A 227,465-nucleotide genomic window follows, 5' to 3' on the forward strand; every position below is an offset into this window, starting at 1 on the left:
ATGAGCCCGGTCACGCCGCCCGCGATCACGAACACCTGGAGCGCCACGATCGAGGCGAGTCCGACGGCCAGGAGCCGCCCGAAGGGGTCGCGCAGCGCGAGCCCGGCGCGGTAGCCGCGCTCCACGAGCAGCGCGTAGAGCAGGAAGATCGCGGCGAGTCCGGCGAGGCCCAGCTCCTCGCCCGCCGTGGCGAGGATGAAGTCCGACTTCGCGGCGAAGCCGATGAGGATGGAGTGGCCGAGCCCGAGCCCGGTGCCGAGCAGCCCGCCCGCCGCGAACGCGAAGAGCGACTGGGCGAGTTGGTTCGGGCCCCGCCCCGCCTCGATGGAGGCGAAGGGGTGCAGCCAGTCCGCGACGCGGCTGTGCACGTGCGGTTCGAGCGAGCCGACCGCGTAGGCGCCCGCCGCCGCGAGCAGCAGGCCCACGGCGATCCAGCCGGTGCGGCCCGTGGCGACGTACAGCAGGACCACGAAGAGCCCGAAGAAGAGCAGCGAGGTCCCCAGGTCCCGCTCCAGGACCAGGACGCCGACGCTCAGCAGCCAGATCGCCACGACCGGGCCGAGCACGCGGCCGGTGGGCAGCTGCACGAACCTCCCCAGGGTGCGGCCCGTGGTGGCGAGGGCGGTGCGGTTGGCCGCGAGGTAGCTGGCGAAGAACACCGCGAACAGGATCTTCGCGAACTCGCCCGGCTGGATGGAGAATCCGCCGACCCGGATCCAGATGCGGGCGCCGTTCACGGCCGGGAAGAAGATCGGCACGATCATCAGCACGAGCGCCGCGACGACGGAGAGGTACGCGTAGCGTCGCAGCAGCCGGTGGTCGCGCAGCAGGACCACGACCGCGACGCACAGGCCGACGCCGATGGTGGACCAGACGAGCTGCGTCGGCGCGGCCCGGTCGCCGGGCGTCTCCAGGTCGAGCCGGTAGATGAGGACGAGCCCCAGGCCGTTGAGGAGCACGGCGATCGGCAGGAGCAGCGGGTCGGCGTACGGGGCGCGCAGGCGCACCGCCAGATGGGCGAGGAGCGCGAGCACGCCGAGCCCGGCGCCGTAGCCGGCGGCGCCGGGCGGGACGGAGCCGGTCCTGGCCAGGCCCACGTCGCAGTAGCCGTAGACCGAGAGCAGGACGGCGACGACGATCAGGGCGAGTTCGGTGCCCCGGCGCCGCGGCGGGACGCGGACCTCCATGCCCGGAACGTAGCAAGCTCCGGGCTTAATGTCCGGTTATGCCCCGCCTGGACTCCGGTGGCTCCGGTGGCGCCGGTGGCGCCGGTGGCTCCCGTGGCTCAGCACCAGCGCGGGGCGGGCCCGATGTTGGCGATGTAGTGCGCGGCGCCCCAGGCCCAGGTGCCGTCGGTGAGGAGGTACCAGCGGTCGTTGCCCTGGACGTGCTCGCCGCGCGTCTTGCAGAAGATGTGCACGATCTTGCCGTACGGCTCGTACCGCACGACCTTGCTGCCCCGCGTGGGCCGGTCGCGCAGGAGCAGTCCGGGCTTGGCGGTGACCTTGCCCTTGTAGCTGCGGGGGTGCTCGTTGCCCTCGGCGGCGAGGGCCGGGGCGGTGGCCAGCGTGGTGGCGGCGAGCGCGCCGCCGGCGACGGCTATGCCGACGCGGACGGCGAGGGAGCGGGGGCGCAGGGCCATGGGGGTCTCCTCGGGGGAGTGGGATGGACGGCCGTTGCACAGGCCGCGATTCACGCTAAAAGCGACACCCGGCCACCGCAAAAGGTCACGTACGGTCAGACGTTCCCGTCAGGCCCGGACTTCGTCCTGCTCGTCCCCCGGGAGCCGCTCGGCGCCCGGCAGCGTGAGCGTGGCGACCGCTCCCGTGCCTTGCTCCACATTGGTGAAGGCGAGGGTCGCCCCGACCACCCGCGCCTGGCCGAGCGCGATGGTCAGACCGAGGCCGTGGCCCTTGGTGGTGCCCTCGGTGCGGAAGCGCTGCGGGCCGTGTTCCACCAGGTAGCCGGGGAAGCCGGGGCCGTGGTCCCGCACGGTGATCACCGGCCCGTCCACGGTCAGGGACACCGGCGGCGCCCCGTGCTTGACGGCGTTCGCCACGAGGTTGCCGAGCACCCGCTCCAGGCGCCGCCCGTCGCTCTCCACCATGAGGTCGCGTACGACGGTCACCTCCACCTCGGCGCCCGAGGCGCGCACCACGCGCTCCGCCAGTGGAGCGAGCCGCACCGCGTCCAGGTCCACGCGTTCGTTGCGCGCGTCGAGCCGGGAGATCTCCAGAAGGTCCTCGGTGAGCGTGCGCAGGGCGGCCACCCGGTCCCTGACCAGCTCGGTCGGGCGGCCCGGCGGCAGCAGCTCGGCCGCCGCGTGCAGACCGGTCAGCGGGGTGCGCAGCTCGTGCGCCACGTCCGCGGTGAACCGCTGCTCGCTCAGGAGCTTGCCCTGGAGCGAGGAGGCCATGGTGTCCAGGGCCCCGGAGACCGTGGCCACCTCGTCCTGGTGGCGGCCGGGGTCGCGGGTGCGCGGGTCGTGCACGCGCGCGTCCAGGTCGCCCGCGCTGATGCGGCGCGCGACCCGGGCCGTCAGATGCAGGCGCCGCGTCACGCGCGTCACCGCGAACGCCCCGACCAGCAGGGTCGCGCCGATCGCGAGCACGGACGAGCCCAGGATCGCCCGGTCGAGGCCGTCGATGGTGCGGGCGCCCTGGGCGTAGTCGACCTCCACGGCGATCGCCCGGCCGCCGTCGGCGGGCCCCGCCGCCCACACCGTGGGCGTCCGGTCGTGGTCGCCGACCATCGTGCCGCGCTCCCCGCCCACGGCGAGGTCGCGCAGGCGGCCCGGCAGGCCCGGCGGGTCGATGCCCGCGCCCGGGCCGAGGCGGCCGCCCGCCTCGTACTGCTTGGTGGCGTCGTCGAGCCGGGACAGGGCGCGCTCGCGGGCCTGGCCCACGGTCTGGTTGGTCACCGCCACGTGCACGAGCACGCCGAGCAGGGCCGCGAGGGCGCAGCACATCACCGCGATGAAGACCGCGGCCTTCCACGTCAGGGTCGCCGTCCAGGCGGGCAGGCGCAGCGGGAGCCGGGGGCGGCGCGGCCCGTTGAGGCCGGTCATTCGCCCGCGTCCGGGTGCTCGCCGGAGCTCGGGCCGGGGGCCGGGGCCTCCTCGGCGGGGATCTCGGTCATCTCGGGCGCCGGGCTGCGCGCGCCCTTGGGCCGCGGCGCGTCGGAGGAGCGCAGGAACTCGTCGCGGGTCGGCAGCATCGCCCGCTGGTGCCGGTCCCAGGACCAGGCCGTGCGGTACTCGTAGCCGGGGATGTCGGAGGCCGCGCGGAGCACCAGGTCGCGCCCGGCGAGCTCGACGCCGAGCACCGCGTCGGAGGTGCCCATGATCTGCGTCAGATGGCCCTTGTCCATCGCGTAGACGCGGATGGCCAGCTGCTCCTCGGGCATGCGGATGCCGATGACCATGTCGTCCTTCCCGTCACCGGTGAAGTCGCGGTAGTACGCCTTGAGGACCGGGCACTCCCTGTCCTTCTTGCCGCAGTTCTTCAGGGCGTCCGCGGTCTCCTTGTAGAGCGCGGACGGGCCGCTGTAGTCGTCGGGGTGCGCGGCCGCCTGCGCCTTCACGATGGCGACGGGGCTCACCTCGTGGAGGTCGCCGCCGGGCACCCGCACGCCCTTGACCTCCTCGGTGTCCGCCGTGCCGTAGTCGCCGATCGGCGAGGACGCGGGCGGCAGGTCGGGCCAGAGCCGGGTGGGGCCGACGGCCGTGGGTGTCGCGCCCGAGCTGCGCAGGTCGCCCGGGTCGCCGCAGCCCGCGGCGAACGCGCCCGCCAGCAGCGCGACGGCGGCTGCGGCGAGCGCGCTGCGGCGGCTGCGGTTCAACGGCACTCCTGCGGGCCAGGGATGGGGGTGCGGCGCGCGGGGCCAGGGACCGGGGGCGCCCGGTCACCGCACGAGGTCGGCGTAGAGAATGATGTTGTCGGCGCGGTGGCCGTTCCTGATCGGGCCGCCGCACGTCAGCAGGCGCAGCTCCGGTCGGTCGGTCGTCCCGTACACCTTATGGGTTGGAAAGTCTTTCTTGTCGACCTGCTGGATCTCGCGCACCCGGAACCTCGCCGTACTGCCGTCCGCGCGCGGCACCATGATGGCGTCGCCGACCTTCACCCGGGCCACGTTCCGCATCAGCGCCGGGCCGTTCACGGTGTCGTAGTGCGCGACGAGCACGGCCGCGCCCTTCTGGCCGGGCGTGACACCGCCCGTCCACCAGCCAGGGACCTCCGCCTGCGCGACCGGCGGCACTTCGAGCTCGCCGTCCGCGCCGATGCCGAGGTCCAGCATCCGCGCGGCGTCGACACCGGCCGCCGGGATCCGCAGGCCGGTCGGCTTCGACTCCGGCAGGGGTGCCGGGGCCCGTGCGGCCTGCGTGGTCGCCGCGTTCTTCACGGTCACGTCGGGGGCGGCGGCACTCTGCCCGCCCTGGCCGCAGGCGATGAGCCCGACGCCGACGGCGGCGGTGAGGGCGGCGGCCGCGGCGATGCGTCCCGTGCGGCGGCGGGCGGGGGCGGCGTCTTCCTGGGGCTGCGTGGTCATGGGCGCTCCTGGTCTTGCGGGGGAGTCTTCGAGGAGGGGGCGGCCCGGGTCAGCCGTCGGTGCGGCCGCGGCGGAGCATCGCGAAGCCGAGGCCCGCGGCACCGGCGGCGGCCATGGCGCCGCCCGCCGCGAGGAACGCGGGATTCCCGGTGTCGCGCAGCCCGTCGGTGCCCGCGCGGACGCCGCCGCGCGGGGTGCCGGCCTTCTCGCTCTTCGCCGTCTTCTCGGTCCTGTACTTCTCCGGCTTCCCGGCCTCGCCGGTGCGCGGCGCGGTGGTGTGGGAGGCCGAGGGGGCGGGCGCGGCGGCGAACGCGCCGGTGGCGGGGACGAGGAGCGCGCCGCCCGCGAGCGCGGCGACGGCGGCGGTCCGGAGGGCGGCGGTGCGGCGGCGGGGATGGCTCACGGTGCGTTCCTTGCAGCTTGTGCGGCGGGGGCCAGGGGCCCGGCGGATGCGACGACGGCTACGACGACGGCTACGACGCTAGGCGGCCGCCGTTGCGACGGTTCGGCGAGTGTGTAACAGCGCGCCATAGCTGTGCGAGCAGTGCCGTTACGGGACGCGGGGAGCACGGCGCGCGGACCGGGCCCAGCGGGGCGAACCCCGGGCGAACGGGCATGAACTTCCGTGCGGCCCCGTCAGCTTCTTGCCGCGGGCGCGTCCGGGCTGTTCCCATGGTCGGTGGGGTGATGGGGATGAGCGGACTGCGTGTCGTTCCGGCGTTCCGGCACGGTCAGGAGCGGCTCTACGTGTGCCGGGCGGACGGCAGGAACGTGGCCTGGTACGACCGTGAGACCGCCCGTGTGAACCTGCTCAGCGCGGCCGAGGAGGAGGACGTCCTGCACGTCCTCGCCCCCTTCCTCACCGGGAACGTCGCGGTCGGGCCGCCGCCCGTGCCCACCCCCGCCGAGCTGGCCAGGCTCTCCCTCCACCCCGACGACGACCTCGCGCCGAACCGGCCCGGCGAGGCGCTGCGCGTCCAGCTCGAACGCGATCCGCCGTCGGCCCGCAAGCTGCGCTCCGACCCCCGCAGCCGGGCCCTCGCCGCCGAGGTCGCCGTCGGCGAGGCCCTGGACCGGCTCGACGCCGTGGGCTGGCACACGCTGCACTCCGTCGGCCTGCCCGGCGGCGCCCGCATCCACCACCTCCTGATCGGGCCCGGGGGGCTCTTCTGCGTCCACGCGGTGCCCGCGCGGCGGCAGCGGGTGCGCGTCGCCGACCCCCTGGTGGCGGTCGGCCGCGCCCGGCCCGCACCGCTCCTGCGGGAGCTGCGCGCCGACGCCGCGCGGGCCTCCTTCGCCCTCACCGCCGAGGTCCGGGCCGTCCTCGTGCCCGTCGGCGCGGTCTCCGTCGAGGTCACATCGGCACCGCGCGAGGTCCATGTGCTGGCCGAGCCGGACCTGTCGGGGCTCGCGCGGGCGGGGGGCGTGCTCAAGCCGGCGGATGTGGAGGCGCTGCACGCGCTGGCGCGCGACCGGCACGTCTGGCACCGGGTCTAGGGCCCGGGGCGGCGGGCGGGCCCACCCCGGGGGTGTCCCCACCCCCTCCCGCTCCGGGGGCGCTTCTCCCCCCCGGCTGCTGTGGGCAATCGTCCCGCAGGGCGGGACGGGTGGGCACAGCCCAGGTGCCGAGCAACCGTGCTGCTGGGGCCCCCGCCCAGGCCCCTGCCCGGGCACCGGGCAACCGTGAGTCCGGGGCCGGGGCAGGCCCGCCCGGGGGCAGCCCGGGCCCCGGCTCAGGCGCCGGGCAGCAGGCCCGCCCGGCCGGGCTCCCGCACCCCCGCGAACAGGTCACCCTCCCGCCGCAGCCGGGCAGCCATGTCCGGCGCCCGAAAGACGAGCAGCCCCGCGTCCCCGACGCCCCCGCAGCGCTCCACCTCCCCCCAGGCCAGGGGCGCCGACACCGTGGGCTCCCCCCGCGCCCGCACCGTGTACGCCGTCGCCGTCGTCTTCGCCGCCGCGTTCTGACTGAAGTCCACGAACACCTTCCCCGGCCGCAGGCTCCGCGTCATCCGGTGCACCACGAGCGCGGGCAGCGCCCGCTCCGCCGCCACCGCGAGCTCCTTCGCGTACGCCGAGACCCGCGCGGACGCGACCGGCACCAGCGGCACGACCACGTGCAGCCCCTTGCTCCCCGACGTCTTCACGTACACCGAGAACCCGTCGGCGACCAGCCGCTCCCGCAGCCACAGCGCCACCCGGCACGCCTCCACCACGGTCGCGGGCGGCCCGGGGTCGAGGTCGAGCACGAGCCGGTCAGCGAGCCCCGGCGCGTGCGCCCGCCACTGCGGTGTGTGGAACTCCGTCACCAGGTTCGCCGCCCACATCAGCGTCGGCAGGTCCTGTACGAGGATCTGCCGCGCGGGCCCCTCGGACCGCGGCACCTCGGCCGTCCGCACCCAGGCGGGCGTACCGGGCAGCACGTTCTTGGTGAAGAAGAGCTGCCCCTCGGGCCCGTCCGGGAAGCGGAGGAACGACACCGGCCGGTCGCGCAGCTCGGGGAGCAGCACGTCCGCGGCGGTCGCGTAGTAGTGCAGGACCTCACCCTTCGTGAAGCCGCTCGCCGGGTACAGCACCTTGTCGAGGTTGCTGAGCGCCAGCCGTCGCCCCTCCACCTCCGTGATGGGCGTCATACGATGAGAATCCCACGAATCGCGGCAAAACGTGGCGAAAGGTGCACCGCATGCGCTCCATATGGAACGGCGCCATCTCCTTCGGCCTGGTCAGCATCCCGATCAAGCTGGTGAACGCCACGGAGAGCCACTCGATCTCCTTCCGCCAGATCCACACGGAGGACGGCGGCCGCATCCGCTACCGCAAGGTCTGCGAGCTGGAGGACCGCGAGGTCCCGACCGCCGAGATCGGCAAGGGGTACGAGGACGCCGACGGCTCGGTCATCCCGATCACCGAGGACGACCTCGCCTCGCTGCCGATCCCGACCGCGAAGACCATCGAGATCGTCTCGTTCGTTCCGGCGGACCGCATCGACCCGCTCCAGATGGACACGGCGTACTACCTGTCGGCCAACGGAGTGCCCGCCGCCAAGCCCTACACCCTGCTGCGCGAGGCGCTCAAGCGCAGCGACCGCGTGGCCATCGCCAAGTTCGCGCTGCGCGGCCGCGAACGGCTCGGCATGCTGCGCGTCGTGGACGACGTGATCGCCATGCACGGCCTGCTGTGGCCGGACGAGATCCGCGCCACCGACAGCGTCGCCCCGGACGCGAGCGTCACCGTCCGCGACGCCGAACTCGACCTCGCGGACGCCCTCATGGACACCCTCGGCGAGGTCGACCTCGACTCGCTCCACGACGACTACCGCACCGCCGTGGAGGAGATGATCGCCGCCAAGGTCGAGGGCGGTACGACCACCGCCCCCGAGCCCGCCGCCGAGCCGGGCGGCGGCAAGGTCATCGACCTGATGGCCGCCCTGGAGAACAGCGTCCGCGCCGCCCGCACGGCCCGCGGCGAAGCGGAGGGCGGCAAGGAGGCCGAGGTCACGGAGCTGCCGACGCGCCGCTCCGCGCGTACGACCCCCAAGCAGGTGGGCGGCAAGAAGTCGACGACCGCGAGGAAGACCACGGCGGCGGCCCCGAAGAAGTCCACGGCGAAGACCGCCACGAAAAAGACGGCGACCACCAGGTCCACGGCGACGAAGTCCACGGCGACGAAGTCCACGGCCAAATCCACCGCCACCACCGCGAAGAAGGCGCCGACGAAGAAGAAGACGGCCACGGCCAAGAAGACACCGGCCAAGCGCCGGGCTTCATAGTCCACCGAGGGTCGCAGGACCTATTCGCACACGGTCACAGCGAAGAGCCCCACCTCCTCCCGCCGGCTCCGTACGGTCTCGAACCCCGCCTCCCGGGCCCAGCCCTCCGTGAGGGCCGCGTTGCGGCACTTCATGATCCACAACCGCCCCTCCCGGTTGGGCAGCACGTTCGCGATGAAGTCCAGCTGGGGGTGGCGGGTCTGGGTGGTGCAGACGAGGACGCCGCCCGGGGCGAGCAGTCCGCGCAGGCGCTTGAGGGACGTACGGACGGTGTCGTCCTCAAGGAGCAGCTCGTACAGGCCCGAGACCACGATGACGTCCGGCGCCCCGGCCCGCGGCGGCTCGGGGTCGAACGCGTCCCCGCTCTCGTACGAGACGTTCGTGAGTCCCCGTGCCCGCGCGAGCGACGCGCCCTGGCGCAGCCCGGCCTCCGCGAGGTCGCGGCAGACCACCCGCACCCGCTCGGGCCCGTAGGCCGCGGCCAGGTCGTGCAGGTAGCGGCCGGGCCCCGCGGCCACGTCGAGGACGCGGACCGGGCGGCCGGGGCGCCGCTCGACCTGTTCGCGCAGCACGCGCTGGAGGAGGTCCCGGCGGGCGCGGATGGCGCGCCAGCCGACGGCGTCGAGGTAGACGCGGTCGACGAGACGGCCGACGCCGAGCGCGCCGCGCGCCCGGTTCACGTACACGTAGTCGAGCATCGTGCCGCTGTCGAAGCCGTGCCGGTAGCCGATACGGATGCCCGCGGAGCTCCGCCCGACCGTGCGCAATAGGCCCCGGAGCACCGCCCACTTGAGGTTCCGCAGAGGTTTCGTCATGCCCGCAAGCGTCCCGGCCGCACCGCGCGCGGGACATCCGTACGCCTACTCGGACGGCCCTGAGTAGGCCGCGGGGCGCGGCGGAAGGGGGGCGGGCAACGACTGCGGCTCACGGCAGAGTTGCTACCTTGATCCACGATTTTGATCCACGATTCAATTGATGCGACCGGCAACGATGTGAGGATGTGCCGCAGCATCGATCGACATCGATCGATCGGCAAGCGATCGACAGGCCCACGCACCGCAGGAGGTCCCCCGTGACCGGTTCCGACCCCAGACTCGACTCGTCCGCCGAGATACGCGCGCGGATCGACACGAGCAAGCCCCACTCGGCACGCTTCTGGAACTACTTCGTGGGCGGCAAGGACAACTACGAGAAGGACCGGGAGCTCGGCGACCAGATCAAGGAGATCTTCCCCGGCCTCGTCGACGTGGCCCGCACCAGCCGCCTCTTCCTCGGCCGGGCGGTCCGCCACCTGGCGGGGGAGCAGGGCGTCCGCCAGTTCCTCGACATCGGCACGGGCCTTCCGACCGCCGACAACACCCACGAGGTCGCCCAGCGCGTCGCCCCCGACTCCCGCATCGTGTACGTGGACAACGACCCGCTGGTCCTCGCCCACGCCCGGGCCCTGCTCACCAGCACGCCCGAGGGCGAGACGGCGTACATCGACGCGAACATGTACGAGCCGGAGGCGATCCTCACCGAGGCCGCCAAGACCCTGGACCTCTCCCAGCCGGTCGCCCTGATGATCCTGAACACCCTGGGTCACGTCGCCGACTACGAGCAGGCCCGCGACCTGGTCAGTCGCGTGATGGCCGGCCTCCCCTCCGGCAGCTACCTGGTGATCAGCGACTCCACCGCCACCAGCGAGGGCATGATCGCGGCGTCGAACGCCTACAACGAGAGCGGCGCGATCCCCTACTACGTCCGCAGCGTCGAGGAGATCACCGGCTTCTTCGACGGCCTCACCCTGGTCGACCCCGGCGTCGCCCAGGTCACCCGCTGGCGCCCCGAGCCCACCACCGACACCACCACGGAGGTCGACGCCTACGCCGGCGTCGCCCGCAAGCCCTGACCTGCGAAGCGGCGCCCGCCCCGGCCCCCCGGGCGCCGCCCGCAAACCCATTCCTGAGGACCACCGAAGAGCTGGTAGGGTTCTACCCGTCGCCGCGAACACCGCGACCGACACGCCCCCGTAGCTCAGGGGATAGAGCAACGGCCTCCGGAGCCGTGTGCGCAGGTTCGAATCCTGCCGGGGGCACTCGCCGAGGATCAGCAGAAGTCGCACGCTGACCAGGGCGGATGCCGACAGAAGAGGGCGGGAGTCAGTCTCACTGACTCCCGCCCTCTCTCGTTGTCTCTCAGCGTTCGCGACACACCTGCGACACACGTTCGCGCCGTTGGCTTGTTCGGTCAAAGTTGCGTGCTGCCCTTGTCGGAGCTGGCATCCTCGGGCCATGCTTCGACGGATCCACTCTCGACTCGTGATGAGGCGGCGAGCAAAGGCAAACGCGGCGATACGCAAGCTACAGGTTGATGCCGAGTATCTGGGAATAGGGGAAATTCCGGGACCTGTTCGAGTGGCATTGCGTACCTATCATGAGACCCACTGGCAGATGTGGGTAATATTTGTTCCACTCGGATTTTGCGTACTGAAGTTTCTGGGATCTCTTAGTCGAAATCTGATAGATGCCTATGCCCCGGCTTGGGTCGAGGAGGATATTTACGGCGAGTCGGGTGGGGCTTCGATGGCCACTACTGCTGGCTGGCTCTCTTTCGGGCATAGTGTGATCTTCATTCTCCTGGGCTTCCTCATGACTCGTCGTTTGGCTGTAGGGGTGGCGCATGTTTTTGGAGTTCGTAGCCTTGCCTTCGAGAGAGTTCAGCGATGGGCGGATCTGATTGGTGAGTGCGCTGAGACTGTTCGTGCTCCTCACATGAGGCCAGACCTGCAAGCTGTATCTCTGAGGCTTGCGGTGCTCAGGGTTAAGGGTGCTAGGTCGATGCGAGGCACCGTGCCAGCTTTCTCGCCACGACGACCCACGCTGCGGAGGCATGCGAACCAAGTGGTGGCAGCCGTGCGTGCGGCTCACGCCGAATTCGACGTTGACAGAAAGGCGGCTGCTCGAAAGCTTGCTGGGCTGATGCTGAAAATAAGTGACCGCTATTCTCAAGGTTACGTCGGAGCTCTCTTGGATAGCGAGCAATTGGCGGCCCCTGGTCGGCGCCACGAATCCATTCACTTGGCATTCATGGCCGGAGTGATGGCTGTGGCAGGCTTGGCTGTTCAGATTCTGCACGTGCCAGCGCCGCTCGCGTTTGGCGTGGTATTCCTTTATGGGGCGTGGATCTATCGAAGTGCAGCCAGTGCCGGGTTGGCGGTGCTGGCTGCACTAATTCCAGCGTTCCTTCCGGGGAAGTGACGTCGATTTAAGGCGCGGCTTCCTCGTCCTCCATCAACCTTTCGATCTTCATGTTGGCTGCTTCTTCGTGTCCGTCGATACATCCGTGGTAGCGGCGGTGGATCACCTCCGGAGAGTTGCCAACTCTGCGGGCCACCTCTGCGATGGGTACCCCGGCGTTCAGCCATCGAGTGATGCATGCATGTCGCAGGTCGTACGGGCGCCCGGCCAACGGCGAGGCAACGCGTCCCGACGGTAGGGCGTACTCCCGCGCTTCCTCCCACACCCGCCAGTAGGTGGATGACCCGACCACTCCGCCGCGCTCGTTGCCGAACACGCGCCCTTCCTTGGCGGTCCCGAACTCCTTCAGATGGGTCCGCAGGATGGCGACCAGTACGGGTGGGATGGGGACCGGCCGGTCGGTGGACGCTTCCCGCGCTTTCAGTCCCCGGCGGTCGTGCCGTTCCCCGGAGTCTGTCCACTGCTTCCCGGAGACGGGACGCGTCTCCCGCAGCGTCAGAGTGCCCCACTCGGGCTGGGGCTGCCGGAAGCCCTTGACGAGGCTCACGACGTACGGGGGCGGCTCGGGAAGGTGGCAGTCCGACAGCCGGAGCCCGACCGCTTCGGCGGGCCGGAGCCCGGCGTAGTACAGGACCGCGTAGAAGGCGACCAGGCGCCGCCCACGGCAGCGATCCCACGAGCCGACGTAGGAGACGGCGGTGAGCAGCTGTCGGGCCTGTACGGCGTTCACCAGGACGCGTGGGTCCACCACATCGTTGGAGCCGACGCGCTTGCGGCGGGTGCGCTGGAGTGGGTTCTCCGGGAGCTCTCCTGTGGCCACGGCGTGTTCGAGCGCGGCGTTCAAGGCTCGGCGGCGCCGTTTGTACGTGTCGCCTGCTGCTGGGGTGCCGTCGAGCTTGTAGCTGACGCGGTACATCACGCCGTCGAGGACCTCAGCGTCGGCCATGTCGGCCAGCGGCCGGTCGGTCTTCGTGACCCAGTCGTACGCGGCCTTGAGTTCGGCCGGCGGATCCTGCCTGGCGTTCGCGGGCACGATCCCCCACCGGAAGGCCAGCCGCAGGGACTCATCCGCGGGAGTGCCATCTCCGTGCCTGACCATGGCGAGCGTCACGGCCGCGAGGCCGTCGGCCATGCCCTCGCGGGTCTTGGCCGCGCTCGTGCGCCACCGCCCGGCCACGTACTTCCGGCAGAACTCGAACCATCGCACCGGCGGTTCGGCATCAGCGGCTTCGGCTGCTTCAGCCGCGGCGCGTACTTCGGACTCTGGCAGGCCCGATTCGATCTCGAACGCTTCACCGCGCCGGTTCATGGCGTGCCACAGTTCGTTCCGGCGGCTTTCGGCGAGCGGGTACGTGGTGAACGTGTCGCCGCACACCTGGCCTGCCACCACCCAACGAAGACGCCAGGGGCGGGACTTACGGCCGGTCTTGGAGATCTTCCACAGCTTGACGTCGAATGTGTAGCCCGGCCGGGCCGACCCGCGAGGCCTCCGGGGCGGGGCGTCGTTCTCGTCGCTCACGCGGCGTCCTCCCGCTCCGCGAGCCAGCGCTCGTACTCCGACCGCCGTATCCGGACGTCGCCGTTCGGCAGCTTGATCGAGCGAGGAGCCTTACCGAGCTGGCGCCACCGGTAGAACGTCGACGCGGCGACCCGCAGGTCTTCGATGACCTCCTGGACGGTCAGCTTCTCGTCCCGTGTGCGGGCGCTCATGTCGCCGTCCCTTCGGTGTCGTCCGCACCGGACACCCCGGACAGCTCCAATTGCGACTGTCCGGGCTTTCCATGCTGGTCAGGAGGGGTGGCCGGACTGCCGGACAGTGCGGACACGTCTTGGGCGTCCTGAGTGCGGGCCTCGGTGTCCGGGTAGTAGCGGCCGCCGGCGTCCTTGCTGAGCTGCCCGGCGTCGGCCATGCGGTTGCACGTACGGCGGATCGTGTCGATGTCGACCTGCGGCAGCTCGCCCGCCATGTCCTTGGGTTTGGCGCCGGGATGCGCGCGGACGTACCGCAGGATCGTGGCGCGGGTGTCGCTGACGGTGTGGTCGGAAGCCGGGCCTTCCAGCAGACGCCAGGCTCCGGAGGCGGGTTCGAAGCTGAGCGCGTACTCGGCTTCGTCCACGTCGCGGCCGGTGACGTGCAGGATGCCGTCGGCCTGCCCACGGGCTCGCTTGAGTACGAGCGTGGCGTCGGCGGCGCCCGCGATGCCGTTGGTGCCGGAGACCTCGGTGAGGAAGTCCTCGGAGCCTGCCTTGCGGACGTGGTGCACGAGGACGACGGCCACGCCGTAGTGGTCGGCGAGGCGCTTGGCGTAGCCGACGGCGACGTAGTCCGCGTCGTACGCCGAGACCCCTGCCGGGGATGGTCCGCGCATCTTGGCGAACACGTCGACGACGACCATGCGAGCTTCCGGGTTCCGCTCCAGCCACTGGGCGATGGCCTCGCTCCCGCCCTGAGGGAAGGACGGACACTCGGTGACCAAGGTCAGGCCACCGGGCGCGGGCCGCCCTTCGAGGAGCTTGCCCATACGCGTCTGAAGACGGCGCGGGGTGTCTTCAAGGGCGAGGTAGAGCACCGGGCCGCCCTGGACGGTCACGGAACCGAACGCCTTGCCTCCGGCGGCGACGGACAGCCCGAGCCCGAGAGAGAGCCAGGACTTGCCGACCTTGGGCGGCCCGGCGAGCACGCTGACACCTTCGGCGAGAATGCCGGGCACAGCCCACTTCGGCTCAGGGAAGCGCGTGGCCATGAGCTGATCAGCTGTCCAAGCGGTCCGAGGACGCTCCCGCTTCGGTGGTGAGGTGGGGGTGGTTTCTCGGTCACCGGGGACGGAGTACAGGTGCAGGGGCGGGATGGGGCTTGTGCTCATGCCGCGACCGTCCGGGGGCGCCGGGCTCCGGCCCGCAGACCGGAGGCAATGGTGCGCCGTGCCTCGCGCTCACCCTGGCCAACCTGAAGCGCGGCCGTGAGGAGCCAGCCGGTGACGTCGCCCTCGCTCAGCTCGCCTCCCGCGACGAGCTGGCCGAGGGCGACGGCGGCGATGTAGAGGCTGTTGTTGTGCTCGTGCGGGCCGGAGCCGGTGACCCGCTCCACCTCACCGTTGACCGCGGACCGGAGGAAGGCGGTGCGACGTCCCCGGCCGGTGAGGGCGACCGTGATGGGCGTCTGTGGGGGAAGGGGAGCCGGGCGCAGGAGTTCGGCGAGCCAGCCCGGCAGGGGCGCCGCGGGGGAGTCGCGGATGACCTCGTACGGGCGTCCGGCGACGACGCTGCCCGCACCGACCACGAGACCGCCCCATGCGCGAGTGTCGACCTTCCAGCCCAGCCCTCGCGCGCTGTCACCGGCGGTGTTGCGCAGGAGTTCGCCCTCTGGCGCGGTGAAGTACAGATGGGTGCCGCCGCTCCACGTGCGCACGGTGTAGGTGTCGGAGGGGAAGGGCTGGCCGTGACGCTCGCAGAGCACGGCGAGTACGTCGGCGCCGTCGGTGACGTCGTGCTCGGCCCAAGAGGCCGGCGGGGTGTCGCTGGGATGCTTGGGCTTGTCCAGGTCGATGACGACCAGGCCGGAAGGCCCGGTGGCGATGCCGACGTTGAAGGCGGCGGACCATGCGCGGGTGATTCGGTCCGGGGCGGAGGTGGCGCGAGCTTCCCAGTTGGAGACAGCGGGGCGCTTGTCGCCGGTGGTGAGAGGGAAGACTCGCCAGTCACGCGACGCGGCGTCCAGCGCGGCGGCGAACTGGGCAGAGCCGACCGGGTGCGGCATCCTGGGGTTCTCCTGTTCTGTCTACGGATGGGCAGGGAGAACCGCGGCGGCGGGCGACCTTGCTGGGGAGTCCCGCCGCCGCGGCGCATCTAGGCGTCGGGGTGGTCTGCGCAGTTGCACTGGTAGGTCAGCCACTGGCAGTTGGGGCAGCGTCCTGCGGCGATGAGTTCTGCACGGCGGGCAGGAACGTCTTGCGTGCCCGTGCTGCCGGATGGCTGGAGGCGAGGGGCGGACTTGTCCCCGATGGCGGGCAGGGGGTACCAGGTGGCGAGCTGGTACATCTCCAGCACCTCGATCAGCAACTCGTCCGTCTCGCCCATGGGGTCGTCGGGATCGGTGACGAGCACGCGGGGTGGGCAGGTGAGGCGGGCGTGGACGCACAGGCGGTGGGCGGGGGCGTCGTCGGGGTCGGTGTCCGCGCGTAGGGTCCAGGTCTGGCGTTCTTGGGCCAGTACGAGCGGGTCTCCGCGCAGCGCGCCGCGGTGGACGAGCCGTAAGGCAACCGTGCCGGGCAGGTGATCCAGTTGGGACAGCTCCTGCGCGCGGGCGTGCAGGAACGCGCGGGCTTGGTCGGGGCCCAGGATCAGGTCAAGCGGGGTGGTGAGCGAGGCCATCAGTTGTCCTCCTTGGCGGTGTCGGTGCGGAGCACGACGAATGCGTCGTGCACGGCGGTGTAGTGGATGTGCACCGGGCAGCTGGTGCGGGAGCGTTCCTCGGCGGCAGCACGCGCCGCCTTCAGCGAGGCTCGTGGGTCACCGGCCGGGAAACGCCGGAGTGGTACGGGGTGGTGGCCGGTGCAGGTAGAGCAGGCCATCTCTCCTCCCAGAGGGATCACTTGGACTTGGAGCGAGTGAGTTTGAACGTGATCCCACCGACGCCGATGGGACCTGCCGCGCCCGCGACGACCGTGGCGGTATGGGCGGCGATGTCCAGCAAGGCGAGGAAGAAGACCACCAGGCCCATGGCGCCGATGCCGCCAGCGGTGACGACGACGAGCGGGATCAGATAGGCGCCTGCCGGGCGGCGCGAGGCGACGGGCACAGGGTGCACGACGATGATCGGCTGGCCGTTGGTCTGAGCCCGGCGATAGGCGTCGGCGGGGATATGCGGGGCGAGGAACCCCGGTGCGGTCTGGGGCGGTTCGCGGTGACGCATGAGGCGTCTCCTGTCAGCGGGTGCCGTCTCGGTGAATGCGCTGAGCGCGGTTGTAGATCCAGCGGCCGACGCGGACTCGCTTGCCGTAGCCGCGGCAGCGGCGGCAGTCCTTGCCGCGCTTGGGCCTGCCTTTGCGGTCTTCGGTCATGGCGAAGCCGAAGCCGTGGCACTTGCGGCAGCTGCCGAACGGGTCGCGCGCACACAGCGCTGTGTAACGGAGTGTGATGAGTGTCAGGCAGGCGATAGCGGCCAGTGCGAGGGTCATGGAGTCCTCTCCTGAGGGTTTCCAGGGGTTTTCGCTGGTGGGGTGCTATGCGCTAGATCACTGGTGAGGTGCCGAACGGGGTGCTATCGGGGGTGCTACCGGTAGCAGGTGTGGCCGCTACCGGTAGCACCCGCGCGGGCCTAGGCGGCGCCCCGGTTCTCGTCACGCTCCGCGATGGCTTTGGTGAGGTCGGTGCGGACGATGCCGCGCCGGGTGGTGCGTTGTCCGTCGTCGGTGGTCCCGGCGATGCCGGTGGTCCTGATGCCGTGCGGCTTCAGGGCGGAGGTGACGTTCTCGCCCTTCCAGCCGCCGTAGACCTCCGGCCGCAGCTCCGCCAGCCGGGCGGCAACGCGCTCGTTCCACACCCGTTCCTCAGAGGGCGGGACGATGGCGGCGATGTCGGCGAGCAGGTCGTACGACGGCCCGCTGACCGCGCTGTCGGCGTCCTCGCCCGCGGCGTGCCCGGACAGGGTGCCTTCGGCCTTGCGTAGAGCCAGGGCCCGTTGGGCGATGGCGTTGGTTGCCGGGTCGTCCAGGTAGGCGGTGCGTATCACGGTCGGCAGCGGGGTGGCCCCGGCGAGATAGCCGTTCCCTGCGTCGATCTCGGGGCGGAAGGCGGTGGCGCGCACGCCGTTCTTGTACGCCGAGGTGCCAAGGATCATGTCGTTCTCGACCTGGCCCGCGACCTTGAGGCAGAAGCGGATGGACACGTTTCCGCTGATCCCGGTCGGGAGCGAGTCCTTGTCCGGGCGCTGTGTGGCCAGGACCAGGATGACGCCGAGGGCGCGGCCGAGCTTGATGATGAACTCCGCGTCCTCACCGGCCTGCTTGCCGTGCGTGGGGTGAGCGAACAGGTTCTGGCACTCGTCGAAGACGGCAACCAGGGGCCACAGCTTCAGCGACCGCTTGTCGGAGATCTGCCGGGTGACGCGCTTGTCCGGGCACAGGTCCCGGGGCAGCTTCTTGATCGCGGCGGCACGGCGCATGACCTCGGCGCGCAGGAGCTTGAGGGAGTCGGCCGCGTACTTGATGGAGTCGTCGTCGATGCCCGAGACGAACCGGTGTGAGACGCAGGCCAGGGCGTCCAGGTCGCCGGTGCCCTTCAGCTCGTGCGGCCACAGCTCCACGGTGGGGTCCAGGGCGGCGCCGCAGGTGATGACGCGGACGGAGGCGGTCTTGCCCTGGCCGGGCAGGGAGCCGATAAGGATGTTGTGCTGGATCATCGGCACCGACTGGGCACGGCCGCGCGGGTCGATGCCGAACGGGATGCGCTTGAAGATGTCGTGGCGGCGGGCGTTGGCGAGCTGCCACTTGACCAGGCCGGTCTTGGACAGGTCGCGGTCCCCGACCCACAGGATGAGCCGTCCTTCGTGCTCATTGGGGTCGGCGTCGGGCCACACGCATCCCAGCGGGCGCCGCAGCCCGGAGGCGAGGCGGGCCCGGCGGTCGGCGACATCCGCGACCGTGACCCCCAGGGGCAGGTCGATGTCGGCGCGCCAGCCGGGGCCCTCGCGGGTGATGGGCGCGGCGAACTTGATGCCGTCACCGCCCTTGGCCACCGCGGAGGCGATCTGACCGATGCCGATGGACGCCATGGCCTTGACCACGATGTCGCTGGTCAGCTTCTGCACCTCGGTCTTGACAACCGCGCGCGAGGCCAGCGGCGCGTCCGCCGGCGCCCCCGCCAGACCGAACCCGACGATGGCCAACACCGCGGCGATGAACTGCGTCATGGGCGACGCGGCGAACACCAGCAGTAGGGCCAGAGCGAGGGCTAGCGGCCCGCAGATGGCCGTGACCATGGTGCGGTACCGCACCCGCCGGTCACGCTGGCGCGACAGCTTCAGGTACTCGTCGATCTGCTCATGGGTGGCGGCGTGCTGCCGCAGCGCTTCGCCCTCGGCGTCCCGGGTCCACCGGCCGACCCGGCCCAGAGCGTTGAACAGTCCGCGAGGGGCGCGCCACGTGAGCTTGGGCAGGTACAGGAACGGCACCCGCACCGCGTGGTACGCCACGGTGTGCCAGGCGTGACCGAGCAGCCAGCCAAGCGCGTCCCTGAACTCCTCGGCTGACTTCATCCACGGCGGGATGATGTCCAGCCTCTTGCTGTTCTTGATCCGGTCCAGCAGACCCGGTCCCGATACGGTCGGCGTCCGGGAGTCGACCAGCGCCGGGCGGTCCTCGCCCGACTCGGTCGGCTCCGGGTCGGGCGACTTTGTCGGCCTTGAGTCGGCTGCCCCGTAGGGGATGGAGTCGGCCGACTGGGGGCCGTCGCGGTCGGGCGACTCGGTGCGCGCCGATCGGGCCTTGTCCAGGTCGACCACCGCGCCGTCGGAGTCGGGCCGGGGGCCGGCTTTCAGCTCGGCTTCGAGCCGGTCGAAGAGTTCATAGTCGTCGTCGGGGTGCTTCACTGGTGGTCCTTCCGCTTTCGAGTGGGAGGGAAAGCGGGCCCGGCCGACGCTGTCGGAGGTGGAAGGCCGGGCCCGTACGGCAAGACGCCGGGGCGCTACACGGCAGTCAGGGCGGCGGTGGGCACCTCGTAGATGTCGGTCACCGCGTCGATGTCCCGCCAGCGGCCGGGGCCGAAGTGGATGTGAACGATATGGACGGCCGTGCCGGTGCGGTCGGTCGTCTCGAAGACACGGACGTTGGCACGGCCACGACGTCCGCGACGGATGCACGCACGAGCGGTGTCGGCGCTGAGCCGTTCCGGTCGACAGACCACAGCGCGGTTCTGACCGGTGTGTCGAATGATGGTGTGGAGGGTGACGGGTCGCATCGTGCTCTCCTTTCAGGGGATTTCAGGCGGCGCGCTGTTCCTCGGGGTAGGCACAGGGAACGCACACCCCGAGCGATGTCGGGATGCAGTAGCTGTAGGTGATCCGGCACTGAGGGCAGGTTCGGCGGGCGAGCATCGCCAGGGCGAGCGCACCCCACCGACGCGAGGTCATCGGGCGCACCGGCCGGGCGCGGTCCACGCGGTAGAGGTAGGCGACCTGGAAGCCGGACTTGCGGCCCCGGTGGCGCCGCATCACCTGGGCAGCCACCGGCTGTCCGCCCGGCCGCAGCCCGGCCGCACGCAGCTGCCGGCGGGTGGCGTATCCGTCCGGCGCGAACCGCCACGGGAAGGTGGGGACACCGAACCGGTTCCCGGACGGGTCGTAGCACTTGCCGTAGGCCGACCCGGTGCTCATGCCGCCGCCCCCTCGGCCCCGGCGCCTTCGTCATGGACGGCGTGTAGGCGGCGAGCCTCTGCCCGCTGGCTCAGCAACAGGTCTCGCAGAACCCGGGAGTTGGCGGCTGAGCAATGCAGCGTGGTGCGGACGGCTTCCGCGTTGATCGCGTCATCGGCCCACTCGGCTGTCGCCTCACGCGCCTCGGCGAGCAGTTCCGCCGCAGTCCGCGGGGCCTTGGAGTGCTTGCCCCTGCTGCTGGCAGCGCGCCTACGCGGCGCCTTAGGCGCCTCAGGCTTCACGCCCTGCTGCGGCACGGGCGGCACGTCCTCGCTCGCCGGGGCCAGCTCGCCCAGCTTCAGCAACACGCGCTCCGGGCGCGGGGTCTTCGTCCGCCAGCGCCGACCGTGCTCTTCCCGGAGCCGGGCGCGGGCCAACTGCCGCTCCCGCTCGCGCTTCAGCCCCTCGGAGTACGAGGTGATCTCCCACAGCGTCATCCGCCGCCACAGCGCGAACGTCGACAGCGGGGCGAGCATCCAGCGGGAGAACCGCACCTTCTCCATCCGGCGACCGGTCACAGCACCGATCCGCACCGCGTAGACGTGAGCGCCGATCTCGGAGAACACCACCCACAGCAGCGGCATCGTGCCGTGAGCCACCTTCGCCCACAGCGAGTGCCCGGCCGCGACGTTCAGCCCGCACGTGACCAGCGTCAGCACCCACGGCACGAACCGCACCCACGCCAGCGCCATGTCCATCCGGATCAACAGCAGGTTGGCCACGGTGAACACCGGAATGGCCACGTCGATCCCGACCGGCAGCATCCACGGCTCACCGAAGCCCCAGCTGGCGGCAGCGGACGACACCGCGTCGAGCGAGGCGATCAGCCCCAAAGCGCCGACGCCGGCCGCGGCCAGCGCACCCAGTCCGGCAAGCCACTGCTCCGGCTTGCTCAACGGCGGCACCGTCGGACGATCGACGGCCTGTGCCGTGTCGGCGGTGGTCATGCCGCGCCCCCGTCCAGTGGCCGGATCGGGGCCGCCGCGCTCAGCGTCACGCGCAGAGGGTGCGGGTGGTAGGCCGGAGTGGTGCCCTCGCACCACTCCCATTCGGCGTCCTCGGCGAGCGCGAAGCCGAGTGAGGCCAACGCCTCCCCGCGCTCATCGAGCGTCGGGACCCGCGACGACGTGGGCCACGTGAAAACGGGCCAGTCGCTGACCAGACCGGTCATCACAACGAAGAGTTGCCAGCACGGCCCGGCGGTCCGCTCCGGGGCCGTCGTGCCGCAGCAACGCACCCTCATCTGGGCCCGAAGCACGCGCCGGTTCATCGCGCACCGCCGTTCCGGCGCCCGCTGAGCGCCCATCCGGCGAGCTGCAGGGCGAAGCCGACGGCGGCGACGCCCATGAGGGACCGGTTGCCCGTCACCAAGGCGGCGAGAGAACTGGTCAGCGCGATGACCATGCCGGTGAGGACCAGGACCAGGGGTAAGCCGGTCGGATTGGAGGGTTGGGGACTCATGCCGCCGCCCCTTTCTGGGAGGGACGCCGACGCCGGGCCGGACGGGGCAGCGGGAAGACATTGAACAGCTCCGGGGCGCGCGCCTCGATCACCTCGGCGGCGATGCGGGCCACGGCGTCCGGCAGGTCGCGGTACTCGGGAGTGGCGAGGATGTCGCGCGCCGCGTCCAGGCGGGCCGCACGCTCCTCCGTGCTCTCGCCCTCCACCCCAAGCCACAGTTGAGGCGGGGTGCCTAAGGCCAGTTCGATGTAGTCGTCAGCAGCGACGACCTGATGGATACCGACGAAGGACTTCAAGGCAAGGCTCCTGGTTCGGGAGAACGGGAGAGAGCCGGGGCGGGCGCGGGCCTTTGAGGAGACGGCGCCCGCCCACGGCGCGGGCCGGTCAGAGCTTCTTCAGCTCGCTGGTGCTGCACAGCACGGGGGCGATGAAGAGGCTGATGTGGCCGACAGTCCACTTGCCGTCCGTCAGCGGGCCCGGAGGCACTTCGTCGACGATCCGGCCGGTCTTGCCCGCCGCCCGCGGGTCATCCGCACAGGACTTGATGCGCACCTTGTCGCCAGCTTTGAACGACATCACGTGCTCCCTTGAGTCGAAGGAAAGGAACAGGGAGAACCGCGGCGGCGAGCGACCTTGCTGGGGAGTCCCGTCGCGCGGTGAGTACGGCGATACCTGCCTCCAAGGAGAAGTACATGTATCACTTGTTCCTCATCGTGCAGCGAGGGGTTCGGTCCGTCAAGCCCTTCGGCCGTTGGGGTTCCGGGAGTCCCTCGTGCTCGATGTACCTACAGACTGGCGCCAGGGGTGGCGACGCTCGACTCCGCACCTGTACGACTTGGGTCGTTCGTGGCTAGCGTGAAGTCGTACCAAGTCGTCCTGTTGAGCCGGAGGTTGGCGTGGCGAACGAACGACTGCGCGGTGCGATCGTGGACTTGGGCCTGACGCTCGACGAGATCGCCGCGCGACTGGGGGTCGCACCCAAGACGGTCGAGCGCTGGATCAACGACCCCGAGCGCAAGCCGTACCGCCGATTCCAGTACGCGACGGCCTCGCTGTTGAAGTGCGAAGTGTCGTACCTGTGGCCGGATGAACGCACATCAGCGGAGGTCTCAGCCGCCGGCAGTGCGGAGTTGGTCAGGCTCTACCCGCACAGGTCCGTGGTGCCGCAGACCCTCTGGACGAACCTCTACGCCAAGGCGACCCGTCATTTCGACCTCTTGGTGTACTCCGGGTTCTGGCTCACGGAAGATGCAACGTTCCATCGCATCGTGAAGGAAAAGTCGGCTGACGGAGTTCTGGTTCGCTTCATGCTGGGGGAGCCCGGTTCATCTGCCGTGGCGGTGCGTGGCGGAGACGAAGGTATCGGTGCCGCGATGGCAGGAAAGATCCGCAACGCTCTCATCAACTACGGCCCACTCTTCGGCCTTCCCGGGGTGGAATTCCGGCTGCACGGGACGACCCTCTACAACTCGATTTACCGGGCCGATGACGAGATGTTGGCGAATGGCCACCTCTACGGCGTGGGCGCCTATATGGCTCCGGTGCTGCACTTGCGGCGGGTGCCCGGAGGCGAGCTCTTCGACGCCTACGCTGAGAGCGCTGAGAAGGTCTGGGAATCGGCGCGCCCGATCTCCTCACCTGCCGATTGGGAAGGTGCTGCCTGATGAGTCGGATCGACTACTTCCGCGACCCGAACGCCCCTGCGGCGAACTCGGTCGTGCCATCGGTCACGGCGGTTGTCCGGGACGACGCGGGGCGGCTGCTACTCATCCACAAGACGGACAACGGTCTGTGGGCACTGCCCGGTGGTGGTCACGACATCGGCGAGCGCATCGGTGACACCGTCGTGCGCGAGGTCGCGGAAGAAACCGGCCTCGACGTGGAGGTAGACAGCATCGTCGGGCTCTACACCGACCCTGAGCACGTGCTGGCGTACGACGACGGCGAGGTCCGGCAGCAGTTCTCCATCTGCTTCCGCGCCCGTCCGGTCGGCGGCTCCCTACGCACGAGCAGCGAATCGAAAGAGGTCCGCTGGGTGCACCCGACGGACCTCGACGGACTCGACATTCACCCATCGATGATGCTGCGCATCCGACACGGTCTCGACGCGCGGGGGGCGCCCTACATCGGCTGACTGCCGGCGGACGTGCGTGCCAACCGGGCCTCGACACGCTTGGCTGCCGAGTGGATCTCCGGGGCCGCGCGCTGGATGAACCGCGCGACGATCGTCTCCGGGCCGTACCGCTCCACGATCTCCGCCAGCCGCTCGGTCGGCGTCGTCTGCGTCCCGTCGGGCGTCGTCGTCATGTCGCAATAGAGCAGGGCATCGACCAGGGCCGGACGCTCTAGCTCGAACTCGCCCTCGAGCTCCTGTCGCAGCCCGCGCTCCTCGGCTTCCAACAGAGCGCAAGAGTGGTGGGCTACGAGACGTACGACCCGTTCGTCCGCACCTTCATGCTCTCGGAGGAACCGTGCCCCGTCCAACGGATGGAAGCCGGTAAGGGCGATGGCCGGCGAGTACCCGATGTCGTGCAGCACCGCGGCGGCTTCCAGCAACTCGGCCTCGTCACCCATGATCGGGGCCAAGGCGCGAGCGCGCTTGGCGACGCCTAGCGAGTGCGCCCACCGACGTGGTAGCGGTTCGGACAGCAGCGATTCGGATAGCGAGTACGCCCACTCAGTCAGTCCCATGAGGGTCAAGGCTACGAGTGGGCTGGGGGCGTCGGCAGAGCGCGTACGGTCCGCCCTTTGCCGTGGACGGTGGCGAGCAGACCTCTGCCTTCCATCTGGGCGAGGACACGGCGCACCGCGGTGCGGGAGGCGCCGAACCGCTCGCAGAGCTTCGCTTCGGACGGGTACGTGTCGCCGACAGAGAGCGAGTCCGCTGCGATCACGTCAGTCATCTGCTCCGCGAGAGACCGACGGTCACCTCCGCGAGCGACGCGCCAGCCCGTGCCTGGGGCGGATTGAACGAGGCCGTCGGCTTCCAGAGCCTTGAGGGCGCGGCGGATCGTGTTGCGTGAGACGCTGTGAGCGGCCATGAGCGCAGACTCTGACGGAAGGGCGTCGATGTCCTGCCCTGCGACGATTTTGGTGCGCAATGCCTCTGCGATGACCAGGTAGGTACCGCGCGGACTGGCCTCCGTCACTAGGGCTCCTCTCATTCCACCATCGCTCGCTCCCCAGGGTGCCACCGGCTCACGAGTCTATCGGCGGACGAAGCAGTGTCTGGCCCGGTCGCGCGAGACTGTGTCCTGCTGAACGGCATGCTCCAGGTTTCCTTATCAGACAGCAGAAGAAGGCCAAGTCTCGCTCTTTTCAGGCACAGCGAGTTGTGTCTTTTCCTATGTGCCGCCCGGCGACGATAGGCATGAATGAGCCTTCGTTCCATGCTCAACTCGATCGCGATTGCCCGGTCGTGCTGCATGTGAGAGTGATTGATCGCAACTCGCGCATCAGAGGCATCATAGATATTCACAGTTATCAACTTGATCGCGACCGATTTCATTCGCGTGGAAGTACTGCGTGCCATCCGCTGGCATGGGTCATGAGGGATGTCAATGGTGCCCGTTCAGGTCAAACTGTGTGGAGTTGCATAGGCGCCGGAATCGGCTAATGCAATCAACCGCCTTCACTTGTAGGATCCGCTGAGGCTCGTTCCTGGTGCGGGGGAGAGTGGAGCGTGACGCTGCCTATTCAGTCTGAGGGTGGTCCCACGGAGCAACTTCTGGCGCACACCAGTGCAATCCTGAAGTTGCAGGAAAGGATCCGGACTCGAAAAGGCCAGCGCAGTGCCCTTTATGGAACAGGTCTGTCTGCGCTGTTGGGTGCGTTGGCAATATTTGTTGCAACCATGGCCACGTGGCGCACTGTTGATCTCGCCAAGGTCAATGCAATTGCAATACCATTGACCATTTTGTGCGCGATCGCATGGATAGTCCTTGCTTTCATGGAGAGTGGCCGGGACGAGGAGGATCGCAAGTCTGTCCGCCAACTTGAGCTGGAGCTGGAGATAGCTGAGGAGCGGAGACTTCTTCAAGCATCTCAGCTCGGGGTCCCAGTAGATCAGCGCCAGTTCACGTACAAGGACTCGTTACCCAAAGAGCTCGACCAGCTCCGAGCGGAGGCTCAGCATTACCGCAGGATCCACAACGCGTTCCAGTCTCTTATTATCCTGGGATCGCTGGGAACAACCACTGCCGCTAGCTTGGCTGACAACCCGGGCTACTTGAAATGGCTGACAGTCGGACTGAGTTTCGCAGTCGGCGCATCTGCTGGCTTCACAGGCTACTTCAAGTACCGTGAGCGCAGCTTCTATTTGCAGCAGACCGCAGACGCAATCGAGCAGCATGCTACTGCGTTTGAATTGGGTATCCCGCCGTACACGGGGGCCGAGGATGAAAACCTGTCGAAACTAACGCAGGAAGTTGAGTCGTTGCGTGTTGAGCAGCGTAAGAGGGAGCAGCAGCTCGACCAGCCCCACGAGGGGCGCGATGGAACGGTCTAGCGGCACCTTTCGGCTCAGGCACTCAATTCTGCTGGGGAGTCGGCGAAATGCGGCGTACTGCAAAACGATGGCTTCTGTCTCCCATCACGCAATGGCGGGCAGTCAGGCTCTGTGCTAAGCAAGGGGCCAGTCTGGACGTTGAAACTTCCTGGGTTCTTGTCCGGTTGAGGCAGAATCCGGCAGAGGCTGAATACGCGTTGGTGGAGGGCGGGTTGCCGAGAAGTTCTAATCCGGGAGTTCGTTACGACAGCTGGGACACCCTTTCGCAGGAAGAGAAGAGTCGTCGGACCTCCTGGCTTGCCCGCCATGGGGGATCACCGTTTCAACTATTGGGTATCAGCGAGGACTTCATCCTTCGTGCCGGCATCGAGGTGACAGACTGGGGCGCTCCGCCAGGTGGCCCCGCTCAGGCATAGGCGGTCGGGCAAGGGCGGAGGTGACACGCTGTGTTCCACCTGTCCGGCTGTCCGGTTATGGCTCTCACCTGCACAAATGCCCCGGACAGCTAGAATCGGGACTGCCCGGGGTGTCCGGCCTAATGGGCTCAGATGTCGGTTAGGGCCCGAGGTGGCGGGTATGACCGGTTCCCTATGTCAAGGTGTCCGCACGTCTTACCTCTGTTGGTGAAGGTGGCACCGGTCTCCCGCGTCATGGCCGGGAAGAACAGTTGCGCCTCAGGCGACTGGCCCGAAGTAACCCAGTCGCAGCCTGGGCTTTCCTGCATGGCCCAGAGCAAGAGCCGTCGCCCGAGACCCTGCCGCTGCCATTCGTCGATGATCGAGATTTTCGCGATCATCCCGCACCGGCAGTCGTGGCAGACGTTCCAGACCAGGACTGCGTGATCATGCCCGTCCCGATCGCACACTCGGATCACCTTGCAGTCCGTACGTGCGCTGTTCGGGTAGTACAGGAAGATCTTCTCTTCCTTTGGCTTGGTCACCTTGATCCACCACCATCGGAACTCGCCTACGCCTTCCGGCATTTGCCCTCCATCAGTCGGTACAGAAACCGTACGGTCCTCCACTGATAGCCCGGAGGACAGCAAACAGGCACAAACGGCTGCAACACCCCGGGTGTTGCAGCCCGTCGGCGGAGCCGACTCCGGTAGGTCGTAGGAGCCGGAGGCGACTTCCTCATTTGCCTCTCTTTGGGGGCCTCGCGACACACCTCCGACACACTCTGTGGCGCCACACGCCCGTCGCTCGCCCCGCCGCAGGTCAGAGGGGGTGAAGGGGTGCCATCAGACATTCACTCCGGAGCCGTGTGCGCAGGTTCGAATCCTGCCGGGGGCACTTCGCATGAAGTGCCCAAAGACCCCGCCATCAGCCAGTTCGCTGAGAACGGGGTCTTCGCGTATGTGCAGGCGGATGCCGCCGGAAGCAGTCCTTTGCCAGTGATCACGTAATGACGACGTAATGATCTTGATGGCCTTTGTGCAGGTCAGGTTCCGCGCAAAGCGTCATTGCTTCGACTCGGAGGCTTCAGGCTCACCCTCGGGAGCTGAAGCGCATCCCGAGGTTCAGAGATGTCGTCAGTCGAGTTCCGCCTCTGCCTGTGTCGCGCTGGTCAGCCTCTGGGCGATGTCTTGCAGGAAGAATGCGGCAGCGGCTGGGCGGTGCTCAAACGGTCCCTCCAAGCGCGCCGCGTTGATGTACACGCCGACTGGGGAGGACGGCTTGTAGAGCACTACCTCTTCCACTTCTCGCGAAGGCAAGGGCGATGGAAGGTGCGCGACCTCTTGCTTCGCAAGCCAACGGCTGATCTCGGCGGCCCGACTGGTGCTGAGGCGTCCCCACTCCGTGTCGTAACGCTCCCGAAGCCATCCCATGGGGTCACCGCGGTGACCCCATGGTCTGCCTCAAGCTCACTCAGAATGGCGGCACGCCGATCTTGCATCTTCCCCCCTGCTCCTTTTACTGGAGAAATTTTGGCACTCCAGCGCCACTGCATTGCTTTGGGGCGGCAGGACGTGCTGAAGGGATCCCAGATGTCTCCGGAGCCCCTTCAGCGCCCCATCCAAGGCGTCAAGCTACGACATCGCCTCACCGAGTCCCTGCATGATCCGGTCGTTCATCTCCTGCTCCTGGCCGTCGACGCACTTCGCGTAGATCTTCAGCAGGAGGACAGAGCCCGCGTAGTCGTAGCAGTGCGGGCAGAGAGGTCCGCCGAGTGGCGCTCGTGGCACCCGGCAGGTTCCCCGTGAGGGCACGAATCTCCTGCTCGGCGGGGACGGCACGCCCGCACTCGCCCGTCGCGCTCACGACGGGTGTGGACCGGGCCGAAGCCCGGCGCGGTGAGCGTCGCGAACACTCGCGGGTGCTCGCTCACCGTGTCCGGGACGTACTTGCCGCCGACGAGACCGGAGCGGACGAGGTGATACGTGTCCGCCCGGTACAGGGTCGAGCAGGCCGGGCAGACCGACGCACGCCGGTTGCCGCACGCGGCGAGCAGACGGCCGCCGTAGGCCTCCGACCCGCACGAGAGCAGGGCCTCGCCGGTGGACGTGAAGCAGCAGCGACCACGGCCGTGGAGGGCCCGCATGCCGTCGAAGAACACGCAGCCGAAGTACCAGGCAGATCGCCGACTACCTCCGTGAAGGCATCCTGGACGGCACCTTCCCCGCCGGTCAGCCGCTGCCCTCCGAGGAGTCGCTGGCGAAGCAGTTCGGCGTGACGCGCCCGACGGTCCGTCAGGGCCTGAGCGAGCTACGGGCGTCCGGCCTCGTCGAGGTCATCATGGGCCGCGGCACCTTCGCCCGCTCACCCCACAACCGCCCCAGTCACACACGCCCGCGCGGCGTACGGAGAACCCCAGAGGGCCGCTACGTCGAAGCGGACGGCATTCGCTGGACCGACGCCGAACCGCCGGTGGCCACCCGCACCGATGCCCCGCTGGCACTCGCCGACTTGCTGCGCATTCCGCCGGGCGAGCCGATGTTCACGTACGACGCGCTGCAGACCGCGGACCACGGCCGCCTGCGCCAACTCCACCGGACGTACGTCCCGTTCTCTGGCCTCATCGACAGCAAGTACGAGGAGGAGGCCCCACCGCCGGCGCCCGAGCTCTACGGGGCACTGGCCGACCTGGGCCACGAACTCCACTTCACGGAATACATCCGCACGCGGATGCCGTTGCCGGACCAGGCGCAGGCGCTGCGACTCCCTGACGGGGTCCCGGTGCTGCACGTCATCCGCGTGACGCTCGCGGCCTCGGATAAGCCTCTGGCCCTGGAGGAGTTCCACCTCCCGGGCGACGAACTGGAGCTCATGTTCCGTCTGTAGCCCTGGCTGGTGGCTCAGATTTTCTCTACGCCATCAAGGCCCGCGCACAGCGCGGGCGCGCGCCGCCTCTGCGGCGCGGCCTGCCTCCTGTCTTCGCCCCGGCTTGCCGCGCCCGGCGGCGCGCTCAGCGGCTGCGGGCAGAAGGTAGGAGACACCCTCTGTGGCTGGGGCGGTCGGCTCCACGGCTTTAGGCAGCCACTTTGGGGCGAGCCTCTAAGATCATGGCCCCAACGTCGTGCTTTAACGGGCAGGTCCACAGACTGCCCGACGCGCCGGAAGCTTACGGGGCCATGATCACTCGCCCCAAAGCAGCTCCCGCCCAAAGCCGCTCCGCCGACCTTCACTGAACGAGACTCCCGTCTCACCCGACGGATCTAGAGTTGCCGTATGGCTCCTCGCGATCAGAACAGAATGGATCGGTGTACCTGGCTACCTCACCAAGCAGTACGCGCCTGCATACGACTATCCAAACGACATGAAAAGAAATTCCAAGAAGCGCGGCATTTTATGATCGACGTCGCCGCATTCATCTCCATCATGTCGCACCCGTCCCGCGGGACGCGCAGGACAGATCAGGACGTGTTAGACGCCCTGACCCTGGTGGCTGAAATGCAGGTACTACTGGAGGCTTCAGAGGAGCGACTGCTCCGAGAGGCTCGACGTCGAGGGATCACGTTTCGTGAGATAGCCGATGCCATGGCCATGCGAAGCAGGCAATCCGCAGAACAGCGCTTTATCCGCCTCGCCGGAGGCAAGGGAAAAGCCGAACAGAATCACATGAATCGCCGCCGCCAGGCGCGTTTCGGGTATGTCGTAGACGCCCAGGACAGGCACGAGAACCACATCACGAACCTGAGTTTGGCGTTCCGCTGGATTGCGTTTGATGCAGACCTTCCGGAGGAAGTCGCGCAGGATCCTGAGGGCGAGAACTAGACGCACCCCCTCCGTGGACGTGGGCTTGTTGGATCAACAGGAGCATCCCCGACACAGCCGCCATCTGCTCTGGACTGACGAATTGCGAACAGGCAATGAGTAGCCCAATTTGGACGAACATCCTCAAATTGGGAACGCGCGCGGGGGTCATCATTTTCCCGTATCGGGAGGTTCGCATTAGTAGTTCCGCCCCTTTACCTTCCGGAATGCTGCTACCGACTAAGCAATAGTGACACTTGTAAAGGAGGGGGCCGCAGAGCAGGAAAATGTTATCCGGACCTATTAGACCCCACGGCTCGCAACGTCACAGGTGAGGGCCTCGAAGGTCTCCGTCCAAGATCCCAAGCTTGTCAACGAGTGATTGACTACCCAGGACGGCAACACACTGTGAGCGGGGCGAGAAGGGACGTCAGACCCGCACACACGAGCGCCCTCCCGGGCCGTCCTCGGGCCGTGGAAGGGCGCTCAATGGTGACCAACGTCGACAGGTGCCGACAGCTCAGCAGCAGGTCAGAGCGGTGATCGATTAGACGGCCGCAGGTCACGGCCGCCGGTGATCAGTTGTGGCTGTGCTGAGCCGTGCGGCATTGGAGACACGACAAGGCCGGCCGACAGGGGTGTCGTCGTCGGGTTCGTCCGTCCGGCACGACACGACAGAGAAGCAGCGTGGCTGAGGTCTGTGGCGGTGCAGCGAGGCATACGCGTGCCTGGTCGGTCGGCGCACCCGCCGTTGTGGCTGACTGTCGTTGGCCGAGGTCAAGGCCGCCCGCATCGAAGGTGGCAGCCGTCGGACGGGTGCCTGCGGTGATCAGCTCTGGGCCGTCTCTGGGCCGCGCAAGGGCGCCCGAGGCCCACCGATGGCGACAGAGAGTGCCAGACGAGCCGCAGCACGCAGCAGCGAAGCCGTGACAGCCGGATACAGCAACCGCAGCAACCCGTCCCATCCTGCAGCGTCCGCCATAGAGCCAAAGCGTGACCTGTATGACCATTTATGACCGATCCCTGTAGAGCTACGGACCAGAAGCTCAAGCGTTGTCACTGCCGTCTCTTACAGTTCGCCTTCTAGTCGAAGGGCTGCAGGGGAGGGCGCATGGCGGGGGTACCGCGCAGCCGGCGGACCGGGCGAGCGGCAGTTAACTGTCTCCGAGCACTACTGGAGCGGCATGATCACATCGTTCAGGAGGTCGATGGACAGAACGACTTTGGTGAGGACCTGTACGTCACCTTCACCGATGGCGGACAAACCACCGGTGACGTAGTCAAGGTACAGGTGAAGGGCGGCAAGTCTTGGCGTCGCTCGTACGGCTACGGCGTGCCTGTCGCGCAGCACTCCGAGACGTGGGCCAATGGAAATGTTCCGGTTATTTGTGTGGTGTACGACCCAGACGACGAAGAGTTGTACTGGGCAAACGCGACGGTTCAGTTGCTGCAGGCGCGTCGAGAGCGCGTGGCGCTGAAGACCATCCGGGTACCCTCCGAGGCGCTGCTGAACGATGCCTCTCTGCCCGATTTCGTCTCCCGGGTGCGTCATTACGTGGGCCGCTATCGCGGCAACCGAGCCCTGCTTACAGAGCTAGGTGAAATGGCCGGCGTGGAGTTCGGGACGGCTGATCTCGTCTTGCACTTCATCAATGTCCACGGCGAAGATCTGATCTTCTGGCAGCGAAGGGGTGAGGACTTCGCCACTTTGCTTCACAGTGACCTGGACTGGGACCCCCAACGCATCACACCAGACATGCTGCGCTTCTCTGGGGGGCTCACTGCCAGATACGAGCTTGACGAGCTGCCTGAATGGATGCGGGCCTTCGCCAACGTTCCGACGGTGGGAGATGTCATTCTCGATGACGATGAGGCCACTTGGCTGGCAGCCTGCTTTAGTGCAAGTCGATGGGCCCGAGACCCCGACTACAACTGACTGCGTGGTTGCGTCCTGGGAACCGGTACACCACTTCCCAGGACGCATCCGTGCACACCCCGAGTCAGCGGCTCTGCTCAGGGCCAGAGCTAATGCACTGACATCCAACGCTGACAATCAACGACTACGCACAGCCGTAGCTGTCGACGGTCGCCCATGGCCTCACGGCAGGCGGATGGACCCCAATGCCCCCGGATGGATCGAACTCCTAAATCGGTGCTCCGAGAGCGTCGGCGCCTCATAAGCAGTGGTCGCTACGCTCGGACTCGTGAGCGAAGCCGCCCGACTCATTGCGAACCACCGAGTCCACGTCGTACCCGTTGTGCTGGCCCTGGCCAACCCACCATGGCAGCAGGACGTCTGGCTCGATCCGTCGGAGTTCGAAAGCCTGGACCATGTCTTTCACACACTCTTCGACGACTTCTGCGACGCCGACGAGCCAGAGCGGTACCTCGGCGTCAGCCTTCGAAGTGACGAAGAGGTCGTCCTCATGCGAGAGCTCGGTGCCGCGCTCAACGCTGCGGCAGCCGAGGCGCCCAACGACACCGACGCGGAGCATCTCCAGTCATCTGTGTGGCCAGAGGTCGTGTCCATCGCCGGGCGCCTCGCTCAAGTTATGGTCACGAACGATCTACGAGAATTTGCCACGCTGGTCGAGGATGCGGCCGTGCCAGACCCGTGCCAGATCGTGCGGGGAACCACGGGGAACAGCGGGGGAGCGGGCCGACGGCGCTTCAGGCTCCGACACGGCGTCGCCACAGGTCGGCTCGGCGACCGCTCGCGAACGCCCTTAGCTTCCCAAGCTGATGTTGCCCGTTGGCCTGCCGTTCGTCCGGGCTGCGGCGCTGGGGCGCCGGTCCCGGCCGAGGGGCAGGCCAGTACGCCCTCCGGGACGGCAAGTAACCCCGTACGGCAGCGCTGGGAGCGGTGCCGTACGGGGCCAGGCCGGTGATCGCAATAGCGGGGTCTGGGCGCGGTCAACCGGCGTTCGAGGGGCGGGTCAGGCCGCTGGTGTCTGCCGCTGTGCAGGCGCGGATGCTTCGGCGTTCGTTCCGTGCAGCTCCGCTTCGAGTCCTGCCGTGATCAGCTTCGCCAGGCGCTCGGCCGCTTCAGGGCGGACGGTGCTCAGCTCGACCAAGCCGTCGCCGAAGATGTTCACGTCAGCTGCTAAGCCCGGGAAGTCGGAGTCCAGCCCGAGCAGAACGAGTTGGTCGGCCAAGGTACCGGCGCCTCGCCGGGCGAGGTTCCAGCCGCGGACGTAGGGGACACCGGGGTCCAAGTCTTCCGCCCGCCTCGCTATCACTCCTCGCCGGTCGGTCATGACGTCAAGTCCTTCCCTGGTGTTCTTCGATGGTGGTGGGTGACGTGGGTTCCTCGTGGTCGCGGGCGAAGCCGTGGTCCAGTGCCAGGCGTAGGAGCTCAGCTAGGCGCTCCGCCGTGCCGGGGGAGACCCGGCCCAGCTCGACGAGGCCGTGGCCGAAGGCATTCAACTCCGCGCGGAGGTAGGGGAAGTCCTTCTCCAGGCCCGCGTTCACGAGGGCGTCTCGCAAGGCCGTCGTCGCGTTCCGGGCCGCGTACCAGCCGTCGCTGTCGAGAGGCGACCACGCGGCAGCGTCACGGCTGTCGGGCGGATCGGTCGGCATCAGCGGGCCGTCTCGTCGGGAAGGTCGGCGACCGCCTCGTAAGGGGCCGGGTACTGCTCGTCGAAGCGGTCGATCCTGGCGAGGAGCTCCGCGGAGGCGACCAGCGCGGTCGCCAGGGCCACCGGACGCAGCGGGTTGGCCTCCGGGCGGCGTGTCGGGGCGCGGAGCCACTGATAGCGGTCGTCGGACAAGGGGATGGGGCCAGGGACGACTACCGCGCAGCCCTCACCGAGGTAGCGGAACGGCGGTGGCGATGTCGTCTCGCGCTGGAGTTGGAGCGTGAAGGGCTCGTGGCTGCCGGAGCCGAGGAAGAAGCCAACCCTCTGCGCACGTCGGTCGATGACCGATGGACCGAAAGGCATGCCGCTCAGACGGAGGCGGTCGAACATCTCCGTGCCGAGGCGTTGGTCCACGCTCACGACGTCGAAGAGGCGGCCGGTCTGAACCAGGACGGGCTTGCGAGGGTCGTCCGCCCACACCTGTCGGCACTCACCCGGGTTGTCCGCCACCGCGGCCAGCCACTCCACACCCCGCTTGGTCATCCTGTGCACGTCGTCCCACCCTCAGCCGGAGTTCCGTGCGGCGTCTGTGCCGCAGTGGCTCCAGACTCGTGGCCCGGCCCCTGGCCAGGGCAGATGACGAGAGATGACGGGGGATGACGCGTCCACTCAGGTCGCGTCATCCCCCGTCAGCCGCCGTTGGCGGACGATCTCTGGCTACTGACTGCGAGAGGTGGTCATCAGTGCGTACATTCGACCAGGCAGGTCGAGTTGCCACCGGCGCACGCGTACGGGAGTGAAGGAGCTGCGTCTCCATGAAGCCGCCCAGTGACCGCTTACGTGAGGCTCGCGTCAGTCGGGGCTGGAGCCAGCCGCGACTGGTGAGGGAGCTGCGCAGTGCAGCCAACCAGCGTGGGCACCAGCTTCCGTCGGACAGCAGCGTGAAGCGCCGTATCGCCAGCTGGGAGAACGGCCACAGCTCACCCGATGACTTCTACGGCCCGCTGCTGTGCGATGCGTACGCTGCGAGCGCCGAGGAGCTCGGTGTGAACGGCAGCGAGCTCAAGGATCCTGCGGTACTTGACGCCGCATATCCCGCCAGCCCGGACGATGCCATCCAGACGGTCAGCCAGTTGTGGCGCGCTGATCTCAATCAGTACGACCCGCTGCTCACCGCGGAGCCGTCCGAGCCGGCGTGGAGCGAGGCCTCCCTGCGGTGGTTGGTCGCGCCGGAGCCCGGCACGCATAGTCCGCAGTCCGACGGAGTTCGCGTCGGTCTTGGCGACGTGGCTGCTATCAAGACCACGGCGGACATGTTCGCCCGCCTCGACGACCAGTTCGGCGGAGACCATGCGCGGCACTCGGTCATCCAGTACCTCAACAATGACGTGGCCCCGCTCCTGCGAGGTCACTACACCGAGCGGGTGGGCCGGGCCCTCTTCTCCACCGTCTCTGAGGCCACGCTCCTGGCCGGATGGATGTCGTACGACGCCTGCCGCCACGGGCTCGCTCAGCGGTACTTCCTCCAGGCGCTCCGGCTCGCCCAGGACGCGAACGACCGGCGGCTCGCGGGCAGCATCCTGTCCGCGATGAGCCATCAGGCGACCTTCCTGGGGAAGTACACCCAGGCCGCCACCCTCGCCCGTGCGGCGCTCATGGGCATCTCGCCCGTGGCCACGCCTACGCTCCGGGCCCAGTTCCATGCCATGGAGGCCCGTGCCCTTGCCCGCACGGGGGATATCGCCGCTTGCGAGGCCGCTCTGAGCGCGGCGACCAAGGCCCTGGAGAGCCGGAACAGTGATGACGAGCCGGAGTGGATCAGCTACTTCGACGAGGCCGAGCTGGCCGCCGAGGCTGCCCACTGCTTCCGGGACGTCAACAGCGCTCGCCGAGCAGTGGCCTACGCCTAGAACGCCATGAGCGGCAGCCACGTACGAAGCGACTTCTTCGCGACCATGGTGCTCGCAGACGCCCATTTGCGTGCGGGCGACGTCGAGGAGGCGTGCAGCGTGGCTCTCGACGCACTGGATCTCGGCGAGCAGCTCAAGTCCGCGCGGTGCGTCAGCTACCTCGCCGAGTTCCGCCGGGACCTCAGCGAGCTTGGGACCACCGCTGCGGTGAACGGTCTTGCCGAGGAGGCGCGGGATCACAGGCTGTGGATCGCGGCCGGCGCGTACGGTCAGGGGCGAGCCAGTCACTGAGCAGAGCAGCAGCTCTCAGAACGCGCCCCAGGACTGTCGTCCCTCGCCCGTCCGCAGCGACGCCATGCGGCGCGCGAACTCCGTTGCGGAGCGCTCGCTCACACCCGCCTGGTGGCCGATCCACACGACCATCATCAGCTCCCTCAAGTCGGCCAACGTCTCGTACCCGGGCCAGTTCATGAGGTCGAATCCGTACCGATGGACGAACTCGGCGTACTCCGCCTTGCTGTGCCAGCCGTACCGTTCGTAGTAGAGGGTGGTCGGGATCAGGTCCCACTCGCGCGGGGCCAGGGCGAGCCCGTCGAGGTCGATGAAGACGGCGTGGCCGTCCCGGTGGCGCAGGACGTTACCGATGTTCGCGTCCCCGTGGATCAGGCCGAAGGGGAGGACGAAGTCCAGTCGGGCGTAGTCCTTGGAGAGCTTGGCCGCTCGCTCTTCCAGGAAGGACTTGTCGTCCTCCGAGACGGCGGTCAGGTCGGTCAGCGCTGTCGACAGCTTGGCCAGGGGGTCGAAGTACGGGAGGCGCAGCGACTCGGGTTCCTCCAGCCAGTGGAAGCGGCGCAGCAGGTCGGCCAGCTCACCGACCGTTGCGAACTCCTCCTGCTCCTGGACGCTCTCCCAGAAGGTCACCACCCGGCCGCGTACGACGATGGGTTGAGCAGCATCAGCCAGTACCCGCGTGGCCGGGAAGCCGACCGCCTCCAGCCATCGGGCGACGCCAATGGCGCGTTCCATCTCGGAGAGAACAGTCGGGTCGCGAGCGATGCGGACTATGACCGGTAAGGACGCCAGCCGGTACACCGCGTTCGAGCCCAGCCGCAGCAGTTCCGCTCCCGTCGGGTCCAGGCCAGCCGCCTCGCACGCCTCGCGTAGGACGACTTCCACGCCCTCCGCCGTGAACTCCACATCCCTGTCGCGCGCACCCTCGCCGCTGCCCGAGATCATGCTTTCGACCATACGGGCCAGTCCCACCCTGGGACAGGGCGTCCACGTAATGAGGACGTGATGATCTCGACTGAGGAGGCACGCGGGCATCGCTGCCGCGCAGGTCACAGCCCCTGTCGGCGCCAGCGCCCACCTGGCCTCCGGAGCCGTGTGCGCAGGTTCGAATCCTGCCGGGGGCACCTTGGATTAGGTGCCTGTAGACCCCGCCACCAGCAGCTTCGCTGGGGACGGGGTCTTCGCGTATGTGCGGATGGCGGGCGGAGGCCTCCCGCTCCCGGGGCGCCGGCGCAGCCCTCAGCGTTCCTCCCCACGCGTCAGCGCCCCCTCCACCAGCGCCCCCGCCGCCCCCACATACCCCGCCGGATCGCACCAGCGGTCCAGTTCCGCGCGGGTGACGCGGCCGGTGAGGGCGGGGGCCTCCTTGAGGTGGGTGGCCAAGGGGCGGCCGTCCCGGGTCGCGGCCGCCGCGGCGGTGGTCACGAGGTCTCGGGCGGCCGCTCTGCCCAGGAGTGGGGTCAGCTCTGCGACGAGGCGTTCGGCGACGAGTTGGCCGCCGGTGAGGGCGAGGTTCGTGCGCATGCGGTCCGGGTGGACGACCAGGCCCTCGGTGAGTTCCACCGCGGTGTGCGCGGCGCCGCCCGTCAGGCGCAGGCACTCGCGCAGCGGCTGCCACTCCGCGTGCCACGCCCCGGCCGAACGCTCGTCCTCGGAGAGCAGGCACTGCGTCAGGATCCCGGCCAGCGGCGGGACTTGGAGCGCCGCGCTGCGGATCAGGGTGGTCAGCACCGGGTTGCGCTTCTGCGGCATCGCCGAGGAGCCGCCGCGCCCCGGCACGTGCGGTTCGCCGACCTCCCCGACCTCGGTGCGGCTCAGCGACTGGACGTCCACCGCCAGCTTGCCGAGGGCCCCGGCGGTGTGCGCGAGCGCGGCACCCAGGTCGGCGATCGGCGTGCGCAGCGTGTGCCAGGGCAGCACCGGCGCCCGCAGCCCCGTCTCGGCGGCGAACGCCGTCACCAGGCGTTCGGCGTCGGCCCCGTACCCCGCCAGCGTGCCCGCCGCGCCGCCGAGCGAGACCGGCAGGGCGTCCCGTACGGCGGCCACGCGGGCGTCCGCGGCGAGCACCAGCTCCCGCCACCCGGCCGCCTTGAGCCCGAACGTGGTGGGCACGGCGTGCCGCCCCAGGGTGCGCCCCGCCACGACCGTGTCGCGGTGGGTGCGGGCGAGCCCGGCCAGGGCCCGCCCGACACGCGCCAGGTCCGCCCGCAGCAGCCCGAGCGCGCCCTTGGCCACCAGCATCGCCGCGGTGTCGAAGACGTCCTGGCTCGTCGAGCCCCGGTGGACGTACTCGGCGGCCTCCGGGTCCACCACCGCCACCGCGCCGGTCAACGCGCGGACCAGGCCCACCACCGGGTTGCCGCTCTCGCGCGCGTGCACCGCGAGCGCCCGCAGGTCGAGCCGGTCGGCCCGCGCGGCGTCGGTGATGGCCCGCGCCGCCCCCGGCGGCACCGCGCCGATCGCGGCCTGCGCGCGGGCCAGCGCGGCCTCGGCGTCCAGCATGGCCCGCAGCCAGGCCAGGTCGGACACCGCCCGCTCCACGGGGGCTCCGGCGCGCACGGGGGAGAGGAGCCCGGCGTCCACGGCGTACGGATCGGCGGCGGCGCCGTCCGCCGCGGCGAAGGGCACGTCCCTCGCGGCGGCCTGCCCGGCCTGTCGGTCCTCGGGATCCCAGGGCCCGTTCATACGGCTCGTACGGCTCGTACGGCGACCTCGGTGTACTCCCGCTGTGCCGCCCGCCCGGCGTACGCGCCCCGGGCACGCGATCGTCGTACGCGCTCGTACGCCCACAGGATGCCGACAAGGGCTGAGTCGTAGTCGTGCGCGGTCGCGTTCACATGGAGCATTGAGTCCCCTTTCCTCTTTCCTCGCAGGCAACCGTTCCCTCCTCGAAAACGGTTCGATCCTGACGGGGAGGGAGGAGGGGCGGCAGCGCGCGGCCCCTCCCGTCGTTACGACGTCCCGGCGAACATCCTGCGGAGCTTCTCCGACATCCACTCCCCGGCGATCACGGGTGTGCCACCCCCACCCGCGCGGAGTGGTTCGATCGTGGCGTCGTGGTTGGGGAGGTAGAAGAACGGGATGGTGAGCCGGGACGAGGTGTCCCCGTCCGGCGGGTTGACGACGCGGTGCATGGTGGAGACCCAGCGCCCGCCGGTCCACAGGCTCATGAGGTCGCCGATGTTGACGACGAAGCCGCCCGGGACCGGGGGGACGTCGCGCCAGGTGTCCCCGCTCTGGAGGACCTGCAGCCCACTGCGGTCGGCCTCCTGGTAGAGGATGGTGAGGCTGCCGAAGTCGGTGTGCGGGCCGCGGCGGAGCTGGCCGGGCAGCGGGGGCTCCAGCTGCGGCGGGTAGTAGTTGACGGCGACGGACGAGCCGTGGCGGTCGAACTTGTCGGCGAAGAACTCCTCGTCCAGGTCGAGCGCGCGGGCGAAGAGCCGCATCAGGTCCGCCGCGAGGTCGGCCATGGCCGCCAGGTAGTCCTGCCACACCTCCTTGAAGCCCGGCGGGTTCGCGGGCCAGGCGTTGGCCAGGGTCCAGGTCGCCCACTCGTCGCCGAGCCTGCCCCGCTCCGCCGCGTCCAGCTCGCCCGTCGCGTGCGCGGCGAAGGCCTCGCACAGGTCGGGCGGCGACTCCTGGCCCAGGCTCCGGGCGGTCGACCCGCCCGAGCGCCGGAAGCCCGAGACCCCCGGCCGGTGGGCGACCAGCTCCTTCTCCTCCCGGGGGAGGGCGAAGAAGGCGCCGGTCACCGTGAACATGCGGTCGATGAGCGTCCGGGGGACGCCGTGGCCGACGACCACGAAGAAGCCGGAGCTCCGGCACGCCCGGTCGATCGCCGCGGCGACGGCGGCGCGCCCCCGAGCGGTGTCCCTGGCGGACAGGTCGATGACGGGGACGAAACCGTCGGCGGCTGCGGAGGCGGCCACCTGGTCATCCTGCATGCGCTTCCACTCCTGTTCGGGTGTACGGATCGATTCTGTGCCGGTGGTTGTCCGGGGCCGCCCGGTTCGGTCGCGTGCGACTCGGCTCGACGCCGGACGCCACCCACAGCGCCACGGTGCGGCCGTGCGCCGCCCCGGCGTTGAATGCCTCCGGCTCGCACAAGGGTCGGGTTACTCGAACGTTGGTCTAGTGGGCCGTGACTGTACTACAGATCCGTGCGCCGGGACCCGCCGGAATGTGCGCTCCGAGGGCGTCAACTGCCCCCGTGGCAAGGGGATGTGAGGAGGAAGGAAGGGTCCGTGAAAGCGCGAGCGACCCCGCCCGGGACCGGCGGTCCGGCCGTGGAAGACTCAGCCCGCGAACACTCGGTGACGCGCGCCGCGCCCGCCGTGAGCCGCGTGACTGTGGAGGTGAGCGTCATCGCAGGCGGAGAACACCCGAAGAGCGAGTCCGGCGGGGGAAGCGGGGCGGTCGGCAACGTCTGGCTGCGCCCCCCGCGGGACAAGGGAGAGCCGCCCCTCACCCGTGCCCGCATCGTCCGGGCGGCCGTCGACCTCCTGGACGAGGAGGGGATGGAGCGCCTGACGATGCGCCGCCTGGCCGAGCGGCTGCAGGCCGGTGCCACCACCCTGTACTGGCACGTGAAGACGAAGGGCGACGTCATCGACCTCGCCGTCGACGCGGTCTTCGGCGAGACGCCGGTCCCCGACCGGCACGGCGACGACCCGCGGCAGGACATCGCCACCCTGGTCGGCGACTGGCGGCAGGCCATGCTGCGGCACCCCTGGGTGGCCACCGGGCCCGCCAGGCAACGCCCCCTGATCGGGCCCAACTTCCTGACCTGGATGGAGTTCCTGCAGTCCGCCCTGGTACGCACCGGACTCACCGGGAAGCGGCTGAACGCGGCGACGTGGGCGCTGTACAACCACGTGATGGGAGCCACCGCCACCCAGTCCAGTCTGCGGCTGTCCGCCGAGGAGGCCAGGATGGGCCAGGAGTACCTGGAGAGCCGCCGCGAGCAGTACCCGACGGTCGCCGCGAACCAGTACATCTCCGACGACGACTGGGACGCCAACTTCGCCCTCGGCCTCGCGTTCCTGCTCGACGGGATCGAGGCGGGGACACGGCCCTGACGGCGGTCCCGCGGGGCCGCCGGGGCTCCCTCGCAAGTGGCGGAAGTAGGGAAAACCCGGACGCGACGGCGGGTGTCGACCTACTCTCGAGTTGTGCCAGGCGTGCCCGGCCGTGTGCTTGTTGTGGACGACAACAAGGTCATCCGGCAACTGATCAGGGTCAATCTCGAGCTGGAGGGCTTCGAGGTCGTGACCGCGGCCGACGGTGCCGAGTGCCTGGACGTCGTGCATCAGGTCCGACCCGACGTCGTGACCCTGGACGTGGTCATGCCCCGCCTCGACGGCCTGCGCACCGCCGCCCGGCTGCGCGCCGACCCGCGCACCCAGGACGTGCCCCTCGTCGTGGTCAGCGCCTGTACGCAGTACGAGGTGGAGGCGGGCCTGGAGGTCGGCGTCGACGCGTTCATGGCCAAGCCCTTCGAGCCCGCGGAACTCGTCAGCGTCGTACGCCAGTTGATGGCCCGCGGTGACCGCGGTGACCGCGGCGACACCCCCCTCGGCACCCGCTGCCCCGGCGGCGGCCCGGAGCGGGCCGGCCACCCCTGACCCGGCCCCCGGGGCCCTGCCCAGGGGCTGACCGGGCCCCGGCCCCGCCCGGGGCCCCTCCACCGCACCGCGCCCCCGAGCCCCGCCCTTCCCGGCAGAGCCTTGGGAAACGGTCACGGCGCAAGCACTAGGGCCCGCGCCCCCGCGCACGCCAGCGACCCCCCGTCTCCCCTACCCTTGTCCCGTGACACCCGTCGAGCTCTCCCGCACCGTGCTGCGCGCCCTGCGCGCCGCCGTGGACGCCGGAGAGCTCAGCGCCACCGTGCCCGAGCGGGCGCACGTGGAGCGGCCGCGCCCCGGCGGCCGAGGCGACTACGCCAGCAACCTCGCCCTGCGCATCGCCCGGGAAGCGGGCGCGCCCCCGCGCCGCGTCGCCGAGATCCTCTCCGCGCGCCTCGCCGCCGAACCCGGCATCGCCCGCGCCGACGTCACCGGCCCCGGCTTCCTCAACATCACCCTCGACGGCGACCCCGGCACCCGGCTCGTCACCGAGATCCTCGCCCGCGGCGAGCGGTACGGCCACCTCACCCCCGACACCGGGGAACTCGTCCAGCTGCACATCCCGCACGAGCTCCGCGCCGCCGTCGTCGCCGACAGCGCACGCCGCATCCTGCGCTCCCAGGGCGCCCTCGTCCGCGTCACCTGCGACGCGGCCCCCGACCCCGCCTGGGCCGACGTCCTCGGCGTACGCGTGGACGCACACGGACGCCCCCCCGTCCCGCTGCCCACCCTCCGCCCGGTCCCCGCCCCGGCCGAGCCGGACCCCCTGCGCCTCGGCCGCGACGCCGCCCGCTGGGCCCTGCTCCTGCCCGCCGCCCACGACCACCCCCACACCGGCGACGGCCACCTCGCCCAGCGCGAGACCAACCCCCTGTTCCGCGTCCGGTACGCCCACTCCCGTGCCCGCGCCCTCACCCGCAACGCCGCACAGCTCGGCTTCACCGCCGCCCCCGGTGACGTCCGCGACACCGAAAACGCGGTGGCGGAAGCAGCGGGGGACGACGGACACTCGCTGCTCGGGGCCCTGGGCGACCACCCCGCCGTCCTCGCCGCCGCCGCCCGCCACCGCGCGCCCGACCGGCTCGCCCGGCACCTCGTCCGTACCGCTGACGCCTTCCTGGCGCGGGCCCACACCGTGCTGCCGCTCGGTGACGAGAAACCCTCGGCCGCCCACCGCGCCCGGCTGGCGCTCGCCGAAGCCGCCGGGACGGTGCTCGCCGGCGGCCTGTCCCTGCTCGGCATCAGCGCGCCCGCGTACCTGTGAGACGAGAAGAGTCGAAAGAGCCATGAGTCGTTCCGCCCACCCCGCAGGACCCCGGCACGGAGACGTCCTGCCCGAGGGCCACTACTCCCCGCCGCCCGCCGACCTCAACGCCCTCGACCCCAAGGTCTGGTCGAGGACCGTCACCCGCGGCGCCGACGGCGTCGTCAGCGTCGGCGGCACCGACGTCCTCCGGCTCGCCGAGGAGTTCGGCACCCCCGCCTACGTCCTCGACGAGGCCGACTTCCGCGCCCGCTGCCAGGCCTGGCGCGACGCCTTCGGCCCCGACGCCGACGTGTTCTACGCGGGCAAGGCCTTCCTCTCCCGCGCCGTCGTCCGGTGGCTGCACGAGGAAGGGCTCAACCTGGACGTGTGCTCCGGCATCGAGCTGGCCACCGCCCTGGACGCGGGCATGCCCGCCGACCGCATCGCCTTCCACGGCAACAACAAGAGCGCCGCGGAGATCGAGCGCGCCGTCCGCGCCGGCGTCGGCCGCATCGTGCTCGACTCCTTCCAGGAGATCGTGCGGGTCGCCCACATCGCCGACGGCCTGGGCGTCCGCCAGCGCGTGCAGATCCGCGTGACCGTCGGCGTCGAGGCCCACACGCACGAGTTCATCGCCACGGCCCACGAGGACCAGAAGTTCGGCATCCCGCTGGCCGGGGGACAGGCCGCCGAAGCCGTGCGGCGCGCCCTCAAGCTCGACGGGCTCGACCTCATCGGCATCCACAGCCACATCGGCTCGCAGATCTTCGACACCTCCGGCTTCGAGGTGGCCGCCCACCGCGTCGTGGGCCTGCTGAAGGACATCCGCGACGAGCACGGCGTCGAACTCCCCGAGATCGACCTCGGCGGCGGCCTCGGCATCGCCTACACCCCGGCCGACGACCCGCGCGAGCCGCACGAGATCGCCACCGCCCTGCGCGAGATCGTCACCCGCGAGTGCGAGCGGGCGGGCCTGCGCGTGCCCCGGCTCTCCGTCGAGCCCGGCCGCGCCGTCGTCGGCCCGACCGCCTTCACGCTGTATGAGGTCGGCACCATCAAGCCGCTCGACGGCCTGCGGACGTACGTCTCCGTCGACGGCGGCATGTCCGACAACATCCGCACCGCGCTGTACGACGCCGAGTACAGCGTCGCGCTCGTGTCCCGCTCCTCCGACGCCGAGCCGATGCTCGTCCGCGTCGTCGGCAAGCACTGCGAGAGCGGCGACATCGTCGTCCGCGACGCCTTCCTGCCCGCCGACCTCGCGCCCGGCGACCTCATCGCCGTCCCCGCGACCGGCGCCTACTGCCGCTCCATGGCCAGCAACTACAACCACGCGCCGCGCCCGCCGGTCGTCGCCGTGGCGGACGGCGCGGGCCGGGTCATCGTGCGCCGGGAGACGGAGGACGACCTGATGCGACTCGACGTCGGGTGAGTCGTCCCCGCCGGTGAAAGGCGGACCCGATACAACCGGTACGTGAAATGGATGTCTCACGATCCGGACTTTGGTCAGAAACACCGTTCCGGTGGGTGAGACTGGACCCACCGTACTTGGAGAAGGAAACGAGGTCGGATGATGCGTACGCGTCCGCTGAAGGTGGCGCTGCTGGGCTGTGGGGTCGTCGGCTCAGAGGTGGCGCGCATCATGACGACGCACGCCGACGACCTCACAGCCAGGATCGGCGCCCCGGTGGAGCTCGCCGGGGTCGCCGTCCGGCGCCCCTCCAAGGTGCGTGCGGGCATCGACCCGGCGCTCGTGACGACGGACGCCACCGCGCTCGTCAAACGCGGGGACATCGACGTCGTCGTCGAGGTCATCGGCGGCATCGAGCCCGCCCGCACCCTCATCACCACCGCCTTCGAGCACGGCGCCTCCGTGGTCTCGGCGAACAAGGCGCTCATCGCCCAGGACGGCGCGGCCCTGCACGCCGCCGCCGAGCAGCACGGGCGCGACCTCTACTACGAGGCGGCCGTCGCGGGCGCGATCCCGCTGATCAGGCCGCTGCGCGAGTCGCTCGCCGGTGACAAGGTCAACCGCGTCCTCGGCATCGTGAACGGCACGACCAACTTCATCCTCGACAAGATGGACACCACGGGCGCGGGCTACCAGGAAGCCCTGGACGAGGCCACCGCCCTCGGGTACGCGGAGGCCGACCCGACCGCCGACGTCGAGGGCTTCGACGCCGCCGCCAAGGCCGCGATCCTCGCCGGCATCGCCTTCCACACCCGGGTGCGCCTCGACGACGTCCACCGCGAGGGGATGACCGAGGTCACCGCGGCCGACTTCGCGTCCGCGAAGCGCATGGGCTGCACCATCAAGCTGCTCGCCATCTGCGAGCGGGCCGCCGACGGCGGCTCCGTCACCGCCCGCGTGCACCCCGCGATGATTCCGCTCAGCCACCCGCTGGCGAGCGTCCGCGAGGCGTACAACGCGGTCTTCGTGGAGGCCGAGGCCGCCGGCCAGCTCATGTTCTACGGCCCCGGCGCGGGCGGCGCGCCGACCGCCTCCGCCGTCCTCGGCGACCTGGTCGCGGTGTGCCGCAACAAGCTCGGCGAGTCCACCGGACCCGGTGACTCCGCCTACACCCAGCTGCCCGTGAGCTCCATGGGCGAGGTCGTCACGCGGTTCCACATCAGCCTCGACGTGGCCGACAAGCCGGGCGTGCTCGCCCAGGTGGCCACGGTCTTCGCCGAGCACGGTGTCTCCATCGACACCGTCCGCCAGACGGTCAAGGACGGCGAGGCCTCCCTCGTCGTCGTCACGCACCGCGCGCCCGACGCCGCCCTCAGCGGCACCGTCGAGGCGCTGCGCAATCTCGACACCGTGCGTGGTGTCGCCAGCATCATGCGGGTTGAAGGGGAGTAAGCAGCAATGACCCACCAGTGGCGCGGAATCATCGAGGAGTACCGGGACCGTCTCCCCGTCTCCGACACCACGCCGGTCGTGACGCTCCGTGAGGGCGGTACGCCGCTCGTGCCCGCGCAGGTGCTCTCCGAGCGCACCGGCTGCGAGGTCCACCTCAAGGTCGAGGGCGCGAACCCGACGGGGTCCTTCAAGGACCGCGGCATGACCATGGCGATCACCAAGGCCAAGGAGGACGGCGCCAAGGCCGTCATCTGCGCCTCCACCGGCAACACCTCGGCGTCGGCCGCCGCCTACGCCGTCCGCGCGGGCATGGTCTGCGCGGTCCTGGTGCCGCAGGGCAAGATCGCCCTGGGCAAGATGGGCCAGGCGCTCGTCTACGGCTCGAAGATCCTCCAGGTCGACGGCAACTTCGACGACTGTCTGAACCTGGCCCGCGGCCTGTCCGAGAACTACCCGGTGGCCCTGGTCAACTCGGTCAACTCGTACCGCATCGAGGGCCAGAAGACCGCCTCGTTCGAGATCGTGGACGCCCTGGGCGCCGCCCCGGACATCCACGTCCTGCCGGTCGGCAACGCGGGCAACATCACGGCCTACTGGAAGGGCTACCAGGAGTACGCCGCCGACCAGGTGGCCACGAGCACCCCGCGCATGTGGGGCTTCCAGGCCTCGGGGTCGGCGCCCATCGTGCGCGGCGAGATCGTCAAGGACCCCTCGACGATCGCCACCGCGATTCGCATCGGCAACCCCGCGTCGTGGCAGCACGCCCTCGCCGCGCGCGACGAGTCGGGCGGCTTCATCGACGAGGTGACGGACCGTGAGATCCTGCGCGCCTACAAGCTGTTGGCCTCCCAGGAGGGCGTCTTCGTCGAGCCCGCGTCCGCCGCGTCCGTCGCCGGTCTGCTGAAGGCCGTCGAGCAGGGCAAGGTCGACAAGGGCCAGCGCATCGTCTGCACGGTCACCGGCAACGGCCTGAAGGACCCGGACTGGGCGGTCGCGGGTGCCCCGCAGCCGGTCACCGTCCCGGTGGACGCGGCGGCCGCCGCGGAGCGCCTGGGCCTGGCGTAACGCCCCGCCCCGGGCGGCGACCCGGCGGAACGCCGGATTCAGCCCGGGGCAAACCTCTCAACTCCCCACAGGGGGTGCACAGGGGGCTCGCGACACGCATCGTGCGCCTCCTGTGCGCCCTATGTCGCCGCAGAACCTTCCTTCGATAGGCTGTAGCGAACCCGCCCCGCCGCATATGCCGCGGTGCCGCTCGCCGAAGCGGCCTTCGGGTGCTGCCGTCCGTCACAGGTCGAGGCCGGTCGAAGCCGGTCGAGGCCCGCCGCGGCGGCAAGTCCTCCAGACAACAGAGCTCAAGGAGAGTCATCGAGCGATGGCCGGTCCCGCGTTCCGCGCCGCCGCCGTCAGGGTGCGCGTCCCCGCCACCAGCGCCAACCTCGGCCCGGGCTTCGACGCCCTCGGCCTGTCGCTGGGGCTCTACGACGACGTGGTCGTACGCGTCGCCGACTCCGGCCTGCACGTCGACATCGCAGGCGAGGGCAGCGACACCCTCCCGCGCGACGAGTCGCACCTGCTCGTACGCTCCCTGCGCACCGCCTTCGACCTGCTCGGCGGGCAGCCGCGCGGCCTGGAGGTCGTCTGCGCCAACCGCATCCCGCACGGGCGCGGCCTCGGCTCCTCGTCCGCCGCGATCTGCGCCGGGATCGTCGCCGCGCGCGCGGTGACCATAGGCGGCGAGGCCCGGCTCGACGACGCCGCGCTCCTGGAGCTGGCCACCGAGATCGAAGGCCACCCCGACAACGTCGCGGCCTGCCTGCTCGGCGGCTTCACGGCCTCCTGGATGGACGGCTCCGCGGCCCGCGCCATCAGGATGGACCCCGTCGATTCCATCGTTCCGGTGGTTTTCGTGCCCGGAAAGCCCGTGCTCACCGAAACCGCCCGCGGACTGCTGCCGCGCACCGTCCCGCACGTGGACGCGGCCGTCAACGCGGGCCGGGCGGCCCTGCTCGTCGAGGCCCTGACCAGGCGCCCCGAGCTGCTGCTGCCCGCCACCGAGGACCGCCTGCACCAGGAGTACCGCGCCCCGGCCATGCCGGAGAGCGCCGCCCTGGTGGAGAGCCTGCGCGCCGACGGCGTACCCGCGGTGATCTCCGGCGCGGGGCCCACGGTCCTCGCGCTGGTCGACGACAGTGCGGCCGACAAGGTCGCACGCCTGGCGGGCGAGGGCTGGGCGGCGAACCGCCTGGCACTGGACCCGGCGGGCGCGAGTGTGCTGCCGCTGGCTCCCTGACCCGGGAGGACAGCGCACTCGGGGTGTCCGGATTTGGAGAGGGGGAATGTTTGTTGGATCCGGTAGTGTTAACCTCAAGTCTGCACCCGACCCCACCATGGCGAGGTGCTTTGTGTCCCCGTCCGGGACATCCATCCTTCCGGGAGCCTCCCAAACTGCTCTGTGCCTTGCACTGAGTGGTGCCGAGCACGCTCCGGAACCGGCGTGACCGAGCCGAGTGACCACCGCACCTCAGTGGCCCGGCATCGGGAAGCGCCACATCTGTGAACTCTTCCGCCGCGTTGGCGGACCACCGCCCCGGCACGGTCCACACACCAAGGACCGCCGGACAGCACAACCGGTCGCCGAGCCAGACAGGCCGACGTCCGCTCCAGGGAAGGACCCTTCGTGAGCGACACCACCGATCTGATGGGCGTGACTGCCGACACGCCCGCCACGGACGCCTCTGCGGCGCCTGCCACCGGTGCTTCGGCCGGGTCCCGGCGGCGCCGCGGCACCGGCCTCGAGGGCATGGTGCTGGCCGAACTGCAGCAGGTCGCATCGGGCCTCGGAATCAAGGGCACCGCGCGGATGCGCAAGAGCCAGCTGATCGAGGTCATCAAGGAGGCGCAGGCCGCAGGGGGAGCCCCGGCCAAGGCCGCCGCGGGCGCCGACACGGCTTCGGCCCCGGCCAAGCCGAAGCGCCGCGCCACCTCCAAGGCGCGCACCGGCGAGGCCGCCGAGAAGGCCGCCAAGTCCGACGACGCTCCGGCCGAGCAGCCCAAGGCCCCGGCCCAGCAGCAGATCGACATCCCCGGCCAGCCGGCGAGCGACGACAAGCCGGGCCGCGCCCGCCGCCGCGTCACCGCCGAGGCCGGCAGCCCCGAGACCGTCTCCGCCGAGGCCAAGAGCCAGGGCGAGGCGAAGGCCGAGGCCCCCAGGGCCGAGCAGTCCGAGGCGAAGTCCGACCGCGGCGAGCGCGCCGACAAGGGCGACGACCAGCAGGGCGAGGGCCGCCAGGGCCGCCGCGACCGCCAGGGCCGTGGCCGCGACCGTGACCGCGGCGAGCGGGGCGACCGCGGTGACCGCCAGGACCGCGGCGACCGCCGCGGCAACAAGGGCGACGAGCAGCAGGGCGGCAACCGCAAGGACCAGGGCGGCCGCCAGGACCGTCAGGACCGCAAGGAGCAGGACGACTTCGACGACGACGGCAGCGGCCGCCGCGGCCGGCGCGGCCGCTACCGCGACCGCCGTGGGCGTCGTGGCCGCGAGGACTTCGCGGGCGAGCCGCAGCTGTCCGAGGACGACGTCCTGATCCCGGTCGCGGGCATCCTGGACATCCTCGACAACTACGCGTTCATCCGTACGTCGGGCTACCTCCCCGGTCCCAACGACGTGTACGTCTCCCTCGCCCAGGTCCGCAAGAACGGCCTGCGCAAGGGTGACCACGTCACCGGTGCGGTGCGCCAGCCCAAGGACGGCGAGCGCCGCGAGAAGTTCAACGCCCTGGTGCGCCTGGACTCCGTCAACGGCATGGCGCCCGAACACGGCCGCGGGCGGCCGGAGTTCAACAAGCTGACGCCCCTTTACCCGCAGGACCGGCTCCGTCTGGAGACCGACCCGGGCGTGCTGACCACCCGCATCATCGACCTGGTCGCGCCCATCGGAAAGGGCCAGCGCGGTCTGATCGTGGCCCCGCCGAAGACCGGCAAGACCATGATCATGCAGGCGATCGCCAACGCGATCACGCACAACAACCCCGAGTGCCACCTGATGGTCGTCCTGGTCGACGAGCGTCCGGAAGAGGTCACCGACATGCAGCGGTCGGTGAAGGGCGAGGTCATCTCCTCGACCTTCGACCGTCCCGCCGAGGACCACACCACGGTCGCCGAGCTCGCCATCGAGCGCGCCAAGCGGCTGGTGGAGCTGGGCCACGACGTCGTCGTCCTGCTCGACTCGATCACGCGTCTGGGCCGTGCGTACAACCTCGCCGCCCCGGCCTCCGGCCGCATCCTGTCCGGTGGTGTCGACTCGACCGCCCTGTACCCGCCGAAGCGCTTCTTCGGTGCGGCCCGCAACATCGAGGACGGCGGCTCGCTGACCATCCTCGCCACCGCCCTGGTGGACACCGGGTCCCGCATGGACGAGGTCATCTTCGAGGAGTTCAAGGGCACCGGCAACGCCGAGCTCAAGCTCGACCGCAAGCTCGCCGACAAGCGCATCTTCCCCGCGGTGGACGTCGACGCGTCCGGCACCCGCAAGGAGGAGATCCTGCTCGGCAGCGACGAGCTCGCCATCACCTGGAAGCTGCGCCGGGTGCTGCACGCGCTCGACCAGCAGCAGGCCATCGAGCTGCTCCTGGACAAGATGAAGCAGACGAAGTCGAACGCCGAGTTCCTGCTCCAGATCCAGAAGACGACCCCGGCGCCGGGCAACGGCAACGACTGACCGTCGCGGGCGCTTCGCGCAGGCCGACCGGAAGGGCCGGTCCCGTCATCCGACGGGGCCGGCCCTTCCGCATGCGGAGGACCTGCGACGACCAGCGGTCATCAGGTTTCGGCCAAGAGACCTTGACCACACGGATAAGAGATTCTCACGGTCACGCGCGGTAGCGCCGTCCCGCGCGAAAGCGCAGGTGGGGGGCCGAAAGGACGAGAACGACAGCAACACTGGGTAACTGGCGGACCCCGGGGCGCACACAGGCCGCTATGCAACCCTTCTTTCGGTTTCGACGTCTGACAAGTGACGGAAAGCCACGCCTGACCCTGAAAGCAGGGGGTAGCCGAACGGACGAGGACTGAGGAGCGCATGACCGACGAGAGCAGGTCCGCCGACGCGAAGCCGAAGCACCGCGGCAAGCGCGGCAAGCGCCGCAAACCGCGCAGCACGCGCAAGAAGGCCCTCGTCATATCCGCCTGGACCGCCGCGGGTGTGGTGGTCCTTGGCGGCACCGGCCTCGGCTACGTCTACTTCAAGCTCAACGGCAACATCAAGGGCGTCGACATCAACGCCGCGCTCGGCACCGACCGCCCCCTGGACGTCGACAACGGCTCCCAGGACATCCTCGTCCTCGGCTCCGACTCGCGCTCCGGCGACAACGGCAAGTACGGCAAGGACGAGGGCGCGGCCCGCTCCGACACCGCGATGATCGTCCACGTCTACAAGGGCCACAAGAAGGCCAGCGTGGTCTCCATCCCCCGCGACACCCTCGTCACCCGGCCCGAGTGCGCCGTCAAGGACGGCGACGGCAAGACCGACCCGGGCGGCGAGCGCCGGATGTTCAACACGGCGTACGAGGTGGGCGGCCCGGCCTGCGCGGTGAAGACCGTCGAGAAGATGTCCGGCATCCGCATGGACCACTACGTCGAGGTCGACTTCACGGGCTTCAAGAAGCTCATCGACACCCTCGGCGGCGTGGAGATCACCACCAAGCAGGCGATCAAGGACAAGGACAGCCACCTCGACCTGCCCGCGGGCGAGCACAAGCTGAACGGCGAGCAGGCCCTCGGCCTCGTCCGCACCCGGCACGCCGTCGGCGACGGCAGCGACCTCGGCCGCATCCAGCTCCAGCAGGCCTTCATCAAGGCGCTGATCAACCAGGTCAAGGACATCGACCTGTTCGGCAACCCGAAGAAGCTCTGGGACCTCGCGGACGCCTCGACCAGCGCCATCACCACCGACTCCGACCTGGACACGGTCAAGGACCTCGCGGGCTTCGCGAACGGCCTCAAGGGCATCGGCTCCGGCGACATGAAGATGGTCACGCTGCCGATCCAGTACGACCCGGCGGACCGGAACCGCGTCCTGCCCCTGGAGGAGGCCGGCCGGCAGGTCTGGGACGCCCTCCGGGCGGACAAGCCGATCCCCAAGTCGGCCACCGACAAGTCCGCGGGCGACAAGGGCGCCGCGGGCAAGGTCGTGACCAGCGAATAAGCCCGCTGGACGACCGGCGGACAGGCCTTCCGGGAGGCTCCGGGAATACTTCCGGGCCCACCCCGGTTTGGGCAGATGCGGCCGGTCCTGGCAAACTGGTCCGTCGGCCCCGGTTCACGCACCCGCATCCCGCGCTTGCGACCCGGAGCCCTCCCGAAACTAGGAGACACCTTGAAGCGCGACATCCACCCCGAGTACGTCGAGACGCAGGTCAGCTGCACCTGTGGCGCGTCGTTCACCACCCGCAGCACGATCTCCGGCGGCGCCATCCGCGCCGAGGTCTGCTCCGAGTGCCACCCGTTCTACACGGGCAAGCAGAAGATCCTCGACACCGGTGGCCGTGTGGCCCGCTTCGAGGCCCGCTTCGGCAAGGCTGCCGGCTCCGCCAAGAAGTAGCGAGCCACCTGCGCCGGTCTCCGGCCGCCCTCGTTCGCGGGGGTGGCCGGGACCGGCGTTTGCCGTCTGTCGCAGAAGCAGCCACGCAGCCCTGCGCGAGCCCCGCTCGCGTACCGAAGAACCCAGGAGCCCGAAGATGTTCGAGGCGGTCGAGGAACTGATCGGCGAGCACGCCGATCTGGAGCAGAAGCTCGCCGACCCGTCGGTCCACGCCGACCAGGCCAACGCGCGCAAGCTCAACAAGCGCTACGCCGAGCTGACCCCGATCGTCGCCACGTACCGGACCTGGAAGCAGCTCGGTGACGACATCGACACCGCGCGTGAGCTGGCGGCCGAGGACCCCGACTTCGCGGCCGAGGTCAAGGACCTCACCGAGAGCCGCGACGAGGTCACCGAGAAGCTGCGGCTGCTCCTCGTGCCCCGTGACCCCAGCGACGACAAGGACGTCATCCTGGAGATCAAGGCGGGCGCGGGCGGCGACGAGTCGGCCCTGTTCGCGGGCGACCTCCTGCGCATGTACCTGCGGTACGCCGAGCGCGTCGGCTGGAAGACCGAGATCATCGACTCCACCGAGTCCGAGCTCGGCGGCTACAAGGACGTCCAGGTCGCCGTGAAGACCAAGGGCGGCAACGGCGCCACCGAGCCCGGCCAGGGCGTCTGGGCCCGGCTGAAGTACGAGGGCGGCGTGCACCGCGTGCAGCGCGTGCCCGCGACCGAGTCGCAGGGCCGCATCCACACCTCCGCGGCCGGCGTGCTCGTCACGCCCGAGGCGGAGGAGGTCGACGTCGAGATCAACATGAACGACCTGCGCATCGACGTCTACCGCTCCTCGGGCCCCGGCGGCCAGTCCGTCAACACCACCGACTCGGCCGTGCGCATCACGCACATCCCGACCGGTGTCGTCGCCTCCTGCCAGAACGAGAAGAGCCAGCTCCAGAACAAGGAGCAGGCCCTGCGTATCCTGCGCTCCAGGCTGCTCGCGGCGGCCCAGGAGGAGGCGGAGAGGGAGGCCGCGGACGCCCGCCGCAGCCAGGTCCGCACCGTCGACCGCTCCGAGAAGATCCGTACGTACAACTTCCCGGAAAACCGCATCTCCGACCACCGCGTGGGCTTCAAGGCGTACAACTTGGACCAGGTCCTCGACGGCGAGCTCGACGCGGTCATCCAGGCCTGTGTCGACGCGGACTCCGCCGCGAAGCTCGCCGCCGCCTAAGCCCACCACCCCGTCGTACGACCGTCCCGGAGGACCAGCGTGAACCTGCTGCTAGCGGAAGTGGCCCAGGCCACCCAGCGGCTGGCCGACGCCGGCGTGCCCTCGCCGCGCAACGACGCGGAGGAGCTCGCCGCCTTCGTGCACGGGGTGAAACGGGGCGAGCTGCACTCCGTCAAGGACGCGGACTTCGACGCCCGCTACTGGGAGACGATCGCCCGCCGCGAGGCCCGCGAGCCGCTCCAGCACATCACGGGCCGCGCGTTCTTCCGCTATCTGGAGCTCCAGGTCGGCCCGGGCGTCTTCGTCCCGCGCCCGGAGACCGAGTCGGTCGTCGGCTGGGCCATAGACGCGGTCCGCGCGATGGACGTCGTCGAGCCGCTCATCGTCGACCTGTGCACCGGCAGCGGCGCCATCGCCCTCGCCCTGGCCCAGGAGGTGCCGCGCTCGCGCGTGCACGCCGTGGAGCTGTCCGAGGACGCCCTGAACTGGACCCGCAAGAACGTCGAGGGCTCCCGGGTCACCCTGCACGCCGGTGACGCGCGCACGGCCCTGCCGGAGCTCGACGGCCAGGTCGACCTCGTCGTCTCCAACCCCCCGTACATCCCGCTCACGGAGTGGGAGTACGTTGCGCCGGAGGCCCGGGACTACGATCCCGAACTCGCCCTGTTCTCCGGAGAGGACGGCCTCGACCTGATCCGCGGCATCGAGCGCACCGCGCACCGGCTGCTGCGGCCGGGCGGAGTCGTCGTCGTGGAGCACGCCGACACCCAGGGCGGTCTGGTGCCGTGGATCTTCACCGAGGAGCGTGGCTGGGCCGACGCGGCCGACCACCCCGACCTGAACAACCGGCCGCGGTTCGCGACCGCCCGCAAGGCGCTGCCGTGATCACCGCGGCGACGCAGAAGACGAGGTACGTGACCGGCGCCGAGGCGCCGGCCGCGTACGAGCACGACGAGTACGTGGACCAGTACGTGTACGAGGAGGCCCGCTAGATGGCACGGCGATACGACACCAACGACGCGACCGACCGTACGACCGGTCTGCGCGAGGCCGCGTCCGCCGTCCGCCGCGGCGAACTGGTGGTGCTGCCGACGGACACGGTGTACGGCGTGGGCGCGGACGCCTTCAGCCCGGAAGCCGTCGCCGACCTCCTCGACGCCAAGGGGCGCGGGCGGAACATGCCGACGCCCGTGCTCATCGGCTCCCCGAACACCCTCCACGGCCTCGTCACGGACTTCTCCGAGTCCGCCTGGGAGCTCGTCGACGCCTTCTGGCCCGGAGCCCTCACCCTCGTCGCCAAGCAGCAGCCCTCGCTCCAGTGGGACCTCGGGGACACCCGGGGCACCGTCGCCATCCGCATGCCGCTGCACCCCGTCGCGATCGAGCTCCTCACCGAGGTCGGCCCCATGGCGGTGTCCTCGGCGAACCTCACCGGACACCCGGCGCCCGAGGACTGCGACGCCGCCCAGGAGATGCTGGGCGACTCCATCTCCGTCTACCTGGACGGCGGCCCCACCCCCGGCATCGTCCCGTCCTCCATCGTGGACGTCACCGGCAAGGTCCCCGTCCTGCTGCGGGCCGGAGCGCTCGACGCGGACGAGCTCCGCAAGGTCGTACCCGACCTCGAGGTGGCCAATTGACAGCCCCTGAGACGGGGCGTGGCATAGCGGGCCTCCCGGGCTTCCCGGACCCCGTCGGGGCCGAGGGGGGCCTGCGCTCCCTGAAGGCCCCCGGCACCTTCCGCATCCTCCACGTCAGCACCGGCAACGTCTGCCGCTCGCCGATCACCGAGCGGCTCACCCGGCATGCCCTCGCCGACCGGCTCGGCGACCCCGGCACCGGCGGGCTCATCGTGGAGAGCGCGGGCACCTGGGGCCACGAGGGCGCGCCCATGGAGACCCACGCCGAGACGGTCCTCGCCGACTTCGGGGCGGACGCCACCGGCTTCGTGGGCCGCGAGCTCCTCGACGACCACGTCATCCGGGCCGACCTCGTCCTCACCGCGACCCGGGACCACCGGGCCCAGGTCATCTCCATGGGGCACTCGGCCGGGCTGCGGACGTTCACCCTGAAGGAGTTCACCCGGCTGGTGCGGGCCATAGACCCCGCGACGCTGCCGGACCCGGAGGGGGCCGACGGCGTGGTCGAGCGTGCCCGCGCCCTGGTGCGGGCCGCGGCCGCGCTGCGCGGGTGGCTGCTCGCCCCCAACGTGGAGGCCGACGAGGTCTACGACCCCTACGGCGCGCCCCTGCCCTTCTTCCGCTCCGTGGGCGGCGAGATCCAGCAGGCCCTGGACCCGGTGGTCACAGCCCTGACGGGCGTCCCCCAGGCGTAGGCCTTCGCGGGGCGCCCCTGACCCGCCCCTTCCCGATCCGGGGACTGCCGCCCCCGCGCCCCCGCCCCTCTCGGCGCTCCGCGCCTCGTCCTCAAACGCCGGACGGGCTGAAAGATCCAGCCTCTCCGGCGTTTGAGGAGCGGGGTCTGGGGCGGAGCCCCAGGAAGCGGGAAGGGGCGGGTCAGGGGCGCCCCGCGAGGGCACCGCCGCGCACATCACGCCGGGCGCGCCTACATTGGACAGATGACGACGGCCAGCCCGAGGCGCCCCGCCGCCCCCGCGGCGTACGCCGCGCTGCGCCGCCAGGACCCCGAGCTCGCGGAGGTCCTGCTCGGCGAGACGACCCGGCAGTCCGCCTCGCTCCAGCTCATCGCCGCCGAGAACTTCACCTCGGAGGCCGTCCTGACGGCCCTGGGCTCCCCGCTGGCGAACAAGTACGCCGAGGGCTACCCCGGCGCCCGCCACCACGGCGGCTGCGAGTTCGTGGACGTCGCGGAGCGCCTCGCCGTGGACCGCGCCAAGGCCCTCTTCGGCGCCGAGCACGCCAACGTGCAGGCACACTCGGGCTCGTCCGCCGTCCTCGCCGCCTACGCCGCACTCCTGCGCCCGGGGGACACGGTCCTCGCGATGGGTCTCCCGTACGGAGGACACCTCACCCACGGCTCGCCCTCGAACTTCTCGGGCAGGTGGTTCGACTTCGTCGGCTACGGCCTCGACCCGGAGACCGGCCTCATCGACTACGCGCAGGTGCGCGCCCTGGCCCGCGAGAGGCGGCCGAAGGCCGTCGTGTGCGGCTCCATCGCCTATCCGCGCCACATCGACTACGCCGCCTTCCGCGAGGTCGCCGACGACGTGGGCGCCCATCTGATCGCCGACGCCGCGCACCCCATCGGCCTGGTCGCGGGCGGCGCGGCGCCCAGCCCGGTGCCGTACGCGGACGTCGTGTGCGCCACCACCCACAAGGTGCTCCGCGGCCCGCGCGGTGGCTTGATCCTGTGCGGCGCGGGCCTCGCCGAGCGGATCGACCGGGCGGTGTTCCCGTTCACCCAGGGCGGCGCCCAGATGCACACCATCGCCGCCAAGGCGGTGGCCTTCGGCGAGGCGGCGACCCCCGCCTACACCGCGTACGCCCATCAAGTCGTGGCGAACGCACGGGTGTTGGCGGAGGCCCTGGCGGGGGAGGGGTTCACCGTCAGCACCGGCGGCACGGACACCCACCTGGTGCTCGCCGACCCCGCCCCGCACGGCGTGGACGCCCGGACGGCCCGGGGGCGGCTCGCCGCGGCGGGGCTGGTTCTGGACACCTGCGCGCTGCCCCACGGCGACGGCCGCGGCCTGCGCCTGGGCACGGCGGCCGTCACCACCCAGGGGATGCGGGAGGCGGAGATGGCACGCGTCGCCGCGCTGTTCGCGGCGGCCGTCCGGGAGGAGGACGACGTCAGGGCGGCGGTCCGGGACCTCGCGGGCCGGTTTCCCCCCTATCCGGGCCGGGGAAGCGGCGGGATCACGGCGCTGTAGCGGAGTTGTGCAACGATCGTCGCTACCCGGAAGTGCCCAACCTTATGCGCGCGAAGCTAGGGTGTGGTGCTGAGATGGCCAGCGATACCTGTGGGGAAGCCCGTGCGTGAATATCTGCTGACGCTCTGCATCACGGCCGCGGTGACCTATCTGCTGACCGGCCCGGTGCGGAAGTTCGCGATCGTGGCCGGTGCCATGCCGGAGATCCGCGCGCGCGACGTGCACCGGGAGCCGACGCCCCGGCTCGGCGGTATCGCGATGTTCTTCGGCCTGTGCGCGGGCCTCCTGGTGGCCGACCACCTGCCCAACCTCAACGAGGTGTTCACGAAGTCGAACGAGCCGCGCGCGCTGCTGTCCGGCGCCGCCCTGATCTGGCTCATCGGCGTCCTGGACGACAAGTTCGAGATCGACGCGCTGATCAAGCTCGGCGGCCAGATGATCGCCGCGGGCGTCATGGTCGTACAGGGTCTGACGATCCTGTGGCTGCCCATCCCGGGCTACGGCACGGTCTCGCTGACCCAGTGGCAGGGCACCCTCCTGACGGTCGCCCTCGTCGTCATCACCATCAACGCCGTGAACTTCGTCGACGGCCTGGACGGCCTCGCCGCGGGCATGGTGTGCATCGCCGCCACCGCGTTCTTCATGTACGCGTACCGCATCTGGTACGGCTACGGCATCGAGGCCGCCGCCCCCGCGACCCTCTTCGCGGCCATCCTGATGGGCATGTGCCTCGGCTTCCTGCCGCACAACATGCACCCGGCCAGGATCTTCATGGGCGACTCGGGCTCCATGCTCATCGGGCTCGTGCTCGCCGCCGGTGCCATCTCCATCACCGGGCAGGTCGACCCGGACGCGATGAAGCTGAACCTCGGCGGCAGCGCCCGCGACGCCACGCACGCGATGCTCCCGGTCTTCATCCCGCTCCTGATGCCGCTCACGATCATCGCGATCCCGTTCGGCGACCTGGTGCTGGCCATCGCGCGCCGCACCTGGAAGGGCCAGTCGCCGTTCGCCGCCGACCGGGGCCATCTGCACCACCGGCTCCTGGACGTCGGGCACTCGCACAGCCGCGCGGTGCTGATCATGTACTTCTGGTCGGCCCTCATCGCGTTCGGCACCGTCGCGTACTCGGTCCACTCGACGAACATGTGGATCCTGCTCCTGATCGTCGCCCTCAGCGCCGTGGGCCTGGTGCTGCTCCTGCTGCCCCGCTTCACCCCGCACGCGCCCCGCTGGGCGGAGAACTTCGTGCCGCCGAGGTACCGGGGCGGGCGCTCCTCCGCGGCCGGTGCAGAGGCCGCTGAGCGCGCCGAGGGGGCCACCGGGGCGGAGGCGTACGGGGCGGACGGGACGGACGGGCCCGGCGAGGCTTCCGAAGGCCGGCCGACCGTCGGCGCGGGCGTCAACGGAGCGACCGCGCTCGGCACCCGCCCGCGCTTCCTGGACCGGCGCAAGGCGGGGTCGTCACGTTGACGCCGACCGGCAAAGCCGCCCTTTAGCAGACAAAGTGACGGCTCGAATGCACAGACGCGCGGATTACTTCTCATGTGTGACAGCGAGCACACCGGACAGGTAAAGACCTCATCAAATAGTTTGTGATACGGTTCACGAGACCCGGCGACAGAGCCGAAGGACCGTAGTGCGACGGTCCATTGGCCCGAGGACCCCGCTCGGACCGGGTCTACGCTCGTCCATGACGACACCCTGCCCCCATCAGTAAGCGGAGTTGCCGCCATGCCGTCTCAAGACACCCGGACTCTCCTGCAGTCCGCCGTCCCCACTGCCGCCGTCGGTGCGATCACCGCCGTGGTCAGTGGTGTGGTCGCGGGCGGCAAGGGGGCGCTCGGCGCCGTCATCGGCACGGCTGTGGTCATCGCCTTCATGGGGCTCGGCCTGTTCGTCCTGCAGCGGACGGCAAAATCGCTTCCGCAGCTCTTCCAGGCGATGGGCATGATGCTCTACGTCGCGCAGCTGCTGTTGCTTCTCATCTTCGTGGGCCTGTTCAAGGACACCACCGCGTTCAACCCGAAGTCCTTCGCGCTCGCTCTCGTCATCGCCACCGTCGCCTGGATGGCGTCGCAGGCTCGCGCGCACATGAAGGCCAAGATCCTCTACGTCGAACCCGAACCCGAACCTTCCTCGGTTGCCGCCTCCCAGAAGAGCGACAAGCCGGAGAAGCCGGGGTCGGAGACGTGAGAGGTAGGGCCGGGATAAATGCCCGTTCGAGATGCTGCTATCGTCCGGTGCCAACTGCGGCACTGCAGGCGCGGGCATCTGAGCTGACGCCTGCACCATCGCGAGGCTCGATGCCTGACCGCCGCTCACACTTCCGAAACACCAGTCCGGTGCCGATCCGCGGCCGCGTGCCGCGCCGACTCGACAACGAGGTTGCCGTACCCATGCTTCACGCCGAAGGAGCCCGCGGTGAGTGCTGAACAAACTGAGCTCGCCTTTGACTGGAGCTGTCGGATCATGTCCGACAACGGCTGTGGCTTCCCGGCCCCGGGCCTGCACTCGTTCCTCTTCAAGCCGATCTTCGAGGTCGGTGGGTTCGAGTTCAACAAGGTGATGCTGCTCGCGCTGATCACGACCCTGGTCGTCATCACCTTCTTCTACGCCGCGTTCGGCAAGGCCAAGGTCGTGCCGGGCAAGCTCCAGATGATCGGCGAGGCGGGTTACGACTTCGTCCGCCGCGGGATCGTCTACGAGACCCTCGGCAAGAAGGAGGGCGAGAAGTACGTCCCCCTCATGGTCTCGATGTTCTTCTTCATCTGGATCATGAACATCTGGTCCGTGGTCCCGCTCTCGCAGTTCCCGGTCTCGTCGGTCTTCGCGTACCCGGTCGTGCTCGCGGTCATCACGTACCTGATCTGGGTGCCGCTGACCTTCAAGCGCCACGGCTTCGTGGGTGGTTGGAAGAACATCACCGGCTACGACAACTCGCTCGGCCCGATCAAGTGGCTGGTGTCGTTCATCGAGTTCTTCTCGAACCTGCTGGTGCGTCCCTTCACGCACTCCGTGCGACTCTTCGCCAACATGTTCGCCGGTCACCTGATGCTGGTGATGTTCACCGTCGCCTCCTGGTACCTGCTGAACAGCTGGATGATCCCGGCCGCCGGCGTCTCCTTCGTGATGACGGTCGCCATGATCTGCTTCGAACTCTTCGTGCAGGCCGTCCAGGCGTACGTCTTCGTGCTCCTCGCCTGCACCTACATCCAGGGCGCTGTCGCCGAGCACCACTGACACCACCCGCCCCGCAAGCCCCCAGACGCCCGGTGGCCAACCCCCACCGGTCCAAGAAAGAGAAGGAAGAGACAGCATGTCCGCTGTTCAGCTCGCCGCAGAGGTTTCCGGCTCCCTCGGTTCGATCGGCTACGGCCTCTCCGCGATCGGCCCCGGCATCGGCGTCGGCATCGTCTTCGGTAAGGGCACCGAGGCCCTGGCCCGTCAGCCCGAGGCCGCCGGTCTGATCCGTGCCAACCAGATCCTGGGCTTCGCCTTCTGTGAGGCGCTCGCCCTCATCGGCATCGTTATGCCGTTCGTGTTCGGTCAGTAATTACTAACCGACACGTTTTCGACGAAAGGCACTGATGTGATCGCCAACCTGGTTCAGCTGGCGGCCGAGGAGAAGCAGAACCCGCTTATTCCTCCGGGCCCCGAGCTGCTTGTCGGCGCCATTGCCTTCGCCATCGTTTTCTTCTTCTTCTGGAAGAAGCTCCTCCCGAACATCAACAAGGTTCTGGAAGAGCGCCGGGAGGCGATCGAAGGCGGTATCGAGAAGGCCGAGGCCGCCCAGACCGAGGCCCAGAGCGTTCTTGAGCAGTACAAGGCTCAGCTCGCCGAGGCACGGCACGAGGCCGCGCGACTGCGCCAGGAGGCGCAGGAGCAGGGCGCCCAGCTCATCGCCGAGATGCGGGCCGAGGGCCAGCGGCAGCGCGAGGAGATCGTCGCCGCCGGTCACTCCCAGATCGAGGCCGACCGCAAGGCCGCCGCGCAGGCGCTGCGTCAGGACGTGGGCCAGCTGGCCACCGAACTGGCCGGCAAGCTCGTCGGCGAGTCCCTCGAGGACCACGCCCGCCAGAGCCGCACCATCGACCGCTTCCTCGACGAGCTCGACGAGAAGGCGACGAAGGCCGAGGCGACTCGATGACAGCGCATGGAGCGAGCCGCGAGGCGCTGGGCGCCGCGCGCGAGCGCCTCGACGCGCTGACGGACAACACCGCGGTGGACGCGGGGCGGCTCGCGGACGAGCTGGCCGCCGTCACCGCGCTGCTCGACCGGGAGGTCTCGCTGCGTCGGGTCCTGACCGACCCGGCGCAGGCCGGCGAGGCCAAGGCCGAGCTGGCCGGGCGCCTGCTCGGCGGCAAGGTCGGCGGCGAGACCGCTGACCTGGTGGCCGGCATGGTCCGCTCCCGCTGGTCCGCCTCGCGCGACCTGGTGGACGCCCTCGAGGAGCTGGCGGACGTCGCCGACCTGACCGCCGCGCAGAAGTCCGGCGCGCTGGACACGGTCGAGGACGAGCTGTTCCGCTTCGGCCGGATCGTCGCCTCCAGCACCGAGCTGCGGGCGGCCCTGACCGACCGCGCCGCCACCGCCACGGCCAAGAGCGAGCTGCTGCGCAGCCTGCTCGGTGGCAAGGCGGCAGTGACCACGGAGCGTCTCGTCGAGCGCCTTGTGACCGTGCCCCGTGGACGTAGCCTGGAAGCGGGACTCGAGTCCCTCTCCAAGCTGGCCGCGGACCGCCGGGAGCGCATGGTCGCCGTCGTCACGTCGGCCGTTCCGCTGTCGGACCCGCAGAAGCAGCGGCTCGGCGCGGCGCTCGCCAAGATCTACGGGCGTCAGATGCACCTGAACCTCGACGTGGACCCCGAGGTCCTCGGCGGGATCCGGGTGCAGGTGGGCGACGAAGTCATCAACGGCTCCATCGCGGACCGCATCGAGGACGCGCACCGCCGCATGGCGGGCTAGCAACTCAACAAGCAAGACCGAACGGCCCGAGTTGGGCCGTGCAGAGGATTCACCTCTTCCTGGGGGGAGTCCCCATCCCCCCCAAGTGAAACTTCGGGCCCAACAAGGAGAGCAGGGAACCCAGATGGCGGAGCTCACGATCCGGCCGGAGGAGATCCGGGACGCGCTGGAGAACTTTGTCCAGGCGTACAAGCCGGACGCGGCCTCGCGCGAGGAGGTCGGTACGGTCACCCTGGCCGGCGATGGCATCGCGAAGGTCGAGGGCCTGCCCTCGGCCATGGCCAACGAACTGCTGAAGTTCGAGGACGGCACGCTCGGTCTCGCGCTGAACCTGGAAGAGCGCGAGATCGGTTCGATCGTTCTCGGTGAGTTCAGCGGCATCGAGGAGGGTCAGTCGGTGCAGCGCACCGGCGAGGTCCTGTCGGTCGCGGTGGGCGAGGGCTACCTCGGCCGCGTCGTCGACCCGCTCGGCCAGCCGATCGACGGCCTCGGCGAGATCGAGACCAGCGGGCGTCGCGCCCTTGAGCTGCAGGCCCCCACGGTCATGGAGCGCAAGTCGGTGCACGAGCCGATGGAGACGGGCTACAAGGCCGTCGACGCGATGACCCCGATCGGCCGTGGCCAGCGTCAGCTGATCATCGGTGACCGCCAGACCGGCAAGACCGCCCTGGCCGTCGACACGATCATCAACCAGCGCGACAACTGGCGCTCGGGTGACGTGAACAAGCAGGTCCGCTGCATCTACGTCGCCATCGGTCAGAAGGGCTCGACCATCGCCTCCGTGCGTGGCGCCCTCGAAGAGGCCGGCGCGCTGGAGTACACGACCATCGTCGCCGCCCCGGCGTCCGACCCGGCGGGCTTCAAGTACCTGGCCCCCTACACCGGTTCGGCCATCGGCCAGCAGTGGATGTACGAGGGCAAGCACGTCCTCATCATCTTCGACGACCTCTCGAAGCAGGCCGACGCCTACCGCGCCGTGTCCCTGCTGCTCCGCCGCCCGCCGGGGCGCGAGGCCTACCCGGGCGACGTCTTCTACCTGCACTCCCGCCTCCTCGAGCGCTGCGCGAAGCTCTCGGACGAGATGGGCAAGGGCTCGATGACCGGTCTGCCGATCGTCGAGACCAAGGCGAACGACGTGTCGGCGTTCATCCCGACCAACGTCATCTCCATCACCGACGGCCAGTGCTTCCTGGAGTCGGACCTGTTCAACGCCGGTCAGCGCCCCGCCCTGAACGTCGGCATCTCCGTCTCCCGAGTCGGTGGTTCCGCGCAGCACAAGGCGATCCGCCAGGTCTCCGGCCGACTGCGCGTCGACCTCGCCCAGTTCCGTGAGCTGGAGGCGTTCGCCGCCTTCGGTTCCGACCTGGACGCCGCGTCGAAGGCGCAGCTGGAGCGCGGCCAGCGCATGGTCGAGCTGCTGAAGCAGGCCCAGTACCAGCCGATGGCCACCGAGGACCAGGTCGTCTCCATCTGGGCCGGCACCACCGGCAAGATGGACGACGTGCCCGTCGTCGACATCCGCCGCTTCGAGAAGGAGCTGCTGGACTACCTGCACCGCAAGGAGCAGGGCCTCCTCACCTCCATCAAGGAGGGCGCGAAGATGTCCGACGACACGATCACGGCCATCGGTGACGCCGTCGCCGCGTTCAAGAAGCAGTTCGAGACCTCGGACGGCAAGCTTCTCGGCGAGGACGCTCCTGCCGCTGCCGGCAAGTGACGACGGAAGGGACCTGACTCATGGGAGCCCAGCTCCGGGTCTACAAGCGTCGCATCAAATCCGTCTCGGCGACCAAGAAGATCACCAAGGCGATGGAGATGATCGCCGCCTCGCGCGTCGTCAAGGCGCAGCGCAAGGTGGCGGCCTCCACGCCGTACGCGACCGAGCTCACCCGCGCGGTCACGGCTGTCGGTACCGGTTCGAACACCCAGCACCCGCTGACGACGGAGGCGGAGACGGCGACGCGTGCCGCCGTGCTGCTCCTGACCAGCGACCGCGGTCTGGCCGGCGCCTTCAACTCCAACTCCATCAAGGCCGCGCAGCAGCTGACCGCGCGCCTTGAGGCCGAGGGCAAGGAGGTCGACACGTACATCGTCGGCCGCCGTGGTGTGGCCTACTACAACTTCCGCGAGCACAAGATCGCGAAGCAGTGGACCGGCTTCACCGACCAGCCCGAGTACGCGGACGCCAAGACGGTCGCGGCCCCGCTGATCGAGGCCATCGAGAAGGACACGGCGGAGGGCGGCGTGGACGAGCTCCACATCGTCTACACCGAGTTCGTCTCGATGACGACGCAGACGGCGGTGAACGGCCGGCTGCTGCCGCTCAGCCTCGACACGGTGGCGGAGGAGTCGAACGCGAAGAACGAGATCCTTCCGCTGTACGACTTCGAGCCGTCGGCGGAGGACGTCCTCGACGCCCTCCTGCCGCGCTACGTCGAGAGCCGCATCTACAACGCGCTGCTGCAGTCGGCTGCCTCCAAGCACGCCGCCACGCGCCGCGCGATGAAGTCGGCGACCGACAACGCCGGGGACCTGATCCAGAATCTGTCCCGGCTTGCCAACGCGGCCCGCCAGGCCGAAATCACCCAGGAAATCAGCGAGATCGTCGGTGGCGCCAGCGCCCTGGCCGACGCGAACGCGGGGAGTGACAAGTAATGACGACCACTGTTGAGACCGCGACGGCCACGGGCCGCGTCGCCCGGGTCATCGGCCCGGTCGTCGACGTGGAGTTCCCCGTCGACGCCATGCCGGACATCTACAACGCCCTTCACGTCGAGGTGGCCGACCCGGCCAAGGACGGCGAGAAGAAGACGCTGACGCTCGAGGTCGCCCAGCACCTCGGTGACGGCCTCGTCCGCGCCATCTCGATGCAGCCCACCGACGGCCTGGTCCGCCAGGCCCCGGTGACCGATACCGGTGCCTCCATCACGGTGCCCGTGGGCGACTTCACCAAGGGCAAGGTGTTCAACACCCTCGGTGAGGTGCTGAACGTCGACGAGCAGTACACGGGCGAGCGCTGGGGCATCCACCGCAAGGCTCCGAACTTCGACGAGCTCGAGTCGAAGACCGAGATGTTCGAGACCGGCGTCAAGGTCATCGACCTCCTCACCCCGTACGTCAAGGGTGGAAAGATCGGTCTGTTCGGCGGCGCCGGCGTCGGCAAGACGGTGCTCATCCAGGAGATGATCTACCGCGTCGCCAACAACCACGACGGTGTCTCCGTGTTCGCCGGTGTCGGCGAGCGCACCCGTGAGGGCAACGACCTCATCGAGGAGATGTCGGACTCGGGCGTCATCGACAAGACCGCCCTCGTCTTCGGCCAGATGGACGAGCCCCCGGGCACCCGTCTGCGCGTGGCCCTCGCCGGTCTGACCATGGCGGAGTACTTCCGCGATGTGCAGAAGCAGGACGTGCTGTTCTTCATCGACAACATCTTCCGCTTCACCCAGGCCGGTTCCGAGGTCTCCACGCTGCTCGGCCGCATGCCGTCCGCCGTGGGTTACCAGCCGAACCTGGCCGACGAGATGGGTCTCCTCCAGGAGCGCATCACGTCGACCCGTGGTCACTCGATCACCTCGATGCAGGCGATCTACGTCCCCGCGGACGACCTGACCGACCCGGCCCCGGCCACCACGTTCGCCCACCTCGACGCGACGACGGTTCTCTCCCGTCCGATCTCCGAGAAGGGCATCTACCCGGCCGTGGACCCGCTGGACTCCACGTCCCGCATCCTGGACCCGCGGTACATCGCGCAGGACCACTACGACACCGCCATGCGGGTCAAGAACATCCTGCAGAAGTACAAGGACCTCCAGGACATGATCGCCATCCTCGGCATCGACGAGCTCGGCGAGGAGGACAAGCTGGTCGTCTCCCGCGCCCGTCGCGTGGAGCGCTTCCTGTCCCAGAACACCCACGTCGCCAAGCAGTTCACCGGCGTCGACGGTTCGGACGTGCCCCTCGACGAGTCGATCGCGGCCTTCAACGCGATCTGCGACGGCGAGTACGACCACTTCCCCGAGCAGGCGTTCTTCATGTGCGGTGGCCTCGAGGACCTCAAGGCCAACGCCAAGGAGCTCGGCGTCTCCTGAGTCCGGGTGACTCTCGGGGGAGGGGCGGGCACGGCCCTCGCGGGGACCGTGTCCCGCCCCTCCCCACACGCCACGTAGAATTTGACCCAACACCCGGCTGAACCGCCGGGTGGTGACCCGAGGAGCCACCCTTGGCTGCTGAGCTGCATGTCGAGCTGGTCGCCGCGGACCGCAGTGTCTGGTCCGGCGAGGCCACCCTGGTCGTCGCGCGCACCACGTCCGGCGACATCGGCGTCATGCCCGGTCACCAGCCGCTGCTCGGTGTGCTGGAGTCGGGCCCGGTGACCATGCGTACGAGTGACGGCGGAACCGTCGTCGCCGCCGTGCACGGCGGATTCATCTCGTTCGCGGACAACAAGCTGTCGCTGCTCGCCGAGATCGCCGAGCTGTCCGACGAGATCGACGTCCAGCGTGCGGAGCGGGCGCTCGAGCGTGCCAAGTCGGAGGCCGACGCCTCCGCCGAGCGGCGCGCCGACGCCCGACTGCGTGCGGTGGCGACGCGCTGACCCCAGCGCGCGGCGTAACGTGACTCAGCCGCGGCCAGGTCCGGAACCTTCCGGACCGGGTCGCGGCTGCGGCAATGCGGGTGCTTTTTCGGGTGCGGTAGTTCGGTCCGTTTCGGGAAGTCGTGTCGAGACTGTAGTGAGGCGAGGAGGTCGGTGCCGATGATCCTCGTTCTGCTCGTGTGCGGACTTGCGTTGATCGCGCTGGTGTTGCTGGGGCTCTTCGTCTTCGGCCTGCGCCGCAGACTGATCCAGCGGTCCGGCGGCACCTTCGACTGCAGCCTGCGATGGCACGCGCCCGCCCCCGACGAGGCCCCCGACACCTCCGGCAAGGGCTGGGGCTACGGGGTCGCCCGCTACAACGGGGACCGGATCGAATGGTTCCGAGTCTTCTCCTACGCTCCCCGGCCGCGGCGCGTCCTCGAACGGTCGGCGATCGAGGTCGTGGACCGGCGCGCGCCCGACGGCGAGGAGGAGCTCGCGCTGCTCTCCGACGCGGTGGTGCTCGGCTGTCTGCACCGGGGGGTGCGCCTCGAACTCGCGATGAGCGAGGACGCGCTGACCGGCTTCCTGGCCTGGCTGGAGGCCGCCCCGCCCGGCCAGCGGGTGAACGTGGCGTAGGCCCTCGCGGGCTAGGCGCCCGCGGTGATCAGGCCCGACTCGTAGGCCGCTATGACCGCCTGGGCGCGGTCGCGGGCGCCCAGTTTGGCGAAGACGGCGGTGACGTGGTTCTTCACCGTGGACGGGCTGATCCGGAGCGCCTCGGCTATCTCCGTGTTGTCGTAGCCCCTGGCCATGAGGGTCCAGACGTCCGTCTCCCGGGACGTGAGGTCCGGGCGGACGCGCTGCGTGGTCCGCGGCGGGGGCGTGGTGACGTACGCGGAGATCAGCCGGGTGAGCAGCCGCGGGGCCACCGCCGCCTCGCCGCGGCTCACGGTGTGGACGGCGGCCACCAGCTCCTCGGGCGAGACGTCCTTGGGGAGGAAGCCCGCGGCGCCCGCGCGGAGCGCGCCGACCACGTACTCGTCCATGTCGAAGGTGCTCAGGGCGAGGACGCGGCACTCGGGAAGCCCGTCGGCGAGGGCCGCGGTGGCCTCGACGCCGTCGAGGCGGGGCATGCGGATGTCCATGAGGACCACGTCGGGGCGGAGCCGGAGCGCCAGGTCGACGGCCTCGCGGCCGTCCCCGGCCTCGCCGACGACGCGCACGCCGGGGTCGGCGTGGAAGATGAGCGCGATGCCCCTGCGGACCAGCGGCTGGTCGTCGGCTATCAGGACGGTCAGGGGGCTTTCGGACGCTGTCAACGGACCGTCGCTCTCTCGTGGGACGTGGGGGCCTGCTCGCCGGCGGGCAGGGGCAGTGTCGCAAGCACCCGGAAGCCGCCCTCGGGCCGGGGCCCGGTCTCCAGGGTGCCGCCGTGCAGGGCCACGCGTTCGCGCATGCCGACGAGGCCGTGTCCGGCGCGGCCCTTGCGCGGGGCGGCGGCGCTGCCGGAGCCGTCGTCGCGGATCTCGACGGTGAGCAGCTCGGGCCCGTAGTCGAGGTACACCGTGGCGCGGGCGCCGAGCGCGTGCTTGCGGATGTTGGTGAGGGCTTCCTGGACGATCCGGAACACCGTGAGGCCGAGGGTGGGGGCGAGCTCCTGGCGGACGCCGTCGACGAGCAGTTCGGTGTCCACCCCCGCCTGGCGCGACTCGGCGATCACCCGGGGCAGGTCGGTGACGTCCGGCTGGGGCGCGGCCGGACGGCCCTCGGTGTCGTCGTCGGTACGCAGCACGTCCAGGAGCTGGCGCATCTCGCTGAGCGCGAGGCGGCCGGAGTCCTCCAGGGACTTCAGGGCGTCCTGGGCCAGGGCCACGTCGTGCTGGACCACCTTGCGCGCGCCGCCCGCCATCAGCTGCATGGCGGTGATGTGGTGGGCGACGACGTCGTGCAGCTCGCGGGCGATGCGGCGGCGCTCGGCGGCCACCGCGCCCGCGGCGAGCAGCTCGCGGTGGACGGCGAGCTGCCGCTGCCACTGGCGTGCGGCACAGCCGCCGACGACCGCCATGCCGACGGCGACGGCGTCCCCGATGACCGCGCGCACCCACGGCTCGTCCTCGCTGACGCCGGGCACCTGGAGTCCGATGAAGGTCACCACCCCCGCGGCCAGCGCCACCCGCAGCGGCCGTTCGAGGGCCACGGCGAACAGGGCGATGAGCAGGGAGACGGGCTGGCCGTACGGGCCGGGGCTGACGCAGGCGATGGCGGTCACGGTGAGGAGCAGGCCGGCGAGGGCGGCGAGGGGATGACGCCGGTGCCAGACCAGGAAGAGGGGGAACAGCAGGTGCAGCGCGACGACGTCCGGGCGCCAGCTCTCGCCGTCGGCCCCCGTGTTCAGCGCGTAGGCGGTGAGGTCGAGGACCAGGGCGCCGAGTGCCACCTGGACGTCCCGGCGGCTCGGCCTCCGGGCACCGGGCCGTGGCGGGTGGCTGCGCGCGAGCATGCCGTACTGACTCCTTACCGGGGGGACGTGTGTGTCCATTCCAGTCTGCGGGATCGGCGGGGGCGTCATCCTCGGGGCGGAGTGCGCGCCTAGGAGCAGGGTCCTGGTCGGGCCGGGGAGCCGTGGCCCTGGTCCCGGGGCGGTTTCGTCGCAGCGGTCGAGGTGATCGCGGGGCCGGCGGTGATCTTCTGGAAGGGCCCGGTGGGACCGGGCCCCACCCCACCTGCCGGAGGAACCGGAACCGTGCTCAGATCCCTGACGGCGTGCACCACACGCCATTCCTGGAAGTTCATCCTGCTCTGGTCGGTGGTCGGCATGGTGCTGACCATCTTCGGCCAGTCCAAGTTGTACAGCGTCACCGAGCCCGACGTCGGCAACTTCCTGCCGAAGTCGTACGACTCGGCGGCCGCCCTGCACATCGCCGAGGACGAGTTCGGTGCCAAGCCCGACGGCAACGCCGTCACGATGCTCGTCGCCCGCGAGGACGGCCGCAAGATCGCCGCGGCCGACGGCGCGCGCATCGACAAGATCGCGGCCGGGCTCGGCAAGCACCGCCTGGTGATGGAGAAGCCCGAGGACACGCCGTCGTTCCTGGTGACGGACCACTCGCAGCGGCCGGTCCTGCGGCCGCTGGCCGACGCGCCCGACAAGTCGTTCCGGCTGCTCTCCGTCTCCCTCAAGGGCAACAAGAACGATCCCGCGCTCCAGGACCTCTTCCGCGACTTCCGTGAGCACGCGCAGAAGGAGTTCGACCGGGCCGACCTGCGCAGCGGGTTCACCGGTGGCCTCGCGGACCTCGTCGACACGGCGGACGACCAGGAGGACACCGAGATGCTGGTCGGGATCCTGACCATGGGTCTCATCATCCTCCTGAACGTCCTCGCCTTCCGCAGCGTCCTCGCCGCGCTCCTGCCGCTGCTCGCGGTCACGATCATCGGCGGCGCCGCGACCGGCGCGGTGGTCGGCGCGGCCATGCTGTTCGACTTCAAGCTCGACCCGTCGACGCCGTCCCTGATCACCGTGGTGCTCCTCGGCATCGGCATCGACTACTTCCTGTTCCTGCTGTTCCGGTTCCGCGAGCTGCTGCGGGCCGATCCGGCGGCGCGTCCCCGGGACGTCGCCGCGGAGTGCGCGGGCCGGGTGGGCGCGGCGATCGCCTCGGCCGCGCTGACCATCGTGGCGGCGTTCGCCACCCTGGGCATCGCCAGCTTCGGTCAGTTCAAGGTGCTCGGCCCGGCCATCGCGGTGTGCGTCCTGGTGATGCTCGTCGCCAGCCTCACCTTCATGCCGGCGCTGCTCGCGGTGTCCGGGCGCAAGATGTTCTGGCCGTCGCGGTCGCTGCGCAAGGAGCCGCGCCCCGGGATGAGCGCGCGGCTCGGGGAGCGCGTCGCCCGGCGTCCGTTCCTCTTCGTGGCCGCCAGCGTCGGACTCCTGGTCGCGCTGAGCGCCGGCGCACTCGGCATGAAGATGGACTACGGCACGGACGCGGGCCCCGACGACACCCCCGCCGCGGTCACGGCCAAGGAGATATCCAAGGCGCTGCCCGGCGGCGTGGACAGCCCGCACACCGTGTACGTGGCGGCCGACGGCGACGGGGTGAAGAAGGTCACCATCGACCGGGCGGGGCTCGAAGGCCTCACCAAGGACCTGAAGGCCGTCAAGGGCGTCGGCCGCGTGGCGCAGCCGGTGCTCAACAAGGAGCACACGGCCGCGAAGGTGGACTTCTACCTGTCCGTGGACGTGCAGTCGCAGCGGGCCCGTGACGTCGTCTCCGACGAGGTGCGGCCGGTCGTCGCCAAGGCGGCGCCGCCCGGCACCGAGGCCCATGTGTCGGGCCAGGCCGCGATCTTCTCCGACATCTCCGAGGCGGTGTCGAAGGACCTCAAGGTGGTCTTCCCCGTGGCCGCCGCGCTGATCGCCCTGATCCTGGTGGCCCTGCTGCGCAGCCTGCTCGCGCCGCTGGTGCTCATGCTCGCCATCGGGCTCGGCTTCACGGCGACGCTCGGGTCCGGTGTCCTGGTGTTCCAGCACCTCCTCGACCGGCCGGGCGTGTCCTTCACGCTCCCGCTCGTGCTGTTCCTGTTCGTCGTCGCCCTCGGCACCGACTACAACATCCTGATCAGCGACCGCATCCGGGAGGAGATGGGGCGGCCCGGCTCGGCCCGGCAGGCGGTGGCGGCCGCGGTGCGGCACACGGCTCCGGCCATCGTCACCGCCGGTGTCGTCCTCGCGGGCTCCTTCGCGAGCCTCGCCGTGAACCCGTCCCCGGCCACCCAGGAGATCGGCCTCGTCACCGCGCTCGGCATCGGCCTGTCGTCGCTGGTCCTCTCCATCGTCCTGGTGCCCGCGGTGGTGGCGATGCTCGGCCGGGCGACCTGGTGGCCCTCGCGGTCGGGCCGCGGCTCCGGCGGCGCGCACGGCGGCCGCGGCGGCTCCGCGCACCCGGCGCCCGCACCCGCGCAGTACGCGGCGTACCCGGGGCCCTACCAGCAGCAGGACCCGCACTACGGGCAGCAGTACGGCTCGCAGTACGGCCCGCAGTACGGATCACAGTACGGCTCGGACCACGACGCGCAGCTCCGCCGCTGACGGGCGGGCGCGAAGAAGCCGGGGAGGCGGGGGGCGTTCCCGCCTCCCCGGCTTCGTCATGGCCCCGGCCGTGTCAGGGGGCGGAGCACGGCCGGGGTCGCCGAGGGGGTGCCTCGGGTTCTCGGGGGAGGGTTACTTCAGGCCCTCGTGGATGGCGGTCACCAGCTCGCCGCCCGCGGTGTCGCCGCTGAACTCCCAGAAGAAGGCGCCGCCCAGGGACTGCTCCTTGGCCCAGGCCATCTTGGCCCGGATGGTCGCCGGGGTGTCGTACGACCACCAGTTGGTGCCGCAGTGGGCGTAGGCCGTGCCCGCCACGGTGCCGTTGGAGGGGCAGGAGTTCTTGAGGACCTTGTAGTCCTCGATGCCCTGCTCGTACGCGCCCTGGGCGGGTCCGGTGGCGGTGCCACCCGGCTCCTTCTGCGTGACGCCGGTCCAGCCGCGGCCGTAGAAGCCGATGCCGAGCAGGAGCTTCTTGGCCGGTACGCCCTTGGCCTTGAGCTTGGCGATCGCCGCGGCCGAGTTGAAGCCCTGCTTGGGGATGCCCGGGTAGTCGGTGAGCGGGGAGTGCGGGGCCGTGGGGCCCTTGGCGTCCCAGGCGCCGAAGAAGTCGTACGTCATCACGTTGTACCAGTCGGTGTACTCGGCGGCGCCGCCGTAGTCGGCGGAGTCGATCTTGCCGCCGGGCGAGGCGTCGGCGGTGATGGCGGCGGTGACGAGGTTGTTGGCGCCGAACTTGGCGCGGAAGGCCTGCGTCATCGTCTTCATCACGGCCGGGCCCGAGGTGTCACAGCTCAGGCCGCACGCGTTGGGGTACTCCCAGTCCAGGTCGATGCCGTCGAAGACGTCGGCCCAGTGCGGGTCCTCGACCAGCTTGTAGCAGGAGTCGGCGAACGCCGCCGGGTTCTTCATGGCGTCGGTGAAGCCGCCGGACCAGGTCCAGCCGCCGAACGACCACAGCACCTTGATGTGCGGGTACTTGGCCTTGAGCTTGCGCAGCTGGTTGAAGTTGCCGCGCAGCGGCTGGTCCCAGGTGTCGCCGACCCCGTCCACCGACAGGTTGGCCGGGACGGCCTTGTCGTAGTCCGCGTAGGAGTCGCCGATCGTGCACTTGCCGCCCTGGACGTTGCCGAAGGCGTAGTTGATGTGCGTGATCTTCTCGGCGGAGCCGGAGGTCACGATGTCCTTGACGTTGTAGTTGCGCTGGTAGATGCCCCAGTTGGTGAAGTAGCCGAGCTTCACCTTGGCGCCCGGGTCGGGGCCGGGGCCGCCGCCGGTGGTGCGGACCTTCACCGCGGCGCTGACCGGTCCCGTCTGGTCGGCGGTGTCACGGGCCTGGACGCTGTACGAGTAGTCGGTCCCCGCGGTCAGGCCGGAGTCGGCGTACGTGGTGCCGGTGACCGTGGCGACCTTGGAGCCGTCGCGGAGCACGTCGTAGTTCTTGACGCCCTTGTCGTCGGTGGCGGCCTTCCAGTCCAGCTTCACCGAGGTGTCGGTGACGCCGGAGGCGGTCGGGGTGCCGGGGGCCGAGGGCGGGGCGTCGCCGGGCTGGCCGCCGCCGTCGCAGCTCTCGCCGTTCAGCTTGCAGCCGGAGGGGTTGCCGCCGCCGCTGCCGTTGAACCCGAAGGAGACCGAGGCGCCGGGGGCGAGCGTCCCGTTCCAGCCGAGGTTCTTGGCGGTCCAGTGGTCGGCGGAGTTGGTGATGGTGGCGTCCCAGCCGGAGGTGACCCGGGTTCCGGCGGGGAAGTCCCACTCGACGGTCCAGCTGCTGATCGAGGCGGTGCCGGTGTTCTTGATCGTCCACTTGCCCTCGAAGCCGGCGCCCCAGTCCTGGGTCTTCTGGTACGTGGCGGTGGCCCCGGCGGCGGCCGCCTTCGGCGCGGCCGAGGGGGACGCCTGGGCGGATCCGCCGAGGGCGACCAGGGTGGCGAAGGGGAGCAGCAGGGTGGTGAGTCCCGCTGTCAGCCGGTGTCTGGACCTGAGTTTGACGCGCAAGGTGTGCTCCTGGGGGTAGTTCCTCGCTGGGAGTGATGGAACCGGTGGAACCCTGCGACGCCCATGAGCACGTTGTGCACGTTCTGTGCCCACCGCAGTGCGGCGAGAATAGAAAGGTCTGGACCAACGGTCAAGGGGTTCAACCACTGGCCGAAAGGGGGCAGTTGGGACGGATCAGCCCGCCCGGCGGATCCGGACGGGCCGCCGCGCGATCAGACTCCCAGCTCCTGGGCGAGCACGGCCGCCTGCACCCGGCTGCGCAGCTCCAGCTTGCCGAGCAGGCGGCTCACATGCGTCTTCACCGTGGCCTCCGCCATGTCGAGGCGGCGGGCGATCTCCGCGTTGGACATGCCCTCGCCCAGGCAGGACAGGACCTCGCGCTCGCGCCGCGTCAGGGCGTCGAGGACCGCCGGGTCGGGCGCGTTCGCGGAGCGCACCGGGCGGGGCGCCGCGAACTCGGCGATCAGCCGGCGGGTGACGGCGGGCGCGATCAGGCCCTCGCCGCGCGCCACCGTGCGCACCGCGTCGAGCAGCGCCCTGGCCTCCGTGTTCTTCAGCAGGAAGCCCGACGCCCCCGCGCGCAGCGCCCCGAAGACGTACTCGTCCAGGTCGAACGTCGTCAGGACGAGCACGTCGGCCAGCTGCTCGGCGACCACCTGACGCGTGGCTGACACGCCGTCCAGGCGTGGCATCTGCACGTCCATCAGGACGAGGTCGGGCCGCAGCTCGCGGGCGAGCGCCACGGCCTGCTCGCCGTCCGCGGCCTCGCCGACGACCTCGATGTCGGGCGCGCTGCGCAGGATCAGGACGAGGCCCGCCCGCACGGCGGACTGGTCCTCGGCGACGAGGACACGGATCATTCGGTCACCTCTTGGTCTGCGGGGTCCACGGGCAGCCGGGCGGCCACCCGCCACACCTTGCCTGCGGGCGCGTCCGGGTCGGCCTCCGGGCCCGCCGCGAACGTGCCGCCGAGCAGCGCGGCGCGTTCCTGCATGCCCACCAGCCCGGCGCCGGAGCCGGGCGCGCGCGGCCCCGGCGTGTCCCCGTACGGGCTCGTGACCAGCACGCACAGGGCGCCCCGCGGCCGACTGAGGGCCACGGTGACCCGGCCGGGGGCCGCGTGCTTGAGCGCGTTGGTCAGCGACTCCTGGACGATGCGGTACGCGGCGAGACCGACCGGGGCGGGCAGGGCCTCGCCGTCCGGGGCGCGGGTGTCGTCGAGGGTGACGTCCAGGCCGTTGGCGCGCGCGCTCTCGACCAGGGAGCCGAGCCCGTCCAGGGTGGGCGCCGCCGCCGGTTCCAGATCGCCGCTGGAGTCCCGGAGGATGCCGATGAGGCGGCGCATCTCGGCGAGGCCCTCGACGCTGTTCTCCCGGATGACGGTGAGCGCGTCCCGGGTGGTCCGCGGGTCGTCGAGGGACAGCGCGGCCGTGGAGTGGATGGCGATGGCCGACAGGTGGTTGGCGACCATGTCGTGCAGCTCGCGGGCCATCCGGGCGCGCTCGGCGGTCACCGCCTGGGTGCGGTCCATCTCGGCGAGCAGCGCGGTCTGCTCGGCGCGCAGCCGGGCCATCTCGGCGGCCTCCCGATGGCTGCGTACGAGGACGCCGGTCGTCGCGGGTGCGAACGACACCAGGGCGGTGACGGCGCCGACGAGCAGCGCCTCCGCCTCCCGGAACCAGGCCAGGAAGCCGATCGTCATCGCCACGGTGATCAGCCCCGTGGTGATCGGGATGCGCCGGGCCGCCGTCGGGGTGCCGTACAGGACGGCCGCGTACACCAGGTCGGTGAACATCACGACCGTCGCCAGATTGCCCGGGGTGAACTGGTCGGCGATCAGTGCGAGGGTGCCGCAGGCCAGCGCGGTCTGCGGTGCCGTCCGGCGCAGCAGCTCCAGGCCCGTCATGACGAACAGCGGCACCAGCGTCCACCCGTAGCCGAGGGGCCGGTCCATTTGCATATGCAGCCCCAGCGACCACAGCGTGATCCCGGCGACGAGGCTGGCGGCGGCGATGCGCACGTCGACGACGTCGGGGCGGGGGAGCGGCAGCGGCATGACTCCATCCAACACGGCCCGCGGCGGCCCGGCCTCCCTATGCCGGGTGAGGCCCGGGTACATCGAAGGATGCACCCGCACTTCGTCACTGACGACGACGATCCCCGGCCGCGCGGCCGGGAGCCTGGAGAGGTGACAGGGAAGAACAGCGCCTCCAGGAGGAACGAGCCGTGATCGTCACTCTGATCATCCTGTGTGAAGTGGGCTTCTGGGTGTTGCTCGCCGGCGGCCTCGCCCTGCGGTACTGGGCGAAGATGCCCCGCACCAGCGTGGCGGTGCTGCTCTGTGAGCCGCTCCTGGAGGTCGTCCTGTTCGTCGTCACGGCGGTCGACCTGAAGAACGGCGCCGAGCCGGACTGGAAGCACGGCCTGGCCGCCGTCTACATCGGCTACTCGGTCGCGCTCGGCCACTACACGATCAAGTGGGTGGACGTCCGCGTCGCCCACCGCTTCGCGGGCGGCCCGCCGCCGGTCAAGCTCTACGGGGCCGCCCACGCGGTCAACGAGTGGAAGATCGCCGCCCGCTGGGTGCTCGCCGCGCTGATCGCGATGGGGCTGCTCCAGGGCGCGATCTGGTACGTCGGCTCCGACGGCGAGACCGGGTCGCTGCGGATGTGGCAGCAGAAGATGCTCTGGGTCGTCGGCATCAACCTGATCATCGCGGGCAGCTACACCCTCTTCCCGAAGCGGATCCCGGCCCCCGGCCCGCAGGAGGCGGCCGGGGAGCACCCCGTGGAAGCGCGGGAAGCCGCGCGATCGGCCACGGCGGACCCGCGGGCGGGCGACGGCCCGGCCCGGTACGCCCGGCGCAGCGGCTAGCGCTCGCCGCCCGGCACCCACAGCACGTCCCCGGCCTCCTTGTTCGCCGTCCTCGCGAGGATGAACAGGAGGTCGGAGAGGCGGTTGAGGTAGGTGGCGGTGAGCGCGTTCATCGTCTCGCCGTGCGCTTCGAGAGCGGCCCACGTGGAGCGCTCGGCGCGCCGCACCACCGTGCAGGCCTGGTGCAGGAGCGCCGCGCCCGGCGTGCCGCCCGGCAGGATGAAGCTGCGCAGCTTCTCCAGGTCCTCGTTGAAGCGGTCGCAGTCCGCCTCCAGCTTGTCGACGTAACCCTGCTCGACGCGCAGCGGCGGGTACTTCGGGTCCTCGATGACGGGGGTGCACAGATCGGCGCCCACGTCGAAGAGGTCGTTCTGGACCCGGGTGAGGACCGCCACGACCTCCGCGGGGAGGCCGCCGAGCGCGATGGCCGTGCCGATGACCGCGTTGGCCTCGTTCGCGTCGGCGTACGCGGAGATCCGCAGGTCGGTCTTGGCGGTCCTGCTCATGTCGCCGAGGGCGGTGGTGCCCTGGTCGCCGGTACGGGTGTAGATGCGCGTCAGATTGACCATGCGGCCAGGGTAGGTGAGCCGGCCGCCCCGGACGGGGGTCAGGACCCGGCGGAGCGGACGACCCGGGTGCCGACCGCCACGGCGGCGAGCGCGAAGCCGACGGCGACCAGGACGCCGTACAGCATGTGCGCGCTCGCGTAGGAGCCGACGTACGCGTCGCGGACGGCGTCCACGAGGTAGCGGAACGGCGTGAAGTGGGAGAGCACGTCCAGCCAGCCGGGGCCGAGCGTCATCGGCAGCATCAGGCCGGAGAGCAGCATGGACGGCATGGCGAGGCCGTTGACCGTCGGGCCGAACTCCTGCGGGGTGCGGACCTTGAGGGCGAGGGCGTACGACAGGGCGGCGAGCGCGACGGTCAGCAGGGCGACGAACGCGAAGCCGATCAGGATCCCGGCGAGCGGCGCCCGCAACCCCATCACCAGGGCGGCGAGGACGAGCAGCACCGCCTGGAAGACGAAGAGCGCGGCGTCCCGCAGCAGCCGCCCGAGCAGCAGCGCGAGCCTGCTGGCCGGGGTCACGCGCATCCGCTCGACCACGCCCCAGCTGTTCTCCAGGATGAGCGCGAAGCCGCTGAACGAGGCGCCGAACAGGCTGAGTTGGAGCAGCAGGCCCGGCACGAGGACCTGCCAGGAGTCGCCGTCGGCGGCCAGGGGCAGATCGGTGAGGAGCGGGCCGAAGAACAGCAGGTACAGCAGGGGCATCAGGACCCCGAAGAGCATCTGGAAGCGGGAGTTCAGGGTCTGGCGGGCATAGCGCAGGAACAGCAGCGCGGTGTCGTGCAGAAGCATGGCGGTATCCGGGGTTCGACGGGCCGGTGGCGGCGGGCTCGGGAGGGGACGGGGGTCAGACCGCGACCGGCGCGGTGTCCACCGGGGCCGGGCCGCGCCCGGTGATGGCGAGGAACGCGTCCTGGAGCGTGGCGTCGGGCGAGCCCGCGTGGCGCTCCTTGAGTGCGGCCGGGGTGCCCTCGGCGACGACCACGCCCCGGTCCACCACGACGATCCGGTCCGCGAGGGCGTCGGCCTCGTCCAGGTAGTGCGTGGTGAGGAAGACCGTGGTGCCGTGCTCGGCGCGCAGCCGCCGCACCAGCTTCCACAGGTCGGCGCGGCTCGCCGGGTCGAGCCCCGTGGTCGGCTCGTCGAGGAAGAGCACGGCGGGCCGGTGGACCAGCCCGAGCGCGAGGTCGAGCCTGCGCCGCTGGCCGCCGGAGAGCGCGGCGGTCCTGCGGCCGAGCAGCTCGGTGAGGCCGAGGTCGGCCGCCAGCTCCGCGGCGCGGGCGGCCGCCTCGGGCTTCGGCAGGTGGTAGAGCCGCCCCTGGAGGACGAGCTCGTCGCGCACCGTCTCCTGCGGGTCGACGCCGCCGGACTGGGCCACGTACCCGATCCGCGCGCGCACGCCCGCCGGGTCCCGCAGCAGGTCGTGGCCCGCGACGGTGGCGGCGCCGCCGGTGGGCGGCAGGAGCGTGGTGAGCATCCGCAGCGTGGTGGTCTTGCCCGCGCCGTTCGGCCCCAGGAAGCCGAGGATCTCGCCGGGCTCGACGGTCAGGTCGATGCCGCGCACGGCCTCCACGGGACCGCTCTTGGCGGCGAAGGTCCGGGCGAGCCCGGCCGTACTGATGATTGCCATGGAGACCACAAAAACAGAGCCACTGTAATTTTTCAATGCCTCCAATTTTTCATGGACCCCCAGAACGGCGCCTAGGATGAGGCCATGGCAGAGGGGCTCAGGGAGCGCAAGAAGCGGCAGACCAAGCAGCGGATCTCGGACATCGCCACCGGGCTCTTCCTGGAGCGCGGCTTCGCCGCCGTGACCGTCGCCGACGTCGCCGAGGCGGCGGACGTCTCCGTCAACACCGTCTACAACTACTTCCCGGCCAAGGAGGACCTCTTCCTCGACCGGGGCGCGGACATGGCCGACCGGCTCTCGCGCTGGGTGCGCGGCCGCCGCACCGGCGAGTCCGCCGCCGACGCCGTCCTGCGCGAGCTGCGCGGGCTCGTCGAGGGCGTCTCGCCCACCATCGGACTCTTCGCGGGCTACGCCGACTTCATGCGGGTCATCACCGACTCGCCCGCCCTGCGCTCGCGGCTCTGGGCCTTCCAGCAGGAGAGCCTGCGCGACCTGGAGACCACCCTGCGCGCGGAGGCGGGCCCCGGCGGCCATCTGCCCGACCTCGTCGCGGGTCAGCTCCACTGGGTGCACGCCGGTGTCCTGGCCTGGATCGGCGCCGAGATGGCCGAGCGCCGCGACCCCCGCGAGGTCTCCCGCGAGGCACTCGTCCTCATCGACGAGATGGAGGAACTCCTCGGCGAACGGGTCCTCAACTACGCCGTCCGCGAGGCCTCCTGACCCTTCACGGCCCCCCTCGCGGCCCGCCCCGGTGTGATGTCCGTCAAACCGCACGTGGCGTGCGTCTCTTCGCCGCCCCACGGCAGCTCACGAGCGCTAGTGTCCGCTGGAGAGCGATACGTAAACAGCGTGTAAGCGCTCCGTCATACGCCAGGCAAGGGGAGTCGTAACGTGGCACGAAAGCTCGCCGTCATCGGAGCCGGACTCATGGGGTCCGGCATCGCCCAGGTCTCCGCCCAGGCGGGCTGGGACGTGGTCCTGCGCGACGTCACCGACGAGGCGCTGACCCGGGGCACCGACGGCATCAAGGCCTCGTACGAGAAGTTCGTGAGCAAGGGCAAATTGGACGCCGAGACCGCTGAGTCGGCGCTTGGCCGCATCACGACCACCACCGACCTGGACGCCGTCGCCGACGCGGACGTCGTCGTCGAGGCCGTCTTCGAGAAGCTGGAGGTCAAGCACGAGATCTTCCGCACGCTCGACAAGCTCGTGCGGGACGAGGCCGTGCTCGCCTCCAACACCTCCGCCATCCCGATCACCAAGATCGCGGCCGTCACCGAGCGGCCCGAGCGGGTCGTCGGCGCCCACTTCTTCTCGCCGGTGCCCATGATGCAGCTGTGCGAGCTCGTCCGCGGCCACAAGACCAGCGACGAAACCCTCGCCACCACCCGCGAGTTCGCCGAGTCCGTCGGCAAGACCTGCATCGTCGTCAACCGCGACGTCGCGGGCTTCGTGACCACCCGCCTCATCTCCGCCCTCGTCGTCGAGGCCGCCAAGCTCTACGAATCGGGCGTCGCGACCGCCGAGGACATCGACATCGCCTGCAAGCTCGGCTTCGGCCACGCCATGGGCCCGCTCGCCACCGCGGACCTCACCGGCGTCGACATCCTGCTGCACGCCACCGACAACATCTACACCGAGTCGCAGGACGAGAAGTTCGCCGCCCCCGAGCTGATGCGCCGGATGGTTGACGCCGGTGACATCGGCCGCAAGAGCGGGCAGGGCTTCTACAAGCACTGAGCACGAACACTGACGTGCTGTCACTCCGAGGGTCACCCCTCGGAGTGATTTCGGTATCGGTTCGCTTACAGACGGCAACTTCCTCACCCACGTGACAGTCAGTTGCTGTGACATACGCAGACGCCCCGCGGCACGGGCGTCACACACGACACGGCACTCTCGGGGAGCGCATATGCACATCAGGGGCGACCAGGCCCAGCTGGTCGTCGGGGGACGCCTCGACGTACGCAGCGCGGCGGACGCCCGTACGGTCCTGCACTCGGCCGTCGACGACGGTGCCGGTGACCTGGTGCTCGACCTGTCCGAACTCGACTCGTGGGACGCCACGGGACTCGGCGTCATCATGGGCGCCCACCGGCGCGCCGGGCGGTGCGGACGCAGGCTCGTCCTGCGCGGCGTGCCCCCGCAGATGCAGCGCCTGCTCGTCGCCACCCGGCTGCACCGCATCCTCGCCATCGAGGGCGGCATCGGCGTCGAATCGCTTCCTCGCGTGTGACGAGCGGTCCCCGTGCGTGCCGTGCCGCGCGGCCCGCGCGCGGGACATGTCGTCCTCGTACGTGACGTGTCGTCCTCGTACGTGACACGTCGTCGGCGCGCGTGACGCGTCGCCCTCGTACGGGACACGCGGACAAGGGGTGCGAGCGGTGCGGGACGGCATCACTCGCGCAATCCTCACGAGACTGTGACGTCTCGGGCGGGGCGGTACCCCGCCCTCCGCGGAGATACTGAAGACGGTTTAGGGTTCGGTCCGCCCGACGATTGACGAACCCACACGGGGGCACCGGACCAGTAGCGACAGCGCGGTGTGCCCAAGGCCGGAGGGGGCTTCGCACACGACGCATCTGGGGGGCTTGGACCATGGACCCGACGAACCGGGGACCGGAGGAGCACGGCCGCGACGACCGCACGGGCCGTGACGACCACGAGGGCCGCGACGGATACGAGGGCAGCGAGAGCTACGAGGGCCCTGACGGCTACGAGAGCCCTGACGGCTACGAGGGCCGCGACGGCTACGAAGGCCGTGACAGCTACGACGCCGACGGGCCCGAGGCCCGCGAGCGCGGCGCGGCGCGGGAGAACCACCCGCCGCGGCACGACGCGTCGACGGGCCCCGCGAGCGCGCACGGGCCCGGCACACCCGGCCTCGGCACTCCCGCACCCGCGCCCGTGCGCGCCGTCCAGCTCTTCTCCGGCGACTTCCTGCTCACCGTCAACCCCATAGACGGCAGCGAGATAGAACCCTGCCCGCCCGGCGAGCACCCCGACCGCCCCCGCAAGTACACCGCCGCCGAGCGCGCCGAACGCCGCGGGGCCGCCCTGCCGCCCGTGCCCGCGGGCCCCGTCAGGACCCGCCCCCCGCTCCTCGAACGCCAGGAGGAGCGCGAGCGCCTGGTGCGGCTGCTCGCCCGCGGCCGCTCCGTGCGCCTGACCGGACCCGCGGGCTCCGGACGCACCGCGCTGCTCGACGCCGTCGCCGAGGACTGCGCGGACCTCGCCCCCGACGGCGTGGTCCGCCTCTCCGGCTACCACCGGACGCCGACGGACCTCCTGTACGACCTGTGCGCCGCCGTCCACGACACCCGGCAGTACCGGCCCGACCGGGCCCTGCTCACCGAACTCGTCGGCGAGATAGGCGCCGTCGTGGTCCTCGACGACCTGGAGTTCGGCGGCACCGCGCTCGAAGAGCTCCTCGACGCCACCCCCGAGTGCGCCTTCCTCGTCGCCGCGACCCCCGACGTCGCCGCGCCCGCCCCCGAGTCGCACCTCGAAGAGGTCTTCCTCGGCGGCCTCGGCCGCGGCGCCGCCCTGGAGCTCCTGGAGCGCGCCGTCGGCCGCGTCCTCACCGACGACGAAGCCGACTGGGCGGGCGACCTGCGGTTCGAGTCCGAGGGCCTGCCGCTGCGCTTCGTGCAGGCCGGGGCCCTGCTGCGGCAGCGCGACCGGCTGCGCGCCGACCCCGCCGCCTTCCAGGACTTCGCCGCGTACGACGCCCCGTACGACGCCCCGTACGACGCCCCGTACGACACCCCCTACGACGCCCCGGACGCGGCGGCCCCCGGGGACGACGTGCCCCTGCCCTCGCTCGCCGACGCCGCCGCGCCCGCGGCCCTGCTCGCCTCCCGGCTCAGCCCGTCCGCGCGCGCCGCGCTGCGGTTCGCCGTCGCGCTCGGCGGGGAGCTGCCGCACCCGGCCCATCTGCCCGCGCTCGTCGGCGACACCCACGCCGACGCGGCGCTCGCCGAGCTCGTCGACTGCGCCCTCGTGACCCCGGCCGGCGGGCACTACCGGCTCGCCGCGGGAGTCCGCGTCCAGCTGGAGAGCGCCGGGTACGCCGACGCCGCCGCCGCGCACGCGCAGTCCGCCGCGCAGCACTACGCCTGGTGGTCCGGGCACCCCTCGGTCGCCGCCGAGCGCGTCGCCGCCGAGGCGGACACGGTGCTCGCGGCGCTCACCGCCCTCGTCACGGCCCGCGGCGGGGCGCCCGCCGCCCCGGGCGCCGTCGCCGACGAGCCGTCCGCCGCGGTGCTGCTCGCCCGCACCGCCGCGCCCGCCTTCGCCGCCGGGCTCAACTGGGGCGCCTGGGAGCGGGCCCTGCGCGCGGGCCAGGAGGCGTCCCGCACCGCCGGTGAGGTGGCCGAAGAGGCCTACTTCCACCACGAGTTGGGCATCCTCGCGCTCTGCGGCGGCCGGCTCGACCGGGCCCGCGCCGAACTGGAGGCCTCCATCGGCCTGCGCGGCGCCCTCGCCGACAAGCGCGGCATGATCGCGGGCCGCCGGGCCCTCGCCCTGGTCGCCGACCGCTCCGGCGGGGTGCTGCCCGGGGGCCGTACCGCGGCGGGCGAGGAGGTGCCGGACGCCCGGTCCGAGGAGTCCGCTTCGCCGCCCGGCGGGGTGCCCGCCGCCTACGGGCCGGCGGTTCCGTCCGTGCCGCCCGTGCCGACCGCCTCGCCCGACGAGGCGGAGACCGTGGTCACCCGGCAGGCCGCACCGGGGTCCGCGCCGGTTCACCGGTCCGCGCCCACCCGCCGCGCCATCCTGCGCGGCACGCGCCGCAACCTGGTCGCGGCCGGGGCGGGCGCCCTGCTCGTCGCCGTGCTGGGCACGGTGGTGACGCTCGGCGCGACCTCCGGCGACAACGACGGGCCGCACCACAAGGTCCGTACCGACCAGTCGGCGAGCGCGGACGACGACGGCGACGGCATCGGCGCCGACAAGCCGGGCGACGGCTCCTCGCAGCGCCCCGCCGACCCGGGCGGGGACGGCGTACCGGGCACCTCCGACGACCCGACGCCGCGCGGCGGCAGCGGTGCCCCGTCGCACACCGGCGGCGACGGCGACGGGACGAAGAGCCCCTCCGGGGAGCCCAGCGGCAAGCCGTCGGACCGGCCCACCGACCGGCCGACGACGCGGCCGCCCACGTCCAGGCCGCCGACCTCGCGCCCGCCGACGTCCCGGCCCCCGACGTCCAGGCCGCCGACCACGCAGCCCCCGACGTCGCAGCCGCCCACGTCCCAGCCCCCGACGGCACCGTCCTCGCCGAACACCTCGAACTCGGCGAGCGGCCCGGTGACGTCCTCGGCCCCGGCGAGCAGCTTCAGCTCGGCCTCGGACACGGCCCCGGGCCCGTCGACCGCCTGAGCGCGCACGTCAAGAGGGGCGGACCCGGCCGGGTCCGCCCCTCTTGACGTGCGGTGGGTGTCAGAAGAGCCGCAGCTTGTCGTCCTCGATGCCGCGCATCGCGTCGTAGTCGAGGACGGTGCAGCTGATGCCCCGGTCCGTGGCCAGGACGCGGGCCTGCGGCTTGATCTCCTGGGCGGCGAAGACGCCCTTGACCGGCGCGAGGTGCGGGTCGCGGTTCAACAGCTCCAGATAGCGGGTGAGTTGCTCCACGCCGTCGATCTCGCCGCGGCGCTTGATCTCGACGGCGACGGTCCCGCCGTCGGCGTCGCGGCACAGGATGTCGACGGGCCCGATCGCCGTCATGTACTCGCGGCGGATCAGCGAGTATCCCTCGCCGAGTGTCTCGATCCGATCGGCGAGCAGTTCCTGAAGGTGTGCTTCCACGCCGTCCTTGATGAGGCCGGGGTCCACGCCCAGTTCGTGCGTGGAGTCGTGCAGCACTTCCTCCATCGTGATGATGAGCTTCTCGCCCGCCTTGTTGGTGACGGTCCACAGATGGGACTCGTCGCCCGTGCCCTCCTTCAGGGTGCACGGCGGCGACATCCAGTTGAGGGGCTTGTAGGCCCGGTCGTCAGCGTGGATGGAGACGCTGCCGTCCGCCTTGACGAGGATCAGGCGGGGGGCCGACGGGAGGTGGGCGGTGAGCCGGCCCGCGTAGTCCACGGAGCAGCGGGCGATGACGAGACGCATGGTCGGCAACGCTACTCGACAGCGGGACGGTCCTGCGAATCGCGCGCCCCCTGGACCGCGCGGAGGCCGTGGGCCGCACCACTTGTCCGGCGATGGACCCGTTCGAACCTGGCCAGTTATCCGCCCAATCTCCTGGTGCCCTCCACGGGCGTTGCCTACCGTAGAAGCAGGAGGTCGCCACGCGTGCACGCTGCGTATGCGGACTCCTTCCCTGCCCGTAAGCCCCTGCTGCTCGGGGGTGCGAGAGGAGAACCCATGTCGCTCGACGTCTCACCGGCACTGTTGGAACAGGCCGAGCGAGGCGAGGTCGACGAAGCTGCCTTCGTCGACTGCGTCCGGACCTCCCTGCCTTACGCATGGGAGATGATCAGCTCCCTGGTGGCCCAGCTCAAGGTCGACGGCGGTGAGTTCGCCGACAACCAGACGCCGCCGCCGGACGAGCAGGCGCGCGGCCAGCTGCTGCGCGCGCTCGCGAGTGACGCGATCCGCGGCGCCCTGCAGCGCCACTTCGGGGTACGTCTGGCGTTCCAGAACTGCCACCGGGTGGCGGTGTTCCCCCTGGACGCCTCGGCGGACGACAGGCTGGCCAAGTTCACTTCGATCCGCGGTCAGCTGCTGAACCAGTCGCCCGAACTGCGGGACTGCTGAAGACTGTTGCTGCCGCTCCGTACGCGGGAGGTGTTTCAGTACCGGAGCGGCAGTACCTTTCGCTGGCGGGGGCGCCTTGAACCGTGGGGCCCTGGGGGGTTGGGCTGTTTTCTTCTTCTGCGGGTTGGTTCGGGCTGGGCGCGCAGTTCCCCGCGCCCCTTCGGGGCGCTCTCGTGCGGGGTGGTTACGGTAGCTGGGGGAGTACTTCCGCGCCCAGGCGGCGGATGTTCTCCTCTGTTGTGGTCAGTTCGCCCGAGCCCTCCACGAGGAGCGCGAAGCGGGTGATGCCCGTGCGTTCCGCGGTGGCGGTGATGCGGTCGACACACACTTGGGGCGTGCCCACCGGATGGATGGCACACAGCAGTTCCGTGTACGCGAGCGGGTCGCGCATGGCGCGGACCCGGCCGTCCACCGTGACATGGGCCTCAAGGCCCTGGCGCAGCCAGCCGGGCATCGCCTTCTTGAGGATCTCGGCGGCCTCCACGCGGTGGTCGGCGACCTGGACGACACCCGCCGAGACGTGGGCGGCGGCCGCGACCGCGTCCGGTGTGTGCCCGGCGGCACGCGCGTGCCGGTTCCACAGCGCCACCATTTCGGCCTTCTCCTCGTCGCCCACGTGCATGCCGAGCAGCATCGGCAGGCCGCGGGCCGCGGCGAGGCGGACGCTCGACGGCGAGGTGCAGGCCACGACGACCTCGGGGGCGCGCGGCGGGTCCGGCGCTCCGGCGGACGCGACGGCGCGCTGGAGCCGCGGGACCACGGCGACGTCACGGAAGTCGAAGCGGCCGCCGGGGCCGCCGACCCGCGGCTCGCCGCTCAGCCAGCGGAGCAGCAGGTCGAGCGACTCCGGGAACCCCTGCTCGTACGCGTCGAGCCCGGAGCCGAAGACTTCCAGGTCGACCCAGGGGCCGCCGCGCCCCACGCCGAGCGTGAAGCGGCCGCCGGTGGTGAGGTGCAGCAGTGCGGCCTGCTCGCCGAGCGCCACCGGATGGGCGGTGGGCAGCACGGTCACGGCGGTGCCGACGCGCAGGCGCCGGGTCCGGCCGAGAAGCAGGGCCGCGAGTGTGATCGCGGACGGACACGTGCCGTACGGCACGAAGTGGTGCTCGGCGAGCCAGACGCTGTCGAGGCCCGCCTCCTCGGCCATCTCGGCGGAGCGCACCGCGCGGTGCAGCGCCTCCCCATGGCCCTGGCCGGGGAACTGGGCGGCCAGCACAAAGCTTCCTAAGCGCATCGAACTTCCTGCCTCCTTGGCGCCGACGCGGGCACTCCCTCCTACCGGCAACAACGCGTGACACGTGCCAAGGGCACGGCTTGGCGGGCGGATTGGCAGATTTTCTACGTGCCCTCAGGGGGGTTCGCGGGGCTTGGTGAAGGACACGTACCCGGTCCCGCGGCGCGTAGGCTGGACGGACCAAGCCCCCTGCGCAACCCGTGAGGTGTCCCGTGTCGCCGCGTCGCAACCGCCCCAAGGGCGCCGGAGAGTCCACGCCGGGTCCGGACGCGGAGCCGTCCGGGCGTTACGGCGGTTTCGAGCACACCGAGGACTGGCAGGGCGAGGACTGGAGGGTGCGCAGGGTCGCGGGGCGAGCGCGGCGGGCAAGACGTACCGCTGCCCGGGCTGCGACCAGGAGATCCCGTCCGGCCTCGCGCACGTGGTCGCGTGGCCCGCCTACTCGGGCGTGGACGAGCGGCGGCACTGGCACACCGGGTGCTGGAGCGCGAAGGACCGGCGCGGGGTGAAGGAGCGCCGGTCGCGGAACGCGCCGCGGCGCTGAGGGCTCCGCGGTGCTGAGCGCGCCGCGGCGCTGAGCGTTCCGCGGTGCTGAGCGTTCCGCCGAAGGCGCCGCGACGGACGGGTGACCGTCCGTGGGCCCGACGCGGCCGAGCGTGTGCTTCCCCCGTCCGCCGGGCGGTTCCGGCCGTTCGTGGAAACGGCACGGCGCCCCGGCCGTGAGGGCCGGGGCGCCGTGCCGTGGACGCGGTTACGGATCAGACGTCGCGCTTCTCCAGGAGGGCGAAGGCGCCCGCGAGCGCGCCCGCCGTGACGACGACGAGCAGCAGCAGCTGCCCGCCGCCACCGCCGTCGAGGCTGGAGTCGATCTTGAAGATCTCGGCGAGCGAGCTGATGGCGTTGTACTCCTCCATCTTCTCGCCCAGCTTCTCGGTGCTCGACCAGATGCCGAGGAACGCCGGCATGATCGCGGGGACGAGCACCAGGCCGAGCATCGTGGTGATCGCACCGGCGGAGTGGCGCAGCATCGAGCCGACGGCGAGCGCGAGCACACCGAGCAGCGAGACGTACAGGCCGCCCTTGAAGACCGTGTCCATCCACGAGACCTCGCCGACGCCCGGACCGCTGTGCGCGCCCGAGGCCACCAGGCCCACGAAGAAGATCGAGCCCGCCGAGACGACGAAGGCGAGCACGAAGAAGACCAGGGCCTTCGCCGCGAGGACCCGGGAGCGCTGCGGCGACGCGGTGAACGTCGTACGGATCATGCCCGTGCCGTACTCGGACGAGGTGACCAGGACGCCCAGCGTGATCAGGCAGATCTGGCCGAGGATCAGGCCGAAGAACGCCGGGATGGTGAACGGCACGTCCACGTAGTCGGCGTCGTCCGTCTGCGCGACCGCGAGCAGACCGATGCCGATGACCAGGAGCAGGAAGACGCCGAGCGTCCACATCGTGGAGCGGACCGACTTGATCTTCGTCCACTCCGAGGTGAGGGCGTGGCCGAGGTTGGTCTTCTTGATCGGGATCGGCGAGGTGTACGCGTTGTTCATCGCCTGCTGCCAGGCGGAGGGCGGCGCGGGCACGGCGGGGGCCGGGGCCATCGGCGTCATGCCGGGCGGCGGGGCGCCGTGCGGCGGCTGCGGTGCGGTCGCGACGGCCACGGGCTGCGGGGCCGGGGCCTGCGGCGCGGGGGCCTGCGGTACGGCCGGGGCCTGCTGCGGGGCCGGGGGCTGCTGGGGCGGCTGCGCCTGCGGCTGCTGCGGAGTCTCAGGCGTGGTCATCGGGCTTCCTCGCTGTCGCGCTTGGTCATCTCGGGGGAGGCGGGGGCCTGCGGGGCGGCGTACGGGTTCGGCTGCGCGCCCACGGGTGCGGGCGGTACGCCAGGCGCGCCCTGCGGCATCGCGAAGGGCTGGCCGCCCTGCTGGGGCGGCGGCGGGGCGTACCAGCCCGGCTGGCCCTGCCCCGGCACCGGCATCGGCGGCTGCGGCTGCGCGCCGGGCGGCAGCTGCTCCTGGAGGCCCGCGCGCTGGTCGATCGTCGAGCGGTAGTCCACGGCGCCCTGCGTCATGCGCATGTACGCCTCCTCCAGGGAGGCCTGGTGCGGCGACAGCTCCCACAGGCGGACGTCCGCCTGGTGCGCGAGGTCGCTGATGCGGGGCAGCGGCAGACCCGTGACGCGCAGCGCGCCGTCGGGCTCGGGCAGCACCTGGCCGCCGGCCTCGGTGAGCGCGCCGGACAGCTTCTCGCGCTGCTGCGGGTCGGTGTCCGGGGTGCGGACCCGGGCGAAGTCGGCGGAGTTCGCCGAGATGAAGTCCGTGACGCTCATGTCGGCGAGCAGCTGGCCGCGGCCGATCACGATGAGGTGCTCGGCGGTCAGCGCCATCTCGCTCATCAGGTGCGAGGAGACGAAGACCGTACGGCCCTCGGCGGCGAGCGACTTCATCAGGTTGCGCACCCAGAGGATGCCCTCGGGGTCGAGGCCGTTGACCGGCTCGTCGAAGAGCAGCACCTGCGGGTCGCCGAGCAGCGCGGCGGCGATGCCCAGGCGCTGGCCCATGCCGAGCGAGAAGCCCTTGGAGCGCTTCCTGGCCACGTCCTGCAGGCCGACGACGCCGAGCACCTCGTCCACGCGGCGGGCCGGGATGCCCGAGAGCTGCGCGAGGCAGAGCAGGTGGTTGCGGGCGTGCCGGCCGCCGTGCACCGCCTTCGCGTCGAGGAGGGCGCCGACCTGGCGGGGCGCGTTCGGCAGCTTGCGGTACGGGTAGCCGCCGATCGTCACCTGCCCTGCCGAGGGGGCGTCGAGGCCGAGGATCATGCGCATCGTCGTCGACTTGCCGGAGCCGTTCGGGCCCAGGAAGCCGGTCACGGTGCCGGGCCGCACCTGGAAGGAAAGGTTGTACACGGCTGTCTTGGCGCCGTAGCGCTTCGTCAGGCCGACTGCCTCGATCATTCTCCGCACCCATCGAATGGTTCAGGACGTCGGGGCACACGCCCCCGTAAGGGTTAGGAGGATATCTGTGGACTGACGGTTCCGGCCAAGAGCGAGTAAAACGACGGCGGTGTGCGGCACGCCATCCCGGGCCTCTCGGTCGCCCCCTGCCTCCACCGGGGCGGCTCCTCCCTTCGAGGCGGCTTCTCCCGCTGCGGGGGGAGGGGGGCTTCTCCAGCGGTGGCTTCTCCCACCCACCCACCCACCCGTCACGGCCTCGGCGGCCCGGCCCGGCCCCGACCTGGCGGCTCACCCGCCGTCGTCGGCTTGCCCGCCGCTATCGCGGCGATTTTCCCGCCCGCCCACCCGTGTCACCCCGGTGACCTGGTCTGGCCCCGACCTGGCGGCTTGCCCGCCGTCGTCGGCTGTTCCGCCGCTATCGCGGCGGTTTCTCCCGCCCGCCCACCCGTGTCACTCCGGCGACTTGGTCTGGCCCTGGCCTGGCGGCTTGCCCGCCGTGGTTGGCTGTTCCGCCGCTATCGCGGCGGTTTCTCCCGCCCGCGACCCGTCTCCGCCTCAGCGGCCTGGTCGGGCCCGGCCTGATGGCCCGGCGGTCTGCCCGTTCCTGTCCGGATACGTGGCCCAGCTCTGACCCTCGCTGCCCTGGCGCCCTGCCCCGGCGCTCTGCGGGGGTGAGCGGGCGGGACACCAAGCCCGTCCGGCGTTTGAGGACGAGCGCGGAGCGCGATGGGGGCGGGTGGGTGGGAGCAGGCCCGGGCTCGGGAGGGGGAGTGACGGCAGGCCCTGGGTCGCGAGACCCGTGGGGAGGCCGGCGGAGGTGCCCTGCCAGGGCAGCCCCCCGCCAGGGCAGCCCTCGTCACGGAAGCCCGCCCGTCAGGGAAGCCCGCCCGTCAGGGAAGCCCGCCCGTCAGGGAAGCCCGCCCGTCAGGGAAGCCCCCGCCGGGGAAGCCCCCCGCCAGGGAAGCCCCCGCGGCCAGCGAGGCCCAGCCGGTGAAGGCCCCCGGGCCAGGGAAAGGCCCCGCGTCAGGTCACGCGTCCCGTCTCTTGAGGAGGGCGTAGCCGCTCAGGAGGGCCGCCGCCGTCCACGCGAGCATGATGGCGAGGCCGCCCCACGGCCCGTAGGGGGTGTCGTCGTCGAAGGGGGACTTGACCTGCATGATCTTGCTGCCGGCCTGGTCGGGCAGGAACCGCCCGACCTTCTTCGTGGCGGACACGTTGCCGAGGATGCTGGAGATCAGGAAGAAGAAGGGCATCAGGATGCCGAGGGACAGCATCGGGCTGCGCAGCATGGCGGCCACGCCCATGGAGAACATCGCGATGAGCGTCATATAGAGGCCACCGCCGATGACGGCGCGCAGCACCCCGGGATCACCCAGGTGGGCCCGGTGCTCGCCGAGCATCGCCTGGCCGGTGAAGAAGGCGAGGAAACTGGTGGCGATGCCGACGACGAAGGCGAGCAGCGCCGCCACCGCGACCTTGCTGAAGAGGAACGTGGCGCGCTGCGGGACGGCCGCGAGCGAGGTGCGGATCATGCCGGTGCTGTACTCGTTGGAGACCACGAGGACACCGAAGACGATCATTGCGAGCTGGCCGAGCGACATCCCGGCGAAGCTGATGAAGGTCGGGTCGAAGGTGAGCTTGTCGTCGCGGCTGAGGTTGTCGTAGTCGTTCTTGGACAGGGCGCTGATGAGCATGCCGAGGGCGATCGTGACGACGACCGAGAGGCTCAGCGTCCACACGGTCGACGCCACCGAACGGATCTTGGTCCACTCGGACCTCAGGACCTGCGTCGCTGCCATGCGGGGTCACTCTCCCTTCGGGCGCGGCTGCCAGCCCTCGCCCCAGCCGGGGCCGCCGGGCGCCGGGGCCCCCTGGTGGTCGGCGTGCGCGTGGTACTCCACCGACTCGGCGGTGAGCTGCATGAAGGCCTCCTCCAACGAGGCCTGCTGGGGGCTGAGTTCATGGAGTACGAGGTGGTGCTGGGCGGCCAGTTCGCCGAGCTGCTCGGAGCTCGCGCCGTCCACTTCGAGGGTGCCGTTGCCCGCCTCGACGGTCGTGACCCCGGCCTCGTGCAGCACGTCCAGGAGGCGTTCGCGCTGCGGTGAGCGCAGCCGTACGTACGACCGGGAGTTGTCGCGGATGAAGTCCGCCATCGAGGTGTCGGCGAGGAGGCGGCCCTGGCCGATGACCACCAGGTGCTCGGCGGTGAGCGCCATCTCGCTCATCAGGTGCGAGGAGACGAAGACCGTACGGCCCTGGGCGGCGAGGGACTTCATCAGGTTCCGGATCCAGTGGATGCCCTCGGGGTCGAGGCCGTTGACCGGCTCGTCGAACATCAGGATCTCGGGGTCGCCGAGCAGCGCGCCCGCGATGCCGAGCCGCTGGCCCATGCCGAGCGAGAAGCCCTTGGCCTTCTTCCTGGCCACGGCCGTGAGGCCCACGGTGTCCAGGACCTCGTGCACGCGCGAGCGCGGGATGCCGTTGGACTGCGCCAGACACAGCAGGTGGTTGAAGGCGCTGCGACCGCCGTGCATGGCCTTGGCGTCCAGGAGCGCGCCGATGTAGGTGAGCGGGTCCTTCAGCTGCGCGTAGTGCTTGCCGTCGATGCGTACGTCGCCCGCGGTGGGGTTGTCGAGGCCCAGCATCATCCGCATGGTCGTGGACTTGCCCGCGCCGTTCGGCCCGAGGAAGCCCGTGACGAGACCCGGTCTGACGGTGAAGGTGAGGCTGTCGACCGCCACCTTCTCGCCGTACCGCTTGGTCAGCCCTTCGAGCTCGATCACGCCGCCACCTCGATCACGCACGGAACCCGATCACGTCGACACGCTAAAACGGGACGGAGCCCCCTGCCACTCGAGGTGGCAGGGGGCTCCATCGCGTTCACCCCGTGGTTGCTCTTATCCGCGTCAGCGGCTCTGCTGTGCCGGAACCCCCCGCGAGATCGGCTCGTCCTCGGTGGGCGTGCTCGCCGCGGCCACGGCGGCACCGGTGAGCGTCGCGAGCATCTCGCGGACGTTCGTCAGCTGGGCGTTGATGGAGTCGCGGCGGTTGGTCAGCGCCGCGAGCTCGCGCTCGGACTCGCTGCGGATGCGGTCCGCCTTGGCGTTCGCGTCCGCGACGATGTCCTCGGCCTGGCGCTGCGCGGTCTCCACCGTCTGGCGGGCGCGGCGCTCCGCGTCGGTGCGCAGCTTCTCGGCCTCCAGGCGCAGCTGCTCCGCGCGGTGCTCGATCTCCGCGAGGCGCTTCTCGGCCTTGGCCTGGCGCGAGGCCAGGTCGCGCTCGGACTGGTCGCGCCGCTTGGCGAGGTTCGTCTCGAAGTCGGCGGCCGCCTGGGCGGCCTTGGCGCGGGTCTCCTCGAAGAGGGCGTCCGCCTCCTCGCGCTTGGACTGCGCGTCCTTCTGCGCCTCGGCACGCAGCGCGTTCGCCTCGCCCTTGGCCTTCTCGACGATGCGGACGCCCTCGTCCTCGGCCTTCGCCTTGCGCTCGGCGGCGAACGACTCGGCGTCGTTACGCACCTGCTGGGCGGCCGACTCGGCCAGCTCGCGGTGCTGTTCGGCCGCGCGCCGGGCCTCCTCGCGCAGGTCCTTCGCCTCTTCCTCGGCGAGGCGCAGGATCTTCTCGACGCGGGCCCCGAGCCCGGCGTACGACGGCTCGGCGTCGGCGACCTGGGCCTGGGCGTTCTGCGTTTCGAGGTGGAGTTCCTCGATGCGCTTTTCCAGAGCAGTGATTCGGGTGAGAGCGGAGTCTCGGTCGGAGACGAGCTTGGAGATACGTTCGTCCACCTGAGCGCGGTCGTACCCACGCCGCACAAGCTCGAAGCCGTAGGGGGAAGTGTCGCTCATGGGGTTCCTGTCGAATGAGACCGGGTGAGGTGATAGAGGGAATCCTAGGGGGCGTTGCGGCGTGTCATCGAGCGTATGCCCGTTTGATCTGGAGAATGACACCCCTTTTGAGTGGCTAACCGGCAGAGCGCTTGCCAGCGACAGGGCCGAAGGTCCCGGCCCAGCACGGAAAGGCCTCCGTGGCTAGCCCTCTGACTGCTTGCCACCCGAACGTGTAGCCCCCGCTGCGGCCCCCGCCTTGACGCCCGCGTCCTTGCCGCCGCCCTGTGGGGCCTCAAACGATTCCAACGCCTCGAGCACGTCCTGGACACGGGAGATCTCCGCATTGATGTCCGCGCGACGCCGGACGAGGACCTCCAGTTCGCGCTTGCCCTCGTCGACCGTGCGCTCGGCCTCGGCCCGCGCCTCGGCGTGGATCCGCTCGCCCTCGCGCACCAGCTCGGCCTTCTTCTGCTCGGCCTCCTTCAGCAGCCCCTCGGCCTTCTTCACCGCCGCGATACGCACCTTGCTCGCCTCGGAGTTGGCGTCCGACATCAGCTCCTCGGACTTCGCCTTCGCCTCGGCCAGCTGCTCCTCGGCGGCCTTCACCAGGGCGTCGCAGCGCTCGCCCGCCGACTTCATGGCCTCGGCCGACTCGCGCCGGGCCCGCTCGTGCAGCTCCTCGATCTCCGTCGTGACGCGGCTGCGGTGCTCCTCGGAGCGCTCCCTTATCGCGGTGGCGTCCCGGCGCGCGCCGACGAGCAGCTCGTCGGCGTCCGTACGCGACTTCTCCACCAGCGTGTTGCCCTCGACCGTGGCCTCGGCGACGATCCGCTCGGCCTCCTTGCGGGCCGCGCCGACCATCGCGTCCGCCTGCGTCTCGGCGTCCGTCGTCGCCTTGAGCGCCTTCTCCTGGGCGTCCGCGGTCAGCTTCTCGGCCTCGGCCGCGGCCTCGGTGATGAGCGTGTCGACCTGCTCCGCGGCTTCCGTACGCCGCTTGTTGGCGGCCTGGCGCGCCTCGTCCAGGGTGCGCTCGGCCTCCGCGCGCGCCTCGCTCAGCGTCCGCTCGGCCTCGGCCTGCGCCTCCTGCTTGACGCGCTCCGACTCCGTGCGGATCCGCTCGGCGTGCTGCTGCGCGGAGCCGACGGTCTCGGCCGCCTCGGCGCGCAGCCGCTCGGCGTCGCCGGTCGCGTCCGAGATCAGTCGCTCGGCCGCGGCCACCGCCTCGGCGCGCACCCGCTCCGCCTCGGCGGCCGTCTCCGTGGTGAGGCGTTCGGCTTCGGTGATCGCCTCGGTGCGCACCCGCTCGGCCTCGGCGGCGGTCTCGGTGGTGAGGCGCTCGGCCGCGGCGACGGACTCCGCGCGCACGCGCTCGGCTTCGGCGGCCGTCTCCGTGGTGAGGCGTTCGGCTTCGGTGATCGCCTCGGTGCGCACCCGCTCGGCCTCGGCGGCCGTCTCGGTGGTGAGGCGCTCGGCCTCGCTGCGGGCCTCGCCGATCAGCGTGTCCGCCTGGTTCGCGGCGTCACCGCGGATGCGGTTGGCGTCCTCGCGGGCGTCGGCGCGGGTGCGGGCGGCGTCCTGGTCGGCCTGCGCGATGGTGTCCGAGGCCTCCGTGCGCACCCGCTGGGCGTGCTCGGCGGCGTCGGAGCGCATCCGGTCGGCCTCGGCGATCGCCTCCGCGACGGTGTGCTCGGCGAGCGCCTTGGCGGCCTCCGCCGCCTCGGCGGACTCCCGCCGCGTACGGCTCGCGTCCTCACCGGCGCGCTCCCGCTCGGCGTACGCGTCGGCGCGGACGCGGTCCGCCTCCTCCTGCGCCTCGGTACGGGTGCGCTCCGCCGCGTGCTCGGCGGCCGAGCGCAGGCCCGTGATCTCCTCCTGGGCCTGCTCGTGCAGACCGGCCACGGAGTCCCGTACGGACTGGGCCTGCTGCTCGGCGGCGGACACCAGCTCCGTGGCGCGCGCCTCGGCCTCCTCGGCCAGGCGGTGCGCCTCGGCGTCGGCCTCCTCCACGCGCTTGCGCGCCGCGGCGAGCAGCTCCTCGCTCTGCTCGCGGGCCCGCTCCCGCTCCTGGTCGGCCTCCGCACGCGCGTTGCCGAGCGTCTCCTCGGCCTCGCGGCGGCGCCGGGCCGCCTCCTCCTGCGCGGCCGCGAGCGCCTCGGCGGCCTCGGTCGCGACGCGCTCGGCGGCGGCCGCCGCCTCCGCGCGCACCCGGTCCGCGGTCTCCTGCGCCTCCGTCCTGAGGCGCTCCGCCTCGGCGGCGGCCTCGGAGCGCAGGCGCACCGCGATGGCCTCGCCCTCGGCGCGCGCCTGCGAGGCGTCCGCCGCGGCCTCGTCGCGCAGCCGCTCGGCCTCGGCCTCGGCCTGCGACTGGAGGGTGCGGACGCGCTCGGCGGCCTCCGTGCGCTGCCGCTCGGTCTCCTCGGCGGCCTCGCGCCGCATCAGCTCGGCGTCCGCGCGCGCCTCGGTCAGCGTCCGCTCGGCCGCGGTGAGCTTGTCGTCGGCCTCCGTCCGCAGCCGGGTCAGCTCCGCCTCGGCCTCGGCCGTGCGGGCCGCGACGGCGCGCTCGGCCTCCTCGCGCAGCTCCCGCGCGACCGCCTCCGCCTCGGCCTTGACGGCCTCGGCCTGTTCGTCGACCTCCGTGCGGTGCCGCTCGGCCTCCGCGCGGGTGCGCTCCAGGGTCTCCTCGGCCTGCTGGCGCAGGGACGTGGCGCGCTCGACGGCCTCGGAGCGGACCCGCTCGGCCTCGGCGGTCGCGGACTGGCGGGCCTCGGCGGCGTCCGCCTTGGCCTTGGTCAGCAGCTCCTCGGCGGACCGGGCCGCCTCCTCGATCTGCTGGACGGCCTCGCGCCGCGCCTCGCCGCGGATCTTCTCGCCCTCGGCGACCGCGTCGGCCCGCAGCTGCTCGGCCTCGCCGCGCAGCCGGCGCGCCTCCTCCTGGAGCTCGACGGTCTTGGCGCGGTACTCCTTGGTGTCGTCCTTCGCCGCGCCCTTGAGCTGCTCGGCGATGTCGTGCGCCTCGCTGCGCAGCCGGTCCGCCTCGGCCTCGGCCTCGGCGCGGACCCGCTCGGCCTCCTCGGCGGCGGCGCGCGTGGTCGCGGTCGCCTCCTCGGAGGCCTTGGTCAGGACCTCCTCGGCGGTCCGCGCGGCCTTCGCGATCTCGGACGCGGTCTCCTCGGCGGTGATCGAGCGGGCCTTCTCGGCGGCCTCCGCGACCAGCTTCTCGGCCTCGGCGGCGGCGTCCGCCAGCTTCTGCTCGGCCTCCGCCTTGGCGGCCTCGGCCTCCTTCGTGGCCTCGCCGACGAGGCGGGCGACCTGCTCCTTGGCCGTCCGCGTGCGCTGCTCGCCCGCGGCCTCGGCGGCGGCGAGCTGCTTGGCCGCGGCCTCCTTGGCCCCGGCGACGAGCTTGTCGGACTCGGCGCGCGCCGCGCGCAGGGCGGCCTCGGCGTCAGCCATGCGCTGCTCGGCGGCCCGGCTCAGCTCGGTGGCCTGGCGGCGCGCCTGGTCGGACTCGGCGGCGGTGGACGAGCGCAGCGCCTCCGCGTGGTCGGCGGCCTCCTGGGCCTGCGCCGACGCGGCGTTCAGCAGGCGCTCGGCGTCGGTACGGGCCCGGCGCAGGAGCGCTTCGGCCTCCGCGCGGGCGCTCTCGGCGTCCGCGGCGAGGCGCTGCCGGCCCGCCTCGGCGAGCCGCTCGGTCTCGGCGCGGGCGGCGGCGAGCGCCTGCTCGGCCTCGGCGCGGGACTCGTCGAGCAGCCGGCGGGCCTGCTGCTCGCTGCGGGCGCGCAGCTGCTCGGCCCACGCCACGTTCTCGTTGACGTGGGACTCGACGGTCTGGCGGCGTTCGTTCAGCTCCTGGTCGAGCTGCTGGCGCCGGGAGACGGCCTCCGTGTGCAGCTCGGCCTGGAGCCGGGCCTGCTGCTCGGCGTGCTCCTGGAGGATGCGCTGCGTCTGGGCGCGGGCCTCGCGCAGCTCGCGCTCGGCGTCGGCGCGCAGCTGCTCGGCCTGGATCTGGGCGTTCCGCAGCAGCTGCTCGGCCTGATAGCCCATGTCCGCGCTGTCGTAGGCAGGGCGGGACGCGAGGTTGCGGCGCGCCTCGTGCAGCTTGGCGCGCAACACCTCGACCTGGTAGCCGAGGTCCTCGGCGTGCTGGACGGCCTTCTCCCGGTCGGTCTTCAGCCGGTCCATCTCGGCTTCGAACCGTGAGAGATGGTCGGCCTCAGCCGGTCGTCGGCTGTCCTGGCTCTCGTAGCCCCGCACTGCGCGGTCCCATCCGTCCCCTGGTCGCAAGTCTTAGACGTACGAGCCTCGCCCGTCCCGCGAACGAGGCCCCCGGGGAATGGTGTCAGATCAACAGCGGAGCTCGGGCTGCTGCCCCGACGCTCGTCCCCCGAAACCCGGACCCCGGCAAGCGACCGCCCATGGTTCGGACGGCCGCCACTAACCCTACCGGCCCCGAGTAACGGGAGGTCAGTGCTCCGGCTGTTCGGCGGGCGCGGACGTGACGAGTTCGGTGAGGACGCCGTGGCAGTCCTTGGGGTGCAGGAAAGTGATGCGCGACCCCATCGAACCGATGCGCGGCTGCTCGTACAGAACGCGCACGCCCTTGTCGCGGATGGCCTCCGAGTCGCCGTCGACGTCGGCGGTGCCGAAGGCGATGTGGTGCACGCCCTCGCCGTTCTTGGCCAGCCACTTGCCGACCGCCGAGTCCTCCCGGATCGGCTCCAGGAGCTGGAGGTAGGAGGCGCCGCCGTCCGAGGTCTCGTTGATCTTCAGCATGGCCTCGCGCACCCCCTGTTCCTCGTTGACCTCGGTGTGGAACACCTCGAAGCCGTACGTCGCGCGATAGAACTCGACCGTCGCGTCGAGGTCCTTGCAGGCGATCCCGATGTGATCAATTCGCGTCAGCATGGTTCAAGTGCAGCGCCTGCGGCCGTGATTACGCAACGTGCGCGCGATCACACTCGCCTCCCGGTGACGGGCGCCGTACCGCTCAGTACATTCGAGTAAACCCTCGTTCACATCTCCTCAGCTCGCCAGCTGGAAGGGGCCGTGCCACATGTCTGGAACGACCGGAACCACCTCAGTGATCGTCGCGGGCGCGCGCACGCCCATGGGGCGACTGCTCGGCTCACTCAAGTCCTTCACCGGCGCCGACCTGGGCGGATTCGCGATCAAGGCGGCCCTCGACCGAGCGGGCATCGGCGGCGACCAGGTGCAGTACGTGATCATGGGGCAGGTGCTTCAGGCCGGGGCGGGGCAGATCCCGGCGCGCCAGGCCGCGGTCAAGGCGGGCATCCCGATGAGCGTCCCCGCACTCACCGTGAACAAGGTGTGCCTCTCCGGTCTCGACGCCATCGCGCTCGCGGACCAGCTGATCCGCGCCGGTGAGTTCGACGTCGTGGTCGCGGGCGGCCAGGAGTCGATGACCAACGCCCCGCACCTGCTCCCCAAGTCGCGCGAGGGCCACAAGTACGGCGCGATCGAGATGCTCGACGCGATGGCGTACGACGGCCTCACCGACCCCTTCGAGTCCATCGCCATGGGCGAGTCGACCGAGAAGCACAACACCCGTCTCGGCATCCGGCGCCCCGAGCAGGACGAGATCGGCGCCCTGTCGCACCAGCGCGCGGCCGCCGCCCAGAAGAACGGCGTGTTCGACGCCGAGATCACGCCCGTCGAGGTGCCGCAGCGCAAGGGCGACCCGGTGCTCGTCGCCAAGGACGAGGGCATCCGGGCCGAGACCACCGTCGAGACGCTCGGCAAGCTGCGCCCCGCCTTCGGCAGGGACGGCACGATCACGGCGGGCACCGCCTCGCAGATCTCGGACGGCGCCGCGGCCGTCGTCGTCATGAGCAAGGCCAAGGCCGAGGAGCTCGGCCTCGCGTGGATCGCCGAGATCGGGGCACACGGCAACGTGGCCGGGCCGGACAACTCCCTGCAGTCCCAGCCGTCCAACGCGATCCTGCACGCCCTGAAGAAGGAGGGCCTGGGCGTCGACGACCTCGACCTCATCGAGATCAACGAGGCGTTCGCGGCCGTCGCGGTCCAGTCAATGAAGGACCTCGGGGTGTCCACGGAAAAGGTGAACGTCAACGGCGGCGCCATTGCCCTGGGTCACCCGATCGGGATGTCCGGCGCGCGGCTCGTCCTGCACCTGGCCCTGGAGCTCAAGCGGCGCGGCGGCGGGGTCGGCGCGGCCGCGCTGTGCGGCGGCGGCGGGCAGGGCGACGCGCTCATCCTGAAGGTCTCCAAGAGCTGAGGCCCCGGCGCCCTCCTCCGGGATCCCTTCGCATCCCCTTCGCTTCTCTTCGCATCCCTTCGCATCCCCTTCGTGTCTTCGGAGACGTCGGAGACGTACGTACGGAACGGAGCCGCAATGCAAGACGTCCCCTCCCTGGTGGCGCAGGCCCGCGAGGGCAGGCCACGGGCCGTGGCCCGGCTGATCTCGCTGGTGGAGGGGGCGTCGCCGCAGCTGCGCGAAGTGATGGCGGCCCTCGCGCCGCTGGCCGGGCACGCGTACGTCGTGGGCCTGACCGGGTCGCCGGGCGTCGGCAAGTCCACGTCGACCTCCGCGCTGGTGAGCGCGTACCGGCGGGCCGGGAAGCGGGTGGGGGTCCTCGCCGTCGACCCCTCGTCGCCGTTCTCCGGCGGCGCGCTGCTCGGCGACCGCGTCCGCATGTCGGAGCACGCGTCCGACCCCGGCGTCTACATCCGCTCCATGGCGACCCGGGGGCATCTGGGCGGGCTCGCCTGGGCCGCGCCGCAGGCGATCCGGGTGCTCGACGCCGCGGGCTGCGACGTGGTCCTCGTCGAGACGGTCGGCGTCGGCCAGTCCGAGGTCGAGATCGCCTCGCAGGCCGACACCTCCGTGGTCCTCCTCGCGCCCGGGATGGGCGACGGCATCCAGGCCGCGAAGGCCGGGATCCTGGAGATCGGCGACGTGTACGTGGTCAACAAGGCCGACCGCGACGGCGCGGACGCGACCGCGCGCGAGCTCAACCACATGCTGGGGCTCGGGGAGGCGCGCACCCCCGGGGACTGGCGGCCGCCCATCGTCAAGACCGTCGCCGCGCGCGGCGAGGGGACCGACGAGGTCGTCGAGGCGCTGGAGAAGCACCGGGCGTGGATGGAGGAGCGGGGGGTCCTCACCGCGCGGCGGGTCACGCGGGCGGCCCGGGAGATCGAGACGATCGCCGTCACGGCGCTGCGGGAGCGGATCTCCGACCTGCACGGGGACGTGCGGCTCGGGGCGCTCGCCGAGCGGATCGTCGCGGGCGAGCTGGACCCGTACGCGGCGGCGGACTCCCTGGTGGAGGGCCTGACGGCGGGCTAGGCCCGCGGCCGGGCTCCTGCCTGCGCGGTCGCTCGGCACCGGGGGCCGCGCCCACCCGTCCCGCCCCGCGGGACGACCGCCCACAGCGCGGGGAGAGAGAAACCCCGCCGCGGGGGACGGCGGGGTGGTGTGTGAGGCGTAGGGCTCTGTGCCGGGGTCAGTCGTCCAGGGGGCCGGGGGTGACCTCGGCGGAGCTGAGGTTCACGAGCCAGTGGGTCTCGGCGCCCTTGGCGGACACCGTCTCCACCTCCCAGACACCCTTGCCGCCCGCCTCGTCCTCGAGGTCGACCGACGTCACCGTGCCCTTCTCCGCGGCGGCCTTCGCCGCGTCGGCCGCGGAGACCGAGGAGCCCTTCAGCGCGGCCCCGGCCTCGGCCGCGTCCTCGGCGTCGTTCTCGGTGTGGGAGCCGAGCACGTTGCCCGTACCGGGGTCGACGTGCACGCTGTGCCAGGTCGAGCCGTCCTTGCCGAGGACGTCGACGTCCCAGACCAGGCCGCCGTCGTCGGAGTCCAGCTCGGCGGAGACGGCGGTGCCGCTCGCGGACCTGAGCGCGGCGGCGATCGCGTCGGCGGCGCTCACCTCGGCGGCCTTGGCCTCGGCGGCGTCCCTGGCGTCCTCGCCCCGGTCGTCCCTGTCACCCCGGTCGTCCCGGTCGTCGTCATCACGGTCGTCGTCGTATCGGTCGTCGCCCCGGACCTCCGTGCCCCGCGCCCCGCCGTCGTCCTTCAGCTGGACGCTCGACTTCCGCGCCGACGAGGCCGAGGAGCTCTCACCGTCGCCGCTGAGCGCGAAGGTCGTGGCCGTCCCGCCCCCGATGAGTGCGGCGGCCGCGACGGTGGCGATGACGATGTTGCGCTTCATGAGGGTTTCCTCCCGAGTGGCTGGCCCCGCCGTACCGGGGCCGTCCGTTCCGATGGGAAACACGCTGCCTGAACGTTCCTGAAGCCCCCCTGAAGACACCTGAAGATTTCTTCAGCCGGGCTCCGGCATCCTGAGGGCATGCGTCTGTTGATCGTCGAGGACGAGAAGCGTCTGGCCCTGTCCCTGGCCAGGGGCCTGACCGCCGAGGGCTACGCCGTCGACGTCGTCCACGACGGCGTCGACGGTCTGCACCGCGCCACGGAGGGCACGTACGACCTGGTCATCCTGGACATCATGCTGCCCGGCATGAACGGCTACCGGGTCTGCTCCACCCTGCGCGCCGCGGGCAACGACGTACCGATCCTGATGCTGACCGCCAAGGACGGCGAGTACGACGAGGCCGAGGGCCTGGACACGGGCGCCGACGACTACCTCACCAAGCCCTTCAGCTACGTGGTCCTGGTCGCCCGCGTGAAGGCGCTGCTGCGCCGCCGCGCCGCGGCCCCGTCGCCGGTGCACCGGATCGGCGAGCTGCGGATCGACACGGCCGCGCGCCGCGTCGTCCGCGAGGGGGACGCCGGGGGCACCGAGGTCGCCCTGACGGCGAAGGAGTTCGCGGTCCTGGAGCAGCTGCTGCTGCGCGCGGGCCAGGTGGTGTCCAAGGCGGAGATCCTGGAGCACGTCTGGGACTTCGCGTACGAGGGCGATCCGAACATCGTCGAGGTGTACGTGAGCACGCTGCGCCGCAAGCTGGGCGCACCGCTGATCAAGACGGTCCGCGGCGCCGGCTACCGCTTGGAGGCCCCGCGATGAGCCGCCGCTTCCGCCGCTTCCGCCCCTTCGCCTCGGTGCGCGCCCGCGCGACCGCGGCGGCCACGGTCGTCGTGGCCCTCGCCCTGGTCGCCGCGGGCGCCGCCGTGCTGCTCGCGATCCGGTCCGGCCTCGTCGAGCAGGCCGACGCGCAGGCCGGGTCCGCCGCCCGGAAGGTGGCGACCGAGTTGGCCATCGGCACCCCGTACGACAAGCTCGACCTGTCCGACGACGACCATCCCGTACGGGTCCTGAACGAGGACGGCCGGGTCGTCGCGCACACCGAGGAACTGGAGCGGCTGTTCGGCGAGCGCGTCAGGGACGTGCGCCCCGAGCGGAAGGCCCCTTCCACCCCGCCCGCCTCCGAGCCGTCGGAGTCGTCCGAGGACTCCGAGGACTCCGACGACTCCGATGCCTCGGACGACTCGGACGACGCCGCGGAGGAGAAGGAGGACAAGGAAGAGGCCGCCGAGGACGGCGCGGAGAAGGCGGACGGCTCCGATGACTCCGACGACGGGTCCGACGACGGGTCCGACGACGACTCCCTCAAGCCCGGTGAGATCGACGACGAGACCCGGATCACCGAGCGCTCCGCGACCGTCGACGGCGACACGGAGGAGTACCGATTCGCCGCCGTCCGCGTGAACACGGACTCGAAGGGTGAGCTGACCGTCGACGCGGGTGCCCCGTTGACCGCCGAACGGAGCGCCGTCACCACCGCGCTGACCGCGATGTTGATCGGCTTCCCCGTGCTCCTGGCCGTGATCGCGGCCGTGACCTGGCTGGTCACGCGCCGCGCGCTGCGGCCGGTCGACGCGATCCGCGGGGAGATGGCCGCCATCACCGCGTCCGAGGACCTGGCGCGGCGGGTGCCCGAGCCGGACACGCACGACGAGATCGCGCGCCTGGCCCGCACCACCAACGAGACGCTCGCCGCCCTCCAGGCCTCCGTGGAGCGGCAGCGCCGCTTCGTCGCCGACGCCTCGCACGAGCTGCGCAGCCCCATCGCCTCACTGCGCACCCAGCTCGAAGTGGGCGCCGCACACCCGGAGTTGCTGGACGTGGCGGGCGCCGTCGAGGACACCGTGCGGCTTCAGGAGCTGGCCGCCGACCTGCTGCTGCTCGCCCGTCTGGACGCCGGGGAGAAGCCGGGGCAGGGCCGGGTGGAGCTCGCGGCCCTGGCCCGTGAGGAGCTGTCGCAGCGCCCGGCGGACCGCGTTCCGGTCGCGACGGCGCTGGAGAGCGCCGAAGTGGCCGGATCTCGTGGGCAGTTGTCCCGCGTCCTCGGCAATCTGGTGACCAACGCCCAGCGGCACGCCCGGTCGCGGATCACCGTCACCACCCGGACCGAAGGGGACTGGGCGGTCCTGGAGGTGGCCGACGACGGGAACGGGGTGCCGGCGGCGGAGCGCGAGCGGATCTTCGAGCGGTTCGTGCGTCTGGATGACGCGCGGAGCCGGGACGAGGGCGGTGCGGGCCTGGGGCTCGCCATCGCCCGCGACGTGGCCGCGCGGCACGGCGGCACGCTCACGGTCGACGAGGCCCCTGGGGGCGGCGCCCGGTTCGTCCTGAGGCTGCCGCAAGTGCGCCCCGAAGGGGCGCGGGGAACTGCGCGCTCAGCCAAGGACCACCGGCACTGAGCGACACACGAGCCAAGCCCCCCTGGAACCGCCGAGGCACAGCGGCAGCGTCACGGCTTGCCGCGCAGACCGCGCAGGTGCTCCGCGATCGGTGTCAGCGCCTTGTGCAGGTCGCCGAGGGCCTCCGGCGAGATGAGGTCGACGAAGTGCTGGCGCACGGACGACACGTGGTGCGGTGCGACGCGCTTCATCGTCTCCATGCCCTCGTCGGTGAGCACGGTGAACAGGCCGCGCCGGTCGGACTCGCAGTTCTCGCGCCGGACCAGGCCCGCGTTCTCCATGCGCGTGATCTGGTGCGACAGGCGGCTCTTGGACTGCAGAGTGGCGGTCGCGAGGTCGCTCATGCGCATGCGCAGGTCTTCGGACTCGGAGAGATGTACGAGGATGTCGTAGTCGTTCATGGTCAGGTTGAACGGCTGGAGATCCTTCTCCAGCTGGTACGTCAGCATCCTGTTGACCTCCACGTGGGTGCGCCAGGCGCACTGTTCCTCGTTGGTCAGCCACTGCGGGGCCGTCTCGGTCTCCATGGAATCGATTCTACCTAAGAAGTTGAATGATGAACGAGTGAAGGGGTGTGACACGGCTCGCACCCCCCGGGAGACCGAGGGGCACAGGCGTTCGCCGTCACACTCCGCAGACTACCGCTCACAGGCCGAAGCGACGCTGGAGGCTGCCTAGTTGTCCGGGAAGGCGCGGTCCGAGCGGCTGCTGTCCACGTTGGCCATGTTGCCCGCCCTGGCCGGAGGAGCCGTGTCCGCCCGAGCCGCCGCCGGTGCCCGCCGCGCCCGGCACCCCGGCCTGCTGCGGAAGCGCGCCGGTGTCCACCCCGTCCATCAGGGACTCCGAGGACTGGAGCAGGACCGTGCCCGCGCCCACGAACTCGAACTGGTGCTCCTCGCCCGATGTGCCGCCGATGCCGGTCAGTGCGCGCAGGCCGCCGAGCACCCCCGTCATGTACCCGTGGTCGTAGTGGTGGCAGGGGGACGGGCAGTCCGCCCAGCCGACGAGGGCCTGCGGATCCACGCGGATCGGCGGCTCCATGAACACCACGGGGCCACTGGAGACCGCCACGAACTTGCCCGTGCCGATCAGGGTCAGAAAGCCCGGGACGATGGACTGCTTCAGCGAGAGACTTGGCTGAAAAGCGAGGAGGTTCCCCGCGCGGATCGTCAGGTTGCCGTCCTCGAGGTCGTACGAGTTCGCGTCGAAGGCGCGGTCGGCGAGCAGCATCTTGCCCTCGCCCTCGGCCACCACCCAGTCGCTCGCGTGCAGCGGGGAGTGGAAGGACGTGCGCAGGAGGCGGTCGAGGCGGCCGTGGCCGATGCCGTTGAAATCGATGCGCCCGTAGTAGGCGATCATCTTGCCCTTCTGCAGGAACCACTGGCTGCCGCGCAGTTCCACACAGAAGGTGTACGCGTTGACGTTGTCGTCGCTCGGTAGCGTCGCCGGGTCGAAGATCACGGGCGTGCTCACAGCTTCTCCTCCGAACCTTGGACGTACACCACGCCGTTGCCGCTGAGCTCCAGCTGGAACGCCTCGCCGGAGCCGCGGCCCACCATGTCGCGCCAACTGAGCGCCGTGGACAGCTTGTTGCGTACGTCACCGTGGTGCGCCACATAGGACTGCGGGTCCACGTGGACCGGGCGCTGGGGGGTGATGGGCAGCTCGACGACGCCGCCGTGGGCCATCACGGCGACCGCGCCCTGGCCCTTGAGGGACGTGGTGAACAGGCCCTGGCCCGAGATCTGGCCGCGCACCATGCCCATCACGCCGCCCTGCGAGCCGAGGAACACGGTGCCCTGCTGGAGGGTGCCGTCGAAGGCGAGCAGGCGGTCCGACTCCACGTACAGCGTGTCGCCGGTCAGGGTGATCACGTGGATGTGATGGCCGCCGTGCCCGAACATGACCGTGCCGCTGCCCTCGACGGTCATCAGCGGGACGTCCTCGTCGGCGAGGCGGCGCCCGATCATGGACATCAGGCCGCCCTGGCCGCCGGTGAGGTTCGGGGTGAAGGAGACGTCTCCCTTGTAGGCGAGCATCGCGCCGCGCTGGCTGAACAGCTTCACGCCCGGCTGCACGGTCGCCTCGACCATCTTCGGAGTGACTTCACGGAACGGCATGTCACACGTCTCCCGCGATCGTTTCGCGCTCGCTGGGCTGGACGTACACCAGGCCCTCGCCCTCGAAGCGGATTTGGAAGGCCTCGCCGCCGCCCTCGCCGAACAGATGGCGGAAGGTGACGCCGGACTGGAAGCTCTGCTTGAGATTGCCCTGGTGCGCCACGTAGGCGCCCGGGTCGACATGGAGCGGGTACTGCTTCGTCACGCGCAGGACGACCGCCGGGCCGTCCGAGATGATCGCCGCCTGGCCGGTGCCCTCCACGGTCGTCGTGAAGACGCCGTTCCCCTGGCTGGCGCCGCGCAGGCCCGTGAACGTGGTGCCGGTGCGCAGGCCCGCGTCCGTGCACAGCAGATTGCTGGCCTCCACGTACAGCTTCTCGCCCTGGAGGCCGACCAGGCTGATCTCCGCCGCGCGGTCGGCGAACCAGCACGTGCCGTGGCCCTTCACCTCCATCACCGTCATCTGCTCATTGGTCAGACGCCGGGTGACCATGCCTCGGATGCCCTCGCCGCCCCCCGTCAGTTTCTTGAAGTTCATCGTGCCGTCATAGGCGACCATCGAACCGTTCTTCGCCTTGACCGAGTCGCCTGTCATGTCGACGGCGAGCACTCTGCTGCCCTGCACTCGGAACGTAGCCACGACAGCGAAGGTATCCGCAGCGCGGTGCGCGGCGACAGGGCTTCCGACCCTGAACGCACCCCGGTAGATCCCTGATGCCACAATGGGGGGCGCTTGTGCATCCGTTCACAAGATCGACGCCGACCCCCGCCCCCGAAGGTGACTCGTGGACATCAACACCGCTTCCGCACTCCGCCGCCTCCGTCTGGTCTCCGTTCCGGAGGCCGTGTCCTTCCTCCTCCTGATCGTCTGCTCGGTGCTCAAGCGCACCACGGAGTTCAACGCCGTGCCGGCGATGGGCATGATCCACGGCGTGCTCTTCGTGCTCTACGTGCTGTTCTGGGCCGACGCCTGGAACCGCACCAAGTGGAGCCTGAAGACGGCCGCCCTGTACTTCGTCCTCTCCGTCCTGCCGACGGGAGGCTTCTTCGCCGACCGCAAGCTCAAGCGTGAGGCCGAGGCCGCGGTCATCGCCTCGCGCGCCCGCCGCGAGGGGGTCGTGAACGCGTGATCGTCGCCTTCTCCGTGACGCCGCTCGGCGTCGGCGAGGACGTGGGGGAGTACGTCGCCGACGCCGTCCGCGTGGTGCGCGAGTCGGGCCTGCCGAACCGCACCGACGCGATGTTCACCTCCGTCGAGGGGGAGTGGGACGAGGTGATGGACGTGGTCAAGCGCGCCGTCGCCGCGGTCGAGGCCCGTGCTCCCCGCGTCTCCCTCGTCCTCAAGGCCGACGTCCGCCCCGGCGTGACGGACGGCCTGACCTCCAAGGTCGAGACCGTGGAACGGCATCTGTCCCAGGGCTGACAGCCAGGCCCACGCGCCCGCTTCCGAAAGGCCCCCGCCGAGCATCGGCGGGGGCCTTTCGCTGTCCTCAACCGTCACCCGTCCGTCGCCCCGTCCCTCACCCCGAAGGAGTTGAGCGACCGCTCAAATCCCTGCTACGTTGCGACAGCCGCAGTTGAGCGACTGCTCAAAGCGATCGCTCAAACCGTGCTGACGTGGGGGTTTCCGGTGAGCCTGTACATCGAAGCGTTGATCCGCGCCGACATCGACGACCTGTGGGCGCACACTCAGGACCCCGCCGCGCACCAGCGGTGGGACCTCCGGTTCACGGAGATCGACTATCTGCCCGCCAAGGACGGCGAACCGCAGCACTTCCGGTACGCCACCCGCGTGCTGCCCTTCCTCACCGTCGCCGGGACCGGCGTCAGTGCGGGCGAGAGGCGCAGGCCCGACGGCACCCGGACCTCGGCGCTCCGGTTCGCCTCGCCGCATCCGCTCTCGCTGCTCGCCGAGGGCAGCGGCTACTGGCGCTACGTGCCCACCGGCGACGGCGTCCGCTTCCTCACGGGCTACGACTACCGGCCGCGCTGGGGCCGCCCCGGCGCGCTCGCCGACCGGCTGCTCTTCCGCCCGCTCATGGGCTGGGCCACGGCGTGGTCGTTCGACCGGCTCCGGCTCTGGCTGGAGCGCGGCACCACCCCGGAGCGCGCCCTCGCCCACGCGGCGGCCGACGTCGGGGCGCGCGGCCTGGCCGTGGCCGTGGCGGGGGCGGGCGGCGGGCCGGTGGCCGCGCTCGGCGCCGCCCTGGTGGCGCTCCTGGTGCCGCCGCTGCCCGGCACGCCCGCCGCGCGGCGCTGTCTGCGCAGGCCGCCGCGGCGCACCCGGGCGCCGGGCGTCCTGCGCCGCCTGTCCGCCGCCGCGCCCCTCGACCCGCAGGAGAAGCCCGCATGACCTCGATCTTCCGTACCGTGCTCGGCGCCGACTTCGAGCGGCTCCATCCGCAGCTCCGGCGGCGGTTCTCCGTCGGGCTCGACAGCGGCGAGGCCTGCGTCGGATACGGCGTGATGGACCGGATCTGGCACGGCCGCGGCTTCGTGAAGCCGTTCCTCGCGGTCGGCGCGACGCGGCACATCCTCGTCCCGCGCACCGGCCGGAACGTCCCCTTCACCATCGAGAACGTGCCGTACGCCGACACCTTCGGGCGTGAGACGGTGAGCTTCGTGCGCACCTTCCACTTCCCCGGGCGGGCCCGGCGCTTCGACGCCCAGATGGTCCTCGCCCCCGAGGGCGACCGCGTGCTCGACTACCTCGGCACGCACCAGCACCTCGCCAGCGACCTGCACTTCGCGGCCGAACCGGACGGCTCCCTCGTCATCCGCTCCGGAGAGCACCGGTTCCGGGAGGGCCCGGTGGACGTCCGCGTGCCGGACCTCGTCGGCGGCGACGCCGAGGTGCGCGAGTCCTACGACGACGCCGCCGGGTGCTTCCGCATCCGGGTCCGGGTCGCCAACCGGTACGTGGGGCCGCTGTTCGGGTACGAGGGCCGGTTCCGGGCCGCGTACCGGGACGTGCGGGAGTGCGGGGTGCGGCCCGGTCTGCGGCCCGTGCGCGAGGAGGTGCGCGCGTGAGCGCGGAGACCCGCGAGAAGCTCCTCCAGGGGGCGCTGCGCACGCTCACCGAGCAGGGCATCGCCAAGACGTCCGCGCGCAGCGTGGCGGCCGCCGCCGGGGTGAACCAGGCGCTCGTCTTCTACCACTTCGGGTCGGTCGACGAACTGCTCTCGGAGGCCTGCCGGTACGGCACGGAGCAGCGGGTCGCCCGCTACCGGGACGCTCTCGCCGCGATCTCCACGCTCGGGGAGCTCCTGGAGTTCGGGCGGCGGATGCACGAGGAGGAGCGGGCCGCGGGGTCCGTGGCCGTGCTCGGGCAGCTGCTCGCCGGGGCGCAGACCCAGCCGCGGCTCGCCGCCGCGACGGCGGCGGGGCTCTCGCTCTGGGTCGCGGAGGTCGAGGAGGTCCTCGTGCGGGTGCTCGGGGCGTCGCCGCTCGGCGGGTTCGTGGACGCGGTGGGGCTCGCGCGGGCGGTGGCGGCGTCGTTCGTGGGGATCGAGCTGTACGAAGGGGTGGACGCGGAGGGGGCGGGGCGGGCGCTCGACGCCCTGGAGGACCTGGGGGCCCTGGTCGCGGCCCTGGACGACCTGGGTCCCGTGGCCCAGCGGGCCGTGCGCCACCGCCTGCGGCGGGCTGTGCGCTGACCTGGGCCCTCGTCGGGGCCTCGCCGGGGGCGCGGGGGAGCAGGAAACACCACCCGGCCAGCCCCGCCCCGTTCGACACGCCGTCGAAAGTGCCTTTTTGTTTGGTTATCGGCTCATTTGATGACCAGAGGAGGGCGCTGTGCGGCCGGAGGGCTACGACTACGACACCCACAGCCGGCTGGCCGGTCCGCTCACGCAGCCCGAGGAGGGCCGCCACGGCTACCGGGTCCAGTACAGGTCGCTCCTCGCCGGCGAGCCCCGCCGAATACGCGCCGTCCTGCTGATGACGCTCGCCCCGCTGCTCACCGGCGTCCTGCTGGTGTACCTGGTCTGGCCCACGCACTGGACCGAGCGCGAGGGCGGCGACCGCTGGCTGGTCGGCCTCGATGTGACGATGCTCGTCGCGATCGGGCTCATCGAGCTGTTCATGCTGGTCAACGTCGTGTCGATCGCGCACGCGACGATGGTGGCCCGCGATCCCGTGCCGGTCGTGCCCGAGCCGGGCACCCGCGTCGCGTTCCTGACGACGTACGTACCGGGCAAGGAGCCGCTCCCCATGGTCCGCGCCACGCTGGAGGGTGCCGTGCGGATACACCACACGGGGCCGCTCGACGTGTGGCTGCTCGACGAGGGCGACGACGACGAGGCGAAGGCCCTGTGCGCGGAGCTCGGCGTGCGGCACTTCACCCGCAACGGCGTCCCGGAGTGGAACCGCAAGAAGGGCCCGCACAAGACCCGCACCAAGCACGGGAACTACAACGCCTGGCTCGCGATGCACGGCGACGACTACGACTTCTTCGCCTCCGTCGACACCGACCACGTCCCGCTGCCGAACTTCCTGGAGCGGATGATGGGCTTCTTCCGGGACCCGGACGTCGCGTTCGTCGTCGGCCCGCAGGTGTACGGCAACTACGTCTCGCCCGTCACCAAGGCGGCCGAGTCGCAGCAGTTCCTGTTCCACGCGCTGATCCAGCGCGCCGGGAACCGCTACCGGGCACCCATGTTCGTCGGCACCAACAACGTGGTGCGGATCGCCGCCCTGCGGCAGGTCGGCGGCCTCTACGACTCCATCACCGAGGACATGGCCACCGGCTTCGAGCTGCACCGGCACCGCAACCCCGCGACGCGGCGGCACTGGCGGTCCGTGTACACCCCGGACGTGCTCGCCGTCGGCGAGGGCCCGGCGTCCTGGACGGACTTCTTCACCCAGCAGATGCGCTGGTCGCGCGGCACCTACGAGACGCTGTTCAAGCAGTACTGGAAGGCGCCGTTCACGATGCCGCCCGGCCGTCTGTTCTCGTACACCCTGATGCTCGTCTACTACCCGATGACGGCCGTCAACTGGCTCCTGGGCATCCTCAGTTGCGTCCTGTTCCTGTGGTTCGGGGCCTCGGGCACGCAGGTCGCCGCGTCCGTGTGGCTCATGCTCTACAGCGACGCCGCGGCCCTCCAGATCGGCCTCTACCTCTGGAACCGGCGGCACAACGTCTCGCCGCACGAACCCGAGGGCTCCGGCGGCCTCGCGGGCATGGCGATGTCCGCGCTCTCCGCGCCCATCTACGCCAAGTCGCTCGGCGCCGCGCTGCTGCGCCGCCCGAGCCGCTTCGTCGTCACGCCCAAGGGCTGCGGCGCCACGTCCGACCGGCTGCTCACCTTCCGCGTCCATCTGTTCTGGGCCGCGGTGCTCGCCAGTTCGCTCGTCGCCTCGTTCGTCCTCGGCCACACCCATGTGGCGATGCGCACCTGGGCCGTGCTCGCCATGGCCATCTCGCTCGCGCCGGTGACGGTGTGGGGCGTCACCGCCCTCAGGGAGCGCCGGGCCCGCAAGGCGGCGCGGCAGCGGCTCGCGGAGCGCGGGACCGACGGCGAGCCGGAGCCCGCGTTCGCCACCGGCACGACCACTGGAGGTAACTGACGCCATGGCCCTGCGCCTCTCGAAGCTCTCCCAGCGTTCCAAGAAGATCGCGTTCGGCGCCGGCGCGGGCGCGCTGCTCATCGGCCTCAACGCCCCCGCCGCCGTCTCCTTCGCCGAGGAGAAGTACCACGCGTACAAGATCTCCCGGCCCGGGTACAAGAAGAAGTACGGGTCGTGGCGGCAGATCGGCATTCCCGAGGAGTTCCGTACGAACGCCATCCACGCGGCGCTCCTGCACACCGGCAAGGTGCTGATCGTCGCGGGCTCCGGCAACGAGCAGAAGAAGTTCGACGCCGGGTCCTTCGACACGATCCTGTGGGACCCGAAGAAGAACACCTTCAAGAAGGTGCCGACCCCGGTGGACTTCTTCTGCGCCGGGCACGCCCAGCTGCCCGACGGACGGCTGCTCGTCGCCGGGGGCACCGCCCGCTACGAGCTGCTCGACGGCGAGGTGGAGCGCGCGGGCGGCGGCATGCGCGTGAAGAACGAGAACCCGGACAAGCCCGTCGTCCTGAAGAAGGGCACCAAGTTCCGCTCGCCGTCCGGCGTCGAGTACATCAGCAAGTTCGACGTGGAAGTCCCCAAGGCCAAGCGGGACTTCCAGATCACGTACTCCAAGTCCGGTGTGATGCAGCCCTGGAAGACGAAGGTCACCGCGAGCGAGGCCCGGGTCTTCGTGGAGGCCGCGCAGGAGGGCAGGGAGGCGGTCACCGAGAAGTCCGCGCAGTACGAGATCGAGGGCCTCACCGGCAAGGAGGCCGACAACACGTACGGCATCGCCGAGAAGCTCACCATGGAGAAGCAGGACTTCCAGGGCATCAAGGCGGCGTACGAGTTCGACCCGGTGGCCGAGCGGTACGTGGCCGTGGAGCCGATGGACAAGGCGCGCTGGTACCCGACGCTCGTGGGCCTCGACGACGGCCGGGTGCTCGCGGTGTCCGGGCTCGACGACGTCGGCGTCATCGACCCCGGCGACAACGAGATCTACGACCCGAAGACCAAGAAGTGGACCGACGGGCCCAAGCGCTACTTCCCGAGCTATCCGGCGCTGTTCCTCACCAAGGGCGGCAAGCTCTTCTACCCCGCGTCCAACGCCGGGTACGGGCCCGCGAACAAGGGGCGCAAGCCGGGCCTGTGGGACCTGGAGACCAACACCTTCACCAAGGTGCCGGGGCTCGCCGACCTCGACCAGACCGAGACGTCCGCCTCCGTGCTGCTTCCGCCCGCCCAGGACCAGAAGGTGATGATCCTCGGCGGGGGCGGCGTCGGCGAGTCGGACAAGGCCACGCGGCGCACGGCCGTGATCGACCTGAAGGAGGCCGACCCCTCCTTCAAGACCGGGCCGCGGCTGCCGCAGGGCACCCGCTATCTGAACAGCGTGATCATGCCGGACGACTCCGTGTTCACCACCAACGGCTCGTCCGACTACCGCGGCCGCAGCGGCAGCAACATCCTCAAGGCGCAGTTCTACGACCCCAAGGCCGACGGCGGGCGCGGCGCCTTCCGCACCGCGGCCGAGCCCACGGTGGGCCGCAACTACCACTCCGAGGCGCTGCTGCTGCCCGACGGGCGCGTGGCCACCTTCGGCTCCGACCCGCTCTTCGACAACGAACAGAACACCAAGCTGGGCCACTTCGAGCAGCGCATGGAGATCTTCACCCCGCCCACGCTGCACAAGGCGGGCAAGGACCGCCCCGTCCTCGGCGAGGGCCCCGAGGCCCTGCCCGCGGACGGCCGCGCCACCTTCCGCACGCCGCACCCCGAGAAGCTCGCCTCGGCCCGGCTCATGCGCCCGAGCGCGGTCACGCACACCACGGACGTCGAGCAGCGCTCCATCGCGCTCGGCCTGACGAAGGGCAAGGGCTCGGTGACGGTGGAGGTGCCGCGCGGCGACGCGGCGCTCGTGCCGCCCGGCTGGTACATGCTGTTCGTGACGGACGCCGACGGGGCCTCCTCCGAGGCCAAGTGGGTGCACGTCAAGTAGCCGACCCGCGGCGGCGGTTCACGCGGGCACGAACGCCCCGTGCCGCAGGACGGGGACCTGGGTGCTCGCGTCCACCTCCGTCGCGACGGCCACGTCGTCGGCGAAGCCGTCGTCGGCCAGCTCCCGTCCCGAGGAGCTGTCCGCGACGGCCGCCCCGACGTCCAGGGCCGAGGCGAACGCCGCCGCGGCCGCGGCGGCCTCCGGCGAGAGCCCGGTGCCGCCGTGCTCGCCCAGGGCCGCGATCACCGCGCCCGCGCCGAGCAGGTCCTCGACGGCGGGCCGCAGGGTGCCGTCGGGCCACCGCTCGCCCGCCGCGATCACCCCGACGGGCCGCTCGGCGGTGCCGAGGCCCTGCCCGGCGAGCCAGCGCCCCACGGCGGAGCCGTTGCGCAGCGACCCGGCGGCCACGTCCGCGCCGCCCGCCGCGGCGGCGATCGCCGAACCGTTGGGGGACGGCAGCACCAGGCGCTCGGTGAACGGGGCGCGCCGCAGGGCCGCCGGGGACAGCGACCACGGGGTGGCCTCGGTGACCGCCCGCCGCCCCACCGCCAGGCTGGCGTCCAGCTGCCGGGCGAACGCCGTGGCGCTCTCGTCCCGCCACGCGTAGGGGAAGACCCGCGCCCCGGCCTCCACCGCGACCGACACCGCCGTGGTGAAGGACAGCACGTCGACCACCACCAGGCAGGACACGGCCGGTGCCAGCTGCTTCGCCCCGGCCGGGCCCCACTCGAACCGAATGCCGTAGCCCGCTTGCGACAAGTCCTCGCGCATGTGCCCCGAGGCTGCCAGCCCCGGGGCACTTTGGCCAGAGTGATCAGCGGGCGGGCTACGCCTTCGCGTTGCGGACGAGCCCGAGCGCGTAGTCCGGCCACCACTGCCCGGCCGCGGGGCCGCCCCGGCACGGGCCGTCGGAGTCGCCGGGCCGCTTGATCCACAGATAGGCGTCGAGCAGCGGGTCGCCGGTCCTGTCGGTGGGCGGGGTGCCGAGGCCGCGGCCCGGCGGGTTGCACCAGGCGTCCTGGCGGTCGCCCGCGAGCGGGCCCCGGCCGTTGCGGCTGGTGTCCATGACGAAGTGCTTGCCGCCGATCGCCCCGGACAGCGTGCGGCCGTAGGCCTTGGTGGTCTCGTCGCTCTGGAAGTTGGAGACGTTGAGCGAGACGCCGTCGGCCGCGTCGACGCCCGCCTGCCGCAGCGGCTGCGTCAGCTTGCGGGCGTCGGCGATCCAGCCGGGGTTGCCCGCGTCCAGGTAGACCTTGACGCGCGGCTGCCGCTTGAGCCGCTGGATCGCCTCGGAGAGCAGCTGGTAGCGCTCCTCGTGGTACTGGCCCGGGGTGCAGCCGTCCACGATGTGCGGGATCGCGTCCGGCTCCAGGATGACCAGGGCCGGGCTCTCCCCGATGGCGGCGGCGAAGGAGCCGAGCCACTGCCGGTAGTACCCGGCGTCGGGGGCGCCGCCCGCGGAGTGCTGCCCGCAGTCGCGGTGCGGGATGTTGTACGCCACGAGCACGGCCGTGCGCCCCTCCTGGGCGGCGCCCGCGGTGGCCTCGCGGATGTCCGGGGCCGGGTCGTCGCCCGCGGGCCACACCGCCATCGGCTGCTCGGCGATCCGCTTGAGCGCCTCGGCGTCCCGGGTGCGGCCCTCCTGCGCCCACGCGCGCACCTGCCGGGCGGCCGCGCTCTGCGGGTCCACCCAGAAGGAGTGCGACGCCGCCTTCGCGCCCGTGGGGGGCGCGGCCTCCTTCTTGCCGGAGCCGCCGGAGTCGCCGGAGCCCGGCCCGGACGAGCACCCCGCCGCGAGCCCGAAGGCGGCGACGGCCGTGAGTGCCGTGAACGTACGGAGCAGCCGGTGCATCCAGCCCCCTAGGGCGATGGTGACGTGACGTACGGGTGGGTGCCCGGCAATCGTGGCATAGGGGATTAATCGGCCGGGGGCGCGACACCGCCGACGGAGCAGGGCGTCAGCCACCCGTCGGACACGCGGCGGGGCACGGGCCCCTGACGCTCCAGGGCGTCGGCACGGTCTGTCGCGCGGCCCTGGCCCTGGAGGTGCGCGCCACCGCTGCGCGCGCCCGCGTGCCCTCTGACCGGCGCACGCGCCCCGGAAAGCGAACGCGCTGCCGAATCGTGAGACTGGGGCTGACCGCCCTGGGCCCGGCGGCTAAGGTCGACGCTGTGCCGAAGCCGCTCAGTCTCCCCTTCGATCCGATCGCCCGCGCCGACGAACTCTGGAAGCAGCGCTGGGGGTCCGTGCCCGCCATGGGCGCGATCACCTCCATCATGCGCGCCCAGCAGATCCTGCTGGCCGAGGTCGACGCGGTCGTCAAGCCGTACGGACTGACCTTCGCGCGCTACGAGGCCCTGGTGCTGCTCTCCTTCTCCAAGGCGGGCGAGCTGCCGATGTCCAAGATCGGCGAGCGCCTCATGGTGCACCCCACCTCCGTCACCAACACCGTCGACCGCCTGGTCCGCTCCGGCCTGGTCGACAAGCGCCCGAACCCCAAGGACGGCCGCGGCACCCTCGCCTCCATCACCGACAAGGGCCGCGAGGTCGTCGACGAGGCCACCCGCGAGCTGATGGCCATGGACTTCGGTCTCGGGGTGTACGACGCCGAGGAGTGCGGCGAGATCTTCGCGATGCTGCGGCCGCTGCGCGTGGCCGCGCAGGACTTCGCGGACGAGTGAGCGCGGGGCGCGGCGCCCCGTAGGCCGCCCGAAGATCGCGTAAACCGGACGGTTACGCTCATAGTCATGAAACGAAGCGTGCTGACCCGCTACCGGGTGATGGCCTACGTCACCGCCGTCATGCTCCTCATCCTCTGCGCCTGCATGGTGGCGAAGTACGGCTTCGAGAAGGGCGAGGACCTGACGCTCGTCGTCTCGCAGGTCCACGGCGTCCTCTACATCATCTATCTGATCTTCGCCTTCGACCTGGGCTCCAAGGCGAAGTGGCCGTTCGGCAAGCTGCTGTGGATCCTGGTGTCCGGCACCATCCCGACGGCGGCGTTCTTCGTCGAGCGCAAGGTCGTGCGCGAGGTGGAGCCGCTGCTCACCGACGCGTCGCCGGTCATCGCCAAGGCGTAACCGCACCGCCACGGGGCGTCCCGTGGCGGTCAGCCATCGACATTTACTAGGACGTCCAAGTAAATTGGAGTCATGGACGCTCACGCCATCGAGGAGGGCCGCCGTCGCTGGCAGGCCCGGTACGACGCCGCGAAGAAGCGCGACGCCGATTTCACGACGCTCTCCGGTGACCCGGTCGAGCCTGCCTACGGGCCCCGGCCCGGGGACGCGTACGAGGGCTTCGAACGGATCGGATGGCCGGGCGAATATCCGTTCACGCGCGGCCTCTATCCGACGGGGTACCGGGGCCGCACCTGGACCATCCGCCAGTTCGCCGGCTTCGGCAACGCCGAGCAGACGAACGAGCGGTACAAGATGATCCTCGCCGCGGGCGGCGGCGGCCTCTCCGTCGCCTTCGACATGCCGACGCTGATGGGCCGCGACTCCGACGACCCGCGCTCCCTCGGCGAGGTCGGCCACTGCGGCGTCGCCATCGACTCGGCGGCCGACATGGAGGTCCTGTTCCAGGACATCCCGCTCGGCGACGTCACGACGTCGATGACGATCTCCGGCCCCGCCGTCCCCGCCTTCTGCATGTACCTGGTCGCCGCCGAGCGCCAGGGCGTCGACCCGCGCGTGCTGAACGGCACGCTCCAGACCGACATCTTCAAGGAGTACATCGCGCAGAAGGAGTGGCTCTTCGAGCCCGAGCCCCATCTGCGCCTCATCGGCGACCTCATGGAGCACTGCGCCCGCGAGATCCCCGCGTACAAGCCGCTCTCCGTCTCCGGCTACCACATCCGCGAGGCGGGCGCGACGGCCGCGCAGGAGCTGGCGTACACCCTGGCCGACGGCTTCGGGTACGTGGAGCTCGGCCTCAGCCGCGGCCTCGACGTGGACGTCTTCGCGCCCGGCCTGTCCTTCTTCTTCGACGCCCACGTCGACTTCTTCGAGGAGATCGCCAAGTTCCGCGCCGCGCGCCGGATCTGGGCCCGCTGGATGAAGGAGGTGTACGGCGCCAGGACCGACAAGGCGCAGTGGCTGCGCTTCCACACGCAGACGGCGGGCGTCTCCCTGACGGCCCAGCAGCCGTACAACAACGTCGTCCGCACGGCCGTCGAGGCCCTCGCCGCCGTGCTCGGCGGCACCAACTCCCTGCACACCAACGCCCTCGACGAGACCCTCGCGCTGCCCAGCGAGCAGGCCGCGGAGATCGCCCTGCGCACCCAGCAGGTCCTGATGGAGGAGACCGGCGTCGCCAACGTCGCGGACCCGCTGGGCGGTTCCTGGTACGTGGAGCAGCTCACCGACCGCATCGAGGCCGACGCCGAGAAGATCTTCGAGCAGATCAAGGAGCGTGGCCTTCGCGCCCACCCGGACGGGCAGCACCCCATCGGGCCCATCACCTCGGGCATCCTGCGCGGCATCGAGGACGGCTGGTTCACCGGGGAGATCGCCGAGTCCGCCTTCCGCTACCAGCAGTCCCTGGAGAAGGGCGACAAGCGGGTCGTCGGCGTCAACGTCCACCACGGGTCCGTGACCGGGGACCTGGAGATCCTGCGCGTCAGCCACGAGGTGGAGCGGGAGCAGGTGCGGCTGCTCGCCGACCGCAAGGCGCGGCGCGACGACGCCCGGGTGCGGGGCGCGCTCGACGCGATGCTCGCCGCTGCGCGGGACGGGTCCAACATGATCGGGCCCATGCTCGACGCGGTGCGGGCGGAGGCGACGCTCGGGGAGATCTGCGGGGTCCTCCGGGAGGAGTGGGGCGTCTACACGGAGCCCGCGGGCTTCTGACCCTCACGGGTGCGCCCCAGACCCGCCCCTTCCCGATTCCTGGGGGCTCCGCCCCCAGACCCCCGCTCCTCAAACGCCGGAGGGGCTGGAATACAGCCGCAAGCGGCACCATCCAGCCCGTCCGGCGTTTGAGGACGAGGCGCGGAGCGCCGAAAAGCGGGGGCACGGGGGTGGAGCCCCCGGATCGGGAAGGGGCGGGCCTGGGGCGCCCCGCGAGGGCTCACGGCCACGTCAGGCGGAAGCGGGCGCCGCCGCCCGGGGCGGCTTCCGCGTGGAGGTCCGCGCCGTGGGCGTGGGCGATCTGGCGGGCCATGGCCAGGCCGAGGCCGGAGCCGGGCAGGGCGCGGGCCTTCTCGGCGCGGTAGAAGCGGTCGAAGACGTGGGGGAGGTCCTCCTCGGCGATGCCGGGCCCGTGGTCGCGCACCGTCAGCTCGCGGGCCGAGAGCGACACCTCCACCAGCCCGCCGGGAGGGCTGAACTTGGCGGCGTTGTCCAGGAGGTTGGTGACGAGCCGGGCGAGCCGCGCGGGCACGCCCGGAAGGACCAGGACCGCCGCGTCGGGCGCGACGTCAAGGGTGAAGGCGACGCCCGGCCAGTGCTCCCGCGCGGCCGCCACCACGTGCGCGACGAGCGGTACGAGCGCCACGTCCTCCAGGAGCGGCCGCGGCTCCTCGTCCCGGGCCAGCTCGATGAGGTCGTTGACGAGCCCGGTCACCTCGCGCAGCTGCCGGGCGAGCGCGCCCGAGGCCCGGTCCCGCTGGGCCTCGTTCAGGAGATCGGCCCGGGCCAGCAGTTCGGCGTTCGTGCGCAGCGCGGTGAGCGGGGTGCGCAGCTCGTGCGAGGCGTCGGCGACGAGGCGGCGGCGGGCCGCGACGGACTCCTCCAGCTCGGCGAGCATCGTGTTGAACGTGGCGGCCAGGCGCGTCACCTCGTCCTCGCGGCCCGGCGGCCCCGGCGGCAGCTCGATGCGGTGCCGGGCGTCCCGGGTCGCCGCGATGCGCTCGGCGGTCGCGGTGAGCCGGGCGACGGGCGCGAGGCCGGTCCGCGAGACCCAGTAGCCGCCGAGCGCCGAGAGCAGGATGCCCGCGCCGCCCACCGCGGACAGGATCGCGGCGGTCTGCCGCACCCCGCGCTCGGCGATGTCGGCGCGCAGGGCCACCTGTACGGCGGAGCCCTTGCCGTGGGGGGTGGTGAGCATGCGCCCCGGCTTGCCGTTGGGGAGGGTGAAGTTCGAGTAGTACGCGGGCAGTTCGCCCGCCGCGACCTGGCGCGTGGAGCGGTTCACGGGCAGCAGGTACGGCTTCTCCGGGTCCTCGGCCGCGGCGGCGGGGACGACCTGTGCGCAGGCCGGAGCGCCCAGGTAGCGGCACTCGCCCGCGAGCACGCCGTAGTCCCGGTCCTCGGCGCGGTGCTGCTGCGCGGCCAGGGTCGCGGACTGGGCCAGGTTCTGGTCGAGCTGCTGGTACAGCTTGTAGCGGAGTACGAAGAACGACGCGGTGCACACACAGATCGCGACCAGCGCCACCGCGGCGGACGCGGCCACCGCGAGCCGGGTGCGCAGCGGACGGCGCCGCCGCCAGCGGGCCCCGAGGGCGCGGCGGGCACGGCGGGCGCGCCGGGCCGCGCTCACGGCGAGCCGAGCCGGTAGCCGACGCCGTGCACGGTGTGCACGAGCCGGGTCTCGCCGCCGCACTCCAGCTTGCGGCGCAGATAGCCGACGTACACCGCGAGGGAGTTGGAGTCGGGCCCGAAGTCGCGCCCCCACACCGCCTCGTGGATCAGCTCGCGCGGAAGGACCTGGCCCGCGTTGCGCAACAGGAGTTCGAGGAGCGTGGCCTCCGTGCGGCTGAACTCGACGCGGCGCCCGCCGCGCAGGCCGGTGCGGGTGCGCGGGTCCAGGGTCAGGTCCCCGTACGCCAGCTCGTCCCCGGCGTCGCCGGGATCGCCCGGCTCGGCCGCCGCGCGGCGCAGGAGCGCGCGCACCCGGGCCGCGAGCTCGTCCAGGGCGAAGGGCTTGACCAGGTAGTCGTCGGCGCCCGCGTCGAGCCCGTCGACCCGGTCGCTCACCGCGTCCAGGGCGGTCAGGACAAGGACCGGGGTGCGGTCGCCCGCCGCCCGCAGCTGACGGCAGACGGCGAGCCCGTCCATGACGGGCATCATCACGTCGAGCACCACGAGACCCGGTTCCCACCGGGCCACGGCGGTCAGCGCCTGCTGGCCGTCCCCGGCCCCGCGGACCAGATAGCCCTCGACGGTGAGCGCGTCCTCCACGGCGGCCCGCACCTCGGGGTCGTCGTCGACGACGAGCACCTTGGCGGCGGGGCCGCGGGGCCCGGCGGCGGCCGTCACGACGCGGTCACCGCCGGCGCCACGGCCGGCGCCACGGCCGGGGTCCGGCCCCGTCGGCGGCCGTCGACGCCCTCTTCGCGCCCCCTGTGTCTCATCTCGTTCATGCACCAAAGGTGCCAAACGCGGCTCTTAAAACCCTCTTAGAGCGGGCGTGGACGGTGAGTCGGTATGAAGCCAACCGTCACCTCCGTCACCGTGCCAAGGCCGCCCGGGCCCCTGTCCGTCGTGATCGGCGCGGGCGGCACCGGCGGGCACATCTACCCGGGCCTCGCCCTCGCCGACGCCCTGCGCCGGGCCGTGCCGGACGCCGTGGTCTCGTTCGTGGGCACCGAGCGGGGCCTGGAGACCCGGCTCATCCCCGAGGCCGGGTACCGCCTGCACACCGTCGACATGATCCCCTTCGACCCCGCGCTCGGGGCGAAGCGCTATCTGCTGCCCGCGGCCCTCCTGAAGTCCGGCGCCCAGTGCCGGGCCATCCTGCGCGAGCAGGGCGCCCACGTCGCCGTCGGCATGGGCGGCTACCCGAGCGCCCCCGTCATCGTCGGCGCCCGGATGGCGGGGCTGCCCAGCCTCATCCACGAGTCCAACGCCGTCCCCGGCCGCGCCAACCGCTTCGCCGCGCGCCTCACCCCGCACATCGCCGTCGCCTTCGACCGCAGCCGCGCCCATCTGCCCGGCGGCCACCGCGCCCACACCACCGGCATGCCCATCGCCGACGCCCTGGCCCGCCTGGACAGGACCGCGCTGCGCGCCGACGCCCGCCGCGCCCTCGGGGTGCCGGACGGGGCGCGGCTGCTCCTCTTCAACGGCGGCAGCCTGGGCGCCGCCCGCCTCACCGAAGCGGCGCTCGGACTCGCCGCCCGCTGGCGCCACCGCACCGACGTCCAGCTGCTGATCAAGACCGGGCCCGCCGCGCTCGACGAGACACGGGCCCGGCTCGCGTACGACGGCGGCGACGCCGTGGCCCGCGCCGTGCCCTATCTGGACCGGATGGACCTCGCGTACGCCGCCGCCGACCTGGTGGTGTGCCGCGCGGGTTCGGCGACCGTCGCCGAGCTGGCCAGCACCGGGGTGCCCGCCGTCCTCGTGCCCTATCCGCACGCGCCCGGCGACCACCAGACCCACAACGCGCGCGTCCTGTCCGACGCGGGCGCGGGCCTCCTGCTGCCCGACGCGGAGGTGACCGCCGACCGACTCGCCGCGCTCACCGGGCCGCTCCTCGACTCCCCGGCACGGCTCGCCGCCATGAGCGGAGCCGCCGACCCGGGGCCGCACGCCCGCGCCGCCGACCTGCTCGCGGCGCGCGTCCTCGACCTCGCCCACGGGGCCGGGTCCGCCCACCACCCCTCCACCCACTGGGAGAACGCCGCATGACCACGTCCACTCCGCTGTCCTCCTTCGACTGGAGCGACCGCACCGTCCTCGTCACCGGCGCCGAGGGCTTCATCGGCTCCACCCTCGTCGACCTGCTCCTGGAGCGCGGCGCGCGCGTCCGCGCCTTCGTGCACTACAAGCCGTACGGGGAGAAGGGGAACCTGGCGCATCTGCTGGGCGACCCGAGGGTCGAGTTCCTCGCCGGTGACGTACGCGACCCGGGGCGCGTGTCCGACGCCGTCGCCGGCTGCGACACCGTCTTCCACCTGGCGGCCCTCATCGGCATCCCGTACTCGTACGACTCGCCCGGCGCGTACGTGCAGACGAACGTCGTCGGCACCGAGAACGTCGCGGAGGCCTGCCGCAGGCACGCGGTGCGGCGGCTCGTCCACACGTCCACGAGCGAGGTGTACGGGACCGCGCGGGCGGTGCCGATCAGCGAGAGCCACCCGCTGCAGCCGCAGTCCCCGTACTCCGCCTCGAAGATCGGCGCCGACATGGCGGTGCTCTCGCACTGGCACGCCTTCGAGCTGCCGGTGGCGGTCGTGCGGCCCTTCAACACGTACGGGCCGCGGCAGTCCGCGCGGGCCGTGATCCCCACGATCCTCGCCCAACTGCACTCCGGGGCGCGGGAGATCAAGCTCGGCTCCCTCACGCCGACGCGTGACTTCACGTACGTCACCGACACCGCGCGCGGGTTCCTCGCCGTCGCCGAGAGCGAGCGGGCGCTCGGGCACGTGGTGAACCTCGGGGTCGGGCGGGAGATCTCCATCGGGGAACTGGCGGACGCGCTGGTCGCCGCGAGCGGGCGGGCGGCTCGGGTCGTGGTCGATCCCGCGCGGCTGCGGCCCGCCGGGAGCGAGGTGGAGCGCCTCGTCTCCGACAACTCCCGGGCCCGGGAGTGGGCCGGCTGGACGCCGGAGGTCTCCCTCAAGGAGGGCCTCCGCCGGACCTCGGCCTGGGTCGAGGCCAACCTCTCCCTCTTCGCCCCGTCCCGCTACCAGGTCTGACCCCGCCCCCCTGCCCGCCGCTACCGCGGCGGGTCCTCTCCCACCCACCCCCCAGCGTCCTGGCCCGGCCCCGACCTGGCGGCTCCCGCGCCGTCGTCCGGCAGTTTTGGACGGCGCGGCGGACAGATCCAGCCCGTCCGGCGTTTGAGGACGAGCGCGTCAGCGCGGCGGTGCGAGGGGGCGGGGAGCTAAGGGGCGTGCGGCGCCTGGCCGGTCGTCGCGGAGAGGCCGCCCAGGAGGAGGAGGGTGAAGCGGTGGGCCCAGGCGGGGTCGACCGGCTCCGCGCTGACGAGGGCCCGGTGCACCACGGCCCCGGCGATGACGTCGAAGATGAGGTCGGCGGTGCGGGCGGCAGCCGTCGCGTCGGGCTCGACGGGCAACTCGCCCCGGGCCTGCGCCCGCTGCCGCCCTTCGAGCACGAGCCGCTTCTGCCGCTCGACGATGGAGCCGCGGACCCGTTCCCGCAGCGGGGCGTCCGTCGTGGACTCCGCGACCACCGCCATCAGGGCCGTCTTCGTCTCGGGCCGCCCGAGCAGCGCCGCGAACTGCAGGACCACGCTCTCGATGTCCGTGGCGAGGCTGCCGCTGTCCGGCAGTTCGAGCTCGTCGAAGAGCTCCGCCACCGCGTCCACGACCAGCTCGCTCTTGCCCGCCCAGCGCCGGTAGAGGGTCGTCTTGGCGACCCCGGCCCGCGTCGCCACGTCGCCGAGGGTCAGCTTCGTCCAGCCGAGGTCGACCAGCGCCTCGCGGGTCGCTTCGAGGATGGCGGTGTCCGCCTCGGCGCTGCGCGGGCGGCCTCCGGCACGGGCGGACGGTGTACTGCGGCTCTGCATGCCCGCGACCATACCGGCCAGTACGGCCACGGCGGCCAGCCGCGAGTGAGGGAGATCACTCGGAGCCCCGTGCCGGGCCGGACCGGATCCAGTTACGCTACGACCCGTAGCGAAAGCCGCGCACCAAGGCCGTACGGCCGCGTCCGGCGGCGAGGCGCTGCGAGCGAACCTCTACCGCCCCAGGGCGGCAACCACGAGCACGGGGTGGGGACCCCGCGCGACAAACGGTACGAACGGTCCTCCTCGGGACCCGCGCCCCGGTCCGTCCGGTCGGCCCCGCAATCCGGCGGGGGACCGCGAGCGGACGAGGAGGCGAAGCGACTTCCCTGGAAGCGCGGTGGCGGAAGACGGGCGGGCGCGGTTCCCGCACGGCTTGGGGGAGGATGTACTCATGCAGCCACGGAACATGTCCATGAGCGGAGTCGTCGACCTCGCCGCGGTGAAGGCGGCCCAGGAGGCCAAGGCGAAGGCGGAGCAGGCGCGCGCCGAAGCGGCACGGCACGGCGGCGGCGGGGCCGTCACCCCCGCGAGTCTCGTCATCGACGTCGACGAGGCGGGTTTCGAGCGCGACGTACTGCAGCGGTCCACCGAAGTGCCCGTCGTCATCGACTTCTGGGCCGAGTGGTGCGAGCCGTGCAAGCAGCTCAGCCCGCTCCTCGAGCGGCTGACGCAGGAGTACAACGGCCGCTTCCTGCTCGCGAAGATCGACGTCGACGCGAACCAGATGCTGATGCAGCAGTTCGGCGTGCAGGGCATCCCCGCGGTGTTCGCGGTGGTCGCGGGCCAGGCCCTGCCGCTGTTCCAGGGCGCCGCCCCCGAGGCGCAGATCCGCCAGACCCTGGACCAGCTGGTCCAGGTCGCGGAGGAGCGCTTCGGGCTCACCGGTCTGACCGTCGACGCGGACGCCCCCGAAGACGCGCAGCCCGCACCCGTCCCCGCGGGGCCGCACGACGCCGCGCTCGCGGCCGCCGTCCAGGCCCTGGACGCGGGCGACTTGGGCGGCGCCGTCCGGGCGTACGAGAACGTGCTGAGCGACGACCCCGCCAACACCGAGGCCAAGCTCGGCCTCGCCCAGGCCCAACTCCTGCTCCGCGTCCAGGACATGGACCCGGTGGCCGTCCGCAAGGACGCCGCCGAGAAGCCCGGCGACGCCCGCGCGCAGATCGCGGCGGCCGACCTCGACCTGGTCGGCGGGCACGTCGAGGACGCCTTCGGACGGCTCGTCGAGACGGTCCGGCGCACGGCGGGCGAGGAGCGGGACGCCGCCCGGGTGCGGCTGCTCGAACTCTTCGAGGTGGTGGGCGCGGACGACCCGCGCGTGACGGCGGCGCGCACGGCGCTCGCCCGCGTGCTCTTCTGAGTCGCGCTCCGGGCGCGGATGCGCCCGGAGTCCGGCATTCCGCCGGATTTGCCCCGGCCTGCCCGGCGATCCGTCCGCTGACCGGTCACATCGGGCCGGGGCTCGTGGTGTCCAAGTGAAAAGTCAGTCCCCGCAGTGCCACAGTGGCCGCGTTTTGCCAAATCTTGGCAAACGCGGCCACTGTTACTTGGAGTAAGTCCGAGGTGGAATTCTGTCCACTTCTGTTCGTCAATATCCGGATCATTCCGGTCTGTTGGAACCACCGTGTGTCGCTGATCGACGCCACGCCGTCAGGCTTCGGTTATCCGACCGTTACCGGCCAGTAATGAACCCCCTTGTGCGGGCGCCGAGAATGCACCACGATCGGCCACGCTCGGTCCATTGCCCGCAGCCCGACGGCCAGTCGGGAGACGGGTTTTCTGGGTCCCCACCGAGTAGGCCGGCGGCGCCGTCGCCGGTCTGGGACAGGGGGGTCTCTGCCCGTAGTCGCGGCAGGGCCTGTCCCGGCAGGGTTGTGCGTGATGAGTCAGGCGCGACCAGTGGTTGTCGCTCGGGGGCGATCGCCGGTGCCCCAGGCGCGATGCGTGCCTGGCGACACGGGCGCTCTCCTGACCGAGGACGTAGCACTTCTCCCATCCCCGCTCCGCTGAACCGACCCCTCGGGACCAGTGGGACGGAGATGTACGTCCGAGAAGGAGGAAAGTCATGGAGTCCGTGGCTCGTGGCGGAACCAGATGGAAGCGGTTCGCCGTGGTCATGGTGCCGAGCGTCGCGGCGACGGCCGCGATAGGCGTGGCCCTCTCGCAGGGTGCGCTCGCGGCATCGTTCAGTGTGTCCGGTCAGCAGTTCAAGGTGACCGCGAAGGAACTCAACGGCACGGGATTCGTCCAGTACGGGGCGATGGACGTCGGCAATTCGGGCAAGCATCCGGTCGCCGTCGTCGGCATGGATTCGGCGAAGATCACCAATCTCTGCCAGTCCGTCGTCGTTCCGGTCCCGCTCTTCGGCGATGTGTCGATGAAGCTCAAGGCCGGTGGCGGCGATGAGCCCGTCCGGGCCAAGAAGCTCTTCATCGACGCCGACGACCTGCGCGCCAACGCGACGTTCACCAACGTCGACATCGGTGTCTCGGTCGACCGCACGACGAAGGGCCCCGGTCCGAACCCGCAGGACAAGCCGGGCAAGCAGTACGTCCCGGACTCGTTCGCGCAGCAGGCCGAGAAGGTGCGCTTCACCGATGTGAAGCAGCGCGCGTGGGCGACCAGCGCGGGCACCTTCAAGCTCTCCGGCCTGCACATGTCGGTCCAGAAGGGCAAGCACGAGTGCTACTGAGGCGGTCGTCGTCTCGGTCTCCCCAGTCCCCCTCATCCGCTTCGCTCCACCGAGCCGCAGCGGGGACCACGGCCGAGGCCATCACCGGCTGAGCCGCACTCGTCGCGCTGAACGGCCGGGCGCGGGGGCGCCACGTCTTCAACCAGCCGTCCCCGTGCCCGCATCCGACACACAGAACCAAACGCCATACCCGAGGAGCTGTACGACATGAGCGCCGAAGCGCAAGTGGGCCTTGGTAGCAAGCTTGGCCGGATGCGCCGGGGTTTCCGGGGGTGGCGCGGTCAGCGCCCGTTCTGGGGTGGCCTGCTGACGCTGCTCGGCGGCATCCCGATCATGTACTTCCCGTACGCGAACCTCACGCTCGGCACACTGACCATCCGGATGGCGACCACCGCCGGGGCCGGATCGCTGATCATCGGCGTGCTGTTGGTCGTGCTCGGCCTGACCATGTGGTTCCAGCCGCAGTCCCGCGTGTTCGCGGGCGTCGCGGCGATCCTGCTCGCCCTGGTCTCCCTGGTGGTCTCCAACTTCGGCGGCTTCGTCATGGGCTTCCTGCTCGCCCTCGTCGGCGGCGCGCTCGGCATCTCCTGGGTGCACGAGAAGCCACAGAAGCCCGTCAGACGGCGCGCGAAGGCGCCGGACACCGGGGGCTACGCCGGTGGCACCCCCCAGGCGGCGGCGGGGGCCGCGCCCGAGGCGGCGCCCGGGGCGGGCGGCACGACCGATGACTTGTCAGGAACGAGCCCGAGCAACGGGACGAACGGGAGGCACCGTGCCGACTGACGAGGTGCGCCGCGGGACCGATGCGGTCACGTCCCGTGTGAGAACGGGGCCGCGCCACGCGGCCCCCAGGAAGCCGCTGTTGACTCGTGTACCCGTCGGCAAGGCGATCGCCCTCGCGGCCATGCCCACCGCCGTCCTCATGGGGATGGGGCTGACGCCGCAGCTTGCACAGGCGAAGCCCGGTGTGCCCGAGAACCCCTTCCAGGACGGGCCGTGCGTGACGGCTCCCGACGAGCCGTCCAAGGACGCCGAGAACGCGGAGAAGGCCGAGAAGGCCGAGAAGGACGCCGCCGACAAGGCCGCCGCGGAGAAGGCCGAGCGCGAGGCCGCGCGCAAGAAGCAGGCCGAGGACGCGCGGAAGCGGGCCGAGGACGCGCGGAAGAAGCCCGACGAGAAGGGCGACGCGGACCAGCCGTCGCCTTCGCCGTCCGCGGAGACTCCCGAGAGGGCGCAGCCGTCACCGTCCGCCGGTGCGGACAAGGGCGACGGGGCCGACAAGGCCGAGGACGGCACCAAGGCTCCGGAGTCGGAGCCGTCCGAGCCCGCCGACCCGCTGGACCCGCTGGGTGTCGGCGACGCCCTCAAGGACCTCCTGACGCCGGACGGGCCCGAGAAGGAGTCCCCGCGGGGCAAGGACGGCAAGGACGGCGGCGACGAGGACGCCCAGGAGGTCAGGGGCGACGGCAGCCGGGACGGCAGGGCCACCAGGCCGGTCGAGGACACCGTCGACAAGGCGAAGGACACCGCCGAGGACCTCCGGGACAAGGCCGACGACAAGGCCGACGACAAGGCCGACGACGAGGCCGACGACAAGGCCGAGGACAAGGACGCCGAGGACAAGGACACCGCCGACAAGGACGCCGACGGCAAGGACGAGGCCGACGACGCCGACGGCAAGAAGGACGGGGCCGACCCGGAGGAGTCGAAGGACCCCATGGCCCCGGACGAGAACGGCAAGAAGCCGTTCCCGTGCGTCGTGGAGAAGAAGGTGGACGGCGACGACGAGCAGTCGCCCGCGCCGATCCCGAACCAGCCGTGGCACCTGGAGGCCAGCTCCCTGCTGCTCAAGGGGGCCGACTACAAGGGCGTCGTGAACCTGAAGATGCCCAACGGCCAGACCAAGCAGGCGCTGAAGTACGTCATCAGCGGCGGCACGGACATCGGGGACCTGCACCAGATCGTCGACGGTCCGGGCGGCAAGAAGTACCACGTCCAGGCCGCCGAGGGCTCCATGTCCACGATCCGCAACGGCGACACGACGATGTACACCGAGCGCATCTCGGGCAATCTGTTCGGCCTGATCCCGGTCACCTTCGACCCGGAGCACCCGCCGCCCCTGAACCTGCCGCTGATCTACTTCACCCATGTGAAGGTCCAGCAGGCGGGCCAGTTCGGCGGCGACCTCACCATCCCCGGCCTGCACCAGTCGATCACCGACTGAGGCGGGGCGGGGCGAGGACGACGGAAGCGGAGGGTGCCCCGGCCGGGGCACCCTCCGCTTCCGTCATGCGGCGGTGGCGGCTCAGTCGCGGCAGCCGTTGCCCAGGTGGTGCACCCGGACCATGTTCGTGGTGCCGGGGACGCCGGGGGGCGAGCCCGCGGTGATGACCATGGTGTCGCCCTCGTTGTAGCGCTTGAGCTTGAGCAGCTCGGCGTCCACGAGCTCGACCATCTCGTCCGTGTTGTCGACGTGCGGGACGACGAAGGACTCCACGCCCCAGCTCAGCGCGAGCTGGTTGCGGGTCTCCTGGTCCGTGGTGAAGGCCAGGATCGGCTGGGCCGCGCGGTAGCGGGACAGGCGGCGGGCGGTGTCACCGGACTTGGTGAAGGCCACCAGCGCCTTGCCGTTGAGGAAGTCCGCGATCTCGCAGGCGGCACGGGCCACCGAACCGCCCTGCGTCCGCGGCTTCTTGCCGGGCACCAGCGGCTGCAGGCCCTTGGAGAGGAGCTCCTCCTCCGCGGCCGTGACGATCTTCGACATGGTCTTGACCGTCTCGATCGGGTACGCGCCCACGCTGGACTCGGCCGACAGCATGACCGCGTCCGCGCCGTCCAGGATCGCGTTGGCGACGTCGGACGCCTCGGCGCGCGTGGGGCGGGAGTTGGTGATCATCGACTCCATCATCTGGGTCGCGACGATCACCGGCTTGGCGTTGCGGCGGCACATCTCCACGAGGCGCTTCTGCACCATCGGGACCTTTTCGAGGGGGTACTCGACGGCGAGGTCGCCGCGCGCGACCATGACGCCGTCGAAGGCCGCCACGACGTCCGCCATGTTCTCGACGGCCTGCGGCTTCTCCACCTTGGCGATGACGGGGACCCGGCGGCCCTCCTCGTCCATCACCTTGTGGACGTCCTTCACGTCGTCCGCGTCGCGCACGAAGGACAGGGCGACCATGTCGCAGCCCATCGCCAGGGCGAAGCGCAGGTCGTCGATGTCCTTCTCGGAGAGCGCGGGCACGTTCACGGCCGCGCCGGGCAGGTTGATGCCCTTGTGGTCCGAGATGACGCCGCCCTCGACGACGATCGTCTTGACGCGCGGGCCGTCGATCTCGACGACCTTCAGCTCGACGTTGCCGTCGTTGATGAGGACCTGGTCGCCCTTGGTGACGTCACCGGGCAGGCCCTTGTACGTCGTGCCGCAGATCGACTTGTCACCGGGCACGTCCTCGGTGGTGATGGTGAACTCGTCCCCGCGCACCAGCTCGACCGGGCCCTCGGCGAAGGTCTCCAGGCGGATCTTCGGGCCCTGGAGGTCGGCGAGGACGCCGATGGCGCGACCGGTGCGCTCCGCCGCGGCCCGGACGCGGTCGTACCGCCCCTGGTGCTCGGCGTGCGTGCCGTGGCTGAAGTTGAAGCGGGCCACGTTCATGCCGGCCTCGATCAGCGAGACGAGCTGGTCCTCGGAGTCGACGGCGGGACCCAGGGTGCAGACGATTTTGGAACGGCGCATGAGGGCGATCCTATCGGTTTGTTTCGCTACGGAATATTCCGTCTGGCGGAAGATACAAATGGGCGCGGGGGTGCTCAGCTGTTCTTTCCTGCCAGTGCATAAGTCTGCGTGGCGATTTCCAGTTCTTCGTCGGTCGGCACGACCGCGACCTTCACCCGGGCGTACTCGGGGGAGATCAGCCGGGGCTCGTCGGAGCGCACCGCGTTGAGGCCGCCGTCCACCGCGAGGCCCAGTTCCTCGAGGCCCGCCACGGCGGCCTCGCGCACCGGCGCCGCGTTCTCGCCGACGCCCGCCGTGAAGGCGATGGCGTCCACCGTGCCGAGAACCGCGTAATAGGCGCCGATGTACTTCTTCAGCCGGTGAATGTAGATGTCGAAGGCGAGCCGCGCCGCTTCGTCGCCCTCGTCGATCCGGCGGCGGATCTCCCGCATGTCGTTGTCGCCGCACAGGCCGATAAGGCCGCTCTTCTTGTTGAGGAGCGTGTCGATTTCGTCGATGGAAAGGCCGCCGACCCGCGCCAGATGGAAGATCACGGCGGGATCCATGTCCCCGGAGCGCGTACCCATCACGAGCCCCTCCAAAGGCGTCAGACCCATGGAGGTGTCCACGCACCGGCCGCCGCGCACGGCGGACGCGGAGGCGCCGTTGCCGAGGTGCAGCACGATGACGTTCACGTCCTCGGGGGCCTTGCCGAGCAGCTCCGCGGTGGCTCGCGACACGTACGCGTGCGAGGTGCCGTGGAAGCCGTACCGGCGCACGCGGTGCGCGTCGGCCGTGGCCACGTCCATCGCGTAGCGGGCGGCCGACTCCGGCATCGTCGTGTGGAAGGCGGTGTCGAAGACCGCGACCTGGGGCAGGTCGGGGCGGAGCGCCCGGGCCGTGCGGATGCCGGTGATGTTGGCGGGGTTGTGCAGCGGGGCCACCGGCACCAGGCGCTCGATCTCGGCGAGCACCGCGTCGTCGATGACCGTGGGCTCGGTGAACTTCAGGCCGCCGTGCACGACCCGGTGGCCGATCGCGGCCAGCTCGGGCGAGTCCAGGCCGAGCCCGTCCGCGGCCAGCTCCTCGGCGACGGCCTTCAGCGCGGCCTCGTGGTCGGCGATCGGCCCGGTGCGCTCGCGCTCGGCGCCGCCGCCCGTCAGCGGGGTGTGCTTGAGCCGCGAGGTCTCCTCGCCGATGCGCTCGACGAGGCCCATGGCCAGGCGCCGTGAGTCCGCCATGTCGAGCAGCTGGTACTTCACCGACGACGAGCCGGAGTTGAGGACGAGGACACGGGTGGAGCTCACTGGGGGGCCTTCTCGGTGGGGGACTGGGTGGGGGTCTGGGCCTGGATCGCCGTGATGGCGACGGTGTTCACGATGTCCTGGACGAGCGCGCCGCGGGACAGGTCGTTGACCGGCTTGCGCAGGCCCTGGAGCACCGGGCCGACGGCGATCGCGCCGGCCGAGCGCTGCACGGCCTTGTAGGTGTTGTTGCCGGTGTTCAGGTCCGGGAAGACCAGGACGCTGGCCTGGCCCGCGACGTCGGAGCCGGGCAGCTTCGTGGCGGCCACCGACGGCTCGACGGCGGCGTCGTACTGGATCGGGCCCTCGATCTTCAGGTCCGGGCGCTGGCCGCGGACCAGCTCGGTGGCCTCGCGGACCTTGTCGACGTCGGCGCCCGAGCCGGAGGTGCCGGTGGAGTACGACAGCATCGCGATGCGCGGCTCGACGCCGAACTGCTCGGCCGTGCCCGCCGACTGGACGGCGATGTCCGCGAGCTGCGTGGCGTTCGGATCGGGGTTGACCGCGCAGTCGCCGTACACGAGGACCTTGTCGGCCAGGCACATGAAGAACACCGACGACACGATCGACGCGTCCGGCTTGGTCTTGATGATCTCGAAGGCGGGGCGGATGGTCGCGGCCGTGGAGTGCACGGAGCCGGACACCATGCCGTCGGCGAGGCCGCCCTGCACCATCAGCGTGCCGAAGTAGTTCACGTCGGCCACCACGTCGTACGCCAGCTCCACGGTCACGCCCTTGTGGGCGCGCAGGCGCGCGTACTCCTCGGCGAAGCCCTGGCGCAGCTCGGAGGTCTGCGGGTCGACGAGCTGGGAGTCCGCGAGGTCCACACCGAGGTCGGCGGCCTTCTTGCGGATGGTCTCCGCGGGGCCGAGCAGCGTCAGGTCGCACACGCCGCGGCGCAGCAGGACGTCGGCGGCGCGCAGCACGCGCTCCTCGGTGCCCTCGGGGAGGACGACGCGGCGGCGGTCGGCGCGGGCCCGCTCCAGGAGCTTGTGCTCGAACATCATCGGCGTGACGCGGTCGCTGCCGGACACCGCAAGGCGGGCCAGGAGCTCGGCGGTGTCGATGTGCCGCTCGAAGACGCCGAGGGCGGTCTCCGCCTTGCGCGGCGTCGCCGCGTTCAGCTTGCCCTCCAGGGCGAACAGCTCGCCCGCCGTCGGGAAGGAGCCCCCGGCGACGGCGATCACGGGCGTGCCGGGCGCGAGCCGGTCGGCCAGGCGCAGGATCTCCGGGCCCGGCTGCTCGTTCAGGGTGAGCAGGACGCCCGCTATCGGCGGGGTGCCCGCGCTGTGCGCGGCGAGCGCGCCGACGACCAGGTCGGCGCGGTCGCCGGGGGTGACGACCATGCAGCCCGGGGTCAGGGCGTTCAGGAAGGTCGGCAGCATCGCGCCGCCGAAGACGAAGTCGAGGGCGTCCCGGGCCAGGCCCGAGTCGTCGCCGAGGAGGACCCGGCCGCCGAGCGCGTGGGTGATCTGCGCGACGGTCGGCGCGGCCAGGGCGGGCTCGTCGGGCAGCACGTAGCAGGGCACCGGCAGGCTCGCGGCGAGGCGCTCCTGGATCTCGGCGCGGTCGGCGGGGGCCACGCGGTTGGTGACCATCGCGAGCACGTCGCAGCCCAGGGCCTCGTAGGCGCGGTAGGCGTTGCGGGTCTCGGCGCGCACCGACTCGGCGGTCTGGTTCTTGCCGCCGACGACGCCGAGGACGGACGCGCCGAACTCGTTCGCGAGCCGGGCGTTGAGCGACAGCTCGTCGGGCAGCTGGGTGGCGGCGAAGTCGGTGCCGAGGACCAGGACCACGTCGTACGCGCGCGCGACCTCGTGGAAGCGGTCGACGAGCTGGGAGACCAGCTCGTCGGTGCCCTTCTCGGCCTGGAGCGCGGACGCCTCGTGGTAGTCCATGCCGTACACGGACGCCGGGTCCTGCGAGAGCCGGTAGCGGGCACGCAGGAGCTCGAACAGCCGGTCCGGTCCGTCGTGGACGAGCGGGCGGAAGACGCCCACGCGGTCCACCTGGCGGGTCAGGAGTTCCATGACTCCCAGCTCGACGACCTGGCGGCCGTCGCCCCGGTCGATCCCGGTCACGTACACGCTGCGCGTCACGCGTGCTCTCCGTTTCTTCTCGGTCTTCCCTGGTGAGGAGGGGGAGGGCAGCTCCGGCAGCGCCGGAAAATCACCCGATATTGTTGGTCGTGCCCTCTTGACAATACCTCTGCGGCTGGCTAAGTCGCAGGCTGGCCGAACGCCGTGGAACAATCGGACCGGCTCACAGGAAGCAACAGCGAGCAGGAGACACAGCGCGATGCGTATCGGAATTCTCACCGCGGGCGGCGACTGCCCGGGCCTCAACGCAGTGATCCGGTCGGTCGTGCACCGAGCGGTCACCAACTACGGCGACGAGGTCATCGGCTTCGAGGACGGCTACGCGGGTCTGCTCGACGGCCGCTACCGGACCCTGGACCTGAACGCGGTGAGCGGCATCCTCTCCCGCGGCGGAACGATCCTCGGCTCCTCCCGCCTGGAGCGCGCCCGCTTCCGCGCCGCCTGCGACAACGCCAAGGACCTGATCGAGAAGAGCGGCTTCGACGCGCTCATCCCGATCGGCGGCGAGGGCACGCTGACCGCGGCGAAGATGCTCCACGAGGCCGGGGTACCCGTCGTGGGCGTGCCCAAGACCATCGACAACGACATCTCCTCCACGGACCGCACCTTCGGCTTCGACACGGCCGTCGGCGTGGCCACCGAGGCCATGGACCGGCTGAAGACCACCGCCGAGTCCCACCAGCGCGTGATGGTCGTCGAGGTCATGGGGCGGCACGCGGGCTGGATCGCCCTGGAGTCCGGCATGGCGGGCGGCGCCCACGGCATCTGCCTGCCCGAGCGGCCCTTCGACCCGGCCGACCTGGTCAAGATGGTCGAGGAGCGGTTCGCGCGCGGCAAGAAGTTCGCGGTGATCTGCGTCGCCGAGGGCGCGCACCCCGCCGACGGCACCATGGACTACGGCAAGGGCGCCATCGACCAGTTCGGCCACGAGCGCTTCCAGGGCATCGGCACGGCCCTCGCCTACGAGCTGGAGAAGCGGCTCGGCAAGGAGGCCAAGCCGGTCATCCTCGGCCACGTCCAGCGCGGCGGCACGCCCACCGCGTACGACCGCGTCCTCGCCACCCGCTTCGGCTGGCACGCCGTCGAGGCCGTGCACCGCGGCGACTACGGCCGCATGACCGCGCTGCGCGGCACGGACATCGAGATGGTGCCGCTCGCCGAGGCCGTGACGGAGCTCAAGACGGTCCCGAAGGACCGGATGGACGAGGCGGAGTCGGTCTTCTAGAGCTTCCGGGTATCTGGTTTCCGACTTTCCAGAACGTTCCATCCAGAGCGGAAACAGATGGTGCCGCCGCCCTCGGCTGTGTCCCGGGCCGTCTCAGGGCGGGCCCGGGACCAGCGGCCAGAAGTGGTCGAGGACCCGGTCCAGGAAGTCGCGGCCCGCGTGGCCCGAGGCGTCGGCGCTCGCGGAGGCGCCCCAGCTCAGCGTGCGGACCATCCGCGACTGGTACGCGTCGTGCAGCTGGCGCAGCGGGCCCTCCACGGTGCGCTTGTCGACGGCAAGGAGCTTGCTGACCGGGCGCACGTACCCCTGCCAGCGGGTCGTCACCGCGCTGCGCAGCAGCTCCGCGAGCTGCTCGGAGCGGCCGGTGACCGCGATGAAGTCCGGCAGCGAGAGCCGCAGGGTGTGCGCGAGGGCGGCTGACTGCCGGTCGCTGCCGCGCCACTGGCCGGTCTCCTCCATCCGCAGATAGGCCTGGAGCTCCACGCCCGCGCCGCGCGCCACGTCCTCCGGGGCGAGGGCGCGGGCCAGGCGGTGCTCCCGCAGCGTCCGCGCGGCGCCCATGAGTTCACCGGGCGAGCACCACAGCGTGGCCGCGAGCGCGGCGAGCTCGGCGGCGTTCGGCGTGGCGAGGCCCCGCTCCCACGCGCTGACGGTGTCCGCGGTGACGTGGGCGAGGCCGTAGCTGGCCCGCATGTCGTGGGCGACGTGCCCGGGCGCCATGCCCAGCGCCTCGCGCAGCCGGCGCGCGGCGGGGAAGTCGAAGAGCGGTGGGGGCTGCCTTGCTTGCACGGGGCACACGGTAGGGGCACCGCAGTCGGGCGACTACGGTGCGTTCCTACGAGGCTGTGGCTCGGACGAAGCCACATCCGACGGGGGCGCCCTCGGCGGGCTCCCGTGCGCCGGGTGCGGGGCTCATCCCTTCACCGCGCCGCCCAGGGCGAAACCTCCTCCCAGGCGCCGGGCGATCAGGACGTACAGCAGGATCACCGGCGTCGAGTAGATGAGCGAGAACGCCGCGAGCTGGCCGTAGACGATGGCGCCCTTGCTGCCGAAGAAGTCGTTGATGCTGACCGCCGCGGGCATCTGGTCGGGGGAGAGCAGCAGCATGAACGGGACGAAGAAGTTGCCCCACATCAGGACGAAGGAGAAGACGGTCACGACGGCGACGCCCGGCCCCATCAGGGGCAGCACGATGCGGATCAGGGACTGCAGCGGCGAGGCGCCGTCCGTCCAGGCGGCCTCCTCCAGCTCCTTGGGCACGCCGTCCATGAAGTTCTTCATCAGCCAGATGGCGAACGGCAGTTGGGACGCGGCGAAGAAGAAGATCGTGCCCTGGAGGGTGTCGATGAGGTCGACGCGGACGAACAGCGCGTACACCGGAACCATGATGGCGGTGATGGGCAGGCTCGTCGCGAACAGGATGGTCAGCATGAACGGCCGGTTGAGGCGGGAGGAGTAGCGCGACAGCGGGTAGGCCGCGAGGGCGGCGCTCACCACTGTCAGGAGCGTGCCGCCGCCGCACAGCAGCAGGCTGTTCAGCATCGGCGTGAAGGTGATCTCGTCGGTGAGGACGGCGTCGAAGTGGTCGAGCGTGAAGCCGTCCGGGCGCTTCACGCCCACGTCGGCCCTGGGGTCGACGGCGGACAGCAGCACCCAGGCGAGCGGCACGGCGAAGGCCGCCGCCACCGTCAGCAGACCGATGTCGGCGGCGAGGCGGCGGCTGCGGGCACGGCGTGCGGACATCAGACCTCCGTGCGCAGCAGGCGCATGTAGAGCAGGGAGAACAGGGACCCCACGAGGAGCAGCAGCAGCGCCACCGCCGTGCCGTAGCCGATCATGCTCTTCTGGAAGGCCTGCTCGTACATGAACAGCGGCAGCGTCTGGCTGCGGTTGCCGGGGCCGCCGCGCGTCATCACCCAGATCAGCCCGAAGACGGACAGCGTCTGGAGGGTGTTGAGCATCAGGTTCGTGCCGATGGAGCGGCGGATCATGGGCAGCGTGATGTGCCACATCCGGCGCCAGCCGCCCGCGCCGTCGACCTCCGCGGCCTCGGTGACCTCCCGCGGGATCTCGCTCAGCGCCGCCGAGTAGACCAGCATCGAGAAGGCCGTGCCGCGCCACATGTTGGCGAACGACACCGCCAGGATCGGCAGGGTGAACAGCCAGTTCTGGGACGGCAGATGGAGCACGTCGAGGACCGCGTTGAGGGTGCCGTCGCGGCGGAAGAAGGCGTACAGGAGGAAGCCCGCGACGACCTCGGGCAGCACCCACGCCGTGACGACGACGGCCCCCGTGACGGTGCGCACCGGCTTGGAGGCCCGCCGCATCAGGACGGCGAGCGCCAGGCCGAGCGTGTTCTGCCCGAGGACCGAGGACAGGAACGTGAAGACGAGCGTCAGCCACACCGCGTTGAGGAAGTCCTCGTCGCCGAAGGCCGTGCGGAAGTTCTCGAAGCCGACGAAGCTCTCGTGCGCCTGGCCGGTCAGCTGGAGGTCGGTGAAGGCGATGTACGCGCAGTAGCCGATGGGGCCCGCCAGGAACAGCGCCATCAGGACGACGGCGGGCGAGACCGGCAGGGCACGGCCCAGCGAGCGGACGAGGCGCCGGCGGCGCGGCGGGGCCTCGCCCGGGGCCGTCGCCAGGGCCTTCACCTCTCGATCACCTTGCCGTCGGTGGCCGACCTGACCTCGTCGTCGTAGCCGCGCGCCGCGTCGTCCACGGAGCCGTCACCCGTGGTGACCTTCTCCATGGCCTCCTGCATCGCCGTGGAGACCTTCGGGTACGCGGGGTAGGCGGGCCGGTAGTGGGTGACGGCGACCAGGTCGGTGAAGAACCGGATGCCGGGCTGCGCCTTCACGTACTCGGGGTCCTTCGCGACGTCCTCGCGCACGGAGATGCCGGAGTTGGCGATGTACCACCGCTTCGCGTTCTCCTTCGTCTGCATCGTCTCGATGAACCGGAACGCCAGCTCGGGGTTGTCCGCCTTCGCGGGGACGGCCCAGGTCCAGCCGCCGGACATGCTGACCTTGCCGGGCGCCTGACCTCCTTGCGTGGGCATGGCCGCGAGGCCCAGCTCCTTGGACCACTCGGGCCATTCGTGCCCGGAGCCCTTCAGCCAGTCCTGCGGCAGCCAGGAGCCGTCGAGGTTGATGGCGAGCTTGCCCTTGGGCAGGAACTCGCCGCGCACGCGCGTGGCCATGTTCGGGTCGAGCGCGTCCTCGACGTCCGGGCCGAGCTTCTCCTTGTACACGGTCTCGACGAACCTCAGGGCGTCCTTGAAGCCCTTGCTGCCCACGACCCACTTCTTGGCCTTCGGGTCGTACACCGGGTCCTTGCCCGTCCCGTACAGGAGCATCTCCAGGCCCTGCATGGAGGAGGTCTCGCCGCCGGGCTTGCCGGTGTACACGTTCAGCGGCACGACGCCGGGCACCTTGTCCTTGACGGTGCGGGCCGCGTCCAGGACCTCGTCCCAGTTCTTGGGCCGCCAGTCCTGCGGCAGGCCCGCCTTCTTGAAGACGTCCCTGCTGAACCACAGCCCGCGCGTGTCCGTCCCGTCCGGCACGCCGTACGTCTTGCCGTCCTCGGCCCGCGCGGCGGCCTTGGCCGTGTCGATGAACTTCGGCCACTCCTTCCACTTCTCCAGATACGGGTCGAGGGGTCTCAAGTACCCGCTGGTGATGTCGGAGTTGATGAGGAAGGTGTCCTCGTAGACGAGGTCGGGCGCGGTCTTCGGGGAGCGCAGCATCTGCTGCACCTTCGTGTAGTACTCGGCGTCCGGCGCCTTGATCGGCACCAGCTTCACCTTCTTGCCCGGATGCGCCTTCTCGAACTGCTTCTTCATGGCCTCCAGGTAGTCGTCCATCACCCGGATCTGGTTGTCCATGGACTGCTTGTACGACACCTTCACGGTGTCCGGGTCGTCACCGGAGCCGCCGCCGCACGCGGTGAGGGCACCGGCGGCGAGCGCGGTCGCGAGGAGGAGAGGAGCGGAAGCGGTGGGGCGCACGGGCACGACCTCCTACGGTCCGGCGCGGCCGCACTGCCTGCCGCGCACGGCCGCCGCCCGGTGAACGTAAGCGCTTGCTGGAAGCAAGGTCAATGCCCTTGCAGGGGCGCGGCGGGCCTGCCGCGCGCTCAGCGGTGCAGCCGTGCCGGGAGGTCGTCCCACTGCGGGCCGAGGCGGTAGTGGGAGGTGTGCACGCAGTCCGGGCACACGTACTGCGTGCACCAGCCGCCGCCCCGGCAGCGGACCTCGCCCACGGGTATCGGGGCGGTGGTCCAGTGGCCGCAGACGCCGAGCACGCGGTCCGGGAGGGCGGGGAGAGCGGAAAGAGCAGTACGCATGAGGGTGGTCAGCTCCTCGGAAGTCGTATCGGCAGCCCCCGGGCCGCGGGGGTCCGGGGGCTGCCGCACCTCACTTGGGGGGCACTGCCGCGAGGGCCTACGCCTTCACCGGCGCCTTCTCCAGCGGCACCTGCTCGGGCACGGCCTCCGCCGCCGGCGGCGCCCCGTGCTCGTCGTCCACGAGCGTCCGCTCGTCGAAGGGCAGCTTGCCGTCGAGGACGAGGGCGACCCGCTCCCGGTCGACCTCCTTGGTCCACGTACCGATGAGGAGCGTGGCCACCGCGTTGCCCGCGAAGTTGGTGAGGGCGCGGGCCTCGCTCATGAAGCGGTCGACGCCGATGATGAGGCCGACGCCGTCGACGAGCCCCGGCTTGTGCGACTGGAGGCCGCTGGCCAGGACCGCGATGCCGGAGCCGGAGACGCCCGCGGCGCCCTTGGACGCGATCATCATGAACAGCAGGAGCGAGATCTGCTCCCCGATGCCCAGGGGCTGGTCCATCGCGTCGGCGATGAAGAGCGAGGCCATGGTCAGATAGATCATGGTGCCGTCGAGGTTGAAGGAGTAGCCGGTCGGCACGGTGATGCCGACGACGGGGCGGCTCACGCCCAGGTGTTCCATCTTCGCGATGAGCCGCGGCAGCGCGGACTCCGAGGACGACGTGGAGAGGATGAGCAGGAACTCCCGGCCCAGATACCTGAGCAGCTTGAAGAGGTTGACCCCGGTGACCAGGCGCAGCAGCGTGCCGAGCACGAGCACGATGAAGAGCGCGCAGGTCACATAGAAGCCGATCATGATGGTGGCCAGCGCCCTGAGCGCGTCCGTGCCGGTCTCGCCGATGACGGCGGCCATCGCGCCGAACGCGCCGACGGGCGCGGCCCACATGATCATGCCGAGGACGCGGAAGACCAGCTTCTGGATGTGCCCCACCCCGCGGAGGATCGGCTCGCCCGTGCTGCCCATGGCCTGGAGGGCGAAGCCGACGAGGAGCGCGACGAGCAGGGTCTGGAGGACCTCGCCCTGGGTGAAGGCGGAGACCATCGTCTTCGGGATGATGCCGAGCGCGAAGTCGACGAGGCCCTTGTCCGCCTCGTCGGCCGCGTCGTGGCCCGCGGCCTTGTCCGACGAGGTCAGGTCCATGCCGGAGCCGGGGTGCAGGATGTTGCCCACGATCAGGCCGATGGCCAGGGCGACCACGGACATGGCGACGAAGTAGGCGAGCGCGAGCCCGCCGACCTTGCCGACCTTCGCGGCCTGGCGGACCGAGCCCACGCCGAGCACGATCGTGCAGAAGATGATCGGCGAGATCATCATCTTGATCAGGTTCACGAAGCCGGTGCCGAGGGGCTTGAGCTCCTTGGCGAAGTCCGGCGCGGCGAAGCCGACCGCGATGCCGATGAGCACGGCCGCGATGACGGCGATGTAGAGGTAGTGGGTGCGGTCCCGCTTCGCGCGGGGCGCGGGCGGGGTGCCCGTCCCCGCCGCGGGCGGTGCCGCTCCGGTCCCGGCGGCGCCCGCCGCCGTCCTGTCATCTGCCACGGTTGCCTCCTTGGGCGACTACGACCACTGTGTCCTCGCGAGTCGTGCGGCTCACGTCCTGGCGATTCCGGGTGACTATCTCCCGGGGTGTGAGGGCGGTCACCCTTGCGTTCATTGAGTTCGCGCCGCGGACCGCAGCCGGTGTTCCTTTAGGTCAGGCGCGTGCGGCGAGGCAGACTTGCACCATGCCCCAGCCCTCCCGACCGCCCCGCCGACCGCGGGCTCCGCGCGCCCCGCGCAGCCTCGCCGGTCAGCTCTTCGCCATGCAGGTGGTCCTGGTGGCGGTGGTGGTCGCGGGCTGCGCCCTGTTCACGTACCTCAGCGACCGGCACCAGGCGGAGGAGGCGGCCCGGCGCCAGGCCACGGCGGCGGCGCGCGCGGTCGCGGACGCGCCGTCCGTGCGCGAGGCGATCCGCGGGGACGACCCGTCCCGCGCGCTCCAGCCGTACGCGTCGCGGGTCCAGCGGGACACCGGCGTCGCCTTCGTGACGATCATGGACCGGCGCGGCATCCGCTGGACCCACCCCGACCCGGCCCGCATCGGGCAGCGCTTCCTCGGCCACACGGCGGAGGCGCTGCGCGGGCAGACCTTCACGGAGACGTACACCGGCACCCTCGGGGCGTCCGTGCGCGTGGTCACGCCCGTCCACGACGGCGGCCGGATCGTCGGCCTGGTCAGCGCGGGCATCACCATCGACGAGATCACCGCGAAGGCGCGCGGCCAGCTCGTGGCGCTGCTCGGCGTCGCGGCCGCGGCCCTGGTGCTCGGCGCCGTCGGTACGTACGTCATCAACGCGCGGCTGCGCCGCAGCACCCACGGGATGAACGCGGCCGAGCTGAGCCGCATGCACGACTACCACGAGGCCGCGCTGCACGCCGTGCGCGAGGGGCTGCTCATGCTCGACGGGCGGCGGCGCGTGGCGCTCATCAACGACGCCGCGCGCGAACTGCTCGGCGCGGACGAGGGCGTCGTCGGCGCCTACGTCACCGACCTGGGCCTGCCCGCGCCGCTCACCGGCGCGCTGCTCGACGCGGCGCCGCGCGTGGACGAGGTGCATCTGACGGCGGACCGCGTCCTCGTCGTGAACACCTCGCCGGTCTCCGGCGGCGACCGCAGGGGCACCGTGGTCACCCTCCGCGACCACACCGAACTCCAGGCCCTCACCGGCGAGCTGACCTCCGAGCGCGGCTTCACCCGCGCGCTGCGCTCCCAGGCCCACGAGGCCGCGAACCGGCTGCACACCGTGGTGTCCCTGATCGAACTGGGCCGCGCCGACGAGGCGGTGGAGTTCGCCACGGCCGAGCTCGAGCTGGCCCAGGCCCTCACCGACCAGGTCGTCGCGGCCGTCAACGAGCCGGTGCTCGCGGCGCTGCTCCTCGGCAAGGCGGCCCAGGCCAACGAGCGCGGCGTCGAGCTGGTCATCTCGGACGACACCAGCGTCGACGACGGCGAGCTGCCGCGCACGCCCGCCGCGCGCGACCTCGTCACCATCCTCGGCAACCTCATCGACAACGCCGTCGACGCGGCGCAGGGCTCCCCGTCCGCCCGCGTCACGGTGACCGTCCTCGCCCGCCCCGACACCCTGCTGCTCCGCGTCGCGGACACCGGCCCCGGCATCCCCGAGGCCCACCGCGAGGCCGTCTTCACCCGGGGCTGGTCCACCAAGTCGCCCGACGGCCGGGGCCTCGGCCTCTCCCTGGCCCACCAGGCGGCCACGCGCAACGGCGGGACGCTGACGGTGGCGGAGTCCCGCGCGGGCGGCGCGGAGTTCACGGCGACGCTCCCGCTCACCGCCCCACCGGGCCCTGCCGCCGAGCCGGACTCCGAAGCCGCGCCGGGCTCCGAAACCGGGGCGCACCCCGCCGCCCCACCGGGCTCCGAGGCCGGGGCACGCCCCGGAGTCGCGCAGGGCTCCGAAGCCGCGCCGGGCTTCGAAACCGGGGCGCACCCCGGAGCCGCGCAGGGCTCCGGAGCGGGGGCGCACCCCGCCGCCGCGCCGCGCCCCGGAGCCTCTCCGAACTCCGAAGCCTCCGCGCGTCGAGAAGGGGCCCAGAGATGACCGAGCCCGCGCCCGCCCCCATCCGCGTCCTCGTCGTCGAGGACGACCCCGTCGCCGCCGACGCCCACGTCCTGTACGTCAACCGGGTACCGGGCTTCGAGGCCACCGCGACCGCCCACACCGCCGCCGAGGCGCGCCGCGCGCTCGACCGCGGGCCCGTCGACCTGATCCTCCTCGACCTGAACCTCCCCGACGGCCACGGCCTGTCCCTGGCCCGCAGTCTGCGCGCCGCCGGGCACAAGGCGGACGTCATCGCCGTCACCTCCGCCCGCGACCTGACCGTCGTCCGCGAAGGCGTCTCCCTCGGCGTCATCCAGTACGTCCTGAAGCCCTTCACCTTCGCCACCCTGCGCGACCGGCTCACGCGCTACGCCGAGTTCCGCAGCGCGGCGGGCGAGGCCACCGGGCAGGACGAGGTCGACCGGGCCCTCGCGACCCTGCGCGCCCCGGCGCCCGCCACCCTGCCCAAGGGCCTGAGCGGCCCCACCCTGGAGCGCGTCACCCGCACCCTGCGCGACGCCCCGCCCGAGGGCCTGACCGCCGCGACCGCCGCCGACCTCACGGGCCTGTCCCGCATCACGGCCCGCCGCTACCTGGAGCACCTGGTCGACACGGCCCGCGCGGCCCGCAACCCCCAGTACGGCCAGGTGGGCCGCCCGGAACTGGTCTACCGCTGGCTGCCGCCGTCCTGAACGACCCCCGCCACGAAGGCGGCCCAGGCAGGCCGCCCGAGCACCAGGGCGGGCCCTTCGGGGTCCTTGGAGTCACGTATGCCGACACCGCCGCCGACTTGGCCGGCGAGATCGGCGACCTCTATGCAGTTCTGACCTGTCCCGTCGCTGTACGACGACTTGAACCAGGCGTAATCGGGGGCGAGTTCAGTTGCTGTCAGGCGACGGGGCACGGGTTGCATCCCTTTCGAGTTGGCGCAGGAAATGGGGGGTGTCCTCGGGCGGCAGAGCTGAAGCTGCCATGGCGTCGAACCGTCGGATGAAGCGGTCGACTTCACGGCGCTTGTCCGATGTGTGGGTCGCTCCCCAGGCACTGTCGATCTGGACCCGCGCCGGTAGCTGGTCGCCGAGGTCGAGGATGGCGAAGTCGTTGGTGGAGCGGTAGCCCTTCCGGAACGGGAGCACTTGGATCGTGATGTGTTCCCAGGACGACATGTGCACCAGCTTCTCGTACTGTTCGCCCATGACGTCGGCTCCTCCGACCGGGTAGCGCAGAGCGGCCTCCCCGAGGATCACGCGGAGCTTGACCGGGTCCTCTCGGGTGAGTACCTCTTGGCGCCTCATCCGTACTTCCAGGCTAGTGCGGACGAACTCCGAGGTCGTCTCCTCGACGGGCTTGTGGAGCTCGAGCAGGGTCTGTGCGTAGCGCTTCGTCTGGAGCAGCCCGTAGACAAGCGTCGGGTGGTACGCGCGCATGCCGCGGGCTTCGGGTTCCAGGCCGACGAAGCCGGGCAGTCCGGCGGGCATGAGACCGCGGAACTGCGTCAGCCAGTCCTGGCGTCCTGACTCCCGGTTGAGGTTGACCAGGGACTCGACGACGTCCTCGTCGTGGACGCCGCACTTGGTGAGCAGCTTGCGCAGATCGCCTACGTTGCGGAAGTTCAGGTCACCGTTCTCGATGCGAAGCAGCGAGGCCTCCGAGATCCGCAGCCCTTGCACCGCTTGCTTCCGTGTGAGCTGAGCGCTCTCCCGCAACTGCCTCAGCTGAAGGCCGAGTTCCAGCCTCTGGCCGGTGCGCCCGCGTTTGGCTGCCATGTGCACCACCTGTGGTCTCTTGTGCGTGTCACCTGGAATTGCATCCGGAGTGTGACAGCTCGTGTACGGGTGCCGCAGGCAGTTGTGCACATTCACGCATAGTCCAATTTCCAACCTCTCTGAAATTTCAGCGAAGTTCGATTGAAGTCGAACGCAGGAGGTCGGGACCGTAGCTCCATGACGAACCCCACGGCACCGGCACCCCCACCTTCACCGTCGAGCGAACCCCCACACACCTGGTCCACGAGCTACCCCCTGACCCCCGCGGCCGCGGCCCTCGCCCGACAGGGCACGCGGGGGCGGCTCGCCGCGTGGCGGTGGGGCGGGGACGTCGACGACGCCGTGCTCGTCGTGTCCGAGCTGGTCGCCAACGCCGCCCGGCACGGGCACGTCCCGGGCCACCACCTGTGGCTGCGGCTCGCCGTCACGGCGCACGGCGGCCTGGTCGTCGACGTGTCGGACCCGGTGGGGGAGTTCCCCGGCTTCGAGTCGGCGGCCCCGCGCGGGGAGGGCGGCCGGGGCCTGCTCGTCGTACGCCAACTCGCCCAGGACGTGGGCTGGTTCCCCCGCCAGGGCCGGGGCAAGACGGTCCGCGCGCTGCTGGCCCGCAGGGGCTAGGCGAGGCCCGAGGCCACCTCGTTCACCAACGCCGTCGCCTCCGGGAGGGGCAGGCCCGCTGCTGTCAGGAAGGTGATGGGGGCCGCGCGGCCCGCCTCGTCCGCGTCGATCGCGCCGTCGTTCACCGCCTCCATCAGGCCGAAGACGATGCTCTCCAGGACGTAGACGAGGGCGCGCGGCGGCACCGTGGTGGTGAACCGGCCCTCGTCCAGGGCGCGTTGGAACATCGCGGCGCCCGCCGCGTTCATGGGGGCCAGGCGTTCGCGGATGCCGTCCATGGTCACCGCGCGCTGTGCGAGGGAGAGCAGCAGGCGGTAGCGGTCGGTGACGCGCCAGACGCCGAGCATCGCGGCGGCGACGGCGCGCGCCGGGTCGTCGGCGTTCGCGTAGGCGGCGCGGTGCGCGGCCATCACCGCTTCGACGGCCTCGTCGAGGAGGGCGGTGACCAGCGCGTCGCGGCTCGGGAAGTGGCCGTAGACCGTGCGGCGCACCACCCCGGCGCCCCGGGCGATCTGGTCCATGGACGCGTCCGGGTCCCGGGTCAGCTCGGTGTGGGCGACGTCGAGGATGCGGCGGCGGTTGGCGTCGGCGCGGGCCGCGGCGGCGCTCGCGGCCCCGGTCCTGGCCCCGGGCGTCCCAGAGGTCCCGCCCCCGGCGGTGGCGGGTCCGGCCCCAGCGGTGGCAGGCCCCGCCCCGGTGGACCCGCCGCGCGGCGGCGTCGGCTTCGTACGGCTCATGGCGCCATTGTGCCGCCGATCCAAGTACTTGCACACCGCTGTGCAAGACGGCCGCCCGTCCGCTACATTGCACAGTGGCGTGCAAATGCACAGTGATGTGCAAGTCCCTGTGTTCCGCGTACCCGTACGACGTACTCCGAGGTGACCCCGATGCCTTTGTTGATCAATGAGCCGGTGGAGCGGATGGACCGGCCCTACGCCCGCCGCTGGTGGGCGCTGCTCGTCCTGTGTCTGAGCCTGCTGATCGCCGTCATGGCGAACACCGCGCTGACGGTGGCGGCGCCCGACATGACCCGCGACCTCGACCTCAGCAGCTCCGACCTGCAATGGGTCATCGATGCGTACACCGTTCCGTACGCCGCCCTGATGCTGCTCTTCGGCGCCATCGGCGACAAGTACAGCCGGCGCGGCGCGCTCGTGCTCGGGCTGCTCGTGCTCAGCGCGGGCGCGGGGGCGGGCGCGCTCGCCGACAGCTCGACGGCCGTCATCGTCGCGCGCGGCGTGATGGGCGTGGGCGCGGCGATGATCATGCCCGCGACGCTCTCGCTGCTCGCCTCGACGTTCCCGCGCGCGGAGCGGGCCAAGGCGATCACGCTGTGGGCCGCCACCTCCGGCATCGCCATCGCGGCGGGCCCGCTGATCGCGGGCCTGCTCCTGCGGCACTACGGCTGGGCGTCGACCTTCCTCATCGACGTCCCCGTGGCGGCCGTCGCGATCGCCGGGGCCTTCGTCCTCGTACCGCCGTCGAAGTCCTCGGCGGCGGGGCGCATCGACTACGTGGGCGGGCTCCTCTCCGTCGTCTGGATCGGCGCGCTCATCTACATGATCATCGAGGGGCCCGGCTTCGGCTGGGGTGCCGGTGCCGTCGCCGCGGCCGTGGTCGCCGCCGTCGGGCTCGTCGTCTTCGTCGTCTGGGAGCTGCGCCACCCGCGCCCCGTCCTGGACGTCCGCAAGTTCGCCCGGCGCGGCTTCTCCGGCTCCAACCTCGCCGTGGCCCTGTTCTTCGTGGCGGCCTTCGGTGCCTTCTACTTCCTCACCCAGCACCTCCAGTTCGTCCTGGAGTACGACCCGCTGGAGACGGGCGTGCGCATGCTGCCGCTCGCGGGCGCGGTCTTCGTCGGCTCCGCGCTCACCGGCTTCCTCACGCCGAGGCTCGGCGCGAAGGTGATGGTCACCGCGGGCATGGTCGGCGGCACCACGGCCATGGCCCTGCTCACCGCCACCGACGCGGCCTCCACGTACGGGGACTTCGTGCTGCCCCTCGTCGTGCTCGGCCTGTCGATGGGGCTCGCGGTCTCGCCCTGCACGGACGCCATCATGGGCGCCTTCCCGGAGGCGGAGCTCGGTGTCGGCGGCGCCGTCAACGACACCTCGCTCGAACTGGGCGGCTCCCTCGGCATCGCCGTCCTCGGCTCGGTCCTCGGCACCTCGTACGCCGACGCCCTCGCCGACGAGACGGCGGGCAGCAAGCTCCCGGCGTCCGCCCTCGCCCAGGCCCAGGACTCCGTCGGCGCGGGCGGCGGCGTCGCCCAGGCCGTCGGGCAGCAGGCGCGGCGCCTCGCCGAGCAGGCCGCGGCCGCCGACTCCCCGCAGAAGGCCGCCGAACTGAAGGCCCAGGCCGCCGAACTCGCCCAGGGCGCCGAGCAGATGAAGCACGCCGTGGGCACCTCGTTCTCCGACGCGGTGGCCCACACCAGCCTGATCGGGGCGGTCGTCCTCGGCGTCGGCACGCTGGTGGTCGCCCTGCTCCTGCCGAGGAAGCGGCAGGCGCCCGCCGGGCCCGTGTCCGGCGCCGCCGCGCCGACGTCCGACACCGCGAAGGAACCCGTGTCACAGCCCTGACACGGGGGCCGCGCGACCTCGTCGAACCGGTGGCCCGGCGATCAGCGCCTTGCCATGATGCTGACCCATGGAGACGGGAAGGCCGAGTCCCGCGGGGGTCCGCCGGCTGCTCGGCGGCGGCGTGGTGGTCCTGGTCGCCGGGTGCGTCTGGGCAGGCTGGTCCGTGTCCCGCGGGGGACTGCAACCCCAGGACGTCTCAGGGGTGTTGGGGCTTCCCGTCGGCATCCTGGGCATCCTCGTCGGCGCGGCCGTCAGCCTCAGCGCGCTCCGCCTCCAGCAGGCCACGGACGCCCGGGCCGCCGCGCTCGACTCCCTCGCCGGGGCGGTGCGCGAGATCGAGGTCGCCGAGCGCGCGCACATGCTCGGCGGCGGCGCCCACCTGATCGACCTGCGCGTCGAGGTGACACCCCGGCAGGGCGGCGCCGAACCGCCGGGGCCGCAGCGGCTCTCCGACGTGGCCGCCTGGTACTGCGCCGGGCCGGGCCGCCTGGTCGTCACCGGCGCGCCCGGCGCGGGCAAGACGGTCTTCGCCGTGCACCTCGTGGTCCGGCTCCTCGCCGCGCGCGGGCCCGCCGACCCGGTGCCCGTGCGGCTCGCCATCGGCGACCTGCCCGCACCGCGCACCCACCGGCGCTGGTGGGGCCGCTGGCGGACCGTGGGCGGCTTCGAACGCTGGCTGACCGACAGCCTGGTGAAGGTCTACGGCCTGCGCGAGCGCACCGCCGCTGACCTCGTCGCGCGCCGCCTCGTCATCCCCGTACTCGACGGGCTCGACGAGATGGACGCGGACGTCACCGGGCCGGAGCCGGGCCGCGCGCAGCGGGCCCTGGACGAGCTGAACGCCTACGAGTCCGTGGACGGCAGCGCGCCCGTGGTCCTGACCTGCCGCGCGCAGCGCTACACGGAGCTGTCCGAGCGCTACGCCTGGCTGCGACAGGCGGCGCTGCTGCGCATCGCGGGCGTCGACGTCGCGGAGGCCCGCTCCTACGTCGAGAAGCGCTCCGACGGCCGGGGCTCGCCGCTGGACGCGCTGCTCGACGGCGCGGGCGAGGCCGTGGCCCAGGCGCTCAGCTCGCCCTTCTACCTGGGGCTGGCGTACGCCGTGTACGGGGAGGCGGCCCAGGGGCAGACCCAGCCACTGGCGCACCTCGCGACGGCGGACGAGGTCCGCGAGCACCTCCTGGCCCACTACATCCCGGCGGCCACGCGGGCCGCGAACACGGCGGCGCGGCAGGCACGGCAGCGGGTCCTCGCGACGGAGTCGCCCTGGGGCCGCCAGGCGGAGTACGAGCCCGCCCGCGTGCACCAGTGGCTGCACCACATGGCCGGAGAGGAGGGGAAGCTCTCCTCGATCGGCGAGGCCTTCGGGGCGGCGTCGGCACGGGCGCTCGGGGGCGCGGTCATGGCGCTGGCGCTCGGGGCCGCGTTCCTGTGGGGGCGGTCCGTGGAAGGGCTCTTCCCCGCCCGCTGGTGGGACCACCAGCACGGCGTGGTGGTGTCCACGGCGGTCGCCGGCGCGGTGGGGGTGCTCGCCGGAGCCCTGTTCGTGGCGGCGGTGACCGACTCGCTGGCCTTCGCACCCGCGGAGCGGGTGCGCGGCTCCCGCCCGGGCCTGGGAAGACGCCTGTGGCAGGTCACCACGCTGTGGGGAGACATCGCCTCCTGGGCGCTGCTGCTGCCGGTCCTGCTGGTCGTCGGCGCCGCGAGCCCGGTCGTGGGCTGGCTGGCGTGGGTTCCCGAGCCCGCGTCGTACGTGGTGGGCGCCGTCGTCGGCTTCGGCGTCTGCGTGGCCCTCGCGGCGAGCGAGAACACGGTCGCCCACGTGGACGGCCGGAGCCTCGCCGGGTGCGTGCTGCTGCCTCTGCTCGGCTGGTCGCTGGGGTTCGTGATGGAGGAGGTCCACGGTCGGCCGGGGCACATCGCCTCCCTCGTCGGCTTCTGGATCGTCGGGGCCTTCCTGGTGGACTCGACCAAGGCCACGGGCTTCGCCCTCGTGACGGGGTTCGGCATGTGCCTGGCGACGACGGTGCCCGAGAGCATCGGGCCCGACGGCGGGGCGTGGGGCGGCGCCGCGGTGGGCTTCATCGCCTACTGCGTCCTGGGCTGTCTGTTCCTCGGGTCGGGCTCGGCGGAGCGGACCTGGCGCGGGGTGCGGCGCGCCGGGCGCGTGCTGCGGCTGCCCGGGTGGCTCTCCATGGTGGTCGTCCCGTACGCGGTGGGCGTGGCGGGGGAGGGGCTCCTCGGGTTCGCCGGTGTCGTCGGCGTGGCCGTGGTCTGGGTGGCGGTGAGCGCGGCCGTGCTGCTCGACGTCCTGCTGCTGTGGCTCGCCGCCGCGCTCCTGGGCCGCGTCCCGGCGCGCGTCGACGCCTTCACCACCTGGGCCTACCACGCCGGACTCCTGCGCATCGTCGGCGGCGACTACCAGTTCCGCCACAGCGAGCTGCACGCGTGGCTGGTACGCAACCCCCGCGCCCCCCGCCCCTGAAATCGCGTTGACGGCGGCGAACGGGCGCGGCCACGCTGAGCAGCACCGGGCCGCCCGACCAGCGGCCGTGGCGCGACGGGGGAGTACACCCATGACCACACGGATCGTCTCCAGCGGCCCCGGCGACGAGGGCGCGCCGGGGAGCGAACAGGCCGAGCTGGAGCGGGTCGGCGAGCTGTTCACGCAGTTCGTCGAGGCCGTGGCGCGGCGCCCGCAGGCCGAGCGCGACGGCGAGCGCGACCTCACCGCGCGCCTGCGCGGCCACCTCGGCGTCGAGCCGGGCAGGACCCCGGTCGTGAAGGCGGCCTACGCTCCCTACGACCACCCGAACGTGCACCTGGCCCTGGAGCGCTGGTTCGCCGCCGAGTCGCGCGCGTACGAACTGATCGGCATGACCGGCGCCGACCACCGGAGCCACTACACGCTCTCCGAGATCCTCGAATCCGCCAGCCGCTACGACAAGTTCGTGATCGGCGCCGTCGACTACGCGCACCTGCCCGTGTCCCCGGACGCCGAACTCGCCTGTGTGTCCTTCGGGTTCTACCTCGGCACCGAGCGCACCGAGGACGGCCGCGAGGAGCGTTGCGTCGTGCTCCTGCGCGGGCCGAGCGACGAGTACGGCAGCGAGAAGGTCCAGCTCGAAGTCCTCGCGGAGGACCGCGACACCGCCCGGCGGCTGCTCGCCGGGGTCGACGAGCTGGTCCGCGAGCTCAACGTCCTGCGGGGCCAGGTCCTGTCCTTCGAGGGCGGTGACTTCAGCGACGGCCTCGGCCCGTTCCGCTTCCACCGGCGCCCGGACCTGGACCGCGAGGGCATCGTCCTGCCCGAGGGGCTCCTCGACCGCGTGGAGCGGCACGTCGTGGGCGTGGCCCGGCAGCGCGAGCGGCTGCTCGCCGCGGGCCAGCACCTGCGGCGCGGCCTGCTCCTGTACGGGCCGCCGGGGACGGGCAAGACCCACACCATCCGCTATCTGCTCTCCGGCATGCCCGACTTCACCGTGGTGCTGCTGTCCGGCGTCACGATCCGGGCGATCGGCTCGGCCTGCGCGCTCGCCCGCATGCTCCAGCCCGCCCTCGTCGTCCTGGAGGACTGCGACCTGATCGCCGAGGCCCGGGACTACGGAGACGGCGAACAGCCCCTGCTCTTCCAGGTCCTGAACGAGATGGACGGCCTCGGCGACGACGCCGACGTGGCCTTCCTGCTCACCACCAACCGCGCCGACCTCCTGGAGCCCGCGCTCGTGCAGCGCCCCGGCCGCGTCGACCTCGCGGTGGAGATCCCGCTGCCGGACGCGGAGGGCCGCCGCAGGCTCCTCGCCCTGTACGGCGGCGGGCTCGGCCTGGACGACGAGGTCACCGAGGAGATCGTCGAGCGCATGGCGGGCACCACGGCGTCCTTCACCAAGGAGCTCGTCCGGCGCGCGGTCCTCATCGCCGCCGAGCGTGACGCGCCCCGCACGGAGGTGGACGACGTCCGCGCCGCCCTGGACGAACTCCTCTCGGACCGCGACCTGTTGACGCGCCGCCTGCTCGGCGTACCGGGCGACGAGGAGGAGGGAGACGACGGGGACGACGGATACGACGGGGGGTTCGAGGACGACGAAGGCGACGATGACGACGGCCCCGGCGGCCTGCCCCCGCGCCACCCCGGCCCGGGGCGCCTCGGCGACAACGGCGGCGGATTCTTCACCAAGGCGTCGTACCGCCCGCTGCGCTGACCCCCCGTCCATGCTTACCAGTTGGTGAGTACCGCACAAAATAGTCGGTACTTGTGAGGCCTTCCGTACTCACCAAGCATGGGGGCATGCAGAACGACAACAGCCCCAAGACCCCGGTCACCGTCATCGGCCTCGGCGCCATGGGCAGTGCCCTCGCCGGCGCCTTCCTCGACGCCGGCCACCCGACGACCGTCTGGAACCGCTCCCCGGGCAAGGGCGAGGACCTCGTCGCCCGGGGAGCCGTCCGGGCGGCGAGCGCCGCCGAGGCCGTGCGCGCGGGCGACCTGGTCGTCGTGTGCGTCGTCGACTACGACGCCTCGGCGGCCGTCCTGGAACCCCTCGCCGCCGACCTCGCCGGGCGCACCCTGGTGAACCTCACCTCCGACACCCCCGAGCGCGCCCGCGAGGCCGCCGCGTGGGCCGCGGCGGCGGGCATCGACTATCTGGACGGCGCGGTCATGGTGCCCACGCCCGTCATCGGCACGCCGGGCGCGCTGCTCTTCCACGCGGGCCCGCGCGCCGCGTACGACCAGCACGAGCGGACCCTGAAGGCGCTCGGCGGGCAGACGACGTACGTCGGCGCGGACCACGGCCTGGCCGCCGTCCACGACCTGTCGCTGCTCGACTACTTCTGGACCGCGATGTCGGGCGTCGTGCACGCCTTCGCGCTCGCGGCGGCGGACGGCGTCCCGGCCGCCGCGCTCGCGCCCTTCATCAAGGCGAACGCCGGTCTCGTCACCTCCCTCGTGGACGAGATGGCGAAGGAGGTCGACTCCGGCAGCTACCCGGGCGCGGAGGCGAACCTCGCGATGGAGGTGGCGGGCATCGATCACGTCGTGCACGCCGCCGAGCACCGCGGCCTCGACGCCTCGGTGCTGCGCGCCGTCAACGCGGTGGCCCGGCGCGGCGTCGCCCTCGGCCACGGCGCCGACAACTGGACGGCCACGGTGGAGGCGGTCCGCAAGCCCTGAGGCGCCCCGGCCGGAAGGGCTGGCCTTGACGCCGACGTCAAGGGTTACGGTCGCGGCATGCGCATCGGCGAACTCGCGTCCCGCGTGGGAACGACCACGCGGGCCCTGCGGTACTACGAGTCGCGCGGGCTGCTGCCCGCGCGGCGCGACGGCCACGGCCATCGCACCTACGACGAGGCCGACGTCCGGCTCCTGGAGCAGATCAGGACGCTCCAGGACGTCGGCTTCGACCTGGAGGAGACCCGGCCGTTCGTGGAGTGCCTGCGGTCCGGGCACCCGGCCGGGGACTCCTGCCCGGCGTCGGTCGCGGTGTACCGCAGCAAGCTGTCCGAACTCGATGCCCTGCTGGGCGAGTTGGGCGCGGTGCGCGCGCAGGTCGGCGCGCAGCTGGCGCGGGCCGAGCGCGCGCTGGCGGAACTGGCCGCCGACGCGGAGGCTCCGGGCGGTCCGGAGCCGCGGTGCGAACTGAGCGACGTGAGGGGTGGACGGACATGAGTGGTGTGCGGGCCGAAGGCGTGGCCGAGGTGACGGACGGCGATTTCGGATACGAGGTGCTGAGCGGTGAGCGGCCGGTGCTCGTGCAGTTCACGGCCGAGTGGTGCGGGCCGTGCCGGCAGCTGACGCCGGTGCTCGGTGATCTCGCGGCGGAGGAGGCGGAGCGCCTGAAGGTGGTGCGGATCGACGTGGACCGCAATCCGGAGACGACGATCGCCTACGGCGTGCTTTCCACGCCGACGCTGATGGTCTTCCGCGACGGCGAGCCGGTGTGGCAGTCGGTCGGGGCGCGGGCGAAGCGGAAGCTGGTGGCGGACCTGACGGGGGCGGGCGTGCTCTGAGCCCCGCGGCGGCCGGACGCGGCCGACCTGCCGAAGCCGGTGGCCGCACAGGAGAAAAGCCCCGGACGTCATTGACGTCCGGGGCTTTTCTCTGCGTATAGTGGATTCTTTCGCATTACCCTGCACATTTGGGCGCACGAGTACTGCGGGAATCTGTATAACGACACTGTATATGGCGAGGGGCTGAATTGTCAACCGAGGAATTGCGGGAAGAGCAGCAATTCGTCTCCGGGCTGTACGCGCGCCTCGACGCGCTGCGCGCGGAGGCCGAGTCCGCCGTGAGCGCGTCCCTCCAGCAGGTCGGCAACGGTCTGCAGGCGCGCCTGGAGCGCGACGTACTGGTGGCCGAGCGGTCCGGGCTGCTCGCCGCGCTCGACTCCAGCGAGAACGGGCTGTGCTTCGGGCGGCTCGCGTTCCGCGACGGCCGTGACCACCACATCGGGCGGATCGGCATCCGCGCCTCCGACACGGAGCGCACGCCGCTCGTCATCGACTGGCGCGCGGACGTCGCGCGCCCCTTCTACCTCGCCACCGGGCACACCCCGATGGGGCTGCGCAGACGGCGGCACCTCACCACCCGGGGCCGCGAGGTCACCGATCTGCACGACGAGATCCTCGACCTCGACGACGCCACGCGCACCGGACACGAGAGCGCCGACGCCGACGAGGTGCTGCTCGCCGCGCTGGGCTCCGCGCGCACCGGCCGCATGCAGGACATCGTGCGGACCATCCAGGCGGAGCAGGACCGCATCATCCGCGCCCCGCACCGGGGCGTCCTGGTCGTCGAGGGCGGCCCCGGCACCGGCAAGACCGTCGTGGCGCTGCACCGCGCCGCGTACCTGCTGTACGCGCACCGGGAGCTGCTCGCCAAGCGCGCCGTCCTGATCGTCGGGCCCAACCCGGCCTTCCTCGGCTACATCAGCGACGTGCTGCCCGCGCTCGGCGAGACCGGGGTGCTGCTCGCCTCGCTCGGCGAGCTGTTCCCCGGCGTCACGGCGACCGGCACGGACACGCCCGCGGCGGCCGAGGTCAAGGGCCGCGCCGCCATGGCCGACGTCCTCAGGCGGGCCCTGGAGGACCGGCAGCGGCTGCCCGAGCCCGGGGCCCCGCTGATCGTCGAGCACGACGACGGCGACCTCGTCCTCGACTGGGAGATCGCCTACGAGGCGCGCGCCGCGGCCCGCGAGGCCGACCTGCCGCACAACCTCGCGCGGCCCACGTTCGCCTTCCACATCATCGACGCGCTCACCGCGCAGCTCGCCGAGCGCATCGGCCACGACCCGTACGGCGGGCCCAACTTCCTCGGGCCCGACGACATCGCCCAGCTCGGCAAGGGCATCGCCGCCAGTGCCGAGGTGCACGCGGCGATCGAGGAGCTGTGGCCCGCGCTCACCCCGCAGCGGTTCGTCACCGACTATCTTCAGGAGCCCGTCCACCTGTCCGCCGCGGACGCCGCCGCCGTGCGCCGGGCCCCCGGCGCGGCCTGGACGCCCGCCGACGTCCCGCTGCTCGACGAGGCCGCCGAGCTGCTCGGCAAGGACGACAGCGCGGCGCTCGCCCGCGCGGAGGCGGAGCGGCAGCGGCAGGTCGCCTACGCGCAGGGCGTGCTCGACGTGTCGTACGCGTCCCGTACGTACGAGTTCGAGGACAAGGACGAGGAGGACGCCGAGGTCCTGCTCGCGCACGACATCATCGACGCCGAGCGGATGGCCGAGCGGCAGGAGGAGGCCGACCACCGCAGCGCGGCCGAGCGGGCCGCCGCCGACCGGACCTGGGCGTTCGGGCACATCGTCGTCGACGAGGCGCAGGAGCTGTCCGCGATGGCCTGGCGGCTGCTCATGCGGCGCTCCCCGACGCGGTCCATGACGCTCGTCGGCGACCCCGCGCAGACGGCGGAGGCCGGGGGAGTCGGCTCCTGGGCGGACATCCTCGCGCCCTTCGTCGAGGACCGGTGGGAGTTCACGCGGCTCGGCGTCAACTACCGGACGCCCGCGGAGATCATGGATCTCGCGGCGGAGGTCCCCCGCAGGGCCGGGCGGCCCGGCTTCGAGCCGCCCCGGTCCGTCCGGGCCACCGGCGTGCGGCCCTGGGCGCGGCGCGTGCCCGAGGGCGACCTCGCGGCCGCCGTCGCGGAGGCCGTCGCGGCGGCCCCCACCGAGGGGCGGCTCGCGGTCATCGCGCCCCGCGACCTGCACGAGGAGCTCGCCCCGAAGCTGCCCGGCGTCAGCGCGGGCGAGGCGCCCGACCTCACCCGGCCCGTCGTCCTCATCGACCCCCGGCAGGCCAAGGGCCTGGAGTTCGACACGGTGTTCGTGGTCGAGCCGTCCCGCTTCGACGTCAGCGACCTGTACGTGGCCCTGACCCGCCCCACCCAGCGCCTGGGCCTGCTCCACACGGCGGACCTGCCCAAGACCCTGCCCCCGGCCCTGACCACGGGCTGACCCCGTCGTCAGATCGGGCGCAGCCAGAGCGTGGTCAGGGGAGGGAGGGAGAGGAGGAGGGAAGCGGGGCGGCCGTGGGCCGGTTCGGGGGTGGGCTTCAGGGGGTCGGGGTTGAGGGTGTGGGAGCCGCCGTACGCCTCCGCGTCGGTGTTCAGGACCTCCTGCCACGCGGTGAAGCCGTCCGGCACCCCGATCCGGTACGCGTGCCGGACCACGGGGGAGAAGTGGGAGACGCAGAGCAGGGGCGAGGTGCCCTCGGCCCCGTACCTCAGGAAGGCGAAGACGTTGTCCTCGGCGGCGTCGCCCACCACCCAGGCGAACCCGCCGGGCTCGGTGTCCCGCTGCCACAGGGCGGGCTCGGCCCGGTAGCGGGTGTTGAGGTCGCGGACCAGGTCCCGTACGCCCCGGTGGTCCGCCTCCGCCCCGTACGCGGGATCGAGCAGCCACCAGTCGGGGCCGTGGCTCTCCGACCACTCCGCGCCCTGGGCGAACTCCTGCCCCATGAAGAGGAGCTGCTTGCCGGGGTGGGCCCACATGAAGCCCAGGTACGCCCGGTGGTCCGCCCGCTGCCGCCACCAGTCGCCCGGCATCTTCGACACCAGGGACCGCTTGCCGTGCACGACCTCGTCGTGGGAGATGGGCAGCACGTAGTTCTCGCTGTACGCGTACACCATCGAGAACGTCATCTCGTGGTGGTGGTGCTTGCGGTGGACGGGGTCCTTCGTCATGTAGCCCAGCGAGTCGTGCATCCAGCCCATGTTCCACTTCAGGCCGAAGCCGAGGCCGCCGAAGCCGCCGGGGCCGACGTGGTGGGTCGCGCGGGTCACCCCGTCCCACGCCGTGGACTCCTCGGCGATGGTGACCACCCCGGGCGAGCGGCGGTACACCGTGGCGTTCATCTCCTGGAGGAAGGCCACCGCGTCCAGGTTCTCGCGGCCGCCGTGCACGTTCGGCGTCCACTGGCCGTGCTCGCGCGAGTAGTCCAGGTAGAGCATGGAGGCGACGGCGTCCACGCGCAGGCCGTCGATGTGGAACTCCTCGCACCAGTAACTGGCGTTGGCCACAAGGAAGTTGCGCACCTCCGCCCGGCCGTAGTCGAATTCGAGGGTGCCCCAGTCGGGGTGGGCCGCCCGCGCCGGGTCCTCGTGCTCGTACAGCGGCCGCCCGTCGAACTCCGCGAGCGCCCAGTCGTCGCGCGGGAAGTGTGCGGGCACCCAGTCCATGAGCACGCCGATCCCGGCCCGGTGCAGCGCGTCCACCAGGTACTTGAAGTCGTCGGGCGTGCCGAGCCGGGCCGTCGGCGCGTAGAAGCCGGTGACCTGGTAGCCCCAGGACCCGCCGAAGGGGTGCTCGGCGACCGGCATCAGCTCCACGTGCGTGAAGCCCAGGTCGCCGACGTAGGCCGGGAGTTGCTCGGCCAGCTGGCGGTAGGTGAGGCCGGGGCGCCAGGACGGCAGGTGCACCTCGTACACGGAGAACGGCGCCCGGTGCACCGGCGTCTCCTGGCGGCGGCGCAGCCACTCCTCGTCGTGCCACACGTGGTGCGAGGTGTGCACGACGGAGGAGTTCGCCGGGGGCGCCTCGGTGCGGCGGGCCAGCGGGTCGGCGCGGAAGGTCATGCTGCCGTCGGGCCGGGTGATCTGGAACTTGTACAGCTCGCCCTCGCCGACCGCGGGCACGAACAGCTCCCACACGCCGCTGCCGCCGAGCGAGCGCATGGGGAAGCCGGTGCCGTCCCAGTAGTTGAAGTTCCCGACGACGCGGACGCCGAGCGCGTTCGGCGCCCACACCGTGAAGCGGGTGCCGGTGACGCCCTGGTGCGTCATCGGGTGCGCCCCGAGCGCCTCCCACAGCTGCTCGTGCCGCCCCTCGCCGATCAGATGCAGGTCGAACTCGCCGAGCGCGGGCAGGAACCGGTACGCGTCGTGGGTGTCCCACCGCGACTCGTCGTACGCGATGTCCAGGCGGTAGTCCTCGGGGACCTCGCGCAGCGGAAGCACGGCCGAGAAGAAGCCGTCGCCGTCGTCGAGCAGCTCGGCGCGCAGGTCCCCGACGACGGCGGTCACGGCGCGCGCGTACGGCCGCAGGGCGCGGAACGCCACCCCGCCGGGCACGGCGTGCGCGCCGAGCACCCCGTGCGGGTCGTGGTGCGTGCCGGTCAGGAGCCGGACGCGGTCGGCCTCGGGCACGGGCGAGGGGGCCGGTGGATCCGAGGGGGCCGGGGGCTCCGGTGTCCGCGCGGGCTGCTCCGGGGGCCGCGCCCCGGCCTTCGCCGGCGTCTTGGCCGGGGTCTTGGCCGATGTCTTGGCCGGGGGCTTCGCCGGGGCCTTCGTCTTCGCGGCGGCCGACTTCTTCGGCCGGGCGGGCTTCGCCGCCTGCGGCGTCTTCGACGGCTTGGTCCGCTGGGCGGCCGGCTTGCGCGGGGGTGTGACCTCCGGTTCCGGTTCGTTCTGCGGGGCGGAGGAGCGGGGACGGCGGGTCACGGAGTCGGCCTCCTGTCCGAAGGGCGGGCGAAGGGCGTGGCGCACAAGGGGTCAGCGGACGTCGCCGGAGCGGCGCGGGCCCGCGGCGTCCGCGGCGAGCTGGTCGAGGGCGGCCAGCGGGACCGGCAGCCAGTCGGGGCGGTGGCGGGCCTCGTAGACCGCCTCGTAGACCGCCTTGTCGGTCTCGTGGGCGCGCAGGAGCACCGGCTCGGTGCGCGGGTCACGGCCGGAGACGTCGGCGTAGCCGGTGCAGTACGCGGCCCGGCAGGCGTCCGCCCAGCCGGGGGACCAGGGGCGGTACGAGCGGGCGGCGTAGTCGAAGGAGCGCAGCATGCCCGCGACGTCGCGGGCCGCGGGCTGCGGCATGCGGCGCTCGGCGAGCGGCCGCGCGGGCTCGCCCTCGAAGTCGATGAGGGACCAGGCGCCGGACGGCGCCCGCAGGCACTGGCCCAGGTGCAGATCGCCGTGGACGCGCTGGGCCGTCCACGCGGTGCCGCTGTGCGTGCCGAGGTCGGCGAGCGCCTGGTACGCGGTGCGCAGCGCGGGCTCGTACGGGCGCAGGGCGGGCACCGCGCGGGCGGCCGCCTCCAGGCGCTCCGTCATGCCCCGGGCGAGCAGGTCCACCTGGGCGCGGCCGAGCGAGACGGTGGGCAGGGCGGTGGCGAGGGCCGCGTGCACCTCGGCGGTGGCGCGGCCGAGGGCCCGGGCCTCGGCGCCGAAGTCCTCGCCCTTGGCGAGGGCCTTCAGGGCCAGCTCCCAGCCGTCGGTGGCGCCGCGCACATAGGGCTGGAGGACGCCGAGCACCAGCGGCTCGTCGGCGCCCTCGGCCGTCAGCCAGGCGGCGGGCGCGGGCACGCGGGCGCAGCCCCGCCGGGCCAGGGCGAGCGGCAGCTCCAGGTCGGGGTTGACGCCGGGCACCACCCGGCGGAACAGCTTCAGGATGAACGCGTCGCCGTACACGAGCGAGGAGTTGGACTGCTCGACGCTGCACGTGCGCGGGGCGAGCGCGGGCGGTATGTCGCTGTGCTCGGCCCGCGCGAAGCGCAGCACGCCGAGCCGCCCCGGCAGCCGCAGGCGCTCCAGGAGCAGCCCGGTCAGGCGCGGGTCGAGCAGCGCCTCGTACACGGTCAGGCCCGCGAGGGCGCCCTGGGTGACGTGGCCGATGAGCGCGGGCGCGAGCGGCGGCGGCAGCTCGGCCCGCACCCCTATCAGGAGCTGGTAGCAGTCGGCGGGCAGCTCGTGGTCGGCCGCCGTGTCCGGGCCCGCGAGCAGCGGCTGGCGCACCCGGACCAGCAGGTGCAGGAGGCCGATGTCCGCCCCCGGCGGCAGGAGTTCGGTCGCCGCCGCCAGCTCGAAGCCCGTGACGGGACGGCCCTTGCCCGCGAACCACCGCTGGCGCGGCAGCCAGCCGCGCAGCAGCGGGTCGAGCGACGCGATCAGCGCGCCGGCGTGGGCACTGGGGCGGGTGGCGGCTTCCGACATGGCGTCGTGTCCTTTCCGCGCCCTCGACGGGGGGTGTCAAGGGGAGGTGCCGGGGGTGCCGGGCAAGGCGTGCCGTGGGCGAGTGCCCGGTGCGGCGTGCCTCACGCCTGCCGCGGGCGGGTTCGCCGCACTGTCACGGCGACCTTACGCCGGGTCCTCGCGCAGCCGGAACCAGTAGAAGCCGTGCCCCGCCAGGGTGAGCAGGTACGGCAGTTCACCGATGGCCGGAAAGCGCACCCCGCCGATCAGCTCGACCGGATGGCGGCCGTTGAAGACCCGCAGATCGAGCTCGGTCGGCTGGGCGAAGCGGGAGAAGTTGTGCACGCACAGGACGAGGTCGTCCGCGCCGTCGCCGTCCGCGCCGTCCGCGCCGGTGGACGGCGCCTCCCGCAGGAAGGCCAGAACGGCCGGATTCGACGAGGGCAGTTCGGTGTACGAGCCGAGGCCGAACGCCGGGTTCTGCTTGCGGATCTCGATCATCCGTCGGGTCCAGTGCAGGAGCGAGGACGGCGAGGACATGGACGCCTCGACGTTCGTGACCTGGTAGCCGTAGACCGGATCCATGATCGTGGGCAGATAGAGGCGGCCGGGGTCGCAGGACGAGAAGCCCGCGTTGCGGTCGGGTGTCCACTGCATGGGGGTGCGCACCGCGTCGCGGTCGCCGAGCCAGATGTTGTCGCCCATGCCGATCTCGTCGCCGTAGTAGAGGATCGGCGAGCCGGGCAGGGAGAGCAGCAGCGCGGTGAACAGCTCGATCTGGTTGCGGTCGTTGTCGAGGAGGGGCGCGAGTCGGCGGCGGATGCCGATGTTGGCGCGCATGCGCGGGTCCTTGGCGTACTCCGCGTACATGTAGTCGCGCTCCTCGTCGGTGACCATCTCCAGGGTCAGCTCGTCGTGGTTGCGCAGGAAGATGCCCCACTGGCAGCCCGAGGGGATGCGCGGCGTCTTGGCGAGGATCTCCGAGACGGGGTAGCGCGACTCGCGGCGGACGGCCATGAAGATGCGCGGCATCACCGGGAAGTGGAACGCCATGTGACACTCGTCGCCGCCGTGCTCGAAGTCGCCGAAGTAGTCCACGACGTCCTCGGGCCACTGGTTGGCCTCGGCGAGGAGCACGGTGTCCGGGTAGTGGGCGTCGATCTCGGCGCGCACCCGCTTGAGGAGGTGGTGGGTGCGGGGGAGGTTCTCGCAGTTGGTGCCCTCCTCCGCGTAGAGGTACGGCACCGCGTCGAGCCGGAAGCCGTCGATGCCGAGGTCGAGCCAGAACCGCAGGGCGGAGATGATCTCCTCCTGGACGGCCGGGTTCTCGAAGTTGAGGTCCGGCTGGTGGGAGAAGAAGCGGTGCCAGTAGTACTGCTTGCGCACCGGGTCGAAGGTCCAGTTGGAGGCCTCGGTGTCGACGAAGATGATCCGGGCGTCCTGGTACTGCTTGTCGTCGTCGGCCCAGACGTAGTAGTCGCCGTAGGGGCCCTCGGGGTCGTTGCGCGAGGCCTGGAACCACGGGTGCTGGTCGCTGGTGTGGTTCATGACGAAGTCGATGATCACGCGCATGCCCCGCTGGTGGGCGCAGTCCACGAACTCCACGAAGTCCGCGAGGTCACCGAACTCGGGCAGGACCGCCGTGTAGTCCGAGACGTCGTAACCGCCGTCGCGCAGCGGCGATTTGAAGAACGGCGGCAGCCACAGGCAGTCGACGCCCAGCCACTGGAGGTAGTCGAGTTTGGCGGTGAGGCCCTTGAGGTCTCCGATGCCGTCGCCGTTGCTGTCCTGGAAGGAGCGGACCAGGACCTCGTAGAAGACGGCGCGCTTGAACCACTCCGGATCGCGGTCCTTCGCGGGAGTGTCCTCGAAGGTGTCCGGGACGGGCTCGTTGACGATCATGTGTGGGTGACCCTCCGATCAGCGGTAGGACGGTCGCAGGACGAGTACGTGCGCGGGCGTGACGCCCGGATCCAGGCGCACGTAGTTGGCCCTGCCCCAGTGGTAGGTCTCGCCGGTGAGCTCGTCGCGCACCGGCACGGACTCGTGCCAGTCGAGGCCGAGCTGTGGCATGTTCAACGAGACCGTGGCTTCCTGGGTGTGGTGGGGGTCGAGGTTCACGACCACCAGAACCGTGTTCGATCCGCCGGGGTGCCGCACGGTCTTGGAGTACGCGAGCACCGCGTCGTTGTCCGCCTCGTGGAAGTGCAGGCCGCGCAGCCGGGCGAGGGCCGCGTTGGCGCGCCGTATCGCGTTGAGCCGGGTGATGAGGGGCGCGAGGGTGCGGCCCTCGCGCTCGGCCGCGGCCCAGTCGCGCGGGCGCAGCTCGTACTTCTCCGAGTGCAGGTACTCCTCGCTGCCGGGGCGCAGCGGAGTGTTCTCGTACAGCTCGAAGCCGCTGTACACGCCCCAGGCCGGGGAGAGCGTCGCGGCGAGCACGGCGCGCACCGCGAAGGCGGGCGGCCCGCCGTGCTGAAGGTAGGCGTGCAGGATGTCCGGCGTGTTCACGAAGAAGTTGGGCCGCAGGTAGTGCGCGGTCTCGGTGGACAGCTCGGTGAGGTAGTCGGTCAGTTCCCGCTTGTCGTTGCGCCAGGTGAAGTACGTGTACGACTGGTGGAAGCCGATCGCGGCGAGGGTGCGCAGCATCGCGGGCCGCGTGAACGCCTCGGCGAGGAAGAGGACGTCCGGATCCGTGCGGTGGATGTCGGCGAGGACCTCCTCCCAGAACGCGACGGGCTTGGTGTGCGGATTGTCCACGCGGAAGACCCGCACCCCGTGCCCCATCCAGAAGCGCAGCAGCCGGATCGTCTCGGCGGTGATGCCCGCCCTGTCGCGGTCGAAGTGGAGGGGGTAGATGTCCTGGTACTTCTTCGGCGGGTTCTCCGCGTACGCGATGGAGCCGTCCGCGCGGTGGGCGAACCAGTCGGGGTGCTTCTCCACCCACGGGTGGTCGGGCGAGCACTGGAGGGCGAAGTCCAGGGCGACTTCGAGTCCGAGGCGGCCCGCCTCGCGCACGAACGCGTCGAAGTCGTCGAGCGTGCCCAGGTCCGGGTGCACGGCGTCGTGGCCGCCCGCGGGGGAGCCGATCCCCCAGGGCACGCCGACGTCGTGCGGCCCGGCCGACAGGGAGTTGTTCGCGCCCTTGCGGAAGGTCGTGCCGATGGGGTGCACGGGCGGCAGATAGACGATGTCGAAGCCCATGTCCGCGATCGCCGGGAGCCGCCGCGCGGCCGTGCGGAACGTCCCGGACACGGGTGGCCGGCCCGCGCGGACCAGCGCGCCCTCCGAGCGCGGGAAGAACTCGTACCAGGAGCCGAAGAGCGCGCGCTCGCGGTCGACACGGAGGGTGAACTCCGCACTGGTGGTGATGAGTTCGCGCAGCGGATGGGCGGCGAGCACGGCGTCCGCCTCCGGGGTCAGCGCACCGGCGAGGCGGGCGGAGGGCGCGCGTGCGGGGTCGCGCAGCGCCTCGACGGCGGCCCGCAGGGGGCCGCGCAGCTCGGGCGGCGCCCCGGCGGCGGCGCGCTCGTAGAGCCGGGTGCCCTCCAGGAGGACCAGGTCGGTGTCGATGCCCGCGGGTATCTTGATCTCCGCGTGGTGCCGCCAGGTGGCCACCGGGTCGCTCCACGCCTGCACGGCGAACGTCCAGTCGCCGTGCGCGTCGGGCGTGACGTCGGCGCCCCAGCGGTCGGTGCCCGGCGCCAGCTCGCGCATCGGGGTCCAGGGGCCCGCGCGTCCGGCCGGGTCCCGCAGCACCACGTTCGCGGCGACCGCGTCGTGGCCTTCGCGGAACACGGTGGCGCTGACCTGGAACGTCTCGCCGACGACGGCCTTGGCCGGGCGTCGGCCGCAGAGCACCACGGGCTCGACGGCGAGGATGGGGATCCTTCCGGTGACCGGCACGGAGGCGAACTCCTCTACGTCCTTGCGGGGTTCGGGCATGACCGCTCCTGTTCCGCGTGCGCGTCGGCGGATGTCGGCTGTGGAGGGGTTCCGCGGGTGCGCGTGCGCGTCCGGGACGACGGGCGCGAGCACGCGCGTACCGGTGGAGCCTTCCCACGCTTCTCGGGTGGGCAATCCGGCGCTTTGTTAACTACTCGCGCGTAACGGCATACACAAGACCGGTCACGGGAAAACCGAGCGACCCGGCCGCCCCACCGCGGCAACGACGGACCCCCGGCAGGCGGGGTGCGCCTGCCGGGGGTCACGGTGCGGCGGTGCGACGCCGACTACGCGACGGTCACGACTTGACCTGGAGCAGTCGGTTGGGCGAGCCGGGGCCCACGTTGATGAGCCGGTTCTTCGCGGTGCGGTTGACGAGCATCTGCATCACCTCGGACGGCGGCGCGGTGCGCTTGTCGGCGAGGTACAGGGCCGCGGCCCCGGCGACGTGCGGCGCCGCCATCGACGTGCCGGAGAGCGTCGCGGTGGCGTTGTCGTTGGTGTTCGACGCCGACTTGATGGCCACGCCGGGCGCGAACATGTCCACGCTCAGGCCGTAGTTGGAGAACGCGGGCCGGGTGTCGCCGCGGTCGGTGGCCCCGATCGTGAGCGCCTCGGCGACGCGCGCGGGCGAGGTGCCGCTCGCGGGCTGGCCCGAGTTGCCGGCCGCGACGGAGTACGTCACGCCGGACCTGATGGAGTTCCGCACGGCCTGGTCGAGCTGGGCGTTGGCGGAGCCGCCGAGGCTCATGTTCGCCACGGCGGGCTTGCGCGCGTTGCGGGTCACGAAGTCGATGCCCGCGATGACGCCGGACAGCGTGCCGGAGCCCTGGTTGTTGAGCACGCGCACGCCCACGACCTTGGCCTTCTTGGCGACGCCGTACTTCGTGCCCGCGATGGTCCCGGCCACGTGCGTGCCGTGGCCGTTGCCGTCCTCGGCGATCGGGTCGTTGTCGACGAAGTCGAAGCCGGAGCGGGCGCGCCCGCCGAACTCCGAGTGCGTGGTGCGCACGCCGGTGTCGATGACGTAGACGGTGACGCCCGCGCCCGCCGAGTCCGGATAGCGGAACGTCCGGTCGAGCGGCAGCTTGGGCTGGTCGATGCGGTCCTCGCCCCAGGACGGCGGGTTGACCTGGCGCGCGTCCGTGTGGAGCGTGATGTCCGGGCTGACCGCGCTGACCGACGGGTCGGCGGCGAGCCGCTGGGCCTCGGCCGCGCTGGCCTTGACGGCGAAGCCGTTGAGCGCCGAGCGGTAGGTGCGGCTGATCTTCACGCCGTACTCGTCCGCGATGTCCCTGCCCTCCGCGGACGCCGCGCGGGTGTCCGACTTCAGGGTCACGACGTAGCCGTGCTCGGCGGTGTCGGGCGCGGCCTGCGACGACGGGGCGGCGACGGCGAAGCCGCCGACGAGAGCGACGACCGTGACGGCCGACACCCGTCGTATACGACGCGTGTGTGACAACTGCATGTGCTGGTTCCCTCCCCTTGGACGCGACCTTCCCTCCCCTGGGCAGCGGCCGCGTGTCCGGGCCGCGTCAGGTCGCGAGTCCCTGAAGCGTGGACTGTCCGGGTGAAGCGCAACAAGCCTGTGCGAGCGAGGGCATGTCTCGGTTCGGGTACACGCCGAGCCCTGCCGTAGGCATACACGTGCAACTTGAGCGGAAGCCTGGAGGGAAGGCCGAGGGCCAAGGTGGGGCTTGGGTGTCGGGTCGCGCAGAGTTACGACCCCGACCCCCGGCAGGGGGTGAGGATTCCTGCCGGGGGCCGCCGGTCGGGGCTACTTAACTTGCAGCAGTCTGTTCGGCGAGCCCCCGCCGATTCCCGACAGCTTGTTCTTGGCCGAGCGGTCGGTGAGCCACTTGCCGACCTTGGCGGGCTTCGCCGTGCGGTGGTCGGCGAGGTACAGCGCGGCCGCTCCGGCGACGTGCGGTGCCGCCATCGACGTACCGGAGTACGTCGCCGTGGCCGTGTTGCTCGCGTTGGACGCGGACTTGATCGCCACGCCGGGGGCGAACAGGTCCAGGCGCGAGCCGTAGTTGGAGAAGGAGGGGCGCTTGTCGCGCCGGTCGGACGCCCCGACCGTCAGGGCCTCCTTGACCCGGGCGGGCGAGGAGCGCGTCGCGGACTCGCTCTCGTTGCCCGCCGCCACCGAGTAGGTGACGCCGGACGCGATGGACTTGCGCACCGCCGCGTCCAGCGGGGCGAAGGCCGGGGTGCCGATGCTCATGTTGGCGACGGCGGGCTTGCGCGCGTTCCTGGTCACCCAGTCGACGCCCGCGATGATGCCGCCGAGGGTGCCTCCGCCCTCCTCGTCGAGCACGCGCACGGCCACGATCTTGGCCTTCTTGGCGACGCCGTACTTCGTGCCCGCGACCGTTCCGGCCACGTGCGTGCCGTGCCCGTGGGCGTCCTGGGCGACGGCGTCGTTGTCGATGAAGTCCCAGCCGGAGCGGGCCCGTCCGCCGAAGTCCTTGTGCGCGGTGCGCACGCCGGTGTCGATGACGTAGACGGTGACACCAGCGCCCTTCGACCGCGGCGCGGTGTACGACTTGTCGAGCGGCAGGCTCTTCTGGTCGATGCGGTCCAGGCCCCACGACGGCGGGTTCGGCTGCCGGGCCGCGGCCCGCGCCCCCAGGTCCACCCGGACCTTCCGGTCGGCGACGACGCCGGTGACCGACGGGTCGGCCGCGAGTTCGCGCGCCTCGGCGGCCGTGGCGCGCACGGCGTAGCCGTTGAGCGCCGCGCTGTACGTGTGCTGGATGCGCGCGTCGTACTTCTCGGCGAGGCTCTTGCCCGCGCCGGAGGTGGACTTCGTGCCCGGCTCGAGCGTCACGATGTACGTGCTGCTCCGGCCTTCGCCGCCGGCGTCGGACGCGGCGTGCGACGGCGGGGTCACGGCGGCCAGCAGGCCCACCGCGGCGGCGGCCGCGACGGCCCCCGCCCCGCGCCGCGTTCTGGTGTGGTGCTTGGTCATGTGGTGCGTTCCCTCCCCTGGAAACGGCTGGTGACGACGCCCTGTGCGCACTGCGTCGTCCGCAGGCGTGCTGGGCAGCGTCTCGTGCGCGGGTGAACGGCCACAAGCCGGATAGCGGGGCGGAATCGGTCATATCGCCCGCACTTTGGCCGGTTACGGCTCAACCCAAGCTGAGTCTTGGGGGCATGGTAGTAAATCCGAGGATTGACTTGGGTTTTTTGTCTCCCCGATGATCAGTGAGGGCCCAGGGCGGCAACCCGCCCCGCCCCGGCCGGAGTCCGGAATCCGGCCAGGGGCGGGGCGGGCGCCGACCCGCCCGTGGGCGCGGGGCCCGCGCGCCGGGGCGCGGAGGTGCCGGGCTGCGGCGCCCGGCCGAGGTGTGTGTCCGAGGACCGCCAGCGCGCGGCGCGGCCACGGGGCACCCTCGCCCCATGACCACCACGCCACCCACCGCGTCACTCGCCCCGCCACCCACCGCGTCTGCCGCTTCGGCCGCCAGCGCGTCACCCGTCGACGCCCGCTCCGTGCTGACCGCCATGTACGCCGCCGAGACCCGCTATCTGGCCGCGGGCGGCCCCGGCCGCGCGTCCTTCGCCCCGCTCGCGCCCCACTTCGCGCCCGACGTCGTCCTGCACCAGGCCGACGGCCTGCCGTACGGCGGCACCTGGCGGGGGCACGAGGGCCTGGAGCGGTTCTTCCTCGCGATGGCCGACACCTGGGACCGGTTCGACATCGTGCGGCAGGAGTTCCTCGCGGACGGCGGCACCGGAACGCGCCGGACGGTCTGCGTGCACAGCGACATCCACGCCCGCGCCCGGGCCACCGGCCGCGCACTCGCCTTCCCCATCCTCCAGGCCATCACCGTGGAGGAGGGCAGGATCCGCGAGGTGCGGCCGTTCTACTGGGACACGGCGGCGATCGCGGCGGCCTGCCGCTGAGCGCGCGTACGGCCTGCGCCGCGTGCCGTACGGCACACCGGTCCCGCGTTGACAGGGCGCGGGACCGGTGTCTGTAATGGTGCGCGTGCCGCGTGGCGTGGGCCGAAGAGCAGTGGGCGGGCCTCCGACCGGGCGAGCACCTTCACCAAGGGACATGACCTTGCGTTCACTTCGTATCGCGTCGCCGCGCTGCGGCTGACGCAGCCGCGTACCCGGCGCAGCGCCGTACCCGCCGGATCGGCGTAGCCCCGTACCCGAGGGAACGGCACAGCTCCGTACCCGCCGGATCGGCGCAGCCCCGTACCCGACGCAGTCGCCGCGGCCGCGTACCCACGCCCCTTTCCCGGGGTCCGGGCCGCGCCCGCGCACGACCTTCCCCTTCTTCCCCTCTTCACCGCGTCCGTCGGTCCGTCACACACGCGCGGACGCGCCACCCTGTCTGGAGATCCCTTCCGCATGTCCACGCCCACGCCCACTCCCACACCCACCGGCACCCCGCGCCCCCGCGAGGTCCGCACCCTCGCCGACAAGCTCCTGGAGGTCCACGACTGGCTGCGCGAGCAGCTCGGCCACCTCCGGGCCGAGGCCGCGGCGCACCTCGCCGCCCGTGCCGCCCACCAGGGTCCCGCCGCACCGCCCGCGCCCGGCCTCGGCCTGCAGATCCGCCAGCGCTGCCTGGAGTTCTGCGACGCGCTCACCTTCCACCACACCGCCGAGGACGAGCACGTCTTCCCCGGCGTCGTGGAACACCACCCCCACCTGCGCGAACCCCTCGCCCGGCTCGGCGCGGAGCACCGCGAGATGGCCCGCGTGAAGGAACGCCTCCTCGCGCTGCTCGACGACGTCACGACCGCCGACCCCGAGGCGTTCCTCACGGAGTTCGACACCCTGGCGCGGCTCCTCACCGCCCACCTGGAATACGAGGAGAGCTGGGTCGTGCCGGTCCTCGCGGACGTGCCGTTCCCGCCCGGTCCGCCCTCCTGACTGCCGCCCCCCGGTGAACCGAGTAATCTGCCGGGGCGTTTCGTGAGGTGACGGCGGTACGACCGCCCGTGCCGAGCGCGGACGCGACAGCTACCGGGCAACAGGGGCACAGGGGGACGGGGCGGAATGATCGGTCAGTTGAGGGACACCTCCCCGCGCCGGACGGGACCGTACGAGATCGTCGCCCGGCTCGGCGCGGGCGGCATGGGCGAGGTGTTCCTGGGCGTGCCGCAGGACGCCCCCGGGTCCGCGGAGCCCACCGCGGTCCCGGGCCCCGCCGCGGCCCCGGATCCCGCCGCGGCCCCGGACCCCACCGCCCAGGGCGGCCCCCGGACCCCCTACGACCCGGACGAGCTCGTCGCCGTCAAGGCCGTCCGGCGGGACCTCGCGGAGGAGCCCGCCTTCCGGGCCCGCTTCCGGCGCGAGATCGCCGTCGCCCGCTCCGTCACCAGCCCGTACGTCGCCCGGCTCGTCGCCGGTGACGCCGACGCCGAACAGCCCTGGCTCGCCACGGAGTACGTGGCCGGGCCCACCCTCGCCGAGGCGGTGCGGCGGCACGGCCCGCTGCCCGTGCCCGCCGTCGCCGCGCTCGGCACCGCCATGGCCCGGGCCCTGGCCGCCGTGCACGCCGCCGGGGCGCTGCACCGCGACCTGAAGCCCGCCAACGTCCTCATCGGCCCGGAAGGGCCCAAGCTCATCGACTTCGGTGTCGCCCGCACCCCCGGCGCCACCACGATGACCGCCACCGGGCTGCTCGTCGGCACCCCCGGCTTCATGTCGCCCGAACACGTCGCGGGCGGACGGCACGTGGTGGCCGCGTCCGACGTCTTCTGCCTCGCCTCCGTCCTCGTGTACGCGGCCGTGGGACGCGACCCGTTCGGCGACGGGCCCGTGGCCGCCGTCCTGTACCGGGTGTCGCGTGCCGAGGCCGAACTCGACGCCGTGCCCGCGGAGTTGCGCGAGGTCCTCGCCGCCTGCCTGGTCGTGGACCCGGCCGCGCGGCCGGGCCCCGAGGAGCTCGCCGGGCGCCTCGCGGGCCTCGGCGGAGCGGACGGCCCCGGCTTCGCGTGGCCCCCGCCCGTCGCGGCGGCCGTCGCCGAGGCGCGGCGCGACGCCGAGCAACTCTGCGCCGCGGGGCGGCCGCTGCTGCCCCTGCCCGCCCCGCCCGCCGCCCCGCCCGCCGCCCCGTCCGCCGCGCCGCCCGGCGGTGAGCCCGCCGGAGAGCCCACGCCCACGTGGACGCCCACCGCCCTGAACACCCCCGCCGGGCCCGGCGCCCCGGCCGCCCACGAGCTGCCCACCATGGGCGCCGCCGCGCCCTCGGCGGCCACCGCGCCCGGCGTGCCCCGGCGGCGCGGCCGCCGTACCGCGTTCGCCGTCGTGGCCGCCGTGGCCGTGGCGGGCGGTGCCGCGGGCGCCCTGCTCGCGCTGCTCGGCCCCGACTCCGGCGGCGACGGCGCCGACGGTGCGAAGGGCGGCGCGGCCCGCCCCGGCGCCGCCCCGTCCAGCACCCTGCCGCCCGCCCGGCTGATCGCCGCCGCGGGCGTGGACAAGGAGGGCACCGACGACCGCAGCGGCCTCGTCCCGCAGTACCCGCAGCAGCGCCCCAAGGGCTGGAAGCCGTGGCGCGGCTCCTTCTCGCACGCGCCGATGAACTGCGCCGCCGACACCCGCGCCGTCGTCTGCCTGCTCACCGACGGCACGTACGAAGCGATCGGCGCGTCCGACGGCAAGCGCCGGTGGGCCTCCGACGGGCGCACCGGCGATGACGGGGGCACCGGGGGCGAGGCCTATGTGAGCCCCTCCGGGAAGCTGTTCGTGCCGGGCGACTCCCTGGCCCCCGTCGTGCGCGGCGGGACCTCCGTCATCGCCCGCGAGGGGCGTCTCCAGGTGCGCGACTCCGCGTCCGGCGCCGTGCGCTGGTCCGCGCGCCCGCCGGAGGGCAGGTACTTCACCCGTGCCCTGCTCGGCGACGGCCTGCTCCTGGTCACCGCCGAGGCCAAGCCGTACGCCGACGGCGGCCCCCAGGGAGCGGTGCTCCTCGCGTACCCGCTGGGCGGCGGCGCGCCCCGGTGGACCGCGCCGCTCAGCACCGACGAGCTGTCCGGCGCCGAGCAGAACGGCACGTACGGCGCGGAGGTCGCCCGGCACGGCCGGGTCTACGCCTGGGCGAAGCAGGGCCTGGTCGCCCTCGACGCCGGGACGGGCGCCCGCCGCGGCAAGGCCTACGACGGCGAGCAGTGCCGCGGCGTGATGGCCGTGGGCGGGCAGATCCTGTGCCCGGCCGTGGTGACCAGCGGCTCCGGCTTCGACGACGCCACCGAGGACACGGGCACCCGGGTGACCCGGCTCGACGCCGAAACCCTGGCCGCCGAGGGCGCGTTCGCCTTCAAGGCGCCGCAGGTGAGGCCGGACGGAACGGTGCCGCCGGACGTCGTCGTCACCGCCGTCGGGCCCGGCAGCGCCCTCGCGTACGACACGGAGGGGGCGAAGCTCCTCGTCGCCGAGACGGCGAAGGGCCGGGTCACCCGCAAGGAGCCCCTGTCCGTCGCCGAGGACCGGATCGTGCGGATGATCTCCTCGGCGCCGCTGCTCATCGGCGACCGCGCGCTCGTCGCCGACAACACCACCCTGCGCACGGTGCCGCTCACCGCGTCCGGCGCGGTGCGCACCCTGCGGGTGCCGGGCGCGCCGGGCGACCGCGCGCCGAAGCGGAGCAGCGACCCCGGCACGGTCATCGCCGACCAGCTGCGGGCGCCGACGGTCCTGCCGCTCGGCGGGGTCGCGACGATCGTGTACGACCAGGGCACGGTCGTCTCCGTCCGCATCCCCTCCTGAACACCCGCCTGCCACGCGGAGCCGCCGGGCCCGAGCCCCGGGACGCCCCGGTTCCCTCCCAGACCCGACCCCCGAGGAGTCCCCGTGCTCGCACCGCTGACCGGGCCGCCGCGCCACGTCGGCCCGTACCGGCTGCTCGCCCGCATCGGCGCGGGCGGCATGGGGGAGGTCTTCCTCGCGCGGTCCCGGCCGGGCACGCCGCTCGTCGCCGTGAAGACCGTGCGCTCCGACCTCGACATCGACCACGAGTTCCGGGTCCGCTTCCGCCGGGAGATAGCCGCCGCCCGGGCCGTGTCGGGGCCCGGCACCGCCGCCCTCCTCGACGGCGACGCGGACGCCGAGGTGCCGTGGCTCGCCACGGAGTACGTGGCCGGGCCCGCCCTCGGGCAGACCGTGCGGCGCTGCGGCCCGCTGCCCGTCGGCGCGGTGCGCGCGCTCGGCGCCCGGCTCGCCCAGGCCCTCGGCACCGTGCACCTCGCACAGGTCCTGCACCGCGACCTCAAGCCCGGCAACGTCCTGCTCGCCCCGGACGGGCCGCGGCTCATCGACTTCGGCATCGCGCAGGCCTTCGACGCGACGGCGCTCACCACCGCGGGCATGATCGTGGGCACGCCCGGCTATCTGGCGCCCGAACAGCTCCTGGGCAGCCACGCGGTGGTGCCCGCTTCCGACGTGTTCGCCCTCGGAGCCGTGCTCGCGTACGCGGCGAGCGGACGCGGCCCCTTCGACGACCCGGAGATCGCCTCCGTCATCTTCCGCATCACCCAGGGCGACGCCGATCTGTCCGGGGTGCCGCGCGACGACGGCCTGCGGGAGACCGTGGCGGCCTGTCTGGCACCCGCGCCCGCGGACCGTCCGACCGCCGCGGAGCTCGCGGCCCGCCTCGAAGGGCCGTCGGCGGCGGTGCCCTGGCCGGCCGAGGTCCTGTCCCTGTTCGCCGAGCACCGCGAGGCCGTGGAGCGGTGCGAACGGGAGGCGGCGGAGGGGGAGTTCGCGGCGGCCGACACGGTGACCGGAAGCGGCGCGGGAGCGGGCCGCGCCCCCGCCCCCGCGCCGCAGGCCCCGCCCGTCGCCCCCGCGCGCGGGCCCGGCTCCCCGGCGTCCGGGCCCGCGCGCCGCCGGTGGGTGTGGATCGCCGCCGCCGCGCTGACCGTGTCCGCCGTGACGCTCGCCGCCGTACTCCTGCCGGGCGGCGGCGGCGGAGGCGGCGGAGACGGCGGGGGCCGCGAAGCCGGTGCCTCCGGCTCCCCGGCCGGCCCGTCCGGCGGCGGCGAGCGGGGCCCGCTCGTCGTGTCCGAGTACGGCGACGCGCACCGCACCGGCGACCACGGCCCCGACGGCCTGCGCGCCGCCGCCCGGCCCGAGGGCTGGAAGCCCTGGTCCGTGGCGCGCCCCGCGGGCCTGGACGACCGGGGCGACGGCTGCGTCCTGGCCGACGCCACCCTGGTGTGCCGCGACGGCAAGGGCGCGGCCGCGGGCTTCGACGCGGCGAACGGGCACCACCGCTGGACGACGCGCGGCTTCCGCGGCCGCGCGGACGGGCTGACCGGCATCCAGGCGGTGCCGCCCGAGGCCGACGCGACCGGCCGCGCCGTCTACGTACCGAGCGAACTCGGCGTCACCAAGGTCGACGTGGCGTCCGGCACGGAACGCTGGCGCAAGGCGGCGCCCACCGGCCGGGGCATCCTCGCGCTCGCGTACGCCAAGGACGTCGTCTACGCCGTCGAGTTCCGCCCCGGCGGCCCCACCCCGGGCGGCGGGCCCGGCTCCGTCGTCCGGGCCCGTGCCGCGTCCGACGGCCGCGAGCTGTGGCGGTCCAAGCCGCTGCCCAAGACGGCGGGGCCGCTGGTCGTCGACGGCGGGCGGGTGTTCACGGCCCTGGAGAAGGGCGGTGTCGTCCGCCTGGACGCGCGGACCGGCTCCACCGCCCGCACCGCGTCCGTGCCCTGTGACGACCTGATGCTGCGCGGCCCGTCGCTGGTGTGCTGGGGCCGGGGGCGCGCGGGCGTGCGTGACCTCGACCCCGCGACCCTGCGCACCCGGCGCGTCCTCGCGCCCGGCGTGCGCCCCTCGGGCCCGCGTCCGGTGCTCGGCCCGGCGGGCGTGCTCGTCGTGGCGAGCGACAGCCCCGAACCCGACGCCGTCATCGAGCACGAGCTGAGCGCCTACGACTGGCGCACCGGCAAGCGCCGCTGGCGCTACGGCGCCCCCGACGACCTGGTCACGCTGGCGCTCGCGGGCGACCGGGTGCTGTCCGCGGGCGCGTTCGAGATCCGCGGCCTGCGCCTCGACGGCGACGTCGACACCCTGCGCACCAAGGACATCCCGAAGGCGGGACCCACGGGGAGGACGGACCCCTTCGCCACGTTCCGGCATCCGCTCTACGCCGGCGGCGCCGTCTTCACCACGACCGCGGAGGGCAAGGTCGTCTCCGGGAACGCGCCCTGACCCCCGCGCCCGCGGCGGTCACGACTTGCCTTTGTCCCGGGCAAGTTCACGGTCCCGTGGTGGCGGGGCGGCCCGACCCCCTACCGTCGATGGGTCACGTACGTCCTCCGACAGAGGTGCCGCCGTGAAAGCCATCCGTCGCATCACCGTACGTCCCGTCCTGCCCGCCGCCCTCGCCCCGCTCAGCGAACTCTCCCGCAATCTGCGCTGGTCCTGGCACACCGGGACCCGTGACCTCTTCCGCGACGTCGACCCGGCCCTGTGGGAGGCATCGGGCGGCGACCCCGTGCGCCTGCTCGGCTCCGTGCCCGCGGCCCGCCTCGCCGAGCTGGCCGCCGACGAGGACTTCCTGCGCCGCCTCGGCGAGAGCGCCGACGACCTGCGCGAGTACGTCACCGGCCGCCGCTGGTACCAGGAGCGGCAGGCCGAGCCGCCCGACCCGCCCGGATCGGACCTGCCCGCCGCCGTCGCCTACTTCTCGCCGGAGTTCGGCGTCACGGCCGCCCTGCCGCAGTACTCCGGAGGCCTCGGCATCCTCGCGGGCGACCACCTGAAGGCGGCCAGCGACCTCGGCGTGCCCCTCATCGGCGTCGGGCTGCTCTACCGGCACGGCTACTTCCGGCAGTCCCTCACCCGCGACGGCTGGCAGCAGGAGCACTACCCCCTGCTCGACCCGAACGAGCTGCCCCTCACCCTGCTGCGGGAGCCCGACGGCACCCCCGCCCTGGTGCGCCTCGCGCTGCCCGGCGGCCGGGCCCTGCGCGCCCACGTCTGGCAGGCGCAGATCGGCCGCGTGCCGCTGCTGATGCTGGACTCCGACGTCGAGGAGAACGACCCCGGCGCCCGCGAGGTCACCGACCGGCTCTACGGCGGCGGCAGCGAGCACCGGCTGCTCCAGGAGATGCTGCTCGGCATCGGCGGCGTCCGGGCCGTGCGCACCTACTGCCGCCTCACCGGACACCCCGCGCCCGAGGTCTTCCACACCAACGAGGGCCACGCGGGCTTCCTCGGCCTGGAGCGCGTCCACGAACTGGTCCAGGGCGGGCTCGCCTTCGAGGGCGCCCTGGAGTCGGTGCGCGGCGGCACCGTCTTCACCACCCACACACCGGTGCCCGCCGGGATCGACCGCTTCGACCGCGAGCTGGTCGCCCACCACTTCGGCCCCGAAGCCGAACTGCCGGGCATCGACGTCGAGTTGATACTGCGCCTGGGCATGGAGACCTATCCGGGCGGCGACGCCAACGTGTTCAACATGGCCGTGATGGGGCTGCGCCTGGCCCGCGGCGCCAACGGCGTCTCCACGCTGCACGGCAAGGTCAGCCGGGAGATGTTCCAGGGCCTGTGGCCCGGGTTCGACCCCGAGGAGGTGCCGATCACCTCCGTCACCAACGGCGTGCACGCACCCACCTGGGTGGCTCCCGAGGTGTTCCGGCTCGGCGCCCGGCAGATCGGCGCGCGCCGCACCGACCACGCCCTGTCCGTCGGCGGCTCCGAGCGCTGGGACGCCGTCGCCGACATCCAGGACGCCGACATCTGGCAGCTGCGCCGCGAGCTGCGCGCCCAGCTCGTGGACGAGGTGCGCCGCCGGCTGCACGCGTCCTGGCGCCAGCGCGGCGCCGCCACCGCCGAGCTCGGCTGGATCGACGAGGTCCTCGACCCGGACGTCCTCACCATCGGCTTCGCCCGGCGCGTGCCCTCGTACAAGCGCCTTACGCTGATGCTGCGCGACCAGGACCGGCTCCTGGAGCTGCTCACGCGTCCCGAGCGGCCCGTGCAGATCGTCGTCGCGGGCAAGGCGCACCCGGCCGACGACGGCGGCAAGCGGCTCATCCAGGACCTGGTGCGCTTCACCGACGACCCGCGGGTGCGCCACCGCGTCGTCTTCCTGCCCGACTACGGCATGGCGATGGCGCAGAAGCTGTACGCGGGCTGCGACGTATGGCTGAACAACCCGCTGCGCCCCCTGGAGGCCTGCGGCACCTCCGGCATGAAGGCCGCGCTCAACGGCTGCCTCAACCTGTCGGTCCTGGACGGCTGGTGGGACGAGTGGTTCGAGCCCGACTTCGGCTGGGCGATCCCCACCGCCGACGGCTCGGCCACCGACGACCACCGCCGCGACGACCTGGAGGCGGCCGCCCTGTACGACCTCCTGGAGCGGCGGGTCACCCCCCGCTTCTACGAGCACGGGCCCGAAGGCCTGCCCGACCGCTGGATCGAGATGGTGCGCCGGACCCTGACCCGGCTCGGCCCGAAGGTCCTCGCCGGGCGCATGGTGCGGGAGTACGTGGAGCGCCTGTACGTGCCCGCCGCGCGCTCCCACCGCGTGCTCGACGCGGACGCCGCCACCGGGTTCGCCGCGTGGAAGAACCGGGTCCGCGCGGCCTGGCCGGGCGTCGCCGTCGACCACGTCGAGGCCACCGCCGTGGGCACCACCGCGGAGCTCGGCGCGACCCTCGCGCTGCGGGTGCGCGTCCGGCTCGGCGAGCTGTCCTGCGACGACGTCGAGGTGCAGGCCATCGCGGGCCGCGTCGACCCCGAGGACCACATCGCCGACGCCACCCCGGTGCCCCTGAAGCCCACCGGCGCCCCCGACGCCGAGGGCCGTCTGCTGTACGAGGGCCCCCTGGCCCTGGACCGCACCGGCCCCTTCGGCTACACGGTCCGCATCCTGCCGTCCCACCGCCTCCTGGCGAACGGCGCGGAACTCGGCCTGGTGGCCGTGCCGTCGGAGGTGACGGGGGAGGCGGCGGGCGTCTTGATGCGCTAAGTAAGAGCGCCCCTGAAAGGGGCGCGGGGAACTGCGCGACCAGCCACAACGAACCCGCAGATTCAGCAGCAAAAATGGTACGGGCGGCACCCAGGGGGTCTCCCCGAGTGCCGCCCGGCTCACAGGGTTACTTGACGTTCACGCCGGTCCAGGCGGCGGCAACCGCCTTCGCCTCGGCGGAGGTGGCGCCGTACAGGTCGCTCGCGGCCTTCACCGTGTCCTTGCGCGCCTGCGCGTAGTTCGTGGTCGAGGTGAAGTACGTCGACAGGGCCTTGAACCAGATCTTCTCGGCCTTGTCGCGCCCGATGCCGGTGACCTTGGAGCCGTCCTTGGTCGGGCTGTCGTACGAGACGCCGTTGATCGTCTTCTGGCCGCTGCCCTCGCTCAGCAGGTAGAAGAAGTGGTTGGCGATGCCGGAGGAGTAGTGGACGTCGACGTTGCCGGCGTTGCTGCTCCAGTAGTCGAGCGACGAGCCGTCCTTGGAGGGCTTGTCCATGTAGCGCAGCGGGGTGCCGTCGCCGTTGATGTCGATCTTCTCGCCGACCAGGTAGTCGCCCTTGTCCAGGCTGTTGTTGGCCTTGAACTCGACGGCGGCGGCGAAGATGTCGCTGGTGGCCTCGTTCAGGCCGCCGGACTCACCGCTGTACTCCATGTTGCCGGTGGCCGAGGTGACGCCGTGGGTCATCTCGTGGGCGGCCACGTCGATGGAGGTGAGGGGCTTGGCGTTGCCCTCGCCGTCGCCGTACGTCATGCAGAAGCAGGAGTCCTGCCAGAACGCGTTGACGTAGGCGTTGCCGTAGTGCACGCGGGACGTGGCGCCCTTGCCGTCGCCCTTGATGCCGCTGCGGCCGTGCACGGACTTGTAGTAGTCCCAGGTGAGGCCCGCGCCGTAGGCGGCGTCGACGGCGGCGGTCTGGGTGTTGGAGGGCTTGCCGGTGCCCCAGACGTCGTCGGCGTCGGTGTAGAGCTTGCCGCCGCTGGAGCCGTGGTTCAGGTCGTACGTCTTGTGGTTGCCGCGCCCGGAGTCGGTCAGCTGGAAGGTGCTGCCGCTCTTGACGGAGCCGACCGTGACCTTGCCGCTGTACTGGCTGTTGCCGGTGCCGGTCTCGATGGCCTGGTACTGGTACAGCTTCTTGCCGGTGGCCGCGTCGGTGATGACGTGCAGCTCGCTCGGCGTGCCGTCCTTCTGCACGCCGGTGACGACCGTCTCGTAGGCGAGCGTGGGCGTGCCCTCGGCGGCCCAGATGACCTTGCGCGGCGCGCGCGGGTCGGCCTTCGCGGTGTCGCCGGTCTTCGCGGCGGTCGACTTGGCGGAGGCGGCCACGGACTTCGGGGCCAGCTTCGCGTCGGTGGACGCGACCTTGATGGCGGCCTTGGTCGCCTTGCTGACGCCGTTGACCGAGCCGTCCTTCGCGGTGTGGACGACGAGGTCGCCGCCGAGGACGGGCAGTCCGGCGTAGGTGCGCTCGTAGCGGGTGTGCGTGGTGCCGTCGCGGTCCTTGACGACGTCGCGGACGACCAGCTTCTCCTTCGCGCCGAGGCCGATGCGGTCGGCGGTGGCCGCGGCCTTCTCCCCGGCGCCCTGGAGCAGGTCGGCGCGGGCGGTGGCGGAGAGCTGGGCGGGCGCGGCGGCGGGGGCCGTTGCGGCGGCTCTGGCCGTGTCGGGCTGTGCGGAGGCGCCGGTGGTCATTCCGGCGGTGAGCAGCGCTCCGGCGGCGACGGCGGTGGCGATGGCCAGAGTGGAACGCTTCGATATGTGGGGGGTCACGCATGCTCCTTGTGTGAAGGCCCGGATGGCATGGGGGACCACCCGGGCCGAACTGGTGCTGTGCGGATGAACTGGTGTGCCGTGCGTGAGCAGCGTGCCATTTGAGCCAGGTACATGTCAGGACCTTGACCGAATGTTGGCCAGATTGCGTCCGTTGGCCGATGGTCAAGGTCCGCCATGCGAACACCGCGTGAACGGACCGCCGGATGCGTTGACGCGGTGAACTGCGGCGCCGCCCCGGAGGGTTGGTGGTTCCGGGCTCCCCGGAGCGGCGCCGACCGCGTCGGCTAGGGGCGTGCGCCGACGTTGACGGCCGCCCAGGCGTTGGCGACCGCGGTGTACTCGGCGCTCGACGTGCCGTAGAGCTCGCCGGCGGCGGCCAGCGTGCCGGTGCGCGCCGCCGCGTAGTTGGTGGTCGTGGTGAACTTCGTGGTGAGTGCCCTGAACCAGATCTTGGCGGCCTTGTCGATGCCGATTCCGGTCACAGGCTTGTTGTCATACGTCGGCGAGTCGTACGAGACGCCGTTGACGACCTTCTTCCCGCTGCCTTCGCTCAGCAGGTAGAAGAAGTGGTTGGCGATGCCGGAGGAGTAGTGGACGTCCACGTTCCCGGCGGTGCTGCGCCAGTTGTCCAGCGACGAGCCGTCCTTGGAGGGCTTGTCCATGTAGCGCAGCGGCGTGCCGTTGCCGCGGATGTCGATCTTCTCGCCGACCAGGTAGTCGCCGACGTCCGAGGCGTTCTTGGCGTTGAACTCGACGGCGGCCGCGAAGATGTCGCTGGTCGCCTCGTTCAGGCCGCCGGGCTCGCGGCTGTACGTCATGTTGCCGGTCGCGGAGGTGACGCCGTGGGTCATCTCGTGGGCGGCCACGTCGATGGAGGTGAGCGGCTTGGAGTTGCCCGAGCCGTCGCCGTACGTCATGCAGAAGCAGGAGTCCTGCCAGAACGCGTTGACGTAGTTGTTGCCGTAGTGCACGCGTGAGGTGGCGCCGCGGCCGTCGTTCTTGATGCCGTTGCGGCCGTGCACGGTCTTGTAGTAGTCCCAGGTCAGGGCCGCGCCGTAGTGGGCGTCCGCGCCCGCGGTCTCGGCGTTGGAGGCCTGGCCGTTGCCCCAGATGTCGTCCGGGCCCGAGAACAGGGTGCCGTTGCCGGACGTGCTGCGGTTGAGGTTGGTCGTCTTGTGGTTGCCGCGCGCGGTGTCGGTGAGCGTGTACTGCGAGCCCGACTGCTGCGTGGTGAGCTGGACCTGGCCGCTGTACTGCGTGTTGCCGGTGCCCTCGTGGACGCCCTGCCACTCGCCGAGCTTCTTGCCGGTCCTGGCGTCGGTCACCACGTGCAGCTCGTTCGGCGTGCCGTCCTTCTGGAAGCCGCCGACCACCGTCTCGTAGGCGAGCCTCGGGGCACCGCCCCTGCTGTCCCCGAGCCAGATGACCTTGCGCGGCTTCTGGGACGCCTTGAGCTTGGTGGAGCCGTCCGCCCTGGAGACGCCGAGGGCCTGCTTCTCGGCGCTCGCCGCCTTGACGTCGGCGCTCGTGCCGAGGCCCGTGAGGCGGGCCTTCGAGGCGCGGTTGACGTCCTTGACCGCACCCGACCTGGCGGTGGCGACGACGAGGTCGCCGCCGAGGACGGGGAGCCCGGCGTAGGTGCGCTCGTAGCGGGTGTGCGTGGTGCCGTCGCGGTCCTTGATGACGTCGCGGACGACCAGCTTCTCCTTCGCGCCGAGGCCGATGCGCTCGGCGGTGGCGGCGGTCGAGGCGTCCGCCGCGCGGATCAGCTCGGCCCGCTGCGACGGGGAGAGCTGCTGCGGCAGGGCACCGGCGTTGGCCTTGGTCCCGGCCGCTGCCTGGTCGGCCGACGCGGTGGTGGCCTGGACGGTCACGCCGAGCAGGGCGGCGGCGGCGACGAACGCGCCGATGGCGGTGGCACGCCGGTGGGAGGGGGTTCTGCGGGATGTGGGGGATGTGCTCAACACGGACTCCTTCTGCGCGGCCACGGGGGTGCGTGGCCTGTGGCGACCCGGCGGCGGGTGACCGGCCGGGCAGAGCAGGGCAGTACGTGGTGCCTGGCGCGCGCCGCGCCGCTTGGGGGGACGCGCCGCGCGCGGGAGCCGCCGGTGCGTGAGCTCCTGTGCGACTGGTGAGGGGAAGAGTGCCATTCGAGACAGGTACATGTCATTCAGTTGGCGTACTTTGGCTGGAATACGTCCGGTGCGTGGGTTCGGGCGTCCGTTATGCGGCGCAAAGGGGGGTTGCCCTCGGCCGTCCGCTTGCCGGTTGTCGGTGGCTGGGCGCGCAGTTCCCCGCGCCCCTTCGGGGCGCGCTCCAGCTCGGGGCGCGCTCCAGCTCCGGGTGCGCCCTCGTACCGGCTGAGGTCAGCTCACCAGGCTCTCTCGCCAGGCCTTGTGGAGTTGGGCGAAGGGGCCCGTGGACGCGATCAGTTCGGCGGGGGTGCCGTCCTCGACCACGCGGCCGTGTTCCATGACCAGGACGCGGTCGGCGATCTCCACCGTGGACAGGCGGTGGGCGATCACGACCGCCGTGCGGCCGTGCAGGACCGTGTCCATCGCCCGCTGCACGGCCCGCTCCCCGGGGATGTCCAGGGAGCTGGTGGCCTCGTCGAGGATCAGCACGGCCGGGTCCGCGAGCAGCGCGCGGGCGAACGCCACGAGCTGGCGCTGCCCGGCCGAGATGCGGCCGCCCCGCTTGCGCACGTCCGTGTCGTAGCCGTCGGGCAGGGCCGCGATGAAGTCGTGGGCGCCGATCGCCTTCGCGGCGCGTTCGACCTCCTCGCGGGTGGCCTCCGGGCGGCCGATCGCGATGTTCTCCGCGACCGTGCCGGAGAACAGGAACGCCTCCTGCGTGACCATCACGACGCCGCGTCTGAGGTCGGCCGTCGCGAGCTCGCGCAGGTCGACGCCGTCGAGCAGGACCTGGCCCTCGGTGGGGTCGTAGAACCGGGCGAGGAGCTTGGCGAGCGTCGACTTGCCCGCGCCCGTGGAGCCGACGACGGCGACGGTCTGCCCGGCGGGCAGCGTGAGGTCGAAGCGCGGCAGGACCTCGCCGCCCGTCCGGTACGCGAACCGCACGCCGTCGAACACGACCGTGCGGCCCGGGTGCTCACCGGCCGGCTCGGGCAGCGGGCGCGCGGCCGACTGCTCCGGCTCCGGCACGGTCGGCGTCTGTGCGAGCAGCCCCGCGATCTTCTCCAGGGACGCCGCCGCCGACTGGTAGGAGTTGAGGAACATCCCGAGCCGGTCGATCGGGTCGTACAGGCGCCGCAGATACAGCACGGCCGCCGCGAGGACACCGAGGGCGAGGGTGCCCTCGGCGACGCGGTAGGCGCCCCACAGGACGATTCCGGCCACCGAGGTGTTGGCGACGAGCCGCGAGCCCACCACGTAACGGGCCATCTCCAGGAGCGCGTCGCCGTTCACGCGCTCGTGCTCCCGGTTCAGGGCGGCGAACCGTTCGTCGTTGGCCCGCTCGCGCCGGAAGGCCCGCACCGGCCGGATGCCGTTCATCGTCTCCGTGAACTTCACGATCACGGCGGCGATCGCCGTGGAGCGGACCCGGTACACCTTGGCCGCGCGGTGCTGGAAGAGCCGGATCAGCAGGTACAGCGGCACGAACGAGGCCACCGCGACCGCGCCGAGGCCGAGGTCGAGCCAGAGCAGCAGCGCCGCGATGTAGACGAAGGACAGGACGACCGTGAGCAGCTCCTGGAGGCCCTCGCTGAGCAGCTCGCGCAGCGACTCGACGTCCGTCGTGGACCGGGAGATCAGCCGCCCGGACGTGTACCGCTCGTGGAAGTCCACGCTGAGCGCCTGCGCGTGCCGGAAGATCCGCCCGCGCAGATCGAGCAGCACGTCCTGGTTCACCCGCGCCGAGGCCAGGATGAAGGCGTACTGGAGCACGCCGGAGAGCGCCGCGGACAGGCCGTAGCCGACGCCGACGGCGATCAGCGGGCCGTAGTCGTCCTTGCGCACGGCGGGCACGGCCGAGTCGATGGCGTACGCCACGAGCAGCGGGCCCGTCTGGACGGCGGCCTGCTGCAGGAGCAGCAGCACGGCGGCCAGCGCGACCCGGCCGCGCCGCGGCGCGAGCAGCGACCGCAGCAGCCGCCGGGTCGCGCCGGGCGCCGTGGGCAGCGTGTCCTGGTCGAAGTCGTCGAGGCCTTGCGTACTCACTGGGATCCCCCCGACATCAGCCACGCGTACTCGGCGTTGTCCCGCAGCAGTTCCTGATGGGTGCCCACGGCGGCGATGCGGCCGCCGGAGAGCAGGGCGACGCGGTCCGCGAGCAGCACCGTCGACGGGCGGTGGGCCACCACCAGGGCGGTGGTGTCCTTCAGGACGCGCCGCAGTGCCGCCTCGACCAGCGCCTCGGTGTGGACGTCGAGCGCCGACAGCGGGTCGTCGAGGACCAGGAACCTCGGCCGCCCCACGACCGCGCGGGCCAGGGCGAGCCGCTGCCGCTGGCCGCCGGACAGGCTCAGGCCCTGCTCGCCGACCTGGGTGTCCGCGCCCTGCGGCAGCGCGTGCACGAAGTCGGCCTGCGCGACCGACAGGGCGTGGCCGAGCTCGCGCTCCCCGGCGTCGGGACCGGCCCCCATGAGGACGTTCTCGCCGACGGACGCCGAGAACAGGGTGGGCTCCTCGAAGGCCACCGACACCAGCTCCCGCACCCGCTGCCGGGGCAGGGCCGCGATGTCCTCGCCGTCGAGCGTGATGCGGCCGCCGCTGACGTCGTGCAGCCGGGGCACGAGGGCGGTGAGCGTGGTCTTGCCGCTGCCGGTGGCGCCCACCAGGGCCATCGTCTCGCCCGTACGGATGTGCAGATCGATGTGGGACAGGACCGGCGGCGTCTCCTCGTCCGCGTCCGGATAGCGGAAGGAGACCCCTTCGAAGCGCATCCCGTCGGCGGCCCCCGGCGCGCTCCCGGCGACGGCGCCCGCGTCGGACTCCGGCTCCGCGTCGAGCACTTCGAAGTACCGCTCCGTGGCCGTCGCCGCCTCCTGGCTCATCGCGAGCAGGAAGCCCATCGACTCCACCGGCCAGCGCAGCGCGAGCGCCGTGGACAGGAACGCCACCAGGGTGCCCGCCGACAGGTCGCCGTCGGCGACCTGCACGGAGCCGAGCACGAGCGCCGCCCCGATGGCCAGCTCCGGCAGCGTCGTGATGACGCCCCAGATCGCGGCGAGCAGCCGGGCCTTGGCCAGCTCGGTGCCGCGCAGGGTCCGCGACAGGTCGCGGAACGCCCGCGCCTGGCTGCGGTGGCGCCCGAAGCCCTTGATGATGCGGATGCCGAGGACGCTCTCCTCGACCACCGTCGTCAGATCGCCCACCTGGTCCTGCGCGCGCCGCGCCACGTCGGCGAACCGCGCCTCGAAGTACGACACGACGACCACCAGCGGCACCACCGGCGCGAGCAGCACCAGGCCGAGCGTCCAGTCCTGGGCGAGGAGGAGGGCCACGCCGACCAGGATCGTCGCGCCGTTCACCACCATGAAGGTCAGGGGGAAGGCGAGGAAGAGGCGGATCAGCATCAGGTCCGTCGTGCCGCGCGAGAGCAGCTGGCCCGAGGCCCAGCGGTCGTGGAAGGCCACCGGCATCCGCTGGAGGTGCCGGAACAGGTCCGCCCGCATCGACGCCTCGACCCCCGCGAGGGGCCGCGCCACCAGCCACCGCCGGAAGCCGAAGAGCAGCGCCTCCGCGACGCCGAGGCCGAGCAGGAGCAGTGCCCCGAGCCAGACCCCCGCGGTGTCCCCGTCGGCCACCGGGCCGTCCACCATCCACTTCAGGACGAGCGGGAAGACCAGGCTCATGCAGGAGGCCACGATGGCGACAAGAGCGGCCCAGAACAGGCGCTTTCGGACAGGGCGGACGTACGGCCACAGGCGCGTGAGCGTCCGGACGGCCGACCGGCCGCCTCCGGCGGATTCGAGTGTGGTGGACATCAGGGGTGAGCCTACGTTTCACCACTGACAGCGCCCACTGAGTTTCGTCCCGTACGCCGTCCTCCGCTGGTCCTAGGACCTTGGCCCCCACCCCTTCGAGCTGCGGGAACGCGGGTCCGCCGACGTGTACGTGCCCCCGGCGACGAGATGCCGAGCTCCCGCGGACGGGAAGGGCTCGCACTCGTCGCCGGGGGCACGCCCCACCGTGGCGCCGCCGGCGGACCGGCCACTGTCGGCGCCTCGGTCAAGACCCATCTCACCCATGCGCACGGCAAGTTGGACGTCAGGACCGGGCCGCGGCCGTATCGGAGGGGTACGCCGCGGCATCCTCGGCTGACCCCCCGTAGCGCAGTGGTCCAGCCGAGACCGGAATCCGGTCCTCACGGACCGCGCACCCCCCGGGGCGCGGCCCGCTCAGCCCTGGGTCCTTACCCGCGCTCCCACAACGCGGGGGTGTTCGGGGGCTCCCAGCCCTCCTGTGCCTGGTGCGGCTGGAGGCAGCGGAAGGTCTCGCCGCCGTACGTGACCGCGTCACCGGCCGCGTAGACGGAGCCCGCCGCCCAGGTGCCGCTCGGGTCGCCGGGGCCGGGTCCTGGCCCCGGGTCCTCGCCGCCCGTGGTCTTCAGCGTCAGCTGGAACTGCTGGAGCAGCGGATTGATCGGCTGGTAGAACGTCGTGCCGCCGGAGCTGCAGTTGCCCGAGCCGCCCGAGGTGACGCCCTGCGCCTGGCTGCCGGAGATGTACGAGCCGCCGGAGTCGCCGGGCTCGGCGCACACCGTCGTCCGGGTCACGCCGTTGATGGTGCCCTCGGGGTAGGTGACGCTGGTGTTGTGCTGCGAGATCGTGCCGCAGTGCCATCCGGTGGTCGACCCGGAGCGGCAGATGGAGGCTCCCACCGGCGACTGCGTCGAGCCCGCGACACCCACGCGCGTGCCGCCCTGGCCCTTGACGTACGGGGTCGACGTCCACTGCGAGTTCGCGGCCACCCACGCCATGTCGCGGCCCGGGAAGATCGAGCCGCGGAAGGTGCCCTGCGCGACCCGGTTGAACCCTTGCGTGGCCGTGCCCACGCGGCCGCAGTGGCCCGCCGTGGCGAAGCCCTGGGTGGACCCCTGCGTGATCGGGAACCCGACCGAGCAGCGGCCGCCCATGTAGTACGCGTCGCCGCCGACGAGGTCGTACAGCGGCCGCGGCCGGTCCGTGGTCCGCACCACGCGCACCAGGTCGCGGCCCACGCCCGCGGCGGCCACGAGCCGGTGGGCGGCGGTGGCCCGCACGGCGTCCACGACGACCGCGTTGGCCTTGACGTCGACGTACCAGACCGGGGCGTCCAGCGTCTTCGTCTTCTTCGCGGCCCGGTCGAGCGCGGCCTTGGCCGCGTCGAGCCGGGCGAGGGCGTGGTCGACGACCAGGGCCTTCGCGCCCTTGGCCGTGATGGCGGGGACGTCCTTGCGGTCGGTGGTCGCCACCGTGAGCGTGCCCGAGGTGGCGCCCTGCACCCAGGCGCCCGCGAAGTCACGGCCGAGGGCGTTGCGCAGCGAGCCCGCGACGGCACCCGCCTCGGCCTCGTTGACGAGCCGCGCCTCGGCCTGCGTGGGGGAGAGGCCGAGGTCGCGCTGCATGGCCTCGAGCACCGCGGGCGACGTCCTGGCCACGGCGGCGGTGTCGGCGGGGGACGGGGAGTCGGCGTGGGCGGAGCCGGGGATCGAGGCGAAGACGAGGGCGCCGGCGGCCACGAACGCGGCGCCGGCCGCGGCCAGGCCGCGGCGGTCGGTACATTTCCTGAGGAACGGGGAGGCATCTCTGAACTGCATGGGGGTCTCCTCGGTGTGTCATCGGGGAGGGGGGGATCCGTAGAGCGGGGAAGCGGGATCCGCCCTCTCTCCGGTCGCCCATACCGTAGAAGTCTCAACAGCCGCCCAGTAGATGCCAGTTACCCCCCTGGTCCCGTGTTATGGCCCCCGCCACCAGCTGTTCATCCCCTTCGGCCCGTGGACGACACGCCCGTCCCCTAGCCCACGTCCGCCCCGGGCGACGCCAGCCACGCCGAGTAGCTCTCGCTGCGGGCGGCCGCCTCCGCGTGCGCGGCCCGCGCGTGCGCGAACACCCCCGCCGCGGTGTCGTGCGCGTACGTCTCGGGGTGCCACCCCAGCAGATGCCGCCAGTACAGGGGCGTGCCCGCGAGGGGCCGGGTCACGATCCCGCCCGTCGGCGGAAACGTCGCGCGGCACAGCCCCACCGCCCGCCCCACCTGCACCAGATGCACGCACGACGCGGTGTCGGTCTCGTACACGGACGACGGCGTGAACCCCGCCCGCGCGCACGCGGCGGTGAAGCAGTCCCCGAAGCACCCGTCGCCCGGCACGTCCGTCCACGCCTCGTCCGCGAGGTCCCCCAGCTCGATCTGCGCCTCCCCGGCGAGCCGGTGCTCCGTGGCGAGCATGACGAACACCGGGTCCCGCGCCACCTCGCGCCACACGAGCCGCTCGCGCTCCGGCGGCGCGGCCGCCCCGCACGTGCCGACGAGCGCGAAGTCGAGCCGCCCGTCGGCGACCTGGGCCGCGATCTCCCGCTCCGACCAGGAGGTGTACGTGGACACGGACTGCTCGGGGTGCGCGGCGGCGAGCCGGTCCACCAGGCCGCCGAGCAGCGGCCCGTGGGTGCCGCCGAGCCGGAAGCCGCGCCGGTCCTGCCAGCCGCGCGTGAACCGCTCGGCCTCCTCCTGGAGTTCGCTGACGGCGGGCAGCACGATCCGCGCGCGGGCGAGCACGAACTCGCCGAGGGGAGTGGGCCGCACCCCGGACCTGCCGCGCTCGAACAGCTCGCCCCCCAGGGCCCGTTCGATCCGTTTCAGCTGGGCGCTGAGCGCGGGCTGGGCGAGGCCGAGCGCGGTGGCCGCCTTCGTCAGGCTGCCCGCGTCGGCGATCGCCCGGATCGTCTTCAGGTGCCGCAACTCCAGGTCCATGCGGTGAGCTTCGTCGGCCTCCGGGCCTGGGGCAATACTTTGGTACGGACCTGAATCTCCCTCACGGCACGTCGCTCCCCGGGGACCCGGGCGCCCCGGGCGCGGGCACCGCCCTGAGCAGCAGCGCCGACCGGGCCTCCACGGTCACCTCCGTCCCCGCGGCGAGCAGCGTCCCCGGGGCCTCCCGCTGCTCCTCGCCCGCGGTGTCCACCACCACCTCGTACGCGTCGGCCCACGGCGGCCCCGGCAGCGTGAAGCCCACCGCCCGGTCGGCGCCGTGCAGCACCGCCAGGAAGCTGTCGTCGGTGACCTGCGCGCCGCGCGCGTCCCGGCCCGGTATGTCGCGCCCCGACAGATACATGCCGAGCGTCGCGGCGGGCGCGTACCAGTCGGCCTCCGTCATCTCCGTGCCGCGGGCCGTGAACCACGCCAGGTCCCGCAGGCCGTCCGCCGAGTGGGCGCGCCCGGAGAAGAAGGCGCGGCGCCTCAGCACCGGGTGCCGGTGGCGCAGCGCGATCAGCCGCCGGGCGAGCGCGAGCAGACCGCCCCAGCCGGGGTCGTCGCGCAGCTCCCAGTCCACCCAGCTGATCTCGTTGTCCTGGCAGTACGCGTTGTTGTTGCCGCCCTGCGTGCGGCCCATCTCGTCGCCCGCGACCAGCATCGGCACCCCGGTGGAGAGCAGCAGCGTGGTCAGCAGGTTGCGCAGCTGGCGCCGGCGCAGCGCGTTCACCTCCGGGTCGTCGGTCTCGCCCTCGGTGCCGCAGTTCCACGCGCGGTTGTCGTCGGCGCCGTCCCGGTTGCCCTCGCCGTTGGCCTCGTTGTGCTTGCGCTCGTAGCTCACCAGGTCCCGGAGCGTGAAGCCGTCGTGCGCGGTCACGAAGTTCACCGACGCGTACGGGCGCCGCCCGCCCCACGCGTACAGGTCGCTCGACCCGGACAGGCGGTAGCCCAGGTCGCGCACGTCCGGCAGGGCGCCCCGCCAGAAGTCCCGCACCGCGTCCCGGTAGCGGTCGTTCCACTCGGTCCACAGCGGCGGGAACGCCCCCACCTGGTAGCCGCCCGAGCCCACGTCCCACGGCTCGGCGATCAGCTTCACGCGCCGGAGCACCGGGTCCTGCGCGATCACCGCGAGGAACGGCGAGAGCATGTCGACGTCGTGGAAGGAGCGCGCGAGGGCCGCCGCCAGGTCGAAGCGGAAGCCGTCCACGCCCATCTCGCTCACCCAGTAGCGCAGCGAGTCCGTGATGAGCCGCAGCACCTGCGGGCGCACCACGTGCAGGGTGTTGCCGCAGCCCGTGTAGTCGGCGTACCGCCGGGCGTCCTGCTGGAGGTGGTAGTAGGCGTGGTTGTCGACGCCCTTCAAGGAGAGCGTCGGGCCCATCTCCCCGGCCTCCGCCGTGTGGTTGTAGACGACGTCGAGGATCACCTCGATCCCGGCCTCGTGCAGCGCCCGCACCATCCGCCGGAACTCCCCGACCTGCTGCCCGGTGGTGCCGGTCGCCGCGTACGCCGCGTGCGGCGCGAAGTAGCCGATCGAGTTGTACCCCCAGTAGTTGCGCAGGCCCCGCCGCAGCAGATGGTCCTCGTGCGCGAACTGGTGCACCGGGAGCAGCTCGACGGCCGTCACCCCGAGGCGTACGAGGTGGTCTATGGCCGCCGGGTGCGCGAGCCCCGCGTACGTGCCGCGCAGCGGCTCGGGCACGTCCGGGTGGCGCATGGTGAAGCCGCGCACGTGCAGTTCGTAGATGACGGAGTCGGCCCACGGGGTCTTGGGGCGGCGGTCGTCGGCCCACTCGTCGTCCGCCGCGTCGTCGTGCACGACGACGCCCTTCGGCACGAAGGGCGCCGAGTCCCGGTCGTCGCGCACGGTGTCCGCCACGTGCTGCTGCGGCCAGTCCCGCACGTGGCCGTACACCTCCGGCGGCAGCGATCCGTAGTCCTGCCCGGGGCCCGCGTCGACCGCGCGCGCGTACGGGTCCAGGAGCAGCTTCGCCGGATTGAAGCGGGCGCCGGTCCAGGGGTCCCAGCGGCCGTGCACGCGGTAGCCGTACCGCTGCCCGGGGAGCGCGCCGGGCACGAAGCCGTGCCAGATCTCGTGCGTCAGCTCGGTGAGCGGGCAGCGCGTCTCCGTGCCGTCCGCGCCGAACAGGCACAGGTCCACGGCCTCGGCGCCGCCCGCCCACAGCGCGAAGTTCGTGCCCGCCACCCCGTCCGGGCCCACCCGGAAGCGGGCGCCGAGCGGCGTCGGCGCCCCCGGCCACACCGGGCGCGTGGGGGCGGGGCGGACCTTGCCGCCGCGCCCGCCGTTGCGCTCGGCCGCCGCGCCGCCGGGCCTGACCCGGTCCACGGCACGCGCCCCCTTGACTGCCCCCTGCTCGGGTGCACTCGACACCTGTCAGCCTCCCGCGGCTCGGCCCCGTCGGCGTGCGGCCGGGGCATGCGGCGTCCCGGCCGCGGCTCCCCGGCCGACGTCCTTCCCCCTGTTCTGCCCAGCGGGCGCGTCGCACTCACGTTTCCCGGGGCGGGGCAGCCTCGTTGGGCCCGACGTGAGACAGGCAACGAGGCGCGCTCGGCGCGCACGGACCGCGCTGAGGCTCGCGGTGGCATGGACGGGACTGGTACTCGCGGCATCGGGCTGCTCCGGTACGGCGCTCGACGGGGTGCTCGGCCGCCCCCGCTCGCCCGCCGACGCGATCCGGGTGACACCCGGCGACGGGAAGAAGGGCGTGCGGCCCGAGAAGCACCTGAAGGTGGAGGTGCCGGACGGACGCCTGGAGTCGGTGCGCGTCGTCCGGTCCCAGGACGCCCAGGAGACCGAGGTGAAGGGCCGCGTGTCCGCCGACGGCATGAGCTGGCGCCCCCTGGCGCGGGGCGGGGACGAGAAGCTGGCGCTCGCCGCCAAGTACACCGTGGACGCCGTCGCGCTCGACGGCCACGGCCGCCGCTCCGCGCGCCACACCACGTTCACCACGTACGTCCCCGAGGAGCGCTTCATCGGGTACGTCACCCCGGAGCACCGCGCCACGGTCGGCACCGGCATGATCGTCTCGCTCGAGTTCAACCGCGAGATCACCGACCGGGCCGCCGTGCAGCGCGCCATCCGCGTCACGGCCGAGCCCGCCGTGGAGATCCGCCCGCACTGGTTCGGCAGCACCCGCGTCGACTTCCGCCCCGAGAAGTACTGGAAGCCCGGCACCAAGGTCACCGTGGGCCTGCGGCTGCGCGACGTCGAGGCCGCGCCCGGCGTCTACGGCCTCCAGGAGAAGTCCTTCTCCTTCACCGTCGGCCGCAGCCAGGTCAGCCTCGTCGACGCCGCCGCGCACACCATGCGGGTGCGCCGCGACGGGGAGCCGGTCACCACCGTCCCGATCACCGCGGGCGCCCCGAAGACGACGACGTACAACGGCAAGATGGTGATCACCGAGATGCTGGAGGTGACCCGCATGAACAGCCGCACGGTCGGCTTCGGCGGGGAGTACGACATCCCGGACGTGCCGCACGCCATGCGCCTGACCACCTCGGGGACCTTCCTGCACGGCAACTACTGGGCGCCGAACGCGCCGGGGAACAGCAACGTCAGCCACGGCTGCGTGGGCCTGCGCGACGTGAAGGGCGGCAGTTCCAAGACCCCGGCGGGCTGGTTCTTCGACCGCAGCCTCATCGGCGACGTGGTCGAGGTCGTCAACAGCCATGACAAGAAAGTGGCTCCTGACAACGGCCTCGGAGGCTGGAACATGGATTGGGAGGAGTGGCGGTCCGGGAAGAAGTCAGGGCAGGCACATAAGTCCACCAAGGGGGACAAGAAGGAGCGCTCGAACCGCTGATGCCACCACCGGCCCGCACGAAGGTCGTAGTTGGAACGGAACGGTGACATTTGGCGGGGAGTCATCGGTGCGGGCCGTGTGGTTATCTGGCGCAGTGCGCGAGACGGAGGGTCTTTCCCGGTCGCGCGGCGACGGATGAGTGCGGGCCTGTCGGGGCCGTGCGAGGGGAGAAACATCGTGAACGGGCGACCGATATCGGGGGCGTCGGCCCATGCGCGAAAGCGCGCGGGGCGGCGGGGCGCCAGGGGACTGACCGCGGTGGTGTCGGGGGCGACGCTGCTGCTCGTGGCCGCGTGCGGAGGCGGCTCGGACTCGGGGGACGGGGGCGGGGGCAAGGACGGGGCGGACTCGGACAAGCCGTCGCAGGCCGTCGTGACCATCGCCCCCAAGGACGGTGCGAACGCCGTGGCGACCGCCGGGGCGCTGCGGATATCGGCCGCCAAGGGCAAGCTGACCGAGGTCTCGGTCAAGGACCCCAAGGGCAAGCCGGTGCCCGGGAAGATCGTCGCGGATGGCGCGAAATGGTCCCCCGAGCGGCACCTCGCCTCCGGCACCAAGTACAAGGTCCACGCGATCGCCAAGGACTCCGACGGCCGCGTCGCGGCCAAGGACTCGTCGTTCACGACGCTCGTGCCGAAGAACACCTTCGTCGGCCAGTTCGCGCCGGAGGACGGCACGAAGGTCGGCGTCGGCATGCCGTTCTCGGTGCGCTTCACGCGGGGCATCACCGCGCCGGACGCCGTCGAGAAGGCGATCGACATCAAGACCGAGCCCTCGGTGCCGGTCGAGGGCCACTGGTTCGGCAACGACCGCCTGGACTTCCGCCCCGAGAAGTACTGGAAGCCGGGCACCAAGGTCACCGTCCGGATGAACCTGGACGGGGTCGAGGGCCGCCCGGGCGTCTACGGCAAGCAGGTCAAGACGCTCCGCTTCGAGATCGGCCGCAGCCAGGTCTCCGTCGTGGACGTCAAGACCAAGCAGATGACCGTCAAGCGCGACGGCAAGGTCATCAAGAAGATCCCCGTCACCACGGGCAAGCCCGGGTACGAGACGTGGAACGGCCAGATGGTCATCAGCGAGCGCCTCAAGGTCACGCGCATGAACGGCGAGACCGTCGGCTACGGCGGCGAGTACGACATCAAGGACGTGCCGCACGCCCAGCGCCTGTCCACCTCCGGCACCTTCATCCACGGCAACTACTGGGGCGGCGGCGCCTTCGGCAACTACAACGCCTCGCACGGCTGCATCGGCCTGCGCGACGTGCGCGGCGGCTACGACAAGAACGTCTCCGCGGCCTGGTTCTTCGACCGTTCGATGGTCGGCGACGTGGTGGTCGTCAAGAACTCCAACGACAAGGTCATCGCCCCGGACAACGGCTACAACGGCTGGAACATGTCCTGGGACGAGTGGAAGGCGTAGCGCCCTCGCGTACTCCTCGACGGGGCCCGGTGCACGGTGTGACCAAGTGCACCGGGCCCTTCTGCGCTAACGACCGCTAACGTGCCCGTCATGACATCTGTGCATCTCGAAGTCGCCGAGGGCGTCGGTACGATCCGCCTCGACCGCCCGCCCATGAACGCCCTGGACATCGAGCTCCAGGACCGCCTGAAGGAGCTCGCGGCGGAGGCCACCGACCGCGACGACGTGCGGGCCGTCGTGATCTACGGCGGGGAGAAGGTGTTCGCGGCGGGCGCGGACATCAAGGAGATGCAGAACATGGACCACCGGGCCATGGTGCTGCGCTCCCGGGCCCTGCAGGACGCCTTCACCGCGATCGCCCGCATCCCCAAGCCCGTCGTCGCCGCCGTCACCGGCTACGCCCTCGGCGGCGGCTGCGAGCTCGCGCTCTGCGCGGACTTCCGCGTCGCGGGCGACAACGCCAAGCTCGGCCAGCCGGAGATCCTGCTCGGCCTGATCCCGGGCGCCGGCGGCACCCAGCGCCTGCCGCGCCTGATCGGCCCGTCCAAGGCCAAGGACCTCATCTTCACCGGCCGCCAGGTCAAGGCCGACGAGGCCCTCGCCATCGGCCTGGTGGACCGCGTGGTGCCCGCCGCCGACGTGTACACCGAGGCCCACGCGTGGGCGGCGCGGCTCGCCCGCGGCCCGGCGCTCGCGCTGCGCGCCGCGAAGGAGGCCGTCGACCAGGGCCTGGAGGCGGACATCGACACCGGGCTCGCCGTGGAGCGCACCTGGTTCGCGGGCCTCTTCGCCACCGAGGACCGCGAGCGCGGCATGCGCAGCTTCGTGGAGGACGGGCCAGGTAAGGCTAAGTTCCTCTGAGATCCGGCCAGTTGAGGTTCCGTCAGCCAAAGTTTCCCCCGAAGGGGCGGATTGTCGCAGGCTTAAGAGAGCCTTAAGCCCGCCGCTTTCGAGGCGCTCTGTGATCTCTGATGAGCACGCAGTCATCGCAGGTCAGGATGGGTGTACCGAACCTCTAACTGCCCATGGCATATGACGTGCCCGCCCCCTGGAACGGAAGCTTCCGGGGGGCTCATTCCGCCGGAACGGCCCCAATGGGGCCCGGGGGCGGCCATGATGGGGGGCATGGCGGGGCAGGAGGGCTTTGAACAGTCGCGGCGGCGCGCGGGCGCCACCGCGGCGCGCTGGTCTCCGGCGGTGGAGGACGAACACGCCCTGAAGGCGCTGGAGTTGTTCGGCAACCCCACCGACGCCGAGGTCCAGCTCCCGTCCCGTCCCGAGTCCGCCGCCATCGCCCGCCGCCTCGCCCAGGTCGTCGTCCTGCGCCACTGGGGCCTGTCGCCCAAGCTCACCGAGGACGTCGTGCTCCTCGTGTCCGAGCTCGTCGGCAACGCCGTACGGCACACCGGCGCCCGCGTCTTCGGTCTGCGCACGCACCGGCGGCGCGGCTGGATCCGGGTCGAGGTCCGCGATCCCTCGCGCGGCCTGCCGTGTCTGATGCCCGTCCACGAGCTCGACATCAGCGGCCGCGGACTGTTCCTCGTCGACAAGCTCGCCGACCGCTGGGGCGTGGACCTGCTGCCGCGCGGCAAGACGACGTGGTTCGAGATGCGCATCACCGACCGCTAGCGGTCGCGCCCGTCCGGGTACGCGAAAGCCCCCGGGGCCGTGGGTGGCGGCGCTGTCGGGGGCCTTCGAGCGGGGCCGGGACCGGTGTGGGTGTGGTCCGCGGCCCGTAAGGCGACGTAGCTCGGGTCAAAGAGGGTCGCTTCGTCGACTATGGCAGACGGGGGCCTCCGATCCAAAAGTCCCCATTCGGGCATTCATGGACGTACCATGACAGTTTAAAGGTGAATCCTTGGTGAGATAGAGCACGCGCCTTGTAAACGATGGCTAAACGGCGCCTGTGAGGGTCTATCGCGAGCCTAAGCGGAATCTCTTGGTCTGGACCGCCCCTCATGTCAATCAGCGGCTTTCGGGGGCCGCCGCCCTATAAATGGGTCGCGTGACTTCGACCGACCGGCGCGGCGCGCTGCGCATCGGCACCGGGCTCGCCCTCGCCCCCCTCGCGGGCTGCGCCACGGCGGCAGAGCGTGAGCCGCGCCCCGCGCGCACGCCGCACCGGGGGCCGGCGCCGGGCCCCCGCGCCTTCCCCGGCCTGCCCGTGCAGATCGCGCACAGCCCGCGCGGACGGCGTGAGGTCGCGCTCACCTTCCACGGCCAGGGCGACCCGGCCACCGCCCGCGCGCTGCTCGGCGAGGCCGAGCGGGCGGGCGCCCGCGTCACCGTCCTCGCCGTCGGCACCTGGCTCGACGAGCACCCCGACCTGGCCCGGCGCGTCCTCGACGGCGGCCACGACCTGGGCAACCACACCCTGCGCCACCGCGCCGTCAACAGCCTCCCCGAAGCCGAGGCCTACGCCGAGATCACCGGCTGCGCGGACCGCCTGCGGCGCCTCACCGGCGGCATCGGCAGCTGGTTCCGCCCCTCGCGGGCCGAGCGGGCGACGCCGCTGGTCGCCCGCCTGGCCCGGCGCGCGGGCTACCCGCACGTCCTCTCCTACGACGTCGACTCCCTCGACTTCACCTCGCCCGGCGCCCCGGCCGTCACCCGCAAGGTCGCCGCCGAGGTCCGTGCGGGCTCCGTGGTGAGCCTGCACTTCGGGTACGCGGACACGGTCGCCGCGCTCCCCGCCGTCCTGGACGACCTCCACCGCCGCGGCCTGCGCGCCGTCACGACCACGGAGCTGTTCACCTGATGCGACACCTGACCCTGGCCACGCGCGCCGCCGCCCTGCTCGCGGGCGCGGCCGTCCTCACCGCCCTCGCGGGCTGCGGCACCGAGCGCGGGGGCCGCGAGAACAAGGCCCTCGCGACCAAGGCGCCCGTCAAGCCCGCCGAGCCGAAGCGGGTCCATGGCCTGCCCGGGATGCCGCCGGTCCTCGACGCCAAGGACGTCTACGCCGCCGACCGCCCCAACAAGCTCTCCCCGGTGGTCAAGGACTTCCCGTCCCGCGTGTACGTGCCCAACACCAACTCCAACACGGTCTCCGTCATCGACCCCAGGACGTACAAGGTCATCGACACGATCCCCGTCGGCGTCCAGCCCCAGCACGTCGTCCCCTCCTGGGACATGAAGACGCTCTGGGTCAACAACAACCGCGGCCACACCCTCACGCCCATCGACCCCAGGACCGGCGACGCGGGCAAGCCGGTCGAGGTCCACGACCCGTACAACCTCTACTTCACGCCCAACGGCAAGTACGCCGTCGTGATGGCGTCCCTCGACCGCGAGCTGGTCTTCCGCGACCCGCACACCATGGAGCGGAAGAAGACCGTCCCGGTCAGCTGCTACGGCGTCAACCACGCCGACTTCTCCCTCGACGGCCGCTACTTCATCGTCTCCTGCGAGTTCAGCGGCGAGCTCCTGAAGGTCGACACCGAGAAGATGAAGGTCGTCGGCCAGCAGAAGCTGCCCTTCGACGGGGCCATGCCGCAGGACGTGAAGATGTCCCCCGACGGCAAGAAGTTCTACGTCGCCGACATGATGGCCGACGGCATGTGGGTCCTCGACGGCGACACCTTCGGCAAGCCCAAGCTCCTGCCCACCGGCAAGGGCTGCCACGGCCTGTACGTCAGCCGCGACTCCCGCGAGATGTACGTGTCGAACCGGGGCGAGGGCACGGTCTCCGTCTTCGACTTCCACCGGGACGGGCTCACCAAGAAGTGGCGCCTGCCGGACGGCGGGAGCCCGGACATGGGCGGCGTCTCGGCCGACGGCCACACGCTGTGGCTCTCCGGCCGGTACGACTCCGAGGTCTACGCCATCGACACCCGGACCGGCGTCCAGGTGGCCCGCATCCCCGTGGGCGGGGGCCCGCACGGCCTGGCCGTCTACCCGCAGCCGGGCCGGTACTCACTGGGGCACACGGGCATCTTCCGCTGACAAGGGCTGTCGCTACCGGGCGGAGAACAGGGCCTCCGCGCCCACCGGGCGGAACCCCGCCGCCTGGAAGGCTCGGACGCTGCGGGAGTTGCCGGGGGCCTGCTGGGCCCACACCGGTGCGCCTTCGGGGGCGAGGTGCCGCGCCGCCGAGGCGAGGGCCCGGCCGAGCCCGCGGTGGCGTGCCGACTCGTCGACCTCCACGGAGACCTCCCAGCGCCCCGCGACCCCGCGCCCGAGGACGACGACGCCGCCCGCTCCGGACGTCCACACCCGCACGTCGTCACGCCGCTTGAGGGCCCGCGCCACGCGAGGGTGGCCGGGGTCGTCCAGCTCGCGCAGGCCGAGCGCGGGGTCGGGCGGACCGGGCAGGGCGGAGGCGACCGTGACGAGGTCGATGGTGTCGACCGCGCGGCCGGTCCGCTGCCCGAAGGCGGTGAGGAACGCCGGGTTCATCGTCGCGGCCAGCGGGTCGCAGCCGACGGCGGCCACGGTGGCACGTACCCAGTCCGGGTCCTCGTCGGTGAAGACGACCGAGTGCGCGGTGAACGACATCACTCCCGCGTCGCGCGGGGAGGGCTGCGGGACGACGGTCGTGGCACCGTCGGCGGGCGGGAAGTCGCCCTGGACGGCCGCGACGAGGATGTCACCGAACGTCGCTGATGCGCTGGCCATGGCCGGACTCCTTGCAATCGTCACTCAGACCGGCCGTTACCCTAACCCCCGTCAGTAGGACACGAGGAAGGGGCGGACCCGGTGGCGGACATCGAGGAAGCACGCAAGCAGTTCGACCGGTTCGACGCGGACGGCGACGGCTACATCACGGCGGCGGAGTACAAGACCGCCATGGCGCAGATGGGGGACTGGAACGTCACCGAGTCGGTGGCCGAGGCCATCATCAAGTCCAAGGACCTGAACGGCGACAAGCTGCTCTCCTTCGACGAGTTCTGGGCCAGCCTGAACAAGGCCTGAGCAGACCTCGCAGCACCGGACGGGCCAGGATTCTCCTGGCCCGTCCGACGTTTCACGCTCCGTGCCCGGCGCCCCTGGCACCCCGCCCCTTCATCGCGCTGGCGCGCTCGTCCTCAAACGCCGGACGGGCTGCATACCCACGGCCCGAGCCGGAGACCTCGGCGCCGCGCACGTCGTCGTGACGGACTCCGCGAAGGACGTCGCGGGGGAGACCGGGCGGCACCCTGGGCAAGATCGTGGTGCGGCCGTAGCCACGGGGGCGCGGGGCCGGGCTACGGCGTGGCCCAGTCCCGCATCGCGTCCTTGTCGGGGAAGTCCGCCACGTTCTTGTCCAGGGGCGTCGACGTGTACTGGTGGATGCGCCACTCGGCGCGGATGCGGGGCTTGCCCGCCGCCACGTAGTCGGCGATCCACAGGCCGTCGCCCGCGTACGACGTCGTGTCCCGGTTCAGCCAGAAGTCGCGGTTGGTGTACAGGACGGTCCGCAGGTTCGGGCGGAGCCGCTTCACCTCCTTGATGAAGCGGTCCTTCTCCGCGTTCGTCGCCGCCGTGTGGTCGCCCGTCCACTCCCAGTCGACGGCCAGGAAGTCGCCCGCCCGCTCCGGGGCCTCGGCCACGAAGTACTCCGCCTGGGCCGTGATGTTGCCGGGCCACAGGAAGTGGTAGAAGCCCAGGACGCAGTCGGCGTCACGGGCGCGTTCCGTCTGGGCCGCCAGGCGTGGATTGATGTAGGAGCGGCCCTCGGTGGCCTTGACGACGACGAAGGAGACGCCGTCGGTCGAGAAGGACGACTGGTGGGAACTGACGTCGATGCCGCGCAGCATGAATGGCCTCCGGAGGCGGGGGAGGAGGGAAGCGGGTCGCGGCCGGGGAACGGGGGGTGGGGGGTTCGCCCCGGCGGTCGGTGAGCGGTCGGCGAGCGGTCGGTGAAACGTGAACTGCTGACTGTGGATTGACCGTTCCCCCCTACTGGCGTTCCCATCCATACTGAGGGCTCTTCCCACGCCCCCCACCCCCACGGGAACCCACATGGCCCTCAGCCGTCGCACCTTCCTCGCCGCCGCCGGTGCCACCGCGTCCGCCGCCCTCGTCGGCACGTCCACGGCGCGGGCCGTCGCCCGCCCCCTCGACGGCCGCGACTGGCTGGCGGGGATCGACTCCTCGACTCCCCTCCAGCGCCTCACGATTCCCGGTACGCACGACTCCGGGGCCCGCTTCGGCGGCTGGTGGGCGGAGTGCCAGAACACCACGCTCGGCCAGCAACTGGCCTCCGGCATACGGTTCCTGGACATCCGGTGCCGGGCCTTCGAGGGCTCCTTCACCATCCACCACGCGGCGTTCTACCAGAACCTGAACTTCGACGACGTGCTCGGCTCCTGCCGGGACCTCCTGGCCGCCCGGCCGTCGGAGACCGTCCTCATGCGGGTCAAGCAGGAGTACTCGCAGGAGGGCGACAGCGCGTTCCGCGCGATCTTCGACGACTATCTGGACCGGCGCGGGTGGCGGTCCCTCTTCCACATCGGGCAGGCCTGGCCGCGCCTCGGCGACGTGCGCGGCCGCGTCGTCCTCATCGCCGACAACGGCGGCCTGCCGGGCGGCATCCGGTGGGGCGACACCGGGACCTTCGACCTCCAGGACGACTGGAACGCCGCCCCGGGGGCGAAGTACCCGAAGGTCGAGGCGCACTTCCGCAAGGCCGCGGCCCAGCCCGGCAAGCAGTACGTCAACTTCGTGAGCACGGCGGCCGGGCTGCCGCCGCGCTGGAACTCCGACGAGCTGAACCCGAAGGCGCACGCCCTCCTGGAGAGCGCCGAGGGGCGGGCCTGGCGTGGGCTCGGGATCGTGCCGATGGACTACCCGAACACCCGCGCCGGCCTGGTGGAGTCACTCATCGCCCACAACTAGGGCCCTCGCGAAGGCCCGGGTCAGCACTCGATGATGTTCACGGCGAGGCCGCCGCGCGCGGTCTCCTTGTACTTCACGCTCATGTCGGCGCCGGTCTCCTTCATGGTCTTGATGACCTTGTCGAGGGACACCTTGTGGGAGCCGTCGCCGCGCATGGCCATGCGGGCGGCGGTGACCGCCTTCACCGCGGCCATGCCGTTGCGCTCGATGCACGGGATCTGGACGAGGCCGCCGACCGGGTCGCAGGTCAGGCCGAGGTTGTGCTCCATGCCGATCTCGGCGGCGTTCTCCACCTGCTCCGGGGAGCCGCCGAGGACCTCGGCGAGGGCGCCCGCCGCCATCGAGCAGGCGGAGCCGACCTCGCCCTGGCAGCCGACCTCGGCGCCGGAGATCGACGCGTTCTCCTTGAAGAGCATGCCGATGGCGCCGGCCGCGAGCAGGAAGCGGACCACGCCCTCCTCGTCGGCGCCGGGCACGAAGTTCATGTAGTAGTGCAGGACGGCCGGGATGATGCCCGCGGCGCCGTTCGTCGGGGCGGTCACGACGCGGCCGCCCGCGGCGTTCTCCTCGTTCACCGCCATCGCGTACAGCGTGATCCACTCCATCGCGCGGGCCTGCGGGTCGCCCTCGGCGCGCAGCTGGCGGGCGGAGTGGGCGGCGCGGCGGCGGACCTTCAGGCCGCCGGGCAGGATGCCCTCGCGGGACATGCCGCGCGAGACGCAGGCCTGCATGACGCGCCAGATGTCGAGCAGGCCCTCGCGGATCTCCTCCTCGGTGCGCCAGGCCTTCTCGTTCTCCAGCATCATCGCGGAGATGGACAGGCCCGTCTCGGCGGAGAGGCGCAGCAGCTCGTCACCGGTGCGGAAGGGGTACTTCAGGACCGTGTCGTCGGGCACGATCGGGCTCTGGCCCTCGACGGCCGCCTCGTCGACGACGAAGCCGCCGCCTACCGAGTAGTAGGTCTTCTCCAGGACGAGGGCGCCTTCGCGGTCGTACGCGAAGATCGTCATGCCGTTCGCGTGGTACGGCAGGGCCTTGCGGCGGTGCAGGACCAGGTCCTCGTCGAAGTCGAAGTCGATCTCGTGCATGCCGAGGACGTTGAGGCGGCCGGAGGTCTTGATCTCCTCGACGCGGTCGTCGGCCGTCTCCACGTTCACCGTGCGCGGGGACTCGCCCTCCAGGCCGAGGAGGACGGCCTTGGGCGTGCCGTGGCCGTGGCCGGTGGCGCCGAGGGAGCCGTACAGCTCGGCGCGTATGGCCGTGGTGTGGGCCAGCAGGCCCTCGTTCTTGAGGCGGCGGGCGAACATGCGCGCCGCGCGCATCGGGCCGACCGTGTGGGAGCTGGACGGGCCGATGCCGATCGAGAACAGGTCGAAGACCGAGATGGCCACGAGAGAACTCCAATGGTGGGTGGTAGACGCCGTTGTCTGCCGGTCGTGCGAGGGCGGTGCTGCGCGGGCTCGGCGGGCTTTCACGGGCTTGCGGGTCTGCTGGTCGGGCACGCGGTGCGGGGCACCGCGCACACCGTCCTCAGGTCCAGTGTGCGCGGTGCCCCGGAAGTCCGTACCAATAAAAGCGTACGAAACTACTTCAGGCCGGGGTACAGCGGGTGCTTCGCGGCCAGAGCGGACACCCGGCCCCGCAGGGACTCGGCGTCGAAGCCGGGCTTCAGCGCCTCCGCGATGATGTCGGCGACCTCGCGGAAGTCCTCGGCCTGGAAGCCGCGGGTGGCCAGGGCCGGGGTGCCGATGCGCAGGCCGGAGGTGACCATCGGCGGGCGCGGGTCGTTCGGGACGGCGTTGCGGTTGACCGTGATGCCGACCTCGTGGAGGCGGTCCTCGGCCTGCTGGCCGTCCAGCTCGCTGTTCCGCAGGTCGACCAGGACCAGGTGCACGTCCGTGCCGCCCGAGAGGACGTCCACGCCGACGGCCTTGGCGTCGTCCTGGACCAGGCGCTCGGCCAGGATGCGGGCGCCGTCCAGGGTGCGCTGCTGGCGCTCCTTGAACTCCTCGGACGCCGCGACCTTGAAGGAGACGGCCTTGGCCGCGATCACGTGCTCCAGGGGGCCGCCCTGGAAGCCGGGGAAGACCGCGGAGTTCAGCTTCTTCGCGAAGTCCTTGTTGCGGGCCAGGATGATGCCGCCGCGCGGGCCGCCGAGCGTCTTGTGCGTGGTGGAGGTCACCACGTCCGCGAACGGCACCGGGTTCGGGTGCAGGCCCGCGGCGACGAGACCGGCGAAGTGCGCCATGTCGACCCACAGGTACGCGCCGACCTCGTCGGCGATCCGGCGGAACTCGGCGAAGTCGAGCTGACGCGGGTAGGCGGACCAGCCCGCGATGATCACCTTCGGGCTGTTCTCCTTGGCCAGGCGCTCGACCTCGGCCATGTCGACCAGACCGGCCTCGTCCACGTGGTACGGGACCACGTTGAACTGCTTGCCGGAGAAGTTCAGGCGCATGCCGTGGGTGAGGTGGCCGCCGTGCGCCAGGTCCAGACCGAGGATCGTGTCGCCGGGCTTGGCGATGGCGAAGAGCGCGGCCTGGTTCGCGGAGGCGCCGGAGTGCGGCTGGACGTTGGCGTACTCGGCGCCGAACAGCTCCTTGACCCGGTCGATCGCGATCTGCTCGGCCACGTCGACGTGCTCGCAGCCGCCGTAGTAGCGGCGGCCGGGGTAGCCCTCGGCGTACTTGTTGGTGAGGACCGTGCCCTGGGCCTCCATGACGGCGACCGGAGCGAAGTTCTCCGAGGCGATCATTTCCAGGGTGGACTGCTGGCGGTTCAGCTCGGCGTCGACGGCCGCGGCCACGTCCGGGTCGAGCTCGTGGAGAGGGGTGTTCAGAAGCGACATCGGAAGATCAGTCCTTACGCCGTGGTCAGCTGCCTGCGAACTCGGTGTACTCGTCGGCGGAGAGCAGGTCGCCCGGCTCCTCGGCGACGCGCACCTTGAACAGCCAGCCGCCCTCGAAGGGAGCCGAGTTCACCAGGGACGGGTCGTCCACAACGTCCTGGTTGGCCTCGACGACCTCACCGGAAACCGGCGAGTACAGGTCGCTGACCGACTTCGTCGACTCCAGCTCGCCGCAGGTCTCGCCCGCGGTGACCGTGTCGCCGACCGACGGCAGGTCGGCGTAGACGACGTCACCGAGCGCGTTGGCCGCGAACTCGGTGATGCCGACCGTCGCCACACCGTCCTCGGTGGCCGACAGCCACTCGTGCTCCTTGCTGTAACGCAGCTGCTGGGGGTTGCTCATGGCGTGAATTCTCCTGTACGCGGGCGTGTGCTGATGAACGCGGGGATGTGCAGTCTTACGGAGTGAGACGGGACGGACGGGTCACCGGCGGACGGACCGGACTCCGGTGCGTCCGCGGGATCAGGTCCGGCGCGGGCCGTGCGTCACTTCTGCCGCTTGTAGAACGGCAGCGCCACCACCTCGTAGGGCTCGTGGGTGCCGCGGACGTCCACGCCCACGCCCGCCGTGCCCGCCTGCGCGTGCGCCGGGTCCACGTACGCCATCGCGATCGGCTTGCCGAGCGTCGGCGACGGGGCGCCGGAGGTGACCTGGCCGATGACCTCGCCGTTCGCCACGACGTCCATGCCCGCGCGCGGCACCCGGCGGCCCTCGGCGACAAGCCCGACGAGCTTGCGCGGGGGCGCGCTCTCGGCGCGCTCCGCGGCGGCCTTCAGGGCGTCGTGGCCCACGAAGTCGTCGGCGTGGGTCGTCTTGTCGAACTTCACGACCCGGCCGAGGCCCGCGTCGAAGGGCGTGAGCGACGTCGTCAGCTCGTTGCCGTACAGCGGCATGCCCGCCTCCAGGCGGAGCGTGTCGCGGCAGGAGAGGCCGCATGGCACGAGCCCCACGGGGGTACCCGCGTCCGTGAGCGCCCGCCAGAGCTTCTCCGCGTGCTGCGGCTGCACGAACAGCTCGAAGCCGTCCTCGCCGGTGTAGCCGGTGCGGGCGATCAGGGCGGGCACGCCCGCCACGGTGCCCGGCAGGCCCGCGTAGTACTTCAGGCCGTCCAGGTCGGCGTCCGTGAGGGACTTCAGGATGCCGGGGGACTCCGGGCCCTGCACCGCGATCAGGGCGTAGGCGTCGCGGTCGTCGCGGACCTCGGCGTCGAAGCCCGCGGCGCGCTCGGTGAGGGCGTCCAGGACGGTCTGGGCGTTGGAGGCGTTGGCCACGACCATGTACTCGGTCTCGGCCAGGCGGTAGACGATCAGGTCGTCCAGGATGCCGCCGTCCTGCTGACAGATCATGGTGTACCGGGCGCGGCCCACGGAGACGGAGCCGATGTTGCCGACGAGCGCGAAGTTCAGCAGGTCCACGGCCTGGGTGCCGGTGACGGTGATCTCGCCCATGTGGGAGAGGTCGAAGAGGCCGGCCTTGGTGCGCACGGCGTTGTGCTCGTCGCGCTCGCTGCCGTACCGCAGCGGCATGTCCCAGCCCGCGAAGTCGGTCATCGTGGCGCCCAGCGAACGGTGCAGGGCGTCGAGGGCGGTCTGACGTGGGGCGCGTGCGGTCTGACTCATCAGTACTGGCTCCAGGGCATGACGGGCGAGGTCTGTCCTCCCCATCTGTCATAAACCTGAGAGGTTCACCACGCCCCGTGCGTATGACGGAGCATGACTTGCACCTTGGGTGGAGCCGTCCCGCGGGCCGAGCTGGTCGCGCTCGTCGGGGGAGTGGCTCGCTTTTCAGATGTGCCTCGCCCGCGCGGTACGGGGCCTGAGAGATTCAAGGGAGGAACTTGCTCCTTCGGCGCCCCACGACGCTCCTGCGTCACCGGGGACTCTCCCGCGCGGATTCAAGCGGCCGGTATGGAGTTGGCGCGCACATCATTGCACGCGCCCCCGCTTCACAACAGCCGCAACCAGGGAGTCCCCCGCTGTCGTCTTCGTAGGGCATTACCTTCTCTTTACATACGACGGAGAAGTACTGGGGATGAGTGACGTGACGAGCATGGGGAGGCCGATCACGGTGCGCAGGAGCAGTGCTTACGCGACGACCACGGGTGTCTCGCTGCCCAGGGCGGGGGCGGTGCTGCCCGGCGCGGGCGTCGCCCTGCCCCCGCAGCCGGGCGCCCCCGCGGCGCCCGCGCGGGAGGCCGTCGCCGCCTCCCACCGGCCCGCGGTGCGCGACCTCAGGGGCCGCTCCGGGCGCGGCCCGACCGGCCTGGTGTTCGCCGCAGGTGACGTCGTGGTGGTCTCCGGCCTGCCCGGCAGCGGCAAGTCCACGCTGATGCGGCGCGCCGTGGCGGGCCCGCGCGTGGACTCCCAGGACACCCGCGACCGCTGGGCGGCCCGGGTGCCGCGCCGGATCCCGTACGCGCTCTACCGCCCCCTCGTCCGCCTCGCGCACTACGCGTACCTGCGCCGGACGCTGCGCGCGGGCAGCGGCGTCGTCGTCCACGACTGCGGCACCCAGCCGTGGGTGCGCCGCTGGCTCGCCCGCGCGGCGGCCCGGCGCGGGGCCACGCTGCACCTGCTCCTCCTCGACGTGCCCGCCCCCGTGGCCCTCGACGGCCAGCGCGCCCGGGGACGCGGGGTCTCCCGGTACGCCTTCGCGCGCCACCGCAGGACGGTCGGCCGCCTCGTCCGGGCCGCCGAGAGCGGGCGCCTGCCGCGCGGCTGCGGCTCGGCGGTGCTGCTCGACCGGGAGGCGGCGGGGGCGTTGCGCGCGCTGGGCTTCGAGGGACAGGGCGGGTAGGGCGGGGCGCGCGGGCCCGGCGGCGTTAGGGTCGGGCCGCAGACAGCACGCAGAGCAGAGGTCGAGGCAGATGGACTTTCCGGGGGACGTACCGGCACAGGCGCACGCCCATCCCTACGGCGGCTGGCCCGCCAACGAGCTGGAGGAGGTGCTCGCCGCCTCGCTCGGCGCGCCGCCGTCCGAGGCGACGGGCGCCCGCATGGTCGAGGTGCTCGGCCGCAGCAGGGTGTGGATCCCGCTGCCGAACGGGGGCGGGCCCGAGAGCGGCACGCTCGACCTGCCGACGCTGGAGCTCGACGGGCAGGCGTACGTGCCCGTCTTCACCTCGGAGCAGGAGTTCCAGCAGGCCACCGGCGGGCGGATGAGCTGCACGGTGGCGCCCGCGGTGGAGTTCGCGCGCGGCCTGGCGCCGGAGCTCGGCATCGCGCTCAACCCGGAGGGCACGGTGGCGGTGCCGCTGCCGCCCGCCGCGGTGGCCGCGCTGTGCCGGGTGGGGCGCACGGAGCTGGACGGGCCCGCGAGCGGCGGCCGGGTGCGGCTGTTCGAGCCGGACTGGCAGGACGACCCGGTGGACTTCCTGTCCGCCGCGGCGCAGGAGTTCGAGGCGGCGGGCGCGGTGCTCAGCGCGCGGCGCTGTCTCGCCACCGTCGAGGACGAGGCCCCCACCCTGTTCATCGGCGTCGAGCTGTCCTCCTGGGAGGGCGACGCCCGCGACCTGCCCATGGCGGCCCTCGGCCGCGCCCTCGGCCGGGCCGCGGTGCCGTGGCCGGTCAACCTGGTCCTCCTGGACGTGGCCCAGGACCCGGTGGGCGACTGGATGAAGGCCCGCCTCCGCCCGTTCTTCACCGCGGGCTAGGGGTCCGGCGCCCCCCGGGGCAGCGCCCCGAAGGGGCGCGGGGAACTGCGCGACCAGCCACGGACGGCCCGCAGACATCCGACGGCAGAGCACGGCACAGCACGGCGACACCTGTTCAAGCGCTAAGTAGCCACGCCCCGCTTAAGCTGGTGCCCGGTGACGCGGTCGGCGCAACGACCGCGCAGGGCACGTCGCGAAGGGGCGGTTAGGGTGAGCGCGTCGGGCACCGCTGCGGCCGGACAGGTCGAGCACATGCTGCGCCAGGTGACGCCGGGGCGCTATGACGCGTACGAGGCGCTCCTGCACGCCCTCGCCGACGGCAAGGTGTGGATGCTGCTCTGGCACGGCCAGGCCGGATCCCCCGACGCCCAGTACGGCAACATGGAGGTGGAGGGGTACGGCTACGCGCCGTGCGTGACCTCCGCCCAGGAGCTCTCCGCCAGCGGCTGGAACCGCGGCTACGAAGTGGTCGGCGGCCTCGACGTGGCCCGCGCCCTGTACCCGGACCACTACGGCCTGTGGCTCAATCCGCACGCCCCGGGCGGCGGCGTCGGCATCCCCTGGCTCGATCTGCGGCGCATCGCGGGCGGCCTCGCCAGCCAGCCCGCGGGCCCGCTGCGGCTGACCGACCCGACCATCGAACTCCCGCAGTTCTACGCGCTGTTGACCCAGAACGCGCACCGCACCCCGGCCGTCCGCGCGCTGCGCCGCGCCTGGGTGCAGCCGGTGCTCGGCGCGCCCTATCTGGCCATCGGCCTGGACGTGTACGACACCTCGCCCGCGTCCGTCGACTCGGTCCGCGCGATGATGCAGCAGTCCATCGGCGCCGTCCCCGAGGGCCTGCCCGTGTCGACCGTCGCGATGGCCGATCCGCACGACCCGGTGGCGCTGTGGCTGCGCGCCAACGCCCGGCCGTTCTACGACCGCGACGCGCAGGGGGCTCCCGCTCCCGCCGCGGGCGGATACGGCTATCCCGCACAGTACTGAGACATCTCGTACGAAAGACGTAGCAATCCCACTGCGCGCCCCGCGCGGCGAACAGGACAGTGGCTGGATTCCGTTTGCCGTCGGCGAGCTGATCAGCGTCGTTGTGCGCGATGTCCCCTTCTGGGGCAGGCGTGCGTGTATGGGCGCGTGTGGCTCCTGTGCCCCCAACTGCCCCGTGTTCGCCCGGCGTTCAGTGACGTCCGGATAACGGAACACCTCGATCAGCATCACGGTTGCGCATCCATTCCCCGACAAGTCTGGTAACAGATCACGACCCCGTTGAAGACTCCCGCTCCAAGGGGCCTTCGCCCCTGTGTACGACGGACTGATCACGTCGCTACAGCGGCAAGTGCGGGCCGGTCACCGCCGGTTGAGAGGGGTCCCTGCCACGATGACGGCGCCATTGCATGACACACCTGCGGACGCGAAACCCACGGAGGAAGTCGCCCCCGCAGCTGGTGCAGGGGGGAAGAAGGTCGAGGGGCGGTCCCTCACCCAGATCGCCTGGAACCGGCTGAAGCGCGACAAGGTCGCCCTCGCGGGCGGCATCACGGTGGTCCTCCTGGTCCTCGTGGCGGTGTTCGCGCCCCTGATCGTCGGCCTGCTCGGACACCCGCCGAACGACTTCCACCAGGAGAAGCTGGACCCGCTGACGAACCTGCCCACGGGCTCGTTCGGCGGCGTGAGCAGCGACTACCTCTTCGGAGTCGAGCCCAACAAGGGCCGCGACGTGTTCAGCCGGATCGTCTACGGAGCACGCATCTCGCTGCTCGTGGCCTTCCTCGCCGCGATCGTCGCCGTGGTGCTCGGCACCCTCTTCGGGATCATCGCCGGCTACTTCGGCGGCTGGATCGACGCCCTGATCAGCCGCGTGATGGACGTGCTGCTCTCCTTCCCGCAGCTGCTCTTCATCATCTCCCTGGTCTCGGTCCTTCCCGACGACTTCCTGGGCCTTCAGGGGACGAGCGTGCGCGTCTCGATCCTCGTCCTGGTCATCGGCTTCTTCGGCTGGCCGTACATCGGGCGCATCGTGCGCGGCCAGACGCTCTCGCTCAGGGAGCGCGAGTACGTGGAGGCCGCCAAGAGCCTCGGCGGCGGCCGGCGCCACATCCTCTTCCGCGAACTCCTGCCGAACCTCGTGGCGCCCATCACCGTCTACGCGACGCTGATGATCCCCACGAACATCCTCACGGAGGCCGCCCTCAGCTTCCTGGGCGCGGGTGTCAAGCCGCCGACCGCCTCCTGGGGAGGCATGCTGCGCGACGCCCTCGAAACGTACGAGCACGACCCGATGTTCATGGTCTTCCCGGGTGTGACGATCTTCATCACGGTGCTCGCCTTCAACCTCTTCGGGGACGGTCTGCGCGACGCGCTCGACCCCAAGGGAACCCGCTAGCAGACCCGACTGACTTGCCCCCTGCCGCTGGTCAGGTGGCTCTTTCCATGGTTCTTCGGCAGCGATAAGCCAGGGACCGCGAATCTGGAAGGTTGCGAGAAAATGCCCACACTTCCCCCGAAAAGGCGGCTCGCCGCGGGCGCGGCCCTCGTCGTCGCGGCCCTGGTGACCACCACGGCCTGCGGCAGCGGCGACGGTGACGGCGACGGCGACGGCAAGGGAGCCGGCTACAACGCCGCCCTGAACAAGGTCGCCAAGGCGTCCAAGAAGACCGGTGGCACCCTGCGCATGGTCGGGAAGCAGGACCTCGACTCCGCCGACCCGCAGCGCGCGTACTACGGCATGTCCTGGGACTTCATGCGCTTCTACACCCGCCAGCTGGTGTCGTACGACACCAAGCCCGGCAAGGCGGGCACGAAGCTGGTGCCGGACCTCGCCAAGTCCACGGCGAAGATCTCGGCCGACGGCAAGACCTACACGTACGAGCTGCGCGACGGCCTCACCTGGGAGGACGGCTCGCCGCTGACCTCCAAGGACATCAAGTACGGCATCGAGCGCATCTGGGCCAAGGACACCATCACCGGTGGCCCCGGCTATCTGCGCCAGGCGCTCGACCCCAAGGGCGAGTACCCGGGTCCGTACAAGGACAAGTCGGCGGACAAGCTCGGTCTGAAGGCGATCCAGACGCCGAACGACAAGACCATCGTCTTCAAGCTGCCCAAGCGCAACGGTGACTTCGAGCAGTTCCTCGCGATGCCCTCCGGCTCCCCGGTGAAGGCGGCGAAGGACACCAAGGCGAAGTACACCTCGCGGCCGTTCTCCTCGGGCCCGTACAAGTTCGACACGTACAAGCCCGGCAAGAAGATCGTGCTCGTGCGCAACGACAAGTGGAAGAAGGCCTCGGACCCGATCCGCCCGGCGCTCCCGGACAAGATCGACGTCACCATCTCCGCCAACCTGGAGGAGAACGACAAGCGCCTGATGGCCGGCGACTACGACGTCGACCTCAACGGCACCGGCATGACCCAGTCGGGCCGCGTCACCGCCGTCCAGAAGCACCGCGACAGCGTCGACAACATGCACACGTCCTTCGTGCGCTACGTCGCCCTGATCCACACGGCGAAGCCGTTCGACAACGTCCACTGCCGCAAGGCCGTCTTCTACGCCACGGACTTCGCGAGCCTGCAGCAGACCCGCGGCGGCAAGCTCGCCGCCGGTGACATCGCCAACAGCACCTTCCCCAAGGCGATCCCGGGCTACAGCGACTACGACCCGTACGGCGTGCTCGAGCGCAAGGGCAAGCCGGACCTGGCCAAGGCCAAGGACGAGCTCAAGCAGTGCGACAAGCCGGACGGCTTCAGCGCCAAGCTGACCGCCCGCAACAACAACCCGGGTGAGGTCGACGCCGCCGAGGCGCTCCAGGCCCAGCTGAAGAAGGCCAACATCAACGTCGACGTCGAGTCCCTCGACGGCGCCGACTCGGCCAGCATCACCGGTTCGCCCTCCGTGGTGAAGAAGCGCGGCTACAGCATGCAGATGTCCGGCTGGGGCCCCGACTTCCCGTCCGGCCAGGGCTACGCGCAGCCGCTGTTCGACTCCCGCTTCCTGGTCGAGAACGGCAACTACAACGAGTCGCAGATCAAGGACAAGAAGATCGACGGGCTCTTCGACAAGGCGATCGCCGAGACCGACCCGGTCAAGGCCGGTGAGATCTACAAGCAGCTCGACAAGCGCATCCTCGACCAGGCCGACTGGATGCCCTTCCTCTACGAGAAGAACATCACCTGGCGCGGACCGCGGCTGACCAACGCCTACATGTCCGACGCCTACAACGGCCGGTACGACTACGTCTCGCTCGGCGTCAGCAGCAAGTAGCGCCCCACCGCCACGGCGGGCAGCCCCCGCCGTGGCACCCGTAGTTGATCAACCGTCACAACGCCGCCGATATCCGCCAGTCCGAAGGGCAGGTGATGGCCCCGGGCGGTGGCCCCGCACCCCTCACGAGGGGGCCGCGGAGCCACCGCCGGGCCGCGCACAGTGCTTGCTTACCTCATCCGGCGCCTGATCGCCGTCATCATCATGGTGCTGGTCGTACTGCTCGCGACCTTCACCGTCTTCTTCATGCTGCCCAAGTGGGCTGGACAGGACATCGCCGTCCTCTTCGCCGGCAAGCAGGCCGGAGCCGAGCAGCTCGCCGGCATCCGGACCAAGCTGGGTCTCGACGACCCGCTGATCGTCCAGTTCTGGGACTTCATCAAGGGCATCCCGATGGGCCGGGACTACGCCAACGGCAGTGACGTCACGCACTGCCCGGCGCCCTGCTTCGGCTACTCCTTCCGCACCGAGGCGCCCGTCTGGGAGACCCTCAAGGACGCCCTGCCCGTGACCGGCGCGCTCGCCGCCGGTGCCTGTGTGCTGTGGCTCGCCGCCGGTGTCGCCACCGGTGTGGTCTCCGCGCTCAAGCGGGGCACCATCTGGGACCGCGCCGCGATGACCACCGCCCTCGGCGGCGTCTCGCTGCCCGTCTTCTTCACCGGCATGGTCGCGATGGGCATCTTCGTCCACAACCTGGGCTGGGTGAAGATCGCCGACAGCCTCTCGACGGACGACAGCATCGACGTCTGGTTCCAGACACTGATCCTGCCGTGGATCGTGCTCGCCTTCCTCAACGCCGCGATGTACGCGCGTCTCACCCGCGCCACCATGATGGAAGTCCTCGGCGAGGACTACATCCGCACCGCGCGCGCCAAGGGCCTCGGCGAGTCCGTCGTCATCCGCAGACACGCCCTGCGCTCCGCGATGACGCCGATCCTCACCGTCTTCGGACTCGACCTCGGCGTCCTCATGGGCGGCGCCGTGCTCACCGAGTCCACCTTCAACCTTCCGGGCCTCGGCCTCGAAGCGGTCAGGGCCATCAGCAGCAAGGACCTGCCCGTGATCCTCGGCGTCACCCTGTGCGCGGCCCTCGCCATCGCCGTCGCCAACCTCGTCGTGGACCTTCTGTACGCCGTCATTGACCCGCGAGTGAGGCTGGGATGACCGAACTGAGCAAGAGCGGTGCCGCGGTGGGCGAGCCCACCACCGGTTCCGCGGCCCCCACCGCCTTCCTCGAGGTCCGCGACCTCAAGGTGCACTTCCCCACCGACGACGGCCTGGTGAAGTCCGTCGACGGCCTGACCTTCTCCCTGGAGAAGGGCCGCACCCTCGGCATCGTCGGCGAGTCCGGCTCCGGCAAGTCCGTGACCTCGCTCGGCATCCTCGGTCTGCACACGGCCGGGCAGTACGGCCGCCGCAAGCCGCAGCTGTCCGGCGAGATCTGGCTGAACGGCACCGAGCTGCTCAGCGCGCCGCCGGACCAGGTGCGCAAGCTGCGCGGCCGCGAGATGGCGATGATCTTCCAGGACCCGCTGTCCGCGCTGCACCCGTACTACTCCATCGGCAAGCAGATCACCGAGGCGTACCGGGTCCACCACGACGTCGACAAGAAGGCCGCCCGCAAGCGCGCCATCGAGATGCTCGACCGCGTCGGCATCCCGCAGCCGGACAAGCGGGTGGACTCCTACCCGCACGAGTTCTCCGGCGGCATGCGCCAGCGCGCGATGATCGCGATGGCCCTGGTCAACAACCCGGAGCTGCTGATCGCCGACGAGCCCACGACGGCGCTCGACGTGACGGTCCAGGCCCAGATCCTGGACCTGATCAGGGACCTGCAGAAGGAGTTCGGCTCCGCGGTCATCATGATTACCCACGACCTGGGCGTCGTGGCGGAGATGGCCGACGAACTCCTCGTGATGTACGGCGGCCGCTGCGTCGAGCGCGGCTCGGCCCAGGAGGTCTTCTACGAGCCCCAGCACCCCTACACCTGGGGCCTGCTCGGCTCGATGCCGCGCATCGACCGCGAGGAGACCGAGCGCCTCATCCCGGTCAAGGGCTCCCCGCCCAGCCTCATCAACCTGCCGAGCGGCTGCGCCTTCAACCCGCGGTGCCCCTACGCCGACGTGCCCAAGGACAACATCACGCGGACGGAGCGCCCCGAACTGACCGAGGTCGGCTCCGGCCACTTCTCGGCCTGCCACATGTCGCGCGAGGAGCGCACCCGGATCTGGACCGAAGAGATTGCGCCGAAGCTGTGACCGAGAAACGTGACGCGGCGCGGGACGAAGCCGCAGTGACGGAGAAAGCCGAACAGATGACGATCCCGGAGCAGACGAAGAAGTCGTCGACGGCGAAGTCCGCGGAGGCGCTGCTCAAGGTCGAGGGCCTGGTCAAGCACTTCCCCATCAAGAAGGGGCTGCTCCAGCGCCAGGTCGCGGCCGTGCAGGCCGTGGACGGCCTCACCTTCGACGTGCGGTCCGGCGAGACCCTCGGCGTCGTCGGCGAGTCCGGCTGCGGCAAGTCGACCATGGGCCGGCTCATCACCCGGCTGCTCGAACCGACCAGCGGGCGGGTGGAGTTCGAGGGCGTGGACATCACGCACCTGGGCACCGCGCGGATGCGCCCGCTGCGCCGCGACGTCCAGATGATCTTCCAGGACCCGTACTCCTCGCTGAACCCGCGCCACACCATCGGCACGATCGTGGGCGCGCCGTTCAAGCTCCAGGGCGTCAAGCCCGAGGGCGGCATCAAGAAGACCGTCCAGGAGATGCTGGAGCGCGTCGGCCTGAACCCGGAGCACTACAACCGCTATCCGCACGAGTTCTCCGGCGGCCAGCGCCAGCGCATCGGCATCGCGCGGGCGCTCGCGCTCAAGCCGAAGCTGGTGGTGGCGGACGAGCCCGTCTCCGCGCTCGACGTCTCCATCCAGGCGCAGGTCGTCAACCTCCTCGACGACCTCCAGGACGAGCTCGGGCTCACCTATGTGATCATCGCGCACGACCTGTCGGTCATCCGGCACGTGTCCGACCGGATCGCGGTGATGTACCTGGGCAAGATGGTCGAGCTCGCGGACCGCAAGGACCTGTACACCAAGCCGATGCACCCGTACACCAAGGCGCTGCTCTCCGCGGTGCCGGTGCCGGACCCCAAGCGGCGCGGTACCAAGAGCGAGCGCATCCTGCTCCGCGGCGACGTGCCCTCGCCGATCGACCCGCCCACCGGCTGCCGCTTCCACACGCGCTGCTGGAAGGCGACGGAGATCTGCGCGGTCAAGGAGCCGCCGCTGCTCTCCCTGGAGCCCGGACACCAGGTGGCCTGCCACCACCCGGAGAACGCGGACGACCAGGCGCCCGAGGACACGAAGCTCCTGTCGGTGGCGCGCGAGGCCATCGACGTGGTGACGGTCACGACGGCGGCGGACGAGGCGGAGGCCGAGGCCGAGCCCAAGGCCGAGCCCAAGGCCGAGCCCAAGGCCGAGCCCAAGGCCGAGCCCAAGGCCGAGCCCAAGGCCGAGCCCAAGGCCGAGCCCAAGGCCGAGCCCAAGGCCGAGCCCAAGGCCAAGGCTGAAGCCGCGGCCGCGCCTTCGCAGGAAGCCGAGGCCGCGACGGAGGCCCCCACGCCCGAGAAGGCAGCGGACCCGGAGTGATCCCGCGCTGAGTTCCCCCCGCCCGCCCCCACACGGGGCGGGCGGGCGTCGCCTTGGAGGAGAGCGACGGCGACAGTCTGAGCCCGTCCGGCGATAGTCTGAGCCCGTCCGGCGATTGAGGACGAGCGCGCCGGCGCGATGGTCCTGCTGAGGGGGGGGCGGGCCCGGCGGGAGAGGGGCCCCGGGCGCGGCCCGGTGAGTGGAGCTCACCCGGCGGGTGAGAATGGCTCGTGCTTCACGATTTGTTCAGCCCCTCCGTCCAGCACGCCCTGGACATCGCCGGGATCTTCGTCTTCGCGATCTCCGGCGCGCTCCTCGCCGTCCGCAAGAACTTCGACGTCTTCGGCATCGCCGTCCTCGCCGAGGTCACCGCGCTCGGCGGCGGGCTCTTCCGGGACCTGGTGATCGGCGCGGTGCCGCCCGCCGCCTTCACGGACCTCGGCTACTTCCTCACCCCGCTGCTCGCCGCGCTGCTCGTGTTCTTCCTGCACCCGGAGGTCGAACGCACCCAGCTCGCCGTGAACGTCTTCGACGCGGCGGGCCTCGGCCTGTTCTGCGTCACCGGAACGGCCAAGGCGTACGACTACGGCCTCGGCCTCACCGCGTCCGCGGCCCTCGGCCTCGCCACCGCGGTGGGCGGCGGCGTCCTGCGCGACATCATCGCCAACGAGGTGCCGTCCCTGGTGCGCTGGGACCGCGACCTGTACGCGGTGCCGGCGATCGTGGGCGCGGCGATCGTCGCCCTGTGCCTGCGCTACGACGCCCTGAACGGCTTCACGACCGGGCTCGCGATCGTCACGGCGTTCGTGCTTCGGCTGCTCGCGATGCGCTACCACTGGCGGGCGCCCCGGGCCTGGAACCGGCGGTCCTCGGCGGCGGAGGACGGCGCCTGAGCCCCGCTTCCCAAAAAGCTACCGCTTAGTAGTTTCGTGTTGTACGTTGTCGGCATGGCGGAAACAGCTGCGGCGCCCGCGCCGCGCGCGACGATCGGCAACAGCGAGTTCGACCGCGACACCGAGGTCTTCGCGCGCGAACCCGGCGTCTACGACACCGAGCTCTCGGCGGGCTGGACCATCATCAGCGCCGTCAACGGCGGCTACCTCCTCGCCCTCGTCGGCCGCGCGCTCGCGCACGCGCTGCCCCACTCCGACCCGTTCACGGTCTCGGCGCACTATCTGACGGCGTCCGAGCCGGGGCCCGCCGTCGTCCGTACGCAGGTCGTGCGCGCCGGGCGCGGCCTGTCCACCGGGCAGGCCTCCCTCTACCAGGAGGAGGGCGGGCGCGAGGTCGAGCGGCTGCGCGTCGTCGCCTCGTACGGCGACCTCGACGCGCTCCCCGACGACGTGCGCACCTCGGCGCTGCCGCCGGACCTGCCGCCCGTCGAGCAGTGCTTCGGGCCCGACGACGCGCCGGACCGCGGGGCGGTGCCCGGCAGCTCCGCGATCGCGGACCGGCTCTGGCTGAAGCTCGACCCGGCGACGCTCGGGTGGGCGCTCGGGGCGCCCTCCGGCAAGGGCGAGATGCGCGGCTGGTTCGGCCTCGCGGACGGGCGCGACCCGGATCCGCTGTCGCTGCTCCTCGCGGTGGACGCGCTGCCGCCGACGGCGTTCGAGCTGGGGCTCTCCGGCTGGGTGCCGACCATCGAGCTGACCGCGCACATCCGGGCCAGGCCCGCGCCGGGGCCGCTGCGGGTCTCCATCACCACGCGCAACCTGGCCGGGGGCTTCCTGGAGGAGGACGCCGAGGTCTGGGACACGGCCGACCGCCTGGTGGCCCAGTCCCGCCAACTGGCCAGGGCCCGCCTCTGAGGGGCCCCTGCCCCCCCCCCCCGGGGCCCGGCCCCGGTCAAGGGCTCACGCCGTCAGGCAGACCCCCGCGTAGGAGACCCCCGCCACCACCACCCAGGCGCACAGCCCCACCAGGGCCACCCGGCCCCCCGTACGGGCCAGCGACCGCAGGTCCACCGCGCTGCCGAGCCCGAAGAGCGCCGCCCCGAGGAGGAGCTCCTGGGCGAGCCCGGCCGCGTCGAGGGCGGACCCCGACAGCAGGTCCGTACTGCGCAGGCCCACCATCAGCAGGAACCCGGCGACGAAGAGCGGCACCACGGCGGGCCGCCGCTCACCGGGCGCGGCCGCGCCCCGGGCCCGTACGGAGACGGCGACCGCCGCGACGAGCGGCGCGAGCACGGCCACCCGCATCAGCTTGACGAGCACGCCCTCGCCGAGCGCGTCACCCCCGGCGGTCTGCGCGGTCGCCACCACCTGCCCCACGTCGTGCACACTGGCCCCCACCCACCGCCCGAACTCCGCGTCGGTGAGCCCCAACGGGCCCTGGAGCAGCGGGAGCACGGCGATCGCGAGCGTGCCGCACAGCGTGACGACGGCCACGGACACGGCGGTGTCCCGCTCCTCGCTCTTGGACACGTCGCCGACCGCGCCGATCGCCGAGGCGCCGCAGATCGAGTAGCCGGTGGCGATGAGCAGGGGCTGGTCGCCGGGGAGCCCGAGCCGCCGGCCGAGCCACCAGGTGCCGAAGAACGTGGCCGCCACCGTCACGAGCACCATCGCGACGGTCTGCCAGCCCACGCCGAGCACGTCGTCGAGGCTGAGCTTCAGGCCGAGGAGCACCACGCCCACCCGCATCAGGCGCTTCGCCGCGAAGGTGAGCCCGGCCTTGGCGGGCCCGCGCACCCACGTCCGCGTACCGGGTACGTGCGCGGCGACCAGACCGAGCACGATGGCGACGGTCAGCATCGGCAGACCGGGCAGCAGCCGGTGCGTCAGCCAGGCGAGCGCCACCGCGGCCGCGGCGAGGGCGAGCCCCGGCCAGGGGCCGGGTCCGGCGGCGGGCCCGGCTGCGGGGGGCGCGGTCTTCGCCGGGCGCTGTCCGAGCAGCGCCATCAGCGGTCGGCCGGCAGGTCGTACACGCGCCGCACGCTCGTGCCGAGCCGGGAGATGTCCGCGCCGTAGACGTGCAGGGATATCGCGCGCCCCGTGCCGGCGTTCCACACCCGGTGGATGTCGCCGGGGGGCGCGAAGCCGCACACCGCGCCGGTGGGGTTGACGACGTCCTCGGTGGCGATGAGCCGCGCGGAGGCGCCGGGCCCGGCCGCGGGCACGAGCCGGTAGCGCCGCTCGTGCTCCTCGCCCTCGTGCACCCCGGTCACGCACCAGGAGACGTGGTCGTGCACGGAGGTGCGCTGGCCGGGCATCCAGACGAGCGCGACGACGGAGAAGCTGCCGTCGGCCTCGGCGTGCAGGAGGTGCTGCCGGTAGCGGTCGGGGTCGCCCTCGCACTGCTCGTCGGTGAGCAGGCCGACCGCGCCGAGGTGCGGCGCCAGCCGCTCGCCGACGAGGTAGGCGGTCAGGTCCGGCGGCAGACCGCGGCCGACGGCCTCGCGGATGTCGGCGACGAGCGCGTCGGTCCGCTCGGTCGTGCGGGCGGGCGGAGCGTGGTGCGCGGTGGGGGTGGTCATACTCGCAGCGTCGACCCGCACCATCCATCACGTCCAACGACAGTTTCTTCGCATTGGGTTAAAAACTGCTTATGGATGGCGGGGCCGGTGGCCGGGATTCCGGGGTCAGCAGCCCACCCGGTTCGCCGCGACCGCCTTCAGCTCGTCCAGGACGAGCGCCGTCGCGGGGATCCTCAGGTGCTCGCGCAGGACGTACGCGGACACCTGCCGCCGCGACGCCGGGTCCAGGGGGCGGCCCGTGACGGAGCGGTGGCACAGGAAGTTGAGGACGAGCCCCGGCATCATGGCGATGCCGAGCCCCTCGGAGACGAGGCTCTGGATGACCAGGTTGTCGTCGGTGGTGAAGGCGATGTCGGGCGCGAAGCCCTGCTCGGCGCACTCGTGCAGGAAGTTGGCCCGGCAGCGCAGGCACCCGGCGATCCAGCGCTCCTCGGACAGGTCGGCCAGGCGCACCGAGCGGCGCCTGGCCAGCGGGTGCCCGGTCGGCAGCAGGACCGTCAACTGGTCCTCCATCAGCGGTACTTCGACGACCTCGTCCGGCACGTCCTCGCGCAGGCCGGGGTAGGTGAAGGCCAGCGTGATGTCGGCGTCGCCGTGCACGAGGCGCTGGAGCGACTCCGGCGGCTCGTACTCCTGGAGCTCGACGCGGATGCCGCGGTGGCCGCGGGCGAGCCGGGCGAGGGCCTCCGGTATCAGCGTGGCGGTGGCGCTCGGGAACGCGCAGAGCCGGACGCGGCCGGTGCGCAGCCGCGTGATCGCGTTCATCTGCTGCTGGGCGGCGTCGATGTTGCCGAGGATGACTCCCGCGTGCCGGGACAGCGCCTCGCCCGCCTCGGTCAGGCGCATGCGGCGGCCGACGCGGGTGAACAGGACCGTGCCCACGGACCGTTCGAGCGCCTTCATCTGCTGGGTGATCGCGGGCTGCGTATAGCCGAGCGAGCGGGCCGCCGCCGAGTACGAGCCGGTGCGGACCACTTCGTGGAAGGACCTGATGTGCCGGGAGTCGAACACCCCCGAATCATAAGCAGGATTTGGGAAGACCTGAGGAGTGTTTCCCGTCGCTTTTGGATCCGGCGTCCGGTACCCGGGCGGGGCGTGCGGCGGGCCGGGGGCGCGTGGGGCGTGCGGCCGGGGCGCCAGGGGCGCCGTGGACGCGGGGCCGCGCGGGGGTTCCCGGCGGGGGCTGCGCGATCCTTGTGCCCGTGAAGTCCGACCGGCTCCTGTCGATCCTGCTGCTGCTCCAGACCCGGGGGCGGGTGTCCGCGCCCGAGCTCGCCGAGCGCCTGGAGGTGTCCGTCCGCACCATCTACCGCGACGTCGACGCGCTGTCCGCCGCCGGCGTCCCGGTGTACGCCGAGCGCGGGCGGCACGGCGGCATCGCCCTGCTGCCCGGCTTCCGCACGGACGTCACGGGGCTGACCGCCGACGAGTCCCGCGCGCTGTTCCTGCTCGCCGCGCGGGGCGCGCACGCGGCGCTCGGCCTGGACGCCGCACTCGGCTCGGCCCTGCGCAAGGTGATGGCGGCGCTGCCCGAACCGCACCGGCCCGCCGCCGAGCTGACGAGCCGCCGCATCCTGGTGGACGCCGAGCGCTGGACGCGCGGTCCGGGCGCGGGCCTGCCCGTGGACCACCTCGGGGTGCTCCAGGACGCCGTCCTCGCGGACCGGCGGCTGCGCGTGCGCTACCGGCACAGCGGCGCGAGCGAGCCGCGGACGTACACCCTCGATCCGTACGGCCTGGTGTCCAAGGCGGGCGTCTGGTACCTGGTGGCCGACCGCGCGGGCAGGCCGCGGCTGTTCCGCGCCGACCGGGTGCGCGCGGCGCGGCTGACGGACGAGCCGGTCAGGCGCCGGGCGGGCGTGGAACTCGCCCACGTCTGGGAGGAGCTGAAGCGGCGGGTGGAGCGGCGCGCGGGCGGCGTCGAGGTGACCGTGCGGGTGCGCCGCGAGCGCTACGAGCAGTTCCTGCGGCTCCAGGCCGGCGCGCTCACGCGGGTGGTGGAGGACGACGGCGCGGGGGAGTGGGTCACCGTCGTGCTCGCGCTGGAGGCGGTGGGCGCGGCCCGCATGCTGCTGCCCTTCGCCGCCTCCGTGGAGGTCGTGGCGCCCCCGGAGGTGCGCGAGGACTTGGCGCGGGCCGCCGCGGCCGTCACTGACCTGTACCGTCAGTGAGCTCCGGAGAGGCCCGCACCCAGGAAACGACCGAGCTCCCCGGTGAGTTCCGCGGGAGCGTCCTCCTGTACGAGATGTCCGGCGCCCTCGATGAGGCGCAGCTCGGCGCCGGGGACGAGCCCGGCGAGCTCGTGCCCGCGCGCCACCGGGATCCAGGTGTCCTCGGTGCCCCAGCAGATGAGCACGGGCGGCTCCACCTCGCCGTACCGGCCCTGGACCTCGTCGGTGAAGCGCTGGTCGTTCTGCTCGATCTGCCGGTAGAACGCGGGCCTGCCCGCCTCGGTGCACCAGGGCGCGACGAGCCGGTCGAGGACGGCCGGGTGCAGCCCGCGGTGGCTCGCGGAGCCGACGTACTCGCGCACCAGCGCCTCGTGCAGCGCGGGCGGCAGCTGCCCGAAGACCTCGGCGTGCGCGCCGAGCAGCCGGTACGTGGGCGAGCCCCAGGGCGCGAGCGCCACCGGGTCGACGAGGGCCAGCCGGGCGTAGCGGGCGCCGTGCAGGAGGTGGGCGCGCAGCGCCACGCAGCCGCCGAAGTCGTGGGCGGCGACGGCCGGGCGCCGCTCGCCGTCCAGGCCCCAGTGGGCGAGCAGTTCGGTGAGCACGCGGCCCTGCGCGGCGAGCGACACGTCCTGCCCGGGGCGCATCTCCGAGGCGCCGTACCCGGGCAGGTCCCACACGTACACGCGGTGGTCGCGCGCGAGGGCCCGGGCGACGCCCCGCCACACGTACGAGGAGAAGGGCGTGCCGTGGACGAGGACGACGGGGCTCGCGTCCTCGGGCCCGAGGACGGCCCAGCGGACGGCGCCGGACGAGGAGGCGAAGGTGCGGTCGAGGACCCAGTCGGCGAGCGTGTTCGTCATGGGTGTAGAGGCTAGTTGCCCCTTACTGGAGTGTCGAGGTGTGCGGGGGCGTACCGGAGCGTCGAGGGGTGCGGGGGCGCGCCCGGCTCAGGCCCTTTCCGGCGGCGCGTCGAGCCAGTGGCGGCGGCCGAGGCCCACCAGGCGCAGCTGGCTGCGGGCCGTGTCGGTGACCTCGCCCTCGTCGTCGGTCTCCAGGAGCGCGGAGGCCGTCATCACCATGTGGTCCACGTACGTCCGCGCGAGCATCAGGAGGTCGTCCGCGCTCCAGCCCGCGGCCTCCGGCTCCTCGGCGAACCGGTCCGCCACCTCCCGCGCGAACAGCGCGAGCTGGTCGCCGATGGCCTCCCGCACGGCCCGTACGCCGCCGTGCCGCTCCCGGGCGATGAAGCGCACGTGCGCCGGGTGCGCGCGCACGTAGGAGGCGATCAACTCGACGGCGCCCGCGATCCGTTCCTCGCCGTCACCGGTGGCCGCCAGCATCGCCGCGAGCGTCGTGTGCAGGCTGCCGAGGGCCTCCTCGACGAGTGCCACGCCCAGGTCGGCGGTGTCGCGGAAGTGCCGGTAGAAGGCGGTGGGCGCCACGCCCACGGCGCGGGTGACCTCGCGCAGGCCCAGGCTGGACAGGCTCTGCTCCTCCAGCAGGCGCAGGGCGGCGTCCAGGAGGGCCTGCCTGGTCTTCTGCTTCTGCGCCTGCCGGATGCCGACGGGGTGGTCGCCGGGGGTGTGACTCATGCCATGCAGTTAACAACTGTTCTCCGAGTTTTGAAAGCCGGGAGGCGAGTAGACTCAGAAGTCAGTGAACAGTTGTAACCACAAGCGTTCACCGAAGAGAGGCGTTCCTCATGCTGTTCCTCGTCGCCGCCCTCCTGCTGCTCGGCGTCGCCATGGGCACCGTGGCGCACGTCCCGCTGCCCGTCACGCTCGTCCTGGCCACGGTCATCGGGCTGTGGCTCGTGGTCTTCGCGGTGCGCGAGCGCCGTGCGCGCCCGCGCTGACGCGATGCGCGCCCCGTCTCCCCGTCTCCGCACGACACCCACCTCACCTTGAGGAGTCGCACCATGGAACTCACCGCGCTGAAGCCGTCCGCGAAGCCGTCCGCGAAGGCGTCCGCGAAGGCGTCCGCGAAGCCGGTGGTGGAGCCGTCCGTGGCGTCGCGCGCGCAGGCGTCCGGCGTGCGGGCCGTCGGCGGCCGGGACACCGACGGCATGGCCGTCGCCTCCTTCGTCCTCGGACTGCTCGGGCTGCTCGTGCTGAACGTCGTGCTCGGCCCCGTCGCGATCGCGCTCGCCTGCGTCGCGCTGTGGCGGGGCACCGCCCGGCGCGGCCGCGCCCTGCTCGGGCTCGGGCTCGGCGTCGCCGACCTCGTGGTTCTCGCCGCGCTCGTCTCCCTGGACGGCACGGTCTCCTGGAGCCTGGCGGGCTGACCCCCCCCGCGGGCACGGCGGATCCCGGCCGGGCAGGGGCCACCGGGGTCCGGGCGCCCGGGCGCGGCTCGTAGAATCGTGCCCACCATGGCCTACCTCGACCACGCCGCGACCACGCCCATGCTTCCGGAGGCGATCGCGGCGCTGACCGCGCAGCTCGCCGTCACCGGCAACGCCTCCTCGCTGCACGCGGCCGGCCGCCGGGCGCGGCGCACCGTCGAGGAGTCCCGCGAGACGCTCGCCGACGCGCTCGGCGCCCGCCCCAGCGAGGTGGTGTTCACCTCCGGCGGCACGGAGGCCGACAACCTCGCGGTGAAGGGCCTGTACTGGGCGCGCCGCGCCGCCGACCCGGCCCGCACCCGCGTCCTCGCCAGCCCCGTCGAGCACCACGCCGTCCTCGACGCCGTCGACTGGCTCGGGGAGCACGAGGGCGCCACCGTCGAGTACCTCCCCGTCGACGCGCACGGGCGCGTGCACCCCGAGGCGCTCCGCGAGGCCATCGCCCGCGACCCCGGCAGCGTCGCCCTCGCCACCGTCATGTGGGCCAACAATGAGATCGGCACCCTCCAGCCGGTGCGCGAACTGGCCGACGTCTGCGCCGAGTTCGACGTGCCGCTGCACGCCGACGCCGTGCAGGCCTTCGGTCAGGTGCCCGTCGACTTCGGCGCCTCCGGGCTCGCCGCGATGACCGTCTCCGGCCACAAGATCGGCGGCCCCTACGGCATCGGCGCCCTGCTGCTCGGGCGCGCCTACAGCCCCGTGCCCGTGCTGCACGGCGGCGGCCAGGAGCGGCACGTGCGCTCCGGCACGCTCGACGTGCCCGCCGTCGCCGCCTTCGCCGTGGCCGGGCGGCTCGCCGCCGAGCGCCGCGCGTGGTTCGCCCGCGAGGTCGGGGCGCTCCGCGACGGCCTGGTCGACGCCGTCCGCGCCGCCGTGCCCGACGCCGTCCTCGGCGGGGACCCGGACCCCGCGGGCCGGCTGCCCGCCAACGCCCACTTCACCTTCCCCGGCTGCGAGGGCGACTCGCTCCTGCTGCTCCTGGACGCGCAGGGCATCGAGTGCTCGACCGGCTCGGCCTGCACCGCTGGTGTCGCCCAGCCCAGCCACGTGCTGCTCGCCACCGGCACCGACCCCGACCTCGCGCGCGGGACGCTGCGCTTCTCGCTCGGCCACACGTCCACGAAGGCGGACGTGGACGCGGTGGCGGCGGCGATCGGCCCGGCGGTGGAGCGGGCGCGGTCGGCGGGCCTGAGCTAGGCCCTGAGCCAGGGCCCGAGCCAGGGGCCCGACCTAGGGCTTGGCCGAGGGCCGGTCCGTCCCTGGCCGTCTTCGCGGGGCTTCGCGGGCCGCGCGCACCAGGCGCAGATACCGGTCCCAGTCCCAGTGCGGGCCCGGGTCGGTGTGGTCCGTGCCCTCGACCTCCACGTGGCCGATGATGTGCTTCCGGTCCACGGGGATGTCGTACCGGCGGCAGATCCCGGCCGTCAGGCGCGCGGACGCGGCGTACATCGCGTCCGTGAACGAGGCCTTCCGCTCCACGAAGCCCTCGTGCTCGATGCCCACGCTGCGCTCGTTCATGTCCCTGTTGCCCGCGTGGTAGGCCACGTCGAGCTCGCGGATCATCTGGGCGACGTGGCCGTCCTTGCGGATCACGTAGTGCGCGGCGGCGCCGTGGCCGGGGTCCTTGAAGACCTTCAGCGCCGAGGCGTACCCGCCCTGCACCACGTGGATCACCACGCGGTCGATCGCGTAGTCCGAGGGGCGGTCGGCGCGCCGCCAGTTCGCGCCGGACGCCGCTGTCCACTGCGCGCCGGGCGCGTCCACCTCGCCCTCCCTGCGCTTCTTCACGACCCCCGGCAGGCGCCACCACAGGCGGCCGAGCTCGTCGCGCGCCAGGAAGGCCGCGCCGACGCCCACCGCGGCGCCGCCGATGAGCAGGGCGCGCCGGGACGACCCGCGCCCGGGCTCCGGCGACGGCTCCGCGCTCCCGTCCGCGTCCTTCTTCTCGCTCACGTCCCCCATGTGATCGTGAACGGATACGCACGGGCGAGAGGTTCCCGTCGCCCCGTACCCTGTTAGGGCTATGACTTCGCAGACCCCGCAGCGCACCAGCCGCCCGCTCCGTGTCCTCGCCGCCATGTCCGGCGGTGTGGACTCCGCCGTCGCCGCCGCCCGAGCCGCCGAAGCCGGGCACGACGTGACCGGAGTGCACCTGGCGCTCTCCGCGAACCCGCAGTCGTTCCGGACCGGCGCGCGCGGGTGCTGCACCATCGAGGACTCCCGCGACGCGCGCCGCGCCGCGGACGTCATCGGCATCCCGTTCTACGTGTGGGACCTCGCCGAGCGGTTCCGCGAGGACGTGGTCGAGGACTTCATCGCCGAGTACGAGGCGGGCCGCACGCCCAACCCGTGCCTGCGCTGCAACGAGAAGATCAAGTTCGCCGCGCTCCTGGACAAGGCGCTCGCCCTCGGCTTCGACGCGGTCTGCACCGGCCACTACGCGCAGGTGATCGTGCGCGAGGACGGCACCCGCGAGCTGCACCGCGCCTCCGACATGGCCAAGGACCAGTCGTACGTCCTCGGCGTCCTGGACGACCGGCAGCTCGCGCACGCCCTGTTCCCGCTCGGCGACACGGTCACCACGAAGGACGAGATCCGCGCGGAGGCCGAGCGCCGCGGCCTCGCCGTCGCCAAGAAGCCGGACTCCCACGACATCTGCTTCATCGCCGACGGCGACACCCAGGGCTTCCTCGCCGGCCGCCTCGGCAAGGCGGAGGGCGACATCGTCGACGAGTCCGGCGCCGTCCTCGGCACCCACGAGGGCGCGTACGGCTTCACCATCGGCCAGCGCAAGGGCCTGCGGATCGGCACCCCCGCCCCCGACGGCAAGCCGCGCTACGTCCTGGACATCTCGCCCGTGAACAACACGGTGACGGTCGGCCCCGCCGCCGCCCTCGACGTGACCGCCCTGACCGCCCTCAAGCCCCGCTGGTGCGGCACGGCCCCCTCCGGAGCGGGCGCGTACACCGCCCAGCTGCGCGCCCACGGCGACGAGACCCCGGTCACGGCGGAGCTGACCTCCGACGGCGAGCTGCGGGTCTCCTTCACCGAGCCGGTCCGCGGCGTCGCCCCCGGCCAGGCGATCGTCCTGTACGACGGCACGCGCGTGGTCGGCTCGGCCACGATCGCCACGACGGACCGGGCCGCGGCCGCCGTCTGACCCCCGGGGGCGCGTTTACCGCGCGTTGACCGACCGTGGATCACCCTGCGGTGACATGTCGGCATGATCTTCAGTAGAACCCCGGCGGGTGCCGCCGGGCGCGGAGCGTCCCTGTTCGCCGCGGCCCTCGCCGCCACCATCGCCTTCGGCCCGCTGGCGACCGGCGCCTCGGCCGCGCCGCGCCCGGACACCGCGTCGCCGTCCACGCCCATGCTGGCCCACCCGGGCCCCTCGAAGTCCGTCCAGCCGAAGAAGGGCAGCAAGGTCCCCACGCTGCCGTCGGCGCCCCTCAAGGGCCTGCCCACGCTCCAGGAGGCCAAGAAGAAGGGCCTCGTCTCGGGACCGGTCAAGTCCCGGGGCGGGGTGAAGGTGCGGTCCTTCCCCGATGCGAACTGTTCCGAACCGCCGCAGGGGTCGGGCTACCACGACTACCTCAAGGCCGGTGAGTGCCTCACCCCGGGCAAGTACATCGCCGCGTACATCCACACGCTGATGTGGTACGAGCTGTGGGTCCAGGACGACGGGAACGTCGTCCTCTACAAGAACGACACGTGGTACAAGCCCGTGTGGCAGACCAACACCCGCGGCTGGAACGTGTCGCTGTGGATGCAGCGGGACGGCAACGTCGTCGTCTACGACGCGCACGGCAACCCCCTGTGGTCCCTGGGGACGCACGGATGCGGCGACTGGGGAGCGTGGCTACGGGTCCAGGCGGACGCCAACCTCGTTCTCTACGACCGTAACTGGGGCCCCCTCTGGGCGCGCTTCGACGGCCCCTCCACCCGCCCGTGCTGACGAAAGCCGACGCCTCCATGAACCGCCGCACCTCCCTGATCACCACGGCGCTCGCCGCCGTCCTCGCCCTGGGCTGTCTGGCCCCCGCCGCGACGGCCCAGGCGCGCCCCGACGCCACCCGGGCGAGCGCCCCCACAGTGCCCCACCCGGTCCCCCCGAAGTCCGTCCGGCCGAAGAAGGGCGACAAGGTCCCCACGCTGCCGTCGGCGCCCCTCAAGGGCCTGCCCACGCTCCAGGAGGCCAAGAAGAAGGGGCTCCTCTCGGGGCCGGTGCGCCCCCGGGGCGCGGTGAAGCCGCTGGCCTTCCCCGACTCCGGCTGCTCCACGCCGCCGCAGGGCTGGGGTTACCACGACTACCTCAAGCCCGGTGAGTGCCTGACCCAGAACAAGTACATCGCCGTCCACGTCACGAAGAACGTCGGGCACTGGTACGAGCTGTGGGTCCAGGACGACGGCAACGTCGTCCTCTACAGCCACTCCCTCAGCGTGTACACCCCGCTCTGGGACACCGACACCCGTGGCTGGAACGTGTCCCTGTGGATGCAGCGGGACGGCAACGTCGTCGTCTACGACGGGCAGGGCA

At 71.8% G+C, this 227,465-nt stretch carries 202 protein-coding genes, 2 tRNA genes, 4 pseudogenes and 1 riboswitch (2 of these 209 cut by a window edge); of the genes and pseudogenes, 108 read left to right on the forward strand and 100 right to left on the reverse strand.

Annotation, left to right across the window (positions count from 1 at the left end):
- From C9F11_RS27545 to C9F11_RS27570, 6 genes are all read right to left on the reverse strand, one after another.
- Window positions 1-1,187, reverse strand: partial view of an FtsW/RodA/SpoVE family cell cycle protein gene (locus C9F11_RS27545; RefSeq protein ID WP_138961779.1) — the 5' portion only. Its footprint begins 169 nt before the window's first position; the window shows 1,187 of its 1,356 coding nt (coding positions 1-1,187); it begins with the start codon at window positions 1,185-1,187; its stop codon lies beyond the left edge, outside the window.
- A gap of 98 nt (window positions 1,188-1,285) precedes the next feature.
- Window positions 1,286-1,642, reverse strand: coding sequence for an SH3 domain-containing protein (locus C9F11_RS27550; RefSeq protein WP_138961780.1), 357 nt, complete (start codon window positions 1,640-1,642; stop codon window positions 1,286-1,288).
- 108 nt (window positions 1,643-1,750) lie between these two features.
- On the reverse strand, window positions 1,751-3,067 hold the full coding sequence (locus tag C9F11_RS27555) for an ATP-binding protein (RefSeq protein ID WP_171075855.1): 1,317 nt from the start codon (window positions 3,065-3,067) through the stop codon (window positions 1,751-1,753).
- Window positions 3,064-3,846 (reverse strand): hypothetical protein, encoded by a 783-nt coding sequence (locus C9F11_RS27560; protein ID WP_249401908.1) that lies wholly within the window; start codon window positions 3,844-3,846, stop codon window positions 3,064-3,066. The genes C9F11_RS27555 and C9F11_RS27560 overlap by 4 nt, the downstream gene beginning before the upstream one ends.
- 57 nt (window positions 3,847-3,903) lie before the next feature.
- Window positions 3,904-4,548 carry a class F sortase gene (locus C9F11_RS27565; RefSeq protein ID WP_138961781.1) on the reverse strand — a complete coding sequence of 215 codons (645 nt, stop codon included), beginning with the start codon at window positions 4,546-4,548 and terminating at the stop codon, window positions 3,904-3,906.
- 49 nt (window positions 4,549-4,597) lie between these two features.
- Entirely contained in the window at window positions 4,598-4,951 is a 354-nt protein-coding gene (locus tag C9F11_RS27570) for a hypothetical protein (protein ID WP_138961782.1), read from the reverse strand.
- A gap of 290 nt (window positions 4,952-5,241) precedes the next feature.
- Between C9F11_RS27570 and C9F11_RS27575 the strand changes: the two genes are divergently transcribed.
- Window positions 5,242-6,045, forward strand: coding sequence for a nuclease-related domain-containing protein (locus tag C9F11_RS27575; protein ID WP_138961783.1), 804 nt, complete (start codon window positions 5,242-5,244; stop codon window positions 6,043-6,045).
- 236 nt (window positions 6,046-6,281) lie between these two features.
- On the opposite strand, the gene ligD is transcribed toward C9F11_RS27575, so the two are convergent.
- Window positions 6,282-7,178: a non-homologous end-joining DNA ligase gene (gene ligD, locus C9F11_RS27580; RefSeq protein ID WP_138961784.1), complete on the reverse strand. Its 897-nt coding sequence runs from the start codon at window positions 7,176-7,178 to the stop codon at window positions 6,282-6,284.
- Between the two features lie 50 nt (window positions 7,179-7,228).
- Here ligD and C9F11_RS27585 point away from each other — a divergent pair, with 50 nt between their 5' ends.
- Complete coding sequence (locus C9F11_RS27585; RefSeq protein WP_171075856.1) at window positions 7,229-8,314, forward strand: Ku protein; 1,086 nt, start codon at window positions 7,229-7,231, stop codon at window positions 8,312-8,314.
- A 20-nt stretch (window positions 8,315-8,334) separates the two neighbouring features.
- Here C9F11_RS27585 and C9F11_RS27590 read toward each other — a convergent pair whose 3' ends face one another.
- Window positions 8,335-9,129: a class I SAM-dependent methyltransferase family protein gene (locus tag C9F11_RS27590; RefSeq protein WP_138961786.1), complete on the reverse strand. Its 795-nt coding sequence runs from the start codon at window positions 9,127-9,129 to the stop codon at window positions 8,335-8,337.
- Between the two features lie 257 nt (window positions 9,130-9,386).
- On the opposite strand from C9F11_RS27590, the gene C9F11_RS27595 reads away from it, so the two are divergent.
- From C9F11_RS27595 to C9F11_RS27605, 3 genes are all read left to right on the forward strand, one after another.
- On the forward strand, window positions 9,387-10,205 hold the full coding sequence (locus C9F11_RS27595) for an SAM-dependent methyltransferase (protein WP_138961787.1): 819 nt from the start codon (window positions 9,387-9,389) through the stop codon (window positions 10,203-10,205).
- Window positions 10,206-10,319: 114 nt separating this feature from the next.
- A tRNA-Arg gene (locus C9F11_RS27600) sits at window positions 10,320-10,391 on the forward strand.
- Between the two features lie 817 nt (window positions 10,392-11,208).
- Window positions 11,209-11,553 carry a hypothetical protein gene (locus C9F11_RS27605; RefSeq protein WP_138961788.1) on the forward strand — a complete coding sequence of 115 codons (345 nt, stop codon included), beginning with the start codon at window positions 11,209-11,211 and terminating at the stop codon, window positions 11,551-11,553.
- Window positions 11,554-11,560: 7 nt separating this feature from the next.
- Here C9F11_RS27605 and C9F11_RS27610 read toward each other — a convergent pair whose 3' ends face one another.
- From C9F11_RS27610 to C9F11_RS27685, 16 genes are all read right to left on the reverse strand, one after another.
- A complete protein-coding gene (locus tag C9F11_RS27610; RefSeq protein WP_171075857.1) occupies window positions 11,561-13,072 on the reverse strand; it encodes a tyrosine-type recombinase/integrase in 1,512 nt (503 codons plus the stop codon).
- On the reverse strand, window positions 13,069-13,263 hold the full coding sequence (locus tag C9F11_RS27615) for a helix-turn-helix domain-containing protein (protein WP_138961789.1): 195 nt from the start codon (window positions 13,261-13,263) through the stop codon (window positions 13,069-13,071). The genes C9F11_RS27610 and C9F11_RS27615 overlap by 4 nt, the downstream gene beginning before the upstream one ends.
- Window positions 13,260-14,417 carry an AAA family ATPase gene (locus tag C9F11_RS27620; protein ID WP_138961790.1) on the reverse strand — a complete coding sequence of 386 codons (1,158 nt, stop codon included), beginning with the start codon at window positions 14,415-14,417 and terminating at the stop codon, window positions 13,260-13,262. The genes C9F11_RS27615 and C9F11_RS27620 overlap by 4 nt, the downstream gene beginning before the upstream one ends.
- The gene (locus C9F11_RS27625) at window positions 14,414-15,310 is read right to left on the reverse strand and encodes a bifunctional DNA primase/polymerase (protein WP_138961791.1); all 897 of its coding nucleotides are present in this window, start codon (window positions 15,308-15,310) and stop codon (window positions 14,414-14,416) included. Before C9F11_RS27625 ends, C9F11_RS27620 begins: the two co-directional genes overlap by 4 nt.
- 89 nt (window positions 15,311-15,399) lie before the next feature.
- On the reverse strand, window positions 15,400-15,924 hold the full coding sequence (locus C9F11_RS27630) for a hypothetical protein (RefSeq protein WP_138961792.1): 525 nt from the start codon (window positions 15,922-15,924) through the stop codon (window positions 15,400-15,402).
- On the reverse strand, window positions 15,924-16,124 hold the full coding sequence (locus C9F11_RS27635) for a hypothetical protein (protein ID WP_138961793.1): 201 nt from the start codon (window positions 16,122-16,124) through the stop codon (window positions 15,924-15,926). Before C9F11_RS27635 ends, C9F11_RS27630 begins: the two co-directional genes overlap by 1 nt.
- A 17-nt stretch (window positions 16,125-16,141) precedes the next feature.
- The gene (locus C9F11_RS27640) at window positions 16,142-16,465 is read right to left on the reverse strand and encodes a hypothetical protein (protein WP_138961794.1); all 324 of its coding nucleotides are present in this window, start codon (window positions 16,463-16,465) and stop codon (window positions 16,142-16,144) included.
- Window positions 16,466-16,478: 13 nt separating this feature from the next.
- Entirely contained in the window at window positions 16,479-16,730 is a 252-nt protein-coding gene (locus C9F11_RS27645) for a hypothetical protein (protein ID WP_138961795.1), read from the reverse strand.
- A 140-nt stretch (window positions 16,731-16,870) separates the two neighbouring features.
- Window positions 16,871-19,141: a cell division protein FtsK gene (locus tag C9F11_RS27650; protein ID WP_138961796.1), complete on the reverse strand. Its 2,271-nt coding sequence runs from the start codon at window positions 19,139-19,141 to the stop codon at window positions 16,871-16,873.
- A 95-nt stretch (window positions 19,142-19,236) separates the two neighbouring features.
- Window positions 19,237-19,509 carry a hypothetical protein gene (locus C9F11_RS27655; protein ID WP_138961797.1) on the reverse strand — a complete coding sequence of 91 codons (273 nt, stop codon included), beginning with the start codon at window positions 19,507-19,509 and terminating at the stop codon, window positions 19,237-19,239.
- Window positions 19,510-19,531: 22 nt separating this feature from the next.
- Window positions 19,532-19,924 carry an RRQRL motif-containing zinc-binding protein gene (locus C9F11_RS27660; RefSeq protein ID WP_138961798.1) on the reverse strand — a complete coding sequence of 131 codons (393 nt, stop codon included), beginning with the start codon at window positions 19,922-19,924 and terminating at the stop codon, window positions 19,532-19,534.
- Window positions 19,921-20,910, reverse strand: coding sequence for a DUF2637 domain-containing protein (locus C9F11_RS27665; RefSeq protein WP_138961799.1), 990 nt, complete (start codon window positions 20,908-20,910; stop codon window positions 19,921-19,923). Before C9F11_RS27665 ends, C9F11_RS27660 begins: the two co-directional genes overlap by 4 nt.
- Window positions 20,907-21,269: a DUF6303 family protein gene (locus C9F11_RS27670; RefSeq protein WP_346347363.1), complete on the reverse strand. Its 363-nt coding sequence runs from the start codon at window positions 21,267-21,269 to the stop codon at window positions 20,907-20,909. Before C9F11_RS27670 ends, C9F11_RS27665 begins: the two co-directional genes overlap by 4 nt.
- A complete protein-coding gene (locus C9F11_RS27675; protein ID WP_138961801.1) occupies window positions 21,230-21,424 on the reverse strand; it encodes a hypothetical protein in 195 nt (64 codons plus the stop codon). Before C9F11_RS27675 ends, C9F11_RS27670 begins: the two co-directional genes overlap by 40 nt.
- Window positions 21,421-21,720, reverse strand: coding sequence for a hypothetical protein (locus tag C9F11_RS27680; RefSeq protein ID WP_138961802.1), 300 nt, complete (start codon window positions 21,718-21,720; stop codon window positions 21,421-21,423). Before C9F11_RS27680 ends, C9F11_RS27675 begins: the two co-directional genes overlap by 4 nt.
- An 88-nt stretch (window positions 21,721-21,808) precedes the next feature.
- Window positions 21,809-22,000: a hypothetical protein gene (locus C9F11_RS27685; RefSeq protein ID WP_138961803.1), complete on the reverse strand. Its 192-nt coding sequence runs from the start codon at window positions 21,998-22,000 to the stop codon at window positions 21,809-21,811.
- A 320-nt stretch (window positions 22,001-22,320) separates the two neighbouring features.
- Between C9F11_RS27685 and C9F11_RS27690 the strand changes: the two genes are divergently transcribed.
- Together C9F11_RS27690 and C9F11_RS27695 are read left to right on the forward strand one after the other, a co-directional pair.
- Window positions 22,321-23,088: a helix-turn-helix transcriptional regulator gene (locus tag C9F11_RS27690; protein ID WP_138961804.1), complete on the forward strand. Its 768-nt coding sequence runs from the start codon at window positions 22,321-22,323 to the stop codon at window positions 23,086-23,088.
- Window positions 23,088-23,558, forward strand: coding sequence for an NUDIX domain-containing protein (locus C9F11_RS27695; RefSeq protein ID WP_138961805.1), 471 nt, complete (start codon window positions 23,088-23,090; stop codon window positions 23,556-23,558). The genes C9F11_RS27690 and C9F11_RS27695 overlap by 1 nt, the downstream gene beginning before the upstream one ends.
- Here the strand turns inward: C9F11_RS27695 and C9F11_RS27700 are convergent.
- Both C9F11_RS27700 and C9F11_RS27705 read right to left on the reverse strand, forming a co-directional pair.
- Window positions 23,546-24,115, reverse strand: a complete 570-nt coding sequence (locus tag C9F11_RS27700) for an HD domain-containing protein (RefSeq protein WP_171075858.1) — start codon at window positions 24,113-24,115, stop codon at window positions 23,546-23,548. The genes C9F11_RS27695 and C9F11_RS27700 overlap by 13 nt on opposite strands.
- A gap of 11 nt (window positions 24,116-24,126) precedes the next feature.
- Window positions 24,127-24,573 (reverse strand): winged helix-turn-helix domain-containing protein, encoded by a 447-nt coding sequence (locus tag C9F11_RS27705; protein ID WP_138961807.1) that lies wholly within the window; start codon window positions 24,571-24,573, stop codon window positions 24,127-24,129.
- A 533-nt stretch (window positions 24,574-25,106) separates the two neighbouring features.
- Here C9F11_RS27705 and C9F11_RS27710 point away from each other — a divergent pair.
- Window positions 25,107-25,931, forward strand: a complete 825-nt coding sequence (locus C9F11_RS27710; RefSeq protein ID WP_212767837.1) for a DUF4231 domain-containing protein — start codon at window positions 25,107-25,109, stop codon at window positions 25,929-25,931.
- A gap of 544 nt (window positions 25,932-26,475) precedes the next feature.
- On the opposite strand, the gene C9F11_RS27715 is transcribed toward C9F11_RS27710, so the two are convergent.
- Window positions 26,476-26,913 carry a hypothetical protein gene (locus tag C9F11_RS27715; RefSeq protein ID WP_138961808.1) on the reverse strand — a complete coding sequence of 146 codons (438 nt, stop codon included), beginning with the start codon at window positions 26,911-26,913 and terminating at the stop codon, window positions 26,476-26,478.
- A gap of 1,137 nt (window positions 26,914-28,050) precedes the next feature.
- Window positions 28,051-28,436 (reverse strand): annotated as a pseudogene (locus tag C9F11_RS27720) (replication initiator); the annotation flags it as partial.
- A 98-nt stretch (window positions 28,437-28,534) separates the two neighbouring features.
- On the opposite strand from C9F11_RS27720, the gene C9F11_RS27725 reads away from it, so the two are divergent.
- The 3 genes from C9F11_RS27725 (at window position 28,535) to C9F11_RS27735 (ending at window position 32,060) form a co-directional block, all read left to right on the forward strand.
- Entirely contained in the window at window positions 28,535-29,212 is a 678-nt protein-coding gene (locus C9F11_RS27725; protein ID WP_249402232.1) for a GntR family transcriptional regulator, read from the forward strand.
- A gap of 507 nt (window positions 29,213-29,719) precedes the next feature.
- Window positions 29,720-30,145, forward strand: coding sequence for a hypothetical protein (locus C9F11_RS27730; RefSeq protein ID WP_138961809.1), 426 nt, complete (start codon window positions 29,720-29,722; stop codon window positions 30,143-30,145).
- A 1,090-nt stretch (window positions 30,146-31,235) separates the two neighbouring features.
- Entirely contained in the window at window positions 31,236-32,060 is an 825-nt protein-coding gene (locus C9F11_RS27735; RefSeq protein WP_138961810.1) for a DUF4365 domain-containing protein, read from the forward strand.
- Between the two features lie 238 nt (window positions 32,061-32,298).
- Here C9F11_RS27735 and C9F11_RS47540 read toward each other — a convergent pair whose 3' ends face one another.
- The 4 genes from C9F11_RS47540 to C9F11_RS27755 all read right to left on the reverse strand — a co-directional run bounded on the left by C9F11_RS47540 (window position 32,299) and on the right by C9F11_RS27755 (window position 34,245).
- The gene (locus C9F11_RS47540) at window positions 32,299-32,619 is read right to left on the reverse strand and encodes a hypothetical protein (RefSeq protein WP_171075859.1); all 321 of its coding nucleotides are present in this window, start codon (window positions 32,617-32,619) and stop codon (window positions 32,299-32,301) included.
- A gap of 441 nt (window positions 32,620-33,060) precedes the next feature.
- Window positions 33,061-33,381: a hypothetical protein gene (locus C9F11_RS27745; RefSeq protein ID WP_171075860.1), complete on the reverse strand. Its 321-nt coding sequence runs from the start codon at window positions 33,379-33,381 to the stop codon at window positions 33,061-33,063.
- 4 nt (window positions 33,382-33,385) lie between these two features.
- The gene (locus C9F11_RS27750; protein WP_138961811.1) at window positions 33,386-33,703 is read right to left on the reverse strand and encodes a hypothetical protein; all 318 of its coding nucleotides are present in this window, start codon (window positions 33,701-33,703) and stop codon (window positions 33,386-33,388) included.
- Entirely contained in the window at window positions 33,703-34,245 is a 543-nt protein-coding gene (locus C9F11_RS27755) for a bifunctional DNA primase/polymerase (RefSeq protein WP_138967087.1), read from the reverse strand. The genes C9F11_RS27750 and C9F11_RS27755 overlap by 1 nt, the downstream gene beginning before the upstream one ends.
- A 398-nt stretch (window positions 34,246-34,643) precedes the next feature.
- Here C9F11_RS27755 and C9F11_RS27760 point away from each other — a divergent pair.
- Window positions 34,644-35,903 (forward strand): annotated as a pseudogene (locus tag C9F11_RS27760) (hypothetical protein).
- A gap of 15 nt (window positions 35,904-35,918) precedes the next feature.
- On the opposite strand, the gene C9F11_RS27765 reads toward C9F11_RS27760, so the two are convergent.
- Complete coding sequence (locus C9F11_RS27765; RefSeq protein ID WP_138961812.1) at window positions 35,919-36,848, reverse strand: aminoglycoside phosphotransferase family protein; 930 nt, start codon at window positions 36,846-36,848, stop codon at window positions 35,919-35,921.
- 109 nt (window positions 36,849-36,957) lie between these two features.
- Here C9F11_RS27765 and C9F11_RS27770 point away from each other — a divergent pair.
- Window positions 36,958-37,027 (forward strand) — tRNA-Arg (locus tag C9F11_RS27770).
- Between the two features lie 115 nt (window positions 37,028-37,142).
- On the opposite strand, the gene pcaB is transcribed toward C9F11_RS27770, so the two are convergent.
- The 3 genes from pcaB to C9F11_RS27780 all read right to left on the reverse strand — a co-directional run bounded on the left by pcaB (window position 37,143) and on the right by C9F11_RS27780 (window position 39,847).
- Window positions 37,143-38,588: a 3-carboxy-cis,cis-muconate cycloisomerase gene (gene pcaB, locus C9F11_RS27775; protein WP_138961813.1), complete on the reverse strand. Its 1,446-nt coding sequence runs from the start codon at window positions 38,586-38,588 to the stop codon at window positions 37,143-37,145.
- The gene (locus C9F11_RS47545) at window positions 38,585-38,749 is read right to left on the reverse strand and encodes a hypothetical protein (protein WP_171075861.1); all 165 of its coding nucleotides are present in this window, start codon (window positions 38,747-38,749) and stop codon (window positions 38,585-38,587) included. Before C9F11_RS47545 ends, pcaB begins: the two co-directional genes overlap by 4 nt.
- A 105-nt stretch (window positions 38,750-38,854) precedes the next feature.
- The gene (locus C9F11_RS27780) at window positions 38,855-39,847 is read right to left on the reverse strand and encodes a 2-oxoglutarate and iron-dependent oxygenase domain-containing protein (protein ID WP_138961814.1); all 993 of its coding nucleotides are present in this window, start codon (window positions 39,845-39,847) and stop codon (window positions 38,855-38,857) included.
- 420 nt (window positions 39,848-40,267) lie between these two features.
- Between C9F11_RS27780 and C9F11_RS27785 the strand changes: the two genes are divergently transcribed.
- From C9F11_RS27785 to C9F11_RS27915, 26 genes are all read left to right on the forward strand, one after another.
- Window positions 40,268-40,981, forward strand: coding sequence for a TetR/AcrR family transcriptional regulator (locus C9F11_RS27785; protein ID WP_138967089.1), 714 nt, complete (start codon window positions 40,268-40,270; stop codon window positions 40,979-40,981).
- Window positions 40,982-41,017: 36 nt separating this feature from the next.
- Window positions 41,018-41,527, forward strand: coding sequence for a response regulator (locus tag C9F11_RS27790; protein WP_138961815.1), 510 nt, complete (start codon window positions 41,018-41,020; stop codon window positions 41,525-41,527).
- A 184-nt stretch (window positions 41,528-41,711) separates the two neighbouring features.
- Window positions 41,712-42,791, forward strand: coding sequence for an ArgS-related anticodon-binding protein NrtL (nrtL, locus tag C9F11_RS27800; protein ID WP_138961817.1), 1,080 nt, complete (start codon window positions 41,712-41,714; stop codon window positions 42,789-42,791).
- 22 nt (window positions 42,792-42,813) lie between these two features.
- Complete coding sequence (lysA, locus tag C9F11_RS27805) at window positions 42,814-44,205, forward strand: diaminopimelate decarboxylase (RefSeq protein WP_138961818.1); 1,392 nt, start codon at window positions 42,814-42,816, stop codon at window positions 44,203-44,205.
- A gap of 141 nt (window positions 44,206-44,346) precedes the next feature.
- On the forward strand, window positions 44,347-45,636 hold the full coding sequence (locus tag C9F11_RS27810) for a homoserine dehydrogenase (RefSeq protein ID WP_138967091.1): 1,290 nt from the start codon (window positions 44,347-44,349) through the stop codon (window positions 45,634-45,636).
- Between the two features lie 6 nt (window positions 45,637-45,642).
- Window positions 45,643-46,701 (forward strand): threonine synthase, encoded by a 1,059-nt coding sequence (gene thrC, locus C9F11_RS27815; protein ID WP_138961819.1) that lies wholly within the window; start codon window positions 45,643-45,645, stop codon window positions 46,699-46,701.
- 310 nt (window positions 46,702-47,011) lie between these two features.
- Window positions 47,012-47,929 (forward strand): homoserine kinase, encoded by a 918-nt coding sequence (gene thrB, locus C9F11_RS27820; protein WP_138961820.1) that lies wholly within the window; start codon window positions 47,012-47,014, stop codon window positions 47,927-47,929.
- 387 nt (window positions 47,930-48,316) lie between these two features.
- A complete protein-coding gene (rho, locus tag C9F11_RS27825) occupies window positions 48,317-50,356 on the forward strand; it encodes a transcription termination factor Rho (RefSeq protein WP_138961821.1) in 2,040 nt (679 codons plus the stop codon).
- A 360-nt stretch (window positions 50,357-50,716) separates the two neighbouring features.
- Window positions 50,717-51,841, forward strand: coding sequence for an LCP family protein (locus tag C9F11_RS27830; protein ID WP_138961822.1), 1,125 nt, complete (start codon window positions 50,717-50,719; stop codon window positions 51,839-51,841).
- A gap of 171 nt (window positions 51,842-52,012) precedes the next feature.
- A complete protein-coding gene (gene rpmE / locus C9F11_RS27835) occupies window positions 52,013-52,237 on the forward strand; it encodes a 50S ribosomal protein L31 (protein ID WP_138961823.1) in 225 nt (74 codons plus the stop codon).
- 136 nt (window positions 52,238-52,373) lie between these two features.
- Window positions 52,374-53,450: a peptide chain release factor 1 gene (gene prfA, locus C9F11_RS27840; RefSeq protein ID WP_138961824.1), complete on the forward strand. Its 1,077-nt coding sequence runs from the start codon at window positions 52,374-52,376 to the stop codon at window positions 53,448-53,450.
- 39 nt (window positions 53,451-53,489) lie between these two features.
- Window positions 53,490-54,335 carry a peptide chain release factor N(5)-glutamine methyltransferase gene (gene prmC / locus C9F11_RS27845; RefSeq protein WP_138961825.1) on the forward strand — a complete coding sequence of 282 codons (846 nt, stop codon included), beginning with the start codon at window positions 53,490-53,492 and terminating at the stop codon, window positions 54,333-54,335.
- Window positions 54,336-54,442: 107 nt separating this feature from the next.
- A complete protein-coding gene (locus tag C9F11_RS27850; protein ID WP_138961826.1) occupies window positions 54,443-55,090 on the forward strand; it encodes an L-threonylcarbamoyladenylate synthase in 648 nt (215 codons plus the stop codon).
- Between the two features lie 71 nt (window positions 55,091-55,161).
- Complete coding sequence (locus C9F11_RS27855; RefSeq protein WP_138967093.1) at window positions 55,162-55,785, forward strand: protein-tyrosine-phosphatase; 624 nt, start codon at window positions 55,162-55,164, stop codon at window positions 55,783-55,785.
- Window positions 55,786-56,028: 243 nt separating this feature from the next.
- A complete protein-coding gene (gene glyA / locus C9F11_RS27860; protein WP_138961827.1) occupies window positions 56,029-57,303 on the forward strand; it encodes a serine hydroxymethyltransferase in 1,275 nt (424 codons plus the stop codon).
- 102 nt (window positions 57,304-57,405) lie between these two features.
- The gene (locus C9F11_RS27865) at window positions 57,406-58,776 is read left to right on the forward strand and encodes an MraY family glycosyltransferase (protein WP_212767838.1); all 1,371 of its coding nucleotides are present in this window, start codon (window positions 57,406-57,408) and stop codon (window positions 58,774-58,776) included.
- A gap of 261 nt (window positions 58,777-59,037) precedes the next feature.
- A complete protein-coding gene (locus C9F11_RS27870; protein ID WP_138961829.1) occupies window positions 59,038-59,499 on the forward strand; it encodes a hypothetical protein in 462 nt (153 codons plus the stop codon).
- A 276-nt stretch (window positions 59,500-59,775) separates the two neighbouring features.
- The gene (gene atpB, locus C9F11_RS27875) at window positions 59,776-60,546 is read left to right on the forward strand and encodes a F0F1 ATP synthase subunit A (protein ID WP_138967095.1); all 771 of its coding nucleotides are present in this window, start codon (window positions 59,776-59,778) and stop codon (window positions 60,544-60,546) included.
- Between the two features lie 76 nt (window positions 60,547-60,622).
- Complete coding sequence (gene atpE / locus C9F11_RS27880) at window positions 60,623-60,859, forward strand: ATP synthase F0 subunit C (RefSeq protein WP_138961830.1); 237 nt, start codon at window positions 60,623-60,625, stop codon at window positions 60,857-60,859.
- A gap of 36 nt (window positions 60,860-60,895) precedes the next feature.
- Window positions 60,896-61,453 (forward strand): F0F1 ATP synthase subunit B, encoded by a 558-nt coding sequence (locus tag C9F11_RS27885; protein WP_030685168.1) that lies wholly within the window; start codon window positions 60,896-60,898, stop codon window positions 61,451-61,453.
- Window positions 61,450-62,271 carry a F0F1 ATP synthase subunit delta gene (locus tag C9F11_RS27890; RefSeq protein WP_138961831.1) on the forward strand — a complete coding sequence of 274 codons (822 nt, stop codon included), beginning with the start codon at window positions 61,450-61,452 and terminating at the stop codon, window positions 62,269-62,271. Before C9F11_RS27885 ends, C9F11_RS27890 begins: the two co-directional genes overlap by 4 nt.
- 124 nt (window positions 62,272-62,395) lie before the next feature.
- On the forward strand, window positions 62,396-63,988 hold the full coding sequence (gene atpA / locus C9F11_RS27895) for a F0F1 ATP synthase subunit alpha (RefSeq protein WP_138961832.1): 1,593 nt from the start codon (window positions 62,396-62,398) through the stop codon (window positions 63,986-63,988).
- Window positions 63,989-64,008: 20 nt separating this feature from the next.
- Window positions 64,009-64,926 (forward strand): F0F1 ATP synthase subunit gamma, encoded by a 918-nt coding sequence (locus C9F11_RS27900; RefSeq protein WP_138961833.1) that lies wholly within the window; start codon window positions 64,009-64,011, stop codon window positions 64,924-64,926.
- A complete protein-coding gene (gene atpD / locus C9F11_RS27905; protein WP_138961834.1) occupies window positions 64,926-66,362 on the forward strand; it encodes a F0F1 ATP synthase subunit beta in 1,437 nt (478 codons plus the stop codon). The genes C9F11_RS27900 and atpD overlap by 1 nt, the downstream gene beginning before the upstream one ends.
- Before the next feature lie 131 nt (window positions 66,363-66,493).
- A complete protein-coding gene (locus C9F11_RS27910) occupies window positions 66,494-66,868 on the forward strand; it encodes a F0F1 ATP synthase subunit epsilon (RefSeq protein WP_138961835.1) in 375 nt (124 codons plus the stop codon).
- A 159-nt stretch (window positions 66,869-67,027) separates the two neighbouring features.
- Window positions 67,028-67,486, forward strand: a complete 459-nt coding sequence (locus C9F11_RS27915) for a DUF2550 domain-containing protein (protein ID WP_138961836.1) — start codon at window positions 67,028-67,030, stop codon at window positions 67,484-67,486.
- Window positions 67,487-67,497: 11 nt separating this feature from the next.
- Here the strand turns inward: C9F11_RS27915 and C9F11_RS27920 are convergent, their stop codons facing one another.
- Window positions 67,498-68,169: a response regulator transcription factor gene (locus tag C9F11_RS27920; RefSeq protein ID WP_138961837.1), complete on the reverse strand. Its 672-nt coding sequence runs from the start codon at window positions 68,167-68,169 to the stop codon at window positions 67,498-67,500.
- The gene (locus tag C9F11_RS27925) at window positions 68,166-69,350 is read right to left on the reverse strand and encodes a sensor histidine kinase (protein WP_171075862.1); all 1,185 of its coding nucleotides are present in this window, start codon (window positions 69,348-69,350) and stop codon (window positions 68,166-68,168) included. Before C9F11_RS27925 ends, C9F11_RS27920 begins: the two co-directional genes overlap by 4 nt.
- Before the next feature lie 243 nt (window positions 69,351-69,593).
- On the opposite strand from C9F11_RS27925, the gene C9F11_RS27930 reads away from it, so the two are divergent.
- On the forward strand, window positions 69,594-71,939 hold the full coding sequence (locus C9F11_RS27930; RefSeq protein ID WP_249401911.1) for an MMPL family transporter: 2,346 nt from the start codon (window positions 69,594-69,596) through the stop codon (window positions 71,937-71,939).
- Between the two features lie 132 nt (window positions 71,940-72,071).
- Here the strand turns inward: C9F11_RS27930 and C9F11_RS27935 are convergent, their stop codons facing one another.
- From C9F11_RS27935 to C9F11_RS27945, 3 genes are all read right to left on the reverse strand, one after another.
- Entirely contained in the window at window positions 72,072-73,931 is a 1,860-nt protein-coding gene (locus C9F11_RS27935) for a glycoside hydrolase family 18 chitinase (RefSeq protein ID WP_138961839.1), read from the reverse strand.
- A 212-nt stretch (window positions 73,932-74,143) separates the two neighbouring features.
- On the reverse strand, window positions 74,144-74,791 hold the full coding sequence (locus tag C9F11_RS27940) for a response regulator transcription factor (protein WP_138961840.1): 648 nt from the start codon (window positions 74,789-74,791) through the stop codon (window positions 74,144-74,146).
- A complete protein-coding gene (locus C9F11_RS27945; protein ID WP_138961841.1) occupies window positions 74,788-75,987 on the reverse strand; it encodes a histidine kinase in 1,200 nt (399 codons plus the stop codon). Before C9F11_RS27945 ends, C9F11_RS27940 begins: the two co-directional genes overlap by 4 nt.
- Before the next feature lie 170 nt (window positions 75,988-76,157).
- Between C9F11_RS27945 and C9F11_RS27950 the strand changes: the two genes are divergently transcribed.
- Complete coding sequence (locus C9F11_RS27950) at window positions 76,158-76,805, forward strand: hypothetical protein (RefSeq protein WP_138961842.1); 648 nt, start codon at window positions 76,158-76,160, stop codon at window positions 76,803-76,805.
- Here the strand turns inward: C9F11_RS27950 and C9F11_RS27955 are convergent.
- From C9F11_RS27955 to C9F11_RS27965, 3 genes are read right to left on the reverse strand one after another with little or no spacing between them, the layout of a single operon-like run.
- Window positions 76,802-77,374: a cob(I)yrinic acid a,c-diamide adenosyltransferase gene (locus C9F11_RS27955; RefSeq protein WP_138961843.1), complete on the reverse strand. Its 573-nt coding sequence runs from the start codon at window positions 77,372-77,374 to the stop codon at window positions 76,802-76,804. The two genes, C9F11_RS27950 and C9F11_RS27955, sit on opposite strands and share 4 nt — an antisense overlap.
- 38 nt (window positions 77,375-77,412) lie before the next feature.
- Window positions 77,413-78,162 carry an ABC transporter permease gene (locus tag C9F11_RS27960; RefSeq protein WP_138961844.1) on the reverse strand — a complete coding sequence of 250 codons (750 nt, stop codon included), beginning with the start codon at window positions 78,160-78,162 and terminating at the stop codon, window positions 77,413-77,415.
- Between the two features lie 55 nt (window positions 78,163-78,217).
- Window positions 78,218-79,000, reverse strand: a complete 783-nt coding sequence (locus C9F11_RS27965; RefSeq protein ID WP_138961845.1) for an ATP-binding cassette domain-containing protein — start codon at window positions 78,998-79,000, stop codon at window positions 78,218-78,220.
- Window positions 79,001-79,084: 84 nt separating this feature from the next.
- On the opposite strand from C9F11_RS27965, the gene C9F11_RS27970 reads away from it, so the two are divergent.
- From C9F11_RS27970 to C9F11_RS27985, 4 genes are all read left to right on the forward strand, one after another.
- Entirely contained in the window at window positions 79,085-79,720 is a 636-nt protein-coding gene (locus C9F11_RS27970; RefSeq protein WP_138961846.1) for a TetR/AcrR family transcriptional regulator, read from the forward strand.
- A 171-nt stretch (window positions 79,721-79,891) separates the two neighbouring features.
- Window positions 79,892-80,740 carry a 3-hydroxyacyl-CoA dehydrogenase family protein gene (locus C9F11_RS27975; RefSeq protein ID WP_138961847.1) on the forward strand — a complete coding sequence of 283 codons (849 nt, stop codon included), beginning with the start codon at window positions 79,892-79,894 and terminating at the stop codon, window positions 80,738-80,740.
- A 172-nt stretch (window positions 80,741-80,912) separates the two neighbouring features.
- Entirely contained in the window at window positions 80,913-81,236 is a 324-nt protein-coding gene (locus tag C9F11_RS27980; RefSeq protein WP_030361223.1) for an STAS domain-containing protein, read from the forward strand.
- A 362-nt stretch (window positions 81,237-81,598) separates the two neighbouring features.
- Window positions 81,599-84,379: an ATP-binding protein gene (locus tag C9F11_RS27985; RefSeq protein WP_138961848.1), complete on the forward strand. Its 2,781-nt coding sequence runs from the start codon at window positions 81,599-81,601 to the stop codon at window positions 84,377-84,379.
- A gap of 60 nt (window positions 84,380-84,439) precedes the next feature.
- Here the strand turns inward: C9F11_RS27985 and nucS are convergent, their stop codons facing one another.
- On the reverse strand, window positions 84,440-85,111 hold the full coding sequence (gene nucS, locus C9F11_RS27990) for an endonuclease NucS (protein WP_138961849.1): 672 nt from the start codon (window positions 85,109-85,111) through the stop codon (window positions 84,440-84,442).
- A 255-nt stretch (window positions 85,112-85,366) separates the two neighbouring features.
- Here nucS and C9F11_RS27995 point away from each other — a divergent pair, with 255 nt between their 5' ends.
- Complete coding sequence (locus C9F11_RS27995) at window positions 85,367-85,759, forward strand: SCO5389 family protein (RefSeq protein WP_030685118.1); 393 nt, start codon at window positions 85,367-85,369, stop codon at window positions 85,757-85,759.
- Between the two features lie 184 nt (window positions 85,760-85,943).
- Here the strand turns inward: C9F11_RS27995 and C9F11_RS28000 are convergent, their stop codons facing one another.
- Window positions 85,944-86,993: an LLM class flavin-dependent oxidoreductase gene (locus tag C9F11_RS28000; protein WP_138961850.1), complete on the reverse strand. Its 1,050-nt coding sequence runs from the start codon at window positions 86,991-86,993 to the stop codon at window positions 85,944-85,946.
- Between the two features lie 212 nt (window positions 86,994-87,205).
- On the opposite strand from C9F11_RS28000, the pseudogene C9F11_RS28005 reads away from it, so the two are divergent.
- Window positions 87,206-87,537: pseudogene (locus tag C9F11_RS28005) on the forward strand (ATP/GTP-binding protein).
- A gap of 214 nt (window positions 87,538-87,751) precedes the next feature.
- Here C9F11_RS28005 and C9F11_RS28010 read toward each other — a convergent pair.
- From C9F11_RS28010 to mce, 7 genes are all read right to left on the reverse strand, one after another.
- The gene (locus C9F11_RS28010) at window positions 87,752-88,543 is read right to left on the reverse strand and encodes an ABC transporter permease (protein ID WP_138967099.1); all 792 of its coding nucleotides are present in this window, start codon (window positions 88,541-88,543) and stop codon (window positions 87,752-87,754) included.
- A gap of 227 nt (window positions 88,544-88,770) precedes the next feature.
- Window positions 88,771-89,943 (reverse strand): ABC transporter ATP-binding protein, encoded by a 1,173-nt coding sequence (locus C9F11_RS28015; RefSeq protein WP_138961851.1) that lies wholly within the window; start codon window positions 89,941-89,943, stop codon window positions 88,771-88,773.
- A gap of 1,028 nt (window positions 89,944-90,971) precedes the next feature.
- Complete coding sequence (locus C9F11_RS28020; protein ID WP_138961852.1) at window positions 90,972-91,742, reverse strand: ABC transporter permease; 771 nt, start codon at window positions 91,740-91,742, stop codon at window positions 90,972-90,974.
- Window positions 91,743-91,748: 6 nt separating this feature from the next.
- A complete protein-coding gene (locus tag C9F11_RS28025; protein WP_138961853.1) occupies window positions 91,749-92,726 on the reverse strand; it encodes an ABC transporter ATP-binding protein in 978 nt (325 codons plus the stop codon).
- 123 nt (window positions 92,727-92,849) lie between these two features.
- Window positions 92,850-93,785 carry a cellulose-binding protein gene (locus C9F11_RS28030; RefSeq protein WP_030688363.1) on the reverse strand — a complete coding sequence of 312 codons (936 nt, stop codon included), beginning with the start codon at window positions 93,783-93,785 and terminating at the stop codon, window positions 92,850-92,852.
- A 183-nt stretch (window positions 93,786-93,968) separates the two neighbouring features.
- Complete coding sequence (scy, locus tag C9F11_RS28035; protein WP_138961854.1) at window positions 93,969-98,018, reverse strand: polarized growth protein Scy; 4,050 nt, start codon at window positions 98,016-98,018, stop codon at window positions 93,969-93,971.
- Between the two features lie 210 nt (window positions 98,019-98,228).
- Window positions 98,229-98,669: a methylmalonyl-CoA epimerase gene (gene mce, locus C9F11_RS28040; RefSeq protein ID WP_138961855.1), complete on the reverse strand. Its 441-nt coding sequence runs from the start codon at window positions 98,667-98,669 to the stop codon at window positions 98,229-98,231.
- 148 nt (window positions 98,670-98,817) lie between these two features.
- Here mce and C9F11_RS28045 point away from each other — a divergent pair, with 148 nt between their 5' ends.
- Entirely contained in the window at window positions 98,818-100,020 is a 1,203-nt protein-coding gene (locus C9F11_RS28045; RefSeq protein ID WP_138961856.1) for an acetyl-CoA C-acetyltransferase, read from the forward strand.
- Window positions 100,021-100,137: 117 nt separating this feature from the next.
- Window positions 100,138-101,094: a methylmalonyl Co-A mutase-associated GTPase MeaB gene (meaB, locus tag C9F11_RS28050; RefSeq protein WP_138961857.1), complete on the forward strand. Its 957-nt coding sequence runs from the start codon at window positions 100,138-100,140 to the stop codon at window positions 101,092-101,094.
- A 157-nt stretch (window positions 101,095-101,251) separates the two neighbouring features.
- Here the strand turns inward: meaB and C9F11_RS28055 are convergent, their stop codons facing one another.
- The gene (locus C9F11_RS28055) at window positions 101,252-101,956 is read right to left on the reverse strand and encodes a PepSY domain-containing protein (protein WP_138961858.1); all 705 of its coding nucleotides are present in this window, start codon (window positions 101,954-101,956) and stop codon (window positions 101,252-101,254) included.
- A gap of 138 nt (window positions 101,957-102,094) precedes the next feature.
- Here C9F11_RS28055 and C9F11_RS28060 point away from each other — a divergent pair, with 138 nt between their 5' ends.
- On the forward strand, window positions 102,095-102,769 hold the full coding sequence (locus C9F11_RS28060) for a response regulator transcription factor (protein ID WP_138961859.1): 675 nt from the start codon (window positions 102,095-102,097) through the stop codon (window positions 102,767-102,769).
- Complete coding sequence (locus C9F11_RS28065; protein WP_138961860.1) at window positions 102,766-104,406, forward strand: HAMP domain-containing sensor histidine kinase; 1,641 nt, start codon at window positions 102,766-102,768, stop codon at window positions 104,404-104,406. The genes C9F11_RS28060 and C9F11_RS28065 overlap by 4 nt, the downstream gene beginning before the upstream one ends.
- 50 nt (window positions 104,407-104,456) lie before the next feature.
- Here the strand turns inward: C9F11_RS28065 and C9F11_RS28070 are convergent, their stop codons facing one another.
- The 4 genes from C9F11_RS28070 to C9F11_RS28085 all read right to left on the reverse strand — a co-directional run bounded on the left by C9F11_RS28070 (window position 104,457) and on the right by C9F11_RS28085 (window position 107,166).
- Window positions 104,457-104,933, reverse strand: a complete 477-nt coding sequence (locus C9F11_RS28070) for a MarR family transcriptional regulator (RefSeq protein WP_138961861.1) — start codon at window positions 104,931-104,933, stop codon at window positions 104,457-104,459.
- A gap of 118 nt (window positions 104,934-105,051) precedes the next feature.
- Window positions 105,052-105,879, reverse strand: a complete 828-nt coding sequence (locus C9F11_RS28075) for an AIM24 family protein (RefSeq protein ID WP_242723223.1) — start codon at window positions 105,877-105,879, stop codon at window positions 105,052-105,054.
- On the reverse strand, window positions 105,876-106,526 hold the full coding sequence (locus C9F11_RS28080; protein WP_138961862.1) for an AIM24 family protein: 651 nt from the start codon (window positions 106,524-106,526) through the stop codon (window positions 105,876-105,878). The genes C9F11_RS28075 and C9F11_RS28080 overlap by 4 nt, the downstream gene beginning before the upstream one ends.
- Before the next feature lies 1 nt (window position 106,527).
- Window positions 106,528-107,166 (reverse strand): AIM24 family protein, encoded by a 639-nt coding sequence (locus C9F11_RS28085; RefSeq protein ID WP_138961863.1) that lies wholly within the window; start codon window positions 107,164-107,166, stop codon window positions 106,528-106,530.
- 145 nt (window positions 107,167-107,311) lie between these two features.
- Here C9F11_RS28085 and C9F11_RS28090 point away from each other — a divergent pair, with 145 nt between their 5' ends.
- The 7 genes from C9F11_RS28090 to C9F11_RS28120 all read left to right on the forward strand — a co-directional run bounded on the left by C9F11_RS28090 (window position 107,312) and on the right by C9F11_RS28120 (window position 114,081).
- Entirely contained in the window at window positions 107,312-107,656 is a 345-nt protein-coding gene (locus C9F11_RS28090) for a DUF3817 domain-containing protein (protein WP_138961864.1), read from the forward strand.
- The gene (locus C9F11_RS28095) at window positions 107,653-107,949 is read left to right on the forward strand and encodes an MTH1187 family thiamine-binding protein (protein WP_138961865.1); all 297 of its coding nucleotides are present in this window, start codon (window positions 107,653-107,655) and stop codon (window positions 107,947-107,949) included. Before C9F11_RS28090 ends, C9F11_RS28095 begins: the two co-directional genes overlap by 4 nt.
- A gap of 207 nt (window positions 107,950-108,156) precedes the next feature.
- Window positions 108,157-108,879 carry a hypothetical protein gene (locus C9F11_RS28100; protein ID WP_138961866.1) on the forward strand — a complete coding sequence of 241 codons (723 nt, stop codon included), beginning with the start codon at window positions 108,157-108,159 and terminating at the stop codon, window positions 108,877-108,879.
- The gene (locus tag C9F11_RS28105; protein ID WP_138961867.1) at window positions 108,876-109,556 is read left to right on the forward strand and encodes a DUF4166 domain-containing protein; all 681 of its coding nucleotides are present in this window, start codon (window positions 108,876-108,878) and stop codon (window positions 109,554-109,556) included. Before C9F11_RS28100 ends, C9F11_RS28105 begins: the two co-directional genes overlap by 4 nt.
- Complete coding sequence (locus C9F11_RS28110) at window positions 109,553-110,182, forward strand: TetR family transcriptional regulator (RefSeq protein ID WP_138961868.1); 630 nt, start codon at window positions 109,553-109,555, stop codon at window positions 110,180-110,182. The genes C9F11_RS28105 and C9F11_RS28110 overlap by 4 nt, the downstream gene beginning before the upstream one ends.
- Window positions 110,183-110,321: 139 nt before the next feature.
- On the forward strand, window positions 110,322-112,097 hold the full coding sequence (locus C9F11_RS28115) for a cellulose synthase catalytic subunit (RefSeq protein WP_138961869.1): 1,776 nt from the start codon (window positions 110,322-110,324) through the stop codon (window positions 112,095-112,097).
- 4 nt (window positions 112,098-112,101) lie between these two features.
- Window positions 112,102-114,081 carry a kelch motif-containing protein gene (locus C9F11_RS28120; RefSeq protein WP_138961870.1) on the forward strand — a complete coding sequence of 660 codons (1,980 nt, stop codon included), beginning with the start codon at window positions 112,102-112,104 and terminating at the stop codon, window positions 114,079-114,081.
- A gap of 18 nt (window positions 114,082-114,099) precedes the next feature.
- Here C9F11_RS28120 and C9F11_RS28125 read toward each other — a convergent pair whose 3' ends face one another.
- Window positions 114,100-114,852, reverse strand: a complete 753-nt coding sequence (locus C9F11_RS28125; protein WP_138961871.1) for a 2-phosphosulfolactate phosphatase — start codon at window positions 114,850-114,852, stop codon at window positions 114,100-114,102.
- Between the two features lie 55 nt (window positions 114,853-114,907).
- Window positions 114,908-115,933, reverse strand: a complete 1,026-nt coding sequence (locus C9F11_RS28130; RefSeq protein WP_138961872.1) for a glycoside hydrolase family 6 protein — start codon at window positions 115,931-115,933, stop codon at window positions 114,908-114,910.
- A 320-nt stretch (window positions 115,934-116,253) separates the two neighbouring features.
- Between C9F11_RS28130 and C9F11_RS28135 the strand changes: the two genes are divergently transcribed.
- The 3 genes from C9F11_RS28135 (at window position 116,254) to C9F11_RS28145 (ending at window position 118,935) form a co-directional block, all read left to right on the forward strand.
- Window positions 116,254-116,763, forward strand: a complete 510-nt coding sequence (locus tag C9F11_RS28135; RefSeq protein WP_138961873.1) for a MarR family transcriptional regulator — start codon at window positions 116,254-116,256, stop codon at window positions 116,761-116,763.
- Window positions 116,764-116,829: 66 nt separating this feature from the next.
- Window positions 116,830-117,162 carry a DUF3817 domain-containing protein gene (locus C9F11_RS28140; RefSeq protein ID WP_171075864.1) on the forward strand — a complete coding sequence of 111 codons (333 nt, stop codon included), beginning with the start codon at window positions 116,830-116,832 and terminating at the stop codon, window positions 117,160-117,162.
- Between the two features lie 72 nt (window positions 117,163-117,234).
- Window positions 117,235-118,935, forward strand: coding sequence for a methylmalonyl-CoA mutase family protein (locus C9F11_RS28145; protein WP_138961874.1), 1,701 nt, complete (start codon window positions 117,235-117,237; stop codon window positions 118,933-118,935).
- A 220-nt stretch (window positions 118,936-119,155) separates the two neighbouring features.
- Here C9F11_RS28145 and C9F11_RS28150 read toward each other — a convergent pair whose 3' ends face one another.
- Entirely contained in the window at window positions 119,156-120,565 is a 1,410-nt protein-coding gene (locus C9F11_RS28150; RefSeq protein WP_249401912.1) for a HAMP domain-containing sensor histidine kinase, read from the reverse strand.
- A complete protein-coding gene (locus tag C9F11_RS28155) occupies window positions 120,562-121,284 on the reverse strand; it encodes a response regulator transcription factor (RefSeq protein ID WP_138961875.1) in 723 nt (240 codons plus the stop codon). Before C9F11_RS28155 ends, C9F11_RS28150 begins: the two co-directional genes overlap by 4 nt.
- 168 nt (window positions 121,285-121,452) lie before the next feature.
- Between C9F11_RS28155 and C9F11_RS28160 the strand changes: the two genes are divergently transcribed.
- Together C9F11_RS28160 and C9F11_RS28165 are read left to right on the forward strand one after the other, a co-directional pair.
- Window positions 121,453-122,658, forward strand: a complete 1,206-nt coding sequence (locus C9F11_RS28160) for a UDP-N-acetylglucosamine--N-acetylmuramyl-(pentapeptide) pyrophosphoryl-undecaprenol N-acetylglucosamine transferase (RefSeq protein WP_138961876.1) — start codon at window positions 121,453-121,455, stop codon at window positions 122,656-122,658.
- Window positions 122,655-123,668, forward strand: coding sequence for a GDP-mannose 4,6-dehydratase (locus C9F11_RS28165; protein WP_138961877.1), 1,014 nt, complete (start codon window positions 122,655-122,657; stop codon window positions 123,666-123,668). Before C9F11_RS28160 ends, C9F11_RS28165 begins: the two co-directional genes overlap by 4 nt.
- A 188-nt stretch (window positions 123,669-123,856) precedes the next feature.
- Here the strand turns inward: C9F11_RS28165 and C9F11_RS28170 are convergent, their stop codons facing one another.
- Complete coding sequence (locus C9F11_RS28170) at window positions 123,857-124,501, reverse strand: TetR/AcrR family transcriptional regulator (RefSeq protein WP_138961878.1); 645 nt, start codon at window positions 124,499-124,501, stop codon at window positions 123,857-123,859.
- A 391-nt stretch (window positions 124,502-124,892) separates the two neighbouring features.
- Between C9F11_RS28170 and C9F11_RS28175 the strand changes: the two genes are divergently transcribed.
- The 4 genes from C9F11_RS28175 (at window position 124,893) to C9F11_RS28195 (ending at window position 129,417) form a co-directional block, all read left to right on the forward strand.
- Window positions 124,893-125,861 carry a tetratricopeptide repeat protein gene (locus C9F11_RS28175; RefSeq protein WP_138961879.1) on the forward strand — a complete coding sequence of 323 codons (969 nt, stop codon included), beginning with the start codon at window positions 124,893-124,895 and terminating at the stop codon, window positions 125,859-125,861.
- Between the two features lie 705 nt (window positions 125,862-126,566).
- Entirely contained in the window at window positions 126,567-127,193 is a 627-nt protein-coding gene (locus C9F11_RS28185) for a DUF6230 family protein (protein WP_138961880.1), read from the forward strand.
- 207 nt (window positions 127,194-127,400) lie between these two features.
- Window positions 127,401-127,976, forward strand: a complete 576-nt coding sequence (locus C9F11_RS28190; RefSeq protein ID WP_138961881.1) for a DUF6114 domain-containing protein — start codon at window positions 127,401-127,403, stop codon at window positions 127,974-127,976.
- A gap of 79 nt (window positions 127,977-128,055) precedes the next feature.
- The gene (locus C9F11_RS28195; RefSeq protein ID WP_249401913.1) at window positions 128,056-129,417 is read left to right on the forward strand and encodes a hypothetical protein; all 1,362 of its coding nucleotides are present in this window, start codon (window positions 128,056-128,058) and stop codon (window positions 129,415-129,417) included.
- A gap of 81 nt (window positions 129,418-129,498) precedes the next feature.
- On the opposite strand, the gene pyk is transcribed toward C9F11_RS28195, so the two are convergent.
- The 3 genes from pyk to pta form a co-directional block, all read right to left on the reverse strand.
- The gene (pyk, locus tag C9F11_RS28200) at window positions 129,499-130,929 is read right to left on the reverse strand and encodes a pyruvate kinase (protein ID WP_138961883.1); all 1,431 of its coding nucleotides are present in this window, start codon (window positions 130,927-130,929) and stop codon (window positions 129,499-129,501) included.
- Between the two features lie 74 nt (window positions 130,930-131,003).
- Window positions 131,004-132,215 carry an acetate kinase gene (locus C9F11_RS28205; protein ID WP_138961884.1) on the reverse strand — a complete coding sequence of 404 codons (1,212 nt, stop codon included), beginning with the start codon at window positions 132,213-132,215 and terminating at the stop codon, window positions 131,004-131,006.
- Window positions 132,212-134,311 (reverse strand): phosphate acetyltransferase, encoded by a 2,100-nt coding sequence (gene pta / locus C9F11_RS28210; protein ID WP_138961885.1) that lies wholly within the window; start codon window positions 134,309-134,311, stop codon window positions 132,212-132,214. The genes C9F11_RS28205 and pta overlap by 4 nt, the downstream gene beginning before the upstream one ends.
- Before the next feature lie 199 nt (window positions 134,312-134,510).
- Here pta and C9F11_RS28215 point away from each other — a divergent pair, with 199 nt between their 5' ends.
- Window positions 134,511-135,536 (forward strand): ATP-dependent 6-phosphofructokinase, encoded by a 1,026-nt coding sequence (locus C9F11_RS28215; RefSeq protein WP_138961886.1) that lies wholly within the window; start codon window positions 134,511-134,513, stop codon window positions 135,534-135,536.
- A 93-nt stretch (window positions 135,537-135,629) separates the two neighbouring features.
- Here C9F11_RS28215 and C9F11_RS28220 read toward each other — a convergent pair whose 3' ends face one another.
- The 6 genes from C9F11_RS28220 to C9F11_RS28245 form a co-directional block, all read right to left on the reverse strand.
- Window positions 135,630-136,325 (reverse strand): helix-turn-helix transcriptional regulator, encoded by a 696-nt coding sequence (locus C9F11_RS28220; RefSeq protein ID WP_249401914.1) that lies wholly within the window; start codon window positions 136,323-136,325, stop codon window positions 135,630-135,632.
- A gap of 123 nt (window positions 136,326-136,448) precedes the next feature.
- On the reverse strand, window positions 136,449-137,279 hold the full coding sequence (locus C9F11_RS28225; RefSeq protein WP_138961888.1) for a carbohydrate ABC transporter permease: 831 nt from the start codon (window positions 137,277-137,279) through the stop codon (window positions 136,449-136,451).
- Window positions 137,279-138,085, reverse strand: coding sequence for a sugar ABC transporter permease (locus C9F11_RS28230; RefSeq protein ID WP_171076129.1), 807 nt, complete (start codon window positions 138,083-138,085; stop codon window positions 137,279-137,281). The genes C9F11_RS28225 and C9F11_RS28230 overlap by 1 nt, the downstream gene beginning before the upstream one ends.
- 98 nt (window positions 138,086-138,183) lie before the next feature.
- Window positions 138,184-139,548 (reverse strand): extracellular solute-binding protein, encoded by a 1,365-nt coding sequence (locus C9F11_RS28235; RefSeq protein WP_138961890.1) that lies wholly within the window; start codon window positions 139,546-139,548, stop codon window positions 138,184-138,186.
- Window positions 139,549-139,670: 122 nt separating this feature from the next.
- The gene (locus C9F11_RS28240) at window positions 139,671-139,880 is read right to left on the reverse strand and encodes a hypothetical protein (protein ID WP_138961891.1); all 210 of its coding nucleotides are present in this window, start codon (window positions 139,878-139,880) and stop codon (window positions 139,671-139,673) included.
- A 97-nt stretch (window positions 139,881-139,977) separates the two neighbouring features.
- Window positions 139,978-141,300, reverse strand: coding sequence for a cation:dicarboxylase symporter family transporter (locus C9F11_RS28245; protein ID WP_138967107.1), 1,323 nt, complete (start codon window positions 141,298-141,300; stop codon window positions 139,978-139,980).
- 302 nt (window positions 141,301-141,602) lie between these two features.
- Here C9F11_RS28245 and C9F11_RS28250 point away from each other — a divergent pair, with 302 nt between their 5' ends.
- Together C9F11_RS28250 and C9F11_RS28255 are read left to right on the forward strand one after the other, a co-directional pair.
- Entirely contained in the window at window positions 141,603-143,477 is a 1,875-nt protein-coding gene (locus C9F11_RS28250; RefSeq protein ID WP_138961892.1) for a sensor histidine kinase, read from the forward strand.
- The gene (locus tag C9F11_RS28255) at window positions 143,474-144,169 is read left to right on the forward strand and encodes a response regulator (protein ID WP_138961893.1); all 696 of its coding nucleotides are present in this window, start codon (window positions 143,474-143,476) and stop codon (window positions 144,167-144,169) included. The genes C9F11_RS28250 and C9F11_RS28255 overlap by 4 nt, the downstream gene beginning before the upstream one ends.
- Here C9F11_RS28255 and C9F11_RS28260 read toward each other — a convergent pair.
- Both C9F11_RS28260 and C9F11_RS28265 read right to left on the reverse strand, forming a co-directional pair.
- Window positions 144,145-144,390, reverse strand: a complete 246-nt coding sequence (locus C9F11_RS28260) for a DUF397 domain-containing protein (RefSeq protein WP_138961894.1) — start codon at window positions 144,388-144,390, stop codon at window positions 144,145-144,147. The genes C9F11_RS28255 and C9F11_RS28260 overlap by 25 nt on opposite strands.
- Window positions 144,356-145,243, reverse strand: coding sequence for a helix-turn-helix transcriptional regulator (locus C9F11_RS28265; protein ID WP_138961895.1), 888 nt, complete (start codon window positions 145,241-145,243; stop codon window positions 144,356-144,358). The genes C9F11_RS28260 and C9F11_RS28265 overlap by 35 nt, the downstream gene beginning before the upstream one ends.
- Before the next feature lie 177 nt (window positions 145,244-145,420).
- On the opposite strand from C9F11_RS28265, the gene C9F11_RS28270 reads away from it, so the two are divergent.
- The gene (locus C9F11_RS28270) at window positions 145,421-145,861 is read left to right on the forward strand and encodes an ATP-binding protein (RefSeq protein WP_138961896.1); all 441 of its coding nucleotides are present in this window, start codon (window positions 145,421-145,423) and stop codon (window positions 145,859-145,861) included.
- Here the strand turns inward: C9F11_RS28270 and C9F11_RS28275 are convergent.
- On the reverse strand, window positions 145,858-146,598 hold the full coding sequence (locus tag C9F11_RS28275) for a TetR/AcrR family transcriptional regulator (RefSeq protein ID WP_138961897.1): 741 nt from the start codon (window positions 146,596-146,598) through the stop codon (window positions 145,858-145,860). The two genes, C9F11_RS28270 and C9F11_RS28275, sit on opposite strands and share 4 nt — an antisense overlap.
- Window positions 146,599-146,748: 150 nt before the next feature.
- On the opposite strand from C9F11_RS28275, the gene C9F11_RS28280 reads away from it, so the two are divergent.
- The 7 genes from C9F11_RS28280 (at window position 146,749) to C9F11_RS28310 (ending at window position 156,890) form a co-directional block, all read left to right on the forward strand.
- A complete protein-coding gene (locus tag C9F11_RS28280; RefSeq protein ID WP_138961898.1) occupies window positions 146,749-148,440 on the forward strand; it encodes an MFS transporter in 1,692 nt (563 codons plus the stop codon).
- Between the two features lie 67 nt (window positions 148,441-148,507).
- Entirely contained in the window at window positions 148,508-150,925 is a 2,418-nt protein-coding gene (locus C9F11_RS28285) for an NACHT domain-containing protein (RefSeq protein ID WP_138961899.1), read from the forward strand.
- A gap of 91 nt (window positions 150,926-151,016) precedes the next feature.
- The gene (locus C9F11_RS28290) at window positions 151,017-152,642 is read left to right on the forward strand and encodes an ATP-binding protein (protein ID WP_138961900.1); all 1,626 of its coding nucleotides are present in this window, start codon (window positions 151,017-151,019) and stop codon (window positions 152,640-152,642) included.
- An 86-nt stretch (window positions 152,643-152,728) separates the two neighbouring features.
- On the forward strand, window positions 152,729-153,613 hold the full coding sequence (locus C9F11_RS28295) for an NAD(P)-binding domain-containing protein (protein WP_138961901.1): 885 nt from the start codon (window positions 152,729-152,731) through the stop codon (window positions 153,611-153,613).
- Between the two features lie 57 nt (window positions 153,614-153,670).
- Window positions 153,671-154,108 carry a MerR family transcriptional regulator gene (locus C9F11_RS28300; RefSeq protein WP_138961902.1) on the forward strand — a complete coding sequence of 146 codons (438 nt, stop codon included), beginning with the start codon at window positions 153,671-153,673 and terminating at the stop codon, window positions 154,106-154,108.
- Window positions 154,105-154,449: a thioredoxin domain-containing protein gene (locus C9F11_RS28305; RefSeq protein WP_138961903.1), complete on the forward strand. Its 345-nt coding sequence runs from the start codon at window positions 154,105-154,107 to the stop codon at window positions 154,447-154,449. Before C9F11_RS28300 ends, C9F11_RS28305 begins: the two co-directional genes overlap by 4 nt.
- 188 nt (window positions 154,450-154,637) lie before the next feature.
- Window positions 154,638-156,890, forward strand: a complete 2,253-nt coding sequence (locus C9F11_RS28310; protein WP_138961904.1) for an AAA family ATPase — start codon at window positions 154,638-154,640, stop codon at window positions 156,888-156,890.
- Between the two features lie 8 nt (window positions 156,891-156,898).
- Here the strand turns inward: C9F11_RS28310 and glgB are convergent, their stop codons facing one another.
- The 6 genes and pseudogenes from glgB to C9F11_RS28340 form a co-directional block, all read right to left on the reverse strand.
- Window positions 156,899-159,373 carry a 1,4-alpha-glucan branching enzyme gene (gene glgB, locus C9F11_RS28315; RefSeq protein WP_138961905.1) on the reverse strand — a complete coding sequence of 825 codons (2,475 nt, stop codon included), beginning with the start codon at window positions 159,371-159,373 and terminating at the stop codon, window positions 156,899-156,901.
- A 51-nt stretch (window positions 159,374-159,424) separates the two neighbouring features.
- Window positions 159,425-160,855 carry a phosphotransferase gene (locus C9F11_RS28320; protein ID WP_138961906.1) on the reverse strand — a complete coding sequence of 477 codons (1,431 nt, stop codon included), beginning with the start codon at window positions 160,853-160,855 and terminating at the stop codon, window positions 159,425-159,427.
- A gap of 144 nt (window positions 160,856-160,999) precedes the next feature.
- On the reverse strand, window positions 161,000-162,736 hold the full coding sequence (gene treS / locus C9F11_RS28325; protein ID WP_138961907.1) for a maltose alpha-D-glucosyltransferase: 1,737 nt from the start codon (window positions 162,734-162,736) through the stop codon (window positions 161,000-161,002).
- Between the two features lies 1 nt (window position 162,737).
- A pseudogene (locus tag C9F11_RS28330) lies at window positions 162,738-164,776 on the reverse strand (alpha-1,4-glucan--maltose-1-phosphate maltosyltransferase); the annotation flags it as partial.
- Between the two features lie 298 nt (window positions 164,777-165,074).
- The gene (locus C9F11_RS28335; protein WP_138961909.1) at window positions 165,075-166,244 is read right to left on the reverse strand and encodes a S8 family peptidase; all 1,170 of its coding nucleotides are present in this window, start codon (window positions 166,242-166,244) and stop codon (window positions 165,075-165,077) included.
- A gap of 309 nt (window positions 166,245-166,553) precedes the next feature.
- Complete coding sequence (locus C9F11_RS28340) at window positions 166,554-167,750, reverse strand: S8 family peptidase (protein ID WP_138961910.1); 1,197 nt, start codon at window positions 167,748-167,750, stop codon at window positions 166,554-166,556.
- Window positions 167,751-168,286: 536 nt separating this feature from the next.
- Here C9F11_RS28340 and C9F11_RS28345 point away from each other — a divergent pair.
- The 5 genes from C9F11_RS28345 (at window position 168,287) to glgP (ending at window position 177,725) form a co-directional block, all read left to right on the forward strand.
- Window positions 168,287-168,688, forward strand: coding sequence for a nuclear transport factor 2 family protein (locus C9F11_RS28345; protein ID WP_249402233.1), 402 nt, complete (start codon window positions 168,287-168,289; stop codon window positions 168,686-168,688).
- Between the two features lie 456 nt (window positions 168,689-169,144).
- Window positions 169,145-169,672 (forward strand): hemerythrin domain-containing protein, encoded by a 528-nt coding sequence (locus tag C9F11_RS28350; RefSeq protein WP_138961912.1) that lies wholly within the window; start codon window positions 169,145-169,147, stop codon window positions 169,670-169,672.
- 138 nt (window positions 169,673-169,810) lie between these two features.
- Window positions 169,811-172,510 carry a serine/threonine-protein kinase gene (locus tag C9F11_RS48205; RefSeq protein ID WP_212767839.1) on the forward strand — a complete coding sequence of 900 codons (2,700 nt, stop codon included), beginning with the start codon at window positions 169,811-169,813 and terminating at the stop codon, window positions 172,508-172,510.
- 84 nt (window positions 172,511-172,594) lie between these two features.
- Complete coding sequence (locus C9F11_RS28365) at window positions 172,595-174,958, forward strand: serine/threonine-protein kinase (RefSeq protein ID WP_138961914.1); 2,364 nt, start codon at window positions 172,595-172,597, stop codon at window positions 174,956-174,958.
- Window positions 174,959-175,082: 124 nt separating this feature from the next.
- Window positions 175,083-177,725 (forward strand): alpha-glucan family phosphorylase, encoded by a 2,643-nt coding sequence (gene glgP, locus C9F11_RS28370; RefSeq protein ID WP_138961915.1) that lies wholly within the window; start codon window positions 175,083-175,085, stop codon window positions 177,723-177,725.
- 127 nt (window positions 177,726-177,852) lie between these two features.
- Here glgP and C9F11_RS28375 read toward each other — a convergent pair whose 3' ends face one another.
- The 7 genes from C9F11_RS28375 to glgX all read right to left on the reverse strand — a co-directional run bounded on the left by C9F11_RS28375 (window position 177,853) and on the right by glgX (window position 190,674).
- Complete coding sequence (locus tag C9F11_RS28375; RefSeq protein WP_138961916.1) at window positions 177,853-179,493, reverse strand: M4 family metallopeptidase; 1,641 nt, start codon at window positions 179,491-179,493, stop codon at window positions 177,853-177,855.
- 287 nt (window positions 179,494-179,780) lie between these two features.
- A complete protein-coding gene (locus tag C9F11_RS28380; protein WP_249401915.1) occupies window positions 179,781-181,460 on the reverse strand; it encodes a M4 family metallopeptidase in 1,680 nt (559 codons plus the stop codon).
- Window positions 181,461-181,862: 402 nt separating this feature from the next.
- Window positions 181,863-183,683 (reverse strand): ABC transporter ATP-binding protein, encoded by a 1,821-nt coding sequence (locus C9F11_RS28385; protein WP_249402234.1) that lies wholly within the window; start codon window positions 183,681-183,683, stop codon window positions 181,863-181,865.
- Complete coding sequence (locus C9F11_RS28390; RefSeq protein ID WP_138961919.1) at window positions 183,674-185,446, reverse strand: ABC transporter ATP-binding protein; 1,773 nt, start codon at window positions 185,444-185,446, stop codon at window positions 183,674-183,676. Before C9F11_RS28390 ends, C9F11_RS28385 begins: the two co-directional genes overlap by 10 nt.
- A gap of 428 nt (window positions 185,447-185,874) precedes the next feature.
- On the reverse strand, window positions 185,875-187,260 hold the full coding sequence (locus C9F11_RS28395) for a carbohydrate-binding protein (RefSeq protein WP_138961920.1): 1,386 nt from the start codon (window positions 187,258-187,260) through the stop codon (window positions 185,875-185,877).
- Between the two features lie 197 nt (window positions 187,261-187,457).
- Window positions 187,458-188,411, reverse strand: coding sequence for a LysR family transcriptional regulator (locus C9F11_RS28400; protein WP_138961921.1), 954 nt, complete (start codon window positions 188,409-188,411; stop codon window positions 187,458-187,460).
- Window positions 188,412-188,472: 61 nt separating this feature from the next.
- A complete protein-coding gene (gene glgX / locus C9F11_RS28405; RefSeq protein ID WP_249402235.1) occupies window positions 188,473-190,674 on the reverse strand; it encodes a glycogen debranching protein GlgX in 2,202 nt (733 codons plus the stop codon).
- Window positions 190,675-191,011: 337 nt separating this feature from the next.
- On the opposite strand from glgX, the gene C9F11_RS28410 reads away from it, so the two are divergent.
- The 6 genes from C9F11_RS28410 to C9F11_RS28435 all read left to right on the forward strand — a co-directional run bounded on the left by C9F11_RS28410 (window position 191,012) and on the right by C9F11_RS28435 (window position 197,599).
- Window positions 191,012-192,235 (forward strand): Ig-like domain-containing protein, encoded by a 1,224-nt coding sequence (locus C9F11_RS28410; RefSeq protein ID WP_249401916.1) that lies wholly within the window; start codon window positions 191,012-191,014, stop codon window positions 192,233-192,235.
- Window positions 192,236-192,412: 177 nt separating this feature from the next.
- The gene (locus C9F11_RS28415) at window positions 192,413-193,654 is read left to right on the forward strand and encodes an Ig-like domain-containing protein (protein ID WP_138961924.1); all 1,242 of its coding nucleotides are present in this window, start codon (window positions 192,413-192,415) and stop codon (window positions 193,652-193,654) included.
- 90 nt (window positions 193,655-193,744) lie between these two features.
- A complete protein-coding gene (locus C9F11_RS28420; RefSeq protein ID WP_138961925.1) occupies window positions 193,745-194,515 on the forward strand; it encodes an enoyl-CoA hydratase-related protein in 771 nt (256 codons plus the stop codon).
- A 264-nt stretch (window positions 194,516-194,779) separates the two neighbouring features.
- Complete coding sequence (locus tag C9F11_RS28425) at window positions 194,780-195,283, forward strand: ATP-binding protein (RefSeq protein ID WP_030676216.1); 504 nt, start codon at window positions 194,780-194,782, stop codon at window positions 195,281-195,283.
- 367 nt (window positions 195,284-195,650) lie between these two features.
- On the forward strand, window positions 195,651-196,412 hold the full coding sequence (locus C9F11_RS28430; protein WP_171075865.1) for a polysaccharide deacetylase family protein: 762 nt from the start codon (window positions 195,651-195,653) through the stop codon (window positions 196,410-196,412).
- Complete coding sequence (locus C9F11_RS28435) at window positions 196,412-197,599, forward strand: YncE family protein (protein WP_138961927.1); 1,188 nt, start codon at window positions 196,412-196,414, stop codon at window positions 197,597-197,599. Before C9F11_RS28430 ends, C9F11_RS28435 begins: the two co-directional genes overlap by 1 nt.
- A 12-nt stretch (window positions 197,600-197,611) precedes the next feature.
- On the opposite strand, the gene C9F11_RS28440 is transcribed toward C9F11_RS28435, so the two are convergent.
- On the reverse strand, window positions 197,612-198,271 hold the full coding sequence (locus C9F11_RS28440) for a GNAT family N-acetyltransferase (RefSeq protein ID WP_138961928.1): 660 nt from the start codon (window positions 198,269-198,271) through the stop codon (window positions 197,612-197,614).
- An 81-nt stretch (window positions 198,272-198,352) separates the two neighbouring features.
- Here C9F11_RS28440 and C9F11_RS28445 point away from each other — a divergent pair, with 81 nt between their 5' ends.
- Window positions 198,353-198,568, forward strand: coding sequence for an EF-hand domain-containing protein (locus C9F11_RS28445; RefSeq protein WP_138961929.1), 216 nt, complete (start codon window positions 198,353-198,355; stop codon window positions 198,566-198,568).
- A gap of 272 nt (window positions 198,569-198,840) precedes the next feature.
- Here C9F11_RS28445 and C9F11_RS28450 read toward each other — a convergent pair whose 3' ends face one another.
- Entirely contained in the window at window positions 198,841-199,392 is a 552-nt protein-coding gene (locus tag C9F11_RS28450; RefSeq protein WP_138961930.1) for a glycoside hydrolase family 25 protein, read from the reverse strand.
- Window positions 199,393-199,597: 205 nt separating this feature from the next.
- Here C9F11_RS28450 and C9F11_RS28455 point away from each other — a divergent pair, with 205 nt between their 5' ends.
- Window positions 199,598-200,473, forward strand: a complete 876-nt coding sequence (locus C9F11_RS28455; RefSeq protein ID WP_138961931.1) for a phosphatidylinositol-specific phospholipase C — start codon at window positions 199,598-199,600, stop codon at window positions 200,471-200,473.
- A 20-nt stretch (window positions 200,474-200,493) separates the two neighbouring features.
- Here C9F11_RS28455 and C9F11_RS28460 read toward each other — a convergent pair whose 3' ends face one another.
- The 4 genes from C9F11_RS28460 to gcvT all read right to left on the reverse strand — a co-directional run bounded on the left by C9F11_RS28460 (window position 200,494) and on the right by gcvT (window position 205,001).
- On the reverse strand, window positions 200,494-201,864 hold the full coding sequence (locus C9F11_RS28460; protein ID WP_138961932.1) for an L-serine ammonia-lyase: 1,371 nt from the start codon (window positions 201,862-201,864) through the stop codon (window positions 200,494-200,496).
- A 194-nt stretch (window positions 201,865-202,058) separates the two neighbouring features.
- Complete coding sequence (gene glyA / locus C9F11_RS28465; RefSeq protein ID WP_138961933.1) at window positions 202,059-203,321, reverse strand: serine hydroxymethyltransferase; 1,263 nt, start codon at window positions 203,319-203,321, stop codon at window positions 202,059-202,061.
- Between the two features lie 25 nt (window positions 203,322-203,346).
- On the reverse strand, window positions 203,347-203,724 hold the full coding sequence (gene gcvH, locus C9F11_RS28470) for a glycine cleavage system protein GcvH (protein WP_138961934.1): 378 nt from the start codon (window positions 203,722-203,724) through the stop codon (window positions 203,347-203,349).
- Between the two features lie 143 nt (window positions 203,725-203,867).
- Window positions 203,868-205,001, reverse strand: a complete 1,134-nt coding sequence (gene gcvT / locus C9F11_RS28475) for a glycine cleavage system aminomethyltransferase GcvT (protein WP_138961935.1) — start codon at window positions 204,999-205,001, stop codon at window positions 203,868-203,870.
- Window positions 205,002-205,176: 175 nt separating this feature from the next.
- A riboswitch (glycine riboswitch) is annotated at window positions 205,177-205,279 on the reverse strand.
- A gap of 134 nt (window positions 205,280-205,413) precedes the next feature.
- Between gcvT and C9F11_RS28480 the strand changes: the two genes are divergently transcribed.
- The 10 genes from C9F11_RS28480 to C9F11_RS28525 all read left to right on the forward strand — a co-directional run bounded on the left by C9F11_RS28480 (window position 205,414) and on the right by C9F11_RS28525 (window position 216,746).
- Window positions 205,414-206,178 carry an AAA family ATPase gene (locus C9F11_RS28480; protein WP_249401917.1) on the forward strand — a complete coding sequence of 255 codons (765 nt, stop codon included), beginning with the start codon at window positions 205,414-205,416 and terminating at the stop codon, window positions 206,176-206,178.
- 70 nt (window positions 206,179-206,248) lie between these two features.
- The gene (locus C9F11_RS28485) at window positions 206,249-207,034 is read left to right on the forward strand and encodes an enhanced serine sensitivity protein SseB (RefSeq protein ID WP_138961936.1); all 786 of its coding nucleotides are present in this window, start codon (window positions 206,249-206,251) and stop codon (window positions 207,032-207,034) included.
- Between the two features lie 210 nt (window positions 207,035-207,244).
- Complete coding sequence (locus C9F11_RS28490; protein WP_138961937.1) at window positions 207,245-208,021, forward strand: enhanced serine sensitivity protein SseB C-terminal domain-containing protein; 777 nt, start codon at window positions 207,245-207,247, stop codon at window positions 208,019-208,021.
- A 391-nt stretch (window positions 208,022-208,412) separates the two neighbouring features.
- On the forward strand, window positions 208,413-209,417 hold the full coding sequence (locus C9F11_RS28495) for an ABC transporter permease (protein ID WP_138961938.1): 1,005 nt from the start codon (window positions 208,413-208,415) through the stop codon (window positions 209,415-209,417).
- A gap of 102 nt (window positions 209,418-209,519) precedes the next feature.
- Window positions 209,520-211,292, forward strand: coding sequence for an ABC transporter substrate-binding protein (locus C9F11_RS28500; RefSeq protein ID WP_138961939.1), 1,773 nt, complete (start codon window positions 209,520-209,522; stop codon window positions 211,290-211,292).
- Window positions 211,293-211,454: 162 nt separating this feature from the next.
- Complete coding sequence (locus C9F11_RS28505) at window positions 211,455-212,456, forward strand: ABC transporter permease (protein WP_138961940.1); 1,002 nt, start codon at window positions 211,455-211,457, stop codon at window positions 212,454-212,456.
- Complete coding sequence (locus C9F11_RS28510) at window positions 212,453-213,550, forward strand: ABC transporter ATP-binding protein (RefSeq protein WP_138961941.1); 1,098 nt, start codon at window positions 212,453-212,455, stop codon at window positions 213,548-213,550. Before C9F11_RS28505 ends, C9F11_RS28510 begins: the two co-directional genes overlap by 4 nt.
- A 56-nt stretch (window positions 213,551-213,606) precedes the next feature.
- Window positions 213,607-214,938 carry a dipeptide ABC transporter ATP-binding protein gene (locus C9F11_RS28515; RefSeq protein WP_138967111.1) on the forward strand — a complete coding sequence of 444 codons (1,332 nt, stop codon included), beginning with the start codon at window positions 213,607-213,609 and terminating at the stop codon, window positions 214,936-214,938.
- Between the two features lie 230 nt (window positions 214,939-215,168).
- Complete coding sequence (locus C9F11_RS28520) at window positions 215,169-215,831, forward strand: trimeric intracellular cation channel family protein (protein WP_138961942.1); 663 nt, start codon at window positions 215,169-215,171, stop codon at window positions 215,829-215,831.
- 54 nt (window positions 215,832-215,885) lie between these two features.
- Entirely contained in the window at window positions 215,886-216,746 is an 861-nt protein-coding gene (locus C9F11_RS28525; protein WP_138961943.1) for a thioesterase family protein, read from the forward strand.
- Between the two features lie 45 nt (window positions 216,747-216,791).
- Here C9F11_RS28525 and C9F11_RS28530 read toward each other — a convergent pair whose 3' ends face one another.
- From C9F11_RS28530 to C9F11_RS28540, 3 genes are all read right to left on the reverse strand, one after another.
- Window positions 216,792-217,838 (reverse strand): putative sulfate exporter family transporter, encoded by a 1,047-nt coding sequence (locus tag C9F11_RS28530; protein WP_138961944.1) that lies wholly within the window; start codon window positions 217,836-217,838, stop codon window positions 216,792-216,794.
- Window positions 217,838-218,413, reverse strand: a complete 576-nt coding sequence (locus tag C9F11_RS28535) for a cysteine dioxygenase family protein (protein WP_138961945.1) — start codon at window positions 218,411-218,413, stop codon at window positions 217,838-217,840. Before C9F11_RS28535 ends, C9F11_RS28530 begins: the two co-directional genes overlap by 1 nt.
- A gap of 105 nt (window positions 218,414-218,518) precedes the next feature.
- On the reverse strand, window positions 218,519-219,424 hold the full coding sequence (locus tag C9F11_RS28540; RefSeq protein WP_138961946.1) for a LysR family transcriptional regulator: 906 nt from the start codon (window positions 219,422-219,424) through the stop codon (window positions 218,519-218,521).
- Between the two features lie 191 nt (window positions 219,425-219,615).
- On the opposite strand from C9F11_RS28540, the gene C9F11_RS28545 reads away from it, so the two are divergent.
- Window positions 219,616-220,584 (forward strand): WYL domain-containing protein, encoded by a 969-nt coding sequence (locus C9F11_RS28545; RefSeq protein WP_138961947.1) that lies wholly within the window; start codon window positions 219,616-219,618, stop codon window positions 220,582-220,584.
- Here C9F11_RS28545 and C9F11_RS28550 read toward each other — a convergent pair.
- Both C9F11_RS28550 and C9F11_RS28555 read right to left on the reverse strand, forming a co-directional pair.
- Entirely contained in the window at window positions 220,578-221,444 is an 867-nt protein-coding gene (locus C9F11_RS28550; protein WP_138961948.1) for an alpha/beta fold hydrolase, read from the reverse strand. The genes C9F11_RS28545 and C9F11_RS28550 overlap by 7 nt on opposite strands.
- Before the next feature lie 87 nt (window positions 221,445-221,531).
- Window positions 221,532-222,176, reverse strand: coding sequence for a TetR family transcriptional regulator (locus C9F11_RS28555; RefSeq protein WP_138961949.1), 645 nt, complete (start codon window positions 222,174-222,176; stop codon window positions 221,532-221,534).
- A 110-nt stretch (window positions 222,177-222,286) separates the two neighbouring features.
- Here C9F11_RS28555 and C9F11_RS47550 point away from each other — a divergent pair, with 110 nt between their 5' ends.
- The 3 genes from C9F11_RS47550 (at window position 222,287) to C9F11_RS28565 (ending at window position 224,125) form a co-directional block, all read left to right on the forward strand.
- Window positions 222,287-222,439 (forward strand): hypothetical protein, encoded by a 153-nt coding sequence (locus C9F11_RS47550; protein WP_171075866.1) that lies wholly within the window; start codon window positions 222,287-222,289, stop codon window positions 222,437-222,439.
- Between the two features lie 210 nt (window positions 222,440-222,649).
- Entirely contained in the window at window positions 222,650-222,868 is a 219-nt protein-coding gene (locus C9F11_RS49975) for a DUF4190 domain-containing protein (protein WP_138967113.1), read from the forward strand.
- A gap of 87 nt (window positions 222,869-222,955) precedes the next feature.
- Window positions 222,956-224,125, forward strand: coding sequence for a cysteine desulfurase family protein (locus C9F11_RS28565; RefSeq protein WP_138961950.1), 1,170 nt, complete (start codon window positions 222,956-222,958; stop codon window positions 224,123-224,125).
- Window positions 224,126-224,158: 33 nt separating this feature from the next.
- Here C9F11_RS28565 and C9F11_RS28570 read toward each other — a convergent pair whose 3' ends face one another.
- Window positions 224,159-224,890, reverse strand: a complete 732-nt coding sequence (locus C9F11_RS28570; protein ID WP_138961951.1) for an N-acetylmuramoyl-L-alanine amidase — start codon at window positions 224,888-224,890, stop codon at window positions 224,159-224,161.
- A gap of 61 nt (window positions 224,891-224,951) precedes the next feature.
- On the opposite strand from C9F11_RS28570, the gene mnmA reads away from it, so the two are divergent.
- From mnmA to C9F11_RS28585, 3 genes are all read left to right on the forward strand, one after another.
- On the forward strand, window positions 224,952-226,088 hold the full coding sequence (gene mnmA, locus C9F11_RS28575) for a tRNA 2-thiouridine(34) synthase MnmA (protein WP_138961952.1): 1,137 nt from the start codon (window positions 224,952-224,954) through the stop codon (window positions 226,086-226,088).
- 63 nt (window positions 226,089-226,151) lie between these two features.
- On the forward strand, window positions 226,152-226,883 hold the full coding sequence (locus C9F11_RS28580; protein WP_138961953.1) for a hypothetical protein: 732 nt from the start codon (window positions 226,152-226,154) through the stop codon (window positions 226,881-226,883).
- Window positions 226,877-227,465: the 5' portion of a hypothetical protein gene (locus C9F11_RS28585; protein ID WP_138961954.1), read on the forward strand. The gene runs 146 nt beyond the window's last position; 589 of the gene's 735 nt are visible here — the first part of the coding sequence; its start codon is at window positions 226,877-226,879; the stop codon falls past the right edge of the window. Before C9F11_RS28580 ends, C9F11_RS28585 begins: the two co-directional genes overlap by 7 nt.

Source organism: Streptomyces sp. YIM 121038 (genome assembly GCF_006088715.1).
GTDB lineage: Bacteria > Actinomycetota > Actinomycetes > Streptomycetales > Streptomycetaceae > Streptomyces.

Coding starts and splice junctions, on each gene's coding strand:
- C9F11_RS27550 (WP_138961780.1), bottom strand. CDS start 1,642: ATGGCCCTGCGCCCCCGCTCCCTCGCCGTCCGCGTCGGCATAGCCGTC.
- C9F11_RS27555 (WP_171075855.1), bottom strand. CDS start 3,067: ATGACCGGCCTCAACGGGCCGCGCCGCCCCCGGCTCCCGCTGCGCCTG.
- C9F11_RS27565 (WP_138961781.1), bottom strand. CDS start 4,548: ATGACCACGCAGCCCCAGGAAGACGCCGCCCCCGCCCGCCGCCGCACG.
- C9F11_RS27575 (WP_138961783.1), top strand. CDS start 5,242: ATGAGCGGACTGCGTGTCGTTCCGGCGTTCCGGCACGGTCAGGAGCGG.
- ligD (WP_138961784.1), bottom strand. CDS start 7,178: ATGACGCCCATCACGGAGGTGGAGGGGCGACGGCTGGCGCTCAGCAAC.
- C9F11_RS27585 (WP_171075856.1), top strand. CDS start 7,229: ATGCGCTCCATATGGAACGGCGCCATCTCCTTCGGCCTGGTCAGCATC.
- C9F11_RS27590 (WP_138961786.1), bottom strand. CDS start 9,129: ATGACGAAACCTCTGCGGAACCTCAAGTGGGCGGTGCTCCGGGGCCTA.
- C9F11_RS27615 (WP_138961789.1), bottom strand. CDS start 13,263: ATGAGCGCCCGCACACGGGACGAGAAGCTGACCGTCCAGGAGGTCATC.
- C9F11_RS27620 (WP_138961790.1), bottom strand. CDS start 14,417: ATGAGCACAAGCCCCATCCCGCCCCTGCACCTGTACTCCGTCCCCGGT.
- C9F11_RS27625 (WP_138961791.1), bottom strand. CDS start 15,310: ATGCCGCACCCGGTCGGCTCTGCCCAGTTCGCCGCCGCGCTGGACGCC.
- C9F11_RS27630 (WP_138961792.1), bottom strand. CDS start 15,924: ATGGCCTCGCTCACCACCCCGCTTGACCTGATCCTGGGCCCCGACCAA.
- C9F11_RS27635 (WP_138961793.1), bottom strand. CDS start 16,124: ATGGCCTGCTCTACCTGCACCGGCCACCACCCCGTACCACTCCGGCGT.
- C9F11_RS27640 (WP_138961794.1), bottom strand. CDS start 16,465: ATGCGTCACCGCGAACCGCCCCAGACCGCACCGGGGTTCCTCGCCCCG.
- C9F11_RS27645 (WP_138961795.1), bottom strand. CDS start 16,730: ATGACCCTCGCACTGGCCGCTATCGCCTGCCTGACACTCATCACACTC.
- C9F11_RS27655 (WP_138961797.1), bottom strand. CDS start 19,509: ATGCGACCCGTCACCCTCCACACCATCATTCGACACACCGGTCAGAAC.
- C9F11_RS27660 (WP_138961798.1), bottom strand. CDS start 19,924: ATGAGCACCGGGTCGGCCTACGGCAAGTGCTACGACCCGTCCGGGAAC.
- C9F11_RS27665 (WP_138961799.1), bottom strand. CDS start 20,910: ATGACCACCGCCGACACGGCACAGGCCGTCGATCGTCCGACGGTGCCG.
- C9F11_RS27670 (WP_346347363.1), bottom strand. CDS start 21,269: ATGGGCGCTCAGCGGGCGCCGGAACGGCGGTGCGCGATGAACCGGCGC.
- C9F11_RS27675 (WP_138961801.1), bottom strand. CDS start 21,424: ATGAGTCCCCAACCCTCCAATCCGACCGGCTTACCCCTGGTCCTGGTC.
- C9F11_RS27685 (WP_138961803.1), bottom strand. CDS start 22,000: ATGTCGTTCAAAGCTGGCGACAAGGTGCGCATCAAGTCCTGTGCGGAT.
- C9F11_RS27695 (WP_138961805.1), top strand. CDS start 23,088: ATGAGTCGGATCGACTACTTCCGCGACCCGAACGCCCCTGCGGCGAAC.
- C9F11_RS27700 (WP_171075858.1), bottom strand. CDS start 24,115: ATGGGACTGACTGAGTGGGCGTACTCGCTATCCGAATCGCTGCTGTCC.
- C9F11_RS27715 (WP_138961808.1), bottom strand. CDS start 26,913: ATGCCGGAAGGCGTAGGCGAGTTCCGATGGTGGTGGATCAAGGTGACC.
- C9F11_RS27730 (WP_138961809.1), top strand. CDS start 29,720: ATGATCGACGTCGCCGCATTCATCTCCATCATGTCGCACCCGTCCCGC.
- C9F11_RS27735 (WP_138961810.1), top strand. CDS start 31,236: ATGGCGGGGGTACCGCGCAGCCGGCGGACCGGGCGAGCGGCAGTTAAC.
- C9F11_RS47540 (WP_171075859.1), bottom strand. CDS start 32,619: ATGCTCCGCGTCGGTGTCGTTGGGCGCCTCGGCTGCCGCAGCGTTGAG.
- C9F11_RS27745 (WP_171075860.1), bottom strand. CDS start 33,381: ATGACCGACCGGCGAGGAGTGATAGCGAGGCGGGCGGAAGACTTGGAC.
- C9F11_RS27750 (WP_138961811.1), bottom strand. CDS start 33,703: ATGCCGACCGATCCGCCCGACAGCCGTGACGCTGCCGCGTGGTCGCCT.
- C9F11_RS27755 (WP_138967087.1), bottom strand. CDS start 34,245: ATGACCAAGCGGGGTGTGGAGTGGCTGGCCGCGGTGGCGGACAACCCG.
- C9F11_RS27765 (WP_138961812.1), bottom strand. CDS start 36,848: ATGATCTCGGGCAGCGGCGAGGGTGCGCGCGACAGGGATGTGGAGTTC.
- pcaB (WP_138961813.1), bottom strand. CDS start 38,588: ATGAACGGGCCCTGGGATCCCGAGGACCGACAGGCCGGGCAGGCCGCC.
- C9F11_RS47545 (WP_171075861.1), bottom strand. CDS start 38,749: ATGCTCCATGTGAACGCGACCGCGCACGACTACGACTCAGCCCTTGTC.
- C9F11_RS27780 (WP_138961814.1), bottom strand. CDS start 39,847: ATGCAGGATGACCAGGTGGCCGCCTCCGCAGCCGCCGACGGTTTCGTC.
- lysA (WP_138961818.1), top strand. CDS start 42,814: ATGAGTCGTTCCGCCCACCCCGCAGGACCCCGGCACGGAGACGTCCTG.
- C9F11_RS27810 (WP_138967091.1), top strand. CDS start 44,347: ATGCGTACGCGTCCGCTGAAGGTGGCGCTGCTGGGCTGTGGGGTCGTC.
- thrC (WP_138961819.1), top strand. CDS start 45,643: ATGACCCACCAGTGGCGCGGAATCATCGAGGAGTACCGGGACCGTCTC.
- thrB (WP_138961820.1), top strand. CDS start 47,012: ATGGCCGGTCCCGCGTTCCGCGCCGCCGCCGTCAGGGTGCGCGTCCCC.
- C9F11_RS27830 (WP_138961822.1), top strand. CDS start 50,717: ATGACCGACGAGAGCAGGTCCGCCGACGCGAAGCCGAAGCACCGCGGC.
- prfA (WP_138961824.1), top strand. CDS start 52,374: ATGTTCGAGGCGGTCGAGGAACTGATCGGCGAGCACGCCGATCTGGAG.
- C9F11_RS27850 (WP_138961826.1), top strand. CDS start 54,443: ATGGCACGGCGATACGACACCAACGACGCGACCGACCGTACGACCGGT.
- glyA (WP_138961827.1), top strand. CDS start 56,029: ATGACGACGGCCAGCCCGAGGCGCCCCGCCGCCCCCGCGGCGTACGCC.
- C9F11_RS27870 (WP_138961829.1), top strand. CDS start 59,038: ATGCCGTCTCAAGACACCCGGACTCTCCTGCAGTCCGCCGTCCCCACT.
- atpB (WP_138967095.1), top strand. CDS start 59,776: ATGTCCGACAACGGCTGTGGCTTCCCGGCCCCGGGCCTGCACTCGTTC.
- atpE (WP_138961830.1), top strand. CDS start 60,623: ATGTCCGCTGTTCAGCTCGCCGCAGAGGTTTCCGGCTCCCTCGGTTCG.
- C9F11_RS27890 (WP_138961831.1), top strand. CDS start 61,450: ATGACAGCGCATGGAGCGAGCCGCGAGGCGCTGGGCGCCGCGCGCGAG.
- atpA (WP_138961832.1), top strand. CDS start 62,396: ATGGCGGAGCTCACGATCCGGCCGGAGGAGATCCGGGACGCGCTGGAG.
- C9F11_RS27900 (WP_138961833.1), top strand. CDS start 64,009: ATGGGAGCCCAGCTCCGGGTCTACAAGCGTCGCATCAAATCCGTCTCG.
- atpD (WP_138961834.1), top strand. CDS start 64,926: ATGACGACCACTGTTGAGACCGCGACGGCCACGGGCCGCGTCGCCCGG.
- C9F11_RS27915 (WP_138961836.1), top strand. CDS start 67,028: ATGATCCTCGTTCTGCTCGTGTGCGGACTTGCGTTGATCGCGCTGGTG.
- C9F11_RS27925 (WP_171075862.1), bottom strand. CDS start 69,350: ATGCTCGCGCGCAGCCACCCGCCACGGCCCGGTGCCCGGAGGCCGAGC.
- C9F11_RS27940 (WP_138961840.1), bottom strand. CDS start 74,791: ATGATCCGTGTCCTCGTCGCCGAGGACCAGTCCGCCGTGCGGGCGGGC.
- C9F11_RS27945 (WP_138961841.1), bottom strand. CDS start 75,987: ATGCCGCTGCCGCTCCCCCGCCCCGACGTCGTCGACGTGCGCATCGCC.
- C9F11_RS27955 (WP_138961843.1), bottom strand. CDS start 77,374: ATGGTCAATCTGACGCGCATCTACACCCGTACCGGCGACCAGGGCACC.
- C9F11_RS27960 (WP_138961844.1), bottom strand. CDS start 78,162: ATGCTTCTGCACGACACCGCGCTGCTGTTCCTGCGCTATGCCCGCCAG.
- C9F11_RS27965 (WP_138961845.1), bottom strand. CDS start 79,000: ATGGCAATCATCAGTACGGCCGGGCTCGCCCGGACCTTCGCCGCCAAG.
- C9F11_RS27970 (WP_138961846.1), top strand. CDS start 79,085: ATGGCAGAGGGGCTCAGGGAGCGCAAGAAGCGGCAGACCAAGCAGCGG.
- C9F11_RS27980 (WP_030361223.1), top strand. CDS start 80,913: ATGCACATCAGGGGCGACCAGGCCCAGCTGGTCGTCGGGGGACGCCTC.
- C9F11_RS27985 (WP_138961848.1), top strand. CDS start 81,599: ATGGACCCGACGAACCGGGGACCGGAGGAGCACGGCCGCGACGACCGC.
- nucS (WP_138961849.1), bottom strand. CDS start 85,111: ATGCGTCTCGTCATCGCCCGCTGCTCCGTGGACTACGCGGGCCGGCTC.
- C9F11_RS27995 (WP_030685118.1), top strand. CDS start 85,367: ATGTCGCTCGACGTCTCACCGGCACTGTTGGAACAGGCCGAGCGAGGC.
- C9F11_RS28000 (WP_138961850.1), bottom strand. CDS start 86,993: ATGCGCTTAGGAAGCTTTGTGCTGGCCGCCCAGTTCCCCGGCCAGGGC.
- C9F11_RS28010 (WP_138967099.1), bottom strand. CDS start 88,543: ATGAACAACGCGTACACCTCGCCGATCCCGATCAAGAAGACCAACCTC.
- C9F11_RS28015 (WP_138961851.1), bottom strand. CDS start 89,943: ATGATCGAGGCAGTCGGCCTGACGAAGCGCTACGGCGCCAAGACAGCC.
- C9F11_RS28020 (WP_138961852.1), bottom strand. CDS start 91,742: ATGGCAGCGACGCAGGTCCTGAGGTCCGAGTGGACCAAGATCCGTTCG.
- C9F11_RS28030 (WP_030688363.1), bottom strand. CDS start 93,785: ATGAGCGACACTTCCCCCTACGGCTTCGAGCTTGTGCGGCGTGGGTAC.
- mce (WP_138961855.1), bottom strand. CDS start 98,669: ATGCTGACGCGAATTGATCACATCGGGATCGCCTGCAAGGACCTCGAC.
- C9F11_RS28045 (WP_138961856.1), top strand. CDS start 98,818: ATGTCTGGAACGACCGGAACCACCTCAGTGATCGTCGCGGGCGCGCGC.
- meaB (WP_138961857.1), top strand. CDS start 100,138: ATGCAAGACGTCCCCTCCCTGGTGGCGCAGGCCCGCGAGGGCAGGCCA.
- C9F11_RS28055 (WP_138961858.1), bottom strand. CDS start 101,956: ATGAAGCGCAACATCGTCATCGCCACCGTCGCGGCCGCCGCACTCATC.
- C9F11_RS28060 (WP_138961859.1), top strand. CDS start 102,095: ATGCGTCTGTTGATCGTCGAGGACGAGAAGCGTCTGGCCCTGTCCCTG.
- C9F11_RS28065 (WP_138961860.1), top strand. CDS start 102,766: ATGAGCCGCCGCTTCCGCCGCTTCCGCCCCTTCGCCTCGGTGCGCGCC.
- C9F11_RS28070 (WP_138961861.1), bottom strand. CDS start 104,933: ATGGAGACCGAGACGGCCCCGCAGTGGCTGACCAACGAGGAACAGTGC.
- C9F11_RS28080 (WP_138961862.1), bottom strand. CDS start 106,526: ATGCCGTTCCGTGAAGTCACTCCGAAGATGGTCGAGGCGACCGTGCAG.
- C9F11_RS28105 (WP_138961867.1), top strand. CDS start 108,876: ATGACCTCGATCTTCCGTACCGTGCTCGGCGCCGACTTCGAGCGGCTC.
- C9F11_RS28120 (WP_138961870.1), top strand. CDS start 112,102: ATGGCCCTGCGCCTCTCGAAGCTCTCCCAGCGTTCCAAGAAGATCGCG.
- C9F11_RS28125 (WP_138961871.1), bottom strand. CDS start 114,852: ATGCGCGAGGACTTGTCGCAAGCGGGCTACGGCATTCGGTTCGAGTGG.
- C9F11_RS28130 (WP_138961872.1), bottom strand. CDS start 115,933: ATGCACCGGCTGCTCCGTACGTTCACGGCACTCACGGCCGTCGCCGCC.
- C9F11_RS28140 (WP_171075864.1), top strand. CDS start 116,830: ATGAAACGAAGCGTGCTGACCCGCTACCGGGTGATGGCCTACGTCACC.
- C9F11_RS28145 (WP_138961874.1), top strand. CDS start 117,235: ATGGACGCTCACGCCATCGAGGAGGGCCGCCGTCGCTGGCAGGCCCGG.
- C9F11_RS28160 (WP_138961876.1), top strand. CDS start 121,453: ATGAAGCCAACCGTCACCTCCGTCACCGTGCCAAGGCCGCCCGGGCCC.
- C9F11_RS28165 (WP_138961877.1), top strand. CDS start 122,655: ATGACCACGTCCACTCCGCTGTCCTCCTTCGACTGGAGCGACCGCACC.
- C9F11_RS28170 (WP_138961878.1), bottom strand. CDS start 124,501: ATGCAGAGCCGCAGTACACCGTCCGCCCGTGCCGGAGGCCGCCCGCGC.
- C9F11_RS28175 (WP_138961879.1), top strand. CDS start 124,893: ATGCAGCCACGGAACATGTCCATGAGCGGAGTCGTCGACCTCGCCGCG.
- C9F11_RS28185 (WP_138961880.1), top strand. CDS start 126,567: ATGGAGTCCGTGGCTCGTGGCGGAACCAGATGGAAGCGGTTCGCCGTG.
- C9F11_RS28190 (WP_138961881.1), top strand. CDS start 127,401: ATGAGCGCCGAAGCGCAAGTGGGCCTTGGTAGCAAGCTTGGCCGGATG.
- pyk (WP_138961883.1), bottom strand. CDS start 130,929: ATGCGCCGTTCCAAAATCGTCTGCACCCTGGGTCCCGCCGTCGACTCC.
- C9F11_RS28215 (WP_138961886.1), top strand. CDS start 134,511: ATGCGTATCGGAATTCTCACCGCGGGCGGCGACTGCCCGGGCCTCAAC.
- C9F11_RS28225 (WP_138961888.1), bottom strand. CDS start 137,279: ATGTCCGCACGCCGTGCCCGCAGCCGCCGCCTCGCCGCCGACATCGGT.
- C9F11_RS28230 (WP_171076129.1), bottom strand. CDS start 138,085: ATGGCGCTGTTCCTGGCGGGCCCCATCGGCTACTGCGCGTACATCGCC.
- C9F11_RS28240 (WP_138961891.1), bottom strand. CDS start 139,880: ATGCGTACTGCTCTTTCCGCTCTCCCCGCCCTCCCGGACCGCGTGCTC.
- C9F11_RS28250 (WP_138961892.1), top strand. CDS start 141,603: ATGCCCCAGCCCTCCCGACCGCCCCGCCGACCGCGGGCTCCGCGCGCC.
- C9F11_RS28255 (WP_138961893.1), top strand. CDS start 143,474: ATGACCGAGCCCGCGCCCGCCCCCATCCGCGTCCTCGTCGTCGAGGAC.
- C9F11_RS28260 (WP_138961894.1), bottom strand. CDS start 144,390: ATGCAACCCGTGCCCCGTCGCCTGACAGCAACTGAACTCGCCCCCGAT.
- C9F11_RS28265 (WP_138961895.1), bottom strand. CDS start 145,243: ATGGCAGCCAAACGCGGGCGCACCGGCCAGAGGCTGGAACTCGGCCTT.
- C9F11_RS28270 (WP_138961896.1), top strand. CDS start 145,421: ATGACGAACCCCACGGCACCGGCACCCCCACCTTCACCGTCGAGCGAA.
- C9F11_RS28275 (WP_138961897.1), bottom strand. CDS start 146,598: ATGAGCCGTACGAAGCCGACGCCGCCGCGCGGCGGGTCCACCGGGGCG.
- C9F11_RS28280 (WP_138961898.1), top strand. CDS start 146,749: ATGCCTTTGTTGATCAATGAGCCGGTGGAGCGGATGGACCGGCCCTAC.
- C9F11_RS28285 (WP_138961899.1), top strand. CDS start 148,508: ATGGAGACGGGAAGGCCGAGTCCCGCGGGGGTCCGCCGGCTGCTCGGC.
- C9F11_RS28290 (WP_138961900.1), top strand. CDS start 151,017: ATGACCACACGGATCGTCTCCAGCGGCCCCGGCGACGAGGGCGCGCCG.
- C9F11_RS28295 (WP_138961901.1), top strand. CDS start 152,729: ATGCAGAACGACAACAGCCCCAAGACCCCGGTCACCGTCATCGGCCTC.
- C9F11_RS28300 (WP_138961902.1), top strand. CDS start 153,671: ATGCGCATCGGCGAACTCGCGTCCCGCGTGGGAACGACCACGCGGGCC.
- C9F11_RS28305 (WP_138961903.1), top strand. CDS start 154,105: ATGAGTGGTGTGCGGGCCGAAGGCGTGGCCGAGGTGACGGACGGCGAT.
- C9F11_RS28320 (WP_138961906.1), bottom strand. CDS start 160,855: ATGTCGGAAGCCGCCACCCGCCCCAGTGCCCACGCCGGCGCGCTGATC.
- treS (WP_138961907.1), bottom strand. CDS start 162,736: ATGATCGTCAACGAGCCCGTCCCGGACACCTTCGAGGACACTCCCGCG.
- C9F11_RS28335 (WP_138961909.1), bottom strand. CDS start 166,244: ATGCAGTTGTCACACACGCGTCGTATACGACGGGTGTCGGCCGTCACG.
- C9F11_RS28340 (WP_138961910.1), bottom strand. CDS start 167,750: ATGACCAAGCACCACACCAGAACGCGGCGCGGGGCGGGGGCCGTCGCG.
- C9F11_RS28345 (WP_249402233.1), top strand. CDS start 168,287: ATGTACGCCGCCGAGACCCGCTATCTGGCCGCGGGCGGCCCCGGCCGC.
- C9F11_RS28350 (WP_138961912.1), top strand. CDS start 169,145: ATGTCCACGCCCACGCCCACTCCCACACCCACCGGCACCCCGCGCCCC.
- C9F11_RS28390 (WP_138961919.1), bottom strand. CDS start 185,446: ATGTCCACCACACTCGAATCCGCCGGAGGCGGCCGGTCGGCCGTCCGG.
- C9F11_RS28395 (WP_138961920.1), bottom strand. CDS start 187,260: ATGCAGTTCAGAGATGCCTCCCCGTTCCTCAGGAAATGTACCGACCGC.
- C9F11_RS28400 (WP_138961921.1), bottom strand. CDS start 188,411: ATGGACCTGGAGTTGCGGCACCTGAAGACGATCCGGGCGATCGCCGAC.
- C9F11_RS28420 (WP_138961925.1), top strand. CDS start 193,745: ATGACATCTGTGCATCTCGAAGTCGCCGAGGGCGTCGGTACGATCCGC.
- C9F11_RS28425 (WP_030676216.1), top strand. CDS start 194,780: ATGGCGGGGCAGGAGGGCTTTGAACAGTCGCGGCGGCGCGCGGGCGCC.
- C9F11_RS28430 (WP_171075865.1), top strand. CDS start 195,651: ATGGGTCGCGTGACTTCGACCGACCGGCGCGGCGCGCTGCGCATCGGC.
- C9F11_RS28435 (WP_138961927.1), top strand. CDS start 196,412: ATGCGACACCTGACCCTGGCCACGCGCGCCGCCGCCCTGCTCGCGGGC.
- C9F11_RS28440 (WP_138961928.1), bottom strand. CDS start 198,271: ATGGCCAGCGCATCAGCGACGTTCGGTGACATCCTCGTCGCGGCCGTC.
- C9F11_RS28450 (WP_138961930.1), bottom strand. CDS start 199,392: ATGCTGCGCGGCATCGACGTCAGTTCCCACCAGTCGTCCTTCTCGACC.
- C9F11_RS28455 (WP_138961931.1), top strand. CDS start 199,598: ATGGCCCTCAGCCGTCGCACCTTCCTCGCCGCCGCCGGTGCCACCGCG.
- glyA (WP_138961933.1), bottom strand. CDS start 203,321: ATGTCGCTTCTGAACACCCCTCTCCACGAGCTCGACCCGGACGTGGCC.
- gcvH (WP_138961934.1), bottom strand. CDS start 203,724: ATGAGCAACCCCCAGCAGCTGCGTTACAGCAAGGAGCACGAGTGGCTG.
- gcvT (WP_138961935.1), bottom strand. CDS start 205,001: ATGAGTCAGACCGCACGCGCCCCACGTCAGACCGCCCTCGACGCCCTG.
- C9F11_RS28480 (WP_249401917.1), top strand. CDS start 205,414: ATGAGTGACGTGACGAGCATGGGGAGGCCGATCACGGTGCGCAGGAGC.
- C9F11_RS28485 (WP_138961936.1), top strand. CDS start 206,249: ATGGACTTTCCGGGGGACGTACCGGCACAGGCGCACGCCCATCCCTAC.
- C9F11_RS28495 (WP_138961938.1), top strand. CDS start 208,413: ATGACGGCGCCATTGCATGACACACCTGCGGACGCGAAACCCACGGAG.
- C9F11_RS28500 (WP_138961939.1), top strand. CDS start 209,520: ATGCCCACACTTCCCCCGAAAAGGCGGCTCGCCGCGGGCGCGGCCCTC.
- C9F11_RS28510 (WP_138961941.1), top strand. CDS start 212,453: ATGACCGAACTGAGCAAGAGCGGTGCCGCGGTGGGCGAGCCCACCACC.
- C9F11_RS28515 (WP_138967111.1), top strand. CDS start 213,607: ATGACGATCCCGGAGCAGACGAAGAAGTCGTCGACGGCGAAGTCCGCG.
- C9F11_RS28525 (WP_138961943.1), top strand. CDS start 215,886: ATGGCGGAAACAGCTGCGGCGCCCGCGCCGCGCGCGACGATCGGCAAC.
- C9F11_RS28530 (WP_138961944.1), bottom strand. CDS start 217,838: ATGGCGCTGCTCGGACAGCGCCCGGCGAAGACCGCGCCCCCCGCAGCC.
- C9F11_RS28535 (WP_138961945.1), bottom strand. CDS start 218,413: ATGACCACCCCCACCGCGCACCACGCTCCGCCCGCCCGCACGACCGAG.
- C9F11_RS28550 (WP_138961948.1), bottom strand. CDS start 221,444: ATGACGAACACGCTCGCCGACTGGGTCCTCGACCGCACCTTCGCCTCC.
- C9F11_RS28555 (WP_138961949.1), bottom strand. CDS start 222,176: ATGAGTCACACCCCCGGCGACCACCCCGTCGGCATCCGGCAGGCGCAG.
- C9F11_RS47550 (WP_171075866.1), top strand. CDS start 222,287: ATGCTGTTCCTCGTCGCCGCCCTCCTGCTGCTCGGCGTCGCCATGGGC.
- C9F11_RS49975 (WP_138967113.1), top strand. CDS start 222,650: ATGGCCGTCGCCTCCTTCGTCCTCGGACTGCTCGGGCTGCTCGTGCTG.
- C9F11_RS28565 (WP_138961950.1), top strand. CDS start 222,956: ATGGCCTACCTCGACCACGCCGCGACCACGCCCATGCTTCCGGAGGCG.
- C9F11_RS28570 (WP_138961951.1), bottom strand. CDS start 224,890: ATGGGGGACGTGAGCGAGAAGAAGGACGCGGACGGGAGCGCGGAGCCG.
- mnmA (WP_138961952.1), top strand. CDS start 224,952: ATGACTTCGCAGACCCCGCAGCGCACCAGCCGCCCGCTCCGTGTCCTC.
- C9F11_RS28580 (WP_138961953.1), top strand. CDS start 226,152: ATGATCTTCAGTAGAACCCCGGCGGGTGCCGCCGGGCGCGGAGCGTCC.